191 protein-coding genes, 1 tRNA gene and 1 pseudogene (1 of these 193 cut by a window edge) are annotated in these 210,265 nt (G+C 72.2%); 87 read left to right on the top strand and 106 right to left on the bottom strand.

Features of this window, described 5'->3' with window-relative positions; genetic code table 11:
* The first annotated feature begins 353 nt into the window (after positions 1-353).
* The 11 genes from IEV65_RS11525 (at position 354) to IEV65_RS11475 (ending at position 12,703) form a co-directional block, all read left to right on the top strand.
* Entirely contained in the window at positions 354-1,820 is a 1,467-nt protein-coding gene (locus tag IEV65_RS11525) for a cytochrome ubiquinol oxidase subunit I (RefSeq protein WP_188430890.1), read from the top strand.
* 25 nt (positions 1,821-1,845) lie between these two features.
* On the top strand, positions 1,846-2,919 hold the full coding sequence (gene cydB / locus IEV65_RS11520) for a cytochrome d ubiquinol oxidase subunit II (RefSeq protein WP_188430888.1): 1,074 nt from the start codon (positions 1,846-1,848) through the stop codon (positions 2,917-2,919).
* A 28-nt stretch (positions 2,920-2,947) separates the two neighbouring features.
* On the top strand, positions 2,948-6,490 hold the full coding sequence (gene cydC / locus IEV65_RS11515) for a thiol reductant ABC exporter subunit CydC (protein WP_188430886.1): 3,543 nt from the start codon (positions 2,948-2,950) through the stop codon (positions 6,488-6,490).
* Positions 6,491-6,526: 36 nt separating this feature from the next.
* Positions 6,527-6,871 carry a hypothetical protein gene (locus IEV65_RS11510; RefSeq protein WP_188430884.1) on the top strand — a complete coding sequence of 115 codons (345 nt, stop codon included), beginning with the start codon at positions 6,527-6,529 and terminating at the stop codon, positions 6,869-6,871.
* A gap of 50 nt (positions 6,872-6,921) precedes the next feature.
* Positions 6,922-8,352: an adenylosuccinate lyase gene (gene purB, locus IEV65_RS11505; protein ID WP_188430882.1), complete on the top strand. Its 1,431-nt coding sequence runs from the start codon at positions 6,922-6,924 to the stop codon at positions 8,350-8,352.
* Complete coding sequence (locus tag IEV65_RS11500; protein WP_188430880.1) at positions 8,352-8,735, top strand: barstar family protein; 384 nt, start codon at positions 8,352-8,354, stop codon at positions 8,733-8,735. The genes purB and IEV65_RS11500 overlap by 1 nt, the downstream gene beginning before the upstream one ends.
* Positions 8,732-9,205, top strand: a complete 474-nt coding sequence (locus IEV65_RS11495; protein WP_188430878.1) for a guanyl-specific ribonuclease — start codon at positions 8,732-8,734, stop codon at positions 9,203-9,205. The genes IEV65_RS11500 and IEV65_RS11495 overlap by 4 nt, the downstream gene beginning before the upstream one ends.
* Before the next feature lie 161 nt (positions 9,206-9,366).
* Positions 9,367-9,648, top strand: a complete 282-nt coding sequence (locus tag IEV65_RS11490; RefSeq protein ID WP_188430876.1) for a PIN domain-containing protein — start codon at positions 9,367-9,369, stop codon at positions 9,646-9,648.
* A gap of 54 nt (positions 9,649-9,702) precedes the next feature.
* Positions 9,703-9,984: a metal-sensitive transcriptional regulator gene (locus tag IEV65_RS11485; RefSeq protein ID WP_308642576.1), complete on the top strand. Its 282-nt coding sequence runs from the start codon at positions 9,703-9,705 to the stop codon at positions 9,982-9,984.
* A 42-nt stretch (positions 9,985-10,026) separates the two neighbouring features.
* A complete protein-coding gene (locus IEV65_RS11480; RefSeq protein ID WP_188430872.1) occupies positions 10,027-10,245 on the top strand; it encodes a cation transporter in 219 nt (72 codons plus the stop codon).
* Positions 10,246-10,435: 190 nt separating this feature from the next.
* Complete coding sequence (locus IEV65_RS11475; RefSeq protein WP_188430870.1) at positions 10,436-12,703, top strand: heavy metal translocating P-type ATPase; 2,268 nt, start codon at positions 10,436-10,438, stop codon at positions 12,701-12,703.
* Positions 12,704-12,766: 63 nt separating this feature from the next.
* Here the strand turns inward: IEV65_RS11475 and IEV65_RS11470 are convergent, their stop codons facing one another.
* Together IEV65_RS11470 and IEV65_RS11465 are read right to left on the bottom strand one after the other, a co-directional pair.
* Positions 12,767-13,411 (bottom strand): VOC family protein, encoded by a 645-nt coding sequence (locus IEV65_RS11470; RefSeq protein ID WP_188430869.1) that lies wholly within the window; start codon positions 13,409-13,411, stop codon positions 12,767-12,769.
* 62 nt (positions 13,412-13,473) lie between these two features.
* Positions 13,474-14,292: a TrmH family RNA methyltransferase gene (locus IEV65_RS11465; protein WP_229735211.1), complete on the bottom strand. Its 819-nt coding sequence runs from the start codon at positions 14,290-14,292 to the stop codon at positions 13,474-13,476.
* 79 nt (positions 14,293-14,371) lie between these two features.
* On the opposite strand from IEV65_RS11465, the gene IEV65_RS11460 reads away from it, so the two are divergent.
* A complete protein-coding gene (locus tag IEV65_RS11460; protein WP_188430868.1) occupies positions 14,372-14,815 on the top strand; it encodes a hypothetical protein in 444 nt (147 codons plus the stop codon).
* Positions 14,816-14,831: 16 nt separating this feature from the next.
* Here IEV65_RS11460 and IEV65_RS11455 read toward each other — a convergent pair whose 3' ends face one another.
* From IEV65_RS11455 to IEV65_RS11425, 7 genes are all read right to left on the bottom strand, one after another.
* Complete coding sequence (locus IEV65_RS11455) at positions 14,832-15,692, bottom strand: HAD family hydrolase (RefSeq protein WP_229735210.1); 861 nt, start codon at positions 15,690-15,692, stop codon at positions 14,832-14,834.
* A gap of 75 nt (positions 15,693-15,767) precedes the next feature.
* Entirely contained in the window at positions 15,768-16,874 is a 1,107-nt protein-coding gene (locus IEV65_RS11450) for an ABC transporter ATP-binding protein (protein WP_188430867.1), read from the bottom strand.
* Positions 16,875-16,876: 2 nt separating this feature from the next.
* Complete coding sequence (locus IEV65_RS11445; protein WP_188430866.1) at positions 16,877-17,953, bottom strand: ABC transporter ATP-binding protein; 1,077 nt, start codon at positions 17,951-17,953, stop codon at positions 16,877-16,879.
* Positions 17,950-18,741 (bottom strand): carbohydrate ABC transporter permease, encoded by a 792-nt coding sequence (locus IEV65_RS11440; RefSeq protein WP_229735209.1) that lies wholly within the window; start codon positions 18,739-18,741, stop codon positions 17,950-17,952. The genes IEV65_RS11445 and IEV65_RS11440 overlap by 4 nt, the downstream gene beginning before the upstream one ends.
* A gap of 47 nt (positions 18,742-18,788) precedes the next feature.
* Complete coding sequence (locus tag IEV65_RS11435; protein WP_188430863.1) at positions 18,789-19,670, bottom strand: carbohydrate ABC transporter permease; 882 nt, start codon at positions 19,668-19,670, stop codon at positions 18,789-18,791.
* A gap of 78 nt (positions 19,671-19,748) precedes the next feature.
* Positions 19,749-21,338 (bottom strand): ABC transporter substrate-binding protein, encoded by a 1,590-nt coding sequence (locus tag IEV65_RS11430; RefSeq protein ID WP_188430862.1) that lies wholly within the window; start codon positions 21,336-21,338, stop codon positions 19,749-19,751.
* On the bottom strand, positions 21,338-22,381 hold the full coding sequence (locus IEV65_RS11425; protein ID WP_188430861.1) for an NAD(P)-dependent alcohol dehydrogenase: 1,044 nt from the start codon (positions 22,379-22,381) through the stop codon (positions 21,338-21,340). Before IEV65_RS11425 ends, IEV65_RS11430 begins: the two co-directional genes overlap by 1 nt.
* 212 nt (positions 22,382-22,593) lie before the next feature.
* Here IEV65_RS11425 and IEV65_RS11420 point away from each other — a divergent pair, with 212 nt between their 5' ends.
* On the top strand, positions 22,594-24,342 hold the full coding sequence (locus tag IEV65_RS11420) for a sigma-54-dependent Fis family transcriptional regulator (RefSeq protein WP_188430860.1): 1,749 nt from the start codon (positions 22,594-22,596) through the stop codon (positions 24,340-24,342).
* Positions 24,343-24,366: 24 nt separating this feature from the next.
* On the opposite strand, the gene IEV65_RS11415 is transcribed toward IEV65_RS11420, so the two are convergent.
* The 4 genes from IEV65_RS11415 to IEV65_RS11400 form a co-directional block, all read right to left on the bottom strand.
* On the bottom strand, positions 24,367-25,536 hold the full coding sequence (locus IEV65_RS11415; RefSeq protein ID WP_188430859.1) for an ABC transporter permease: 1,170 nt from the start codon (positions 25,534-25,536) through the stop codon (positions 24,367-24,369).
* A complete protein-coding gene (locus IEV65_RS11410; RefSeq protein ID WP_188430858.1) occupies positions 25,533-26,414 on the bottom strand; it encodes an ABC transporter ATP-binding protein in 882 nt (293 codons plus the stop codon). Before IEV65_RS11410 ends, IEV65_RS11415 begins: the two co-directional genes overlap by 4 nt.
* 88 nt (positions 26,415-26,502) lie before the next feature.
* Complete coding sequence (locus IEV65_RS11405) at positions 26,503-27,132, bottom strand: response regulator (protein WP_229735220.1); 630 nt, start codon at positions 27,130-27,132, stop codon at positions 26,503-26,505.
* Between the two features lie 62 nt (positions 27,133-27,194).
* Positions 27,195-28,583 carry a sensor histidine kinase gene (locus IEV65_RS11400; RefSeq protein WP_188430857.1) on the bottom strand — a complete coding sequence of 463 codons (1,389 nt, stop codon included), beginning with the start codon at positions 28,581-28,583 and terminating at the stop codon, positions 27,195-27,197.
* Positions 28,584-28,676: 93 nt separating this feature from the next.
* Between IEV65_RS11400 and serS the strand changes: the two genes are divergently transcribed.
* Both serS and IEV65_RS11390 read left to right on the top strand, forming a co-directional pair.
* On the top strand, positions 28,677-29,963 hold the full coding sequence (gene serS / locus IEV65_RS11395; RefSeq protein WP_188430856.1) for a serine--tRNA ligase: 1,287 nt from the start codon (positions 28,677-28,679) through the stop codon (positions 29,961-29,963).
* Positions 29,964-30,036: 73 nt separating this feature from the next.
* Positions 30,037-31,095, top strand: a complete 1,059-nt coding sequence (locus IEV65_RS11390; protein ID WP_188430854.1) for a diacylglycerol/lipid kinase family protein — start codon at positions 30,037-30,039, stop codon at positions 31,093-31,095.
* 344 nt (positions 31,096-31,439) lie between these two features.
* Here IEV65_RS11390 and IEV65_RS11385 read toward each other — a convergent pair whose 3' ends face one another.
* Positions 31,440-33,611 carry a hypothetical protein gene (locus IEV65_RS11385; protein WP_188430852.1) on the bottom strand — a complete coding sequence of 724 codons (2,172 nt, stop codon included), beginning with the start codon at positions 33,609-33,611 and terminating at the stop codon, positions 31,440-31,442.
* Between the two features lie 93 nt (positions 33,612-33,704).
* Between IEV65_RS11385 and IEV65_RS11380 the strand changes: the two genes are divergently transcribed.
* On the top strand, positions 33,705-34,154 hold the full coding sequence (locus tag IEV65_RS11380) for a DUF4446 family protein (RefSeq protein WP_229735208.1): 450 nt from the start codon (positions 33,705-33,707) through the stop codon (positions 34,152-34,154).
* Here IEV65_RS11380 and IEV65_RS11375 read toward each other — a convergent pair.
* Entirely contained in the window at positions 34,151-34,918 is a 768-nt protein-coding gene (locus IEV65_RS11375; protein ID WP_308642575.1) for a glycosyltransferase family 2 protein, read from the bottom strand. The genes IEV65_RS11380 and IEV65_RS11375 overlap by 4 nt on opposite strands.
* Before the next feature lie 48 nt (positions 34,919-34,966).
* A complete protein-coding gene (locus tag IEV65_RS11370; protein ID WP_188430848.1) occupies positions 34,967-35,866 on the bottom strand; it encodes a DUF5926 family protein in 900 nt (299 codons plus the stop codon).
* 37 nt (positions 35,867-35,903) lie between these two features.
* On the opposite strand from IEV65_RS11370, the gene IEV65_RS11365 reads away from it, so the two are divergent.
* Positions 35,904-36,992, top strand: coding sequence for a 3-hydroxyisobutyryl-CoA hydrolase (locus IEV65_RS11365; RefSeq protein WP_188430846.1), 1,089 nt, complete (start codon positions 35,904-35,906; stop codon positions 36,990-36,992).
* A 98-nt stretch (positions 36,993-37,090) separates the two neighbouring features.
* Here IEV65_RS11365 and IEV65_RS11360 read toward each other — a convergent pair whose 3' ends face one another.
* The gene (locus tag IEV65_RS11360) at positions 37,091-37,690 is read right to left on the bottom strand and encodes a dihydrofolate reductase family protein (protein WP_188430844.1); all 600 of its coding nucleotides are present in this window, start codon (positions 37,688-37,690) and stop codon (positions 37,091-37,093) included.
* 196 nt (positions 37,691-37,886) lie between these two features.
* Here IEV65_RS11360 and IEV65_RS11355 point away from each other — a divergent pair, with 196 nt between their 5' ends.
* Both IEV65_RS11355 and IEV65_RS11350 read left to right on the top strand, forming a co-directional pair.
* Entirely contained in the window at positions 37,887-38,855 is a 969-nt protein-coding gene (locus tag IEV65_RS11355) for an XRE family transcriptional regulator (protein WP_188430843.1), read from the top strand.
* 83 nt (positions 38,856-38,938) lie between these two features.
* On the top strand, positions 38,939-40,531 hold the full coding sequence (locus IEV65_RS11350; protein ID WP_188430842.1) for a S8 family peptidase: 1,593 nt from the start codon (positions 38,939-38,941) through the stop codon (positions 40,529-40,531).
* 76 nt (positions 40,532-40,607) lie between these two features.
* On the opposite strand, the gene IEV65_RS15930 is transcribed toward IEV65_RS11350, so the two are convergent.
* From IEV65_RS15930 to IEV65_RS11335, 3 genes are all read right to left on the bottom strand, one after another.
* Positions 40,608-43,673 (bottom strand): helix-turn-helix transcriptional regulator, encoded by a 3,066-nt coding sequence (locus IEV65_RS15930; protein ID WP_188430841.1) that lies wholly within the window; start codon positions 43,671-43,673, stop codon positions 40,608-40,610.
* 47 nt (positions 43,674-43,720) lie between these two features.
* Entirely contained in the window at positions 43,721-43,876 is a 156-nt protein-coding gene (locus IEV65_RS11340; protein WP_188430840.1) for a hypothetical protein, read from the bottom strand.
* Between the two features lie 138 nt (positions 43,877-44,014).
* Positions 44,015-45,523 carry a UDP-N-acetylmuramoyl-L-alanyl-D-glutamate--2,6-diaminopimelate ligase gene (locus IEV65_RS11335; RefSeq protein WP_188430839.1) on the bottom strand — a complete coding sequence of 503 codons (1,509 nt, stop codon included), beginning with the start codon at positions 45,521-45,523 and terminating at the stop codon, positions 44,015-44,017.
* A gap of 182 nt (positions 45,524-45,705) precedes the next feature.
* Between IEV65_RS11335 and IEV65_RS15735 the strand changes: the two genes are divergently transcribed.
* From IEV65_RS15735 to IEV65_RS15730, 3 genes are all read left to right on the top strand, one after another.
* On the top strand, positions 45,706-46,335 hold the full coding sequence (locus tag IEV65_RS15735) for a hypothetical protein (protein ID WP_229735207.1): 630 nt from the start codon (positions 45,706-45,708) through the stop codon (positions 46,333-46,335).
* 9 nt (positions 46,336-46,344) lie between these two features.
* Complete coding sequence (locus IEV65_RS11325; RefSeq protein WP_188430838.1) at positions 46,345-47,100, top strand: class F sortase; 756 nt, start codon at positions 46,345-46,347, stop codon at positions 47,098-47,100.
* Positions 47,101-47,202: 102 nt separating this feature from the next.
* Positions 47,203-47,883: a hypothetical protein gene (locus tag IEV65_RS15730; protein WP_229735205.1), complete on the top strand. Its 681-nt coding sequence runs from the start codon at positions 47,203-47,205 to the stop codon at positions 47,881-47,883.
* Positions 47,884-48,103: 220 nt separating this feature from the next.
* Here IEV65_RS15730 and IEV65_RS11315 read toward each other — a convergent pair whose 3' ends face one another.
* The 5 genes from IEV65_RS11315 to IEV65_RS11295 all read right to left on the bottom strand — a co-directional run bounded on the left by IEV65_RS11315 (position 48,104) and on the right by IEV65_RS11295 (position 54,286).
* Positions 48,104-50,119 carry an alpha-amylase family protein gene (locus IEV65_RS11315; protein WP_229735203.1) on the bottom strand — a complete coding sequence of 672 codons (2,016 nt, stop codon included), beginning with the start codon at positions 50,117-50,119 and terminating at the stop codon, positions 48,104-48,106.
* Between the two features lie 45 nt (positions 50,120-50,164).
* Positions 50,165-51,073: a carbohydrate ABC transporter permease gene (locus tag IEV65_RS11310; protein WP_188430836.1), complete on the bottom strand. Its 909-nt coding sequence runs from the start codon at positions 51,071-51,073 to the stop codon at positions 50,165-50,167.
* The gene (locus IEV65_RS11305; RefSeq protein WP_188430834.1) at positions 51,070-52,269 is read right to left on the bottom strand and encodes a carbohydrate ABC transporter permease; all 1,200 of its coding nucleotides are present in this window, start codon (positions 52,267-52,269) and stop codon (positions 51,070-51,072) included. Before IEV65_RS11305 ends, IEV65_RS11310 begins: the two co-directional genes overlap by 4 nt.
* Positions 52,266-53,642, bottom strand: coding sequence for an ABC transporter substrate-binding protein (locus IEV65_RS11300; protein ID WP_308642574.1), 1,377 nt, complete (start codon positions 53,640-53,642; stop codon positions 52,266-52,268). The genes IEV65_RS11305 and IEV65_RS11300 overlap by 4 nt, the downstream gene beginning before the upstream one ends.
* A 116-nt stretch (positions 53,643-53,758) precedes the next feature.
* A complete protein-coding gene (locus IEV65_RS11295; RefSeq protein WP_188430832.1) occupies positions 53,759-54,286 on the bottom strand; it encodes a SprT-like domain-containing protein in 528 nt (175 codons plus the stop codon).
* A 54-nt stretch (positions 54,287-54,340) separates the two neighbouring features.
* Between IEV65_RS11295 and IEV65_RS11290 the strand changes: the two genes are divergently transcribed.
* From IEV65_RS11290 to IEV65_RS11280, 3 genes are read left to right on the top strand one after another with little or no spacing between them, the layout of a single operon-like run.
* Positions 54,341-54,727: a DUF6394 family protein gene (locus tag IEV65_RS11290; RefSeq protein ID WP_188430830.1), complete on the top strand. Its 387-nt coding sequence runs from the start codon at positions 54,341-54,343 to the stop codon at positions 54,725-54,727.
* 37 nt (positions 54,728-54,764) lie between these two features.
* Positions 54,765-56,522, top strand: coding sequence for an NAD-binding protein (locus IEV65_RS11285; RefSeq protein ID WP_188430828.1), 1,758 nt, complete (start codon positions 54,765-54,767; stop codon positions 56,520-56,522).
* 38 nt (positions 56,523-56,560) lie between these two features.
* Positions 56,561-57,058 carry a hypothetical protein gene (locus IEV65_RS11280; protein WP_188430826.1) on the top strand — a complete coding sequence of 166 codons (498 nt, stop codon included), beginning with the start codon at positions 56,561-56,563 and terminating at the stop codon, positions 57,056-57,058.
* A gap of 386 nt (positions 57,059-57,444) precedes the next feature.
* Here the strand turns inward: IEV65_RS11280 and IEV65_RS11275 are convergent, their stop codons facing one another.
* From IEV65_RS11275 to IEV65_RS11265, 3 genes are read right to left on the bottom strand one after another with little or no spacing between them, the layout of a single operon-like run.
* Positions 57,445-59,001: an NCS2 family permease gene (locus IEV65_RS11275; protein ID WP_229735201.1), complete on the bottom strand. Its 1,557-nt coding sequence runs from the start codon at positions 58,999-59,001 to the stop codon at positions 57,445-57,447.
* Positions 59,002-59,043: 42 nt separating this feature from the next.
* A complete protein-coding gene (locus tag IEV65_RS11270) occupies positions 59,044-60,531 on the bottom strand; it encodes an esterase/lipase family protein (RefSeq protein WP_188430824.1) in 1,488 nt (495 codons plus the stop codon).
* A 33-nt stretch (positions 60,532-60,564) separates the two neighbouring features.
* The gene (locus IEV65_RS11265; RefSeq protein WP_188430822.1) at positions 60,565-62,970 is read right to left on the bottom strand and encodes a CHAT domain-containing protein; all 2,406 of its coding nucleotides are present in this window, start codon (positions 62,968-62,970) and stop codon (positions 60,565-60,567) included.
* Between the two features lie 176 nt (positions 62,971-63,146).
* On the opposite strand from IEV65_RS11265, the gene IEV65_RS11260 reads away from it, so the two are divergent.
* From IEV65_RS11260 to IEV65_RS11230, 7 genes are all read left to right on the top strand, one after another.
* Entirely contained in the window at positions 63,147-63,368 is a 222-nt protein-coding gene (locus IEV65_RS11260) for a hypothetical protein (RefSeq protein WP_188430820.1), read from the top strand.
* Positions 63,365-64,351, top strand: coding sequence for an SPFH domain-containing protein (locus tag IEV65_RS11255; protein ID WP_229735199.1), 987 nt, complete (start codon positions 63,365-63,367; stop codon positions 64,349-64,351). Before IEV65_RS11260 ends, IEV65_RS11255 begins: the two co-directional genes overlap by 4 nt.
* 151 nt (positions 64,352-64,502) lie before the next feature.
* Positions 64,503-65,378 (top strand): helix-turn-helix domain-containing protein, encoded by an 876-nt coding sequence (locus IEV65_RS11250; protein ID WP_188430818.1) that lies wholly within the window; start codon positions 64,503-64,505, stop codon positions 65,376-65,378.
* A gap of 190 nt (positions 65,379-65,568) precedes the next feature.
* The gene (locus IEV65_RS11245) at positions 65,569-67,839 is read left to right on the top strand and encodes a CHAT domain-containing protein (protein WP_188430817.1); all 2,271 of its coding nucleotides are present in this window, start codon (positions 65,569-65,571) and stop codon (positions 67,837-67,839) included.
* Positions 67,840-67,848: 9 nt separating this feature from the next.
* Complete coding sequence (locus IEV65_RS11240) at positions 67,849-68,526, top strand: DNA alkylation repair protein (RefSeq protein ID WP_229735197.1); 678 nt, start codon at positions 67,849-67,851, stop codon at positions 68,524-68,526.
* A 17-nt stretch (positions 68,527-68,543) separates the two neighbouring features.
* Entirely contained in the window at positions 68,544-69,491 is a 948-nt protein-coding gene (gene arr / locus IEV65_RS15925) for an NAD(+)--rifampin ADP-ribosyltransferase (RefSeq protein WP_188430815.1), read from the top strand.
* Positions 69,492-69,533: 42 nt separating this feature from the next.
* The gene (locus IEV65_RS11230) at positions 69,534-69,950 is read left to right on the top strand and encodes a YchJ family protein (RefSeq protein WP_188430813.1); all 417 of its coding nucleotides are present in this window, start codon (positions 69,534-69,536) and stop codon (positions 69,948-69,950) included.
* Between the two features lie 256 nt (positions 69,951-70,206).
* Here IEV65_RS11230 and IEV65_RS11225 read toward each other — a convergent pair whose 3' ends face one another.
* Complete coding sequence (locus IEV65_RS11225; protein WP_229735195.1) at positions 70,207-70,602, bottom strand: FBP domain-containing protein; 396 nt, start codon at positions 70,600-70,602, stop codon at positions 70,207-70,209.
* A gap of 50 nt (positions 70,603-70,652) precedes the next feature.
* Positions 70,653-71,567 carry a cysteine synthase CysM gene (gene cysM, locus IEV65_RS11220; protein WP_229735193.1) on the bottom strand — a complete coding sequence of 305 codons (915 nt, stop codon included), beginning with the start codon at positions 71,565-71,567 and terminating at the stop codon, positions 70,653-70,655.
* A gap of 69 nt (positions 71,568-71,636) precedes the next feature.
* Here cysM and IEV65_RS15920 point away from each other — a divergent pair, with 69 nt between their 5' ends.
* Positions 71,637-72,581: a cold-shock protein gene (locus IEV65_RS15920; RefSeq protein WP_188430812.1), complete on the top strand. Its 945-nt coding sequence runs from the start codon at positions 71,637-71,639 to the stop codon at positions 72,579-72,581.
* A 167-nt stretch (positions 72,582-72,748) separates the two neighbouring features.
* Here IEV65_RS15920 and IEV65_RS11210 read toward each other — a convergent pair whose 3' ends face one another.
* From IEV65_RS11210 to IEV65_RS11140, 15 genes are all read right to left on the bottom strand, one after another.
* Complete coding sequence (locus tag IEV65_RS11210; RefSeq protein ID WP_188430810.1) at positions 72,749-73,957, bottom strand: ATP-binding protein; 1,209 nt, start codon at positions 73,955-73,957, stop codon at positions 72,749-72,751.
* A gap of 219 nt (positions 73,958-74,176) precedes the next feature.
* Positions 74,177-74,452, bottom strand: coding sequence for a WXG100 family type VII secretion target (locus tag IEV65_RS11205; RefSeq protein WP_188430808.1), 276 nt, complete (start codon positions 74,450-74,452; stop codon positions 74,177-74,179).
* 268 nt (positions 74,453-74,720) lie between these two features.
* On the bottom strand, positions 74,721-79,361 hold the full coding sequence (locus IEV65_RS11200) for an FtsK/SpoIIIE domain-containing protein (protein WP_188430936.1): 4,641 nt from the start codon (positions 79,359-79,361) through the stop codon (positions 74,721-74,723).
* Positions 79,362-79,374: 13 nt separating this feature from the next.
* Positions 79,375-82,239 carry a hypothetical protein gene (locus IEV65_RS11195; RefSeq protein WP_188430806.1) on the bottom strand — a complete coding sequence of 955 codons (2,865 nt, stop codon included), beginning with the start codon at positions 82,237-82,239 and terminating at the stop codon, positions 79,375-79,377.
* Between the two features lie 34 nt (positions 82,240-82,273).
* On the bottom strand, positions 82,274-83,233 hold the full coding sequence (locus IEV65_RS11190; protein ID WP_188430804.1) for a hypothetical protein: 960 nt from the start codon (positions 83,231-83,233) through the stop codon (positions 82,274-82,276).
* A 38-nt stretch (positions 83,234-83,271) separates the two neighbouring features.
* Positions 83,272-83,970 (bottom strand): hypothetical protein, encoded by a 699-nt coding sequence (locus IEV65_RS11185; RefSeq protein ID WP_188430802.1) that lies wholly within the window; start codon positions 83,968-83,970, stop codon positions 83,272-83,274.
* Positions 83,942-84,439 (bottom strand): pilus assembly protein TadG-related protein, encoded by a 498-nt coding sequence (locus IEV65_RS11180; protein ID WP_188430800.1) that lies wholly within the window; start codon positions 84,437-84,439, stop codon positions 83,942-83,944. Before IEV65_RS11180 ends, IEV65_RS11185 begins: the two co-directional genes overlap by 29 nt.
* On the bottom strand, positions 84,436-84,888 hold the full coding sequence (locus IEV65_RS11175) for a TadE/TadG family type IV pilus assembly protein (protein ID WP_188430798.1): 453 nt from the start codon (positions 84,886-84,888) through the stop codon (positions 84,436-84,438). Before IEV65_RS11175 ends, IEV65_RS11180 begins: the two co-directional genes overlap by 4 nt.
* Positions 84,885-85,334 (bottom strand): TadE/TadG family type IV pilus assembly protein, encoded by a 450-nt coding sequence (locus tag IEV65_RS11170; RefSeq protein ID WP_188430796.1) that lies wholly within the window; start codon positions 85,332-85,334, stop codon positions 84,885-84,887. Before IEV65_RS11170 ends, IEV65_RS11175 begins: the two co-directional genes overlap by 4 nt.
* Positions 85,334-85,543: a hypothetical protein gene (locus tag IEV65_RS11165; RefSeq protein ID WP_188430794.1), complete on the bottom strand. Its 210-nt coding sequence runs from the start codon at positions 85,541-85,543 to the stop codon at positions 85,334-85,336. Before IEV65_RS11165 ends, IEV65_RS11170 begins: the two co-directional genes overlap by 1 nt.
* Before the next feature lie 107 nt (positions 85,544-85,650).
* Positions 85,651-86,607: a type II secretion system F family protein gene (locus IEV65_RS11160; protein WP_229735191.1), complete on the bottom strand. Its 957-nt coding sequence runs from the start codon at positions 86,605-86,607 to the stop codon at positions 85,651-85,653.
* On the bottom strand, positions 86,607-87,548 hold the full coding sequence (locus IEV65_RS11155) for a type II secretion system F family protein (RefSeq protein ID WP_188430792.1): 942 nt from the start codon (positions 87,546-87,548) through the stop codon (positions 86,607-86,609). Before IEV65_RS11155 ends, IEV65_RS11160 begins: the two co-directional genes overlap by 1 nt.
* Before the next feature lie 9 nt (positions 87,549-87,557).
* Entirely contained in the window at positions 87,558-88,916 is a 1,359-nt protein-coding gene (locus IEV65_RS11150; RefSeq protein WP_229735189.1) for a TadA family conjugal transfer-associated ATPase, read from the bottom strand.
* Entirely contained in the window at positions 88,913-89,809 is an 897-nt protein-coding gene (locus tag IEV65_RS11145) for a CpaE/TadZ family protein (RefSeq protein WP_188430790.1), read from the bottom strand. The genes IEV65_RS11150 and IEV65_RS11145 overlap by 4 nt, the downstream gene beginning before the upstream one ends.
* A 7-nt stretch (positions 89,810-89,816) precedes the next feature.
* Entirely contained in the window at positions 89,817-90,500 is a 684-nt protein-coding gene (locus IEV65_RS11140) for an SAF domain-containing protein (RefSeq protein WP_188430788.1), read from the bottom strand.
* 137 nt (positions 90,501-90,637) lie between these two features.
* Here IEV65_RS11140 and IEV65_RS11135 point away from each other — a divergent pair, with 137 nt between their 5' ends.
* Positions 90,638-90,967: a rhodanese-like domain-containing protein gene (locus tag IEV65_RS11135; RefSeq protein WP_188430786.1), complete on the top strand. Its 330-nt coding sequence runs from the start codon at positions 90,638-90,640 to the stop codon at positions 90,965-90,967.
* A gap of 79 nt (positions 90,968-91,046) precedes the next feature.
* The gene (locus IEV65_RS15700; RefSeq protein WP_229735188.1) at positions 91,047-91,628 is read left to right on the top strand and encodes a putative acetyltransferase; all 582 of its coding nucleotides are present in this window, start codon (positions 91,047-91,049) and stop codon (positions 91,626-91,628) included.
* 18 nt (positions 91,629-91,646) lie between these two features.
* Here IEV65_RS15700 and IEV65_RS11125 read toward each other — a convergent pair whose 3' ends face one another.
* The 8 genes from IEV65_RS11125 to IEV65_RS11090 form a co-directional block, all read right to left on the bottom strand.
* Positions 91,647-92,507, bottom strand: a complete 861-nt coding sequence (locus IEV65_RS11125; RefSeq protein WP_188430784.1) for an Fpg/Nei family DNA glycosylase — start codon at positions 92,505-92,507, stop codon at positions 91,647-91,649.
* Positions 92,500-93,552, bottom strand: coding sequence for an App1 family protein phosphatidate phosphatase (locus tag IEV65_RS11120; RefSeq protein ID WP_188430782.1), 1,053 nt, complete (start codon positions 93,550-93,552; stop codon positions 92,500-92,502). Before IEV65_RS11120 ends, IEV65_RS11125 begins: the two co-directional genes overlap by 8 nt.
* Before the next feature lie 75 nt (positions 93,553-93,627).
* Positions 93,628-95,433 carry a peptidoglycan-binding domain-containing protein gene (locus IEV65_RS11115; protein ID WP_188430779.1) on the bottom strand — a complete coding sequence of 602 codons (1,806 nt, stop codon included), beginning with the start codon at positions 95,431-95,433 and terminating at the stop codon, positions 93,628-93,630.
* 246 nt (positions 95,434-95,679) lie between these two features.
* Positions 95,680-97,422, bottom strand: coding sequence for a bifunctional metallophosphatase/5'-nucleotidase (locus IEV65_RS11110; RefSeq protein ID WP_188430777.1), 1,743 nt, complete (start codon positions 97,420-97,422; stop codon positions 95,680-95,682).
* Between the two features lie 175 nt (positions 97,423-97,597).
* Positions 97,598-98,512 (bottom strand): carbohydrate ABC transporter permease, encoded by a 915-nt coding sequence (locus IEV65_RS11105; RefSeq protein WP_188430776.1) that lies wholly within the window; start codon positions 98,510-98,512, stop codon positions 97,598-97,600.
* Positions 98,509-99,648, bottom strand: a complete 1,140-nt coding sequence (locus IEV65_RS11100; RefSeq protein ID WP_229735187.1) for a carbohydrate ABC transporter permease — start codon at positions 99,646-99,648, stop codon at positions 98,509-98,511. The genes IEV65_RS11105 and IEV65_RS11100 overlap by 4 nt, the downstream gene beginning before the upstream one ends.
* A complete protein-coding gene (locus tag IEV65_RS11095; RefSeq protein ID WP_188430774.1) occupies positions 99,645-100,901 on the bottom strand; it encodes an extracellular solute-binding protein in 1,257 nt (418 codons plus the stop codon). Before IEV65_RS11095 ends, IEV65_RS11100 begins: the two co-directional genes overlap by 4 nt.
* A 27-nt stretch (positions 100,902-100,928) precedes the next feature.
* The gene (locus IEV65_RS11090; RefSeq protein WP_188430772.1) at positions 100,929-101,999 is read right to left on the bottom strand and encodes a LacI family DNA-binding transcriptional regulator; all 1,071 of its coding nucleotides are present in this window, start codon (positions 101,997-101,999) and stop codon (positions 100,929-100,931) included.
* 142 nt (positions 102,000-102,141) lie between these two features.
* On the opposite strand from IEV65_RS11090, the gene IEV65_RS11085 reads away from it, so the two are divergent.
* Both IEV65_RS11085 and IEV65_RS11080 read left to right on the top strand, forming a co-directional pair.
* Positions 102,142-104,055, top strand: coding sequence for an amylo-alpha-1,6-glucosidase (locus tag IEV65_RS11085; RefSeq protein WP_188430770.1), 1,914 nt, complete (start codon positions 102,142-102,144; stop codon positions 104,053-104,055).
* A 10-nt stretch (positions 104,056-104,065) separates the two neighbouring features.
* Complete coding sequence (locus tag IEV65_RS11080; RefSeq protein ID WP_188430768.1) at positions 104,066-105,445, top strand: cryptochrome/photolyase family protein; 1,380 nt, start codon at positions 104,066-104,068, stop codon at positions 105,443-105,445.
* 2 nt (positions 105,446-105,447) lie between these two features.
* Here IEV65_RS11080 and IEV65_RS11075 read toward each other — a convergent pair whose 3' ends face one another.
* The 6 genes from IEV65_RS11075 to IEV65_RS11050 all read right to left on the bottom strand — a co-directional run bounded on the left by IEV65_RS11075 (position 105,448) and on the right by IEV65_RS11050 (position 110,330).
* Positions 105,448-106,395 (bottom strand): ABC transporter substrate-binding protein, encoded by a 948-nt coding sequence (locus tag IEV65_RS11075; RefSeq protein WP_188430766.1) that lies wholly within the window; start codon positions 106,393-106,395, stop codon positions 105,448-105,450.
* Between the two features lie 116 nt (positions 106,396-106,511).
* Positions 106,512-107,213, bottom strand: coding sequence for an ABC transporter permease (locus IEV65_RS11070; protein ID WP_188430764.1), 702 nt, complete (start codon positions 107,211-107,213; stop codon positions 106,512-106,514).
* Positions 107,210-107,851, bottom strand: a complete 642-nt coding sequence (locus IEV65_RS11065) for an ABC transporter permease (protein WP_188430762.1) — start codon at positions 107,849-107,851, stop codon at positions 107,210-107,212. The genes IEV65_RS11070 and IEV65_RS11065 overlap by 4 nt, the downstream gene beginning before the upstream one ends.
* A complete protein-coding gene (locus tag IEV65_RS11060; protein WP_371870167.1) occupies positions 107,848-108,639 on the bottom strand; it encodes an ABC transporter ATP-binding protein in 792 nt (263 codons plus the stop codon). The genes IEV65_RS11065 and IEV65_RS11060 overlap by 4 nt, the downstream gene beginning before the upstream one ends.
* A gap of 46 nt (positions 108,640-108,685) precedes the next feature.
* On the bottom strand, positions 108,686-109,702 hold the full coding sequence (locus IEV65_RS11055) for a TerC family protein (RefSeq protein WP_188430760.1): 1,017 nt from the start codon (positions 109,700-109,702) through the stop codon (positions 108,686-108,688).
* Positions 109,703-109,856: 154 nt separating this feature from the next.
* Entirely contained in the window at positions 109,857-110,330 is a 474-nt protein-coding gene (locus tag IEV65_RS11050; protein WP_188430758.1) for an SRPBCC family protein, read from the bottom strand.
* A 54-nt stretch (positions 110,331-110,384) separates the two neighbouring features.
* On the opposite strand from IEV65_RS11050, the gene IEV65_RS11045 reads away from it, so the two are divergent.
* Positions 110,385-111,761 carry an amidase gene (locus tag IEV65_RS11045; RefSeq protein ID WP_188430756.1) on the top strand — a complete coding sequence of 459 codons (1,377 nt, stop codon included), beginning with the start codon at positions 110,385-110,387 and terminating at the stop codon, positions 111,759-111,761.
* 6 nt (positions 111,762-111,767) lie between these two features.
* Here the strand turns inward: IEV65_RS11045 and IEV65_RS11040 are convergent, their stop codons facing one another.
* Both IEV65_RS11040 and IEV65_RS11035 read right to left on the bottom strand, forming a co-directional pair.
* Positions 111,768-112,769, bottom strand: a complete 1,002-nt coding sequence (locus IEV65_RS11040) for an NAD(P)H-binding protein (protein ID WP_188430755.1) — start codon at positions 112,767-112,769, stop codon at positions 111,768-111,770.
* Between the two features lie 3 nt (positions 112,770-112,772).
* A complete protein-coding gene (locus IEV65_RS11035) occupies positions 112,773-113,504 on the bottom strand; it encodes a CPBP family intramembrane glutamic endopeptidase (protein ID WP_188430753.1) in 732 nt (243 codons plus the stop codon).
* Between the two features lie 123 nt (positions 113,505-113,627).
* On the opposite strand from IEV65_RS11035, the gene IEV65_RS11030 reads away from it, so the two are divergent.
* A complete protein-coding gene (locus IEV65_RS11030; RefSeq protein WP_188430751.1) occupies positions 113,628-113,933 on the top strand; it encodes a hypothetical protein in 306 nt (101 codons plus the stop codon).
* A gap of 77 nt (positions 113,934-114,010) precedes the next feature.
* On the opposite strand, the gene IEV65_RS11025 is transcribed toward IEV65_RS11030, so the two are convergent.
* Positions 114,011-114,547, bottom strand: a complete 537-nt coding sequence (locus IEV65_RS11025; RefSeq protein ID WP_188430749.1) for a pyridoxamine 5'-phosphate oxidase family protein — start codon at positions 114,545-114,547, stop codon at positions 114,011-114,013.
* Positions 114,548-114,678: 131 nt separating this feature from the next.
* Between IEV65_RS11025 and IEV65_RS11020 the strand changes: the two genes are divergently transcribed.
* Positions 114,679-115,173 carry a DUF427 domain-containing protein gene (locus IEV65_RS11020; protein ID WP_188430747.1) on the top strand — a complete coding sequence of 165 codons (495 nt, stop codon included), beginning with the start codon at positions 114,679-114,681 and terminating at the stop codon, positions 115,171-115,173.
* Between the two features lie 27 nt (positions 115,174-115,200).
* Here the strand turns inward: IEV65_RS11020 and IEV65_RS11015 are convergent, their stop codons facing one another.
* From IEV65_RS11015 to IEV65_RS10995, 5 genes are read right to left on the bottom strand one after another with little or no spacing between them, the layout of a single operon-like run.
* Positions 115,201-116,028 carry a TspO/MBR family protein gene (locus IEV65_RS11015; protein ID WP_188430745.1) on the bottom strand — a complete coding sequence of 276 codons (828 nt, stop codon included), beginning with the start codon at positions 116,026-116,028 and terminating at the stop codon, positions 115,201-115,203.
* The gene (locus IEV65_RS11010; RefSeq protein ID WP_188430743.1) at positions 116,028-116,642 is read right to left on the bottom strand and encodes an anti-sigma factor; all 615 of its coding nucleotides are present in this window, start codon (positions 116,640-116,642) and stop codon (positions 116,028-116,030) included. Before IEV65_RS11010 ends, IEV65_RS11015 begins: the two co-directional genes overlap by 1 nt.
* Positions 116,639-117,181, bottom strand: coding sequence for an RNA polymerase sigma factor (locus tag IEV65_RS11005; protein ID WP_188430741.1), 543 nt, complete (start codon positions 117,179-117,181; stop codon positions 116,639-116,641). The genes IEV65_RS11010 and IEV65_RS11005 overlap by 4 nt, the downstream gene beginning before the upstream one ends.
* A gap of 26 nt (positions 117,182-117,207) precedes the next feature.
* Positions 117,208-117,918: a class F sortase gene (locus tag IEV65_RS11000; RefSeq protein WP_188430739.1), complete on the bottom strand. Its 711-nt coding sequence runs from the start codon at positions 117,916-117,918 to the stop codon at positions 117,208-117,210.
* A gap of 2 nt (positions 117,919-117,920) precedes the next feature.
* A complete protein-coding gene (locus IEV65_RS10995; protein ID WP_188430737.1) occupies positions 117,921-118,721 on the bottom strand; it encodes a DUF4397 domain-containing protein in 801 nt (266 codons plus the stop codon).
* Between the two features lie 351 nt (positions 118,722-119,072).
* On the opposite strand from IEV65_RS10995, the gene IEV65_RS10990 reads away from it, so the two are divergent.
* From IEV65_RS10990 to IEV65_RS10965, 6 genes are all read left to right on the top strand, one after another.
* Positions 119,073-120,053, top strand: coding sequence for a MerR family transcriptional regulator (locus IEV65_RS10990; protein WP_229735186.1), 981 nt, complete (start codon positions 119,073-119,075; stop codon positions 120,051-120,053).
* Positions 120,054-120,299: 246 nt separating this feature from the next.
* Positions 120,300-121,382, top strand: a complete 1,083-nt coding sequence (locus tag IEV65_RS10985) for a polyprenyl synthetase family protein (protein WP_188430733.1) — start codon at positions 120,300-120,302, stop codon at positions 121,380-121,382.
* Positions 121,382-122,248, top strand: a complete 867-nt coding sequence (locus IEV65_RS10980) for a phytoene/squalene synthase family protein (protein WP_229735185.1) — start codon at positions 121,382-121,384, stop codon at positions 122,246-122,248. Before IEV65_RS10985 ends, IEV65_RS10980 begins: the two co-directional genes overlap by 1 nt.
* Complete coding sequence (gene crtI / locus IEV65_RS10975; protein WP_188430731.1) at positions 122,245-123,897, top strand: phytoene desaturase family protein; 1,653 nt, start codon at positions 122,245-122,247, stop codon at positions 123,895-123,897. The genes IEV65_RS10980 and crtI overlap by 4 nt, the downstream gene beginning before the upstream one ends.
* Positions 123,894-124,493, top strand: a complete 600-nt coding sequence (gene idi / locus IEV65_RS10970; RefSeq protein WP_188430729.1) for an isopentenyl-diphosphate Delta-isomerase — start codon at positions 123,894-123,896, stop codon at positions 124,491-124,493. Before crtI ends, idi begins: the two co-directional genes overlap by 4 nt.
* Before the next feature lie 10 nt (positions 124,494-124,503).
* The gene (locus IEV65_RS10965; protein ID WP_188430727.1) at positions 124,504-125,475 is read left to right on the top strand and encodes an SDR family NAD(P)-dependent oxidoreductase; all 972 of its coding nucleotides are present in this window, start codon (positions 124,504-124,506) and stop codon (positions 125,473-125,475) included.
* Here the strand turns inward: IEV65_RS10965 and IEV65_RS10960 are convergent.
* Together IEV65_RS10960 and IEV65_RS10955 are read right to left on the bottom strand one after the other, a co-directional pair.
* Complete coding sequence (locus tag IEV65_RS10960) at positions 125,459-126,157, bottom strand: hypothetical protein (protein ID WP_188430725.1); 699 nt, start codon at positions 126,155-126,157, stop codon at positions 125,459-125,461. The genes IEV65_RS10965 and IEV65_RS10960 overlap by 17 nt on opposite strands.
* Positions 126,154-127,338 carry a zinc-dependent alcohol dehydrogenase gene (locus tag IEV65_RS10955; protein ID WP_188430723.1) on the bottom strand — a complete coding sequence of 395 codons (1,185 nt, stop codon included), beginning with the start codon at positions 127,336-127,338 and terminating at the stop codon, positions 126,154-126,156. Before IEV65_RS10955 ends, IEV65_RS10960 begins: the two co-directional genes overlap by 4 nt.
* Positions 127,339-127,543: 205 nt before the next feature.
* On the opposite strand from IEV65_RS10955, the gene IEV65_RS10950 reads away from it, so the two are divergent.
* Genes IEV65_RS10950 through IEV65_RS10940 form a run of 3 tightly spaced genes read left to right on the top strand, consistent with a single transcriptional unit; the run spans position 127,544 to position 129,611 of the window.
* Positions 127,544-128,134, top strand: coding sequence for a carboxymuconolactone decarboxylase family protein (locus tag IEV65_RS10950; RefSeq protein WP_188430721.1), 591 nt, complete (start codon positions 127,544-127,546; stop codon positions 128,132-128,134).
* Positions 128,135-128,138: 4 nt separating this feature from the next.
* The gene (locus IEV65_RS10945; protein ID WP_268235342.1) at positions 128,139-129,008 is read left to right on the top strand and encodes an RNA polymerase sigma-70 factor; all 870 of its coding nucleotides are present in this window, start codon (positions 128,139-128,141) and stop codon (positions 129,006-129,008) included.
* Positions 129,009-129,059: 51 nt separating this feature from the next.
* Entirely contained in the window at positions 129,060-129,611 is a 552-nt protein-coding gene (locus IEV65_RS10940; RefSeq protein ID WP_188430719.1) for a hypothetical protein, read from the top strand.
* On the opposite strand, the gene IEV65_RS10935 is transcribed toward IEV65_RS10940, so the two are convergent.
* Together IEV65_RS10935 and IEV65_RS10930 are read right to left on the bottom strand one after the other, a co-directional pair.
* Positions 129,583-130,191: a carboxymuconolactone decarboxylase family protein gene (locus tag IEV65_RS10935; RefSeq protein ID WP_188430717.1), complete on the bottom strand. Its 609-nt coding sequence runs from the start codon at positions 130,189-130,191 to the stop codon at positions 129,583-129,585. The genes IEV65_RS10940 and IEV65_RS10935 overlap by 29 nt on opposite strands.
* Before the next feature lie 167 nt (positions 130,192-130,358).
* Entirely contained in the window at positions 130,359-131,495 is a 1,137-nt protein-coding gene (locus IEV65_RS10930; RefSeq protein WP_188430715.1) for a glycosyltransferase, read from the bottom strand.
* 94 nt (positions 131,496-131,589) lie between these two features.
* Here IEV65_RS10930 and IEV65_RS10925 point away from each other — a divergent pair, with 94 nt between their 5' ends.
* On the top strand, positions 131,590-132,342 hold the full coding sequence (locus IEV65_RS10925; RefSeq protein WP_188430713.1) for a glycosyltransferase family 25 protein: 753 nt from the start codon (positions 131,590-131,592) through the stop codon (positions 132,340-132,342).
* 9 nt (positions 132,343-132,351) lie between these two features.
* Here the strand turns inward: IEV65_RS10925 and IEV65_RS10920 are convergent, their stop codons facing one another.
* A complete protein-coding gene (locus IEV65_RS10920) occupies positions 132,352-133,434 on the bottom strand; it encodes a glycosyltransferase family 4 protein (RefSeq protein WP_229735184.1) in 1,083 nt (360 codons plus the stop codon).
* Between the two features lie 54 nt (positions 133,435-133,488).
* Here IEV65_RS10920 and IEV65_RS10915 point away from each other — a divergent pair, with 54 nt between their 5' ends.
* Positions 133,489-134,637: a glycosyltransferase family 4 protein gene (locus tag IEV65_RS10915; protein ID WP_188430710.1), complete on the top strand. Its 1,149-nt coding sequence runs from the start codon at positions 133,489-133,491 to the stop codon at positions 134,635-134,637.
* Between the two features lie 33 nt (positions 134,638-134,670).
* On the opposite strand, the gene IEV65_RS10910 is transcribed toward IEV65_RS10915, so the two are convergent.
* From IEV65_RS10910 to IEV65_RS10860, 11 genes are all read right to left on the bottom strand, one after another.
* Complete coding sequence (locus tag IEV65_RS10910; protein ID WP_268235341.1) at positions 134,671-136,221, bottom strand: oligosaccharide flippase family protein; 1,551 nt, start codon at positions 136,219-136,221, stop codon at positions 134,671-134,673.
* Positions 136,218-137,315 (bottom strand): glycosyltransferase family 2 protein, encoded by a 1,098-nt coding sequence (locus tag IEV65_RS10905; protein WP_188430706.1) that lies wholly within the window; start codon positions 137,313-137,315, stop codon positions 136,218-136,220. The genes IEV65_RS10910 and IEV65_RS10905 overlap by 4 nt, the downstream gene beginning before the upstream one ends.
* A gap of 1 nt (position 137,316) precedes the next feature.
* Entirely contained in the window at positions 137,317-138,102 is a 786-nt protein-coding gene (locus IEV65_RS10900; protein ID WP_188430704.1) for a polysaccharide pyruvyl transferase family protein, read from the bottom strand.
* 119 nt (positions 138,103-138,221) lie between these two features.
* Positions 138,222-139,178 (bottom strand): hypothetical protein, encoded by a 957-nt coding sequence (locus IEV65_RS10895; RefSeq protein ID WP_188430702.1) that lies wholly within the window; start codon positions 139,176-139,178, stop codon positions 138,222-138,224.
* 4 nt (positions 139,179-139,182) lie between these two features.
* Entirely contained in the window at positions 139,183-140,148 is a 966-nt protein-coding gene (locus tag IEV65_RS10890) for a glycosyltransferase family 2 protein (RefSeq protein WP_188430700.1), read from the bottom strand.
* Between the two features lie 54 nt (positions 140,149-140,202).
* The gene (locus tag IEV65_RS10885) at positions 140,203-141,252 is read right to left on the bottom strand and encodes a glycosyltransferase (protein ID WP_188430698.1); all 1,050 of its coding nucleotides are present in this window, start codon (positions 141,250-141,252) and stop codon (positions 140,203-140,205) included.
* Positions 141,249-142,388, bottom strand: a complete 1,140-nt coding sequence (locus tag IEV65_RS10880) for a glycosyltransferase (protein ID WP_188430696.1) — start codon at positions 142,386-142,388, stop codon at positions 141,249-141,251. The genes IEV65_RS10885 and IEV65_RS10880 overlap by 4 nt, the downstream gene beginning before the upstream one ends.
* Entirely contained in the window at positions 142,385-143,344 is a 960-nt protein-coding gene (locus IEV65_RS10875) for a glycosyltransferase family 4 protein (RefSeq protein ID WP_188430694.1), read from the bottom strand. Before IEV65_RS10875 ends, IEV65_RS10880 begins: the two co-directional genes overlap by 4 nt.
* 38 nt (positions 143,345-143,382) lie before the next feature.
* On the bottom strand, positions 143,383-144,522 hold the full coding sequence (locus IEV65_RS10870) for a glycosyltransferase family 4 protein (protein WP_229735183.1): 1,140 nt from the start codon (positions 144,520-144,522) through the stop codon (positions 143,383-143,385).
* Positions 144,519-145,832 carry an O-antigen ligase family protein gene (locus IEV65_RS10865; RefSeq protein ID WP_188430690.1) on the bottom strand — a complete coding sequence of 438 codons (1,314 nt, stop codon included), beginning with the start codon at positions 145,830-145,832 and terminating at the stop codon, positions 144,519-144,521. Before IEV65_RS10865 ends, IEV65_RS10870 begins: the two co-directional genes overlap by 4 nt.
* Complete coding sequence (locus IEV65_RS10860; protein ID WP_229735182.1) at positions 145,829-147,838, bottom strand: glycosyltransferase; 2,010 nt, start codon at positions 147,836-147,838, stop codon at positions 145,829-145,831. The genes IEV65_RS10865 and IEV65_RS10860 overlap by 4 nt, the downstream gene beginning before the upstream one ends.
* A 51-nt stretch (positions 147,839-147,889) precedes the next feature.
* Between IEV65_RS10860 and IEV65_RS10855 the strand changes: the two genes are divergently transcribed.
* Positions 147,890-149,398 (top strand): tyrosine-protein kinase domain-containing protein, encoded by a 1,509-nt coding sequence (locus tag IEV65_RS10855; protein WP_188430689.1) that lies wholly within the window; start codon positions 147,890-147,892, stop codon positions 149,396-149,398.
* Positions 149,399-149,402: 4 nt separating this feature from the next.
* Here the strand turns inward: IEV65_RS10855 and IEV65_RS10850 are convergent, their stop codons facing one another.
* The 3 genes from IEV65_RS10850 to IEV65_RS10840 all read right to left on the bottom strand — a co-directional run bounded on the left by IEV65_RS10850 (position 149,403) and on the right by IEV65_RS10840 (position 151,896).
* Positions 149,403-149,714: a hypothetical protein gene (locus IEV65_RS10850; protein ID WP_188430687.1), complete on the bottom strand. Its 312-nt coding sequence runs from the start codon at positions 149,712-149,714 to the stop codon at positions 149,403-149,405.
* Complete coding sequence (locus tag IEV65_RS10845) at positions 149,711-150,580, bottom strand: nucleotidyltransferase family protein (protein ID WP_188430685.1); 870 nt, start codon at positions 150,578-150,580, stop codon at positions 149,711-149,713. The genes IEV65_RS10850 and IEV65_RS10845 overlap by 4 nt, the downstream gene beginning before the upstream one ends.
* A gap of 89 nt (positions 150,581-150,669) precedes the next feature.
* Positions 150,670-151,896 (bottom strand): dicarboxylate/amino acid:cation symporter, encoded by a 1,227-nt coding sequence (locus IEV65_RS10840; protein ID WP_188430683.1) that lies wholly within the window; start codon positions 151,894-151,896, stop codon positions 150,670-150,672.
* 193 nt (positions 151,897-152,089) lie between these two features.
* Here IEV65_RS10840 and IEV65_RS10835 point away from each other — a divergent pair, with 193 nt between their 5' ends.
* The 5 genes from IEV65_RS10835 to IEV65_RS10815 are packed head-to-tail and all read left to right on the top strand — an operon-like array spanning position 152,090 to position 156,607.
* Positions 152,090-153,331 carry an NAD(P)/FAD-dependent oxidoreductase gene (locus tag IEV65_RS10835; RefSeq protein ID WP_188430681.1) on the top strand — a complete coding sequence of 414 codons (1,242 nt, stop codon included), beginning with the start codon at positions 152,090-152,092 and terminating at the stop codon, positions 153,329-153,331.
* Between the two features lie 37 nt (positions 153,332-153,368).
* Positions 153,369-153,647: a hypothetical protein gene (locus IEV65_RS10830; RefSeq protein WP_188430679.1), complete on the top strand. Its 279-nt coding sequence runs from the start codon at positions 153,369-153,371 to the stop codon at positions 153,645-153,647.
* A gap of 32 nt (positions 153,648-153,679) precedes the next feature.
* The gene (locus IEV65_RS10825) at positions 153,680-154,996 is read left to right on the top strand and encodes a hypothetical protein (protein ID WP_188430677.1); all 1,317 of its coding nucleotides are present in this window, start codon (positions 153,680-153,682) and stop codon (positions 154,994-154,996) included.
* A complete protein-coding gene (locus IEV65_RS10820) occupies positions 154,986-155,813 on the top strand; it encodes a hypothetical protein (RefSeq protein ID WP_188430675.1) in 828 nt (275 codons plus the stop codon). The genes IEV65_RS10825 and IEV65_RS10820 overlap by 11 nt, the downstream gene beginning before the upstream one ends.
* Positions 155,810-156,607, top strand: coding sequence for a hypothetical protein (locus IEV65_RS10815; protein ID WP_188430673.1), 798 nt, complete (start codon positions 155,810-155,812; stop codon positions 156,605-156,607). Before IEV65_RS10820 ends, IEV65_RS10815 begins: the two co-directional genes overlap by 4 nt.
* A 102-nt stretch (positions 156,608-156,709) precedes the next feature.
* On the opposite strand, the gene IEV65_RS10810 is transcribed toward IEV65_RS10815, so the two are convergent.
* From IEV65_RS10810 to IEV65_RS10795, 4 genes are all read right to left on the bottom strand, one after another.
* Complete coding sequence (locus IEV65_RS10810; protein WP_188430672.1) at positions 156,710-158,212, bottom strand: long-chain-fatty-acid--CoA ligase; 1,503 nt, start codon at positions 158,210-158,212, stop codon at positions 156,710-156,712.
* Between the two features lie 124 nt (positions 158,213-158,336).
* Positions 158,337-159,866 carry an ATP-dependent DNA ligase gene (locus IEV65_RS10805; protein WP_188430670.1) on the bottom strand — a complete coding sequence of 510 codons (1,530 nt, stop codon included), beginning with the start codon at positions 159,864-159,866 and terminating at the stop codon, positions 158,337-158,339.
* 8 nt (positions 159,867-159,874) lie between these two features.
* Positions 159,875-161,617, bottom strand: a complete 1,743-nt coding sequence (locus tag IEV65_RS10800; protein ID WP_188430667.1) for a cell wall-binding repeat-containing protein — start codon at positions 161,615-161,617, stop codon at positions 159,875-159,877.
* A 56-nt stretch (positions 161,618-161,673) separates the two neighbouring features.
* Positions 161,674-162,462, bottom strand: coding sequence for an alpha/beta fold hydrolase (locus IEV65_RS10795; protein WP_188430665.1), 789 nt, complete (start codon positions 162,460-162,462; stop codon positions 161,674-161,676).
* A 105-nt stretch (positions 162,463-162,567) separates the two neighbouring features.
* Between IEV65_RS10795 and IEV65_RS10790 the strand changes: the two genes are divergently transcribed.
* Genes IEV65_RS10790 through IEV65_RS10780 form a run of 3 tightly spaced genes read left to right on the top strand, consistent with a single transcriptional unit; the run spans position 162,568 to position 165,397 of the window.
* Complete coding sequence (locus IEV65_RS10790; protein WP_188430663.1) at positions 162,568-163,944, top strand: sensor histidine kinase; 1,377 nt, start codon at positions 162,568-162,570, stop codon at positions 163,942-163,944.
* Positions 163,941-164,636, top strand: a complete 696-nt coding sequence (locus IEV65_RS10785) for a response regulator transcription factor (protein ID WP_188430661.1) — start codon at positions 163,941-163,943, stop codon at positions 164,634-164,636. Before IEV65_RS10790 ends, IEV65_RS10785 begins: the two co-directional genes overlap by 4 nt.
* Positions 164,633-165,397 (top strand): DUF4097 family beta strand repeat-containing protein, encoded by a 765-nt coding sequence (locus IEV65_RS10780; RefSeq protein ID WP_188430659.1) that lies wholly within the window; start codon positions 164,633-164,635, stop codon positions 165,395-165,397. Before IEV65_RS10785 ends, IEV65_RS10780 begins: the two co-directional genes overlap by 4 nt.
* Before the next feature lie 88 nt (positions 165,398-165,485).
* Here IEV65_RS10780 and IEV65_RS10775 read toward each other — a convergent pair whose 3' ends face one another.
* The gene (locus tag IEV65_RS10775; RefSeq protein ID WP_188430640.1) at positions 165,486-167,183 is read right to left on the bottom strand and encodes a cell wall-binding repeat-containing protein; all 1,698 of its coding nucleotides are present in this window, start codon (positions 167,181-167,183) and stop codon (positions 165,486-165,488) included.
* On the bottom strand, positions 167,180-169,105 hold the full coding sequence (locus IEV65_RS10770) for a S8 family serine peptidase (RefSeq protein ID WP_188430638.1): 1,926 nt from the start codon (positions 169,103-169,105) through the stop codon (positions 167,180-167,182). Before IEV65_RS10770 ends, IEV65_RS10775 begins: the two co-directional genes overlap by 4 nt.
* Positions 169,106-169,268: 163 nt before the next feature.
* On the opposite strand from IEV65_RS10770, the gene IEV65_RS10765 reads away from it, so the two are divergent.
* Positions 169,269-169,871, top strand: coding sequence for a hypothetical protein (locus IEV65_RS10765; protein ID WP_188430636.1), 603 nt, complete (start codon positions 169,269-169,271; stop codon positions 169,869-169,871).
* A 24-nt stretch (positions 169,872-169,895) separates the two neighbouring features.
* Here IEV65_RS10765 and IEV65_RS10760 read toward each other — a convergent pair whose 3' ends face one another.
* On the bottom strand, positions 169,896-171,338 hold the full coding sequence (locus IEV65_RS10760) for an LVIVD repeat-containing protein (protein WP_188430635.1): 1,443 nt from the start codon (positions 171,336-171,338) through the stop codon (positions 169,896-169,898).
* A gap of 165 nt (positions 171,339-171,503) precedes the next feature.
* On the opposite strand from IEV65_RS10760, the gene IEV65_RS10755 reads away from it, so the two are divergent.
* The 5 genes from IEV65_RS10755 (at position 171,504) to IEV65_RS10735 (ending at position 179,190) form a co-directional block, all read left to right on the top strand.
* Positions 171,504-172,220: a DUF305 domain-containing protein gene (locus tag IEV65_RS10755; protein ID WP_188430634.1), complete on the top strand. Its 717-nt coding sequence runs from the start codon at positions 171,504-171,506 to the stop codon at positions 172,218-172,220.
* 49 nt (positions 172,221-172,269) lie between these two features.
* Complete coding sequence (locus IEV65_RS10750) at positions 172,270-174,003, top strand: ABC transporter ATP-binding protein (RefSeq protein WP_188430633.1); 1,734 nt, start codon at positions 172,270-172,272, stop codon at positions 174,001-174,003.
* The gene (locus tag IEV65_RS10745; RefSeq protein WP_188430632.1) at positions 174,000-176,036 is read left to right on the top strand and encodes an ABC transporter ATP-binding protein; all 2,037 of its coding nucleotides are present in this window, start codon (positions 174,000-174,002) and stop codon (positions 176,034-176,036) included. Before IEV65_RS10750 ends, IEV65_RS10745 begins: the two co-directional genes overlap by 4 nt.
* 597 nt (positions 176,037-176,633) lie before the next feature.
* On the top strand, positions 176,634-178,898 hold the full coding sequence (locus IEV65_RS10740) for a carbon starvation CstA family protein (protein ID WP_188430631.1): 2,265 nt from the start codon (positions 176,634-176,636) through the stop codon (positions 178,896-178,898).
* Positions 178,899-178,956: 58 nt separating this feature from the next.
* Entirely contained in the window at positions 178,957-179,190 is a 234-nt protein-coding gene (locus tag IEV65_RS10735; RefSeq protein ID WP_188430630.1) for a YbdD/YjiX family protein, read from the top strand.
* A gap of 75 nt (positions 179,191-179,265) precedes the next feature.
* Here IEV65_RS10735 and IEV65_RS10730 read toward each other — a convergent pair whose 3' ends face one another.
* The 4 genes from IEV65_RS10730 to IEV65_RS10715 are packed head-to-tail and all read right to left on the bottom strand — an operon-like array spanning position 179,266 to position 182,066.
* Positions 179,266-179,826: a DUF488 domain-containing protein gene (locus IEV65_RS10730; protein WP_188430628.1), complete on the bottom strand. Its 561-nt coding sequence runs from the start codon at positions 179,824-179,826 to the stop codon at positions 179,266-179,268.
* A gap of 12 nt (positions 179,827-179,838) precedes the next feature.
* Positions 179,839-180,765: an exodeoxyribonuclease III gene (locus tag IEV65_RS10725; protein WP_188430626.1), complete on the bottom strand. Its 927-nt coding sequence runs from the start codon at positions 180,763-180,765 to the stop codon at positions 179,839-179,841.
* Between the two features lie 22 nt (positions 180,766-180,787).
* A complete protein-coding gene (locus IEV65_RS10720; RefSeq protein WP_188430624.1) occupies positions 180,788-181,783 on the bottom strand; it encodes a phosphotransferase enzyme family protein in 996 nt (331 codons plus the stop codon).
* Positions 181,773-182,066: a hypothetical protein gene (locus tag IEV65_RS10715; protein WP_188430623.1), complete on the bottom strand. Its 294-nt coding sequence runs from the start codon at positions 182,064-182,066 to the stop codon at positions 181,773-181,775. The genes IEV65_RS10720 and IEV65_RS10715 overlap by 11 nt, the downstream gene beginning before the upstream one ends.
* A 54-nt stretch (positions 182,067-182,120) precedes the next feature.
* On the opposite strand from IEV65_RS10715, the gene IEV65_RS10710 reads away from it, so the two are divergent.
* Positions 182,121-182,453: a GNAT family N-acetyltransferase gene (locus IEV65_RS10710; RefSeq protein WP_188430620.1), complete on the top strand. Its 333-nt coding sequence runs from the start codon at positions 182,121-182,123 to the stop codon at positions 182,451-182,453.
* 23 nt (positions 182,454-182,476) lie between these two features.
* Here the strand turns inward: IEV65_RS10710 and IEV65_RS15915 are convergent, their stop codons facing one another.
* The 5 genes and pseudogenes from IEV65_RS15915 to IEV65_RS10690 form a co-directional block, all read right to left on the bottom strand.
* Entirely contained in the window at positions 182,477-183,391 is a 915-nt protein-coding gene (locus IEV65_RS15915) for an MFS transporter (protein ID WP_308642573.1), read from the bottom strand.
* Between the two features lie 28 nt (positions 183,392-183,419).
* Positions 183,420-184,022, bottom strand: a pseudogene (locus IEV65_RS15910) (MFS transporter); the annotation flags it as partial.
* A gap of 72 nt (positions 184,023-184,094) precedes the next feature.
* Positions 184,095-184,664 carry a protein-L-isoaspartate O-methyltransferase family protein gene (locus IEV65_RS10700; RefSeq protein WP_188430618.1) on the bottom strand — a complete coding sequence of 190 codons (570 nt, stop codon included), beginning with the start codon at positions 184,662-184,664 and terminating at the stop codon, positions 184,095-184,097.
* Positions 184,665-184,674: 10 nt separating this feature from the next.
* Complete coding sequence (locus IEV65_RS10695) at positions 184,675-185,058, bottom strand: DUF2237 family protein (RefSeq protein ID WP_188430616.1); 384 nt, start codon at positions 185,056-185,058, stop codon at positions 184,675-184,677.
* 39 nt (positions 185,059-185,097) lie between these two features.
* The gene (locus IEV65_RS10690) at positions 185,098-187,209 is read right to left on the bottom strand and encodes a hypothetical protein (RefSeq protein ID WP_188430614.1); all 2,112 of its coding nucleotides are present in this window, start codon (positions 187,207-187,209) and stop codon (positions 185,098-185,100) included.
* Positions 187,210-187,369: 160 nt separating this feature from the next.
* Between IEV65_RS10690 and IEV65_RS10685 the strand changes: the two genes are divergently transcribed.
* From IEV65_RS10685 to IEV65_RS10670, 4 genes are all read left to right on the top strand, one after another.
* Complete coding sequence (locus tag IEV65_RS10685) at positions 187,370-188,134, top strand: DUF308 domain-containing protein (RefSeq protein WP_188430612.1); 765 nt, start codon at positions 187,370-187,372, stop codon at positions 188,132-188,134.
* 122 nt (positions 188,135-188,256) lie between these two features.
* The gene (locus IEV65_RS10680) at positions 188,257-188,619 is read left to right on the top strand and encodes a VOC family protein (protein WP_188430610.1); all 363 of its coding nucleotides are present in this window, start codon (positions 188,257-188,259) and stop codon (positions 188,617-188,619) included.
* A gap of 72 nt (positions 188,620-188,691) precedes the next feature.
* Positions 188,692-189,018: an ArsR/SmtB family transcription factor gene (locus IEV65_RS10675; protein WP_188430607.1), complete on the top strand. Its 327-nt coding sequence runs from the start codon at positions 188,692-188,694 to the stop codon at positions 189,016-189,018.
* Position 189,019: 1 nt separating this feature from the next.
* Positions 189,020-189,505 carry an SRPBCC family protein gene (locus IEV65_RS10670; RefSeq protein WP_188430605.1) on the top strand — a complete coding sequence of 162 codons (486 nt, stop codon included), beginning with the start codon at positions 189,020-189,022 and terminating at the stop codon, positions 189,503-189,505.
* Between the two features lie 105 nt (positions 189,506-189,610).
* On the opposite strand, the gene IEV65_RS10665 is transcribed toward IEV65_RS10670, so the two are convergent.
* Positions 189,611-189,694: transfer RNA gene (locus IEV65_RS10665), tRNA-Leu, on the bottom strand.
* Between the two features lie 142 nt (positions 189,695-189,836).
* On the opposite strand from IEV65_RS10665, the gene IEV65_RS10660 reads away from it, so the two are divergent.
* The 8 genes from IEV65_RS10660 (at position 189,837) to pknB (ending at position 199,414) form a co-directional block, all read left to right on the top strand.
* A complete protein-coding gene (locus tag IEV65_RS10660; RefSeq protein ID WP_188430604.1) occupies positions 189,837-190,784 on the top strand; it encodes a hypothetical protein in 948 nt (315 codons plus the stop codon).
* Between the two features lie 24 nt (positions 190,785-190,808).
* Entirely contained in the window at positions 190,809-191,714 is a 906-nt protein-coding gene (locus tag IEV65_RS10655) for a hypothetical protein (protein WP_188430601.1), read from the top strand.
* A gap of 135 nt (positions 191,715-191,849) precedes the next feature.
* Positions 191,850-192,683 carry an FHA domain-containing protein gene (locus IEV65_RS10650; RefSeq protein ID WP_188430600.1) on the top strand — a complete coding sequence of 278 codons (834 nt, stop codon included), beginning with the start codon at positions 191,850-191,852 and terminating at the stop codon, positions 192,681-192,683.
* A complete protein-coding gene (locus IEV65_RS10645) occupies positions 192,683-193,150 on the top strand; it encodes an FHA domain-containing protein FhaB/FipA (RefSeq protein ID WP_188430598.1) in 468 nt (155 codons plus the stop codon). Before IEV65_RS10650 ends, IEV65_RS10645 begins: the two co-directional genes overlap by 1 nt.
* 3 nt (positions 193,151-193,153) lie before the next feature.
* The gene (locus tag IEV65_RS10640) at positions 193,154-194,539 is read left to right on the top strand and encodes a PP2C family protein-serine/threonine phosphatase (protein ID WP_188430596.1); all 1,386 of its coding nucleotides are present in this window, start codon (positions 193,154-193,156) and stop codon (positions 194,537-194,539) included.
* Complete coding sequence (locus IEV65_RS10635) at positions 194,536-195,930, top strand: FtsW/RodA/SpoVE family cell cycle protein (RefSeq protein ID WP_188430594.1); 1,395 nt, start codon at positions 194,536-194,538, stop codon at positions 195,928-195,930. Before IEV65_RS10640 ends, IEV65_RS10635 begins: the two co-directional genes overlap by 4 nt.
* On the top strand, positions 195,927-197,384 hold the full coding sequence (locus tag IEV65_RS10630) for a peptidoglycan D,D-transpeptidase FtsI family protein (protein WP_188430592.1): 1,458 nt from the start codon (positions 195,927-195,929) through the stop codon (positions 197,382-197,384). Before IEV65_RS10635 ends, IEV65_RS10630 begins: the two co-directional genes overlap by 4 nt.
* On the top strand, positions 197,381-199,414 hold the full coding sequence (pknB, locus tag IEV65_RS10625; RefSeq protein WP_188430590.1) for a Stk1 family PASTA domain-containing Ser/Thr kinase: 2,034 nt from the start codon (positions 197,381-197,383) through the stop codon (positions 199,412-199,414). Before IEV65_RS10630 ends, pknB begins: the two co-directional genes overlap by 4 nt.
* 356 nt (positions 199,415-199,770) lie before the next feature.
* On the opposite strand, the gene IEV65_RS10620 is transcribed toward pknB, so the two are convergent.
* Positions 199,771-200,577, bottom strand: coding sequence for a DUF881 domain-containing protein (locus IEV65_RS10620; protein WP_188430588.1), 807 nt, complete (start codon positions 200,575-200,577; stop codon positions 199,771-199,773).
* A 58-nt stretch (positions 200,578-200,635) separates the two neighbouring features.
* Between IEV65_RS10620 and IEV65_RS10615 the strand changes: the two genes are divergently transcribed.
* Entirely contained in the window at positions 200,636-200,899 is a 264-nt protein-coding gene (locus tag IEV65_RS10615; RefSeq protein ID WP_188430586.1) for a cell division protein CrgA, read from the top strand.
* A 69-nt stretch (positions 200,900-200,968) separates the two neighbouring features.
* On the opposite strand, the gene IEV65_RS10610 is transcribed toward IEV65_RS10615, so the two are convergent.
* Together IEV65_RS10610 and IEV65_RS10605 are read right to left on the bottom strand one after the other, a co-directional pair.
* Complete coding sequence (locus IEV65_RS10610) at positions 200,969-201,886, bottom strand: rhomboid family intramembrane serine protease (RefSeq protein WP_188430584.1); 918 nt, start codon at positions 201,884-201,886, stop codon at positions 200,969-200,971.
* A gap of 17 nt (positions 201,887-201,903) precedes the next feature.
* On the bottom strand, positions 201,904-202,422 hold the full coding sequence (locus IEV65_RS10605; RefSeq protein ID WP_188430582.1) for a peptidylprolyl isomerase: 519 nt from the start codon (positions 202,420-202,422) through the stop codon (positions 201,904-201,906).
* Between the two features lie 98 nt (positions 202,423-202,520).
* On the opposite strand from IEV65_RS10605, the gene IEV65_RS10600 reads away from it, so the two are divergent.
* From IEV65_RS10600 to IEV65_RS10570, 7 genes are all read left to right on the top strand, one after another.
* Positions 202,521-203,741, top strand: a complete 1,221-nt coding sequence (locus IEV65_RS10600) for a hypothetical protein (protein WP_188430580.1) — start codon at positions 202,521-202,523, stop codon at positions 203,739-203,741.
* A gap of 140 nt (positions 203,742-203,881) precedes the next feature.
* Complete coding sequence (locus tag IEV65_RS10595; protein ID WP_188430578.1) at positions 203,882-206,041, top strand: acyltransferase family protein; 2,160 nt, start codon at positions 203,882-203,884, stop codon at positions 206,039-206,041.
* A gap of 20 nt (positions 206,042-206,061) precedes the next feature.
* On the top strand, positions 206,062-207,279 hold the full coding sequence (locus tag IEV65_RS10590) for an ATP-grasp domain-containing protein (protein ID WP_188430576.1): 1,218 nt from the start codon (positions 206,062-206,064) through the stop codon (positions 207,277-207,279).
* A complete protein-coding gene (locus tag IEV65_RS10585; RefSeq protein ID WP_188430575.1) occupies positions 207,269-208,288 on the top strand; it encodes a hypothetical protein in 1,020 nt (339 codons plus the stop codon). The genes IEV65_RS10590 and IEV65_RS10585 overlap by 11 nt, the downstream gene beginning before the upstream one ends.
* Positions 208,285-209,475 carry an alpha/beta hydrolase gene (locus IEV65_RS10580; protein ID WP_229735180.1) on the top strand — a complete coding sequence of 397 codons (1,191 nt, stop codon included), beginning with the start codon at positions 208,285-208,287 and terminating at the stop codon, positions 209,473-209,475. Before IEV65_RS10585 ends, IEV65_RS10580 begins: the two co-directional genes overlap by 4 nt.
* Before the next feature lie 35 nt (positions 209,476-209,510).
* Positions 209,511-210,062: an NYN domain-containing protein gene (locus tag IEV65_RS10575; protein ID WP_188430573.1), complete on the top strand. Its 552-nt coding sequence runs from the start codon at positions 209,511-209,513 to the stop codon at positions 210,060-210,062.
* A gap of 110 nt (positions 210,063-210,172) precedes the next feature.
* A protein-coding gene (locus IEV65_RS10570; protein ID WP_188430571.1) for a cell wall-binding repeat-containing protein crosses the window boundary here: on the top strand, positions 210,173-210,265 show its 5' portion. It continues 1,914 nt past the right edge of the window; only the first 93 of its 2,007 coding nucleotides appear in the window; it begins with the start codon at positions 210,173-210,175; its stop codon lies beyond the right edge, outside the window.

Here is a 210,265-nt window from a genome sequence, read left to right as displayed (position 1 = left end):
AAACACGCCGGAGACGACGACCTCAGCTACCGCGCTACACCACTATGCGGGACTCAACTCGGTAGCGCCCGTTCGGTTCGGCAGTAGCGCCCGTCCGGTTCGGCAGTAGCGCCTGTTCGGTTCGGCCGTAGCGCCTGTCCGGTCACGCCACTCCCGACCGGACAGGCGTTGTTGCCGCCCTCTGGCAGTAACGCCTGTCCGGTTCGGCAGTAACGCCTGTCCGGTGTGGCCGTAACGCCTGTCCGGTCGGGTGTGGGGTCGGTCACAGATGCGGTCTGGAGTAGGGATTTAGAGGAACGACCGGCTATCTTGACGACGTTACGTAGTACTAGGACACGTCGTTGGAGGGACCGTTGGACGCCGTCGACCTCGCCAGGTGGCAGTTCGGGATCACTACCGTCTACCACTACTTCTTCGTCCCGATCACGATCGGGCTCAGCCTGCTCGTCGCGATCATGCAGACCCGCTGGATGCAGACCCGCGACCCGCAGTGGCTCCGCCTGACCACGTTCTTCGGCAAGCTCTTCACCATCAACTTCGCGCTCGGCCTCGTCACCGGCATCGTGCAGGAGTTCCAGTTCGGGATGAACTGGTCGGACTACTCCCGCTTCGTCGGAGACATCTTCGGCGCCCCGCTGGCCATCGAGGCCCTTCTCGCCTTCTTCCTGGAGTCGACCTTCCTCGGCCTGTGGTTGTTCGGCTGGGGCCGGATCCCGGAGAAGCTGCACGCGGCCTGCATCTGGCTGGTGCACATCGGCACGGTGCTCTCCGCCTTCTTCATCCTGGCCGCCAACTCCTTCATGCAGAACCCGGTCGGCTACGCGATCAACCAGCAGACCGGCCGCGCCGAGCTCACCGACTTCGTCGCGGTGCTGACCAACCCGGTCCAGCTGGTCACCTTCCCGCACGTCGTCTCGGCGGCCTGGATGACCGGCGGCGCCTTCGTCCTGGCCTTCAGCCTGTGGCACCTGTGGCGCGACCGCACCCCCGCCGCCGACCGGCCGATGTACCGCAAGGGCGCCAAGCTCGGCGCCTGGGCCGTCATCGTCGCCGCCATCGTCGTCATGATCTCCGGCGACGTCCAGGGCAAGGTCATGACCGACGTCCAGCCGATGAAGATGGCCGCCGCCGAGGGTCTCTACGAGGACGTCCCCGAGGGCGTCGGCGCCCCCTTCTCGATCATCACCGTCGGCACCCTCGACGGCCGCGAGGAGATCTGGGCCGTCACCGTCCCCAAGCTGCTCTCCTACCTGGCCACCGGCTCGCTCGAGGGCGCGGTCGAGGGCATCGACCACATCCAGGAGCGCTACGAGCTCACCTACGCCGGCTCCGAGCTGACCGCCGCCGAGGACTACCGCCCGGTCATCCCGGTCACCTACTGGAGCTTCCGCCTCATGATGGGCCTCGGTTTTGCCGGTATGGCGATCGCGCTCGCCGTGCTCTGGGCCCTGCGGGGCCGGGGCGACGAGCACGACGAGACCCGGTTGGTCGGCGGGCGGCTGTGGGCGTGGGCCGGGGCACTCGTGCTCTTCATGCCGTTGCTGGCCAACAGCTTCGGCTGGATCTTCACCGAGATGGGCCGCCAGCCGTGGCTGGTCATGGGCCTGATGACGACGCAGACCGGCGTCTCCCCGGGGACCACCACCGCGGAGGTCCTGACCTCCCTGGTCGTCTTCACCCTGCTCTACGGCGCGCTCGCCGTGGTCGAGGTCGGCCTCACGCTGCGCTACGGCCGGGCGGGCGCCGAGCCGGTCGAGGCGGACGCGTCCTACGACCCCGCCCGCCGGACCGACGACGACGCCTTCGTCTTCACCTACTGAGCACACGGCATACAAGGAGATTGACATGGAACTGACCACGATCTGGTTCATCCTCATCGCCGTGCTCTGGATCGGCTACTTCGTGCTCGAGGGCTTCGACTACGGCGTCGGCGCGCTGCTGCCGGTCCTGGGCCGCGACGAGGCCGGCGGCGCCGTGACCGGGGAGACCCGGCGCCGGCAGATGCTCGGCGCGATCGGCCCGTTCTGGGACGGCAACGAGGTCTGGCTGCTCACCGCGGGCGGCGCGACCTTCGCGGCCTTCCCGCACTGGTACGCCACCCTGTTCTCCGGCTTCTACCTGCCCCTCCTGCTCATCCTCGTCGCGCTCATCGTGCGCGGCATCGGGCTGGAGTACCGCGGCAAGGTCGACTCGACCACCTGGCGGCAGCGGATGGACCTGATGATCGTCGCCGGCTCGGCGCTGCCCGCGCTGCTCTGGGGCGTGGCGTTCACCAACATCGTCCGCGGCGTGCCGATCGACGCCGAGATGGAGTACGTCGGCGGCTTCTGGAACCTCCTCAACCCGGTCGCGCTGCTCGGCGGGCTCGTCACGCTCACCCTCTTCCTGACCCACGGCGCCCTGTTCGTCGCGCTCAAGACCGACGGGCAGATCAGGCACGACGCCCGGGCGCTGGCGCTGCGCCTCGGGACGGTCGCGGCGGTGCTCGCGGTGGCCTGGTTGACGGTGATGCACCTGTCGACCGGGAACGCCGCGTCGTGGGTGCTGGCCGGTCTCGCGGCGGTGGCCCTCGTGGCGGGCCTGGCCGCGGCACGGGGCGGGCGCGAGGGCTGGGGATTCGCCGGCACGTTCGTGACGATCGCGCTGGCCACGGCCTCGCTCTTCGTCGCGCTCTTCCCGGACGTCATGCCCTCGACGCTGGACGCCGCGTGGTCGCTCACCGTCGAGAACGCCGCGTCCACGCAGAAGACCCTCGGCATCATGACGGTCGTGGCCGTGGTCTTCACCCCCGTCGTGCTGCTCTACCAGGCCTGGACCTACTGGACCTTCCGCCGTCGGATCTCCGGGCACCACATCCCGACCGAGGTGCACCACGCGGCGGTGACCGACGAGACCCCGCGACCGGTCTCGGCGAGCTGACCGCGCGACCCGGCGCACGGCATACCCGATGAAGCCCTTCGACCCCGCGCTCCTGCGCGCCCTGCCCGAGACGCGACGGCCCGTCGCCGTCCTGTCCGCCGTCGGCGTCGCCTCCGGCGTCGTCGCCATCGCCCAGGCGCTGGTCCTGGCGCTGGTGGTCGGGCAGGTGGTGGGCGGCGGGCGGCTCGGCCCGGTCCTCGCGGGCCTGGTCGGGCTGCTCGCCCTGCGGGGGGTGCTGGCCGCGCTGTCGGAGTATGCCGCGCGCCGCGCCGGTCTGCGGGTCGCGGCCGCCGTGCGGCTGGCCGTCCTGCGCCGTTGGCTCGGCCGACCCGTCGAGGAGCGGCCGGCCGACGAGGTCGCGGTGACGCGGGTCGGCGAGGGCATGACCGCGATCGAGCCCTACGTCGCGCGCTACCTCCCCGCGCTCGTCACCGCGGCCGTGGTGCCGGTCCTGGCGGTCGGCGCGCTGCTGGTCGTCGACCCGTGGAGCGCGCTGATCGTCGTGCTGACCCTGCCGCTGCTGCCGGTCTTCGCGGCGCTGATCGGCCAGCACACGGCTGCGCAGACGGAGCGGCGGTGGGGGGCGATGGCGCTGCTGTCGGGGCACTTCCTCGACGTCGTCCGCGGGCTGCCGACGCTGGTGGCCTACGGACGGGCCACGGCGCAGGTCGGGGTGGTGCGCGAGGTGGGCGAGCGGCACCGGCGGGCGACCGTGTCGACGCTGCGCACGGCCTTCCTGTCGACCGCGGCGCTGGAGCTGCTGGCCACGATCTCGGTGGCGATGGTGGCGGTGGCGGTGGGGCTGCGGCTGGCGTACGGAGCGATGGACCTCGTCGTGGGGCTGACGGCGATCCTGCTGGCGCCCGAGGCGTACTGGCCGGTCCGCCGCGTCGGCGCGGAGTTCCACAGCGCGGCCGACGGCGCAGCGGTGCTGGAGGAGCTGGTGGCCGACGGCACGCTGGCCCGCCCGGCGGCGTCACAGGCGGCCTCCGTGCCGACGACACGCCCGATACCGCCGGCGCAGGAGCGCACGTGCACGCCTGAGCCGGTCACCGTCGGCGCGTCGTCGGGACAGATCCTTGCCGCGCGCGCCGGAGCGCTCCGCCCAGGGGCCGTCGGCCTCGAGTCGGTCTCCTACGCCCATCGCGGCCGCGAGCGCACGGTCGCCGACGTGACCCTCCGCACCGACGCCGCCCCCGGCCTCACCGCGCTGACCGGGCCGTCGGGCGCGGGCAAGACGACCGTGCTCGAGCTGCTCGCAGGCCTGCGCACCCCGACGAGCGGCACCGTCTGCGCACCGGCCGCCCACCTCGCGTCCCAGCGGCCCGTCATCCTGCCCGGGACGGTGCGCGACAACCTGGCGCTCGTGGGTGGCGCGGCGGTCCGCCCCGACGGCAGCACCCACGGCAGCGCCCACGGCAGCACCGACGACGCCGCGATGATCCTGGCCCTGCAGCGCGTGGGCCTCTGGTCGGCGCTCGAGGACCGACAGGGCCTCGACACGGTGCTGGGCGACGACGGGTTCGGGCTGTCGGCCGGCCAACGAGCCCGCCTCGCGCTGGCCAGGGCGACCCTCACCGACGCACCGCTGGTGCTCCTCGACGAGCCGACCGCCAATGTCGCGGCCGCCTCGGTACCGCTCCTGCACGAGGTGATCCTGGAGCTCGCGACCCAGCGCCGGGTGATCGCGGTGACACACGACCCCGCCCTCAGCGCCCTCGCCGACGACCGGTGGCGCCTCGAACCGGCCGCGCTGACGGGCCACCTCTCGACCGGGCAGGCGCCTGCGGATGGATGTGCAGCGCTGGCGTGTCACATCGATCGTCCTGGCGACGAATGTGACACGACAGCCGTGCACATCGATGCGCGAGCGCAGCCCGTCACTCCGCAACCCCCTGCCACGATCACCACTTCCCCCCGCGCCCGCCTCGCTCTCGCCTGCCTGCTCGGCGGCACCTCCGTGGCGTGCGGCGTCGCGCTCACCGCCACCTCCGGCTGGCTCATCGTGCAGGCGTCCACGATGCCGGTGGTCCTCACGCTCATGGTCGCGATCGTCGGGGTGCGGGCCTTCGGGCTGTTCCGACCGGTGCTGCGCTACGCCGAGCGGGTGGCCTCCCACGACGTCGCCCTGGAGGAGCTCGCCGAGCGTCGCGCCGACGTCTTCGCCCGGCTGGTCCCGCTCACCCCCGCACGGCTCGGGCGGCACAGCCGCGGCGAGGTGCTCACGACCGTCGTCCGCGACCTCGACGACGTCGTCGACGAGCGGGTCCGCGTGACCGTTCCCGCGTGGTCGGCCCTCATCGCCTCCGTCGTGGGAGCCACCCTCGCCGCCTGGCACCTCCCGCTCGCCGGGGCCGCCGTGCTCGCCGGCGCCCTCGCCGTCGCGCTCCTCACCAGCCTCGGGTATGCCGCGGAGCTCACCTCCCAGCACGCCGCCGTCACCGCACGCGGCACCGTCCGCCGCGTCGCGACCGCCCTGGCCGGCCAGCTGCTGGCCGTCCAGTCGGTGACGGGACGGCGCGCCGCCGCGCGCATCCTCGCCGACGTGGACAACGCCGACCGTGCGCAGGCGCGCGCCGAGTCCCGCCTGATCACCGTCCGCGCGCTGGTCCTGGCGGGGCTCTGGCTCGTGGTCGCCGCCACCACTGCGGCCGTGGCGGTGACCGTCTGGCAGGCCCACGCGGCCGGCGCGCTGAGCGGCCCCTACGCCGCGCTCGTCGCCCTCGTCCCGATGGCCCTCGCGGACACGTGGGTAGGGCTGGCCGACGTCGCCGGCTCCCGGGCCCGCGCCCGCGCGGCCGCCGCCCGCCTGGAGGCGGTCCTCGACCAGACCCCCGCCGTCGCCGCCACCGGCAGCAGCCACCCGGAGCCCGGCACCCCGGCGCTCGACCTCGACGCGGTCTCGGCGACGTGGGAGCCGGGCAGCGCACGGCATACCCCGGCCCTGACGGGACTCGACCTGCACCTGCCGGCGGGCAGCCGCGTCGCCCTGACCGGGCCCAACGGGGTCGGCAAGTCGACCGCCCTCGCGGTGCTCGCGCGGCACCTCGACCCCCTCGCCGGCCGGTATGCCGTGTCCGGCACCGACGCGCGCGACCTCGATGTCGACGCGGTGCGCGCCGGGCTGGCGCTGGTGGACGACGAGCCCCACGCGTTCGCAGGGACCGTCCGCGCCAACCTCACGCTCGCCCGGCCGGACGCGAACGACGCGCAGATCGTCGCGGCGCTCAAGGCGGTCGACCTGGGCTGGTGGCTCCGCACGCTGCCGGACGGGCTGGACACGCGGCTGACCGGTCTGTCCGGGGGCGAACGCGCCCGCCTGTCGATGGCCCGGGCGCTCCTGTCCGGTCGACCGGTCCTGCTCCTCGACGAGCCGGCCGCGCACCTGGACGACGCCACCGCCGGACGGGCGCTGGGTGGGCTCCTCGCAGCCGACCCGGAGCGGCGACGGACCCACGTCATGGTCAGCCACCGCCCCGAGGACCTGGCCGGGTGGGACGAGGTCCCGGTGCGGCCGCGGGCGCTCAGCCGAGACGCTGTTCCGGTGGAGGTTGTCGGACCTCGGACCTAGGTTGAGGGCAGTACCGACCCGACCGAGGAGGTCACCATGGAAGACAACACCTGGATCTGGTGGGTCGTCGCGGCCCTCGTCCTGCTGGCCATCATCGCCGCGGTCGTCGCCGCCTCCCGCCGCCGGAAGGTCGACGCGGCCCGCGCGGAGGCCGGGCAGATCCGCGAGCGCGCCGCGGCCGGCGAGACCTACGTCTCCGGCGCGGAGGACCGCGCCCGCGAGCTGCAGGAGCGCGCGCGGGAGGCCGAGGCGCGCGCCGAGCAGCTCCGTCATCAGGCCGACGACGCCACCCAGCAGGCCCGCGACCACCGCGACCGCGTCACCGACGACTACCTGCGCGCCGACGAGGTGGACCCGGACGTCAAGGGCGACGGGCGCTAGCCGGCCCGGCGGCGCGCAGGGGGCCCGCTGAGCCTGAGAGAATGACGGCCATGCCGATGCCTGCCGCCCGCACGCCCCTGGCCGACCTCGACCCCGCGATCGCCCTCGGCGCGCTCGACGGTCGTTACCGAGGTGCCGTGGCACCCCTGGTCAACCACCTCTCCGAGGCCGCGCTCAACCGCGCCCGCCTGCACGTCGAGGTGGAGTGGCTGATCCACCTGACGACCCAGGGCGTGGTCCCGGGCGCCGACGAGCTCTCGACCGGCGAGCAGGACGCCCTGCGCGCGCTCGTCCTCGACTTCGACGCCGCGGCGATCGCCGAGCTCAGGGACATCGAGGCCGAGACCGTCCACGACGTCAAGGCCATCGAGTACTACCTGCGCCGCCGGCTCGTCGACATCGTCGGTGCCGACAGGGCCGTCTCCCTCGGCGAGCTCGTCCACTTCGCCTGCACCAGCGAGGACATCAACAACACCTCCTACGCGCTGATGGTGCAGGGTGCCGTGACCGAAGTCTGGCTGCCGAAGGCCCGGGCCCTCGTCGACCAGCTCTCCGGTATGGCGCGCGACCTCGCCGAGGTCCCGCTCCTGGCCCACACCCACGGCCAGCCGGCGACCCCGACCACCATGGGCAAGGAGCTCGCGGTGCTGGCGTGGCGGCTCACCCGCCAGCTCGACCGGGTGGCTGGCACGGCATACCTCGGCAAGCTCAACGGGGCCACCGGCACCTACGGCGCGCACGTCGAGGCGGTCCCCTCCGCCGACTGGCAGCAGGTCAGCCGCAGCTTCGTCGAGCACCTCGGCCTGACGTGGAACCCGCTCACCACCCAGATCGAGAGCCACGACTGGCAGGCCGAGCTCTACGCCGACCTGGCGCGCTTCAACCGGATCCTGCACAACCTCGCGACCGACATGTGGACCTACATCTCGATGGGCTACTTCGCCCAGGTCCGCGGCCAGGGCACCGTCGGCTCGTCCACGATGCCGCACAAGGTCAACCCGATCCGCTTCGAGAACGCCGAGGCCAACCTCGAGGTCTCCAACGCCCTCCTCGACGTGCTCGCCTCGACCCTGGTCACCAGCCGCCTGCAGCGCGACCTCACCGACTCCTCGATGCAGCGCAACATCGGCACCGCCTTCGGCCACAGCCTGCTGGCGCTCGACAACGTCTCCCGCGGGCTCGCCGGCCTCGACGCCGTGCCGGAGGCGATGGCCAAGGACCTCGACGCCAACTGGGAGGTGCTCGCCGAGCCGATCCAGTCGGTGATGCGGGCGCTCGCGGCGCGCGGGGTCGAGGGCATGACCAACCCCTATGAGCGGCTCAAGGAACTCACCCGCGGGCGCCGCATCGGGCAGGTCGAGCTCGTCGAGTTCGTCCGCGGGCTGGGCCTGCCCGCCGAGGAGGAGGAGCGTCTCGTCGCCCTCACCCCGGCCGGCTACACCGGCATCGCCGCCTCGCTGGTCGCGCACCTGGACCGCTGATGCACCTGCTCCCCGCGGACCGGCTCGAGTCCGTCCTGGGCCACCTCCAGACGTCCGGGTATGCCGTCGCGCGCGCGGTCACGCCCGCGCCGGCCGGTCTGCGGTCGGCCCAGGCGGAGATCGCCCGCGCGTTGCGACTGCCCGGCAACGCGGCGACCAACCTCGACGCGATGGCCGACGCGCTGCGTGACCTGCCGCAGATCTGGGGCAGCGAGAAGGTCGCGATGGTGTGGGAGGACGCCGGACGGCTCGCCGGCGAGGACGGTCGGGCCTGGTGGATCCTCGGCGAGATCCTCGACGACGCCGACGACCTGACCGTCGTCGCGCTCGGCGAGGCCAGCGTCGGTGCCGCGCCGGCGCCGGCCGAGGAGGAGCAGGCATGAGGCTCTCCCGCCCGGTGCAGCTGGGACTGCTGGTCCTGTGCGCGCTCGTGGTGCTGTGGCTGGTGCTGCAGACGGTCACCGCCGACGGCGAGACCTCGCCCGGGCCGAGCGGCACGGCATACCCGCAGGAGAGCGGCGCGGCAGGACCGACCGGCACGGACACCCGCGACTGGGACCAGATCGACGCGTGTGGGAGCGACGTGCTGCCGCCGGAGCTGGAGGACGTCGCGGACGACGTCGAGGCCGGGGGGCCGTTCGAGTACGCCGGCAAGGACGGGTCGACGTTCGGCAACCGCGAGGGGCTGCTGCCGGACGAGGCGCGCGGCTACTACCGGGAGTACACCGTCGAGACGCCGGGCTCCCCCGACCGCGGAGCCCGACGCATCGTCACCGGCGGTGGTGAGACCGATCCCGAGGTCTGGTACTACACCGACGACCACTACGAGAGCTTCTGCGAGTTCGCGCCCTGAGACCGCCTCTCGCGGCTTGGCATAGCCAGACTTAGCCAACCCACCTACGATCGTCGGGTGATCCAGGTCGGCGTCGACGGCTGGCGCGGGGAGCCCGTGGATCTCGCCCGACTGGACGAGCACGACCCCGCGATCGACGCCCTCTTCTACGGTGCGGACGCGTGAGCGGGCTCCTTCTCGACACCAACGCACTGCTCTGGCTCCTGGGCAAGTTCTCGCTGCCCGGCGACCCGCTCGCCGCGGCCGCCAGCGCAGGCCTGCACGAGCTCGCGTTCAGCGGAGCGCACGCTGCCGCGCTGGCGCACTTCCCGGAGCTGGCTCGCCACGACCCGTTCGACCGGATGCTGCTGGCGCAGGCGAGGTCCGAGGGCCGCCAGCTGCTCACCGCCGACGCGGTCCTCCTGGACGCGCAGCCGGCGCTGACCGTGGACGCGCGCGTCTGAGGACCCCCAGCCCCCGGAGGGAATACCCCTTGGGGGTATCGTGTTGACATGGCTGTGAACGGCTACACCGGCTCCAAGGACGCCTACCTCAAGCGGCTCAGCCGCATCGAGGGCCAGGTGCGCGGCATCGCGCGCATGGTCGAGGAGGACACCTACTGCATCGACGTGCTCACCCAGGTGAGCGCGGTCACCAAGGCGCTGCAGGCGGTCAGCCTCGGGCTGCTCGAGGACCACATCAGCCACTGCGTCGTCGAGGCGGCGGCCGAGTCGGAGGAGGCCAAGGACGCCAAGGTCCGCGAGGCCGCCGACGCGATCGCCCGGCTCGTGCGCAGCTGAACCGCCGGCAACGGCATACCCCCACCATCCCTGGAGGAAACCATGGAGACCACCACCCTCATCGTCAACGGCATGACCTGCGGTCACTGCGTCGCGTCCGTCACCGAGGAGCTCAAGGAGGTCGCCGGCGTCACCGACGTGCGCGTCCCCGAGCTCGTCAAGGGCGGCGACTCCGAGGTCCTCGTCGACTCCGAGGGCGCGCTCGACCTCGAGGCCGCCAAGGCCGCCGTCGCCGAGGCCGGCTACACCGCCCGCGTCTGACTGACACCCACCACCGACCGGACAGGCGTTCGTGTCAGTTGTCCACAGGCCGGCCGGCCATGAGCGGCAGGAACGCCTGTCCGGTCCGGCAGCAACGCCTGTCCGGTCCGGCAGGAACGCCTGTCCGGTCCGGCAGGAACGCCTGTCCGGTCCGGCAGGAACGCCTGTCCGGTTGAGAAGGAAGCCTGAGATGACCACCTCCACCCCGATCACGAGCACGACCGACACCGGCACCCGCACCGGCACCGGCACCGGCGCCGACACCAGCACGGGCACCGACCTGCAGCACGTCGACCTCGCCATCACCGGGATGACGTGCGCCTCCTGCTCGGCCAGGATCGAGCGCAAGCTCAACAAGATCGACGGGGTCGAGGCGAGCGTCAACCTCGCGACCGAGAAGGCCTCCGTCAGCTTCCCGTCCGCGCTCACCGTCGCCGACATCGTCGCGACCGTGGAGAAGACCGGGTATGGCGCCACGCCCCTTGAGCAGGACCGCGGCGGTCGCGCGCCCGTCATGACCCACGACGTCGTCGGCCAGCGCTCGCTGCGCCTGCGGATGATCGTGGCCAGCGTGCTCGGGGCGATCGTGGCCGTGCTCCACATGGTGCCGCCGGTCGAGGACGCCCTCGGCATGCGCGGCATGTGGCTGCAGTTCTTCCTCACGCTGCCCGTCTACCTCTGGGCCGCCTGGCCCTTCCACCGCGCCGCGGCCGTCAACGCCCGCCACGGCGCGTCGACGATGGACACCCTCGTCTCGCTCGGCACGACCGCGGCGATGGGCTGGTCGGTCGTCGCGCTCTTCACCGGCTTCTCCCACGACATGTACTTCGAGGTCGTCGCGGTCGTCACCGCCTTCCTCCTCATCGGCCGCTACATCGAGGCGCGCGCCAAGGCCCAGGGCCGCTCGGCGCTGCAGTCGCTCATGGAGATGGGCGCCAAGGACGTGGCCGTCCTGCGCCACGAGGCTGGCAGCGGTGCGTGGACGGAGGTCCGCGTCCCGATCGAGGAGCTCGAGGCGGGTATGCAGTTCGTCGTCCGCCCGGGCGAGAAGGTCGCCACCGACGGCCGCGTCCTGGACGGCGTGAGCACGATCGACGCCAGCATGGTCACCGGCGAGTCGATGCCGGTCGAGGTCTCCCCGGGTGACGACGTCACCGGCGCCACCGTCAACGGCCAGGGCCGCCTCGTGGTCGAGGCCACCCGGGTCGGCGCCGAGACGACCCTCGCCCGCATCACCCAGCTCGTCGAGCAGGCCCAGACGGGCAAGGCACCCGTCCAGCGGCTCGCCGACCGGATCTCGGCGGTCTTCGTGCCCGCCGTGCTGGTCATCGCCCTGCTGACCTTCGTCCTGTGGCTGGTCACCGGCCACTCGATGGCCGAGGCCCTGGCCCCCGCGGTCGCCGTGCTGATCATCGCCTGCCCCTGCGCCCTCGGCCTCGCCACGCCCACGGCGCTGCTGACCGGTACCGGCCGCGGCGCCGAGCTGGGCATCCTCATCAAGGGCCCGCAGATCCTCGAGTCCACCCGCAAGGTCGACACCGTCGTCCTGGACAAGACCGGCACGATCACCACCGGCGAGCCCGTCCTCACCGAGGTCGTCACCAGCACCGGCCTGGCCGACGAGGCCGCGCTCAAGGCGGCCGCCAGCGTGGAGGCCGGCAGCGAGCACCCCGTGGCCCGCGCGATCGTCGACGGCGCGCGCGAGCGCGGCATCGACGTCAGCCCGATCACCGGCTTCACCAACCTGCCCGGCCAGGGCGCCCGCGCCACCATCAAGGACGTCGAGGTCACGGTCGGCAAGGCGGACCTCTTCACCGAGGTCCCCGCCGAGCTGCGGGCCGAGCTGGACGCCGGCAAGGGCACGACGGTCCTCGTCGGCTGGGACGGCACGGCCCGCGCGGCGATCACGGTCGCCGACACCCCGCGCGCGTCCAGCCGGGCCGCGATCGCACGCCTGCGCGAGCTGGGGCTCACGCCATACCTCCTCACGGGCGACAACGAGCACACCGCGCGCCGCGTCGCCGAGGAGGTCGGCATCGACCCGGCCAACGTCGACGCGGGAGTCCTGCCGCAGGACAAGTTCGCGCACGTCAAGGCGCTGCAGGAGCAGGGCAAGGTCGTCGCGATGGTCGGCGACGGCGTCAACGACGCCGCGGCGCTGGCCCAGGCCGACCTCGGGATGGCGATGGGCACGGGCACCGACGTGGCCGCCGAGTCCGCCGACATCGTGCTCATGCGCCCCGACGTCGACACGGTGGCCGACTCCATCGGCCTGTCCCGCACGACCCTGCAGGTCATCAAGCAGAACCTCGTCTGGGCGTTCGGCTACAACACCCTGGCGATCCCGCTGGCAGCCTTCGGCATGCTGACGCCGATGATCGCCGGCGGCGCGATGGCCATGTCCAGCGTGCTCGTGGTGCTCAACAGCCTGCGGCTCAAGGGCTACGGGCGGCGCTGAGCCGAGCCCGTCCCCGGGACGCACGAAGGCCCCCGCCTCGGCGGGGGCCTTCGTCGTGCGCGGTCAGATGGTGACCGGGCCCTGCTGGGTCTCGAAGATCACCTCGTAGAGACGCTCGTCGTCCTCCTCGACGAAGCCGAACTCCACGCCCGGCTCGAACTCGCCCTCCGGCGCGTCGCTGATCCCCAGCCACTCACGCACGCCGGGCACGTCGCCGCCGAGGGTGAGACCGACCAGACGGGTGGCCGACTCCTCGAGGTGGGAGGGGTGCTGGGTCTCCGGGGAGTCCCAGCGGATGAAGAAGGGCAGGTTGCCGTGGTCGATGACGTCGCGGATGCCGATCTGGCGCCACTGCAGGTCGGTGCCCTCCGGCGTGACGCGGTGGCCGTCGACGGCCTGGCGGCCCAGACGCTCCTCGACCCGGGCGAGGTCACTGACGGCGACGACCCAGGCCATCCAGCCGCCACCGCGCTCGGACGCGGCCTTGACGGCCTGGCCGAACGGCGCCTTGTCCGAGGACGGGTGCTCGAGGCACTCCACGATCTCGACGTAGCGGCCCTCGGCGAGGGGAAGGATGATGTTGCGGGTGCCGAAGCGCGGGTGCACCCCGCCGTCACGGGGCGTGACGCCGAGCTGAGCCGCCAGCCGCTCGGCGGTCGCCAGCAGACCCTCGGGGCCGGCGGCGTAACTCACGTGGTCGATGCGCATACGGGCATCGTGGCACACGGGTCCCCCCGTCCTGAAACCGCCCCTGCCGCGCTGCTCGGCGGTCAGCGCGCCCCGCCCGAGCGCTGCCGCACCGCCTCGTAGACGATGATCGCGGCGGAGGTCGCGACGTTGAGCGAGTTGGCGCGCCCGACCATCGGGATCCGCACGCGGGCGTCGGCGGCGTCCAGGACCTCGTCGGTCAGCCCGGTCTTCTCCGTGCCGACCGCGATCGCGACCGGGCCGCGGTAGTCGATCTCGGTGTGCTCGGTCTCGGTGTCCGGCGTCGCCGCAATGAGGGGTATGCCGTGCGCGCGCAGCCAGTCCTGCGTGACCGCCGTGATGTCGCTGGCGACCGGCACCGAGAAGACCGTGCCCTTGGAGGCGCGCACCGTGTTGGGGTTGCCCCAGTCGGTCACCGGGTCGGCGGCGACGACGGCGTCCACCCCCGCCGCGTCGGCCGTGCGCAGCATGGCTCCCAGGTTGCCCGGCTTCTCCACGCCCTGGCAGACCAGAACGAGCGGGTCGACCGGCAGCTCGAGGTCGGCGCAGCGCCGGTCGACGGCGTCGACGACGGCGAGGAAGCCGTCGGGCCCCTCCCGGTAGGCCGCCTTCTCGAACGCCGCCCTCGAGACCTCGACCAGCTCGGAACCCAGCTGCCCGACCCGCACCACGAGGTCGTCGGCGAGCGCCGCCTCCCCCATGAGGTCGGGGCAGTAGAAGAGGGCGTGCGGGACCACGCCGGCGTCCAGGGCGAGCCCCAGCTCGTCATACCCCTCGATGAGGGTGCGCCCCTCCTGCTCGCGCGTGCGGCGCCGGCGCAGGCCGACGAGCGCCTTGAGGCGCGGGTTGGCCGGGGAGGTGATGAGCAGGGGGGTGTGCACCCGACAAGTGTGACCCACGCGCGGCCGGGAGATCGGTGCCCCGGCCCCGGCGCCGCGGTTCAGCGAGGTCACCGGTCGGGTGCTGTCCTCGGTCGAGGACGAGCGCGCGCTCGCGAGGCTGGAGCGGGCTCGCCTGCGGGCCACCCGCGCCCGGGCGCGCGCCGAGCATCTTCCGCCCTGGCTGCGCGACTGGGTCGCCGCGCCGGTGACCAGCGTGACCGAACGGTTCGCCAACCTCGGCCGAGGGCTGCTCACGCTGCTGCGCGCCGGTCTCGTACCGATGGTGACGCTGTGCCTGGTGCTCGTCCTGGCCCGCCACTCCGGCGTGGTCGTCGCCGAGCTGCTGCGGCTGGCCCTCGGGCCGATGGACCCGCTGTGGGCCCAGGTGGTCGCGCCCTACGTCGGCATGGTGCTGACCCTGTCGAGCACGCTGCTCATGGTCGTGCTGATCGCGGCGGCGGTCGACCGCTTCCTGGCGCGCCCTGCCGAGGAGCCGGAGCGAGTCGGGTCGACACGCCGCTGAGCGTCCCGGGAGGACCTCAGGCGAGCTCGGCGAGCACCTCGTCCAGCGCGTCGACGAGGCCGTCCTCCTCGACCGTGCCGGTCACCCGGTCCGCGGCGGCGATGACCTCGGCCGGGGCCTGGCCCATGGCGTAGCTGCGGGAGGCCCACTGCAGCATCTCGAGGTCGTTGCGCTGGTCGCCCGCAGCCACGGTGCGGTGCGGCTCGACGCACAGGCGGCGGCGCACCTGCTCCAGGGCGGACGCCTTGGACACGCCCTCGGGGGCCAGGTCGAGCCAGGCGCTGTAGCCGACGGCGTAGGTGACGCCGTGCAGACCGATCCGCTCGACCATCTCGCGGAACTCCTCCGACGTGGAGTGCGGGTCGCGGAAGGTGACGCGGGTGACCGGGTCGGCCACCAGCTCCTCGAAGGAGACCACGGCCTCCTCGCCCCACAGCTCACCGGGCGGGAAGGGCGTGCTCACCTTGAAGCCGACCCCGATCTCCTCCACCGCCACGAGCGCGTGCGGCAGCTCCTGGTGCACCACGGCGATCGCCGGGGCCGGGTCGAAGGTCACCACGTCGTCGAGCCGGAAGCCGCCGTCGGCGTCCGGGTCCACCGACACGGTCACGGCACCGTTGGAGCACACGGCCGGACGCCCGGGGGTCAGCAGGCCCAGCTGCTCCATCACGGGCAGGGTCGCGACCACCGACCGCCCGGTCGCGATGACGACCGACACGTGCGGCAGGGCGTCGAGCGCGCGGACCTTGTCCACGACCCGGGGCGAGAGATGCCCGTCGTGGTGCACCACGGTCCCGTCGACGTCGAGGGCCACGAGCAGCCCCGCGTCGCGGACCGGGTGCCGTTGGTCGGTGGTCGCCCGCTCGGTGGTCGTCACCCCCACGACAGTAGTCCGCCGGACCGACGGGTTCACCCCGGGGAAGGGGCTTGCGGTCCTCGCTGCATCGGACCGTCAGTCACCGCAGGTCGCCAGCCTTCCCTCGACATACGGGAGACACTTGGATCGAGGCAGCCCAAGGTCGACGAACGATCCGACCTTCGGCACGTGCACCTCACGCCTGACCTTGACCGCCACCTGCTGCTCCCGCACCTGGATCTCGCACACCCGAGACTCGCCATGGTCCTGGACGGCCACCAACCGCCCGTGAACAGAGGTCTCAGAAGCGTCTCCGGGATGGCTGCCGCCGTCGACGATGCGGATGTACTCGGGGCGGATCCCGACGGTGACCTCCGAGCCATGCGGCACCGGCGGCGACCACGCCAGATCGATGAGGTGCTCACCCACCCGGGCCGCCCCGCGCTCGAGGGTGCCGCGGAGGAAGTTCATCGAGGGTGATCCCACGAACCAGCCCACGAACGTCGAGCTGGGCGACTCGAAAAGCTGCTCGGGTGTCCCACGCTGGATCAGTCGTCCCTCGCTCATGACAAGGAGCTCCTGCGCGAAGGTCATCGCCTCGTACTGGTCGTGCGTCACATAGATCACCGTCGGGGCGAACTCGTCGCTGAGCTGGCGGATCTTGCGCCGCAGGGAGAGCTTGAGCTGAGGGTCGATGACGGTGAGGGGCTCGTCCATGAGGACGGCCGCGACATCGTCGCGCACGAGGCCACGGCCCAGGGAGATCAGCTGCTTCTCGTCGGCCGAGAGCCGCGACGCTGGGACGTCGAGGCCGTCTGCCAGGCCGAGCGCCTCGGCCACCGCACGCACCCGCTCCTCGATACGAGACCTCGGCCAGCCGCGGCACTCCAGCGGGAACGCCAGGTTGTCGCGGACGGTCATCGACCGGTAGATCACGGGGAACTGGAACACCTGGGCGATGTTGCGCAGACGGGTCGGGGTGCTGGTGACGTCGACGCCGTCGAAGGTGACCCGCCCGTGCGACGGGGTCACCAACCCGGAGAGGATGTTGAGCAACGTCGTCTTGCCGCAGCCCGACGGGCCGACGAGGGCGTAGGTCCGCCCCGACTCCAGGGTCAGCTCCAGAGGCTTGAGGGCCCAGCGGTCCGGGTCCTCTCCCGGGTTGTAGGTCTGCGCGACGTTCTCGAGGGTGAGCGTGGCCATGGTCAGCTCCTGCCGTGCGGCGGTGCGGCCGCCAGGGTGCCGTCCTCGGTGAAGAGGAAGAGACGGGAAGGGTCGACGGTCATCGAGACTCGGTCACCCGTGGAGACGTCGTGGATGCCCTCGGCCCGGACGACGAGCTCGGTGCCCTGGAGGTCGACATGGACGAAGGTCTCCGATCCCGAGATCTCGACGAAGGTGATGGTCGCCAGCACCCCGGGACCGGTACCGAAGGTCAGGCTCGGAGCGGGGATCCCCACGAGGTAGGGACCGTCGGCAAACCCGGCGAGGTGGCTCGCCCTGGGCAGGAGGTCGAGACCGCGGACGGCCACGTGCTCGCCCTGGAGCGTGCCCGGGATCACGTTCATCGGTGGGTCGTTGACCACGCGGGCCACCGCCGTGGTCGCGGGGGTCTCGAAGATCACCGCCGGTGAACCGACCTGAGCGACGCGCCCTTCGTGCATGACGATGACCTCGTCGCCCAGCATGAGCGCCTCGGCCGGCTCGGTGGTGGTGTAGACCACGACCGTCTCGCCGACCCCGGAGAACAGCCCGCGCAGCTCCTCACGAAGTTGTTCGCGCAGCTTGAAGTCGAGGTTCACGAGCGGCTCGTCCAGCAGGAGGATGCGGGCGCGTCGGGCGAGAGCACGGGCGATGGCGACCCGCTGCTGCTGGCCACCGGACAGCGCGCCGGGTCGCCGGTCGGACAGGTGGGTCAGGCCCACCTGCTCCAACGCTTCCTTGGCCCGTCGCTGCGCCTCGGCCGCCGGCACCTTGGCCCGCCTGAGGGGAAACATGACGTTCTCCAGCGCGGTCAGGTGGGGATAGTTGATGAACTGCTGGTAGACCATCGCCGTCTCCCGCCGCCACGGCGGGACCTCCCGCAGCGACCTTCCGTCGAGCAGGACGTCACCGGAGTCGACGTCGCTCAGGCCCGCGAGCACGCGCAACAACGAGGTCTTGCCCGCACCGGTGCGTCCCAGGACCGTGTGAATCCGGCCCGGCTCGAGCGTCAGGGTCACGTCGTCGAGGTGTGCCTCACCGTCGACCCAGCTCGTCAGCGACTGCGCGACCACGCTCATCGGACCGCACCTGCCAGGTTGCCCTTCGAGAGGTAGCGCTCGACGAGCACGGCAAGCACCAGCAGCGGGATGATCCCGAACAGCGCCGCGGCGGACAACGTCCACCAGGGTGGGATCGAGGAGTTGAGCGCGACCACGGCCTGCGGCAGCGTCTGCACCTGCGTGAACGTCAGCCGGAAGGCGAAGAAGAAGTCGTTCCAGCCGAACACCGCGCAGAACATCGCCGCCACGGTGAGGCCAGGTGCGCTGTTCGGGACGATGGCCCGCAGGAAGGCCTGCATCGGCGTGCAGCCCTCGAGCATCGCCATCTCGTCGATCTCACGGGGGATGTTGTCGAAGAAGTCGACCATCACCCAGACCGCGATGGGCAGCAGCAGGGCGACCGTGACGATGATCAGCCCGAGACGGGTGTCGAGCAGACCGGGCATCTGCAGCAGGAAGAAGAAGGGGATGACGAGCACCACCGGAGGCATGATGCGCTGGGAGACGAAGAAGAAGACGATGTCCTTGTTCTTCGCCGGGCCGATCCGATAACGGAACCGGGACAGTCCGTAGGCAGCGAGCGCGCCGAGGACGATGGCGATCGCCGACGCGCACACCGTGATGATGAGACTGTTGACGAAGGGGCCGACGAGATTCACGCCGCCGGCGCCGCCGAAGATCTGTCGCCAGGCCTCGAGCGTCGGCTCGAACTCCAGCCACGGCACGTAGGTCACATGACCCTGGACAGCGTTGACGTCCTTGAAGCTCGTGGTGATGGCCCAGAGGAAGGGCATGGCGGTGAACACCGCCCACACGATCAACAACAGATACTGGGCACGTCTGGGCCAACGGCTCATCGCAGTTCCTCCTGAGAACGGAATGCCCGCACGAGCAGCGCGGAGATGATCGTCAGCGCCACGATCATCAGGACGAGATAGGTCAGGGAGAGCGAGCCGGCATAGCCGGTCTGCTGCTCTTTCAGACCGCGGATGTAGAGGTAGTAACCGGGGGTCTCGGTGGCGGAGCCGGGCCCGCCAGAGGTGAGGACGTAGACGGTGTCGGACATCTTGGAGGCCTCGATGAGCCGGATGATGAGGGCCGTCACCGACACGGGGGCCAGGAGGGGGAAGGTCACTCGCCGGAAGGTGCGTAGCGGACCCGCGCCGTCGATGGCCGCGGCCATGAAGGGCTCCCGCGGCAGGCTGAGCAGCCCGGCGAGCATGAGGAGCATCATGAACGGCGTCCACTGCCAGATCTCCACCGTCATCAGCGCGACGTACGCGGGACCGGGCGAGGTCAGCCAGGGAACCGGCGCGATCCCGATCCTGCCGAGCAGGTCGTTCACCGGGCCGAGCGACTCGTGGAACATCATCTGCCAGACCGCCGCCATGACCACCGGGGTGGTCATCATCGGCACCAGGAAGAGGACGCGCAGCAGCCGACGTCCCCGCACCTCACGCCATACGGCCAGGGCAAGCGCGAAGCCGATCACGTACTCCACCAGCACCGTGCCTCCCGCGAGCACCACGAGGTGCAGCACCGAGGACCAGAAGCGCCCGTCGTGCACCATGCGCACGAAGTTGGCGCCTGCGTTCCAGTCCATCTGCGGGCTGGCGACGTTCCAGCTCGAGAACGCCACCCGGACCGTGAAGAGCAGGGGGAAGATGATGATGAGGAAGAGCGTGAGCAGACCAGGTGCGAGAAAGAGGACCTTGTAGCGCCGTAGTGCAGTCATTGAGCCACTCCGATCGTGAGGGGGACGGCCGCGGACGGGTACGGCGCCGACGGACCGCGGCGCCGTACCCGGAACCCGTCAGCCCTCGCCGTTCTCCAGCTTCACGACGTTGCGGTAGGCCGCCTGCACCTCGTCCTTGCCGACCTGCTCGGTGATGGCTTTCCACTCCTGGGCGACGCCGTCAAGCGCCTCCTGCGAGGACTTCTGGCCGGCCATGGCAGCCGCCACCCCGGTGGCGAGGGAGGACATGTACTGGTTCACGCCAGGGACCCGCAGGTCGAAGACCCGGTTGGGGTTCGTCTCCATGTCGGCCAGCGTCTCGACGTAGGACGTCGCGGCCTCCGCGCTCCAGCCCTGCTCCTCCCAGAAGGCGGCGTCGAAGTGGGCGTTGCGGTAGGGATTGATGCCGAAGCGTCCGATCTGCAGGTCCAGGGCGGTGTTGGCCTCGTTGCTGAAGAAGCAGAGGAAGTCGAAGGCTGCCTCGGTGTTCTTCGAGGACCCGGCGACAGCCGAGGTCCAGCCCCAGGTGAAGTAGGCGGCCTGGTTCGGCTGCTTGTCCCACTGACCGGTCTCGGGGTTCCACACCTCGTCTGTACCGGGAAGCTGCGCGGCCGCGACCTCGTTGCGGATCGGGCTGTCCGGCTGCTGCGCCTGGATGAACGCGTCGTCCCAGCTGTAGGACATGGCCGCCTGCCCGCCCCCGAAGGAGAGGATCTCGTCGCCCAGACCGAAGTTGGTCCCGCCCGGCGGCAGGCTGGGAGCGATGGCGACGAAGTCGTCGAGCGCCTTCACCCAGCCGGGCGTGTTGATGAGCGGTTCCATCGTCTCCGCGTCGAAGAAGAAGCCGCCCTTGGCATCCGGGTGCTTGGCGTAGGCCGCGGCACGGCTGATGAAGGCCGAGAACGTCAGGTCGTCGCGCTTGGTGACCTCGGCGGAGCCGAAGACGGCCTCGCCCTGCGCTCCCTTGCGGCCGGTGAGGAATTCGGCGACCTGCTGGTACTCGGACCAGGTCGTGGGGACGCGGAGGTCGTCCCCGGTCTCGGCCTTGTAGTCGGCCATGTTCTTCGGGTCGGTCAGCAGGTCCGTCCGCACCTTCAGGTAGTGACGGTCTCCGTCGACGGGGTACTGGACGACCTTGCCGTCCCAGGTCGCGACGTCCATGAAGGCCTTCGTGACGTCCTTCATACCCGCCGTGTCGAGGTACTGCTGCGGCACAGGCTCGAGGTACGGGGCCATGTCACCGATCCACAGCGAAGGGTAGAACATCACGTCGTAGGCCGGCTGTCCGGCCTGGAGCGGCGTGATCAGCTTCTGGTAGAGCTCGCCGAAGGGGACGTTGACGACGTCCACCTTGGCTCCGGTGAGCTCGGAGAACTGCTTCGCGTGCAGCACGGTGGGTTCGCCGAGGACGGGGACGGCGTGCGAGATGACCTTGAGCGTCACGCCGGAGTAGTCCTTGGCGCTCGTCGCATGCCAGCTGCAGGGTCCCTCGACGTCCTTGGTCGTGGTCTGCGGGTAGTCACCGTACTTCGAGTAGGAGACGTCGCCACCTGCTGGGAAGGTGGCTTCCTTCTCCTTGGCCGCGGACGACCCCCCGGTGCCGCTGCAGGCCGTCGTCAGCACCAGGCTGCCGACAAGCAGGACGGTTGCGGTCAGGTTGCGCTTCATCAGGACTCCTGGGACTGGGTAGGGATGAGGATCGCGCGGCCACGGACCAGTCCGTGGTCGAGGTCGTCCAGTGCGCGCGCGAAGTCGTCGAGCGCGTACCGCTGGGTATGGAGCGTGACCTTGCCCTCGGCGGCCAGGGTCATGAGCTCGACGAGGTCGTTGTAGGACCCGACGAGGTTGCCCACGAAGTTGATCTCGGTGGAGATGACGTCGATCGTCGGAACGTTGATGGCGCCGCCGTACCCGATGACGAAGTAGTTCCCCGCGCGACGGAGCATCGCCATACCGTCCTCGACGGCCCCGCCCTCGCCGACGAAGTCCAGGACCGCATGGGCTCCCTGACCGCCCGTGAGCTCGAGGAGCTGCTCGCGCTGGGTGCCGTCTGCGAGGAGGGTCTCGTCGGCGCCCATCCCCGCAGCCAGCGCCAGGGCCTCCGGTGAGCGATCCACGACGACGAGGCGTGCCGAGCTCAACGCCTTGAAGACCTGGATGCCGATGTGACCGAGTCCGCCAGCACCGATGGAGACCGCTGTGTCACCCGGCCGCAGCATGCGGGCCGCCTTCGCGACCGCGTGGTAAGCGGTCAGACCGGCGTCCGCCAGGGCCGCGACCGCGGCCGGCTCGAGGCCGTCGTCGAGACGCACGACAGATCTCGCGGACGTCCTGAGGTACTCGGCGTAACCGCCGTCGCTGTCGATCCCGGGAAATCTCGAGTTCTCGCAGTGCACGTCGTCGCCGAAGCGGCAGGCCCGGCAGAGCCCGCAGGTCACCAAGGGGTGGAGGATCACCGGGTCGCCGACACCGACGTGGGTGACCGAAGACCCGACGGCCTCCACCCATCCGGCGTTCTCGTGCCCGATCGTGTAGGGCAGCGCGACGCCCGACTTGGCCTGCCACTGGCCCTCGATGATGTGGAGGTCTGTCCGGCAGACACCGGCCCCTCCGATACGGACGATGACGTCGTGCGGGTCCTGGATGACCGGATCCGGCACCTCGGTCAGGCGTGGAGGCTGGTCGTACTCCACGAGCTGTACTGCCTTCATGGCGGTCCTTTCGGCGGCTGAAACCTGGGCCCGGAGTCGACGCTCCGGTCGGGGAGCACCAGCACACCGCGGGCAGTCGCAGGGCGGGTGTCCCATTGCGAGTCCCGGAGGTGTCTCAGAGTGAGACGGGTCCAGGCCCTTCCGTGGGCACCGGTGCGCCCGTACAGTTGCCGCCAACGTGGGCCGCGGTGGTGGCCCGAGGAGGTTCGCTCATGACCGACGCAACCCTGGAGCTGGCACGCGCCACCCTTCGCGACGTGCGGGGGTCCGCGGGCACGGTCAGACCCTTTGTCGTCGCCTCCTGGCAACGTTCGATGGAGCACCGCATCGACATGCAGCACCTGACCCCTCGGTACGTCGACGGGGCGGAGCTGGAGTCGCCCCTCATGTCGGCCGCCATGCCCATCATCGACGCCCTGCACGAGCAGCTCTCCAACGAACCGGTGGGGCTCATGCTGACCGATCACAACGGGGTGATCCTGACCCGTCGCCTCACCCATCCAGGCATGGCCACCCGCCTCAACCGCGTCAAGCTGGCTCCTGGCCACGTCTTCTCGGAGGCCTCGGTGGGGACCAACGGCATCGGCACCGCCCTGGCGAGCCAGCGCGCGGTGTGCATCGACGGCAGCGAGCACTTCGTCGAGGATCTGCGGCCGTTCCAGTGCGCAGCGGTCCCGGTGGTGCACCCGACTCGCCGCACCGTGCTGGGGACCTTCAACCTCACGACGCTGGCCAGCACCTCCGGCCCCATGGCCATGGCCCTGGCCAGCTCTGCCGCGCAGCAGATCCAGGCCGAGCTGGCACGCATCTCCTCCCACCGCGAGTTCCGCCTCTTCGGACGCTATCTCGAGGTATGCCGTCGGCTGCGGCACCTGCCGGTGCTCGCCTTCAACTCCGAGTGCCTGATGATGAACGACCGGCTCAGGGCCGTCCTGACCAGCGTCGACCAGGGAGCGCTGCTGGCCTTCGTGCGGGAGGGCGACCTGAGGTCCGGGGCAGCACGGAAGACGACCCTGCCGTCAGGTCAGCTCGTGGAGATCTCCATGGTCCAGGACGGTCAGAACGACTCGGGCCACGTCGTGGCGGTGCGGGTCGTCAGTGCCTCGCGCGGACGCACCTCACCCGTCCCGGCCACGGCCACCATCCCCGGCCTGGTTGGCGGCGACGCGGCGTGGTTGCGGGCGGTGGCGGAGGCGGAAGCGGCATACCTCCGGCGCGACCTCCTCGCCGTCCTCGGAGAACCTGGCACTGGCAAGAGCCACCTGCTGGCGGCTCTGCACCGTCGGCACGCCGGCATCAACCCCGTCGTCTTCTCACCACCGGAGCTCTCACGTGACGAGGACGCATGGCTCACCTCCTTCGACGGGGCGAGCTCCGACCCCCGCAACCTCGTCGTCATCCGGCGCTCGCACTGGCTGAGCCCCCGGCTGCGCACCGCGCTCGTCGACCGTCTCCTCGCCCCTCCGCCCGGAGACCGTTCGCGGGTGGCGATCACCGCCGACCCCGAGGCGGTGCCACCCGAGGACGAGCTGCTGGGCCTGTGCCGGACCAGATGCGAGCTGCCGCCTCTCCGCTACCGCCAGGGTGACCTGCTCGCGCTGGCCGGCCACCTCCTCAGGCAGCACCTCCCTCGTGGCGAGCACGTCCTGACGTCCTCTGCCCAGACCGCCCTGGCCCGGATGACGTGGCCGAAGAACGTCCGTCAGCTCGAGGAGACGATGCGGGCCACCGCACGTCGCGCGAGCAACCCCGACCGCATCGACGTGACCGACCTGCCTCCGGACTCGCTGGTCACCGGGCTCGTCCTCCGCCAGCTCGAGACGATCGAGCGCGATGCGATCCTGCGAGGGCTCCAGGACCGGAGCGGAAACGTGAGCCGCACCGCGCGCGATCTCGGGATCGCGCGCTCGACGCTGTACCGCAAGCTGCGGCGTTACGGCATCGACCCGTTGAGCCTGTGACGCCGGGGCGCCGCCACGCCCCCCTCAGTCGGTGAGCGTCATCGCCCGGCGCCAGGACAACGCCCCGGAGGTATGCAGCAGCGAGCGCTGGTAGAGGCGCGCCCCCAGGCGGACGGTGACGAGGGAGAACGCCAGGACCACCACGAGCGCGACCCACGGCTCCCACCAGGCTGCCTCGCCCTCGAGGACGCGCATCGGCATGAGGATGGTCGAGGTGATCGGGACGTAGGAGGCGACCACGCGCCATACCCCCTCGAGGTTGAGGCTCACCACGAAGACGACCACGAGCAGCATCGTCAGCGGCATCGTCGTGGACTGCAGGTCCTCGGTGCGGGAGGCGAGCGACCCCGCGGCGGCCCAGATGCAGGCGAGCGCGAGGAAGCCGACGACGAAGAACGGGACGTACCACGCGATGCCCCCGGCCAGGCCCGGCAGCGCCACGTCGTAGTCGGTGAACGCCAGCCCCACGAGCCCGACGGCGACGATGAGCACCAGCTGGCCCAGCGCCAGGACGGTGTTGCCCACGACCTTGCCGAGGAGCAGCGTCCGCACCGGGATCGCGGCGGCCAGGATCTCGACGAGCCGCGACTGCTTCTCCTCGACCACGCTGCTGGCGATCTGCATCCCGAACAGCAACGAGGACATGTAGAAGAGCATCGCGAAGACGAGGCCCAGGACGAAGGCGAGGAAGGTGCTGCCGCCGTCGCCCTCGGCGAGGTCACGCGCGGTGACGGCCGAGCCCGCCAGGAGCGACTCCAGGTCGGTGCCGGCGGCCTCGGCGTTGCGGCCGAGCGCGTCCTCCCGGACCACCTCGCCGACGAGCATCTGCAGGTCGCCGGCGGTGGGTCCCTCGTCGACGAGCTCCCACCCGTCGGCGGTCGCGAGCAGGCCGTAGTCGACGTCGTCGACCCGAGCCGCCTCCTCCACCGCCGCCGCGTCGCCCAGCTCGGTGCTGGTCAGCCGGACCTCCGGGTCCTCGGCGCGCGCGAGCTCCTGGGCCTGCGCGACGATCCGCGCGCCCTCGGGGCCCTCCACCCCGATGTCGTAGGACATCGCGCGGTTGCCGAAGAACTGCTGGGCGAGGATGGCGCCCAGCAGGAAGACCAGCGTGAAGCCGGTGGACATCAGGAAGTTGCGGTCCCGCAGACGGACCATGATCTCGCGGAGCGCGACGACGGACCAGGCGCGGTTCATGCCGCCACCTCCCGGTAGATCTCGGACAGGCTGGGACGGATCAGGCTGAACTCCCGGACCGGGCCGCGCGCCGCGGCGTCCGCGAGGAGCCGCTGGGCGGCGTCCTCGTCCGCGGGCTCGACCAGCACGCTCGGCCCGTCGAGGTCGACGACCGTGATGCCGGGGGCGCCGCGCACCCAGCCGGTGTCGCCGGTGGTGGTGAGCCGGTAGCGCAGCGGCGCGGTGGCGCGCAGCTGCTCGGAGCTGCCGCTGGCGACGACCCGCCCGTGGTGGAGCACGACGATCGAGTCGCACAGGCGGTCCACGAGCTCGAGCTGGTGGGAGCTGAAGAGCACGGGCACCCCGCGGGCCGTGTGCTCGCGGAGCAGCTCGCTCATCTGGTCGACCGCCGCCGGGTCGAGGCCGGAGAAGGGCTCGTCGAGGACGAGGGCGACTGGGTCGCCGAGCACGGAGGCGATGATCTGGGCGCGTTGCTGGTTGCCCAGCGACAGCGTCTCGACCTTGGCGTCCAGTCGGTCGCCCAGCCCGAAGCGCCCCAGCAGCTCCGTCGCGCGCTGCCGGGCGGCCGAGGCGGTCATGCCGTGCAGCTGGCCGAGGTAGACCAGCTGCCCGAGCACCGGCTGCTTGGGGTAGAGGCCGCGCTCCTCGGGCATGTAGCCGAACCGGGCGCGCACCTCGCGCGTGGTCGGCGCGCCGTCCCACAGCACCTCGCCGGACGTGGGCGCGAGCACGCCCATGATCATCCGCATCGTCGTGGTCTTGCCCGCGCCGTTGCCCCCGACGAAGCCGACCATCTGCCCCGCGGGCACCTCGAAGGAGACGTCGGCGGCGGCCACCACGTCGCCGAACCGGCGCGTGAGGTGAGAGATCTGCAACATGGGTCCCACGCTAGGCAGCGGGCTCGGGCCCGCGCATCGGGCCCGGGCGGGAGATCCGGCCTCCGTCCCTCGTCGGAGGCCGGAGACCTCAGGCGCGGTCCCTGCTCAGCGGGCGCGGGGAGACGAGGCCGGCCTCGTAGGCCGCGATGACCGCCTGCACCCGGTCGCGCACCCCGAGCTTGGCCAGCACGTTGGACACGTGCGTCTTCACCGTCGCCTCGGTCACGAAGAAGGCCCGGGCGATCTCGCCGTTGGACATGCCCCGCGCCACCTGCTCCAGCACCTCGCGCTCGCGCCCCGTCAGCATGGGCAGGGGTATGCCGCGCTCCTCCCCCTCTCCCTCGGACGGCCCGGCGCCGGTCATCCGGGTGATGACGCGCATCGTCACCTCGGGCGCCAGGAGCGCGTGCCCGTCGGCCGCGGCGCGCACGGCCTGGACGAGGTCGTCGGGGTCGGCGTTCTTGAGCAGGAAGCCGCTCGCCCCGGCCTCGAGCGCGTCGAAGAGGTAGTCGTCGCGGTCGAAGGTGGTCAGCACCACGACCCGGACGTCCGGGTGGTCGGCGATGATCCGGCGGGTCGCCTCCACGCCGTCGAGCACCGGCATCTGCACGTCCATCAGGACGACGTCGGGCCGCAGCCGCGCGACCGCCTCGACCGCCTGGGCCCCGTCCCCCACCTGGCCGACGACCTCGAGGTCGTCCTCGACCGAGAGGATCATCGCGAACCCCTGCAGCAGCAGCGGCTGGTCGTCGACCAGCAGCACCCTCACCCTCGCCCCGTTCACGCGCCCATCCTGCCTGCCGGCTCCGGGTCGCGCTGCACCGGTCCGTGGGTCGGGAACCACACCCTCACCCGCCAGCCCCGGGCGCCGACGCGCGGGCCGGCCTCGATCCCGCCACCGAGGTGCTGCGCGCGCTCACGCATGCCGCGCAGCCCCAGTCCCGTCCCGGACGTCCCCGTGCGTGGCGTGCCGTCGTCGACGACCTCCACCTCCAGCACCCCGGCGCCCTCGTCGACGCGCACGACCGCTGACGCGCTGCGCGCCGTCGAGTGCCGGTGCACGTTGGCCAGCGCCTCCTGGACCACCCGGTAGGCGGACAGCTGCACGGGCGGGGGCACCCGGCCGGCGGCACCGGCAGACGACTCGACCACGGTGACCGTCGCCGTGCAGGTCGGGGTGCTCGCCCGCTCCGCCAGCGCCGGGAGCTCGGCGAGCGTGGGCTGGGGGCTGCGGTCGCCGGGGACCGCCTCGGCGGGCGGGAGCGGCATACCGGGGTCGACGTCGTCGCTGCGCAGGGTGCCGAGCAGGTCGCGCATCTGGCCGACGGCATCGCGGGAGGAGCGCTCGACGGCGGACAGGGCCAGGGCCGCCGCTGCCGGGTCGCGGTCCATCACCCGCCGGGCCGCTGCCGCCTGCACGCCCATGACCGAGACGTGGTGCGCGACCACGTCGTGCAGCTCGCGGGCGATCCGCAGCCGCTCGGCCACGACCGCCTGGTCGCGCAGCCGCCCGGACTGCACCTCGATCGTCGCCGCCTGCGCCACGACCTGCGCGGTCCGGCGGGCACCGTTCCACGCCAGCTGGCCCAGCACGATCGCACCGCCGAAGAAGAGCACGTTGTTGAGGAGCATGAAGCCGACGACCGCCGTCGTGAGCGGGAACAGGCCCACCTGCTCGGGGAGGTCCTCGGCGAACATCCCCGCCAGCTGGCTCACCCCGCTGCCGATGGCGAAGGTCCATGCCATCCAGGCGGCCATGAGCACGAGCACCAGCGCGAGCGCGGCGGTCAGCAGCCGCCGGTCCCGCGCCCAGGCGACGCCGGAGAAGATGAGGAAGAAGTAGAGGGCCTGCATCGGCAGGGTGCTCATCGTCATCGGCAGCACCAGCCCCACGACCAGCATGTGGATCCCGGCGAGCGCGGTGACGAGAGCCGGGTGGGTCCGGCGGAACGGCACGAGGAGGGCCAGGCTGGTCATCGCGACGTACTGCCACGGCACGCCGTGCGGCTCCTCCTCGAAGCCACCCATGCTCCGCATCAGCTCCGCGCCCACGCTGACCGTGACGAGCGCGCCCACGGCGAGCCAGACGTCGCGCCGCCGCTGCGCGGGGCCCGGCGACGGACGCTCCCACCCCTCGTCGGCGCCGGTCCACCGGTCCATCACGCTCATCCCTCCAGCGTAGGCAGCCAGGGCCGGGGCAGGCCTCCCACCACGGGCGGAGGCCGCGACGGCATACCCTCCCCCGGAAGTAGGCTGACCCGCATGATCGACATCCGCGAGCTCCGCGCCGACCCCGACCGCGTCCGCACGAGCCAGCAGGCCCGGGGCGAGGACCCGGGCCTGGTCGACCAGGTGCTGTCCGCGGACGAGCGGCACCGCGCCGCGCTGGCCCAGTTCGAGACCTCCCGGGCCGAGCAGAAGGCCTTCGGCAAGACCGTCGCGCAGGCGCAGGGCGAGGAGAAGCAGGCGCTGCTCGCGCAGGTCAAGGACCTGGCCGCCCGGGTCAAGCAGCTCGAGGCCGAGGCCGGCGCCGCGGCCGAGGAGCGTGACGCCGCGATGCGCCGCATCGGCAACATCGTCGTCGAGGGTGTGCCGGTCGGGGGTGAGGACGACTACGTCGTGCTCGAGGAGGTCGGCGTCCCGCGCGACTTCGCGGCCGAGGGCTTCGAGCCCAAGGACCACCTCGAGCTCGGTGAGCTGCTGGGCGCGATCGACACCGTGCGCGGGGCCAAGGTCTCCGGCGCGCGCTTCTACTACCTGCTCGGCGTCGGCGCGCAGCTGGAGTTCGCCCTCATGGGCCTGGCGCAGGCGATCGCGCAGGACGAGGGGTTCGTGCCCGTCGTCGCCCCGACGCTGGTGCGTCCGGAGACGATGGCCGGCGCCGGCTTCCTCGACGCCCACGCGGACGAGGTCTACCGCCTCGAGGCCGACGACCTCTACCTCACCGGCACCTCCGAGGTGGCGCTCGCCGGGCTGCACGCCGACGAGATCGTCGACCTGTCCGCCGGTCCGCTCCGGTATGCCGCGACCTCCACCTGCTACCGCCGCGAGGCCGGGTCCTACGGCAAGGACACCCGCGGCATCTTCCGGGTCCACCAGTTCACCAAGACCGAGATGTTCGTCTACTGCCGCCCCGAGGACGCGCCGGAGGAGCACGAGAACCTGCTGCGCATCGAGCGGCGGGTGCTCGACGCCCTCGAGCTGCCCTACCGCGTGATCGACGTCGCCGCGGGCGATCTCGGCGGGCCGGCCGCGCGCAAGTTCGACTGCGAGGCGTGGATCCCCACGCAGGGGAAGTACCGCGAGCTGACGTCCACCTCCAACTGCACGACGTTCCAGGCGCGCCGGCTCAACACCCGTGAGCGCACGGAGTCCGGCACCCGGATCGTGGCCACGCTCAACGGCACCGCGCTGACCAGCACCCGGCCGATCATCGCCCTGCTGGAGAACCACCAGCAGCAGGACGGGTCGGTCTACGTGCCCGAGGCGCTGCGCCCCTTCCTCGGCGGCGTGGACGAGCTCCGACCGGTGGTGCCGCCGGGCGCCTGAGCCGGGGCTGACCCGCGGACCCGAGCGGCGACGCGTTGGGACCGACCCGGCCGCACGACATACGGTAGGAGGCATGTCGACCCATCCCACCGCCTCCGGCCCGCGCCGGGCGGCCGTGATCGTCAACCCCACGAAGTTCGACCGCGTGGACCGGGTCCACCACCTCGTCGCGGAGGCCTGCCGACGGCACGGGTGGGACGAGCCGCTCTGGCTCGAGACGACGCCCGAGGACACCGGCGAGGGGCAGACGCGCGAGGCCCTCGAGGCGGGCGTGGACCTCGTCTGCCCGCTGGGTGGCGACGGGACCGTGCGGACCGTCGGGTCCGTGCTGGCCGGCGGCGACGTGCCGATGGGGCTGCTCCCCGGCGGCACGGGCAACCTGCTCGCCCGCAACCTCGACCTGCCTGTCGACTCGCTCGAGCGCTGCCTCGACATCGCGCTGACCGGCGTGGACACGCGGATCGACACCTGCCGCCTGGACCTGGTCCGGCCGACGAGCGCCCAGCTCGCCGCGCGCCTGGCCGACGAGGAGGACCCCTCCGAGAACGTCGACCTGGACGACGCCGTCGACGACCGCTCAAGCTCGGAGGTGCGCGAGGAGCACACCTTCCTGGTCATGGCGGGGCTCGGCTTCGACGCGGAGGTCATGGCGGGGGCCCCCGAGGGGCTCAAGGCCCGCGTCGGCTGGCTGGCCTACCTGGTCGCCGGGCTGCGCCACCTCAAGGGGCCGCAGTTCACGGTGGCGGTCAAGGTCGACGGGGGCGCCCCGTTCCGGCGGCGCGTGCGCAGCGTCATGGTGGGCAACGTCGGCAAGCTGATGGGCGGGATGGACCTGCTGCCGGACGCGCTCGCCGACGACGGCAGCGTCGACGCCGTCCTGCTCTCGCCGGAGGGCGTCGTCGGGTGGGGGGCGACCTTCGCCCAGCTCGCGACCCGTCGGCGCATCGGGCACTCGCGGGTCGACCACCTCCAGGGCCAGGAGGTGCGGGTCGTCTCCGACAAGCCGGTCGAGCTGGAGGTCGACGGCGACACCCTCGGCACGGCGATCGCGATGCGCGTCGTCGTGCAGCCGGGCTCCCTGGTCGTCCGCGTCGCCGGCACCTCAGGGGACAGCATCGACGCGCTGTCCTGACAGGGCGGCTGGCGGTAGGGATCGCCGGCGATCCCCTCGCCGCTGCCGAGCAGGAGGACGGCCCCGAGCACAGCGCCCGGGCCATCCGTCCTGGCAGGAGGACGGCCCCGAGCACGGCGCCCGGGCCATCCGCCGAGCAGGAGGACGGCCCCGAGCACGGCGACCTGGCCATCCGTCCCGACGACATGCCCGACAAGGACCGACCAGAGCCTGCACGTGCACGCGCGGGCCGGAGCCAGCTGGGCGTGTCGCCGGGACAGATCACCCCACACCGACCCTCGGGACGGGGGCGCGCTACGTATCTGCGTCCTGTGGGGATGCAGATCCGTAGCGGCCGAGGACCGCTACCCCGCCGGCGGTCGGCTCTGAGACGGCCGGGGAGCGCCGGACCGGCCGCGGTCCTCAGGGGCCGCAGCAAGAACGAAGACACCGAGGCCGATGAGCATCGCCAGGGTCAGCGCGACGGCCGCGATCCCTGAGTCGTTGAGCACCCACGTCAACACCATCGCCACCAGACCTGCGAGGAGCGCGGGACGGACGCCGGCCTCACGCCACAGCGGCCCGGTCCAGCCGGGGCGTCGGGTGAGCACCACCGCCGCCATACCCACGAGCGCGAGCACCGCGAGCCACGACAGGGGGTAGGTCACCAGGATGCCCACGCCCTGGGACAGCTTGCGCACCACGATCCCGCCGGCTTCCCCGTCGAGGACGCTCTGCACGAAGTCTCCGAGGTGCGTCCGGCGAGGCCCCCGCGCCCAGTCGGCCACCATCACGGCGGCGGCCACGAGCCCGCCGACCCCGACCAGGAGCGCCACCGTCGACGGTCGCCAGCGGACCCGGAGCGCGGCCAGGGTGAGCAGCCCCACCGCCAGCACCGTGCCGGGGACGCCGCCGAAGTCGGCGCCCCACTGCGGGGCGGCGTCGAGCACCAAGGTCGCCACGCCGAGAACGAGCACCCCGGCCATGGCCTGGAGCCGCGGCAGACGCGAGAGCAGGACCGCGCACACGACCAGCAGCGCGCCGAGCACCAGCCCGAAGCCCACGTTGCCCTGCCCGAAGAACCGGCCGGCGGTCACCGGCTGCAGGCCGAGCACCGAGACCAGCCCGAGCCGCGCCGATCCGATCACGTCGGCCCCGACGACCGCCATCGTCACCGCCGCCACCGCGGCCGGCGGCCCCAGGGGGTCGCGCCGCCACGGGCCGAGCCCGGCGTAGGCAGCCACCACGAGGGCGGCCCCCAGCGTGGCCACCACGAGCGCCGGACCGGGCGAGGAGGAGCGCCACCAGGGCAGCAGGCCGGCCAGCCAGGTGGCCACCGGCACCGACATCGCGGTGAGCGCCACCGCCCGGACCAGACGGGGCCGCCGCAGCAGCACCGCCGCTCCCAGGAGCGGGAGCAGCAGCGCCGCGAGGGCGCCGAGCACCCAGGGCGCCAGCCGCTTGGCACCGGACACGGCCGCCGAGAGGTCGCGCGCACTCGTCACCACGTCGGTCGCGCCAGCGGTGGCTCCGGTGCCGCCTCCGTCCGCCACCTCCACCACCGGCCCCCCGGCCAGGGCGTCGTCGGGACTCGCGCCGGCCGCCTCGACCAGAGCAGTCGTCAGGTCGGTGAGCTGCACGAGCCCGACCTGCCGGGTCGAGGCAGACCCGAGGAGGCCGCCGCCCCCGTCGCGCACGGCCGCACCGTCCGCGCCGACGACCGCCTCGACGAGGACGGTGGTCTCCGCGCGACCCGCCGTGTGCCCCAGCCCGGCCACGACGAGGCGGCTGCCCGCAGGCAGTCCGAGCATGAGCCGGCCGAGCGCCGCGTCCGCGTCGGCCAGGTCCGACGACGCGTCGTCCTGCAGAGCCGGCCCGCTCACCAGGTGCACGTCGCAGGGGCCGTCCAGCGCCGCCAGACCCACGAGGCCGTCAGGCCGCGCTACGGAGGCTGCGCCGTCCGTGCCGGCCGCTCCCAGGACCGCACCCGGTCCGTAGGCCGCCACGCACCCGCCCGCGCCCTCCACCAGCCGCGCGAGCGAGCCCAGCTGCGGCCCGAGCGCCCGCCGGTCGGCAGCGGCGCGCCAACGGCCCCAGGCGTCCGGGGCGACCCGGCCGTCCACCACCACGTCGTCGAGCACCGGGCCCGTCCCCGCCGCAGCCCCCACACCCTCCGCACCCTCCGCACCCTCCGCGTCACCGCACCCTGACACGGCCGTCCCGGCCCGCTGTCCGGCACCGAGGGTCAGCCACGCGTCGGCCGGGCAGGTCACCTCGTGCGCGCCCCGCACCACGAGCGCGGCGACCGCGCCGTCCTCGGCCAACGCGCTCAGCGTCGGCGTCCGCTCCCCCACGAGGTCCCACGTCAGGCCTGGTATGCCGACGAGCACCACCGGCGCGTCCCCCACCGGGGCGAGCGCGGGCCTGTCGCCCTCCGGGGCGGGGACCCGGCCGCCGGGCGCGAGCAGCACGGCCGCGACCCACGCGGCCAGCACCATCACCACGAACGCCCACGCGCCCGGCTGGTGCCTCGGCATACCCGCTCCCGTCTGGTGTGTCACTGCGGTCCCCGGCATCGTGTCACGGCGGGGTGGGGGCGGGTGGGGGGCGGCACGGCATACCCTCGGGGGGTGGACCGACTCGACCCGACCCTGCTGGCGTGGGGAGCGGTGGGCCTGGCCCTGCTCGCGCTGGTCGTCGCGGCGGTCGCGGTGCGACGGCTGCGCGTCGTCGACCGGCAGCTGGCCCGGCTGGTGGACGCGGGAGTGCCCACGGAGCCGCCGCTCGACCGCATCGTGGAGCTCGAGGCAGGTCTGGAGCGGGTGCGCACGGACCTCACCCAGGCGCTGCGGCACGTGGCCGTCGTCCGGTATGACGCGTTCGGCGACATGGGTGGGCGGATGAGCTTCAGCGCGGCGGTGGTCGACGACGACGGCGACGGGCTCGTCATCAGCTCGATCCACGCGCGCGGGGAGAGCCGCACCTACGCCAAGGGCATCGTCGGCGGCGACTCCGAGGTGGTGCTGACGCCCGAGGAGCGGCAGGCGCTCGACTCGGCGCGGACGGGCTCGACGGACTAGTCGCCGAGCTGGTTCCACTCCCGGCCCAGGCTGCGCCGGACCCGACCTCGCGCCTGCAGGACACGGCCCCGCGTCTGCTGGAGGCGGTCACCGACCGGCGAGCGGTCGGCGAGCGCCCGCGTGACGTCGGCCAGCTGCCGCGCCCGGTGGAGCTGGGAGGCGAGGTCGCGGCCGGTCACCCGGTGCCGCAGCTCGCACGGCACCTCCTGGATGGTGCCGCCACGGCGCAGCACGTCGAGGGTCAGCCCCACCTCGACGCCCCAGCCGGGGGCGAGCGGGAGCGACCGGTCGAAGGCGGCCCGGCTCAGGCACCGCTGGCCCGAGAGCGGCTGCTGCGGTGCCCAGCCGGTCAGGCGCGCGATGCCCTCGCGGGCGGTCCGCACCACGATCCCGAAGCCGCCGCCGGGACGGTCCTGGGGCGGCAGGACCGCGATCGTCATGTCGGCCGCGCCGGCGAGCACCGGCGCGACCAGCGGCGCGAGGTTCTCCGCGGAGTCCTGCAGGTCGGCGTCGGCGAAGAGCAGGGCGGCGCCCGGCGCGAGCTCGGCCGCCCGGGCCGCGCCCGTCTCCATCGCGGCCGCCTTGCCCCGGTTGCGGGCGTGCCGGACGACGTCGACGCCGCCGGCCCACTCGGCCACCGCCGCCGTCTGGTCCGCCGATCCGTCGTCGACGACCACCACGTGCGTGACCGCCGGGATCCGCTGCAGCGCAGCGACTGTCCCGGCGATGCGCTCTTCCTCGTCCTTGGCGGGGACGATCGCCACGACCTCTTCGGACCGACCGACCGGCACGCTCACGGCATACCTCTCAGGTCAGCGCAGGGTGACCTGGCGGGAGACCAGACCGTCGCGGGCCCGCCGCTCGTCGGCGGTGAGCGGCTCGTCGCTGGTCAGCGCCTTCTCGTAGCGGGCCTGGAGCTCGGTCAGCGCGTCGGCGAAGCTGGCGGCCTCGGCCGCGGCGTCCACCTCGATGACCGGCACGAGCAGGCCGGCTGCGCGGAAGGCGCCGAGCAGCTCGGTGCCTTCGCCCAGCGTGTGCTCGCCGGCCGCCTGGAGGCGCGCCATCGCCCGGACCGCGGTGTCCTCGTCCTCGCCGAGGATCCAGCGGACGTAGGAGCGGCCGGTCATGTGCGTCCAGTAGGCGGACGGGGCGCCGTCGACCCGCTGCATCGGGACGGCGGTGTCGTTCATCTGCTCGAGCGCGGCGCGCTGCTCCTCGGTCGCGTCGTCGGAGAGCCAGAAGCCGAAGTCCTGGTGGACCTGGACGTCAAGCTCGGTGCCGTCCGCGAGCAGGTCCTGGAGGCGCGGGGTCGCGGCGGTCGCGGGGCGCACCGAGTTGACCGACGTGCCCGGCGCCGCGGCCAGCGCCGTGAGGACCGCCTGCGCGACGTCGCGGGAGGCGTCACCGCTGGAGGTGCGGGACTGGAGCGCGACGAGCACCTCACCGTTGTCGCGGTGCAGCGCGGGGATCGCGCCCGGCAGGATCGTCACGAGCGTGACGGCGTGCTCGCCGGCAGGCACCGCACGGCCGTCGACCTCGGTGCCCTCCGGCACGACGACGGTCACCGGCGCGGTCGCCGCGGGGAGGATCTCCCGCATCGCAACCCAGTCCGTCTCCTTCGCGAGGCCCTCGAACGGCCGCGCGACGTAGGGAGCGCGCTGCTCCTTGGCGGCGGCCTTGTCGGCGCCCTTCTTGCGTGAAGCCTTACCCATGCGGGGGAGTCTACGTGCGCCGTTAGAGTGCCGGAGCATGAGCGAGAGCGACGAGCAGCTGAGCTGGGCCCCGGCGCCGGGGCACGGCGACGAGGTCCTGTATGCCGTGGACGGTCCCCTCGGGCGGGTCCGGCTCCACCGGCCGCGGGCGATCAACGCGCTCGACCTCGCCGCCGTCGAGTCGCTGCGGGCCCAGCTGGCCGCGTGGGCCGACGACCCGGCGGTCGAGGCGGTCTTCCTCGACGGGGCCGGGGAGCGAGGGCTGTGCGCCGGTGGTGACGTGCGGGCGCTGCGCGACGCCGTGCAGGGCGGCGACCACGCCGCCGCGGAGCACTACTGGGAGGTGGAGTATGCCGTGGACCGGCAGGTCGTCGACTTCCCCAAGCCGTACGTCGCGTGGATGGACGGCATCGTGATGGGCGGCGGCGTCGGTGTGTCGGCGCACGGATCCGTGCGGCTGGTGACGGAGCGCACCCGGCTGGCCATGCCCGAGGTCATCATCGGGTTCTTCCCCGACGTGGGCGGGCTGTGGTTCCTGGCCCACGCACCGGGAGAGCTGGGGACGCACGTGGCGCTGACCGGCGCGCCGGTGGGCGCGGCCGACGCCGTGGTGCTCGGGATGGCCGACGTGGTGGTGCCCTCCTCGACCAAGGAGGTCGTGCTGGAGGCGCTGCGGGCGGACCCGCAGGCGGGTGCGACGGCGCTGGCCGAGCGCGCGGAGGAGGGACGCGACGGGGACGGCGACCTGCCCGTGGAGGGGTCGTGGCTCGAGGCCAACCGGAGCTGGATCGACGAGTGCTACGCGGGCGACGACGCCGAGGTCATCCTGGACCGGCTGCTGGGGCACGAGAGCCCGGAGGCGCGTGAGGCCGGCGCGCTCGTGGCGGCCCGGTCCCCGCACTCGGTGGCCGTCACGCTCGAGGCGGTCCGGCGGGCCGCCTCGATGGACGTGCACGAGGTGCTCGAGCAGGACACCCTGCTCGGGGCGGCTTTCGCCCGGCACCCCGACTTCGCCGAGGGTGTGCGGGCCCAGGTGGTCGACAAGGACCGAGAGCCCCGGTGGGCGGACGGGTCGGTCGCCGACGTCTCGCGCGACCAGGTGCTGGCGGCCTTCGGCGAGGCCTGACGTCAGCGGCGCCGTCAGTCCGCGACAGCCCTGACTCGCGACCCCTGACCCGTGGTCCCTACGGGTGAGCAACCACCTGGCGCGTCCGGTGGGGTGGGTCAGCCCGCGCTCGCTGAGCGGTGGACCGTGGGCCGGTAGACCGACTCCACCGTGCGGCCGTCGAGCACGTGGGAGTCCAGCAGCTCGAGGTCGAAGTCACCGATCCCCTCGAAGATCCGGCCGGTGCCGCTCCGCCCGGTCAGGACGGGAAAGGTGGTCACCTGCAACCGGTCCACGAGTCCGGCGTCGAGAAGGGCCCGGTTGAGCGAGAGGCTGCCGTGGGAGCGCAGCGGGACGTCGGACTCCTCCTTGAGCCGGCGCACGACCTCCACTCCGTCGCCGGTGGCCACGGTGGCGTCCGGCCAGTCGAGGGGCTCGACCAGGGTGGAGGAGACGACGGTGGCCGGCAGGTGGACCATCCGCGTCACCCAGGCGTCGCGCACCTCGGAGCCGTCGTCCGCCGAGCCCAGCATCTGGACGAACTCCCGGAAGGTCGTGGCGCCGAGGACCATGCGCTGCGGCTCGGCCAGCTGCCGCGCCCGGTGCTCGAGCAGCTCTGGTCCCTGCTTGCCCCAGTAGCCGCCCCAGTCCCCGCCGGGCCCGTAGGAGCCGAAGCCGTCGAGGCTGGAGAAGATGTCGATGGTGTAGGTCGTGGCCATGGTCGTCCTCCTCTGAGTCTGTCCTCAGGGCAGACCACGCTCCCTCTGCGGACTCATCGGAGCCCCTCGCGGCAGGGGGTGTCCTCTTCCCCTTGTGAGGCCGGCTACCCGCCGGTAGTCTCCCGGCCACATGTGCCGCGGCCGGCCCGGACTGAGGGACAGGTCGGGGAGCGCCGTCACTCGGGAGGACGTCAGCATGCCCGCACCACAGGCAGACCAGCCAGAGGATTCGCCCTTCGCCACCGCCCTGCGCACAGCCATCGAGCGGCGCGGGCTGGGGCTGGGCCGGATCGCCGCGCGCCTGGAGGAGGCCGGGACACCGGTCAGCACCGCCACGTTGAGCTACTGGCGGTCCGGACGCAGCCGCCCCGGCCGCCAGACGTCACTGACCTGCCTGGCGACGCTCGAGAAGGTGCTCCGCGTCGAGCCCGGATCGCTGGTGGGCCAGCTCGGACGCCCAGCGCCGCGGGGCCGCAACCAGGCCCCTCCGACGTGGGGCGCGCTGTGGAGCGAGGTCCCGCAGATCGCAGCGGCCTTCGACCTGGTCGACCAGAGCGACGACGACCACCTCACGCGCGTGAGCCACCACGACACCGTCCACGTCGGTCCCGACGGCACCGAGCGCGGCTGCCGGATCCAGCAGGTGATGCGCGCCGAGCGCGACGGCGTCGACCGGTTCGTCGTCATGCACGGCCTCGACGACCCGGCCTTCCCTCTGCCGGAGATCCGACCCGCCGTGCGGTGCACGGTCGGGCGCGTGGTCGCCAACCAGGAGACCGGCGTCATCACCGCGGAGATGCTGCTGCTGCGGCCGCTGCGCCGGGGGGAGCTGGTCGAGGTGGCCTACGACCTGTGCCCTCGCCCGCCCTACCCGCCGGCGGAGCGCTACGAGCGTCGACGGCGCTTCAACAACCGGCAGTACGTGCTCGAGGTCCGCTTCCACCCGGACGCTCTGCCGAGCCGCTGCGAGCGCTACGTCACGCCCGTGGACGGCTCGACGACCACTGAGGAGATCTCCCTCGACCCGGCCGACCACAGCTTTCTCGTCGTCGAGCTCGACGGTCGGCCAGGGGTCGTGGGAGCCCGCTGGGAGTGGCCGCAGAACGAGCCGGCGGACGTCGGGTCAAGCGCGAGCGACGGCATACCCCAGGCCGGCCCCGTCTAAAAGTTAAGCCTTGTGGACCTCGTGACCGGCTGGCCAGTGTGGTCGGCACCGCGTCACCGACGACGCGGGAAGAGAGGAGCACCATGTCCACTTCACGCATCAGACGCGCCTGCGCGTTCGGGGTCGGCGCGCTCGTCGCCGTCGCACCGCTGGGCGCCGCCGCGCAGGCCTCCCCCGACCGTCCGGTCGAGACCAGGGATGCCGCCGTCGCATCACGGGCCAGCGGCGAGATGGCCCCCCTCACGGTTCCCCAGGCGGGCCAGCCGATCAAGGACCGCTACATCGTGGTCTTCGACAAGGACACCTCCGCCCGGACCGTCACAGCGACAGCCCGGACTGCCGACCTGCAGGGCGGGGAGGTGCTGCACACCTTCCGCACCGCCCTGGACGGCTTCGCCGCGGAGCTGCCGGCCCAGGCGCTGGACGGCATCCGCCGCAACCCCGACGTCGCCTACGTCGAGCAGGACACGGTGATCTCGCTCACCGCTGCGGGCCAGCAGTCCCCCGCGACCTGGGGTCTGGACCGCATCGACCAGGCAGCCCTGCCGCTCAGCAACAGCTACTCCTACACCGCGAGCGGCGAGGGGGTCACGGCATACGTCATCGACACCGGGATCCTGACCACCCACCAGGAGTTCTCCGGCCGCGCCCGGCACGGCTACAGCGCGATCTCCGACGGTCGCGGCTCCACCGACTGCAACGGCCACGGCACTCACGTCGCCGGGAGCGTCGGCGGTGAGACGTATGGCGTCGCCCAGGACGTCTCGCTCGTCGCCGTGCGCGTCCTCGACTGCAACGGTTCGGGCTCCAACTCCGGCGTCATCGCCGGCGTCGACTGGGTCACGAACAACGCCGGAGGCCCGTCGGTGGCGAACATGAGCCTGGGCGGCAGCGACTCCACCGCTCTGGACACCGCGGTCCGCAACTCGATCGCCTCGGGCGTGACGTACGCGGTGGCCGCCGGCAACGACAACGCCAACGCCTGCAGCGGCTCGCCGAACCGCGTCGCCGAGGCGCTGACGGTCGGCTCCTCGACCCGGACCGACTCGCGCTCGTCGTTCTCCAACTACGGCAGCTGCGTGGACCTGTTCGCCCCCGGCTCGGACATCACCTCCGCCTGGTACACCGGCACCTCTGCGACCAACACGATCAGCGGCACCTCGATGGCCTCGCCGCACGTCGCCGGCGCCGTCGCGCTCTACCTCGAGGACAACCCCACCGCCTCGCCGGCCACGGTCAGCGCGGCGGTCCTCGGCCAGGCCACCACCGGCCGCCTCACCAGCATCGGGACCGGCTCGCCCAACCGGCTCCTGAACACCAACTTCGGGGGGTCGACCCCTGACCCGGACCCCGACCCGGCCCCCAGCTGCGCGCTGCCGGAGACCGAGACCCGCTCGTTGTCCTCCTCCGGTGACCTGGAGTACCACCCGGGCACGAGCGGCTACTACTACAGCGGCAGCGGCACCCACGTCGCCTGCCTCTCGGGTCCCTCCAACGCCGACTTCGACCTGAAGCTGGAGAAGTACGTCAACGGCAGGTGGACCACCGTCGCCTCGAGCCTGAGCTCCACCTCCGAGGAGAAGATCAGCTACACCGGCACCTCGGGCTACTACTCGTGGGTCGTGCAGTCCTACAGCGGCTCCGGCAGCTACACCTTCAGCCTGGACCGCCCGTGAGCGTGTGACGGAGCCGTCCGCCTGACGGACTCCGTGGCGTGCGGCCAGGGCCGGTGGCCCTGGCCGCACGTCGCTCTCACCCCAGCAGCCCGCGCTCGCGCGCCACGGCGGCCGCCTCGGTGCGGCTGGTCACGCCCAGCTTGCCCAGGATGTTGGAGACGTGGACGCTCACGGTCTTCGTGGCGATGAACAGCTGCCGGCCGATCTCGCCGTTGCTGCGTCCGGCGGCGACCAGCCGCAGCACCTCGGCCTCCCGACGCGTGAGCTGCGCGGGCGCCGGCCCGGTCGCGGCAGCCGACCGCACGGGTCCACCGTCGACCGCGGCCAGCTCGGACAGCAGAGGAAGCGCCCCGAGCCGCTCGGCGACGGCGCGGGCCTGGGCCACCAGCGCGGCCACCCTGGTCGCGTGCTCGGCGCCGGCGGCGGACAGCACGGCGGCCAGCCGGGCCCGGGACCGGGCCGTCTCGAAGGCATGGCCCAGCCGCTCGAACCGCTCGACCGCCTCCTCCCAGGCGGCCACCAGCTCCTCGAGCTCGGGCGCCTCCAGGCCGGCCCGCCAGCGCAGCCGCAGCTGCTCGGCCCGGTGCCGGGCCGACCACGCGAGCCCCTCAGGACCCAACGACCGTCCACGCGCGGCCGACGACCCCACGGTGCGCTCGACGTCCTCCGCCAGCCGCGCCGCGGTCCGGACCAGCTCCTCACGCTCGGGTCCGGCGGCCAGAGCTGCGCGCGTGGCGAGGTGACCGACGACGAGTGCGGCCAGGCGCACCTGCGCGGCGAACGACCGCACCCCCCACAGCAGCCGCACGGCCTCGCTCGCCCGGTCGTAGGTCTCGACCGCGCCCGCCAGGTCACCGACGTCGCCGAGCACGTCGACCGCTGCGACGGCGCGCAGGATGACGGCCCAGCCGTCCCGGTCGGTGGCCTCCGGCGAGGCGGCGAGCGCCGCAGGTGCGGCCGGGTCTCCCCGCCCGGCGAGGGTATGCAGCGCCAGCGCGCGCAGGAGCGCGCCGGGCACCGGCGGAGGGGCCTGCTGATCCACGTCGACGATCCGGTCCACCTCCTCCCAGTCCCCCAGGTGGTAGGAGACGAGGCCGGCGAGCACCCGGGCGTCGAACCCGTAGGGGCCCCACTGACGCCCGTGGCGCAGGGCCAGCTCGGCGGCCTCGCGGTAGCGCGGCCGCGCCTCCTCGTAGCGCCCCAGCTCGAAGAGGATGCCGCCCAGCTGGTGCAGGCCGCGGATCAGGCCGTCGATGTCGCCGGTCGCCCGCGACCGCTCGACGACCTCCTTGATCGCCCGCTGTGCCGCATCGGGGTCGCCGCTCGAGGTGAGCCGGCCCAGGGTCGTCGCGGCATCGGAGCGCAGCCGCTCCAGGCCGAGCTCGGAGGCCAGGTCGTAGGACGCCTGCGCCGCCCGCCGGGCGCCGTCGTCGTCACCGGACCCGTAGGCGACGAGCGCGCTCACCGCGAGGGCCCGCGCCCGGCGCGCCGAGCGCTCCTCGCCCAGCAGCGCGAGCGCCTCGTCGGTCGCGTCCCCGGCGCTGACCCGGGCGTCGTCCACCGCGCACACGGCATACCCCAGGGCGGTCAGCAGCTCCGCGCGCTCACCCTCCTCCGGCGTGGAGGCTGCGTCCCCGGCGCCCCCGTCCGCGCCGCGCACCTCGCCCACCTCACGGTGCAGCAGCGTGACGGCCTTCGAGCTGTGCCCGGAGGTGAGCAGCGCCTGCGCGGCGTCCAGCACAAGAGCACTGCGCCGCAGACCCGCCTCGGCCGCCACGCCCGGCAGGTCGAGCAGCTCGAGGGCGTTGAGGAAGTGCTGGGCGGCCTCGTCGGGCCCACCGACCGCCATCGCGTCCTGCCCGGCCTCCACTGAGGCGTGCACGGCCGTGACCGGGTCGTGACCGGCACGCGCGTGCCGGGCCAGCTCGGCCGCCGTCCCGCTGGCCCTCCCCTCCCGCAGCGCGAGGGCGCAGGCGGCGTGGATCCGGGCCCGCTCCCCCGGGAGGAGGTCGTCGTAGACCGCCTCCGCCAGCAGCGCGTGGCGGAAGGTGTAGCTCGCGTCTGACCCGGTCACCAGGACCTGCGCCTCGACGGCCGCCCGCAGCGCCTCGTCGAGCTCGGCGTCGGAGAGGTCCACCACGGCGGCCAGCAGGGCGTGCGAGGCCCGCCGCCCCACGCACGCGGCAGCGCGCACGACCACCCTCGTCGCCTCGGGCAGTCGGTCCAGGCGGACGAGGAGGACGTCGGCGAGGTTCCACGGCAGGGCCTCGCCGCCCGGACACTCGGTGTTGAGCAGCTCCTCGGCGAAGAAGGCGTTGCCCTCCGCGCGCCGGACGATGCCCTCCACCGCGCGCACGTCGGTCAGCTCGGGCCGCACCACGTGCACGAGCTCGCGCACGTCGGCGTCGGCCAGCCGGTCGAGGTGCAGGCGGGCGACCGCCGAGAGGCGTCCCCATTCGGCCAGGGTCGTCCGCAGCGGGTGCCGCCGGTGCAGGTCGTCGGCCCGGTAGGACACCACGACCGAGACGGGCGCGCGCAGCCCGCGCGCGAAGAGGAAGGAGAGCAGGTCGCGGGTGGACCGGTCGGCCCAGTGGACGTCCTCGACGACCAGGAGCACCGGGCCCTGCTCACCGAGGGTCTCCAGCGCGGCGTAGATCCCCTCGAAGAGCTCGCCCCGCCCGGCGACGTCGCCCGCGTCGCCGGCGCTGCCGAAGGGCGCGCCGCCGGGCACCCGCTGAGGTGCCGGCAGCGTCATACCCCCGTCCGTGCCGTCCTCGCCCTCGCCGGGGGCGGGCAGGTGCCGCGTCGGGGCCAGCCGCGCCAACGCCGGATGGCTCGCGACCACGGGCACCATCGCGCGGCGCGCATCCTCGTCGAGGCGCCCCAGCACCTCACGGAAGGGCATGAGCGGCACCGCGCTGTCGCCGAAGTCCAGGCAGTGGCCCGCCAGCATTCGCCAGCCGGCCTGCTCCGCCCGCGCCCCCAGCTCCCGCAGGAGGCGGGTCTTGCCCACCCCCGCGTCTCCCCCGAGCACGACCATGGTCGACCTCGGGTCGCTCCCGAGGCCGACCAGGTCGACCAGCTGCGCGAGCTCGTCGTCGCGCCCCAGCAGGGGCGTCGCGGCCCGCTCTTCCGGTGTCACGTCCCCCATCATGACCCCGAGGTCCGACGAAGGCACGCTCCCGCCGGTCATCGGATGGGGGCGATGACCTGGCGCGACTGTGCGCGGCGACGCGCGGTGGTGCTCCGGTGCTCGCGCGAGCCGTGCTGCCAGTCGCGGGTGAGCTGCTGGCGGCGGTAGTCGGTCTCGGCCCGGAGGAAGGTCGGCACGACGGTGATGTTCATGACTGTCCTCTCGACGTGGACCCGCGGATCGGGTCCGACCCTTCGAGAGTCGTCGTCTGAGGTGGGCGTCCACATCGGACGGGTGCCCTATCTCTGCGGTCACCCCTACCTCAGACCGGGGTATGCCGCCCTCCTCGCCTACCTCAGGACGCCGGCCCGCCGCAGCCGCAGCGCCTCGCGGGCCTCCTCGATCTCGTCCCACGGGACGAGCTCGCTGCCGCGCTCCATCGTCTCCTCCGGCCCCTTGCCGGCGAGCACCACGGTGTCGTCGGGGCCGGCCTCGCGCACGGCATACCGGATGGCCTCGGTGCGGTCGCCGATGGAGACGAAGTTGTCGCGGCCGGACTGCCGCGCGCCGCGCTCCATCTCGTCGAGGATGTCCTGGAGGGGCGTGGTGCGGTGGTCCTCCTCGGTGAAGACCGCGTGGTCAGCCAGCCTGGTCGCGACGTCACCCAGGGGTGCGCGCTTGGAGGGGTCACGGGGACCTCCGGCGGAGCCGATGACGACCCACAGCTGCCCCTCGGTGGTGACGCGGACGGTGGCGAGGGCCTTGTCGAGGCTCGGTGCGGTGTGCGCGAAGTCGACGATGACCCGGGGGTCGCCCGGCTCACGGTCGAGGATCTCCATCCGGCCGGCCACGCCCGGGAAGGTCGCCAGGGCGGTCACCAGCTCCTCCAGACCCACGCCCGTCGCCGCGACGCCCGCCATCGCCGCCAGCGCGTTGGCGACGTTGAACCGGCCCACCATCGGCAGGCGGACCTGCGCCCGGCCGAGCGGACTGTCCACGGTGAACCTCAGGCCCTCGGGCAGCTCCTCGACCTCGCTCGCGCGCCAGTCGGCCTCGCGCCCCTCCGCTGAGTATGACGTGAACGCGCGCCCTCCCTCGGTCGCCAGCGGGACCAGCTTCTCGAACCACGGCGCGTCGTCGGCGTTGAGGACGCTGTGCCCGGCGCGCTGGACCAGCTTGGCCTTGTCGGCGAAGTACTGCTCCATGGTGCCGTGGAAGTCGAGGTGCTCGCCGGTGAGGTTGGTCCAGATCCCGACGTCGTAGCTCACGCCGCGGACGCGGTCGAGCGCGAGGGCGTGGCTGGAGCTCTCGACGACCGCCGCCTCGGCACCGTGCGTGAGCATGTCGCGCAGGATCTGCTGCACCTGCGGCGCCTCAGGGGTGGTGAAGTGCGAGGGCGGCTGGCGCAGCTGGCCGTCGGGCAGCTGGTAGCCGATGGTGCTGAGCAGCCCGGTGCTCCTCCCCGCGCTGCGCAGCAGGTGCAGGGCCAGGCAGCTGGTCGTCGTCTTGCCGTCGGTGCCGGTGACGCCGAGCACGGTCATCCGGTCGCTGGGACGGCCCATGACCGCGGTCGCGGCGTCGGCCAGGGCGGCGCGGGCGCTGGGCACCTTGAGGTAGGGGACGTTGCACGTGGTGCGTCCCGGCAGGCCCTCGCCGACCACGGCCACGGCACCACGCTCGATCGCCTCGTCGATGAAACCGTGCCCGTCGAAGCGCGCCCCCCGGATCGCGACGAAGACGTCCCCCGGTCGGATCCAGGCCGCCTGGTGGCTCACCCCGGTGACCACCACACCGCTGGGGTGCTCCGCGGTGTCGACAAGCTCGGCGTCGAGGGCCTCGACGAGGTCAGCGAGGTTCATGACCGCAGCCTACCGAGGCGTACCCACCGAGTCGCCGGGCGCAGGGTGGTCCTTGTCCCCACCCGGCTCGCTCCCGCGCGCGGTCACGTGCGGCCGCTGATAGATTCGCCTGTGGCTCGCGAGAGTCGTGGGTCGGCGCCGACGAGGGGTCCGTCTGGCGAGTTGTCGAGAAGGGGAAACAGATGAAGAGGACGCTCAGCCGTGGCGCGGCCGCGCTGGCCGCCGGTGTCGTGGTGCTCGGGGGTGCCGGCAGCGCCAGCGCCAACCCGTCGGAGGCCAACCACCCGGAGTACTGGGAGGCCTACCTGGAGTCGCAGGGCTACACCGAGGTCGAGTGCAGCAAGGTCGCGGACGACTACGAGGACGCGACCTGGACCGCGGATGTCGACTACGACCTCGTCGTGCTCAAGGCCGGCTCCGACCAGGCCACCGAGACCTCCAACGACCTGCACTGGGACGTCGCCGCTGGCGACGTGCTCGAGCACGTGAGCGGCAAGGACATCTCCCACGTCATCGCGTGCAACGGCGAGGAGCCCACCACCCCGGAGGAGCCGGAGGAGCCGGAGGAGCCCGGCACTCCTGAGGAGCCCGAGGAGCCCGGCACCCCCGAGGAGCCCGAGGAGCCCGGCACCCCCGAGGAGCCCGGCACGCCCGGCGACGAGGACGACGACGCCGGGACCCCGATCGGGCCGATCGTGCAGACCGACGTCCCGGCCAAGGGCGTGAACCCCGCACTGCCGCTCGCCGCTCTGGCGGCCACCGGGTTGGCCGTCGCAGGTTACGGCCTGCGTCGTCGCGGCCAGGAGGGCTGAGCTCCAGGGATGACGCTGAACCGTCCCGAGGGGGACCGCGCCGGACGTGGCGCGGTCCCCCCGCTCGTCCTGATCATCGGCGGCCTGCTGGTGGCAGCCGTCGCCGTGCTGGCCCTGGTCCTCCAGTCCGGCGGCGGGTCCGACGACGACGCTGCGGCGTCGACCAGCCCCACCGTGGAGCTGAGTGTCGAGACGGCCGAGCCCACCCCGTCGGCGTCGGCGTCGCCATCGGCCACGACGGCCTCGCGCTCCGCCGAACCGTCACCGACGCCGACCGCGTCCCCGTCCCCGTCCCCGTCAGGCAACGCAGGCCAGGCGCAGGGCGCCCCAGCGTGGATCCGCATCACCGCGGGCGGGGTCGACGCGCCGCTGGTCCCTCAGGGCCTGGCTCCTGACGGGACCATCAACCCGGGCCGCAACGAGGTCATCTGGTTCACGGGCAGCAACCGGGTCTCTCCCGGCCAGGTCGGCACGGCAGTCATCGCCGCGCACGTGACCTGGGAAGGCCAGCCCGACGCCTTCGTCAACCTCACGGCCGTAGGCCCCGGGGACGTCGTCGAGGTGGGGTACGACGACGGGACGTCGAGGTCCTTCACCGTGACCCAGGCGGTCCCGGTCGACAAGGACCAGCTCGCCCGCTCGCTGACGGTCTGGGGAGACCACCCCGACCACCCGCGCCTGGCCATCATCACCTGCGACGACACCCAGGGTTTCCAGCCCGACGGCCACACCGCCGCGAACTACGTCGTCATCGCCGAGGGCTGATACGTTACGCGCGACTCCCGGCGACGGCGCCGGGAGATCTCACTGCCCCGCGCGGCCTCCAGGGGACTCCCGCGCGGCGCCAGCTCCTCGTGAAAGGGATTCATGACCACGTTCCGTCGTGGCGCCGCAGCGCTCGCTGCCGGCCTGATGATGCTCGCCGGCGCCGGCACCGCCGCCGCCCAGACCATCGCGTCCGACACCAACGACCCGCAGTTCTGGGCCGATCTGCTGATGGACCCGGAGGGCGACTTCGGCGAGCTCGGGCTGACCGAGGTCGAGTGCTTCAAGGTCGAGCCGGCCACCGCCTACACCGAGTTCGGTACGTACGAGAACGTGGACATGGACGGCGACGGCGTCCTGGAGTGGGTCTTCACCACCGACGACCCGTGGCTGGCCGTCGTGCTCAAGGCCGGCGCGGCCGCGTCGGTCGAGGAGGAGAACGCTCTCGCGCTGTTCGTGGAGCCGGGCGAGTCCCTGGCCCACGAGTCCGGCAAGGAGATCTCGCACCTTATCCTCTGCGACGGCCTCGTCCCTGACGACGCACCGGTCGACGAGGAGCCGGTCGACGAGGAGCCGGTCGACGAGGAGCCCGTCGACGAGGAGCCCACGACGCCGGGTGGCGAGGGCGACGACGCAGGCACCCCGATCGGCCCGGTCGTCCAGACCGACCGTCCGGTCCAGGGCCCGGACCCGTACGTCGTCACCGGCCTCGCGGCCATGGCCCTGGCCGGGGCCGCCGTGGTCGTGGCGGGCGCTCGTCGCCGCGCGGCCGCTCGCAGCTGAACCCAGGTTGACCGCCACGTCCGTGTGGACTTCTGGCCCCATGAGGGCCAGGAGTCCACACGGACGTTCGCGTCAAGGGGTGAGGGCGGGCACAACCCACTCACCTGAGTGGCACGCGCACGCCATACCCCCAGACGGCGGGCACAACCCACTCACCCGAGTGGCCCCGGCACGCCAGTGCGGCTGGCGAGGAGGGTGTCGTGAGTCCGCGTGATGAGCGTCAGGGACGGACGAGCCAGACCGGCTGGTAGGTCGAGAGGTAGACCGACCCGTCGTCGGTGAGGTTGGGCGGGTAGCCGTTGAGGGCGTCGACCGACTGCTCCGCAGGCAGCCCGAGCTCGCTCACCCACCACCCGGGGACCGTGCGCGGCTGCTCGGTGACGTTGTAGAGCTGGAGCATCGGGCCGACCGGGTGGCGGCGGACGACCGCGAAGACCCCGGGGTCCGGGCTGGCGACCGTCTCGGCGGCCGCGCTGGCGTGCAGGTGGGGCAGCTCGGCCCGCACGCGCGCCAGCTGGCGGAGACCGGCATACACGCGGCCCGTCGCGGAGGAGGGGTCCTCGCGCGCCTCGAGGACCGCGGCCCAGTCCAGGCGCGGCCGGTGGGCCCACCGGTTGTCGTCGGCGTGCTCGGGCACCTCGGCCCACCGCTCGTCGTTGAGGGCGGCGACCTCGTCGCCGGACCAGAGGACCGGGATGCCGCCCCAGCCGTAGATGACGGCGTAGCCCAGCAGCACCCGCGCCACCGCCTGGTCGACCGCCATGGCCGCCACCCGCCGCTGCTCCCGGTCGCCCGCCTGCTCGACCGCAGCCAGCTGGTGCAGCGCCGCACCGAGCCCGGCCAGGCTCGCCGCGCTCCCGGAGATCCGCGCGTCGCCGGTGGCCGGGTTGGCCTGGAAGACCAGCCCCTCGGCCGAGGAGCCGGCGAACTCGCCGGAGTAGTACTCGGAGAGGAACTGACGGTGCCGCCAGCCCTCGATCATCACCGCGCGCGCGTCGGCGTCGTCGATCGCCCAGCCGATGTCGTCGTGGCAGCGCAGGTAGGTGATCCAGGCGGTCGTCGACGGCACGGCCGGGAAGCGCCCGAGTGCGTGCGTGGCCAGGCGTGAGTCCCGGCTGGCGAGCATCGACCAGATCTGCACCATGAGGCTGTTGTGGTAGGCGAGGTCGGACACCTTGCCGTGGTGGCGCCCCTGGCCGAGGTAGTGCACCACCTCGTTCGGCCCGACGATCGCCTCGGCCTTGAAGATGAGCGCAGGCGCGACCATCCGGGCGGCGGCGCGCAGCGCCTGGGTGAGCTGGTGGACCTCCGGCTCGTTCTGGCACTGGGTGCCCATGCGCTTCCAGAGGAAGGCGATCGCGTCCAGCCGGAGCACCTCGACGCCGTGGTTGGCCAGGAAGAGGATGACGTCGACCATCTCGCAGAAGACGTCGGGGTTGTGCCACGCGAGGTCCCACTGATAGCTGTTGAAGGTCGTCCACACCCACCCGTCCAGCTCCTCGTCCCAGGTGAAGTTGCCGGGCGCGAAGTCGGGGAAGACCTCCAGGAGCGTGCGCTCGTAGCGGTCGGGCACGGTGCGGTCGGGATAGACGTGGAAGTAGCGGAGGTAGCGCTCGTCGCCGGCCCGCGCCGCAGCGGCCCAGGGGTGCTCCCGGGCGACGTGGTTGAGCACCAGGTCGAGGCACAGGCTGACCCCCTGCCCGCGCAGCGTCCGCGCCAGCTCGCGCAGCTCCTCCATCGTGCCGAGGTCCTCGCGGACCTGCCGGTAGTCGGCCACGGCGTAGCCGCCGTCGTTGGGAGCCGGGCGCGGCCGCAGGAGCGGCATGAGGTGCAGGTAGCGCACCCCCAGCTCGCGCAGGTGCTCGGCCCGTTGGGCGATGCCGGCCAGGCCGGTGCCGGGCGGGGCGAGCCGGTCGGCGTATGCGGCATACCCGACCATCTCGGGGCGCTGGAACCAGTCCGGCTCCAGCGAGCGGCGCTCGTCCAGCAGGTGCAGGTCCTCGTCGCGCGCGAGGTATGCCGCGGCCGCCAGCTCGACGACGCGCGCCCCCACCTCTGCGGGGTGCGGGTAGGGCGCCAGGCCCTCGAGCAGGTCGTCCCACCAGCGCGCCACCCGCAGGGCGAAGGTGGTCCGCCGGTGCTCGGGCAGCGGGTCGAGGGTGGCCTCGACCCGCTGCCGCGAGGACGCGGGCAGGGCGGCCGGCCAGGGAAGCGATCGCGAGGTCGGGATGCTCACGGAGTCATCCCACCACACCCGCTCAGGCCTGCCCGGACGCCGGTGTCAGCCCTTGACCGCACCCGACGTCATCCCGCGGACCAGGAAGTTCTGGAGCGCGAAGAAGACGATCATCGGGAGCACCATCGAGATGAACGCCCCGGCGGTCAGCAGCTCGGCGCCCTGACCCTGGGTGCCCAGCAGCTGCTGCAGCTTGACGATGACCGTGGTGTTGTCGTTGGACAGGAACAGCTTGGCGATGAGCAGGTCGTTCCAGACCCAGAGGAACTGCAGGGTCGCGAACGCCGCCATCGCCGGCATCGCCATGGGGGCGATGAGCTTCCAGAAGATCTGGAAGTTGGAGCACCCGTCGATGCGCGCCGACTCCACCACGCTGTAGGGCAGCGAGGCCATGTAGTTGCGCAGCGTGTAGATGCACAACGGCATACCGAACCCGGTGTGCAGCAGCCAGACCGCGAGGTACTGCCCGGAGATGCCCAGGCCGCGGGGACCGAGCAGGTCCAGGAGCGGCTGGAAGGCCACCTGGATCGGGATCACCATCACCGCGACGATGATGATGAACAGGAAGTCCTTGCCCTTGAAGTCCATGAACGTAAAGGCGTAGGCCGCGAACGCCGCGAACATGATGGGGATGACCGTCGCCGGCACGGCGACGAGGATCCCGTTGAGGAAGGCGTTGCCCAGGTCCGCCTGCTCGAAGACCCGGGAGTAGTTGGACAGGGTCCACCCGCCCTCCCAGGGAGCCGCCCACCAGCCGCTCGTCGCGGCCGCCTCGCGGGTGCGCAGGCTGGTGATGAGCAGCCCGAGGGTCGGCAGGCTCCACAGCACCGCCAGCAGGAGCATGACCACCATCGAGAAGGGGCTGCGCTGGCGACCGTCCTTGAGGCGGCCCGAGCCGCGCACCCGCTCGGCGGTGGGGGTGGTGGCGACGTCGTGGGTCGTCGTGGCGCTCATCGCATGGCCTCCTGCTCACGGAACTGCTTGATCTGGTAGACCAGGATCGGGATCACGGCGACGAGCAGGATCGTCACGATCGCGGTGGCCCGGCCGGCCTGGCCACGGGCGAACATCTCGTTGAAGAACTTGTTGGCGATGACGTCGGTGTTGTCGCGGCCGTTGGTCAGCACGTAGACGATGTCGAAGACCTTCATGACCAGGATCAGCACCGTGATGAAGACCGTGATGATCGTGCCCTTGATCTGCGGGATGACCACCTTCCAGAAGATCTGCAGCTCGGTCGCGCCGTCGATCCGCGCGGCCTCGATGGTGTCCTCCGGCACGCCCTTGATCGCCGAGCTCAGCAGCACCATCGCGAAGCCGGTCTGCAGCCAGACCAGGATGACCATCAGCAGGATGCTGTTGAGACGGGCCGTGTCGATCGCCAGCCAGTTCTGCGGGGTGCCCCCGAGCTGCTGGAGTATGGCGTTGAGCGCCCCGGTCTGGGGACGACCGGGCGCCTGGTAGGCGTAGACCGTCGTCAGCCAGATCGCGGACGCCGCCACGAAGCTGATCGCCATCGGCAGAAAGATGAAGCTCTTGGCCCACTTCTCGCTGCTGGCCGACAGCTTGTCGGCGAGCACGGCCACGACGACGCCGAGGGCGACGGTGATGGCCGGGACGATCGCGATCCACAGCACGTTGTTGATGACGGCGTCCCAGAAGGCGCGCTCGCCGAAGAGCTGGACGTAGTTGTCCAGGGCGATGTACTCGGTGCTGTCGGCGTTGGCGAAGGAGTAGTTGATGCTCTGGATCGTCGGGTAGAGCAGGGTCACCGCGATGAGGGTGAACCCGGGCAGCAGGAAGGCGTAGGGGATGAGCCCGTGCTCCAGCCGCCGGGGCAGGGCCTCGACCGCGACGTTGATGAACCAGAACAGGACGGCGGCACCGCCGACGCCCACCACGAGACCCAGGATCCCCATGAGGATCTTGGAGTTGAAGAACCACTCCGGGTAGTAGGCGAACGCGAGGAAGAGGTTGCCCATCGCCCAGATGGTCAGCGCCACGCCGAGGACACCGATGAGCAGCTTGACGGGCTGCAGGCCCTGGTCGTTGGGCACCGCCGCCGTGGGCGGGGCGTCGTCGGCCCGGGGATCGGCCTCGATGACGGTGGTGTCGTCGCTCAGCGGCGGTTGGGAGTGCGAGGACGTCATCGCCCTGAACCCGTCTCCGTCGCCGTGTCACCGTCCGTCTGCGGCCAGGACTTCTCGATGGCGTCGGCCGCCTCCTGGGCCGTCTGGTCACCGCTCTGGAAGGACACCATGCCCTTCCAGAAGGAGTCCGAGCCGACCTCCTTGGGCATGAGGTCGGAGGCGTCGAACCGGAAGACGTCGGCGGTCGTGGCCATCTCGGCGATCTGCCGCGTCGTCTCGTCGGGGTACTGGCTCGCGTCGAAGGTCTTGTGGGGGCTCAGCCAGCCGCCGGCCGCGGCCCACTCGCCGCCGAACTTGTCCGAGGTCAGGAACTTCATGAACTCGATCGTGTCGGTGTCGTAGCTGAACGCGGTCGCGAGGTCGCCACCACCGAGGATCGGCTGACCCTTGAAGCCGTCGGCCGCCGGCGGGAAGACGAACAGCCCGACCTCCTCGTCGAGGTTGCTCTGCACGTCCTCGGGGAAGAAGCCGGTGGCGAAGTTGCCCTGCCGCATGAGGTAGCAGTCGGGGTCCTCCTGGAAGGCGGGCGTCATGGCCTCGGCGAACGGGGTGGACAGGATGCCGGTCGCGCCGCCGAGGACGTTGCCCTCCTTGTTGGCCAGCTCGCCGTAGGCCTCGAAGGCCTGGACGACCCGCTCGTCGTTGAAGGGGATGCGGTGGGCCACCCAGTCGTCGTAGACGTCGGGCCCGTGGAGGCGGAGCATGTACTCCTCGATCCAGTCGGTGCCCACCCAGCCGGTGGCCTGGGCCGACTCCCAGCCGATGCACCACGGTGCCTTGCCCGTGTCGGCCTTGATCTGGTCGGCCAGCTCGCTCAGCTCGTCGAGGTTGGCCGGCTCCTTGTTCCAGCCGCCCTCCTCGTAGGCCGCCTTCGGGTACCAGACGATCGACTTGACGGCCATGCGCATGGGCGCGGCGTAGACCCGGCCCTCGTAGCGGGCGGCCTCGAGGAAGCCCGGGACGAGGGTCGAGTCGAGGGTCTCGTAGTCGAGGTACTGGTCGATCGGGACGACCTCGCCCGCCTCGGCCATCTGCAGCACGCCACCCGGTTGCGGGAAGAGGCCGATGTCCGGCGCGTCCCCGGAGTTGACCTTGATCAGGATGTTGGTCGTGAAGTCCTGGTCGGGGGTGTACTGCACGTCGATGCCCGACTCGTCCTCGAACGCCTTGATCGACTCGAGGAAGGCTGCCTCCTCCGCGCCACCGAAGGCTCCCATCACCGTCACGGCGCCGTCGCCCTCCTCGGGCTCGGCGTCGGAGGCGAAGCCTCCTCCACTACCCGAGTCGGGGTTCTGCAGGCATCCGGTCAGGGTGATCGCCGCCGCCACAGCCATCGTCGGCGCTCCGAGACGCCGCCACCGTGAGTTCGCCACCGCTGGCTCCTTCCTCGGCCGGCGCCACCGTCCTCGGGCGAGGAGGGGCGAGGGACCCGGCACACATCAGGACACGAACGTAATCCAGATCACATCGCCGCGCAGGTTTTTCTTCATCACGATTGCGTCTCGGTCCGGGCGCGCAGGTGCGCCATCAGGGTCCGGACCTTCGGTCCGAGCGCCCGCTCGGGCACCGGTATGCCGTCCAGGCGCCACTCGATCACGCGGTCCAGCGTCGCCACCCCGCGGCACCGGGTGCACAGCAGCACGGTGGTCGGGCGCCGGTGCCGCTGCACCTCGTGGCCGGCGGCGCACCGACCCTGCCACCGCCCAGGCACCGACGGCAGGTCCGCGGAGTAGCACCGGTCCCCGGTCGCGCCGATCGCGCGGGCACGGGCACGCCATACCTCGTCATGGCCGTGGCGCGGCCCGACGAGCGCGTGCGCGACCTCGTGCAGCACCGTCTCGCGCACCTGCTCGGGAGCGTGCGCGGCGGTGAGGTGGCGGCTCAGCGTGATCCGGCGCTCGCGGAAGTGGCACGCGCCCGCCCGCACCTTGGCCCGGTCCAGCGCCAGGTCCCAGCCGGACAGCCCGTGCTCGTCCATCAGATCCCGCGCCAGTCGCAGGGCCGCACCCAGGTCCACGACCACGATCCTAGAAGGGACCTCCGACACGTCCTCGGCGTTATGGTCGTGCGTGTGAACCTAGAGAAGGTCGTCTTCGGCTTCTTCGTCCTGCTGGCGGCGACGCTGAACTTCGGCTACGTCATCGGCGAGATCGACGACGTCCAGCTGCACAACGTCTACGAGCTCTACGCCGCCGTCGCCGTCAACATCATCGCGACGATCCTCAAGTTCGGGGACCGCACGCAGATCGGCGCCGTGCACCTGGCGACCAGCCTCGTGGCCAGCATCCAGCTCATCATCGCCGCGCTGGTCTGGATCTGGGCGTCGCACGTCGACCCGGCCGGCCTCACCCCGACGCACATGGCCAGCGTGGTCTCCATCGCCGCCGGCGCGCTGCTGGCCAACATCGTCTCGGTCATCCTGCTCGTCGTGGAGACCGTCTCCTACCGGCGCCGCTGACCGCGACCGCCTATCCGGCACGTCCACGGCATACCTCATGGTCAACCTCCTCCAGCTGCTGCAACGGGGACGACCCGCGCTGACCCGGCCCGACAGCCTGCGGCGCGTCCGGGTGGACGTCCCGGCGGAGCCGCCCACCACGGACGCGGTCTTCCTGGTGCTGCGCCGCATCCGCACGCCGCTGGTCGTCGTGGTGAGCGTCTTCGCGCTGATGACCTTCGGGCTCTCGCTCATGCCCGGCACCGAGGAGAACCCGGAGCCGCTCAGCGTCTTCGACAGCTTCTACGTCATCAGCTACACCGGCCTGACCATCGGCTACGGCGAGGTCCCGCACGCCTACTCCTACGCGCAGCGCCTCTGGGTGACGCTGACGATCTACGCCAGCGTGGTCGCGTGGAGCTACTCCCTCGCCGTGCTGCTCGCGATCGCGCAGGAGAAGACCTTCCGGGACGCCATCGCGCTGCAGCGGTTCAGCCGCCGGGTGCGCCACATCCAGGCGCCGTTCGTGCTGGTGGTCGGCTACGGCCAGGCGGGCGAGGCCGTCTGCCGTGCGCTGGAGGACCAGGGGCGCGAGTTCGTCGTGCTCGACAGCGACCCCTCCCGGATCGAGCAGCTGGCGCTGGACGGGTACACCAGCGACATCGCCGGCTTCGCCGCGAGCGGACGCGACCCGCGGATCCTCGGGATGGCCGGGCTCGGCCACGACTACTGCGAGGCGGTGCTCGCGCTCACCGACAGCGACGAGACCAACCTGTCGATCGTGATGAGCGTCAACCTGCTGCGGCCCGAGCTGATGGTCATCGCGCGCTCCAGCGACCGGGAGCACGCCCAGCAGATGCACGACTTCGCCGCGGACGTCATCATCAACCCCTTCGACCGGTATGGCGCGTACCTCGTCATGGCGCTGCGTCGCCCCGCCGGCTTCCGGCTGGCGTCGTGGCTGATGAGCCCTCGGGGGACCGAGCTGCCGCACCGGCTGGAGCACCTCGCCGAGGGCCACTGGGTGGTGTGCGCCGACGGCGACTTCGGTCTCGAGGTCACCCGTGACCTGGAGAGCGCCGGCCTGGACGTCGTGCTGGTCGACCCGCGCGACGGGCGGCCGGACGTCAGCGAGGCGGTCGGCTTCATCGCCGGCGCCGAGTCGGACATCACCAACATGGCCATGGCGGCCCACGCCCGCATCGAGAACGACCAGCTCTTCATCGCGGTCCGGCAGAACTCCGCCGTCAACGAGGCACCGCTGCGCGCCTTCGACGCCGACTCCGTCTTCGTGCCGACCGAGCTGCTCGCGCGCGAAGCGGTGGCGCGGATCACCTCGCCCAACTACTGGTCCTTCATCGACCACGTGCTGCACGAGGACGACGACTGGGACGAGCGGGTCATGCAGGAGATCGTGTCCGTGGTCGGCGACGAGACGCCCTCGAGCAGCCGGGTGGACCTCGAGTTCCACCAGGCCCCGGCGGCGGTCCGGTGGATGCGCTCGCAGGAGCTGACCGTGGGTGACATCCTGCGCGACCCGGACGACCGCGACACCCGGCTGGCGGCCTATGCCGCGGTGCTGGTCCGAGACGGTCGACGCATCTTCACTCCCGACCTCGACCTCCCGCTGCGCGAGGGCGACAGCCTGCTGCTCCTCGGTCGGGAGCAGGACCTCCTCGTCGTGCGCGCGACGCTCTTCCACGACTCCGCGGTGGAGTATGTCGCGACCGGTCGGGAGGTCGCGACCGCCTGGATCTTCCGCCAGGTGCAGCGGTGGCGGACGGCCGCTCGCCGGCGCCGACAGGGTAGGTCCTGAGGAGGCGAGCCGCGCCGACCCGGGGCTACCCTGGCCGGATGGGTCTGCTCGACCGTTTTCGCGACCGTGGTCACGCGGCGGACGAGCCGCGCGTCAGAACCCTGCCCAACCCCGGCGGGACCGCGGTGGGCGACCTGCCGCTCAAGCCGGAGGCACGCCGCCTCGGGCAGGAGGAGCGCGACCGGATCGCGGCCGGCCTCGCGGCCCTCGAGGCCGACGGGGTGGACGTCGACGACCTGGCGTCCATCAGCGCAGGCTTCGACCGGGCGCTGACCGGGTGGGTCAGCAGCGGCGGCACCGACCACGACGCGATCGTGGAGCGGTACTCCATCGGGATCGGCGAGCACCTCGCGCGCCGGACCGACCTGTCCTGGCAGGTGGTCACGGACGTCTTCGGCACCGACCTCGGTCTCGCGTCCGGTGACTTCGTCGTCGTCCCGGGCAACCTGGTCGCGGTCCGCTGGATGCGTCGCGAGACCGGCTGGATCCCACGCGTCGTCGGCCACCTCCTGAACCTCCGCGCCCGCCGCCCCTGACGACGCGCCACCGAACGCGCCATGTGGTTGGCCCTTGCCGTGCGACTGGGGCAATAAGGCTGGCGGCACTGACTACGGATGTGCCTCCTGTGGGGATGCAGATCCGTAGCGGGTGCGGGGCTCGGGTCACCGGGGCAGTCGCGGGTCACGGAGATTGCGCCGTGCCGTCTGCCGACGGCGTCCCCAAGACCCAGCGAGCGCGTCCAGTGGTCGCCTCCACCGCCAGACGCGTCAAGTGATCCGGCTCATCGTGGAGATGCGCCTGTGCGGCGTCCTGCCCAGACCGAACGCGAACGCCATACCCGAAGTCTCCCCGCCAACCACCTTGCGCGTTCGGTCGGGCCAGGAGCAACCACTCCACACGCCCGGTGGGAGGGGGTGGCTCTTTACTCGTCGAGGAAGACGTAGCGCGCGAGCAGGAGGGCGGCGACGATGTAGAGGGGCCAGCTGACGTCCTTCGCGCGGCCGGAGAGAAGCTTGATCGCGCAGTAGCCGATGATGCCCATCGAGACGCCGTTGGCGATCGAGAAGGTCAGCGGCATCGTGATGATGGTCAGGAACGCGGGCACGCCCTCGGAGGCCTGGTCCCAGTCGACGTGGCGGATGCCGTCCATCATGAGCGCCCCGATGAGGATGAGTGCCGGGGCGGTGGCCGCACCCGGCACGGCACCGGCGAGCGGCCAGATGAACAGCGACAGACCGAAGAACAGACCGACGACGGTGGCGGTGAGGCCGGTGCGGCCTCCCTCCTCGATGCCGGACGCGCTCTCGACGTAGGCCGTGGTGGTCGACGTGCCCATGAACGCACCGAACATCGCCGCCAGGCCGTCCATCGAGAAGACCGTCTTGGCGCGCGGCATGTCGCCCTTGTCGTCGAGGTAGCCGGCGCGCTGGGACAGGCCGGTCAGGGTGCCGGTCGCGTCGAAGAAGTCGACGAAGAAGAAGGTGAACACGACGCTGAGCAGCCCCAGCCCGAGCGCCCCCATGATGTCGAGCTGACCGACCAGGTCGCCGGGCCAGACCGGGGCACCGACGATGCCGTCCGTGAAGCCGGGGAAGGCCTGGAGCGCGCCGTCGGCACCACCGGCATACACCTCGGCGCGGGTGACGATGGCCAGCAGCGACGAGCCGAGGATGCCCCACAGGATGGCGCCCTTGACCTTGAGCTGGAGCAGCACGGCGGTGACGATGAGGCCGAAGACGGCGATCCAGGCGGTCGGTGCGGACAGGTCGCCCAGCCCGACCAGGGTCGCCTCGTTGGCGACCACGATGCCCGCGCTGCGCAGGCCGAGCAGGGCCAGGAAGCAGCCGATGCCGGCGGTGATCGCGAGCTTGAGGCTCATCGGGATGGCCTGGACGATCGCCTTCCGCGCACCCACGACGCTCAGCACGACGAAGAGCACGCCGGAGATGAAGACCGCGCCCAGCGCCGTCTGCCACTCCACGCCCATCCCCAGCACGACGGTGAACGCGAAGAAGGCGTTCAGGCCCATGCCGGGCGCCTGCGCGAACGGGTAGCGCGCGATGAGACCCATGAACAGCGAGCCCGCCATCGCCGCGATGCAGGTCACCGACAGCAGCTGGACGAAGGTGGTCGGGCCGACGTCGATCGCGGCGCCCAGCACGCTGGGGTTGACGAAGATGATGTAGCTCATCGTCAGGAAGGTGGTCAGCCCCGCCCGCAGCTCGATGGGCACGCTGGACCCCGAGGAGCTGATCCCGAAGAACCGGTCCATCGCGTTGCGCGGCTCGGTCGCCACTGCCGCGCCGCCGCCCGCCGGCCCCGGCTCGTGGATCATCCCGGCGCGGTGGTGGGCCTGCTGCGCGGCCAGCTCGGCCCGCGCGGTGTCGTGGGTCCCCGTGTCCAGCTGCTCGGGGGTGGCGGTGTGCGGGTCCGCGACGGAGCGGCCGTCGCCACCCTCGCTCGGGTCATGCGTGGACATGGTTCTCCTCGACGTCGTGTCTGGTCAGGGAGAACACTGGCACTAGCCGGGCAGCCAGTCCAGCAACCTCGCGGTGACGTCCTCGCGCCCGAAGAACGTCGAGTGGTCCACCCCGAGCGCCTTGTCCAGCACGAGGCGTTCCTCGACCGGGAACCCGGGTGTCTGCGGCAGGTCCCACGCTCCCCCGGTGGGCACCACGAGGTCGTTCGCGAGGGCGCCGAAGACCAGGTCCGTCCCGGCGTCGCGGGCGATCCGGCCGAGCGAGCTGCCGTGCGGCGGCTCATACTCCGCACTGATGACCCGGTATGCCGTGCCCGTCGCCTTTCCGGTGTTGAAGTCCGCGAGGTCGGTGCCGCCGGGGTCCATCGCCATGATGCCCTCGAGCCCGGAGAAGGCGCCGACCGCGACCTGCTTGACGACCTCCAGCACCGGCCCGAGGACGTCCCCGCCCGCGGCCGCGGGGATGAACTGCACCAGGTTGGTGACGCGGTCGAGCAGGTGCCGGACGTTCTTCACGTCGGCGAGCGCGGTGCCGGCGTTGGGCGGGGCGACCATGACGAGGGTCCGCACGCTCGCCCGGCCGTCGATCCCCAGCTCCTCGCCGCGCTCGGCGAGCGCCCGGCCAACGAGGCCCCCGCGTGAGTGGGTGACGACGTCCAGGGTGAGGTCGGGGGCCTCGACGCTGGTCAGCTGGCCGGCCAGCCACTCCACGTTGGCGCGGGGCGTGAGCGAGATCGACGGGTGCTCCCAGGCGACGACCCGCCCGCCGTAACGCTGGTGCAGCTCGCCGAGCACGGGCTCCGGCAGCGCCCCGAAGCCGCCCCGGGCCGTGGAGAAGGTCCCGTGCACGAGCATCAGCACCGGCCCCTGCCCCAGCCGGCCCCACTCCTCCCGCGTCAGCGGCGTCGCCTCGGAGGACGGGACGAGCCGCGTCTCGGGGGTGTACCACCGCACCAGCCCCGGCCGCCTCTTCGCCTCCCACCGGGCCGCGAAGTGGTTCGCCGCCTTCCCCAGCGCCGGCTCCACCAGCGGGAAGACCAGCACCTTGAGCAGCTTGGACCCCAGGGCGCCGAGCAGCCCGCGCGAGGTCCCCTCGGCGGACTCCGGCGCCACGACAGCCCGCGGGATGGAGTAGGTCCGGCGCTCCCCGCCCCGGGTGGCCACCTGCTCGGGCGCGACGGAGTCCGGGTAGTGCCACGTGAGGGAGCCGTCCTCCGCGGCATACAGGAGCACCTGGCCGTTGCCCTCGCCGGGCCCGGGCACCTCCACCGTGACCCGGTCGCCGTCGCCACCCGCGCGCGTGCCGCCCCGCCCGTCGAGCTCGCTCTGCTGGCTGATCTCGACGGTCAGCTGCTCGACGAGCCCGGCGTCGACCAGCGCCTCGGCGAGCACCGGCGTGGTGTCCTCGGCGGCGCGCATGCCCGGGCTGCCGGGCGGGTGCACCTCCACGGTGCCGGACAGTCCGGGCGTGGTGATCACGACGTCGCCGACGTGGACCTGGATCCCCTCGGGGCGGAGCTGCTCGGGCATGTCGACTCCTCGTCGCGTGGTGGGTATGGCGTGTCAGCCCGCCCTGCGCAGGCGCAGGCGGGGGTGGCCGAAGACCTGGAAGGCGACCAGCGTCGCGATGACGCCGGGGGTGCTCGAGCGGACGGCGTCCTCCTGGTAGCGGGCCCGCTGCGCCCGGACCGCCTCGGCGACCGTGACCAGGCTGTCCCCGTCACCGGCCGAGGGCGGGCCGAGCGCGGCGGCATACACGGCCCGGGCGACCTCGGAGGCGACGACGTCGTCGATGTTCCACAGCGGGGCGACCACACCGCTCGCCCCGATCCGCAGCAGCGTGGAGGCGAACCCGCCGTAGCCGCCGAGGACGCGTTCGTCGGCGCCGACCTGGCAGGCGTTGAGGAAGACGAACGGCCCGGACGCCAGGGTGCCGGTCTCCAGCTGCACGGGCGTGAGGAACTGCGCCCGGGCCACCCCGTCGACGCCCCGGTCGAGGAGCACGATGCCCTCCTGCTCCCCCTGGTTGTCGAACTGCCCGTGCAGGGCGACGTGGACGATGTCGGCCTGCGGCGTGCCCCGCATGAGGTCGATGACGGCGGTGAGCGCGGGCTCGACCCTGGTCGCCGGCGGGGCGAAGAGCTGCCCCACCTCGTCGGCCTCGGCGAGCGCGGCCTCCAGACGCCCCCACCCGGCGATCCCGCTGTAGTCGGCGGTGACCACGGCGGCCGACGTCACGTCCACGGTGGTGCGCGGGGACGGCCGCGGGACGCGGTCGGTCAGCGGCCAGCGGCTGATCGCGACGTGCGCGCCGAGGAACGGCGACGTCCCGCCCCACGGCGTCCGCGGCGGCGGGTCGAGGGCGGCCAGCTCCCAGGGGATCTGCAGCTCCTCGGTGAGGAGGAGCACGGTCGGTGCCGTGGCGGCCGGGTCCGCGGCCGACCGGGTCAGCAGGGCGGTGACGGCCTGATGGACGGCCGCCGGGACGGAGGCCCCGATGCGCTCGGCGCGGCCGGCGAGCGTGAGGAAGTCGGAGTAGGCGTTGGTCGAGAACTGCACGGCACGCCGCGTCGCCGTCGCGAACTCCGCCACCTCGCCGTCCAGCGTCGCCACGTCCGGCGCGTCGGTGACGGGCAGCGTCGGGTCCGCGGCATACGTCGACCAGACCCAGCGGTCCCCGGAGCCGGTGTCGGCACGGCATACCGCGAGGACGAGATCGGGCGCCTCCTCGGTGAGCACCGGGCCGAGGTCGAGCAGCTCGGCCTCGTCGGCCGGCGGCGCCGGTACGGCGGCCACGAGCGACGCCTCGTCGACCGCCACGAAGCGCCGCCACGCCACCGCGACCACCTGCGAGCCGCGCAGGTAGTGCACGCCGATCCGCCGGTGCGCTGGTGCGTCCTCGAGGTAGAGCGCGGTCACGGTCACGTCGACGGTCGGGTAGGGATCGTCGGCGGTGACGGTGAGCGTGTGCCGCTCCCCGCCCTCCAGGCGCAGCGAGCCGGGGTCGTAGGTCAGCACGATGTCGATCGGGTCCTCGCCGAGGTCGAACCGGCCGGTCGACACCAGCCCGGCGCTCTTGCGCGGAGCCAGCCCCACGGTGACGGTGAACGGGGTGTCGACGACGACCACGTCCGGCCGCGCCGTGCCGGTGGTCAGGTCCAGGCGGGGGTATGCGGTGCGCGTCGCCTCCGGCGTCGCTGCCGGCGCCTCGGGGCCGGCTGACCGGGGACCGCTGCGGTAGACCGGCTCGGACGGTGGGGCCGGGGCCGCGGCAGGAGGAGGCGGCGCCGGCGCCGCGGCAGGAGGAGGCTCCGCACCGGCCGTGGCGTAGGTCTCCCGCTGCTCGACCATCAGCTGCAGGAGCTCGGCGAGGATCGGGTCCGGGCGGTCGGCGAGCGCCCGCGCGAGGGCCGGGAGGTAGCGCTCCGGCGGCACGCGGCCCAGCAGGACCGCCAGCCCGAGGAGGTCCTCGCGGGGCATCGACGGTGCGGTCGCCAGGAGCTCGTCGACGCCGACCCGGCCGGTCGGGACTCGCTCCGCCACGCGGGTGGCCGCCACGAGCCCGTCGTGCCCGCCACGGGTCACGAGCCCCTCCAGGAGCTGGGCCGCGGTCGGCGCGGGCAACGCCTCGAGCCGGGACAGGTGCTCCCAGCCGTCGGGCGCCTCGAGCATCCCCGGGTCGTCGGCGAGCCGGGAGGCGGTGGCCATCGCCTCGTCCATCTCCGCGTCGGTGAAGGGCCGGGAGCGGTCCGGCCTCTCCGGGCGTGACGGCGCCGTGGCCAGGACGTGCCGGAGCCAGGCCCCGCCGGGGTCCTGCCGGCCCACCACGGCCAGCTCGAGGGCGGCCCGCTCCTCTCCCGTCAGACCCATCCCGGGGGCCACGGCGGCCACCCGGTCGGCGGTCGATCGGTCCGGCGAGGCGGCCACGGCGTCGGCCAGCGCCATCCATCCGTCGACTGCTGCACCCATGGCGACCCCTGCCTGGTGTCGGGACCTGCGTAAGCCCAGTTTTCCACCAGAAGCACAGCTTTGGGTAGACCGCCCCCGGCCTCCCGCTTTTTCCACGCACGGCGCACCCTCTAGACTGCGGCACACGTGGGGGTGCAGGGCAGCTGGGCCCTGGTCCGCAGGGGGAAGGTGAGTCGATGCTCCGGGTGGTCGTCCTGACCGTGGTCACGATGCTGATCGTGGCCGGTGTTCTGTGGCTGGTCTTCTCGGCCGGGCGGATGGCAGGCTCCCGCCACAGTCCCCCGGTCCGCCCCGCACCGCCGGACGACCTGCCCCGCATCGACACCCCGCAGCCGCCGCTCCCCCGTCCGCGCGACGACGAGGGCGAGCCACGCCATACCCGAGAGGACGAGGCATGATCCTCCGCCGAGACGCCGCCGCCGAGACCACCGCCTCCACCGAAGGCCGCACCGCCCCTCAGCGCCGTCGGCTGCGGTGGGGTCTGATCATCGCCGGGATGGTCGCCGGCCTCCTGGCCGTCGTCGGCCTGGGCTCCGCCGCCACCGCCTTCCAGTCGGCGCAGTCCGGCGAGGTCGGGGTGGTGCAGAACGGCTACATCCTCATCCCGACCGACCCCAACCTGATGGGGTGCATCGCGCCGGAGACGACGCAGAACCAGTTCACCAACGACGTCTTCTGGTACCCCGCCCGCCAGATCAGCTGGGACGCCACCGGCGGCGAGGGGGCCGAGCGCACGCCCTACGTCGTGGTGTCCAACGCCTCGGCCCCTGCGGAGCTGACGGTCCCCGTGGTGGTGACGATGGACCTCACCCAGGACTGCGACGCGCTCATGGACTTCCACCGCAACATGGGCACGAAGTACTCCGCGTGGATGGACAGCGAACGCCAGCCGTCCGACGGGTGGACCAGCCTGCTCAACTACGCCGTCGGCCAGCCCACCGAGGTGACGCTGGTCCGCCTGGCCCAGAAGTACCCCTGGCAGGAGATCTGGAACGACGAGACCATCCGCGCCGAGTTCGAGAAGACCCTGGCCGCCGAGCTGCCCAAGCGCATCCAGGACCGGACCGGTGGCGAGTACTTCACCAACATCCAGGTCACGGTCGGCAAGCCGGACCCGGTCAACGACGAGCTCAAGGCGGCCATCGCCCGGGAGCAGACCGCGGTCGCCGAGGCCAACGCCAAGCGCGAGGCCGCAGACGCCGACCTGGCGGTCGCGGAGTCCGAGACCAAGGTCGCCAAGCAGCGAGCGCTGCAGCAGCAGGCCGAGATCGAGGGCTACCCCTCGGTCGAGGACTACCTCCGCGCCCAGTTGATCGACCAGGGTGGCAACCCTTACCAGCCGACGGTGGTCTGGCCCGGCGCGCCCAGCTCCTCGCCGTAGGGCCGGGCAGCCGGCGGACGGCGCGCGCAGGCGGGCGACCGGTGACTCTGGGGCCGGGTTTCGCGCATGTGGCGTCAGCCACTCGAATGAGCCTCATGATGACTCGAGGTGACCAGGCGGGCATACGCCCAGACCCAGGTCGGACTCGCCCGTGAGCACGTCCTCCGCCGACCGCCGCGATGCGGCCGTCATCCGCGTGCGAGGGGGCGAGCCAGCCACCCGCGTGGCGGCCGACGTCGGCGTGCACCCGAGCACGGTGCGCCGTTGGGTCAAAGCAGCCACGGTCCCTCCGACCATGACGGCGGCCGAGCCGAAGGCGTCCGCACCGACCGACGCGGACGTCCAGCCGGTGGTCGTCGAGGAGACCGAGCATCCGCCCGACGCCGAGCCAGAGCCCGACCCAGAGCCAGAGCCAGAGCCAGAGCCGAGCGACGAGCAGGCGGCCGCGCTCCAACGGCTGCACGTCCTGGCATCCGCGCCGCGGGACGCCATCAGCCGTTGGGGCGAGAGCCTGTCGATGACCCGACGCTACGCCCTCGTCGTCGCGGGCTGGCTGCTGTGCCTCCTCCTCGCCTGGGTCGCGCCGGACCCCGAGCCGCTCCGCCCCGTCCTCGTGACGCTGCACCTGCTCGCCATGACGGTCTCCTTCGGCTCTGTCATGGCGCTCGACTGGCACGGGCTGCTGTGGGAGCGGCGCCAGCGCCAGATCGAGGAGTCGATCCGGCTCAGCCACGCGCTCTCCCCGCTCATCTGGGCCGGGCTCACCGTCCTCTTCGTCACCGGCGGCCTCCTCGCGCCAGACCTTGGCCGCCCGCTGCCCTGGCTCAAGCTGGTCTGCGTCCTCGTCCTGGCGCTCAACGGCGTGGCGACGGCGCAACTGCGTCACCACCTCGCGGGCACCACGTCCGACGGGCTGCGCAGCCTGGCCCCCGGCGCGCGCCGCAAGGTCGTCCTGTCCAGCCTCCTGTCTCAGGCATGCTGGCTCACGGCCGTCGTCGTCGGTATGGCGACGACGCTGGGCCGCTGACCGACTCGGCCCACCGACGGGAAAGGCGAGCGCCTGCTCGTCCACCGGCGCTCCCCGGCCGCGGGCCCCGGACCTGCGTGCGGCCATTTTCCACCAGAAGCACGGCTTTGGGTAGACCATGTATCAGGTGTTCTGCCACGTCCTCTGATCCGGTGTCAGGACGGCAGCAGCCGGGCGGAAGGAGCACGAGATGACCGCGCGGACGTACGACAACTTCGACCTCCTCATCGAGGCGGTCCCCGGGCGGCCCTACCGCGCCCGGGTGGTCGCCTCCCCCGCCGGGGCCTCGGCCGAGCAGCGGTTCACCCTGCCGTTCGGTGACACGCAGCTGGAGAACCTCCTGCTCAAGCTCGACCCCGGCCGCGCGACCGTGCGTCGTGGCCCGGGCGACGCTCGGGTCACGGCCGGCCGAGAGCTCGGCACCGCCCTCTTCGACGCGATCTTCACCGGGGAGGTCGCGCAGGCCTGGTCCCGGAGCCGGGACGTCGTCGGTGCGCAGGGCAAGGGGCTGCGGCTGCGGCTCGCCCTCGCCGGTGCCCCGCAGATCGCGGGACTGCCGTGGGAGCTCCTGTTCAACAAGGAGAACAACACCTACCTGGCCCAGTCCGAGCGCACGCCGGTCGTGCGCTACCTCGACGTGCCGCAGACCCTGCGTCCCCTCGCGGTCGGCGGGGCGCTCCACGTGCTCGTGATCATCTCCGCCCCCACCGACCTGCAGGAGCTGGACGTCGAGGCGGAGTGGGCCCGGGCCCAGGCGGCGCTGAAGGAGAGGGTCGAGGCGGGCACCGTCGTGCTCCACCGGCTCGGCGAGCCGACCCTGGCCTCGCTCGGCACCTGGCTGCGCACGCACACTGCGCACGTCCTCCACTTCATCGGGCACGGGGACTTCGACGAGGCGCGGGAGGACGGCGTCCTCTACTTCTGCGACAGGTACGGCCGCAGCGTGCCGGTCACCGCAGCGGTCCTGGGGCCGTACGTCAACGATCACGACCCACTGCGGCTCATCGTCCTCAACGCGTGCCGGACCGCCTCGGGCGACGCGCAGGACCCGTTCGCCGGGATGGCGCAGGGCCTGATCCAGCGCAGCGCGGGTGCCGTCGTGGCGATGCAGTTCCCCATCACGGACAAGGCGGCGATGACCTTCACCGAGGAGTTCTACGGGGCCATCGCGGACGAGTACCCCGTGGACCAGGCGGTGACCTATGCCCGCAAGGCCCTGTTCGCGACGTACGGATCGGAGTGGGCCACCCCGACCGTCTTCATGGAGTCGCCTGACGGGCTCGTCTTCCAGAACATCGAGGTGGAGACGCCGGCGGAGCCCGTGCCTGCCGTGGCCGTGCCCGAAGAGGTCGTGCCCGAGCCCGAGCCGGCAGAGCACAAGGAGTCCGTGCCTGCAGAGGCCGCGCCCGAGCCCGAGCCCGAGCCCCAGCCCCAGCCCCAGCCTGACGCTCCGCCCCGCCTTCTGGACACGCGCGCGCTGGAGCTCCACCACGAGGAGCCGCCGCCGCGCCGGCGCGGGGCTCTGCTCACCATCGGCGGACTCGCCGCCGCAGGGGTCGTCGGGGCCGTGTCCTGGGCCCTGCTCAGCGGAGAGGACGACGGGACGCGGACGACCCCGCCCGGCGCCGGCCCGACCTCCAGCGGCGGCGAGGCGTCCTCCGAGCCCACCCCCTCGCCCACCGACGAGGGCACCACGCCTCAGACGTCGGAGGACACGTCCCAGCCGCCCGTCACCGAGCCGACCGCCTCGGGCCCCACGCGACAGCCTGCGGTCATGATTCCCGCCCAGCCCGCGGTCTGGATGGACGCCTACCGCGTCGAGGGCGTCGTCCTGGACGGTGACGCCGGCGAGTGGCCCGTCGGAAGCATCTACGACACAGCCACCCTCGTCGCCCCCGAAGGGGGACCGGTGGAGGCACGGGACCTGCAGACGTCCTGGCGACTGGGCTGGGACGACGACAACCTCTACCTGTGGGCCCACGTCTACGACCCGGTCCCGTCACAGGCTGCCTCGGGCACCGGGGCGTGGCGGGGCGACAGCGTGCACTTCGAGTTCGGGCCCGCGCGCGACGAGGTCAGCACCGAGACGCTGGACCCGGCGGACGTGCACGTCATCATCGGGTGGACGGCGGACGGGAGCCAGCTGACCGCCATCAACCCTGCGGTGGCCGGCGGCATCGGGACGGGATCGGCCGGCCTGGGGGGCGGCACGGCCGTCGTGGTCACCGACTTCGCCGGCAAGACCTACACCGTCGAGGCCTCGGTGCCGTGGAGCGCGCTTCACGTCGATGCGGCACCCGCCGCTGGCGCGACCTTCGCGATGAACCTCAACGTGAGCGACGCGCAGGCCTTCACCACCGAACCCGGCGCGCTCAACGGGATGTGGTCGAACAACCCGGCGAGGGCGCTCAACGACGTGAAGTATCGCCACCTGTGGGGGCGGCTCACCCTCCAGCCCTAGATTGGGACGGTGACCACCCCGACCCCTCCGTCGACGCTGCTCGACCTGCTCGCCGAGCTGGCAGCCCTCGAGGACCCGAGGGTCCGCGCCGTCAACGAGCGGCACGGCGACGACCACGGGGTCAACCTCGGGGCTCTGCGGGCGGTGGCCAAGCGGCTCGGGACGCAGCCGGACCTGGCGCGCGACCTCTGGGCGACCGGCAACACCGCGGCCCGCCTGCTGGCGATCCTGGTGAGCCGGCCCTCGGCATACTCGCAGGACGACCTCGACACGATGCTCCGTGACGCGCGCACGCCGAAGGTGCACGACTGGCTGGTCGGCTACGTCGTGAAGAAGAGCCGGCACGCGGAGGCGCTGCGGACCGCCTGGATCGACGACCCGGACCCCGTGGTCGCGAGCGCCGGCTGGGCCCTGACGAGCGACCGCGTCGTCCGGAAGCCGGACGGGCTGGACCTGCCGGACCTGCTGGACACGATCGAGGGCCAGATGCGCACCGCCCCCGACCGGCTGCAGTGGGCGATGAACACCTGCCTCGCCCAGATCGGCATCGAGCACCCGCAGCACCGGGAGCGTGCGGTCGCGATCGGCGAACGGCTCGGCGTGCTCAAGGACTACCCGACGCCGCCGGGGTGCACGTCCCCCTACGCGCCGACGTGGATCGCGGAGATGGTGCGCCGCAAGGCGTGAGGCGCCAGACTCCTGAGATGGACGCCGCCCCCGAGGTCCCGCTCACCACCGAGGAGCTGCGCGCGGTGGCGCGGTATGCCGTCGCCTGCGCCGAGCCGGTCCAGGGCATCTTCCGTCGGGCCTGCCCCGACGACGACCGGCCCGCGGCTGCCCTCGCGGCGGCGCGGACCTTCGCCGACGGGGCGTCCCGGTCCCGGCTGCAGCGCGAGGCAGCCACCGAGGCGCACCGCGCAGCGGCCGAGGCCCCGACCGAGGCGGCCCGGTATGCCGCGAGCGCCGCCGCGCACGCCAGCGCCTCGGCATACCTCCATCCCCTGGCCAGGCCGACCCAGGTGGGCCACATCCTCGGTGCCGGTGCTCACGCGGCGCGCGCGGCCGAGCTGGCGACGGGTGGTGACGCGGTCGTCGCCGACTACATGGTCGACGGCGCGGCGAGGCGGATGCCGCCGGAGGTGCTGGACGTGCTGAGCCGCTACCCCCGCCCACCGCGGGGCACGGACCGCGTCGCGGTGCTCATGGCCCGGCTCGACAGCCTGCTGCGCGACCCCCCGCCGGTGCCGAGGGTGGTGGACGACCCGGGACCGTTCTTCCACGGCACGCGGGCGGACGTCCGGCCCGGCGACCTGCTGACGCCCGGCTTCAGCTCCAACTACGGCTCGCGCCGCAGGGCCAACCACATCTACCTGACCGCGTCGGAGAACGGCGCGCCGCTGGCCGCGGAGCTCGCGCGCGGCGACGGGCCGCCGCGCGTCTACCGTGTGGAGCCGCTGGGCCGGATCGAGGACGACCCCAACGTCACGGACAAGCGCTTCCCCGGCAACCCGACCCGCTCCTACCGCACGACCGAGCCGCTGCGCGTCGTCGAGGAGGTCGTCGGCTTCGCGCCGGCGCCCGCCGAGGTGGTGCGGCACCTCCGCGAGCGCTCCGCCGAGCTGGCCGAGCTCGGGATCGAGGCCATGGACTGACCGCGGGCGGGGCGGGCGCGCGTCTCGTGGTGTGATCGGTGCATGGTCGGAGCCCTGGGACAGGTCGTCGATGCACCGTGCCCGTGCGGCAGCGGGCACGGGTATGCCGTGTGCTGCGGGCCGCTGCTCCGTCAGGAGAGGGCCGCCGAGACCGCGGAGGAGCTGATGCGCTCGCGGTACACGGCCTACGTGCTCCGTGACGATGACCACCTGGTGCGCACCTGGCACCCTCGCACCCGTCCCGCAGACGTCAGCACGGACGAAGGACTCGCCTGGGACGGGCTTGAGGTGCTGGACAGGCGCGCCGGCGGACCGGGCGACCAGGAGGGCGAGGTCGTGTTCCGTGCCCGCTACCACGTCGGCCGCAGGCACGGCGTCCTGCACGAGCGCAGCCGGTTCGCTCGCCGCGCCGGCCGCTGGGTCTACGTGGACGGCACGGAGGAGACCGGGGCCAGCTGACGCCCGGCCGCCTCGGCGTCCGCACCGGGACGCTCTGCACCGATCTCCACACGACGCAGATCCGTAGCGCGCGTGTCAGTCACCGGGCAGTGGGTGGGGTGCGCCCCAGCTCGTCCGTGCCCGACTGCGTCCCGCGGCCTACTCCTCAGCTCCCCGCATGACCCGGTAGACGAACCGTGCGATCCGCTCTCGCAACCCCTCGACACGCAGGGCGGTCCAGAACTCTCTCCTCGGACGTCGCCTGGTGCCCGATCTCCTACCTCGTGGGTGCGCGTCGGGCGTTGGCCGAGCAGGCGAAGTCGGCGCAGGCGAGAGTGCCGATGGTGCCCCCTCGCCGGCCGGCCTGACCTGCCAACGGCGCGATGACCATGCGCACGTTGTCGGTGGCCTTGATGTCCTCGCACCAGACACAGATCGCCTGACGGCTCATCTGACCACCGCTGCCGGCGGCTCGCAGGAAGATGCCGCGAACGGCATCGTCCAGGTGCAGGACGACATGCGACAGTCCGGGACGCTTGGCGTCGGTCCAGCCCAGGTAGTCCAGTGCATCCCAGTCGATCGTGTCGAGATCGGGTATGGACGCACGCGTGGCCTCGCCCTTGGAGGCGTTGACGAAGGACCTGCGGATCTGCTGCTCGGTGAGGGGCTGCACCTTTGACTCAACTCATCGGGAAGGGGGGCGGCTGGCTTGCCGGACGGGCTTCAGGCGGGGAACACGCCACTGGAGAGGTAGCGGTCGCCGCGGTCGCAGACCACGAAGACGATCGTCGCACCCTCGACCTCCTCGGCCACCCGCAGAGCGGTCCAGCACGCGCCGCCCGAGGAGATCCCGCCGAAGATGCCTTCCTCGCGGGCCAGCCGGCGGGCCGTCTCCTCGGCGTCGGCCTGGGTGACCTCCACCGTGCGGTCAACGGCGGAGGGCTCGAAGATCGTCGGCACGTACTCCGGTGGCCAGGCGCGGATCCCGGGGATCCTCGCACCCTCCGCAGGCTGCGCACCGACGATCTGGACACCAGGGCTGCGTGACTTCAGGAACCGCGATACCCCGGTGATCGTGCCCGTCGTGCCCATCGCGGACACGAAGTGCGTGATCCGGCCGTCCGTCTGGCGCCACAGCTCCGGGCCCGTGCCGTGCTCATGGGCACGGGGGTTGTCCGGGTTGCCGAACTGGTCCAGGACCCGGCCCCTGCCCTCCTGCTCCATCCGCGTCACGACGTCGCGGGCCTCCTCCATGCCGCCAGCCGCAGGGGTGAGGACCACGTCGGCGCCATACGCCTTCATGGTCCGGATCCGCTCGACCGAGGCGTCCTCGGGCATCACGATGACCAGGGGATAGCCGCTGATCGCCGCCGCCATGGCCAGGCCGATCCCGGTGTTGCCGGACGTGGCCTCCAGCAGGGTGTCGCCGGGGGAGATCTCCCCGCGCGCCTCGGCTCCGCGGATCATGCTGATCGCCGGGCGGTCCTTCACCGAGCCGGCCGGGTTGTTCCCCTCGAGCTTGGCGAGCAGGACGTTGCCGCGGCGTGCGTTCTCCGGACCCGGAAGGCGCTGCAGGCGCACCAGCGGGGTGTCGCCGATGACGTCCTCCATCGTGAGGTACCGACCAGAGCTGCTCACCCGCGGGAGTCTACGGCGGCGGTCGGGCACACTGGGAGGATCTGACCGTCCCTCGACAAGGAGTATGCCGTGGCTCAGGGCACCGTCCGCTGGTTCGACGCCGACCGGGGTTACGGCTTCATCGCCGTCGGGGAGGAGGCGGAGGACCTCTACGTCCACGCGTCCGAGATCGTCAGCGGCGACGCCATGAAGTCGCTCCGTGAGGGCCAGGTCGTCGAGTTCGAGATCGGCGAGGGAGACCGCGGCCCGCAGGCACGCCGCGTCCGAGTCACCGGCGACCGCGCCGCCGACGCACCGCTGGGCATGCTCGGCACCGTCTCCTGGTACGAGCCCGCCAAGGGCTACGGGTTCATCACGCCCGACGACGGTGAGGCCGAGATCTTCGTGCACAGCTCGGCCATCGTGGGGGGCGGCGTGGTCGCGGAGGGGCAGCGGGTGGCCTTCCTCGTCGTCCCCGGGGAGAAGGGCCCGCAGGCCGACCACCTCCTGCCCCTGGCGACGACCGCCGGTCAGCAGGGCGCCCCGGCCGACGGGGCGGACGGCACGGTGTCCTGGTATGACGTGGAGAAGGGCTTCGGTTTCATCACCCCCGACTCGGGCGGCGCCGACCTCTTCGTCCACGCCCGCTCGCTCCCCGAGGGCCTCCTCGAGCTGGAGGAGGGCGACCGGGTCACGTACGACGTGGTCGAGAGCGAGAGGGGTCCTCAGGCTCGCGACGTCCGCCTCGCCCGCAGCACCAAGCCGCGGAGGGCGCCCGCAGCGGCTCCGACCCGCGCTCGGCCGAGGCACCAGGACCGACGCGACGCGCCGGCGCGAGGTGGCGAGGGCGTCGTCGTGCGCTACGACGAGGAGCGCGGGTTCGGCTTCATCTCCCCTGACTCCGGCGGCGCGGACCTGTTCGTGCACGCCTCGGCCCTCGCCAACGTCGAGGACCTGCGCCAGGGCGACCGGGTGCGCTTCCAGGTGCGGCAGAGCGACCGAGGGCCGCAGGCCGACCGCGTGGAACTCCTCTGACGCTCTCGGACACGCTGACGGTGCGCGCCAGCGGCACAGTACTTCGAGAGGGAAGCGGCTCTGGGAGACGGTTGTGACCCGCGCGAGGAACCACTTCCCTCATGAGGTTGTCGGTCGTGGTCGGCTTGCGTCGCTTCACCCACGATGTGCTGCCATCGCCCCCCCTGTCAGGCCTGCCCCAGCAGGTACCTCCCGAAGTGGGGCACCGTGAAGGCGATCCGGCCGCGCTCGCCGGAGTAGATGAGCCCCTTCTTCAGGAGTGCGTCACGCGCCGGTGACAGCGACTGGGGCTTGCGGCCCAGGTGCGTGGCCAGGTCCGCCGTGGCGACCGAGCCGACCTCGTCGACCTCGCCACCACCGGCCACCTGGGCGGCGGCGACCTCGGCCATGGCGCGCAGGTACTCCCGCTCCCCGGGTGTCGCGCGCTCGTAGCGCGAGCCGAAGAAGCCGACGGCCAGTTCCTCCTCCGCCTCCGGCGAGGCCACCCTGACGTCCTCCGCCGTGATGGGTGAGGCGGGCGCCAGGTCCCAGACCTCCTTGCCGTAGGCCTGGATGAAGTAGGGGTAGCCGCCGGTCGCGGCATACATGGCCTCCAGGGCGTCCGGCGCCCACTCGGCGTCCTCGTCCTCGGCGGGCGACTGCAGCGCGCGGGCGGCCTCCTCGCGGGACAGCCGGTCGATCCGGTTGTAGCGGAACAGCCGCTCCGAGTAGGACTTGCTCGCCGAGAGCACGGCCGGCAGGTGCGGCAGCCCCGCGCCGACGACGATGACCGGCAGCGCGGACTGGCTCAGCTCGTGGCAGGCCGCGCAGATCGCCGACACGTCCTCGGCCTGGAGGTCCTGCATCTCGTCGATGAAGATCGCCACGCCCTTGCCGACGTCCGCGGCGAGCCCGCCCACGTCGGTGAAGAGCTCCACCAGGTCGATCTCGATGTCGCCGGAGTCGGCGCGTCCGGTGATGGCGGGCGCGTCGATGCCGGGGTTCCAGCGGTCCCGCAGCTTGGCACCCGGCTGGTCCTTCTGCGCGAACGCCTTGATCACGCCCAGGACGTGGTCCACCTCGCCGCCCTGCGGGTGACCGAGCTCGCGCACGGCGACGTGCAGAGCGGCCGCCATCGGTCGGCGCATGCCCTGCTCGGGGCGCGCCTCGTACTTCCCGGTCCCCCACCGCGCACGCACCGCGGTCGAGCGCAGCGCGTTGAGCAGGACGGTCTTGCCGACCCCCCGCAGGCCGGTCAGGATCATCGAGCGCTCGGGGCGCCCGCGCTGGATGCGCTCGAGCACCACCTGGAAGCGGTCGAGCTGCTCGTCGCGGCCGGCGAGCTCGGGCGGGCGCTGCCCGGCGCCGGGGGCGTAGGGATTACGGATCGGGTCCACGCTCGGACAGTATGCCGATCTCTAGTCATTCTCCGAGAGACACGCAGAGGGGCCGAGCATGTCTGTCGCGCGCCGGCCCGGGTCGACCGCTCAAGCCGCCCATGATCGACTTGTCTCCGACCATCTCGGAAACGAGCAAGATTCCCTGATAAGCGACGATCGCCGTGGACGACGAAGGCGGGGTCGGGACAGCTGTCCCGGCCCCGCCTCGCACGCAGGTCAGATGCGGTCGGACTCGCCGGTCGCAGCAGCCAGGTTGTTGTGCTGGGTCTTGATGTCTTCCTTGGCCTCGTTCAGCGCGTCGACCAGCTTCGGGGTCAGGGTCGGCTTGAACGTGCCCCAGGCGTCCCGGAACTTCTCCGAGTTGGAGCCGGTCCACACCGTGCCACCGAGGGACCGGTCGATGTCGCCGGCGATCCGCTGGATGTCCTGGGCGGAGTTGTCGAGGGTCTTGTGCAGGTCGCGAAGGGTCGCGAGTTCACCACCAACAGCCATGATGAGTGTCCTTTCCGAGGGTTTGTCGTTGTCGTGACCGCACCCCCCACAAACACCCTCGGCGGTGCGATCGAGACCCACCCTAGGCAGCCGCCGGCGACCCTGTCCACCCAGACCCCGTCCACTCCGGGCCAGATCGCGACATTGGCACGATCCTGCCACCACTCGTTCCGGGTATGCCGAGCCACCGCATCTCAGGTGCGGTGTCGCTTCAGGCCAGGCGCCTTCTCCCGCAACGAAAGTGGACCCACGACGGGCGGCGTCGACGTCAGTCCGGCCAGATCACCTGCACCCGCGTCGCCTGGCCGGAGTGCACGAGGTAGCCGCCGCCCGGCGGCATGGAGAGCCCGAAGGCGGACCGGTTGAGCCTGGCCCCGAAGAGGTCGGCGTCGGCGCTCGACTGCGGGGCCAGCATCAGGCCGCTGCCCGCCTTCTTCAGCAGTGACGCGGGGCCGCGGTAGTGCGACTGCAGGTCAGCCCCGTTGCCCGCGCCCACGAGCAGGTTGTCGGTGTCGCGCATCGACTCCAGGGTGCGCACGAGCGCGTCGGCCAGCCAGCCGTCGCTGCCCACCAGCTCGAGGTCGTCGACGACGACCAGCAGCGGCACGGGGTCCGCGACGAGGCTTGTGAGCTCGGCCGGCACCGCGGACTGGTCGCTGGACAGGTCCCACGGCCCGAACACCCCGTCGCGGCCCTCCAGCTCGCGCAGCGGGCTCGTGCGCGGTGTCACCACCGCCACGTTCCACCGCCGCTCCAGCGCCTGCGCGGCCAGCTGCCGCAGGGCCGTCGACCGACCCGTGCGCCGGGCGCCCGTGACCAGCAGCCCCGGCCCGTGGTCGACGGCGTCGAGGTGGCGCACCCCCAGCGTGTCGCCCCCGACCGCGATCGCCAGCGAGGTCGACGGCACCACCACGCCGTCCGCGGCGTCCTGCGCCGCCAGGCGGGCGGCCTCCTGAGCGTCGACGCGGACCGGCAGAAGGTCCACGTGGAACGGCCGGAGCGGACGGGGCAGGGCGGCATACCTCTCCGCGCTCGCGCGGGCGAGTGCCTGCAGCGCCCGCACCTGCGCGGTGCCGGCGGGGTCCTCGTCGAGCAGCGCGACCTGGGTCTCGCGCAGCCCCTCGGCCCGGAAGCCCCGACCGTCGGGCATCGAGGCGGGGACCTTCTTGACGGGCATCCCGATCGTGGTGAAGTCGCCGGGGTCGGTCGTGCGGAGCATCAGGGTGTCGTCGAGCAGGGTCGACATCCGGCCCATCGTCAGTGACCGGTCGCCCGTCATCACGACCCGCACCCCGGCGGCCGCGCCCTCCTGCAGGACCTGCTGGACGGCGGTGACCAGCCGCCCGCCGTCGAGTCCGTCGTAGGCCTGGAAGAAGCCCTCCCACCGGTCGAGCAGCACGAGGAGATAGGGCAGCCGGTCCTCCGGGGCGGCGGCCGCCCGCTGCTCGGTCACGTCGGCGTAGCCGTCCTCGGCGAGCCGCTGCTGCCGGTCGCTGATGAGGCCGCGCAGCCGCGCGACGAGCCGGTCCATCCGGTCGGTCTGGTCGCGTGTGACCACCGCCCCGACGTGCGGCATCGCCTGCAGGGGCAGGAGCGCGTTGTTGCCGCAGTCGATGCCGTAGACGTGCACGTCCGCGGGCGAGACGTCGCGCGCGATCGCGCCCGCGAGCGCCCGCAGCACCGTCGAGCGCCCCGACCGCGAGGCCCCGACCACGGCGAGGTGGCCGCCGCGCTCGAGGTCGTAGGTCGCGACGTCCCGACGTTGCTCCGCGGGCAGGTCGACCACACCGATCGGCAGGACCAGCCGGTCCGGGGCGGGTATGGCGTGCGGGCTGGCCTCGAGCACCTGCTCCAGGGTCACCACCTCCTCCAGCGCGGGCAGCCACGGGCTGGGGGGCGCGACCACGCCGGTGCGCTCGCTCGCCTCGCGGCAGGCTGCGACCAGCTCGGCCAGGTCCGTGGGCACGCTGGCGTCCTCCTCCGCGACCGCTGCCCGGGCGGGCGCGACGCCGAGCTCGTGGAACGGCATACCGCGAAGACGGACCTGGGCGGCGCGGCCGGCGCCACGGCGCCGGCCGCCCACGCGGGAGGACTGGAACGGGATGAGGCTGGAGTGGCCGAGCCGGGCGTAGGCGCGGCCGGGGGTGGACTTGGCGATCTCGGCGGCGTCGCGCGCCTCGATGACGTCCTGGGAGTCGCCGGCGTCGGTGACGCGCAGGGCGATGCGCAGGTTGGTGTTGGACTTGATCTCGGCGCTCACGACGCCGGCGGGGCGCTGCGTGGCGAGGATGAGGTGCACGCCGAGCGAGCGGCCGCGGCGGGCGATGTCGACCAGACCGGTGACGAAGTCGGGCAGCTCGGCGACGAGCGCGGCGAACTCGTCGATGACGATGAGCAGCCGCGGCATCGGCTCGTCGTCCGGACCCTTGGTGGCGAGGTAGTCCTCGATGTCCTTGGCGTCGGCCGCGGCGAGCTGGTGCTCGCGGCGGCGCAGCTCGGCCCCGAGCGACTCCAGCGCCCGGCCGGTGAGGTGCCCGTCGAGGTCGGTGACCATGCCGACCGTGTGCGGCAGCCGGTTGCAGTCCTTGAAGGCCGCCCCGCCCTTGTAGTCGACGAGCACGAAGGTCATCTCGTCGGGCCGGTTGCGCACCGCGAGCGAGGCGATGAGGGTCTGCAGGAACTCCGACTTGCCGGAGCCCGTCGTGCCGGCGACCAGCCCGTGCGGGCCGTCCCTGACCATGTCGACCGCGAACGGGCCCTCGGCCCCCTCGCCGACGACGGCCGTGGTCGTCCGCCCGACCGTCGACCACAGCTCCTCCACCTTCTCGGCGGTCGGCGGGTCGAGACGGATGACCTCGAGCAGCCGGCTCGAGGTCGGGATCGAGGCCGCCGCGTCCTCGGCGGAGACGTCGCGGACCGGCGCGAGGGCGCGGGCGACGCGCTCGGCCCAGGCCGTGCTCACCAGGTCGGGGCGGATGCCCTCGGTGACCCAGCGCTCGGTGATGCGCACCGTCATGTGCGGCTCGTCTGCCTGGACCACCGCCGAGCACTCCTCCGGCAGCAGCCGCTCGTCCTCGTCGAGGCAGAGGAAGACCATCTGCACCGACGGCCCCTGCTGCAGGAGCGGGATCATCCCCGGGAGCAGGCGGAGCCGGCGGGAGCCGTCGAGGACGACCAGCATCGGCGGGAAGGTCTGGGCCGTCGTCGAGAAGCCCGAGGAGCCGCGCTGCGCGAGGCGACGCTCGAGCTCGGCGACCAGCTCGGCGATCCGCCTGGCCGTCGTCTCGTCGTCGACGCCGACCTGCGCGAGCTCGGGGTCACCCTCGTCGGAGCGCAGGTGCGGCAGCCAGCGCGCCCAGTGCCAGTCGCCCTCGCCCTCGCGGGTGGTGAGCAGCGTGACGTCGAGGTCGACCGGCGAGTGCAGGACCGCGAGCTGGGCGAGGACCCACCGGGCCACCGCCCGCCGCTGCGGTCCCGCGACGCCGGTGACGCCGGCCTCGGCCAGGCCCACGGTCACCGGCACGTCGGGCGCGGTCCAGACGATGTCGCCCTCGTGCTCCTCGCGGTCGCGGGCCTTGACGGTGACCCGCGAGACCTGGTCGGCCGTGCCGAAGCGGGCCAACAGCCAGTCGGGGTCGGTGCGGCGCCGCTCCCAGAGGCGGGCGCGCGGCCCGATCGCGGTCATCAGCACCGCGCCCGGGTCCGGCAGGTCACGGCGTCGGGAGGCGCGCTCCTCGGTCAACGCCTCCAGCGCGCTCTGCTGCACCTTGCGCATGCGGGTGGTGTACTCGGCGAAGTCGACCCGGTAGCGCTTGCGCTCCTGCGACCGCCCCGAGAGCCAGTTGGCCAGCGCCATCAACGGCGTGAGCGCGATGAAGATCAGCGTGTAGGCGCGCTGCGTGAGCAGGAACATCGCGATGCCGGCGACGGCCGGCAGCAGGATGAACGCCCACGGCAGCTGCTGCCCCAGCGGGCGGCGCGGCTCGTTCGGCAGCGTGAAGTCGGTCTGACGGACAGCCGGGAGCAGGCGCGGCGGCCGGTTGTAGTCGAGCGTGGCGCCCTGCGGGCTCGGCGACAGCGAGGCGTCCGGCGCGCTGGGACGGGCCAGCTCCAGCAGGCACGGCCCGACGGCCAGCGTCTGCCCGACGAGCCACTCCTGCCCGGGCGCGACCTCCTCGCGCTCGACGTGCACGAGCGGCACCGGGTCCTCGGGGCTGATGACGCGCGTGCCCGGCGGCAGCTCGGTGTAGGTGCTCTCCCCCTCGCGCCGCTCGCGGATCTCCGCGTCGGCGTCGAGCACGATCGGCCCGGGGAGGGGACGGGCTCGCCATACCGGCTGCTGGAGTATGCCGAGCACGTCCGGCTCGGGCGTGACCTCGACACCGCCGTCGGGGCGGACGCGCAGGGTGAGGCAGTGCTCGGGCAGCCCGATGGCGGGCAGCCGGACCGAGCCGTGCGGGGAGGAGCCGACGATGTGGTCGCCGGTGGCGAGGCGGGTGACCAGCCCCGCGCCGGGCCCGGAGGCGAGCCGGACCTCGACGGTGCCGGTGGGCTCGGCGAGCAGCTCGGGGACCGGCTCGCCCAGGCCGACGAGGCTGCCGTGCCGGACCGTGCTGGCGGCCAGGGGCAGGGAGGGGTCGAGCGGCGCGCTGCCGTGGAAGAGGAGCGGGACGGGCAGCTCGCGGTCGACCGGGACGGGCGGGTTCTGCTCCTCGCCCCGGACGACGCGCAGGTGCGGCACGCCCGGGCCGGCGCCGCGCGCGGCTGCGCCGTCGCGGTGCGGTCCAGGAAGGTGCCGGGCGAGCGCCCGGGCGAGGTCGCCGACGGTGGAGTCGTCCTCGGTGTCGACGACCAGGTCGTGGGTGTGGTCGGCTGCCGCGGGGCCGTGGGGGACGACCACCGTGATCATCAGCCGCACCCGATCACCCCAGCTCCCGGCCGCCGGGCACGAGGTGCTGCACGAGGGCGCTGGTCTCGGGCTCGAGCGCGTCGGCCCCCAGGGCCTGGCGCATCTCGGTCACGAGCGCTCCTGCGGCGCCGGGGTCGGCGCCGCCATGCAGCCGGACGAGGTCGCGCCACAGGGCCTGGGACCGCGGCACCAGCGCGAGCGCGTCGCGCAGCGTGCGGGAGGCCAGGTCGGCGTCGCCGGCGCTGGCGTGCGCGGCCGCGGCGCGGCGCGCCAGGGCCGTGACCAGGACGCGGGCGTCGCGAGCGGCCTGGTGGAAGGCCAGCCAGGTGTAGCGGCCGGCCGGGGTGGCCGAGAAGACCTCGCCGCGCTGGCGGGCCAGCATCGCGCTGACCCGGTGCCGGTCGTCGGCGTGGGCGCGGGCGACCGCGGCGAGCTCGTGCCAGTCGACGTGCACCTCCGGCGCCAGGCGCCAGCGGCCGTCGCGGTTGTCCAGCAGGGGGGCGCCGTGCGCGTCGGTCCCGAGCCAGGACACCGCTGCCGCCAGGGTGGCCGCGACGACGTCGTCCTCCACGCCGCGCGGCCACAGGGACACGCGCAGCACGGAGTCGTGGACGCCCTCGGGGTGCAGAGCGACGAGGGTGACGAGCTCGGTCAGCAGCTCCTCGCGGGCCGGGTTGAGCGGGCCGCGCGCGGTGACCAGCACCGGTCCGAGCAGGCCGACGTGCGCCAGGGCGGTGGCCTGCTCGTGCATCGGGGCGGCTGCGGCGACGAGGTCGGCCCCCTCGGCCGGCAGGCTGCGCAGGGCCGACGCCGGGTCGAGGGCGCTGGCGGTGCTCGTCGTGCGGGCCGCCTCCTCACCGGCGTCGCGGACCCAGCCCGCGACCCGGGCCACGTCCTGGTGACGCAGCCGTCGCGCGGTGCCGCTCAGGCCCAGCACGCCGAGGTCGATCGCGCCGGCCTGGTCCACGCCGAAGCGCCAGCGGGCCGCCAGCGACTGGCCCACGCAGACGGCGGCGAGGCCGGTCCTGGGGCTGGACATCATCAGCTCGGTGAGCTCGTGGGCCTGCTCCGGGGTGGGGCTGCCGGACAGGACCATCACGTGCGGACGCAGGTCGGGGCCGGAGCCCGCCAGCCGACCGGCGACGACGCCGTCGACACCGAGGCTGCGCACCAGGGCCGCGTGCTGCTCGACCTCGCGACGCGCCCCCGCGAGGGCGTCCTCGATCGAGACCACGGTGCGGACCCGCCCGGTGGCGAGCTCGGCCAGGCTCTCGTCGCCCGCGAAGCCGACGAGGCTGACGTCGACGGAGTCGGACCACGGGTGGGTCAGCAGGTCGACGACGAGCGATAGCGCCACCTCACGCGCGACGTCGCCCGCACCACCGAGGCTGATCAGCCCGGGCGCGTGCTCGAGGTCGACGAGCAGGTCGTAGCCGTGCGACAGCGCGATCGCCACCAGCCCCGGCCAGGGCGCCGAGCCCTCGGGCTGCAGGCCGGCCAGGTCCGAGGCGGACACCGACCAGGCGCGGTCGCCGTCGGTCGCCCTCCAGGGGGCCGGCGGCTCGCCGTGCCCGGAGGCAGCGTCCTCCGGGGCGTCCAGGTGGACGATGACCTGCTCGTCGCTGACGTAGACCGCCACCGCCGACGGCATCGGCCGGCCCTGCTGACGCCGGCCCTGCGCCAGCAGGCGCAGCGAGCGGTCGAGCAGGTCCGCGCGCGAGGGGTTGCCGGCCAGCCGCAGCGCCTCGTCCTCCTCACCGGGTGTGCCGTACGGGCCGCGGCGCTCGGTCAGCGCCAGCGCCAGACCGGCCAGGACGAGACCGCCACCGAGAGCGAGGTCGCCCAGGTCGACGGACGAGGAAGGCGTGGAGGCGGGCGCGGTGGAGGACACCGAAGCTGGCGTGGCTGCGGGCTCAGCGTCGGCCGCCGAGCCGGCCGTGGTGGCGCCCGTGTCCGACGAGGAGGCGACGCCGAGGTCGGCCCCGCCGCCGAGGGCGGACGAGGCGACGGCCTCCGCGGTCTGGCCACCCGGGGCCACGTGCGCCCGCACGGTCGCGATGGCCGGTCCGGTGGCGTCCGCCGGCATCACCAGCTGCCAGCCGGGCTGGATCAGGTCCGCGTCGACGAGGCGTCGGCCGTCCGGCTGCACCCGGTCCTTGTTGAGCTCGAAGATCTCCTTGTAGCGGAAGGGGTCGCCCAGTGTGCGGTCCGCGATGTCCCAGAGCGTGTCGTGGTGGCGGCCCGACGGCGGCTGCACCTCGTAGAACTTGGTCACCGACGCCTGCTGCCCCGCGCTGGCCGCGGGCCCGTCCGTCGCGGAGTCCTGCACCCCGTCGGCCAACGCGCCGGCGCGCTCCGTGCCGAGCGCGGCGGAGGTGGCCGCCGCCGCCGCCCCGGCGTCCGTGCTCACGACCGCCGTCACCGGCGCGACCGCCTGCCCCGGGGCGTGGCCGGTCATCGTCGCCGACCCCGCCAGCAGCAGCACCCCGGCCACGAGCCGGCGGGCGAGCAGCTGCGAGCCCCCGCCCCCGGGCACGAGCGACGGCATACGCCCTGCGCGCGCGGCGCGGAGCTCGGCGATGACGCAGACGACGAAGTGCGCCCAGACGAGCCAGACGAGGACGGCGACGATCGCGATGAGCGCCTCCGCCGTCACCGGGGCGGTGAGCCAGCTGACGTCGGGCCGCGACGTCGGCAGCGGGTTGCCGACGAAGTAGACGAGGGCGGCCGGCACGCCCACGACGACCACCAGGAGCCCGAGGAGCGAGAGCAACCCCTTGCCGACCGACCGGCCGGAGCCCTCAGGTCGCGGCAGGTGGTCGGCGGCGGTGCGCGGCCGGTAGCCGCTGGACGGTCGGTGCGGTGCGGTGGTGCTCATCGTCTTCCTCTTCCCCCGAATGCTCGGACGTGCGTCAGGGCTGGACCAGGGCCTGGACCTCGTTGACCGGGATCATGGCCGGGGCGCCCTTGGTGAAGCTGTGGAACGGCTGCCAGCGGCCGTCGAGGAGGACGTCGACCTGCCACTTCACGTGGATCTCGGCGTCGTAGTAGTCGCCGTCGCGGCCGAGGCTGGACTCCTTGTAGGCGTACCAGCACGCCTCGCGCAGCGACCGGGGCGTGTCGCCCTCCTGCGCCTGGACGCCGGCGCCCGGGCAGGTGACCGCCGGCCCCGGGCGACCCTGGGGGTAGACGATCATCTGGGTGATCTTGCCCCGCATCGCCACCCCGGGGACGCTCATGTCGACCTGGATCTGGTCGTCGCCGTAGTTGTAGAACGCGACGTCCTGGTTGACCAGCGGCACCGGGTTCGGGGAGGCGAGCAGCACCGGCTCGGGCACGTTGCCGCGAGAGACGAAGCGGTCGACGAAGGCCTGCTGGTTGGGCGTCAGGAAGACGAGGTCCGGGTCGTCGTCGGCGAAGGGCCAGATGCCGATGCCGAAGTTGATGCCGCCCGGCTCGATCTCCAGGGTCTCGGGGTCGATCCCGCGCAGGCAGCGGTGCCAGTACCAGCTGGTGCCGTCGCCGTGCTGGAGGTTGGTGTCCTCCAGCTCCTGGTCGGTGAGCTTCTCGTCCCAGCAGCTGGGCAGCGGGTCGCCGGCCAGCACCTCGGTGATCGAGGGACCGTCGACGCCGTTGGCGGTGACGCAGATGCCGCCGAGGGAGTTCGGTGAGGCGATGAAGGAGCACGTGCCGTTGCCGGTGTGCATGCTCTTGATCTTCACCTGGCCCCCGTCGCCCCAGGTGATGCCCTCGCCGGGGCGCGACGGCGGGTCGCCCAGGCCGGCGCTGGCCGGTGCGGCCAGCGCGACGGTGAGGCCGAGGGCAGCGGCGATGCCGCCCAGGCGTCGCGCACGGCGGGTGCTGACGGTCATGGTTGTTCCCCTCCCAAGGGCAGTGATCCTCGCCAAGGTCACCATGCAGTGGCCTCCACGTCAACACTGGAGCAGTCGTAGGCGCCGGCCCAGATCTTCTGCACGAGCCAGGAACCCTCCTCGGAGGGGTCCGGGACGAGAGCGTACTCGACCGACGTGATCGTGCTCCCGGTGTAACCCTCGCCACCGGTGGCGAAACCCTCGGAGATGATGCACCCCTGGACCGACCCGGTGCCGTCCTCGAGCTCGGCGACGTCCACCACCGTCATCGGCAGGGGGCCGGGGTACTGCTTGCCGAACTCCTCGCTCAGCATCGCCATCAGGTCCTCGTAGCCCGCCGGGTCGAGCGTGGCCAGCCACGCGGCCCGCTGCGGGTCGTTCTCGCTCGCGGCCCGCGCGAACTCCGCGTTGAACTCGCGCACGGCGAGCACCCGGGGGTCGTCGGCGAAGGCCGTGGCACCGTCGGCGGGCGGCAGCTGCCCGGGCTCCTCGGTGAAGGTGGCCCAGGTGTCGGGCTCCCCGGCCGGTCCGGTGGTCGCGGCAGCGTCGTCCGCCGTCGTCTCGGCCTCGTCCTCGTCGTCGGTGTCCGACGGGGCGGCCGGGGCCGAGGTGGACAGCTGGACGGGCACCGCGGCCGCCGGGTCGGCGCCGGCCTCGTCGCCGCCGCAGGCGGACAGGGCGAGGGCCAGGGCCGGCAGCAGCGCGGCGTCAGGGCGTGGTCGGCGTGACTGGTGCAACGAGATCTCCTTCGACGGGCTCGGCCCGGCCCTCGCCGGCGGCCGTGAGCATGCGGACCCCGACCATCCCGAGCAGGGTGGCGGGGATGCGGGTCTGGACGCGGACGACGACGACCAGCGGGCGGGCCGGCCCCTCGGCGGCGGGCTCGATCGCGGTCACCCCGCACTGCGTGACGTAACCGCGCGCCAGCACGCCCGCGCAGTAGTCGCCGACGTTGGCGCGCGCCTCGGCGGGGTCCAGTTGCAGCGGCTGCTCGTTGCGGACCGCCTGAGCCCCCGCCCGGGCCGCCTCCTCGGCGAAGGCGACCGCCTGGCCGCGGGCGTTGAGCTGGCGGGAGGCGTCGATGACCAGCCCGGCGATCATCAGCAGGGCCAGGGCCATCACCGGGATGATCGGCAGGATCGAGCCGCGCTCGCCCGCACCGCCGAGCCGGCGCACCGAGGCGCGCAGGGCGCGCAGCGTCCTCACGGCGTCCCGCCGATGCCGCGGTGCAGGTCGATGACGCTGGAGAAGCTCGAGGTCGGGGACACGGCTCCGGGCGCCCCGGGCAGGCCGATGTCGGAGATCCGGTAGGTGCAGGTGGCGGTCACCGTGATCGTCTCGCCCGGCTCGAACCGGCCGTCGATGCGCAGCGCGGAGGAGCCGGCACACCCGGGGACGGGCGCGGTGTTCTCCCGCAGGACCGCGACCGCGTCCTGCCGCGCCTCGTCGAGGGAGCGGGCCTGGGTCGCCACCCGGGCGGCGTCGCGGGCGCCGGCCTCGAGGTGGCCGTTGGCCCACGCCACCCGGCCGTAGGTCCACGCCAGGGCGAGCAGCAGGAAGACGATGGGGGCGGCGAACGCGAACTCGAGCGCGACGCTGCCGCGCTCCGCGCGGGAGGGGGCTGAGGTATGCCGTGCGACGGCTGCTGCGGTCACGGCACCGCCGGTGGCTCGAGGAAGCGCTCGACCGTGCCGGAGGCGTCGGCCGAGGCGCGCAGGTGGAGGCCCGGCACCAGCGTGATGACGCGGCCGGTGACCGTCACGCTGACGCGGGCGCTGCCGTCGCCCTGCTCGACGTAGCTGCTCGTCGCGGTGGGCGCGACGAGGCCCGCGCCGCCGACGTTGGCGGCGAAGCGCTCGGTGCGCGCGTGGGCGTCGGCGCGCATCGCGGCATACTCCCCGGCGTCCTCGGCCACGCGCAGCAACGAGACCCCCTCGCGTGCGGCGTGCGTCGCGGCGGCCCGGCCGTAGAAGAAGAAGCCCGCCTGCAGGCTGAAGAAGATCAGCGCGAGCAGGGACGGAGCGACGATCGCCAGCTCCAGCGCGGCGGTGCCACGCTCGGAGTCACGGCGCAGGGCCCGCCGGAGGCGGGCGGGCGACATCAGCAGGTGCCGCCAGCCGCGACCCCGCCGCACTTGGTGACCTGGGCCGCACGGGTCGAGATGACGTTGTAGACCGCCGCGCCGATGAGCGCAGCCGCGACCACGACGACCGCCGCGATCAGGGCCCACTCGAGCGCGGAGGCGCCCCGGTCCTTCTTGGCGAGCAGCTCGCCCTGGACGCGGCGCACGTAGTTCTTGACCGGCTTCATCAGGTACTTCCCCTCGTGGTTGTCCGACGTCCCGCGATCAGGACGCCCCTCAAACTTCCGCGTCGATGGTGCCACACCTCGGCCCGGATCGGCTAACCGGCGGCGGCTCAGCTGCCCGGTCCCATCGCCTGCTCGCCCATCAGCGCCATCAGCGCCGGATAGGCCAGGTAGACCAGGAAGGCCACGACCAGCAGCATCTGGGCGACGAGCATCGACTGCGAGCGCTCCCCCTCGTCACCCTCGGCCTCGGACAGCTGCTTGCGGCGCATCGTGGTGGCGCGAGACGAGAGCGACTGGCGGATCTTGGCCCCGTCGTCGGCCGCGAGGATCAGGGTCCCGGCCAGGCTCTCGAGCTCCTCGAGGCCGATCTCCTTGCCCAGGCGGCCCAGCGCCTCCCACGGGGTGGTGCCGAAGAGCCGGGCGTTGGCCAAGGTCTGACGGATCCGCACCACGGACCAGTGGTCGCTCACCGAGGAGGCGGCCAGCAGGGCCTCCGGCAGGCCGCGGCCGCCGGCGAGGTTCATCGAGACGAGGTCGAGGAAGATGCCGACGGTGCGCCGGAACTCGCGCCGGCGCACCTCGGCCTCGGAGCGCAGCGACAGGTCAGGCAGGAAGAAGCCGAGCAGGCCGAGCAGGAGCGCGACGGCCAGAGGGACCGTGGGATCGATGTCCAGCCCGCCGATCCGCAGCGCGCCCCAGACGAGCGGGGCGGTGAGCATCAGGATCAGCCCACCCACGATCTTGGTCGCCAGCATCGCCCCGACGCTGCGGTTGAGGATCGCCAGGTCCGCGCGCTGACGGTGCAGCTCCCACCCGCGCTGGGCCGCCATCACCTCCATCCGGTCGGCCAGGGCGACCATCAGACCGCGGCCGCGCTCGCTCATGTCGGAGAACGAGCTGTCGTAGTCGGAGACCGTGCGGGTCTGCATGGAGCGGGACCCGGCGTCGATCCGCGCGACGAGCGAGGCCACACCGGGGCGCGGGCGCATCAGCACCCGCACGAAGAGGTAGAGGCCCAGCCCGGCGACCGCGCCGCTGAGCATCGGCCACAGCATGGCGCTCATCACGCACCCCCCGACCGGGCCGCCGCGCGGCCCTCGACCTCGCGACGGGTCTCCTCGAGCGCCTCGTCGAGGTCACGCTCCCGGGAGCGGCGGTCGACGACGAGGAAGCGGCTGAGCTTCTGCGGCTCGGCCAGCCGGCGCATCCACAGCAGACCACCGGCGAAGAGCAGGGCGACGACGATGAGCACCAGCTGCCCCGTCCAGGAGGTGTAGGGCTCGACGTAGACGTCGTTGAAGATCGCCAGGCCGCCCATGACGGCCAGCACGATGATGACGATGATCTTCACCGAGCGCCGGATCGAGCGGCGGCTCGCCGAGATCCGGCGCCGCATGTCCAGCTCGTCGCGCGTGGACTGGGCCAGCGCGCCCAGCACGTCGCGCAGGCCCGGCCCGCGCAGCCGGGCGTTGAGCACGAGCGCGGCGCAGATGACGTCGGCCGACGGGTCGTCGAGGTCCTCGGCGAAGTGGATGAGCGCCTCCGGCAGGGGCTCCCGGATGCGCAGCCGGTCGACCAGCAGGTTGAGCGAGGACCGGATCGCCGGGTTGGCGTTGACGGCGGTGGCCGGGATGGCCTGCTCGAGACCCACAGCACCGGCGATCGTGTCGCGCAGCGACTCCGTCCAGGTCGCGAGGCCGTCCAGCTTGGCGATGCCCTGGGTCTCCCCGCGGGCGTCGCCGGTGAGCTGGTCCCACAGGGCCGCGAGCAGACCGATGCCGACCGCGGCGACCACCCAGCGGGTGAGCAGCAGCGTGAGCAGGCCGGCCACGACGCCCACGACCACACGCGTGCTGACGCCGCGCAGCGTGAGGTTGCGGAAGCGGCTCGGCGTGGCGAGGTCGCGCTCGGGCAGACCGACGACGGCGAGGACCGCGACATACAGACCCAGACCGACGAGCGCGCCGGTGAGCATCGGGAGCAGGAGCGAGGTGAGCTGCGCCATACCTGCCCCTCAGTCCCAGCGGGAGAGCGCCGAGGGGGTGTAGCCGTGCGGCACCAGGTCCTCGATGCACTCGATCGGGGCCTTGGCGCGGGCGAAGCCGTCCGGCCCCGCCGCGAAGATCTCCGAGGAGAGGACCCTGCCGTCGATGCCGGTGACCTCGCGGATCGACTGCACGCCACGGGCCAGACCGCCCCCGGTGGCGTGGTCGTTCTTCTTGCGCATGAAGACGACGAAGTTGATCGCGCCGGCGATGAGCATGTGGGTCGCCTCGACCGGGAGGTTCTCCTCCGCCTGCAGCGCGTAGGTCGCGATGCGGTTGAAGACCTCCATCGAGGAGTTGGCGTGGATCGTCGACAGCGAGCCGTCGTTGCCCTGGCTCATCGCGTTGAGCATGGTGACGATCTCGTCGCCGAGCACCTCGCCGACGATGACGCGCGAGGGGTTCATGCGCAGGCTGCGGCGGACCAGCTCGGCCATCGTCACCTGGCCGACGCCCTCGGAGTTGGGCAGGCGCTCCTCGAAGGCCACGACGTTGGGGTGCTGGTCCTCGAACTTGTCCAGCCCCAGCTCCAGGGCACGCTCGACGGTGATGAGCCGCTCGTGCGGCGGGATCTCGGCCGCCATCGCGCGCAGCATCGTGGTCTTGCCGGAGTTGGTGGCCCCGGCGATCATGATGTTCTTGCGCGCCGCGACCGCCGCCCGGAGGAAGCGCATGACGTCCTCGGTGAAGGTGTTGGTCGCGAGCAGGTCCTCGAGGCTGACCTGGCCCAGGCGCGCGCGACGGATCGACAGGCTCGGTCGCTGGCACACGCCCATCACCGCCGAGAGACGCGAACCGTCGGGCAGGCGCAGGTCCAGCTGCGGGTTGGCCGAGTCGAACGGGCGCGAGGTCAGACCGACGTTGGCGGCGAGGATCTGGATGAGCTCGATGAGCTCCTCGTCGCTGTCCGCGACCGGCGGGGCCAGCTCCTCACGGCCGTCGGCGTAGCCGACGAACACGCGGTCGCAGCCGTTGATGTCGATGTTCTCGACGTCGCGGTCCTCCAGGAGCGGCTGGAGGCGGCCGACACCGAAGAGCGCGGCGTGGATGGCCGAGGCCACCCGCTCCTCCTCCTCGGCGGTCGGCGGCACGAGGCCCTCGCTGATCTGCAGGGTCGCGTGGTCCTCGAGCACCTGGACGATGAGCGAGCGGGCGAAGTGCCGCTCGTCCTCGCTGGTCATCGGCGTGCGGCCGGCGACCTCGTCGCGACGGCGCTGCTGGTTGAGGCGGTCGGCGACCTGCGCGCGCAGGGTGCGGACGAGGTTGTTGGTGGCGGCCAGCTCGGCGGGGGTGCCGGCGGGCAGGACGCTGGGCGCGGGCAGGCTCACCGGCGCCACCTCCTCTTCTTCGGCGCGTCGGGGATCGGCGGGCGGGCCGCGCGCCGGGACGGCGGCACGGTCTCGAGGTCCGACGCGGGCTCGGGCAGGTCGCTCACCGGCGCTCCGGCGGGCGGGGAGAGGTCGGGCCCGACCGCCGCGAGCAGCCGCTCCACGAGGGTGCGGCCGGAGCGGACGAGCATGGTGCGCTCCGGGCGGGACACCGGGTCGCCGTGGAACATCCGCTCGGACCGGGCGTCGAGGGCCACCTGACCCAGGTCGAGCACGTCCGGCACCTCCGCCCGGATCGTGGCGACGGCCGAGCTGGCCTCGCCCTGGCGCTGGACGTCCTCGACGCACACCACGCCCAGTCGCGGGGCGTCGGCCCCGAGAGCGCGGAAGGTGTCGTGCAGCGAGGCGATGCGCTGGCGCATGTGCATCACGCTCGCGGGGTTGGCCCGCACCACACCGACCGCGAGGTCGCCGCGCTGCACCAGGCCCAGCTGGCCGGAGCGGAGCGAGAGCGCGCCCGCGTCCACGATCACGTCATACCCGGGCAGCTCGCGGAAGGCACGCGCGAGGGTCGGCCACAGGGCCCCCGCGGCGTCGGACTGCTCGGGGGTCTCCAGGCCGACGAGCAGGCGCTGTCCGCCGTGGAGGACCTGGCTGTGGTCGAGGACCACGCCCGGGGCGAGCCCGTGGCGGGCCAGCGGCAGCAGGGTGAGCAGCCCGGGGTGCTGGGTCAGGGCGGTGCCGACCTCGTTGGGCAGCCGCATCTGGAGGTCGCCGCCGGTGCCGTCGGCGTCGACGAGGAGCGTCTGGCGCGGCCAGAGGGCGGCGGTCAGCATCGCGGTGCTCGTGACCCCCGGCGCGCCCTTGGCGCTGAAGAAGCTGATCAGAGCCACGACGACCTCACTGGGTGCGCCAGTCGACCACCGGCGCGGTGTCGGCCGGCAGGACCGAGAGCGCGGCGGTGCCGGTCGAGCTCGCGGCGATCACCGCGGCCGCGTCGGCGTCGGGCACGAGCAGGGTCACGTGGACCATGTCGGTGGTGGTGCTGGCCTCTCCGACGTGGACGACCTTGGCCGCCTCGACCAGCTCCTCGGTCGCGCCCCCGCCGCCGATCGCGGCCTGGTCGGGCACCTGGAAGACCCGCACGATGTCGTTGACCCTGAAGCCCTCGGAGGGTCGGCCGGCCGACGGCACGACGACACCGACCTGGGTGGCGCCCTCCGGTGCCATCGCGCTCGCCGTGAACATCTGCGGCGCCAGGACGGTGTTGGCGGGGATGTGCGTCAGCGCCGACGCGCCCACGAAGTTGTCGAGGGCGGTGGCGCCGATGAGCTGGGTGTCGGCGTCGTCCCAGGCCATCTCCACGACCCGGAAGTCCTCGGCGGTCAGGACCTGGCCCTGCTCCAGCGGCCGGGCCGCCATGAGGACCTCGGTCCGCTCGCTGGAGCGGAAGACGATCAGCGCGCTGCCCAGGGCGCCCAGCAGGACGAGCAGGAGCGCGAGGACCGCCAGCGCTGGCCGCTTGTCGCGGGCGCGGGACGGCAGGCGGGTGGGCGCGGCGGAGCGCGTGGCTGATGAGCTCATCGTGGCGTGTGTCTCCCCCTCCGGGACAGCCCGGAGTCACCGATCAAAGATTCAGGGCGGACCTCACAGTACCCGCTGACCCGGTGGACGCCGAAACAGCACAGGCGTCGCCCGGGTTCGGCTGGCAGGATGACGGCATGAACCAGATCCCCAGCATCGCCGTGACCGACCTGCCCGATGACGCGCTGGTCGTCGACTGCCGTGAGCCCGACGAGTGGGCCGCGGGGCACGCCGAGGGCGCGCTGCACCTTCCCCTGGGGGACATCCCGGCGCGCGTGGACGAGCTGCCGAGCACCGACCGGTCGCTCCCGATCATCTGCCGCAGCGGCGGCCGCTCCGGGCGGGCCGTGCAGTGGCTGGTGCAGCAGGGCTTCGACGTCGTGAACGTCGAGGGCGGCATGAAGGCGTGGGAGGCCGCCGGCAAGCCGATGACGAGCGAGGACGGCCAGGCACCGCGCGTCCTCTGATCGTTGCATCAGGTGGCGATCACGATGTCTCGCGCTTTCTAGGGATAACGGAAGAATGACGGATAGAGGTGCATCGCGGTTGATCGGGGTCCCCCTCGGGACCCGGGTCGTGCTGCGTCATCTGCTCCCGGGCGGCGAGCAGGCCACCGACTCCCTCGGGGAGCTCGCCGCGACGGACTCCACCTCGGTCACCGTCCGCACCCGTCGCGGGCCGGTCACCGTCGACCTCGCGGACGTGCTGCTGGCCAAGGTGGTCCCGCCGACCCCGCCCCGGGCCTGGCGGGTCGCGGCCTTCCTGCGTCGCGCCCACGTGGCCGTCCTGAGTCTCGACTGCGCGCTGACCGAGCCCTCCGTGCGGCTCGTCGGCGAGCTGATCGGCGAGGGCCTGGCCGTCGTCCTCCTCGACGACTCCGACCGGGCGTCCGAGCTGCTGCGCGACCACGGCCTCGAGCGCTGGGCGCCGCTCGTCCTCGCGGCCCCCGCGCTCGGCGCCCTGACGCCGAGCCCGGAGGGGTATGCCGCCGCGCACCAGGAGATCGAACGTCGCCTCGGGCGCCGGGTCGGCACCGCCGAGGTGCACCTGACGGACGCCCGGCTCGAGATCGTCGACGCGGCCCGGGTCTTCGGGTGGCAGGCCAGGGTCTTCACTCCCCCGTCCTGAGCCGGGGGGGGTCGGTCCCTACCTGAGCAGGCGGCTCATCCGGCGGTCGGCCAGCAGCTTGCCGCCGGTCTGGCAGGTCGGGCAGTACTGCAGCGAGGAGTCGGCGAAGGAGACCTCACGCACCGTGTCGCCGCAGACGGGGCAGGCCTCGCCGGTGCGGCCGTGGACGTTCATGCCGGCCCGCTTGGCGTCCTTGAGCTCGGCGGCCGGCTTGCCCTCGGCGGCCAGGACGGCCGCGGTCAGCGTCGTCCGCAGGGCCTCGTAGAGCCGCTGCACCTCCTCCTCCGACAGCGACCCCGCCAGCGCGAACGGCGACAGCCGGGCCGCGTGCAGCACCTCGTCGGAGTAGGCGTTGCCCACCCCGGCGAGGACCGACTGGTCGCGCAGCAGGCCCTTGACCTGGGTGCGCCGCCCCTCGAGGATCGCGGCCAGATCCGCGAGCGCGAAGTCCTCGGCCATCGGGTCCGGCCCCAGGGTGGCGATGCCCTTGACGTCCGCGGGGTCGCGCACGACATACGCCGCGAGCCCCTTCTTGGTGCCCGCCTCGGTCAGGTCGAAGCCCGAGCCGTCGTCGAGCCGCACCCGCAGGGCGATCGGCGACTTGCCGGGACGGACGCGCGTGCCCGGCACCTCGTCATACCAGCGCAGCCAGCCCGCCCGGGCGAGGTGGAAGACCAGGTGCGTGCCGTCGACGTCGACGTCCACGAACTTGCCGTGCCGGCGCACCCCGTCGACCGGGCCGCCCACGAGCGCGTCCGGCGGCGGGTCGAAGGTCTTCAGCACCGCGATGGAGCCGAGCTCGACGTCGGTGACGACGCGGCCGAGCATCCGGTCGGCCAGGAAGTCGACGAGCGCCTGGACCTCGGGCAGCTCAGGCATGGTCCTCACCCCGGGAGCCGACGAGGAGCTGGTGCAGCCCGAAACCGTTCGGCGCCTTGAGCATCGGCACGGGCACCCGCTTGCCCAGCAGCTCGTCGGTGGCGAGCGGCAGACCGCTGGAGAGGACCTGCTCGGCCGGCGTCAGCTCGCGGATGCAGATCGCCTCGACCGACTCGGGGTGCTCCTCGGCGAACTCGCCGTAGATCACCGGGTCGTGCTGGCCGTCGTCGCCGACCAGGACCCAGCGCACCTTCGGGAACATGTCCACGAGGCGGCGCAGCTCGCGCTCCTTGTGCTCCTGGCCCGAGCGGAACCACCCGGTGTTGGTCGGCCCCCAGTCGGTGAGCAGCATCGGGCCGAGAGGGTACTCGTGCCTGCGCAGGAAGCGGGTGAGCGAGGGCGCGACGTTCCAGGCGCCCGTGGAGAGGTAGAACACCGGCATGCGCGGCTCGGCGGCGAGCAGCGAGCGGTACATCGCCGCCATGCCGGGCACCTCCTCGCGCACGACCTCGGAGCGCAGGAAGGTGTTCCAGCCGGCGATGAGGATGCGGGGCAGGTGGGTGACCATGACCGTGTCGTCGATGTCGCTGACCAGCCCGACCTGCACGTCCGGGTCGACGATGAGCACCGACTCGGTGAGCGAGTCGCCGTTGGGCAGCTCCAGCGTCGCCTCGCCCCAGCCGGGGGTCAGCCCGTGACCGTGCAGCTCCACGTCGAGGTAGCCGCCGCGGTCGGTGGTCGTCTCGGCGACCGCGTGCCCGACCCGCACCTGCACCTGCACGCCGACGGCCGGGGCGGTGAGGAAGACCTGGAAGCCGCGCTGGGCGATGTCGAGCAGGGAGTCGTGCGCGTGCGTCAGGGCGGTGCGCCGCTCCTCGGGCTCCACCCGCGAGAGCGTGACCCGGCCGAAGACGCGGGCGCGCTCCGTCGTGCCGTAGCCGGTGTAGCCGTGGAGGCGCTCGTGCCAGCCCCGTCGCCGCAGCCGCGCGCCGACCCGGCGGCGCACGGTGTCCTCGAGCTGCGCCGCGATGTGGGGACGAGCCATGGGGGTCACCCTAGCGAGAGCTGCGGACAAGGGCAGGGTATGGCGTGCGTCGCTCGGTGGTCGGTCGGCCGGGGGTCAGCCCGCTGCCGCCGCCAGGTCACGCGCCCGGACGGCCGCGCGCTCGGCACGCTCCTGGGCCTCACGCTGCCGCTTCGCCTTCTCCTTCGCCTCGCGCTCGGCCTTCTTCTCCGCGGCCTCCTGCTTCGCCTTCTTCTCGGCGGCGGCCTTGGCCACGGCGCCGGGGGAACCGTCCAGGCGCCCGGCCTTGAGGGCGGCCTGCTCCACGGCGACCCAGGTCGGACCGTCGACGGTGCCGGTCGGCTCCAGCTCGGCCGCCTCCTGGACCGCTTTGACGGCCTTCTCGGTCCGCGGGCCGAAGCTGCCGTCGGCGTCGACGCCCAGCAGACGCTGGAGCAGCGTGACGGCGCCGCCGGCGTAGGGGCTGTCGGCCCGACCCTCGGTGATCGCCCGCTGCTGCAGGACGCCGGCCTCGTCGGCGACCTGGTCGAGGCTGCCGATGGAGAGCTCGACGTCGCGCACGGCGATCGTCGGGTAGACCGACCGCTCGAGGAACACCCAGGTCAGCGGCGTGACGACGGCCGGGCCGTCGCCGCGGCGCACGGCCTGCACCTGCAGCTCGGGGATCGTCTTCTCCCACGCGCGCAGCGCCTTGGCCGTCTTGGGGCCAAAGGAGCCGTCCGGCTCGGCGCCGAGCGCGACCTGCATGAGCTCCACGGCCTCGCCGGTGTCACCCTGGGTCAGCGTGGTGCGGCGCAGGGCGGTGAACTCCGTGGTCTGCCACGGCTCGGGGAAGACCGCGAGCGCGCTGGGGGGCAGCTCGCCCACCTCCCAGCCCTCGGCGGCGGCATACGTCAACGCGTCGGCGACCCCGGTCTCGGGGATCTTGTGCTCCTCCTGCCAGGCCATCAGGGCCCGACGGGTGGCGTCGTCGAGCACGCCGGTCGGCTCCAGGCCGAGCATCGTCTGCAGCATCCCGACGCCGCCCCCGGACTCACCCGGCCGGACCCGGCTGAGACCGGTGTCGGGGCTGGCGACGAGGACGCTGGCGTCGCAGGCGGTCAGGCGCGGGAACTGGTGGATCGCGGCATACGCGAAGGGGGTGACGTCGCACGGGCCGAGGTCGGGCTCGGTCACGGCGACCCCGGTCCACCACGAGGTGCGCATGAGCGCGCCGTCCCAGCTGAACGAGAAGTGGATGTGGTCGGTGTGCGGATTGCCGGTGTAGAACTGCCAGCCGCGCCCGTCGACGTAGTAGATGAGGCCGTTCCAGATGACGTACTCGAGACCGAACCGCTTGGCCATCTCACCGTCGTCGGCGGTGAGCCAGGCCAGCACCGAGTCGGCGATCATCCGGTCCTCGGTGTCCCACGCCGCGAGCGGCCAGTCGAGGGCGCGCCCGTCGTGGTGGAAGGAGGCGTAGTCGATGCAGGGGCGGGCGCCGAACCAGGTCGGGCGGTCGTAGTGGTCGGAGATCAGCAGGGCGAACGCCGTGACGCCGGGGCGGTCCACGGGGTCGCAGGAGATCTGCTGCGCGAAGGGCGCCTTCTCGTCCACCTCGAGCGGGAGCTGGTCGTTGACGGGCGGGTCGGGGACGACCGCGGGGTCGGCGGGGACGGGGAGGAAGGCGGCCGTGCCGGTGCCGGCCCCGTTGGAGGCGATGCCCGTGAGCGGGACCGTGGAGGCCGGTGGGGCGACCTGGGTCGACCGCTGCCCCTGGCCCTCGTCGGTCGTGCCGGGCTCGTCCGCCTGCGCGGCGCCCCCGCTGAGCACGACCGCGCCGCTGACCACCACGGTCATCGCGAGCGGTGTCGTGACGACGCGGTGCGCCCCGCGGGTGCGGCGGTGCCTTCCCCTCTGCATGCTTCCCTCATCCGTCCTGCCGGCCCAACGTCACGCGGCCCGCGCTGAGCGAGCCGCTCGTCAACCGTATGCCGTGGAGCACCCCCCTGACCAGACCTCGCGAGGACAAATCTGCAACGCGAGGTGAACGATCGGCGACGCGAGGTCACACTTGTCACACCGGTCCCTCAGGCATCGTCCGGACCGGCACGCGGACGGGCCGCCTCCCCGTGGGGGAGACGGCCCGTCGTGCGTGCAGCGGGTCGGTCAGAGACCGGTCACGCGGTCCGCGGGGGGCGAGACCGGGGAGTGGGCGCGCAGGTAGTTGACCAGGTTCGCGAGGTCCTCGGGACCGCCGACCACCGCGGTGGCGTTGGTGAACGCGGTGAACGCGTCACCGCCCTCGGCCAGGAAGCTCAGCGTCGACACCTTGTAGGTCGCGGCCGGGTCGATCGCCACGCCGTTGAGCATCATCGAGCCGGGGACGACCGAGTTGGTCGTCGCGTCCCAGCTGTAGGTGAAGCCCTCGGAGACACCCAGCGCCAGCATCTTGCGCGAGCGGGTCTCGTTGTACTGCTGGTTGAGGATCGCCTCGATGTCGGCGCCGGTCAGGTCCAGCGTGACGAGGAGGTTGCCGAAGGGGGCCACGGCATACGCCTCGGAGTAGGTGATCTCACCGGGCTGCTCGCCCGCGGTGATCTCGTCGTAGTAGAACGAGTCGCGGACGCCGCCGACGTTCATGAACGAGATCTGCGCGCCGGCATCCTGCGTGCCCCACAGGATGGAGTCCGCAACCAGGTCGGCCATCGGGGTCTCGATCCCGCGGTTGCCGGAGGAGTCTCCGGTGATGTCCGCGGTGACCGAGCCGACCACCTGCCCAGCGACGATGTCGGCCTGCGCCACCCAGTAGTCGACGATGCCGGCGACCTCGGCGTTCACGGCCGCCGTCGCGTCCGCCATGACGACGTGGTTGGTCGCGCTCGAGGCATCGCGCACCACGTCGCCCGTGCGCCGGTCGATCGTGAGGTTGAGCTCGGTGAGGACGCGGCCCCAGTCGCCGGCCGAGGTCACCAGACGGTTGACGCCGTCGGGGTCGGGCAGCTGGCACACGTAGGCGTTGTGCGTGTGGCCGGTCATCAGGACGTCGACCTCGGCGCTGACGCCAGCGTTGATGTCCAGGATCGGGCCGCTGAGGGTGTCGCAGCCGACGTTGACGTCAGTCGGGTCGATCGGATTGGGGTAGAGACCCTCGTCGTAGCCGCCCTCGTGCATGGCGACGGTGATGACCTCGACGCCCTGGCCGACCAGCTCCTCGGCGTAGCGGTTGATCGTCTCGGCCTCGTCGAGGAACTGGAGGTCGGCGATGCCGCTCGGCGAGACGAGGATCGGGGTGTCGCTGGTGACGATGCCGATGACGCCGACCTTGACGCCGCGGACGTTGTGCACCTCGTAGGGCGGCAGCGCGGCCTCACCGGAGTCCTTGTAGACCACGTTGGCGCCGAGGTAGGAGAAGTCGGTCCCGGCGTAGGGCTGGTCGCCGAACTGGCCGAGCTCGGGGTGGTTGCCGCCCTCGATGATGCGTTGCAGCTCGGCGAAGCCCTCGTCGAACTCGTGGTTGCCCACCGAGGAGCTGTCCAGGCCGAGGGCGTTCATGACCTCGATCGTGGGCTCGTCCTGGAAGAGGCCGGACTCGAAGGTGGACCCGCCGATGATGTCGCCCGAGGCGAGCGTCACGGAGTTGGCCGTGCGCAGCTGGTCCACGAGACCGGCCAGGTAGGCGGCGCCGCCGAAGCCGTTGGACGGCTCGAGGTGACCGTGGAAGTCGCTGGTGTGCAGGATCTGCAGGTCCAGGGTCGGGCCCTGGGCCTTGCCCTTGCCCTTGGCGAGCCCCTGCCCCTGCGCAGTGGTGCCGTCGTGGGTCGTGAGGGTCTTCGGCGCGGCGACGGCTGCCGTTGCGACCAGCGAGGTCGCGGTGGCGGCCACGAGCGCGAGACCGAGGGTGCGCTTCATGGGTGACTACTCCTTCGTAACTGCCGGCTCGTCACTGCCAGAGCAGCGAGATCACGGGGGACAGATCGCACGCTACCGCGAAGTACGCACGCGCGGGGCCCGGGACGGCGTCCGCACACCGGAGGTTCACCGACAGTTCGCCTGGCCGGCGTGCGGACGGCCCGATCCGGTCCGGTCAGCCCTTCTCGGCTCCGACGTTCGCGCCCTGGGTGAAGTAGCGCTGGAAGATGATGAACACCAGTGCGGTGGGGATGGTCATCAGCAGGCCGGCCATCATCGTGATCGGGAACTGCCGCCCCGCACCCAGGCCGCCGCTCGTCAGCCCGGCCACGCCGCGGGTCAGGGTGTAGAGGTCCTGGTCGTTGGTGGCGATGATGAAATGGCCGAGCTCGTTCCACGACCCCTGGAAGGACAGGATCGTGATGGTGATCAGCGCCGGCCTGGCCATCGGCAGCACGACCGACCAGAACGTCCGGAACGGACCGGCCCCGTCGATGCGCGCGGCCTCCTCGATTGAGGGCGGGATCTGCTCGAAGAACTGCTTCATGATGAAGACGCCGGCGGCGTCGACCATGAGCGGCACGAAGAGCGCCGGGTAGGAGTTGTAGATGCCCAGGTAGTTGATCACCAGGAACTTGGGGATCAGCAGGACGATCGCCGGCACCGACATGACGGCCAGCAGCGCGGTGAACACGGCGTCGCGGCCGAAGAACTTCAGGCGAGCCAGGGCATACCCCGCCATCGAGCAGAACAGCACGCGGGAGACGGTGACGATCAGCGTCACCACCACCGAGTTGAGGAACCAGCGCGGGAACTGGGTCTCGCGCAGCCTCTCCCAGGCCGCCGTGCTGAACGGGTCGGGGACGAGCGAGAGCGGGTTGCCGACCGCGTCCCCGTCGGTCTTGAAGGCCGTGACCAGCTGGATGATGAAGGGGTAGATGTAGATGATCGCGAAGATGATCAACGCCCCGTAGATGAGGATCTTCTTCACCGGGGTGTCGCGTTCGCCCACGGCCTTCGCAGAGGCTTCGGTATGCCGCGCCTGCGCCGGCGGGCGGGTGGTGGCCGTGACCGGCGTCGTGTCGCTCATGACTGGGCCTCCTCGACCGTGGTGCGGGCGATCGCGGCCTCGCCGGCGGTGGTGGTGGTGCGGCCCTGCCGACGTTGCCGTCGTTGTTGCCGCTCGGCCCGGCGCCTCGCGACCTCGTCCTTGTCGCGGAGCAGCCAGCGCTGCAGCTGGGTGAGGGCGAAGATGAGCAGGAACAGCAGGAAGGCCATCGCGGCGCCCCGCGGGAAGTTGAGCTGGTTGAAGGCCGTGGAGTAGCTCAGGTAGGCGGGCGTGAGCGTGGTCTTCGCCGGCGCGCCGGAGGTCATGACGTAGACCTGGTCGAAGACCTGCCAGGTGCCGATGATGCCCAGCGTGATCACGAGCAGGATCGTCGGCCGCAGGTGCGGGATCGTCACGTTCATGAACCGCTGCCACTTGTTGGCGCCGTCCACCATGGCCGCCTCGTCGACCTCGGCCGGCAGGTCCTGGAGCGCCGCGAGGAACATCAGCATGAAGGTCCCGGCCGTCGTCCAGACGACCTGAAGCATGATGGCGCTCATCGCCACCGACGGCCCGGAGAACCACTCCCAGAGCGAGAGGTTCATCACCCGGGTGTCGGTCAGGAAGGCGGGCGGGGACCCCATGTTCCACAGGCCGATCCCGTCGCCGATCAGGTGCAGCACCCCGCGCGCGTCGGCGAACCAGTTCGGGCCGCTGATGCCGAGGAGACCCAGGAACCGGTTGACCGCACCGGTGCCGGTGAACAGGAAGAGGAACACCAGGGAGATCGCGACCGAGCTCACCACGGACGGGAAGTAGAAGGCGGTGCGGAAGAAGGTCCGGCCCTTGAGGAACTTCTGGTTGACGATGACGGCGAGCAGCAGGGCGAGCACGGTCTGCACCGGGACGACGCCGAGCACGTAGTAGAAGGTGTTTCGCAGCGAGATCATGAAGTCCTGCCGCGCCAGGCCCTCCGTCGCCAGCATGTCCCGGTAGTGCTTGAGGCCAACGAAGTCGACGTTGCCGCTGAACGGGCTGCCGCGCCCGGTCCAGTCGGAGACGGAGACCCACAGCGCCATCACGATGGGACCGACCAGGAACAGCCCCAGGATGACGATCATCGGGGCGATGAACAGCCAGCCCGCAGCCGGCTGGCGCTGTGGGTCTCCGGATCTCACTGGCCCAGCACCGACATCGCGTTGGTGTCGAAGGACTCGAGCGCCGCCTTGAGGTCGGCCTCGGCGAAGTTCTCCAGCTTGGAGTTGAGGTCGTCGACGACCGGCTTGATCGCCGGTGCGTTGACCGGTCCGTGCCCGTACTCACCGCCGGCGATGAAGGCCGCGTCCTCGGGGAAGGCGTTCTTGTAGTCCTCCGCGGCGGACTGGCGGGACGGCATGACACCGAAGGCCTCGGCGAAGGCCATCTGCTGCTCGGGGGTCGTGAGGTGGTTGACCAGCTCGACCGCCTGTGCCTGGTTCGGCGAGTCGGCGGCGATGCCCCAGCACACGGTGAACAGCAGCGTGCCCGGACCGGCCGGGCCTTCCGGCATCTCGACGGCCTTGTACTCCAGGTCCGGGTAGTCGTTGGCGACCGCACCCTTGATCCAGTTGCCCTCGACGGTCATCGCGCCCTTCTCGGTGCCGAACGCCTCGCCGCCCCAGCCGGTGTCCACCTGGCTGGAGAGCTTGGCCGAGCCCTCCTTCATGAGGTCCTGGACGTACTGCAGCCCGGCCAGCACCTCCGGGGTGTCGGCGGTCGGCTCGGTGCCGTCCTCGTTGAGCCACCAGCCGCCGTTGCCGACGACGAAGGCGCCGGCGCGGTCGATGCCCGGACCGAGCACCAGGCCGGGGCGGTCGCCGTCGGTGAGGGTGGCCGCGACCTCGGCCAGCTCGTCGTAGGTCGTGGGCACGTCGTCGTCGGTGAGGCCGGCCTCCTCCCACATCGCCGTGTTGATGATGAGCGCCAGGGTGGAGAAGTCCTTCGGCGCGCACCACTGCTTGCCGTCGTAGGTGAAGGAGTTGCGGAGGGACTCGTAGAAGTCGTCGTTGTTCTCGGCCTCGTAGGCGTAGAGGTTGCCCGCCTTGGCGTTGTCCGCGAGCGACTGCGCGTCGAGGTAGAAGATGTCGGCGGGGCTGCCGCCTGCGAAGCCCTGGGCGAGCTCCTGGTTGAGGTCGGAGGCCACGGTCACCTCGACGGTGTTGCCCGTCTCGTCCGCCCACGCCTGGGCAGCCTCCTTCACCGCGTTGGTCTCGGCGTCACCCGAGGAGCCGATGAGCATCCGCAGGGCTGCGGGGCCCTCGGCGGAGGCGGGCGGCTGGCTCGCGCCGCCACCGTCGCCGCCGGTCTCCTCCTCGAAGCCGCTGCCGCCGCACGCCGTGAGGGCGAGCGTTCCGGCTGCGGCGATCGCGAGCATCCTCGTGCTGTTCTTCATGGTGTGCCTTTCTTTGGGCGTCGGCGGTCACCGACGGGTGAGCGAGGGGATCTGGGGGTATGCCGTGCTGGTGCCGGTCCGGTCCGTGGTCGCGGAGGCGGCGAGAGCGGGGCGCAGAAGATGCCCGGCCTGGGGCGACGGGCGTCCGGCCAGCTGGTCGCGGACGATGCCGAGCAGGCTGTCCGCGATGTCCCGAAAGGGCTGCACCACCGTCGTGAGCCCGTGCCGACGGGCCAGGAGCGACCCGTCGAAACCGACCACCCCCAGGTCGGTGCCGACGACCAGACCACGGTGCGCGGCGGCATACAGGACCCCGAGCGCGAGCAGGTCCGAGGCGCAGGCCACGGCGTCCCCCGGACCCAACTCGTCCAGGAGCGCGTCCGCGGCGCGGACCGCGGCGCCCAGCTCCTGGTCGGACGTGCCGCTCGGGCCGCCGACCCCCAGGCTCGCCGTGGCGTCCACCCACCCCGCATGCCGGTCCTCGGCCACCGCGGGGTCCTCCAGGTGCAGCGGCCAGCCGAGGTAGGCCACGGTCTCGAAGCCGCGCTCCACGAGGTGTTCCACGGCGAGGGTCAGGCCCGCGTGGCCGTCGACGTCGGCCCAGCAGGTGAGCTCCGGATGGCTGTAGGGGCGGCCGAAGCTCGCGAACGGGATCTCGTGCTCCAGCAGCCAGCCCGGCCGGGGGTCACCGCTGTGGGTGTCGGCGAAGACGAAGGCGTCCACCAGGTGGCGACGCACCATGTCGCGGTAGGCCTCGACCATGGGGAAGACCTCGTCGTCGGCGAAGGGCACGAGGTGGACGCCGTAGGAGGGCGCCCGCACGGTCAGCTGGCCGACGAGCAGCGCCCCGACGTCCCCGCCCCCGGAGGACACGTTGAGCTCGATCCCGACGGCACCGGCCCGCTGGTGCCGCAGCCCACGGGCCGCCGTGCTGGGTCGGTAGCCCACCCGCTCGATCTCGGCCAGCACGCGCGTCCGGGTGTCGGGACGGACCCGGTCAGGGGCGTTGATGACGTTGGAGACGGTCTGCGGCGAGACTCGGGCAGCCTGGGCGACGTCGCGGATCGTCGCCCTGGGTCGTGCGCTCGTGCTTCGCATTCCTCGTCTCCGTTGACCAGAACCGGCAGGTGGTGTTCGCTTGGCCCATGGGCCGAAATTGGAACGTTCAAATCGCCTACGACTCGTAGATTGGCCCCACCCTCCGACCTTGTCAAGACCAGTCGACGACAGGAGCACGCTGATGGACCTGCAACCGTGGCTCCACGAGCTCGAGATCGCGGTGGACGGACCCTCGACCGCGTTGAGCAGCCACGACGGCTCGATGGGCGCGCCGGGCACCGGCTGGTTCGTCGACGACCGGCGGGTGCTCTCCCTGCTCGAGGTGCGGCTCGACGACATCCCGGCCGTGGCCGTGGCCAGCGCCACGAGCGGCCCCCGGTCCCTGTTCTGGGGGTCGGCCCGGCACCTCGGTGACCCCACGCCCGACCCCACGGTCGAGGTCCACCGGGAGCGGGTGCTCGTGGGGCACCGCCTGACCGAGACCCTCACGATCCGCTCCCGGGCCGCGCGGGCGCTGACCACGACGCTCACGGTGCGGCTCGGCGGCGACGGAGCCGACCTGTCCACCGTCAAGGTCGGGCGCGATGACGGCGGCGCCGCCCTGCTGGACCCGGACCCGGGGGCGCTGAGCTGGGCGGACGCCCGGCACCGCACGACGGTGCGGTGCGACCCCGCCCCGGACCTCGAGGGGCGCGACAGAGCTGGCGCGGGGCCGGGGCTGGTGCTCTCGTGGCCGTTGACGGTCGAGCCCGGCGCGAGCGCCACCGTCACTCTCGCCCTCACCGCTGAGCGAACGAGCGTGAGCGCGTTCGACGCCGACGCGGGCTCCTCGCTGCTCGACCTGGAGCAGTTCGCGACCGGCGGTGACGACACCTGGCGTCGGATGCTGCGCAGCAACCTCGTGGACCTGCAGCACCTTCTGCTCCGCGACCCCGAGGCGCCGGACGACCTCTTCGCGGCGGCCGGCTCGCCGTGGTACCTGACCCTGTTCGGTCGCGACTCGATCTGGGCGGCCCGGTTCCTGCTGCCCTACACCACCCGCCTGGCCCAGGGGACGCTGCGCGCGCTCGCCCGGCGCCAGGCCTCGGAGGACGACCCCGCCCTAGCGGCCGAGCGCGGCAAGATCCTGCACGAGGTGCGCCGCACGGCCTACGCCGGCGGGACGCTGGATCTCCCGCCGCTCTACTACGGGACGGTGGACGCCACGCCGCTGTGGGTCGTCCTGCTGCACGACAGCTGGAGGTGGGGGCTCCCGGAGGCCGAGGTCCGCGAGCTGCTCCCGGCGATGCACGCGGCGCTGGGCTGGATGGAGCGGATGTGCGGGCAGGCCGATGACGGCTTCCTGCGCTACGTCGACATGACGGGCACCGGGCTGTCCAACCAGGGCTGGAAGGACTCGGGCGACTCCATGCGACGGGCCGACGGCTCGATCGCCCCCGCACCGATCGCGCTGCTGGAGGCGCAGGCGTATGCCGTCGAGGCCGCGTCCGGCGCGGCCGACCTGCTCGACGCCCTGGGCGAGAGCGGTGGCGAGCACTGGCGCACGTGGGCCGACGCGCTCCGCACGCGGGTCCGCGCCCGGTTCTGGGTGGGCGAGGGCCCGGACGCCTACCTGGCGATGGCGCTGGACGCGGACGGGCACCCCGTGGACGGCGTGGGCTCCAACATGGGCCACGCGCTGGGGAGCGGGCTCCTCTCGGAGGAGGAGACCGGCCGCGTCGTGGAGCGGCTGATGCGTCCTGACATGCTGCGCGAGTTCGGCATCGCCACGCTCTCCGCGAACAACCCGGCCTACAACCCGGCCGGCTACCACACCGGCTCGGTCTGGGTCCACGACACCGCCATCATCGTCCACGGGCTCGCGCGCACCGCCCACCGCGAGGAGGCGCTGACGGTGGGCGCGGCTCTCGTGCGCCTCTCGGCCACGGTCGGCCACCGGTTCCCCGAGCTCATCGCGGGGGACGCCATCGGCTCAAGGCCTGTGCCCTACCCGGCGTCGTGCCGGCCGCAGGCGTGGTCGGCGGCGTCCGCGGCCGTGCTCACGGCCGTGCGGGACGAGCTCGCGCCACCTGCGCAGGAGGGCTCTCACGCCTAGCGTGGGCACCATGTCCGCCCCTGCCCCCTCGGTGCTCTGGCTGCGTCGCGACCTCCGGGTGGGCGACCACCCCGCCCTGCTCGCGGCCCAGGAGGCCGCCGGGGCGACCGGCACGGTCGCGCTCTTCGTGCTCGACCCTGCGCTCTGGGCCGGGGCCGGACCGGTCCGGAGGGCCTGGCTCTCAGCGAGCCTGCGCGCGCTCGACGGGGACCTCGACGGGCGCCTCGTCCTGCGCCTCGGCGACCCTGCGGAGGTCGTCCCCGCCGTGCTCGCGGAGGTGGGCGGCAGCTCCGTGCACGTCAGCCGTGAGACCACCGGGTATGGCGCGCGCCGGGACGGGCGCGTGCGTGCGGCGCTGCCGGACGGCGGGGCGGGGTGGGTGGAGACCGGCACGCCCTACGCCGTCGGTCCGGGACGGGTGCGCAACGGGTCGGGCGACCCCTACAAGGTGTTCACGCCCTTCTCCCGGGCCTGGCGAGAGCACGGCTGGCCCGCGCCGGCGCCGCGCCCCTCCCACCTCGACCTTCTGGAGCTGCGCTCCGACCCCGAGGCGGAGCGTCTCCTGGACGAGGCGTCGGGCGCCGACGACCTGCCCGAGCTGCCCGAGCCGGGCGAGACGGCGGCCCTGCGCCGCTGGCAGAGCTTCCTCGAGGAGGACCTGCCGACCTACCACCTCGACCGGGACCGACCGGCGCTCGAGGGGACCAGCCGGCTCTCGGCATACCTCAAGATCGGGGCGCTGCACCCGCGCACCCTGCTCGCGGACCTCACCGGGGAGACCGGGGAGGGCGCGGAGCGCTACGTCACCGAGCTGGCGTGGCGCGAGTTCTACGCCGACGTGCTGCACCACCGTCCCGACAGCGCGTGGCGAGACCTGCGGACCGAGCTCGCGGCGTTGCGCTACGAGGAGCCCGAGGACGCGGTCGAGGCCTGGCGGCAGGGGCGCACCGGCTACCCGATGGTCGACGCCGGCATGCGGCAGCTGCTCGCCACGGGCTGGATGCACAACCGGGTGCGGATGGTGACCGCGAGCTTCCTCACCAAGGACCTGCACGTCTGGTGGCCGGTGGGCGCCCGGTGGTTCCTCGAGCGGCTCGTGGACGGCGACGTCGCCTCGAACAACCACGGTTGGCAGTGGGTCGCCGGCACCGGCACCGACGCGGCGCCTTACTTCCGGGTGCTCAACCCGGTCTCCCAGGGCGAGCGGTTCGACCCCGACGGCGACTACGTGCGGTGGTGGGTGCCGGAGCTGCGGCACCTCGCCGGGTCAGCGGCGCACCGACCGTGGGACCACCCGGACGGCTACGCGCACGGCTACCCACGGCGTCTCGTCGACCACGCCGAGGAGCGGCGTGAGGCCCTGGCCCGGCACGCCGCCGCCCGGCGCTGAGATCAGATCCCGTCGACGAACGCCCGCGCCACCTGCGCCGGGTCCTGGCCCTCGCTGACGACCTCGACCATCATCGCGGTGAGGTTCTCCGTCGTCAGCGCGGCCGAGACGGCGTTGAGCGCCTCCTCGACGGCGGGGTTGACCACGTCGCTGCTGATGAGCGGCACGACGTTCTGGGCTGCGAAGAGGGACTCGGGGTCCTCCAGGACCACGAAGCCGTTCTCCTGGATCGCCGGGTCGGTGGTGAAGATGTTGGCGGCGTCCACCTGGCCGTTCTTCAGGGCTTGCACCGTGAGGTTGGAGCCGGCCGCCAGCGAGCGGAACTCGCCGAACTCCAGGCCGTAGACCTCCTTCAGCCCGTCGACACCGTTGGGCCGGGTCTCGAACTCGGGGGGACCGCCGAGCACCAGGTCGCCCTCCTTGCCCTTCAGGTCGGCGATCGAGGTCAGGCCGAGCTCGTCGGCGGTCTCACCGGTCACGACGAGGCTGTCCTTGTCCTCGGCCGCGCTGATGTCGAGCAGCTGCAGCCCCTCGGGCAGGTTGGCCTGGGCGTCGGCGAGGACCTCCTCGGAGGAGGTCACGTCGATCTCGGGGTTGAGGAAGGTGGCCAGCCCGCCGGTGTACTCCGGGATGAGGTTGATCGAGCCGTCCTCCAGGCCGGCCATGTAGGCCTCCCGGCTGCCGATGTTGAGGCGCTTGGTGACCTCGACCCCCGCGTCGTCCAGGGCGGCCGCATAGATCTCGGCGAGCAGGACGTTCTCCGGGAAGTTGGCCGACCCGACGATCACCTCACCGTCTCCGGTGCCGGCTGCCGCCTCGGAGGAGGTGCCTGCATCCTGGGACCCGGAGCGGCTGCCGGCGTCCAACGGGTCGCCGCCTCCTCCGCAGGCGCTCAGGGTCAGGGCGGCGCCCAGGGCGAGACTCAGGACGGGGACGGACGTGCGACGCATGCTGTTCCTCCGGTTGGTCGACTCTGGTGTCCAACGGTGCCACGCGCCACCGACAGTCGCGAGCGCTGGCACGAAGGGACAACACCCCGCCCGCTCCAGGTATGCCGCGTGCCCGGTCATTGGGCCCGCGCAGCGAGGCGCAGCCCGGGCGAGACCGCCAACCGGCCGACGAGCGCCAGGAGCTGGTCGACCGCCAGCGCCAGCACGGCCACGACCAGCGCGCCGCCGGCCATCTGCGCGTAGTCCCGGCTCGCCTGGCCGTCGATGAGGAAGCGGCCCAGCCCGCCGAGGCCGACGATGGCCGCGATCGTGGCCGTGCCGATGATCTGCAGCATCGCCGCGCGCAGACCCGACAGGATCAGCGGCAGCGCTCCCGGGATCTCCACCTGACGCAGCACCTGCGCGCCCGTCATCCCCATGCCGCGCGCGGCGTCGCGGGCCGCGGCGTCGGTGGCCTCGACCCCGGCGTAGGTGCCGGAGAGGATCGGCGGGATCGCCAGGACGACCAGCACGATGAGCGCCGGCAGCTCGAAGGCGAGGTCGCCCCGCAGTCGGGGCAGGAGGAGGAGCACCGCGACGAAGAGCACGCCCAGGCTCGGTATGGCGCGCACGCCCCCCGCGAGGTTGACCGCCAGCCAGCGCAGCCGGCCGGTGTGCCCGACCCACAGCCCCACGGGGACCGCGACGAGCGCCGCGACGAGCAGGGACACGAAGGACAGCCGCAGGTGCTCGAGGCTGCGGACGAGGATGCCCCCGGGGCCGGTCCAGCTGGCGGGGTCGGCGAGCCACTCGAGGGTCAGGCGGACGGTCTCGTTCATGCCGGGACCCTCCGGTGCAGCCAGGGCGTCAGCAGATGCGCGACGACGGCGATCGCCGCGTCGAGCAGCACCGCGAGCACCACGCACGCCCCGATGCCGACGAGGATCGGGCCCATGTCGTTGCGGTTGAAGCCGTCGGTGAACAGCTGGCCGAGCTGGCTCACCCCGATGAGCGCGGCGATCGAGACGATCGAGACGTTGCTCACCGCGGCCACCCGCAGACCCGCCGCGATGACCGGCACCGCCAGCGGCAGGTCGACCGCGCCCACCCGACGGAGCTCGCCATACCCCATGGCGGTGGCGGCCTGGCGGACCGGACCGGGGACCGAGCCGAGGCCGTCCGCGACGCTGCGGGTCAGGAGCGCGACCGTGTAGAGGGTCATGGCCACGAGCACGTTGACGTCCGAGAGCACCTTGGTGCCCAGGACGAGGGGCAGCAGGATGAAGAGGGCGAGGGACGGGATCGTGTAGAGCAGCCCGGTGCCGGCCACGAGGGGCGGACCGAGCCAGCGCACGCGGGTGGCGAGCCAGCCGAGCGGCAGGCTGACGACCAGACCGATGAGCAGCGGCACTCCGGCGAGGTAGAGGTGGCGCAGGGTGAGGTCGATGACCGTCGACCAGGGGACGCCGCCGATCACCCGCCCCGCACCTCTCGGGCGTGCTGCTCGGCCGCCTGGCTCAGGTCGCGGTAGCGCTCGTAGCGGGCGACGACGCTGCCGACGAAGCGCTCGACGAAGTCGTCGGCCGGGGCGGCCAGCAGCTCGGTGGGGGTGCCGAGCTGGGCGATGCCGCCGTCCCGCATGACCGCGACGGTGTCGCCGAGGGTGAGCGCCTCGTCGATGTCGTGGGTGACGAGGACGACGGTGATGCCGAGGTCGCGCTGGAGACGGCGCACCTCCTCCTGCAGGTCCGCGCGGACCAGCGGGTCGACCGCGCTGAACGGCTCGTCCATGAGGACCAGCTCCGGGCCGCTCGCCAGAGCGCGGGCCACCCCCACGCGCTGCTGCTGGCCGCCGGAGAGCTGGCTCGGGTAGCGCCGCGCCTGCTCCTGCGTGAGGCCGACGCGCTCGACGGCCTCGAGCGCAGCCGTCCGGGCGCGCGCGGTGTCCCAGCCGAGGAGGCGGGGCACGGTCATCACGTTGGCAAGCACGGTGCGGTGGGGGAAGAGGCCCGCGTGCTGGATGACGTAGCCGATCGAGCGGCGCAGCTCGGCCGCCGGGCGGGCCGCGATGTCCTGGCCGTCGATGGTGATCGTGCCGGAGGTGGGCTCGACCATCCGGTTGACCATGCGGAGCGTCGTCGTCTTGCCGCAGCCGGAGGGGCCGACGAGCACCGTGATGCCGCCGCGCGGGACCTCGAAGGTCAGGTCGCGGACGGCGTCGGTCCCGTCGGGGTAGCGCTTGGTCACGCTGTCGAAGCGGATCACCGTCGCAACCCTAGTGGCGGCACAGGGCCGGCGCGCGGCGTGCGGCTCAGGCGGACGGCGTCCCGACGAGCTCCCGCTCCCTGCGGTTGGCCCGCAGGCTGGTGGCGGTGGTCACGGCGAGCGCCCCCACGATGACGACCAGCGAGGCCACCGTCGGGACCGTCGGGACGCCCTCCCAGACGCCGTGCGCCCAGTGCAGGGTCAGCTTGACGCCGATGAAGGCCAGGATCACGGCGAGGCCGTAGCCGAGGTGGCGCAGCCTGCCGAGCATCCCCTCGAGGACGAAATAGAGCGCGCGCAGGCCGAGCAGGGCGAAGGCGTTGGTCACGAACACCAGGTAGGGGTCGCCGGTGATCCCGTAGACCGCGGGCACGGAGTCGATCGCGAACACCAGGTCCGTGCCCAGGATCGCCAGGACGACCAGCGCCAGCGGCGTCAGCGCCCGCCGTCCAGCCTGCGGCACCGACAGCCGGGTGCCGTGGTAGGTCTCGGTCACGGGGTAGAGGCGCCGCACCACCCGGACGATGCGCAGCTGCTCGACGTCGACCTGGTGGCCGCCGTGCCTGGCATCGCGCAGCACGCCCCACGCCGTGACGAGCAGGATGGCGCCGAACACCAGGAAGGTCCAGGAGAACTGCGCGATGAGGGCGGCGCCGAGCGCGATGAAGATGCCGCGCATCACCAGAGCGCCCGCGATGCCGATGAGCAGCACCCGCTGCTGGAGGACCCGGGGCACGGCGAAGGCGGACAGGATCAGGATGAAGATGAACAGGTTGTCGACCGACAACGACTTCTCGACCAGGTAGCCCGTGTAGTACTCCAGCCCGATGGTGCGGCCGTGCTCGGCCCACACCCAGACGCCGAAGGCGAGCGGGAGCGCGACGTAGAAGACCGACCACCCGACCGCCTCGCGCATCGACACCTCGTGCGGCCGGCGGGTGATGAGGAAGTCCAGGAGGAGCAGGGCCAAGACGGCGCCGATGCTGATCCCCCACAGGGACAGGTCGGCGATGGTGCTGGTGGTGGCGGAGGATGAGGCTGCGGTGGCAGCGGACAGGGACATCAGGACCTCGTGACTGACGGTGCGAGGTCTCCTTCACCCTGGCGGGCGAGCTGCCGGGCGGGGCACGAACCCCGCGCAATGACCGACAGCTACTTGGGAAGTACTCCCCTCGTGACTGCAGAAAAATAGCACACGCCCGATCGGCGACGCCAGCCTAGAAGCCCAGGTCCTCGTCCTCGAAGGACCGTCGCAGCGCGTCGACCGTCGTGGAGCGTTCGCGAACGGCGAGCCGGCGCAGGACCGGGGTCATGAGGCGGTAGGGCCCGTGCGTCTCGAGCCTCGAGTCGTGCCGCACCCGGGTGGTGCGCTCGTCGACGGCCTCGAGGGTGTAGCCCGGCCAGCCCTCGGCCAGCAGCTTCCCGGAACGTCCGCGTATCCACCAGTGGTAGACGATCCGGCGCGGGGGGTCCAGCTCCAGGACCTCGCCCGGCGTCGGCCCCATCACGGTGCGGTCGACGTAGGTGGTCCCGACGACCACGTCCCCCGGCGAGGTCTGCTCGGTGCGCCGCCGGATGCTGCCCTTGCGTGGCATCCACCGGTTGTGCCCCTCGATGTCCGCCAGCCGCCCGAACACCTCGTCGACCGGCGCCCGCACCACCCGCTCGAGCTCGAAGTCCACCACGCCCATGCCCCATCGTGGCGCACCCCGACCGGGCCCACAAGGGTTCGCTAGCCTCCGAGGATGAACCTGGCCGACCTCACCGCGACCCAGCTGTCCGCCGGCTACGGCGCGGGGACCTTCTCGGCCGTCGACGTGGCCGAGGCCGTGGCCCAGCGCATCGACGCGCTCGAGCCCGAGCTCAATGCCCTGTGGCACCGCGACGACCCGGCCGACCTGCACCGCGCGGCCCACGCGTCGGCCGAGCGCTGGGCCGAGGGCCGCCCGCTCTCGCCGCTCGACGGCGTGCCGGTGACCCTGAAGGAGAACATCGCCCGCGCCGGCGTCCCGATGCCGTCGGGCAACGCCGGCGTGACCCCCGTCGTGCCCACGGAGGATGCGCCGATCGCCCGCCGGGTCACGCAGGCCGGGATGCTGGTCGTCGGCTCCACGACCATGCCGGACTGGGGCATGCTCTCCTCCGGCCACTCCAGCCTCCATGGCCTCACCCGCTCACCGCTCGACCCCTCGTGGTCGACCGGCGGCTCCAGCTCGGGCGCCGGCGCGGCGGCCGCGGCGGGCTACGGCCCGCTCCACGTGGGCACCGACATCGGCGGATCGATCCGGCTGCCGGGCACCTGGCTCGGGCTCGCCACGCTCAAGCCGAGCGCCGGGCGCATCCCCCTGCACGCGCCATACCTGGGGCGGGCCGCAGGCCCTCTGGCGCGCTCGGTCGAGGACTGCGCGCTCCTCATGAGGGTGCTCTCCGGCCCCGACCCGGTCGACTGGACGAGCCTGCCCGCGCAGGACCTGGACTGGAGCCTCTCCCCGCGCGACGTGCGAGGCCTTCGCGTCGGCGTCTGGACGGACCCGGGCTACGGCGTCGCGCCGGAGCGCGAGGTGGTTGCCGCCACCCGCCGCGTCGCGGACGCGCTCGCCGACGCCGGCGCGGACGTCGTGGAGGTGGGGCCGTGGCTCGGGCAGGAGCACCTCGACGGGGTCGACCGCTTCTGGCGTGCCCGCTCGCTCGCCGACTTCCGGCGTCTCACCACCGAGGCGCAGGCGCGCGTGTTGCCCTACATCGCCGACTGGGTGCGCGGGGCGGAGGGGCTGAGCGGCCTGGAGGTCATGGACGCGTATGCCGCGTTCGGGCAGGTGCAGGCCCTCACCGTGCGGGCGTGGGCCGGGGCCGGCGACCCCGATCTCCTGCTCTCGCCCGTCGCCCCGGTCGCCGCGCCGCCGGCAGAGCTCCCCATGCCCTACCCGGACGGGGGTCGCGGGCTGTGGCACATCAACTTCACGATGCCCTGGAACATGACCGGCCAGCCCGCAGGGACGGTGCCCACCGCAGCGATGCCCGACGGGCGGCCGATCGGCGTGCAGGTGGTGGGCCGGCCCTTCGACGACGCGGGCGTGCTGCGCGCGATGACCTGGTGGCAGGAGCCTGCTGCCGGGTCCTGACGGCTGTCAGCGCCGGCGCCGCGCGAGCAGCCAGCCGCCGGCCGCCACCGCTCCCGCGGCCAGCCCGGTGCCGGCCACCGCGAGGGCGTGGTGCGGGTCCGGCTCCAGCCCCTCCATCGCGCGTCGGACCGCCTGCCGGTAGGGCGTGACCCCGCCCTGGGGCGCGCCGACCAGCTGCTCGAGATCGCGCTCGCGGCAGACCACCTCGTGGACGAGCGAGCCGACGAGGGGCTTCGCCACGCCGGAGGAGACCGGGGTGACCAGCCCGACCCAGTGGCTGGCCAGCCACGGGGTCAGCACCGGCACGGTGACGATGAGGCGGCGCCGCTGCCCGGTCTCCTCGGCGAAGGCCTGGAGCATCTCGCGGTAGGTCAGCACGTCGGGGCCGCCGATGTCGAAGGTGCGGTTGACGTCCGGCGGCAGCCGGGCCGCCGCCACCAGCCAGTGCAGCACGTCGTCGACGCCGATGGGCTGGATCCGGTTGTCCAGCCACCGCGGGGCGATCATCGCGGGCAGCCGGGTGGCGAGGTAGCGCAGCATCTCGAAGCTCGCCGACCCCTCACCGATCACGGTCGCCGCCTGGAGCACCGCGGTCGGGACGCCGGAGCCGAGCAGGATCTGGCCCACCTCCACCCGCGAGGCCAGGTGCGTCGAGAGCGGCCCGTCCGGGTGCAGACCGGACAGGTAGACGATCCGCGAGACACCCTCCTCCCGGGCGGCCCGCGCGAAGCCCTGCGCCAGCTCCCGGTCCCGCCGCGCGAAGTCGCCCTTGCCGTCCATCGAGTGGATCAGGTAGTAGGCCACGTCCACGTCCCGCAGGGCGCGCCGCAGGTCATCGTCGACCGTCGCGTCGCCGCGTCGCACCTCGACGCGGTCGGCCCACGCGGCGTCGGGCGGGCCGGAGCGGGTGAGGACGCGCACGGCATACCCCTCCTCGAGCAGGCGCGGGACGAGGAGGCCGCCGACATAGCCGGAGGCGCCGGTGACGAGTGCGGTGGAAGGTTTCATGGGTCACCTCAGGAGGGTCAGGAGGGGCGGGAGGATGAGCAGCATGCCGGTGGACCACGTCACGTGCGTGACGACCGGTCCGAGCACGCCACCGGTGACGCGGCGCTGGAGGCCGCAGACGAGACCGAGGCAGGCGGCCGCGAGGACGAGCAGCGGCACGCCGGTGACGACGGTGGTGAGCGCGTAGAGGACGGTGGTCGCGGCCACCGTCCAGCGCTCCGGGATCGCGGCGTAGAGGGCGCCGCGGAAGAAGACCTCCTCGGCGACCCCGTTGACCATGGTGAGGAGGAGGACGAGCACGAGCGAGCCGTACCGCGCGTGGTCGAGCAGGTCGTCGACCGGGCCGCGCAGGACCCTCACCTGTGCCACGACGAGCGCACCCGCGCAGAAGATCGCAAGCAGCAGCGCACCGAGGGCGAGCGACTGGACGACCGGTCGGGCGTCGGCCGTGCCGGCGCGGGTGTGCGCCCGCCCGAGGTAGAGCGGGCCGGAGAGGAACGCCCCCACGAGCCAGGTCAGCGCGAGGGTCGTGGTCCCGAGGTAGAAGAGCGGGTCGCCGGGCCGCAGGCTCAGCGACCACCAGAGCAGGGACGCGCCGACGAGGAGGGTGAGCGTCGACACCATGCGGCGTCGGCGCAGCACGGCGGGTAGGTCCCGCCGGTGCCGCGGCACCTTGGTCACGAGCGCCGCGGTGAGGAAGGCCCGCAGCTCGGTCACCGGGTTCACGCGTCCCATCCTGGGCCCTCCCTCTCACCTCGCGCAGGTCGAGTCTATGACAAACCTTTGACAAACCTTATGCATAGGGTGGACACTGGTCACCTGCCGGACCGTCCGGCCCCTGAGTCGAGGAGGACTCCCATGAAGAAGATCGCTGTCGCCCTGGCCGCTGTTGCTCTCACCGCCACCGCTGCCGCCCCCGCGAGCGCCGCCTCGCACCCGGACACGGACTGCATGCGCGCCGGCATGTCCGTGCTCAAGGAGGCCGGGCTGTTCCCGACCGTCGCCGCGGGCGGCCTGCCCATCGAGACCGCGGTGGCCGTCGGCGTCACCGTCCGTCCGGGCGCCGACATCTCCGGCGTGCCGAACCCGATCCCGCTGAGCGTCGTGCTCGCCGACCACCGCGCCGGCGACCACAGCCTCTTCGTCTACCCGTGGTGCGGCTGAGCACCGCAGGCCGGGTCCCTGACGAGCACCGGGCCGCCAGAGATGTCCCTGGCGGCCCGGTGCGTCGCGTCTGCGGGTCAGGGCAGCTCGACGACGGTCGAGCTGGGCTCGCTGTCGTCCCTGCGGCCGGTGAGCGCCCTGACCGTGCTCACGGCGGTGCCGACCAGCGAGTCGCCGCCCCAGTAGTGCGCGGTGTCGCCGGACACGCGCAGGACGACGTTGTCCGGGTTGTCCGGACCGCCCTCCATGAACATGTCCGCGCCCTTGGACCACAGCTGCTTCACGAGCGCGCGGTCCTCGACGATCGTCGCGGTGCCCGCCAGCGACACCCAGGCCTTCATCGACGAGTAGGCGACGTTGACCCGCGGGTCCGCCCGCACGTCGGCGGCGACCGGGCTGCTCGAGCGCACCAGGAAGAGCACGTCACCGTCCTCCTCGGCCAGCTGCGTCGACAGCGGTCGGCTGGTGAGGCGATCCTCGGGGGAGCTGGAGTCCACGGTCGTGACCATCGCGATGTCCATGCCGGAGATCAGCTCGTGGACCTTCTGCACGTCCGCCGGGTCGTCGCTCACGCGCACCGGGTCGGCGGGGCTCGTGTCGTGGTGCTCGGTCATCGCATCTCCTTCGTCCGGGTATGCCGACGCGCCCGTCCGGGCGCGTCCGTCCCGTTCACGCTAGCGCCGGTCCCGCCATCCGGCAGGTCGTGGCACCACCCCCGCAGGACCCTTCACCGAGGAGGACGACCATGAGCGAGTCGGTCTGGGACTACCCGCGTCCACCGGCGGTGGACGCCACCGGCGGCGAGGAGGTGCGGGTCGTCCTCGGCGGGACCGAGGTGGCCCGCACGACCCGGGCGCTGCGCGTGCTCGAGACGTCGCACCCGCCGACCTACTACCTGCCGCAGGCGGCGTTCGTCCTAGGCGTCCTGCGGGCGGCCCGCGACGGGCACCCCACCGTCTGCGAGTTCAAGGGCACCGCGACCTACTGGGACCTGGTGGTCCCCGGCGTCCGCCTGCCCCGGGCCAGCTGGAGCTACGCCTCGCCGCGCCCCGGCTTCGAGCTGCTCCGGGGTCACGTCGCCCTCATGCCCGGCGCCGTGGACGGTGCCACCGGCGTGGCCGACGGCTGCTTCGTCGACGACGAGCGGGTGCGCGCCCAGGAGGGCGGCTTCTACGGGGGCTGGATCACCTCGCGCGTGACTGGACCGTTCAAGGGAGCGCCGGGCACCCGGGGCTGGTGACCTTCAGGCGCGAGCGCCGCTGCGGCCTCAGGCGCGGCGGACGACCGCGGTATGCCGCGGGCGCGCCAATGCCCGCCCCCCGAACGCAGCGACCAGGACCACGGCGAGAGCAGCGGCATACCCGACAGCGTCGTTGCGCAGGTCGCCGACGAACCGGCCGACCGAGACCCACGCCAGCCCCCAGACCACCGCGGCGACGAGAGCGGCCTGGAACGTCCGGTGCGGGGTCCGGGCGAGGAGCACGGCGACCAGCGCCACGACGACCGCCAGGACGACCAGCGTGACCACCGTGGGGCCGAGCCCGTCCTCCGGCACGCCCAGCCCGACCAGCCACAGCGCGACGTTGGCGCACGTCGCCACGCAGATCCAGCCGAGGTAGAGGCCGTAGGTCACCCCCACGAGCAACCCCGACTCCCAGCCCTCGTCGGGCAGCTGCGCCGTCCGCGCCAGCACCAGTCCGAGCGACACCGCGATGCCCGCGATGACGAGCACCGAGACCGTCACCCAGCCGGCCCGGACGACGAGCAGCCAGATCCCGTTGAGCGCGAGCGAGGCCGCGGCGGGCAGCCGGCTGCGTGCCGCCCAGCGCGAGCCCTCGGCCCGCGGCAGCCACTGCCACAGGACGTAGGCCGCGAGGAAGAGGTAGATGACGGACCAGATCGCGAACGCCGGGCCGTGCGGCGCGATGAGCGTCGTGCTGTCGGTGAACAGGCCCTCGCCCTGCTCCTCGACCCCTCCGGCGTCGCCGACGAGCCCGGTGCCGACGAGGGTGCCGAGCACCCACACGACCGCCGAGACCGTGACGATCACCTGGTCGCGGCGCAGGGAGGACGGGCGCCGAACGTCGGAAGACATCAGCCGACCTCCCCTCGCACGAGGCTGTCGCCGCCGTGGCCGGGGTCGCCGTCGACGCGCTCGACGGAGATGTCCACGAGCGGGTACTCCCCGAGGTCGAGACCCGGCGGCAGCAGGAAGTCCCCGGAGGTGCCCTCGAGCACCCCGAGGGTGACGAGCCCGGAGACGTCCGGGCGCAGCAGCCAGACCTCGAGGTAGCCCTCGCCCGGCTCCGGAGCCTCGTCCAGGGTCACCCGCAACCGCTGCTGACCGTCGACCTCGACGACCTCGGCCGACCCAGCCGGGGCGGAGGGCACCAGCGGCGCGAGGGACCCGCTGGCGAGGACCAGCCCGGAGTCAGGCCGGTCGGCCAGCTCGACCCCGGCCCAGGTCACGAGCGCGCCGACGGCTGCCGCTGCGAGCAGAAGGGGCCAGCGGGACGGGCGGGCGGCGGAGGGCGGGGCCGACGTCTGCGAGCGCGGCCGCAGCCGGGTCACCTCGCTCTCGGCGCGCACCCCCTCGACCACGGCCTCCCAGACGTGCGGGGGTGGTGGCTGCTCCACCACGCCGGCGCGACGCAGCAGCACACCCACGCGGTCCTCGCGCAGGCGGGCCTCCTCGAGCTCGTCGTTCATCGGGCACCTCCCATGCGGGTGCGGAGCCGGGCCAGGGTCCGGGTGGTCTGGGTCTTGACGGTGCCGAGCGGCAGGTCGAGCAGCTCGGCGATCTCCTTCTGCGTCCGGTCGTGGACGTAGGCCAGGAGCAGGATCTGCCGGGGCGGGTCGCCGATCCGCTCGAGCTCCTCGTAGAGCGCGAGCAGGTCGTCCCGGTCGGCGTCGTGCAGGACCCCCTCGGGGGCGGTCCCGTCGTGCAGGGTGCTGGGCACCTCGGCCGTGCGGTGCCGCTGCCGGAGCAGGTCGGCGACCGCCCGGCGGGTGATACCCACGAGCCACGCGCCGAGCGGTCCCTGCGCCGGGTCGTAGGTCTCGCGGCGCCGCCACGCCGACAGGAACACCTGCTGGGTGACGTCCTCCGCCTCCGTCGGTCCCACCGCGCGGGCCGCCAGCCCGTGCACCAGGGGGCTCCAGCGCCGGTAGGCCCGCTCCAGCGCGTCCTCGGCGCCGGCGTCCCACGCCTGCGCGATGGCCGCGTCGGCCGCGGTGCCGTCCGTCATGGGCACCACTGTAGAAGGAGCGAGCGTCATCCGAGCGGCACCGCGGTCACCACGAGGTTGTCGGTGTAGTGGCCGGTGCGCGGCGACCAGTCCCCGGCGCAGGTCACCAGGCGCAGCACCGGGTCGCCGTCGCGCCGAAAGATCTCGTCGACGGCGAGGTCGGTCTTGGCGACGCTCTCGCCTCCCACGATCCGGTATGCCGTGCTCGTCCCGTCGTCGAGCTCGACCACGACCTCGGCGCCCGCCTCCACCCGGCCCAGCGCCAGGAAGGCGCCCGGGCCTGTCGTGGTGTCGACGTGCCCTGCCACCACGACGGATCCAGAGGTGCTGCCGGGGGCGGGGCCGTACCGGTACCACCCTGCGCGGTCGGGCCGCTCAGGGATCTCCATCTGCCCGTCCTCGGTGATCGCGACCGGGTCGATCGCGACCTCCAGGCCCACCGAGGGGACGGTGAGCCGGACCGGGACGGCCCGCTCCTGCGCCGGCTGGAGGGCGGCGGAGGAGCGGCCGGGCCGGGGAAGGGCGGCCGCGGAGGTGGTGGTCGGCCCGTCCTCGGCCGTGGCGCCGTCGCGGTCGTCCACGGTCGCGGAGGTCCCGAAGTCCACGGACCCGGGGACCCGCTCGTGCAGGAGCCCGCGCACCGCCCAGCCGGCGACCACCAGGCAGGCGAGCGTCACCGCGAGCGCGACGACGTTCACCCGGCTCGGCCGGCGGGCGGTGCCGCGGGTGCTGCCCACGGTCAGACGCGCTCGGCGCGGGCGACGTAGCGACCGGCGACGACGGCGCCGGCCACCCCGGCGAGAGCCAGCACCAGCAGGGCGCCCGGAGCGGCGAGCCCGCCCTGGCCGGACGGGACGCCCTCGGGGGCGCTGTGCAGGCCGTCGATGGTCTGGACGGCAAGGTCGAGCGTGCCGTCCTCGGCGGAGCCCCACGCATAGACGATCGTGTTGACACCCTCACCGAGGTCCAGGTCGGCCGGGCCGAGGACCACGTCCTCCGTGCCGGCCAGCACGACGTCGGCGGAGACGGTGCCGGCCGGGAGGTCGAGGACCTCCTCGTCCGGGTTCGTCAGCCCCTCGATCACCGGGCTGCCGCCGGCACGGACGTCCACGGCGGGTGCCGCCGCGGCGTGCCGGACGGTGAGGCGCGCCTCGCCCGCGGCCGTCGCCGAGACGTCGTTGACGAAGGCGGACAGCATCGGGGCGCCACCCTCGTCGAGGTGCGCGGCGAGGGTGAGGTTGGCACCGCCGGGCACCTCGAGGCCCTCGGCGGACAGGGCCGGCTCGGCCGAGTCGGGGGTGTCGCCGTCGGCGTAGATCGCGATGTCGTAGCTGCCCGCGGGAAGCATCATCGGGTCGGTCAGCGTTCCGGGCGCGAAGTCCGGGATCGTCTCCTCGCCGTTGACGTAGACGTCGACGGTCAGGCCGGGGACGCCGTGCAGGACGGAGACGGTCGCCTCGTGCTCGTCGGCCGCGGCAGGAGCGGCGAAGGCCGCCGCGGTGGCGCCGGCCAGGAGGACTGCGGTGGTGGTCTTGCGCATGGTGGCTCTCCTCGGTTCCGGGGCGGACCGTTCCGCCCTCACCCCTCACTACGGCGCTGACCCCTCGATTGGATTCAACCTTTGTCAAAAGTTTGTCACACGATCGTCCCACCCCACCGAACGCGCCGTGTGGTGACTCCCGGCCCCACCGAACGCGCCGTTTCAAAGCACACACTTCCGGCAAGGATTCGTTGGACGTGACCAACGAATCCTTGCCGGAAGTGTGCGTCACGAGACCGGTCGCTCTGCGGGGCTGGCGAGCGCGCGGTGTGGTGACATCCCACACCAACCTTTGACCCGACTGGCGTCCAGGGTTTGTCCAAAGTGCAGTAGGCTACCTCTCCGAAGGAGGTGAGCGCCGTGCCCTACACCGTCAAGCAGGTCAGCTCGCTGACCGGGATCGCGGCTGACACTCTGCGCGCGTGGGAGCGCCGCTACGGTGTGGTGAGCCCGAAGCGCACCGAGTCGCGCTACCGGCTCTACGACGACGCGGACCTGGAGCGCCTGCGCAGCATGGCCCGCCTTGTCGCGTCCGGCAGCCCGGCCTCGCTCGCCGCCCAGCAGGTCCTCGCGGAGCTGCCGGAGACGCGGGTGGCCGAGACGCAGGCGGCCGAGCGCCTTCCCGCCGCACCCTCGGTCCCTGCGGATCCCTCCCTCATGAACTCCTCCGCCACGGGGCCTAGGCCCGTTCCAGACGCTGCACCGAGCGCCTCCGTCCCCGCAGCCGATACTCTCGTCGGCCCGGCCCAGAACCTGGACCGGGCAGAGGTCGACCGCATCCTGGATCAGGCCTTCGCATCGGGCTCCTTCGAGTCCGTCGTTGAGCACTGGCTGCTTCCGGCCCTCCAGGGTCTTGGTGACGCGTGGGTCGACGGACGGGTGGACGTCGCCGGTGAGCACCTCGTCAGCGCTGCCGTCCGCGACCGGCTGGGCCGCGCGTTTGACGCCGCAGGCATCGCCCTCGGCGGACCGGTCGTCCTGGCCGGGCTGCCGCCGGGCTCGCTCCACGAGCTGGCCTCGCTGGCGTTCGCGACCTGCCTGCGCCGATTGGGGGCTGACGTGCGCTGGCTGGGCAGTGACGTCCCGGAGGACAGCTGGGTCCACGCCGCAGACCGCCTGGCGCCGGCGGCCGTCGTCCTCTCGGTGCCGATGATCACCGACACAGAGGCCGCGGCCAACGTCGTGCGGCGGCTGAAGGCGTCCCACCCCGACCTGCCGATCTACGTGGGCGGACGGGGGGCTGCGTCCCAGACGGTGAGCGGCGCGACGAGGCTGCCGCCGTCCGTCGCCGGTGGCGCTCGCGAGGTCGCCACCCGGCTCCTCGGCGCCTGACGGTGACACCTCGATGAGTGGCTCGTGCACGCCATCCGTGTGATCGCGTGCACAGGTCACCCGGTGAGTGGCTCGTGCACGCCATACCGCTTGGTCGCGCGCTCAGGTCACTCCGGTGAGTGACTTACGCTTGCGAAACTGCTCGCGTCTATCGTTTGTCAAATGTTTGTCCAATGGTGCATGCTGGTGCCACGCGACAGGTCCGGACCTTGCAGAAGGTCCTCGACGCACAGAGACGAGCCCGCCATGACCACCATCGCTGCACCTCCCGCCCCGGCGGTCCTCCCACCGGCCCACGAGCGGTTCTTCGCCGCAGGTCACGACCAGGTCGTCGACGAGCACGATGCGGTGCTCTGGGACGTGCTCCGCGGCCTGACCCAGGGCGGCAAGCGCTTCCGCCCCGCCCTGCTGGTGCACCTGCACGCCGCCCTCGGCGGCCAAGACGCCCACGTGGCAGCCGCGGTGGCCGACGCCGTCGAGCTGCTCCACACCGCCTTCGTCATCCACGACGACGTCATCGACGGCGACGAGGTGCGCCGCGGGCGGCCCAACGTCGGCGGGACCTTCGCGGCCCGCGGGCTGGCCGACGGAGCCACCCCGGAGCGGGCCCGCCGCTACGGCGAGGCGGCCGGCATCCTGGCCGGCGACCTCGCCCTGGCCGGCGCCGTGCGCGAGATCGCGTTGTGCGGCGCCCGGCCCGACGTCACCGTCCGGCTGCTCGACCTGCTCGAGGAGGTCCTCCACCGCAGCGCCGCCGGGGAACTCGCGGACGTGCGGGTCAGCCTCGGCGGCCGGGTCACGCTCGCCGACGCCCTCGACGTGGCCGAGTGGAAGACGGCGGCCTACTCCTTCGAGCTGCCGCTCCAGGCCGCGGCGATCCTGGCCGACGCCCCGGAGGACGTGGTGGCCGCGCTGGGCGCGGTCGGCCGCTGCCTCGGCGTGGCCTTCCAGCTGCAGGATGACCTCGACGGCGTGTTCGGCACCGCCGAGCAGACCGGCAAGGACCCGCTCTGCGACCTCCGCGAGGGCAAGTCCACGGCGCTGATCACGATCGCGCGGTCGAGCTCGCGGTGGGCACAGCTGGCCCCGTTCGTCGGCGACCCCGACCTCACCGAGGACGGCGCCCGTCGCGCGCGTGAGCTGCTCGTCGCCTGCGGCGCCCGGCGCGCGGTCGAGGCGCTGGTCCACGACCTGCGCGGCGCCGCCGTGGCCGGGGTCGACCGGCTCCCGGAGCCGGCCCGCCGGACGCTGCTGGACATGATCACGGTCCTGCTCGGTGCCCCCGTCCCCGCACCGCAGGCCGCGACCCCGGAGAGGGGGGCCGCCTGATGATGCTCCTGCGCGGGCGCGGCGGCGCCGCCACGACCTCCTACGACGACGCCGCCCGCGCGAGCGCCGCGTGCGTCATCGGCCACTACTCCACCTCCTTCGGCTGGGCGACGCGCCTGCTGCAGGAGCCGGTGCGGACCCACGTCCGCTGCATCTACGCGCTCGTCCGGGTCGCGGACGAGCTCGTGGACGACGAGAGCCAGCCCTGGGACCGTGACCAGCGCGCGCGGATGCTGGACGGGCTCCACCAGGAGACGCTGGCCGCGATCGAGACCCGCGGCAGCGCCAACCTGGTCGTGCACGCCTTCGCGCTGACCGCAGCCGAGCACGGCATCGGCGCCGACCTCGTCGACCCCTTCTTCGCGTCCATGCGCGCCGACCTCACGGTGAGCACCCACGACCAGGAGAGCCTCGAGGGCTACGTCTACGGCTCCGCGGAGGTCGTCGGCCTGATGTGCCTGCGCGTCTTCGTCGGTGGGGACGAGCAGCGCTACGCCGCCCTGGCACCCGGGGCACGCCGGCTCGGGGCCGCCTTCCAGAAGGTCAACTTCCTGCGGGACCTGCACGCCGACCAGAGCGAGCTGGGCCGCGTCTACTTCCCGGGCGTCGACCTCGCGACCTTCAGCGACCGCGAGCGCGACCAGCTGCTCGACGAGATCGACGAGGACCTCGCGGTCGCCGCGCAGGCCATCGCCCAGCTGCCCCCCAGCAGCCTACCGGCCGTGCACGCTGCGCACGGGCTCTTCTGCGCGCTCTCCGAGCGTCTCCGCGCCACGCCCGCCCAGCAGATCGCCCGCGAGCGCGTCCGGGTCCCCGACCACGTCAAGGCCCAGATCCTGGCGCGCAGCGCCGTGGTGGCCCGATGAGGCGCGTCGCCGTGATCGGCGGCGGGATCGCCGGCCTGGCGACCGCCGCGCTGCTAGCCCAGGACGGGTATGACGTGGAGCTGTTCGAGCAGCGCCCCACCGTGGGCGGGCGCGCGGGTTCGCACGAGGTGGGCGGGTTCCGCTTCGACACCGGCCCCTCGTGGTACCTCATGCCCGAGGTCTTCGACCACTTCTTCCGGCTGCTCGGCACCTCGGCCGAGGAGCAGCTGGACCTGCGGGTCCTCGACCCCGCCTACCGCGTGTTCTCCGAGGGAGCACCCGGCCAGGTGCGACCGGGGCCGCTGGACATCACCGCGGACACCGCGACCAACGTCGCGACGTTCGAGGCGGTCGAGGCGGGCGCGGGGCGCCGGCTCACGGCATACCTCACGTCGGCCTCGGAGGCGTATGACGTCGCCGTCCGCCACTTCCTCTACACGAGCTTCACCTCCCCGCTCGCCCTGGCGTCGCCGGACGTGCTGCGGCGCCTGCCCCGGCTGCTGCCGCTGCTGACCCGCTCGCTCGAGGACTTCGTCGCGGCCCGCTTCACCGACCGACGGCTCCAGCAGGTGCTCGGCTACCCCGCGGTCTTCCTCGGCTCCTCGCCGGACCGCGCCCCGAGCCTCTACCACCTGATGAGCGCGATGGACCTCACCGGCGGGGTGCTCTACCCGCAGGGCGGCTTCACCCGGCTCATCGAGGCGGTCGCCGACCTGGCACGCGAGCAGGGCGTCCGCATCCGCACCGGCGCCACGGTCACCGAGGTGACCACCGCCTCGGTGGCACCGAGGACCATCGGCGGAGGCCGGCGCCCCTCCCGCCTGCGCCGCGGGCCCCGCGCCCGCGTCACCGGGCTGCGCTGGCGCGACGCCGACGGCCTGGAGCACGTCCACGCGGCCGACCTCGTCGTCGGGGCCGGCGACCTGCACCACCTGGAGACCCGGCTGCTGCCCACGCACCTGCGCACCTACCCGCAGTCCTACTGGGACCGGCGCACCTCCGGCCCCGGGGCCGTGCTCGTGCTGCTCGGCGTGCGCGGCGAGCTCCCGCAGCTGCCCCACCACTCCCTCTTCTTCACCCACGACTGGCGGGCCAACTTCGACGCCATCTTCGCCGGTCGCGTGCCCGCGCCGGCGTCGGCCTACGTCTGCAAGCCGTCAGCCACCGACCCCTCGGTCGCGCCCGACGGACACGAGAACCTCTTCGTCCTCGTCCCCGTGCCCGCCGACCCCGAGCTCGGGCGAGGCGGCGCGGACGGCCGCGGCGACGCGCAGATCGAGGCCGTCACCGACGCGGCCGTGGCGCAGGTCGCCGAGTGGGCGGGGGTGCCGGACCTGGCCGACCGCGTGGTCGTCCGCCACACCATCGGCCCCGGCGACTTCGCCGCCGACCTCTCCGCGTGGCGCGGCGGGATGCTCGGCCCGGGTCACACGCTGAGGCAGAGCGCGATGTTCCGCTCCCGCAACGCCTCCCGGCACGTCGACGGTCTGCTCTACGCCGGCTCCAGCACGATCCCCGGGATCGGCCTGCCGATGTGCCTGATCAGCGCCGAGCTGGTGCTCAAGCGCCTGCGCGGCGACACCTCCACCGGCCCCTCACCGGAGCCCGCCCCCGGAGCCCGCCCCGTCACCAGAGAGGTCCATGTATGACGCCGCCCGGCACCCCGCCCGGCACGCCTGCCGCCGACACGACGCCCGACGAGGTCGTCCTCCTCGACGAGCACGGCACCCCCACCGGCACCGCACCGCGCGCCAGCGTGCACGGGACCGACACGCCCCTGCACCTGGCCTTCTCCTGCCACCTCTACGACCGGGACGGCCGCGTGCTGCTCACCCGCCGCGCCCTCGGCAAGCGCACCTGGCCCGGTGTCTGGACCAACGCCTTCTGCGGCCACCCCCGCCCGGGCGAGGACCTCGTGGACGCGCTGCGCCGGCACGCCCGGCACGAGCTCGGCCTCGAGGTGACCGACGTCGAGCCGCTCCTGCCCGACTTCCGCTACCGCGCCGTGGACGCCTCCGGGACGGTCGAGAACGAGGTCTGCCCCGTCTTCACCGCCCGCACCACCGGGACCCCGCGCCCGCACCCGGACGAGGTCATGGAGCTGCGCTGGCTCAGCCCTCAGGAGGTGACCGACGCCGCGACGGCGGCGCCGTGGGCGTTGAGCCCGTGGCTCGTGGAGCAGCTGGCCGAGGTCCGGGCCGCGGATGCGCTGGCTCGGGTCGCGCCCGCCCCGGCAGGCTCCTAGCGTGCAGAGCATGAACCAGACCCCGACCCAGCCCGTCGCCCTCGTCGTGGGAGGTTCCCGCGGCCTGGGCCTGATCATCGTGAAGGACCTGGTCTCCCGGGGCTACCGGGTGGCGCTCTGCGGGCGCGACCTGGCCACCGCGGAGGAGGCGGCCCGGGAGGCGGGCGCCACGGCATACCGCTGCGACGTCCGGGAGCGCGAGCAGGTCTTCGACCTCGTCCGCGACGTGGAGCGGGACCTGGGTGCGGTCGATGTGCTCATCCACGTCGCCGGCATCATCCAGGTGGGCCCGGCGGAGACGATGACGCTGGAGCACTTCGACGCCGCCGTCGGCACCATGCTCATGGGCGCGGTCAACGCGGCCTGGGCGGTGCTGCCGGGGATGCGGGAGCGGGGGCACGGTCGCATCGGCGTGGTGACCTCGATCGGCGGCAAGGTCAGCCCGCCGCACCTGCTGCCCTACGCGACGGCGAAGTTCGGTGCCGTCGGCTTCACCGAGGGGCTGGCGGCCGAGCTCGCCGGCACGGGCGTCACCGCCACGACCCTGGTGCCGGGCCTGATGCGCACCGGCTCGCACGAGGGCGCGACGTTCACCGGCGACCACGCGGCGGAGTTCGCGTGGTTCGGGCCGGCGGCGTCGCTGCCGCTGCTGTCGATGGATGCCGAGCGCGCGGCACGCCGGATGGTCGACGGCGTCCTCGACGGCAAGCCGGTCGTGCAGCTCTCGGCGATGACCCACCTGGCGACGCGCTTCCACGGCCTCTCCCCGACCCTCACCGTGCACCTGATGAGCGTGATGAACCGCCTCCTTCCCTCCTCCCCCTCCGGTATGCCGTTCGCCGGCACCCCCGACTCGCCCGCCTCGGTCGCGGTGCCGGGCCGGGAGGCCAAGCGGGCGCTGTCGACGGGCGCGGCGGCCACCGTGCGGACGCTCACCACCCTGGGGCGCCGCGCGGCAGACAGGTTCAACCAGCGGGGGTGACCGGGTCGGCGGCGACCTGCTCGGACGCCGCGTAGGACGGATCGCGCAGCGCGGCCCACAGCGGGGCCACCCAGGTGCCCGCCGGCGGACGGCCGACCGGGTCGTGCCGGCGCGTGCAGTCGCCCTCGGTCCAGGTCAGCTCGAGCGTGCCGCGCTCGTGCCACGGGCGGCCGGGCGCCGACACGAGGAGCCGGTATGACGTGGGCGGGTGAGCCCCGGCCGCCCACCCCCGCGGGTCGGCCTCGACCGGGTCCGCCTCGACCGGGTCCAGCCGGAGCAGCAGCCGACCCCGGCGGGTGCTCAGCGGCAGGAGCGTGGTGAGCGGCCCGTGGGTGTCCCGCCTGCGCAGCACGAGGACATGCCGACCGACGACGCCCGTCCCGGTCGAGGCGAGCAGCACGTCACCACCGGTCGGGCCGTCGATCCGCAGCGCCAGACCCTCGATGTCCAGGCCGTCGCCGCGCCTTCCCGTGGCCCGTGACCAGCGAGCCACGCCGCGGTGCGGCCCGGGGCCGTCAAGCACGGGCACACCGCTCGGCGGACCCGTCCGGACGTCGAGGCGAGCGGCGCCGCATACCCCCACGGGGTGCAGCGCGCGCGTGCCGCGCAGCCGGGCGATGAGCCCGAAGACCGCGGCGAGCACCGCGCCGCCGGCGTGCCCGACCACGTCGGCCAGGCTCACGGCGTGAGCACGACCTTGAGGCAGCCGTCGGCCTTGTCGTTGAAGGTGCGGTAGAGCTCGGGGGCAGCCTCCAGCGGGGCGCGGTGGGTGGCCAGGCCCTCGAGGTCGAGCACGTCGTCGGCCGCGCTGACGATCTCGAGGAGCTCGTCGGTCCAGCGGCGCACGTGGCACTGGCCCATCCGCAGCTGGACGCCCTTGTCGAAGAGGTCCATCATCGGCATCGGGTCCGCCATGCCGCCGTAGACGCCGCTGATCGACACCGTCCCGCCGCGGCGCACCGCGTCGATGGCCAGCCGCAGGGCCGCGAGCCGGTCGACGCCGGCCGTCTCGATCGCCTTCTGCGCCACCGGCTTGGGCAGCCGCTTGGCGGCCGCGACCGCCGCGCCGAGGACAGGGCTGCCGTGCGCCTCCATGCCGACGGCGTCGAGCACGCTGTCGGGGCCGCGGCCGTCGGTCATGTCGCGCAGCACCTGCGCGGGGTCGTCCACCTCGTCGAGGTTGACCACCTGGGCACCGTGCAGCTGGGCCGTCGCCAGGCGCTCGGGCACGAGGTCGACCCCGATGACCTGCTCGATGCCGCGGTGCCGGGCGGCGCGGACGGCCAGCTGGCCCACCGGGCCCAGCCCGAGCACGGCGAGGGTCCCGCCCGGGGGCACGTCGGCATACTCGATCCCCTGCCACGCCGTGGGGAGGATGTCGGAGAGGTAGAGCACCCGCTCGTCGGACAGGCCGGGGTCGACCTTGACCGGGCCGAAGTCCGCGTGCGGCACCCGCACGAGCTCGGCCTGGCCGCCGGGGACCGCGCCGTAGAGGCTGGTGTAGCCGAACAGGCTCGCGCCCTTGCCCTGGTCGCGGTTCTGAGTGGTCTCGCACTGGGCGAAGAGGCCGCGGCTGCACATCCAGCACGACCCGCAGCTGATGTTGAAGGGGACGACGACGCGGTCGCCGACCTGCAGGTGCTCGACCGCGCTGCCGACCTCCTCGACGACGCCCATGAACTCGTGGCCGAGGATGTCGCCCGGCGTGAGGTAGGCCGCCAGGACGTTGTAGAGGTGGAGGTCGGAGCCGCAGATCGCGGTGGACGTCACGCGGATGATCGCGTCGGTCGGGTCCTGGATGACGGGGTCCGGGACCTCCTTGACCTCGACCTGCTGCAGGCCTTGCCAGGTGAGTGCTCGCATGTCTCGACCGTAGGGAGGGCGCGCGGGTGGTGCAGCCTGAAGTGGCTCCAGGACGGGAGCGCAGCACGACGGTCATGCACGCCCAGCGCTGTCACATCTCGCCGCCGGGCTGGCTCTCCCACCCGCACCCGGTCTCGCGGCCCCTGTCACATCTCGCCGCCGGCCGGTGTCCCATGGTCATCACCCCCACACAGGAGGCTCACCGATGACCAGCACGCTCAGGATCCCCGCCGCCGAGCTCACCGGCCCGACCGGCGCCCTGCTCAGGACGATGGCGCAGCGGATGTTCGGCCGCATCCCGGACAACCTCTCCGTCCTCTTCCACCACCGCCCCGTCCTCTGGGCGATCTTCGGCTACGAGCTCAAGGTCGCGCGGTGGAAGGAGCTCGACCCGCACCTGAAGAAGTACGCCGAGATGGCCGCCGCCGGCGCGATCGGCTGCTCGTGGTGCCTCGACTACGGCTACTACGTCGCCCACACCGACGGGCTGGACCTGGCCAAGGTCAGGGAGGTCCCGCGCTGGCGGGAGTCGTCGGTGTTCACGCCGCTCGAGCGCGACGTCATGGAGTATGCCGAGGCCGTCACCGCGACCCCGCCGACCGTCACCGACGAGATGGTCACCCGGCTGGACGAGGCGCTCGGTCACGCCGCGCTCGTCGAGCTGACGGCGATGATCGCCGTCGAGAACCACCGCTCCAGGCTTAACGCCGCGATGGGCCTGACCAGCCAGGGCTTCAGCGCCGTGTGCGAGCTGCCGCTCGCGCAGGCCTCGTCGAACGCCCCTGCGCGAGACTGAGGTCGTGTCGCACACGCAGGAGTTCGTCACCCACCGCAGCCTGCTCTTCACCGTCGCCTACGAGATGCTCGGCTCGGCCGCCGACGCCGAGGACGTGGTGCAGGAGGTGTGGCTGCGGTGGGCCGCGGTGGACCTGGACGAGGTGCGCGAGCCACGGGCCTACCTGGTCCGGATCACCACCCGGCTCGCGCTCAACCGGCTGCGGACCCTGGCGCGCCGTCGGGAGGACTACGTCGGGCCGTGGCTGCCCGAGCCGCTGCTCACCTCGCCCGACGTGGCCGAGGACGTCGCGCTGGCCGACAGCGTCTCGACCGCGATGCTGCTCGTCCTGGAGACGCTGGGCGAGACCGAACGGGCGGTCTTCGTGCTGCGGGAGGTGTTCGACCTGCCCTACGCCGAGATCGCCGAGGCGGTCGGCAGGACGCCGGAGGCCGTGCGCCAGGTCGCGAGCCGGGCGCGCGCCCACGTCGACGAGCGCAGGCCGAGGTCTAGCGTGACCCGGGCCCAGCAGCAGGCGGTGGTCGAGCGGTTCCGCACCGCGACGGCCAGCGGCGACCTCCAGCAGCTCATGGACGTGCTCGCCCCCGACGTCGTCCTGCTCACCGACGGCGGTGGCAAGGTGCAGGCGGCGCTCAAGCCGATCCTGGGGCGCGACAAGGTGCTGCGCTTCCTCTCGGCCCGCGCGGGCGCGCTCTCGGTCGAGCTGCTGCCGGTCTGGCTCAACGGCCAGCCCGCGATGCAGTTCGTCATCGACGGCGAGCGCGACGGCGTCGGGACCGCGCTCATCGAGGACGGTCTGGTCACCGCGCTCTACCTCGTCCGCAACCCCGACAAGCTGGCCCGCCTCGGCGAGGAGGTCGCGCTGGCGCGCTGACCCCGCCGCGGCCGGGGCCGCTACCCTCGGGACGGAGAGGGGGTGGGTGCCGTGCGTGGTCCGTGGCCGAGCCTGCTGGCGGGTATGGCGCTTGCCGCCCTGGTCGGGTGGGTGTCGGTCTGCGTCGATGTGGTCGCGCACCCGGAGCTCGACGAGACCGAGGTGGTGGACGCGGCATACCTCATCGGTCCGGCGGAGACGCGCATCGAGGAGACGCTCGCCCTGGTGGACACGGGTGTCGCGCCGCTGCTGATGGCGACGACGTCGGTCAACGCGGAGACCGATGAGAGCTACGCGACCGGGCACTGCGGGCTGCAGGCTGGGGGCTACCGCGTCGAGTGCGTGGTGCCCGAGCCCTACTCCACCCGTGGCGAGGCGCGGCTGCTCGGGCGCGAGGCGGAGGAGCAGCAGTGGGAGCGGGTGGCCGTCGTGACGAGCAGGCCGCACGCCGCGCGCACCCGGCTGCTGATGGAGCGCTGCGCGGACGCCGAGGTGCTGGTGTGGGCCGTCGGTCGCGAGCCCGGGTCGTGGCGGGGCTGGGCGCTGTCGTCGGTCTACGAGTCGGCGGCGTGGGTCAAGACCCAGGTGGTGAGGGACTGCTGAGCGGCGCCCGCCCGACGACCATCCCCGCCAGCATGGCCGGGTCGAACCTGGCCGCTGTCGCCGCGTCGGCCTGCGCGCCGAGGGCGTCGAGCACGGCGGTGAAGAAGAGGCGGGCGGAGGCGGCATACGCCACGTCGGCGATGTCGCCGTCGCTCAGCCCCTGCGCGCGCAGCTCCTCGACATCCTCCTCAGTGACCGCGGACGGGTCGACCGCGATCTTCGTGGCGTAGCGGAAGATCGCGGCGTCCCGTGGCGCCAGCGAGTGCCCGGTGGGGTTGGCGTGGATCAGCCGCAGGCTCTCCTCGTCGCCGCACACGTCCCGCAGGAAGGACGAGTGCGCGACCGTGCAGTAGGTGGACCGGCGGGCCCGCGCCACCGCGATCGACGCGAGCTCGTAGTCGCGGCGGTCCATGCCCTCGCGGATCGTCAGGTTGAGACGGCGCCAGGCACGGGCCACCTCAGGGCGGGCGGTGAAGCACCCCGCGTAGTCGGGCACGAACCCCCAGGCGCCCTCCTCCTCCTCGAGGTAGGCCGCGACGTCACCCTCGGCCGTGGACTTCCGGGCGTGCTCGATGAACATGCCACCGAGTTTCCTCCTAGGCGCGGCCGCTGACCAGCACGCGATGATGGGCTGGCCGAGTGCTCGCAGCGGGTCGCGGCCCTTCAGGCGGGTATGCCGTCCGTCAAGCGGGTGCCGCTGACCAGGGCCGCAGTTCGCAGGTCAGCGGGCGGCGGTGGAGGAGGTCATCAGGGGCCGGGAGCGGCTGGACCGTCGAGAAGGCGCTCGACCTCCTGCCGGATCCGTGCCGCGAAACGACCCTCCCCGAACTCCTGGGCGTGAGCCTTGAGGACCTCCTGGTGCCACGCATGTGCCGAGGCCGCATCGAGCGCACGGGAGACCGCTGCCGGCTGCACCTCCTCGAAGAAGAGGCCGCTGCGGCCCTCCACGACCGTGTCGAGGTAGCCGCCCGCCCGGAGGGCCACGACGGGGAGTCCCCAAGAGTTGGCCTCGAGCGGGGTGAGGCCGAAGTCCTCGTGACTCGGCGCGATCAGACCGGCCGCGTGGGCGTAGATCCACCGCAGCTCGGCGTCGCTCACTCCCGAGACGATCCGAGCGTTCGGCGGCAGCATCTGCACCAACCGCTCCCGCTCGGGGCCCGCGCCGACGATGACGAGCCGGTCGTCCGGCCGGTCACGGAAGGCGTCCAGGACGACATCCACGTTCTTGTACGGCATGAGTCGCGAGACCACGAGCCAGAACCTTCGGTCCTGCCAGTCCGTCAGCTCTCGGTGAGCCGACTGCTCGCCGCCGGTCCCGAGCCCGGGCGGCGGCGGGACCACGTCTGCCTCGATTCCGTATGCCGCGGCGATCCGCTCGCGCACCACGTTGGAGTTGGCCAGGTACCGGTCAGCACGGTGGGCGGCCCTGCGGTCCCAGCGACGCAGCGCGGGCCCGAGCGCCGTGACCGCGAACCGCTTGGGCGACAGACGGCCGGCGTCGCCGAGGTACTGGTCGGTCTGGTAGAGCCAGCGCGCCGGGTTGTGGCAGTAGACGAGTGTGCGCCCGGTGCTGCGAAAGCCGTGCGCCCATCCGCTGCTCGAGGCGATGACGACGTCGGCGTCGATCCTCACGGCGTTCGATGCGGGAGCCAGCAGTGGGAGCGCCGCTCGGTGGTCGCGCCGCAGAAAGGCGAGGCGGTTGAGCGGGCTCGTGACGACCTGCCGGTCACCGAACTCCGGGAACGTCGTCGCCGGGTCGTACAGCGTCGTGTAGATCGGCGCCTCCGGGAAGGCGCGGCTGAGCGCCAGCACGACCCGCTCCGCGCCGCCCTGCTGCGTGAGGTAGTCGTGCGCGATCGCGATCGTTGATGCTGCCCCTGCCATGGCCTGCCTTCTGCGTCGTCCGCCCGAACGACAACCTATCGCAGGCGTGGTCGGGTGTAGGGCGGCTCCGTGTGACGCCACTAATGTGGAGCTCATGCGCTCCCTCGTCATCAATCTTTCGGGTGCTACGGAAAGGTTGGCCGCCTTCCGCGCTCGCGAGGCGACGACTGGTCTGCACTCGAGCGTCTTCCCTGCCGTCGACGGTCGCAGAATCGATCAGGTGCCGCCCGAGGCCAGAGGCCTCACGAAGGGCGAGGTTGGATGCTTCCTGTCGCACCGTGCAGTCATGCGCGAGGCCGCCGAGGTCGGCACGGACTGGGTCGTCATCCTCGAGGATGACGTTCTGTTCTGGGACGGCTTCGCAGGCGCCCTGACTCGAGCCATGACGGACGCCGACCAGCGGGGCATGCGACTCGTCCAGCTTGGCTGGGTGCCGCTGACCGCTAGGCCCCATCGCGCGAAACTGGCGCTCGAGCGGACGGTGGCGTCCCACTTGGTGCGCCGAGCGGCCAGGTCCGTTCGACCACGGCTGCAGGTCCCGGCACCACAGGTGGTAGACGCGGCTTGGGGCTGGGGCGCCCACTGTCTGATGGTGCGTGGCGACTTCGCCGGCCAGGTGTCGACATTCTTGGAAGGGTCGATGCTTCAGCCGCTGGATCACTACATGCGTCTCCTGCGCACCCTCTTCCCTGGCGAGGTCGGTCGCTCCCGCTTCTCCTTGGCAGGTCAAGTGCCGTCCTCGGAGTCGTCCGTAGACCCCGGCCGTCGCGGAATGCGCCCCTTTCAGACGGATTCGCGCGGCCGGATTGTCTGGGCCGAGAGAGCCCCCCGCCAGACGAAGATCTAGCCACGATTCTCACATCAGCGACGTCCAGACCTCTGCGTGACGACGCGCGCTTCTGTCCCAGGTGAATTCCGCCGCGCGTCGCCTGCCTCTTTGGGCAGCCGCAGCAACGTCTCCACCTCCCGCCACGACATGCTCCAAGCCTTCAGCGAGCCCCGAACCCGTCGGCTCGACAAGAGTGCCCCCGTCACCGACGACTTCGGGAAGGGAGCTCCGGTTGCTGGACAGCAGCGGGACGCCGGCCGCCATGGCCTCCAGTGCTGGTAACCCGAACCCCTCATATAGAGAGGGCACCACGACGGTTGAGGCTGACGCGACGAGCCCGGGCATCAGACGGTCCGGGAGGCGACCAAGGTGGATCACCCGTGGCACTGTCGCGAAGATCCGGTCACGCTCAGGGCTCCGGGGGCCCGCCAGGGCAAGGTCATGGGTGGGGATCCGGTCCAGGACGAGCCGCCACGCCTCTGCCAGGGCCGGCAGGTTCTTACGCGCCGCTGATCCGCCGGCGTAGAGGACGAATGGTCGCTGCAACCCGAGATGGGAGAGCGTCGCCGCGTCTAATGGCGCTGCTGCGAAGTACTCATCGCCTACGCCGTTGGGAATCACTATCGGGGCACGCAGACCGAGAAGTCGCTCGGCCTCATCAGCGGTGAACCGTGAGACACAGATGACCGCGTCCGCGCTCCGCAGTTCAGCCGAGGCTGCGGCTACCGGGGCAGACTCGTCGTCGAACTTCCACGAGACCACGTCGTGGAGCGTCACGACGTCGGGACCAGACGGCGGCGGGAGAACGAGGTCCATGCGGTGAACAACAGCTTGGCGGGGCCAGAGGAGCCTCCCAAGGAGGCGTCGCTCACGGGGTGAGCCGGATGTAAGCCGACCCATAGGCAGCCTTCGGTCGCCGGCCAGCTGCGACCGCAGGGATCTCGAGACGACCGAGCGGACGTGCCAGTCCTCGAAGCCGAGCTCCCTCAGCGCCTGCTCCGCGCGACTCGTGATCGCCCCTGCGTAGGCCTGGGCACCCATCGGTGTCGTCGTGGCCGTCGTCCCTATGGCCAGCTCAGGCACGTCAATCCTCCAGGGGGGGGCGATCATCGGTCGATGAGGCTAGCCTAGGTAGTCGTGACGGGTGGAGTGGAAGCTGGGTCCATGGCCGCGCCCTCTCGGATCGCCCTGATCTCCAGCTCGTACTACCCACACTTTGGCGGCGTCGAGGAGCACGTACGTCACGTGGCGCGAGGGTTGCTCGAGAGGGGGCACCCGGTGGAGGTGTGGACCGTCGACCGCGGCGATGGACTCACGGACGAACTCATCGAGGGGTGTCGTGTCAGATACCTGCCCACCCCGTTGCCCGCCCGTTCAGCACGGTCCCTCGGCCGCTACCTATTAGCCAGCCCACAGGCCATTTTGGCATGGCTGCGGGCATACCGGCAGTTTCGTCCCGATCTGCTGCATGTCCAGTGCTTCGGTCCCAATGGGGTGTACGGCCAAGCCCTAGGCCTCGTGATGCGGACCCCCATGATCGTCACCAGTCACGGAGAAACGTTCGCGGATGAGCACGGCGTATTCGACCGCTCTCAGTTGCTGCGTGCTGCACTGCGAAGCGCGGCGAGAAGGGCGACGCTGACCGCTTGTTCGAGCATCGTCGCCAAGGATCTTCAAACGCGCTTTGGCGCAAAGATTGTTCACATCATCCCCAACGGGGTGGATCCGCACGGGGAAGACGACGGGAAGGCGGTGACTCCCGTGCGGACGGGAGGCACGCACGTCATCATGGGCGCAGGCCGTCTCGTACACCAGAAGGGATTCGATCTACTCCTCAAAGCCGCCGCCCAAGCTCACCACACTCCAGAAATTTGGCTTGTTGGGGATGGAGCAGAGCGGGAAAAGCTCGAAACCCTCGCTCGTGACCTTGGTGTCGATCATCAGGTCCGCTTCATGGGGCGACGTACGGCGGCTGAGGTACAGACCCTCATGGCTGGGGCCGACGCGGTGGTGGTGCCCAGCCGTGAGGAAGCATTCGGGATCGTGGTCCTGGAGGCGTGGGCAAACGGCACGCCGGTCCTCGCCACACATCGCGGCGGTCCAGGCGATCTCATCACCCATGGAGTTGACGGGATCCTCGTCGATCCACACGACACGGTCCCTTTCGCTGACGCGATTGATCAGCTGCTCGATGCTCCAGAGAAGGCTCAGCAACTGTCGGACGCGGGACGCGAAACAGTCAAGTCCTATACGTGGTCGCGAGTCACGAATGACTACTCTCAACTCTACGCAAGGCTGCGCCGGAAGGGCTGAGGGCGCAGCATCTCCGCGCCCTGCACCCGTGATCTAGGCGCCCCTACCCCGGAGCAGCCCCAGGACCATCCCTCCGGTCTTCATGAGCGGTGACGGGAGTGCCGAGCTGATGGCCCGAACGTCGGCGGATGTCAAACCCGTCCCGGTGACCCTCGTAGCTCCCACGAAGAGCAGGAATCCCACGGCCGCGGTCAGTACCGCGACAGGCACCGGGGACAAGTCGACGTTCCTGCTGGCGAGCCACAGCAAGAACGTGATCAGGGAAGCGGACCCGATCGGAGCCGCGCTGCGTCCCAGCTCGGAAAGCCGCACCCCCCAGGCCGCAGCCTCACCCAGCGAAATCTGCACGGCCCTGACCAACATTCCCAAGACACACGCAACCACCGCTCCCCATGCACCGAAGAGGGGAATAAGGGCAAAAGCCGCCACCAGGTTGCACGCGAGGCTGATGACGTTGACCATCAAGATCCTGCGGCCACCGAGGCGCGCCATCAAGAAGGCCATGTGCGGGGACCCGACAAGAAGCACCGCGCTGCCGACACCCATCACGATCAGCATGTCAGACGCGCCCGCAAAGCCCTCGCCGTAGATCACCGGCACCAGCGCCGCCAGAGCCGGCAGCGCCGAGGCGAGGAGCAGCCCAGCCAGAACACAGCCGGCCCGCGTCGTCCTCAGAAAGGCACGCCCTACTGATGCTGGGTCCACCTCCGACAACCCTGAGATCGCTGGGACAAGGGGGCCGATGAAGGCTTGGGCAGGTGCGTAGACGTGTGCGGCCAGACCAAACGCCAGGCCAAAGAGACCCATCGCCCGCTCGTCACTGAACCAATCGAGAATCACGACCTCAGTGCGGTTGGTCACCAAGGCTCCCAGAACTGCCGCGGCTCCCGTCGGCACAGCGAACTTCCAGAATGCGCGAGGAAGCCTCCACGGAGGCGCGGGCGTCAGGACAGCTGACCGGTACTCCCTCGCGATGCTCAGCAGTGGGAGCGCCAGGGTCAGCCCCCCTGCGACGACACGGGCGCTCCACACCGAATCGGCGGTCCCGAGAGTCAGCACGGCAAGGACGATGGCCCCTTGCACCAGGATGTTTCCGATCATGGTGATCTGCGCAGACCGGTCCGTGCGGTTCTCGATCGTCAGCGCCGGTGCGGCACCACCAAGCAGCGCTGGGGCGCCCACGCCGAAGAAGAGAGCGAGGACCAACAGCCACCAGTCCACGTGCACGACCGCCAGGACAACCAACGCGGTCACAGGACCAGAAACGCCGATTCGGAAGCCTTGCGACGCAGACAGCAGGCGACGAACTTCCTGTGTTCGGCCCGCCGCATGCGCCTTGGCACCGAACTGGATTAAGGCAGTGGTCACGCCCATTCCAGCGACCACCCCCACGATCCCGATGACGGTGGTCAAGAACGTCAGGCGCCCATAACCCTCGACGTCGAGCACACGTGCGACGACGATGTTGACCGCGAAGGCCAGCGGTAGCGAGACGAGAGTGTGAACCACGGTCCAGAGTGCCCCTCGCACTGCACGCCTTTGCAGATCTCCTCGACCCAGGGGCACGGGGTCCACTCCGCTCATTGACGACGCCACCAGTCACCATTGCGTGCAGCGTCATTCGCCCCCGCGTCGCCCCGACCGAGCGGTGACTTCGCCACGAGCCATGCCAACGGTCGCCGGACTCGCCACCTCAGCGCCGGCGGCAGCCACACAGACCACCGAATCGGCCACGACACCATGAATGATGAGCCTGCTGCGTAGATGCGCCTCGCCTGATCGCGGTCTCCCCGACGCAGCGCCGCCCACACCCATTGGTGAAGCTCCGACGCATACTCGGCCTCATAGTCGCGTAAGTGGAAGCCCATCGGCCTGCCGACGTTCCTCCAAGCCTCGCCCCAGGCCAGCACGCGGCTCTCCCACTTGGGGATGGTGACGTCGCTGGTGATCTGTTCGCCATGCACGCGATAGAAAAACCATCGCCCCGGGACCAGATGCCACTCGACGATGCTCGCTATGTAGACGAACAGTAGCCAGTCCTGGGCACTGCGCAACGCATCGGGGACATCCGGGACCTGATCCAGAACGTCCCGGCGAACCATGGTCGAAGAGGTCACGCCCGAGTTACGCTTCAACATCTCCTGGAGACTACGCCCCTGAATATCCAGGTACCCGAAGTCGTTCAGCGGGGTCGAGGTCGCGGCGAGCCTTTCCAGATTGCGCCTGTCTCCTGCCTCGAAGAGTTCCGTCCGGAAGCCGTTCAGTTGAATCGCATCTTGATTCGGGGAAAACTGCCAGTAGGCGGACCGCACCGCGCCACACTCTGGATTTTTCTCGATGTATGATGCGAACTGACGTTGCTTGTCGTGGTGCCATATGTCGTCGTCATCCAGCAGGCACACCCACGTGGATGTAGCCGCGCGAAGGCCGGTTGAACGTGCGCGTGCCGGCCCCAGTGAACGATCGTGTGCGATGATCAACGTGCCCGGATATGAAGCCCGCACCGCTTCTCCTGAACCGTCCACATCTCCATCGAGCACGACAATGACTTCCCGTGCTGGAAGGGTCTGTGCGTACACGCTTTCGAGCGCTGCGAGCAGGAGACTCCTTCGCCCGCGACTAGGGACAACGACCGAGTAGTCGAGATGACCTCCGATGGGTCCTTCTGGGTCCGTCACGCTAGTAGCTCCTCACCGGCGACATGGATCTGAAGTCAGTCAGCGCCGAAACGGCCTTGAGCAGCCCAGACTGCAGGCTCGACACCACTTCGGCCGCAGGCGAGGAGGCGCCAGCACGCACTTGTCCCAGCACATCCTCAGCCGCGCCGGCCTTGGCTCTGCGCACAGTCCTCAAGTTGAGGGAACTTTCGTAGTCATCAAACTTGAAGCTGCCGCCGCGGAGGGGGATCTCGTCCACGGTCAGCCACATGGCTGGAATTCCGTACGAGTCAGCGGTGATCAGGCCGTGAAGGGAGGTTGTCAGGACCGTGGAGCATGCGGAAATCTGGCGGAAGACTCGTGAGGGACGTTGCGCCGGGTCAATGACGACACTGCCGGGCACGCGGCGCTGAATCTCTCCCCATATTGGGAGCGAACGATGAGCGTGGTGCGGAACGATGCCCAGCGACCTTGACGGACGACCTGCAACGACGACGGTTGACGCTAGAAGTCCCGGGTCGCCCAGAGCCGTGACGGAGGGCGCCCCAACAAGATCGCGTGTCAGGGCACCGCGGACGGCGAGCCACGTCGCATGCGGTAGTGCTATTGCCTCACCATAGAGCAGCCCAGAACCCCAGACGGACCCAGAATATCCTGTCGGCGCCATCTCAAGAATGCTCCCCACGCCCAAAAATTGGGCGTCTTTGAGCGGCGCCAGGCGTGGAACGTACCCTGCACGCGCGAGCAGCATCGGCGTCAGAGCATCACCGAAGTTGAGGAACTGATCAAACCAATAGGCATTGACCACGCGCGCGCGGGGATAGTTCGCAGGCGTAAGAACCGCGCTAGAGTACCGGTGAAAACGCCGAGCCAGTCTGCGAGGACGGTTCCCGTAGTAGAGCGCGTGCCGCACCCGCCTCTGCAGAGTCATGACGCCGCGCCGTACAGGGCGTCAAGGGCATCGCACAGGTCCCCTCCCGTACGACTGCAGACCTTCCTGCACAACACCGCGTCGCTCGACAACAGGTCGGGCAGGTCGGCGATGTCGAGGTAGCGAGCCCCGTCGCTTGTCGTGTCCCAGCCGATGTAGGTCAGGGACAGGTCCTCTCGCGGTGCCTGCTCCCACGACAGAACGGTCTGGATGAGAGATTCATCTGGAATCACGGTGTGTCGGTAGTGTCTCACCAACGGTGAGTTCTGGGCGCAGGTCGCAAGGAGATGGTCCAGCATTCGGGCGTCCATAGCCAACATCTGTTGCCCCTTGTACACAGGCCGACCCCCGGCCGTCGGGACCTGAGTACGGATCCCAACGACCCGCCTGTCTGCGCGCCGCATCACTCGGTAGCCCATCATGGGCTCCATCCGAAGCATGACTGCGTCCCTCAGCCTGGCCTCGAACTTCTTTCCTCGCCCTCCCGCTAGGTTCGGCACAAAGCGAGGAATATCGAACCATCGAAAGTGATACCGGTTCCAGTTGTCATCTCCCTGCCCACGCCGCTTTCCCCATCGAGGTTCATAGTGCAGCGGATACGCGGAGCCCACCCAACCTCCGCCTCCAGCGATGAAACTGCTTTCCCAGGCCGAGAGATCGCCGCAGATGTAGTCCTGGCCGGAGGCGAGTGCCACCATCGACGGGTGCGCCCAGTCGCGAAGTCGACGCAGACCGTCGAGCGTGACCTGCACCAGTTCCCAGGATCCCCAGTCGGTCTTGAGTCCATGTCGCCACACCTGCACCCGCGGATGGCGGATGTCCGGGGCTGGGTACCGCCTGTCGTCGTGAGCCACGCACACGTGGGCCTGGGCACTGCGGCTAACGAGCGCGTGCACGAGGCGTTCGACCTGGGGAAGATCGTGGTGGCTCATGACGAGGTAGGCAGTCGACATGGCGTCAGTGCACCGGATCCTGCAACGAAGCTCGAATGCTCGACGCGTCGACGCCGCTGCGCTCGGGGGCTAGGGGCCTAAGTCCCGCCTGCCGAAATGCTGCGGCCACGCCCCATACCAGGCCCAGGGTAGTAACGCCGAACCGCTCGATCTTGCGTCGCACACCCGGGACCCTCATCACGTCCGCCAGCTGCCCCTGCATCCAACGACGCAGCTGCGCAGAGGCCAGCCCCCCATGTCGTGCCAGAAGAACGATGTGGTTGCGTCGTCCGTAGAGCTTGTACCTGGTGTCGAAGCGTCTGCCGCGGACGTGTGGGGCCGGCAGGTGATCCACGACAGCAGCGGGATCGAACATGGCGACCCCCCCGAGCCGCTGAATACGCAGAAAGATGTCGGTGTCCTCTCGGAGCGCGGTCCCTGGATAGTCGTCGCGAAATCCTCCCAGGCGTCGCAGGGCCTCACGGGTGAACGACATGTTGGCGCCGATCCCATGTGCCACCGTCAGCCTCCCGGGAGCAGCGGCCGCGAAACCCGCCGTCAGTCGGCCGTCACGTTCCAGCGTGCCGATCGGCTGCGTGGGATCCTCCTCCCCCGTCTGACCGTTCAGCGTTCGGCCGACCAGGGCATCGATTGCCTCTTCGTGGAAACCAAGGCGGACGGCACGCGCCCACCCGGGGTGCACCACGACATCGTCGTCCAGGTACGCGATCACGTCTCCTTCCACGTGGAGCAGGGCACGGTTTCGAGCGCGTGTCATGTGACCGGCTAGTTCCGGCGCGTGCAGGTACAGAAGACCGGTATAGGCGTTCTCGGCGAGCTCCTGGCTCGGTTCGGGGGAGGCGTCGACGACCACCAACTGGCTGATGTCCGCGCCTTCGCCGTGGAGACTCCGCAGGCAACGCTCCAGGAACGTCGCGCGGCCGTACGTCACGATAACCACCGAGAGGGTCGGAAGGTCTGCTTGCCCCATGCGTGCAGGGTACGCGAGCTGGTCTGCGCACCGGAATCTGCGACGCTGCGGGGGTCAGCCCCGTGGCCTGAGCGCTGCGACTATCTCGTCGACGTCTCGCACGGAGGTGGTATCGAGGTAGCTAGCCGCTCTCTGCAAGACGAAGGCACTTGTCCGCGAGAAGCGTCCAGAAACGTCCTGGATGACCGAGGCCAGCCCGTCGGGGTCGCCCGGCGGGTAGAGCAGGGGCACCGGTGCGCCGTCTAGGATCTCTTGGGGCCCACCGGCATCCGTCGCTACCACGGGCTTCCCGGTCGCCAGTCCCTGCACGATCACCTGCCCGAACGGCTCCGGCACGGTCGAGCAGTGCACCAGGATGTCGTGCTCCTCGAGGAGGGCCTGCACGTCGTCCACGTGGCCCACCAGTCTCGCTGACGGCTCACCGTCCACCAGATCCCGCAGCTCGGCGGCGTAGTCGTCCTCCCCGAAATGCACCCCGCCCGCGATCGTCAGGGTCGCCTCGACCCCCATGTCGCGCAGCAGCGGGAGCGCCCGCACGGCCACGTCCGGAGCCTTCCACCGCGAGATCCGCCCCAGGAAGAGCAGCCTGAGCGGGTCATGGGGAGCTGTCCGCGGGGGGCGCTGCAGCATCTCCTCGGTGACGCCGCACATGCTGTGGACCACGTCGACGCGCTCCGCGGCGACGCACAGCGCCTCCCGGACCGTCCCGGCGGTCCACGCGGAGTTCGCGATGTAGTGGCTGGTCCGGCGCGCCGTGACCTGTCTCGTCAGGGCCAGGGCGAGCGGCGACATGGCACTGTCGGTGAGCCCGTCGCGCACCCAGTAGACGAGCCTCGCCCGGCGCGGCAGCACGAGGGCGGTGAGGAACGCGGCGCGCATCGAGTTGGCGACGACCAGACCGCCGCCCCCCAGCGACGCTCGCAGCCCGGGCAGACCCCGGGCCTGGACGACCTCAGCAGCCATGCCCTCCCACACACCCCCGGCCTCCAGCGTCACCAGCCGCACCGGCAGGGAAGTCGCCTCGAGATAGCGCCGCAGCGCCAGCTCGCCACCGCCCGGTTTGTTGGTGTGGGAGACGAAGGTGATGACCTCCGGAGTGCTCATCGGAGACCCCCCGCCACCCGAGCCACGACCTGGGCCATCTCGTCGACCCGCTGCTTCCAGGACGGTATGTCGTCCGGCAGGTCTCCAGACCACGGCGCCACCTCGCCCATCGCCTCCGCGACCATCGTCGGGAAGTCCTCCGCGTTGACAGCACGCACCAGGGGGTCCACCGAATCGCCGAAGCCGGGCACCGGCGTCGAGACGACGGGGCGCCGCGCCGCGCGGTACTCGTACGCCTTGATCGGGTCGAGGGACGCCGTGAAGTCGGTGAGGACGTGCGGGACGAGCAGCACGTCCGCGTGCTGGAGGTATGCCGGGACCGCCCCGCTCGGGCGCGGGCCGAGGAGGACGACACCGGCCTCCTCGAGGGCCTCGATGTCGTTCCGAGGCAGGGGTGCCGGTCCGACGAGAACGACCTTCCCACCGTCGCGCTCCGCGAGCGCGCGGGAAGTGCGCACCACGAGATCCACGTCGACCCGGTCGCGGTGCGCGGTCCCCAGATAGAGAGCGACCGGGGAGTCCGGGAGGTCGAGAGGCCGGGGCTGGAGCGACCGGTAGGGCTCGAGATCGACGGCGTTGGGGATGAGCACGACGTCGCGCTGCTCGGACTTCGTCCGCTGCAGGGCCGGTGAACACACGACCACCTCGCCGCACCGCGCGAACAGCTCGGCCTCCTGCCTTCGCAGGCGGTCCAGCTCTGTCTGGGGGCGGTCTGCCAGGAGCCAGTCGTCCGTGATGTCGTACAGCGCCGGCCAGCCGGTGACGTCGAGGACGGCCGCGCCCCCAGGGTCGTTCACCCACAGGACCGGTTCCGACATGCCGAGCCGACCGGCGACGGCCGCCACGTGCTGCGCGCGCCGGTGGTCGCCGCGGGGGTCGAGCCTCCGGGGCAGCAGCTTGTGGGGGCGCAGAGCCCAGAGCTGCCCGGATGATCCCTCGAGATGCACCTGCCGCAGCCCCGATCGCCCCAGCTGGGGTCGGCGGCCGCTGCGCAGCTCATGAAGGGTGTCCACAGGTGGCTCCACGAACAGCACCCTGCTCACCGCGCCGGTCCGCAGGAGACCGGCGACCAGGTGCTGGTTACGACGCCATACCTCGTCCCACGCCTCGAGTGAGATCACCACGAGATCGGTCATGCCAGCACCTGTTGGTAGACGGCCTCGGTCGCTTCCGCTTGGGCCTGCGGGGTGAAGTTGGTGCGCTGCACCTGGGCGAGCTGCGCGCCATACCTCGCCCGAAGGGTGGCGTCGGCGCACATGCGCGCCAGCATCGAGGCCGCGTCCTGCGCGTCGCCCGGCTCGAAGAGCTGGGCGTCGGCTGCCAGCCCGACCGTCTCCGGGTGGGCCCCTGCGCGGCTGGCGATGACTGGCAGGCCGTGCGACATGGCCTCGAGGACACTGAGCCCCAGGCCTTCGACCTCGCACGGTGCGAGGAGGACGGACGCGGACCGCATCAGGTCGGGCACGTCGTCCCGGAAGCCGAGGAAGGTCGTCCGATCGGCGATGCCGAGGTCTCGAACCAGGTCCTGCAGCATGTTCAGCTCGGGACCCCGTCCCACGATCTCGAGCGTCCACTCTGCGGGTGCGCCTGCCGCGAAGCCGCGGACAGCCACATCGGTGTTCTTCTCCGGCTGCAGTCGCTGGACGACGAGCGCGGTTGGTCGTGTGTGTGTTGAGGCGTCGTTATCGGTACCCACCCCGGGGTAGACGACTGTTGATGAGCCGTCGATGGCACTGGCCACAAAGCGGCTGATGGCGATCTGGCGCCGTAGCCTCCGTCGGATCACCATGGCCGAGGCACGCCCGATCGTCGTGGCGCCGCGCCGACGCGCAAAATGACGGGTGGCGACGAGGGGTGCCCTGCTGGCGAGGGAGGCTGTCAGCTCGCCAGCCGTCATGTGGGCATGGACCACGTCGGGGTGGCCAGCCCGAGAGACGCTCTCCGCTGCCTGACGGAGCGTGTCGCCCGACAGCGTGCGCACACCGGTGGCCGCCATGGCCACCCGCATCCGAGCCTGGCTGCCACCGACGACGGTAACGTCGTGACCAGCCTCGGCCTGCGCACGCGCAAGGGTGGCGATGTGCCGCTCCACCCCAGAGAATCCGTCGGATCGCACCACATGCAAGATCCTCATACTGTCGGCGTCCGTCGAGGGCGCAGGTTCTCGAAGAGGTCAAGGTAGGACTGGGCCACCCGGTCCCAGCTCGTGGGAGCGGCGCGGTCCCGAGCCCTGGCCTGCAATTCGATCCTCGGCGTGACGCGCCTGCTGGCGGCGAGCGCGCGCAAGCCATTCCGCACCCCGTCCACACTGAGGTCCACGACCCGAGCCACGTCGTCGTTCACCAGAGTGTCGGGCACCGAGCCCACGGGTGTCGCGACGACCTGCAGGCCGGACGCAAGAGCTTCGAGGACGACCAGGGGGTTGGCCTCGTAGGCGCTGGGCAGCACGAGCACGTCCGATGCAGCCAAGGCTCGTCTCGGGTCGGGGATCCGTCCGGTCCAGTGCACGCGTGCAGCGACCTCCGCCGAAAGGTCGGCTCGTGCCGAGTCGATCTGCTGCGGTGTGCCGCCCACGACCACGACGTGGTGGTCGGGGAGGTCAGAAGCGGCAGCGAGGAGAAGAGGCAGACCTTTCCGTTCGAACTCGTGCCCGACGAAGACCGCGACGGCGACGTCGCGCGGTATGCCGAGCGCCTGCCGAGCGCTGTCGCGCTCCGAGGGGGAGGCGGGAACGAACCTCGCGAGGTGCACCCCATTCGGGATGACGACCGCCCGTTCACGAGGCAGCCCGTAGGAGCCGACGAGGGTGCGGCAGTCAGAGTCGCTGAGGTTGACGACAACTTGATGGACACCTGCGCGATAACGGTAGAGGTCCCGGACGGTGGTGATCAGGTGCAGCGGGTTCCGCATCATGCGCCACGCGAAGTGCCCGCGTGCCTTCATCGCGGACGTCAGCACCCCATGGTTCACGTAGACGTCACCAGCGAGAGCGTCGTTGTGGCAGATCGACACCGCGCCTTCGGGAAGTGCGCGGACCGCCCGACGTGCGCGGATCGTTCCGACCGTGGAGAACCAGATCACCCGCGCGGCGTGCCGTGCCCGGCCGCGGACTCCGGGAGCCGGCGCTGCGAGGAAGGCGCAGCCGGCCTCGTGCGGTCCGAACCTGCGCACGTCGTGACCGAGGTCCAGCCATCGAGCCTCCAGAGCCGCAGCCACACCACCGACCCCCGTCCCAGGCTCGAACTCGGGAGAGATCTGAAGGATGATCACGCGACAGTCACCAGGCGTCCGCCCTCGCTCTTCTCCGGTGCTGAGTGCCGGGCCCTGCTGACGCCGATGCAGGTGCCGATCAGCAGGAACGGCACGGAGACCGAGATGCTGACCCAGAACAGGTCGAACTGGCTCACGGTGATGCGGGACACGGCGAGCGCCAGGGCAAGAGTCCCAAACGCGGGGTCCATCCTGAAGAGCACGACGATCGCCCCCACCCAGAGCACGACGAATCCGAGCACCCCGACCACGCCGGTCGAGGCGGCCACCTCGAGGAACGCGTTCGGCGGCTGGAACTGCGCCACTGCACCTTCCTGGGTCCAGAACCGCAGTCCATGCCCGAACCAGGGCGACTGGAGCCAGATGCGGTACGACTCGATATACCACTCGAGTCGCTGGAACCAGGAGTTGTGCTCGTTGCCCGAGGCGATCTGGTCGCGCACCATGGTGAGAACGATGTAGCCGATCGGCAAGAGGGCAGCGAGCGCGATCGTCGCGCGACGCCGCTCGTCATGGCGACGTAGTGAGATGACGAGCAGACCGACCGCGAGCCCGACGAGCGCCTGCCTGGACTGCGAGACGGCGATGGCGACCACGAGGACGAGCAGACCCGGCACCGCCCAGCGTTTCGTCCATCCCAACCAGGACGGCCGGGCATACAGGACGAGCGCGGCGGACACCAGGAGCGTCCCGATGAAGTTCTTGTGCATCGGCCACGGCCACCGGGGATAAACCGCCCCGAAGTTGCCGCCGGCGTACTGCAGCGCGGCCTGGGCGATGGTCGGCAGGGCGAGGAGCAGGCAGGCGATGAGAAACATCGTGATCCCCAGCCGCGCGTGGCCGCTCGCCCCGACCGCCCACCCGACGATCAGCGCGCCCGACACCAGCAGCCACGCGTGGAACCACTCGACCGTGTTAGCCAGGAACGGGTTGGCGATCAGGGTGAAGATCGTCAAGGCCTGGTAGACCACGTTGAGCCACAGCAGCGCGCGCAGCTCCTTGCTGAACGGCCTCGGTGACATCAGCACCGCCGGCCAGAAGGCGAGCGCCAGGACCGCGTCGGAGAGCGTCAGGTCGGTCCCTCCGGCCGAGACCCGCAGGACCACCACGCTCAGCGGCATCGCCAGGACCGGCAGCGTCGCCGGCTCCACGAGCGCGGCGATCCCGACCAGCACCACCACCGCGACCCCGAGCGCCAGCATCGGCTGGTTCGGCACGAGCCAGGCCACGCCGAGCGCCAGGACGACGGCAGCCGCGACCAGCACACCGATCCCGGCGCGCTGGACCACGTCACGCCACGTGAGCGTCATGGCCCCACCTTCTCGCGCACGACCCGCTCCGGTCGAGGGAAGCGCTCCCGCTCGACCGCCCACGGGCCCTGGCGCAGCAGCGCGGCCCGCCGCCGCGCCGCGGCGCCGCGCTCGCCGGGCAGCACCACCGACCGCACCGTCGCCCCGGCCCACTGACCGGCCCGCGCCACCTGCCACCCGGCCGCGCCGAAGTGCTTGCGCAGGTAGCGCTCCTGCCCTGCGTGGAAGTGCGTCTCCCGCCGCGCCGGGTCGCTCGACGTCGCCGCCCCGACGTGCACCGCGGTGACCTCCGGCACCAGCCGGTGCCGCCACCCCATCAGCGCCGCGCGCCGGGCCCAGTCGGTCTCCTCGGCATACAGGAAGAAGTCCTCGTCGAGCCCGCCGACCTGCTCCAGCGCCTCCGCGCGCAGCAGCAGCACCGACCCGATCACGTAGTCCTGGCGCCGGTCGTTCAGACGCCCCAGCCCGACCGCCTCCAGCCACGACCCCCAAGGCGAGGGGAACGGCCAGGCCACCCGCGCCCGTCCACCGTCCCCGTCCACCTGCGCGGGCGCCACGCTCGCCAGGTCGGGCTCGGCCCGGAGGGCCCGGTGCAGGGCGCGTATGCCGTCCACGTCCACCACGGCGTCCGGGTTGAGCAGCAGCACGTCGGTGCCCGGCGTCGCCCGCTGCGCCAGCCCGTGGTTCACGCCAGCGGCAAAGCCGCCGTTCCACCCCGGGTCGAGGTAGCGGACCCCCAGCTCCGCGCACAGCTCACGGATCTCCGGCAGCGAGGAGTTGTCGACCACGGTCACCGCCAGGTCGCGCACGGGCGCGAGCGCCGAGCGCAGCAGCTCCGGCGCGCCGTAGGCGACCACGACCACCTCGGGGTCGCTGCGGTCCGCCACCTCGCTGCGTGCCGTCCTCGTCATCCGCCGGTATGCCGCGTCGTAGCGGGCGGCGACGCTGGGCCAGGAGCACTCCTGGGCGCGCTCGAGCCCCGCCTCACGCAGACGCGCCCACAGACCCGGCTCACGGCATACCCGGAGGAGGGCGGCACCGAGAGCGACGGCGTCACCCTCGGGCACGAGCACGCCCGCGCCGCCGACGACGTCGGGGAGCGCGCCGGAGTCGCTCGCCACCACGGGGACACCGGCCGCCATCGCCTCGACGACGACACGGCCGAACTGCTCCACCCACCCCGGCGTCGTCAGGGACGGGACCGCGAGCACGTCCAGCCCGCCGAGCAGCGCAGGCAGCTGCTCCTGCGTCGCCGACCCCGCGAAGCTCACCCGCTCGCCCAGCCCGGAGGCCTTCGTGCGCAGCTCCGCCTCCTGCGGCCCGGCACCCACGATGGTCAGGACCAGGTCCGGGTATGCCGCGACCGCCTCGAGCAGGACCGTCACCCCCTTGTGGGGGGCGAGCCGGCCGACGTAGCCGACGCGCACGGGTGCCCCGGGGGCGGGCGGCTCGCGGTCGACCGGGGCGAAGCGCTGGACGTCGACACCGAGCGGGACGACGTCGGGGACCCCGGGAAAGCCCTTGCGGACGCAGATCTCGCCGGCCTCGCGGTTGCAGACGATCAGCGCACGCGCGTGCCGGAGCGCCCACCGCTCCATCCAGCGGAAGGGCACCGGGTAGCGCTTGTCGATGTTCTGCGCGGAGTAGAGGGCGTAGGGCGCCGGGTTGCGCCGCAGTGCCCGGATCAGCAGGGCCTGCAGGGTGCTCACGGCGAACGGCTCCTCGTGCAGGTCGAGCACGTCCCACCGCTGCCCGAGCGCGCGCCACAGCGGGCGCGGGTCGTAGGCGAAGAGAGCCGGGTGACGACCGAGCGTGCGGACCGGCCGGACCGAGCCCGGCGGCTCCTGGGCGTCCGAGGGGTCGACGGAGAGGGTGACGTCCGCACCCCCCTCGTTCCACCGGGCGGCGGAGAGCAGCGTCACGTCGTGGCCGAGCCCCCTCAGCCCACGCTCGCGCGCCCTCCATGCGGTCATCACCCCGCTGTGGAACAGCCGGAGGACGCGCATGCGCATAGACTATGGCGCAACCGTCTTGTTTCTTCACGGGAGGAGGGCCCCGTGACAGTCCGCGACCTGCTGAGCTCACTCATGCAGCGTTGGCGCATCGTCGTCGCCACGATGCTCGTCGTCATCGCCGCGACCGCCTGGCTCACCCTGCAGATCAGACCGGTCTACCAGTCCCACTCGCAGGTCTACCTCCTGGCCAACAACCAGTCCGAGTCGGCCAACGTCTACAACATGCCGGCCGCCGAGCTGGAGACGATCATCAGGGTCGTGACCTCCCCGATCGTCCTCGATCCGGTGCGGGAGGAGCTCGGCCTCGAGCCGGGCACGATGCTCGACGTCTCCGCCACGCGCTTCGGCGACACCCCGCTGCTGGACGTCACCGTCCGGGCGCACGACGCCCAGGTCGCCGCGCAGGCCGCCACGGCGGTGCCTCAGCAGCTCGCCGCGGTGGCCCGCGACTTCTCCCCGATGCTGCAGCTGAGCGGCACCGCCGTCTCGGCCCAGGTCGTCGAGCCGGCCGCCGTGCCGTCCGCGCCCGTCGAGCCGGACGTCACCCGCAACCTCGCCCTCGCCGCGCTGGCCGGCCTCATGCTGGGCATCGGCTTCGCGCTCGCCCGCCAGGCGCTGGACCAGCGGGTCCGCGAGACCCGCGACCTGGAGGCCCTGAGCGACCGGCCGGTGCTGGCCAGCATCCCGGTCCGCCGCAACGACGACGCGCACGCGATCTACCTCGAGCTGGACCCCTTCGGCCCGCAGGCCGAGGCGGTCCGCCAGCTGCGCACCAACATGATGTTCGTCGACGTCACGACCGGCAAGCACTCCTTCGTCATCAGCTCCACGCTGCCCGGCGAGGGCAAGACCACGACCGCGATCAACCTGGCCCTGGCCATGTCGGACGCCGGCACCAAGGTGCTGCTCATCGATGCCGACCTGCGTCACCCCTCGATCGCGACCAACCTCGGGCTCGAGGGCGCGGTCGGTCTCACCACCGTGCTGCTCGGCGACGCCGACGTCGAGGACGTCACCCAGCGGTGGGGAGGGACCAACCTGCACGTGCTCACCGCCGGCGAGGTGCCGCCCAACCCGAGCGAGCTGCTGGGGTCGACGAAGATGCATGCCCTCTTCGAGGAGCTGACGGAGAAATACGACTTCATCCTCGTCGACGCCCCGCCCGTGCTGCCCGTCACCGACGCGATGGTCATCGAGAAGCTGACGGGCGGGCTCCTCATGGTGGTGGCGAGCGGCGAGACCCGCAAGCGCCACGTCCAGGAGGCCCTGCGGGTGCTCAGCACGACGGAGTCGCACGTGGCGGGCTTCGTGCTCACCAAGGCGCCGGCCAAGCCGGCGGCCTACTACTCCTACTACTCCGGGGAGCACGCCTCCACCAAGCCCGACGGCCCGCGCTCCAAGTCCCGCAGGCCGGGCGCGCGCGACCGCCGGATGGCCAAGGCACAGCCCCACGCGTCCGCGGCCGCGAAGGCCAGGGCTCAGCGCACCAGCGACAGCGGCGAGGTCGACCTGCGCAGCCGGCTCAACGTCGGCCGTCACGAGGCTCCCTGACCGCTCAGGAACGGTCGCGGACCGTGAGTGCCCCCAGCTCCACCAGCTCCTGGAGGAGCTCGCCCACCACCTCGGTCTCCACGTCCGGCACCTCCACCCCCAGCTCGGCAGCCACCGCGGCGGGGATCTGAGCGAGCCCGTGCCCGGCGAGCGCCGCCCGCGCGACGCTGGCGGCGGCGCCCTCCAGGACGGTGATCTCTCCGCTGAGCAGCGGGGCGACGTAGAGGCGGCCCCCGTGGTCACCGTCGCCAGGACGGTCCACCGCACCCCACCCCGGAGCCAGCTCCCAGCCGGGGTGCGCCGACGGACCCGTCACCGGCCTGCTCCTGGGCGACGGGAGCGCCATACCTCCAGGGCCGCGCGACGGACGCGGTCCGCGAACTCGACGCCGACCTCCACGGGCGAGGGCCGGTGACCGCGGGTGTTGGCGAGGTGCTCGGTGTTGACGAGCGGCGCGCGCAGCACGGTGAGGGCCTTGCCGGTGAGCGTGCGCTCGGCCTTGACCCGGGCCACCCACTCCTCGACGCGGCCGCCGTCCTGCGTGACGGCGCGCCACAGGTCGTGCTCGCGATGGTCGCGGACGGCGTCGAGCCGGCCGTGGGCCGCGGCCCAGGCCACCTCGGCGTGGACGCGCGGAACGAGGTCGAGCACGCCGGTCTCCACGTCGGCCTCGGTCCCGCCGAGCGCCGCCGCGCGAGGAGGTCGACCGTTGCGGGCCTCGTTGACCGCGAAGACCAGCGCCTGGCCGGCCTCGTCGGGCACCGGGCAGGGCACGCCTCCGAGGAGCCGGACGTCTCGGGCTGACCAGAGGACGTCGAACGTCCCCTCGTCCCGACCCAGGCCGGGGAAGAAGCGGTGCACGTCGGCATACCCGAGGTGGTCGTGCCAGTAGGTCTGCGCGTGTCCGAAGGGGGAGCCGGTGTGGAAGCGGGAGCGTCGCTGCCAGCCGCGCTCCTCGAGCGCCCGGACGAGACGGCGCACCTGAGACGGACGGACGAGCACGTCGGCGTCGCTGCCGCCGGTCGTGCTCGACCGCCAGCGTGGCTCGAAGGCGACTCCCTTGACGTGGAGGAGGTCGACCCCGTGCAGGTCGGCCAGGTGCTGCAGAGCGGCGTGGCACAGCTCGACGCGCACGGCGAGGTCGACGTCGCGGACCCCTGCTGTCCCGCCCTCGCTGGTCATGGGCTCATCGTGCCACCCGCCCTGCGGAAACGGCGGACCGCCGGTCACCCGTGGGTGACCGGCGGTCCGGGACCGGAGCAGCTGACGGATCAGGCCGGCTCGGGCACGTCGACGAGCTCCCCGGAGGGGGTCTCCTCGAAGTGGTGGTCCTGGATCTGGTCGCCGGCGAGCTTGTCGACGACCATCGCGATGGCGGCGTCACCGGTGACGTTGGTGGCGGTGCCGAAGGAGTCGATCGCGATGTAGGTGGCGATCATCAGACCGACCTGCGGCTCGGTGAAGCCGAGCATCGAGGTCAGCAGGCCGGCGGCCGTCATGATCGCGCCGCCGGGGACACCGGGGGCGGCGACCATCGTGATGCCGAGCATGAAGATGAAGCCGATGAACACCGGGACGTTGATGTCCTGGCCGGAGAGGAACATCACCGCGAGGGAGAACGCGGTGATCTTGGTCGTGGAGCCCGCGAGGTGGATGGTCGCGCACAGCGGGATGACGAACGACGCGACCGGACGCCGCACGCCGACCTCGATCGCCTGGCGCAGGGTGACCGGGATCGTCGCGGCGGAGGAGGAGGTGCCGAGCGCGGTGGCGTAGGCCGGCAGCATCGTGATCAGCGCCTTGATGGGGTTCTTCCGCGCGACGGCACCGGCGACGAAGTACTGGATGAGCAGCAGCACGACGGTGAGCGCGAAGACCAGGACGATGACGCCGATGAAGGTCGTGACGACCTCCCAGACCTGCCCGGCGGCGGTCATGTTCATGAAGATGCCGAGGATGTAGAGCGGCAGCAGCGGGATGATGATGACCGCGATGACCTTCTCGATGATCGAGCGCAGCTCGACGAAGCCGCGGTGCATCGTGTCGGTCGGCAGCACCGTGAGGCCGATGCCGATGACGAACGAGAGGACCAGGGCGGTCATGACGCCGAAGACCGGCGGCATGTCCACCGTGAAGTACGCGCCCAGCAGCGCGTCCTCGGGGTTGCCGACCTCGCTGAACGAGCCGGGCTCGAGCATCCGCGGGAAGAGCAGCATCGAGACGCCGAAGGCCATCAAGCCCGCGAAGATCGTCGATCCGTAGGCGATCGCGGCCGTGATGCCCAGCCACTTGCCGGCGCCCTTGCCCAGCTCGGAGATGGCCGGCGTGATGAGCCCGACGATGATGAGCGGGATGATGAACGACAGGAAGTTGCCGAACAGACCGTTGAAGGTCACGAAGACGCGGACAACCCAGTCGGGCACGAAGAGGCCGAGCAGGATGCCGAGGACGATGGCGATGCCGATCTGCGGCAGCAGACCGACCTTGCGCAGGGACATGCAGGGGGCTCCTCAGGGATGGAGAGTGCGGAAGTCGGCAACATCGCCGGCACTGCAAGGCTAGGGCCCGTCCGGAGGCTCCCTTTACCACATGGGGGTGACTTCGGGCACATCTGCGGGTGAAAGTCGACGCGCACCCGGATGACTCCTAAGTAACGAGCGGTCCGGAGGGGCTCGTCATACCGTAGGGGCCATGGCGAACTCCCGTGAAGTGATCGTCGTCGGTGCCGGCATCGCCGGCCTGACCTGTGCCGTGACCCTGCAGGAGGCCGGTGTGCCGGTCCGCGTCCTGGAGGCCTCCGACGCCGTGGGCGGGCGCGTGCGCACCGACCGCGTCGACGGCTTCCTGCTCGACCGCGGCTTCCAGGTGCTCCAGACCGCCTACCCGATGGTCAAGGATCTCGTAGACGTGGACGCCCTCGACCTGCAGCCCTTCACGCTCGGCCTGGCGCTGCGCAGCGACCGCGGCCCGGACCACTTCGTCGTCGCCGACCCGCGCCGCGAGCCCCAGCTCATCCCCCAGACCCTGCGCTCGGGCAAGCTGCACCCCGCCAGCGTCGCCTCGCTCACGCGCTGGCTCGCGCCCGCGCTGCGGGAGGAGTGGGTGCTCAACAGCGGCGAGGACGTGACGCGCGGCGAGGCGATGGACGCCGCCAGCTTCGTCGGACCGCTCCGGCACCTCCTGGACACCTTCCTCGCCGGGGTCCTCCTCGAGGACGACCTGTCGACCTCCAACGCGTTCACCCTCCTGCTCATGCGCTCCTTCGCCACCGGCCGGATCGGCCTTCCTGCCGGGGGTATGCAGCAGCTCCCCGCCCAGCTGGCCGCTCGGCTCTCGCAGCCGGTCGAGCTGGGCACCGAGGTCGTCGAGGTCGGTCCTGGCCGGGTGCGCACCGCCGGTGGGGAGAACATCGACGCAGGTCTGGTCGTCGTCTCGACCGACCCGGAGACCGCGGAGCGTCTCACCGGCCGGCCGTCGGTGCCGGGCAAGGGCGTCACCACGCACTGGTTCGCCACGGACGAGGCGCCCGCCGACCACCGCATGCTGGTCGTCGACCAGCGCCACGAGCACGGCCCGGTCATCAACACCTGCGTGGTGAGCAACGCCGCCCCCGGCTACGCGCCGGAGGGTCGCCACCTCGTGCAGGCGAGCAGCCTGCTCCGCCCCGGTCAGCCGCCGGTGGAGGACGAGGCGGTGCGCGCCCACGTGGGGCAGCTGTGGAACGTCGACGCCTCGGGCTGGCAGCTCCTGCGCCGCGACGACATCCCCTACGCGCTGCCGGTCCAGCCGGCCCCGCTGGTGGACCGGGAGGACCTCGTCGTCGACGAGGGGCTCATCGTCGCCGGCGACCACACCGACACCGGCTCCATCCAGGGCGCGATGGTCAGCGGCCGCCGCGCGGCCGAGGGGTGGATCGCCCGCACCACCCCCTAGGATGGCGGGCGTCTGATCTGGGAGGGACGGAGAAGAGATGACGTACTCGGGAGGGAACCCGACAGTTCTGTCGACGCAGGCGCGGCTGCTGACCGCGCTCGGCGCCGACATCCGCACGGACGCACTGCGCGTCGTGGGGCTGGGCAAGGACGCGGGCGGGTTTGCCGGCGACGGCGAGGTCGCCGAGGCGATGAGCCGCGCGGCCTCGGCGATCGGCGGGGTGCTCAACGGCACCGCAGCACTGGTCGACGGTCTCTCCGGCGGAGCCAGCACCGCGGCGGAGCAGCTGCGCGCAGCGACGGGCACCGGACGGTGAGTCTCACCGTCCCGGCTGGCAGTCCGGCCTCGTTGACCGCGCGTGCCGACACGCTCTCGCGGGTCGCCGACAACGTCGTCACCCGCAGGGACACCCTGACCACGCGCCGCGACGCCGCGCTGGCCGCACTGCCCACGCGACGCGTCGGCGACTTCCGGGCCGCGTCCCGCGACGCCGGCACCGCCCTCGAGGGCGGCGCGCTCGGCGCGACCGCGATCGCCCGTCACATGCGCACCTACGCCGACTCTCTTGACGGGGCCCAGGCCGTGGTCCGCGACGTCAACCGCAGGTTGGGCTCGATCCAGCGTCAGATCTCCACCGCCCGCGCGGAGGAGGACTGGACCGAGGTCGACCGTCTCCAGGGCGAGCTGCGCCGGGAGCGGGGCGTGGGCGAGGACGCTCTCGAGGAGTTCCGCCGCTCGCGCCGCGCCGCCGTCCGCGACCTCAACAGCGAGGCGGAGCTGTGGGTCCCCGGGTCCTCCTCGCTCGCCCCCGTCGAGGCATGGGTGGCCGCGAGCGCCGCCATCGTCCCGACGTCGATCGGTGTCGACGCGACCGTCCTCCGCCAGGTCTGGCGCGGCGTCAACGCCGACGACGCCCAGCAGATCGCCACCCAGGCCAACAAGGTCAAGGCCGCCGGCACCCGGGGCTGGCAGCTCTACCAGCTGGGCAGCTACGCCACCGTGGCCCGCCTCAACCGCAACGTCGAGGCGCAGTACCAGGCGGCGCGGGCGGCATACCAGCTCGCCCAGAGCACCCCGGGCGACCTGCGCGGGATGGTGCGGGCCGAGCAGAACCTCATCACCGCGCTGCAGCGGCTCGTCGCCCAGCCGGCCACCCAGACCTCGCAGGCCCAGCGCCTCTACGGGCTCTACGAGAGCCTGGTCGGCAAGGACAAGGCCTGGGACCTCGTCCACCAGCGCTTCCCGAACGTGCCGGGCGACTCGATCCGCCCGCTCCGCGGACCGCTCATGACGAGGATCAACCGGATCTCCCGCGCCGTGGGGCCGGTCGCCTCCAAGATCATGGGGCCGGTGTCGGTGCTGCTCGGCGGCTACGACATCTACACCGGCCTGGCCGACGACACCCTGCCGACGGACGTGCGCGCCTCCCGGATCATCGGGGGCGTGGGCTCGGTCGCGGCCGGTGCGGCGACGACCGCCATCGCCTTCGGGCTCATCGCGGCCACCCCGGTCGGGGTCGCGGTGATCGCCGTCGGCAGCGTGGTCGCGCTGGGCGCGTGGGCCTACGAGAACCGCGAGGCCATCGCCGAGACCGCCCGGGACGTCGGCGGGGCCGTCGTCGACGGCGCCAAGAAGGTGTGGGGGTGGCTCTCGGGTGGGGACTGAGCATCTGCTCGAGGCCTCGCGCGGCCTCACGACGGCCGGCGTGCGCGTGGAGCTCTACGACGCGGTCGAGACGGCCGGCGAGCCGTGGGAGTTCGGCAGCTTCACCGACGAGGAGCTGCACGGGCTGGACGATCCCACGGCGACGCGCCCTGCCTATCCCGCACCGTGGCTGTCGGGGCTCACGGACGAGGAGCGGGAGGCCGCCACCAGCGCGGGGCTGCGCTCGCTGAAGGCGCGTCAGCTCTTCGACGCCGAGCTCGTCGACGACGCCTACGAGACCTGGGTGGAGCCGCACGTCGCGGCCCTCCTGACCATGCGCCGTGGTGCCGACGCGGTGCTCGTCGCCGAGCGGACCGTCTCCGGCGGCACCGACTGGGTGGTCCTGCACGCCCAGCCCCGGGGGCTCTGGCTCGAGGAGGTCATCGACCCCTCAGGCTTCCACCACTTCGCGCTCGTGCCGCTGCACCAGGCGCTCACCGACCTGGCGGTGCGGCTGCGGGCGGGGCTCGAGCCGGCCGTGGGCGAGGTCGCCCTCACCCTGGCCCGCCAGGACCTGGTCGAGCGCTCCGAGACGGCGCTGGCGCCGCTCGCCGACGCCAGGGCCGTGACCCAGCTGACCCGCATCGAGGTCGGGGGCGACGGCACGACCACCGGTGCCGGGGTCCTCGTGGCGCCCGGCTTCACGGTGGTCGCCGAGGAGTCGGAGGGAGGGGCGACGATCTCCTACCGCAGCGTCGACGAGGACGCGCTGCGCACGGTGCTCGAGGATCTGCTGCGGCCAGCCGGCGGCCGGGAGACCGGCGGGCGGGACGGATGAGCCGCTTCGACGAGTTCAGCGTGGTCGACGAGATCACCCTGAACCAGGTCCGGCAACGCCTCCAGCTGAGCGCCGCCGACCTCGGTCCCGAGATCGTCTCCTTCCGCGCCGTCCCAGGCGCGAAGGGCACGGCGTTCGTCGTGCTCACGCCGCTGCTGGCGTTCGCCCTCCTCCTGCTGCCCGGCGTCACCGTCGGCACGTTCGAGGTGACGATGGCGGTCGTCGTGTGGCTCCTGGCGCAGCTCGCTCTGGGCGCTTTCTGGATCCGGGGCTGGCTAGAGCGGCACCGGGTGTGCCGCCACGGTCTGGTCCTGGGTCGTCGCGGCGAGTATGCCGTGCCCTGGTCGACCATCGACCCCGGACGGGTCCGGTTGCTGCGCCGGGCCAACCTGCTGACCCGGCACGGCATCGCCGCCGGACGCCTGCTGCGGCCTGGCGAGACGCTGGGTCACGCGCTGCTGGTCAACGGCCTCGACGACACACCGGCGGGGCACGAGCGGCTGGCGGTCAACGAGCAGCTGCTCCGCGAGGGGCGCGGGGCCGACGAGCACCTCACCTGCTTCGACCGCTGGGTCCTCGCCGGTCGTCACGCCCCGGACCTGGTCCGCGCGATGGAGGAGGCGATGGTCGCCGACGGCTACCCGGCGCAGGGGATGGCCGCCGAGGTGGTCGCCCACCCGCTCGTGCTGGCCTGGACCCCGCAGCCGGACGCGAGCGGCATACCAGGAGAGCACCTGAGCCCGCTGCGTCGCACGACGGACCCTGTCATCGGGACCCGTGCGGCCCGCGCCTGAGCATCGTGCGCCGGTGAGTGCCGCACGAGGGCGGCCCGGCTGGAGCGTCTCGCGGACGAGCAGGAGGCCGAGCTCCTCGAGCGCGAGGCTGGCTGAGCGCCGTCAGCTGCCGCGCAGCTCGCGCTTGAGGATCTTGCCGGTCGCGCCCTTGGGCAGCTCGTCGATGAAGGTGACGGTGCGCGGGTACTTGTAGGGCGCCACGAGGCCGCGCACGTGCTCGACGAGGTCCGCCTCGGTGACGGCGGTGCCGGGCCGCCGCACGACATACGCCGCGACCTCCTCGCCGAGCTCCGGGTGCGGCACGCCGATAACGGCGGCCTCGGCGACGGCGGGGTGCTCGTAGAGCACCTCCTCGATCTCGCGCGGGTAGATGTTGAGCCCACCGCGGATGATCATGTCCTTGGTCCGGTCGACGATGAAGTAGAAGCCGTCCGCGTCGCGCCGCGCCAGGTCGCCGGAGTGGAACCAGCCGTCCCCGTCGATGACCTCGGCCGTGGCCTCCGGCTTGTTCCAGTAGCCCTTCATGATGTTCTCGCCGCGGATGCAGATCTCGCCGACGGTCTCCCCGTCGGCCGGGTCGACGTCGCTCCCGTCGGGGGCGGTGAGCTTCATCTCCACGCCCCGGACCGGTATGCCGATCGAGCCCGCCTTGCGCTCCCGGTCGGGGTGGTTGAAGGAGGCGACGGGGGAGGTCTCGGACAGGCCGTAGCCCTCGAGGATGGTGGCGCCGAAGGTCTCCTCGAAGCGGCGCATCACCTCCAGCGGGAGGCTCGCGCCGCCCGACACCGCCAGGCGCAGGCTGGACAGGTCGGGCGTCTGCTCCGCCTGCGCGGCCGCGGCGAGGAGCGCGTTGTACATCGTCGGGACGCCCTCGAAGACCGTGACCTGGTCGCGCTGGATGACCTCCAGCGCCTTGGCCGGGTCGAAACGCGGGATGAGGGTCAGCGCGGCCCCGGTGGTGAAGGCGGTGTTCATGCCGCACGTCATCCCGAAGACGTGGAAGAGCGGGAGGCAGCCCATGACGACGTCGGTCTCGTCGAGGTGCAGGAGCGTCTCGGTGGTGGTGACCAGGTTGCTGCGCAGGTTGTCGTGGGACAGCTCGGCGCCCTTGGGCTGGCCGGTGGTGCCCGAGGTGTAGAGGATGACGGCGGTGTCGTCGCCCGCCCGCTGAGCGATCTCCTCGACCGGCTCGGACCCCTGCAGGTAGGCCACCAGACCCTCGGGTCCCACGGTCATGAGCTGGGTGCCGGTGCTTTCGGCGGCCGCCTCGGCCTCCTCGCCCGGCATCGCGGCGAGCACCTTCGCGCCGGAGTCCTGGAGGTAGTAGGAGATCTCGCGCCGCCTGAACAGCGGGTTCATCGGGACGACGACGGCGCCGAGACGCAGCGCGGCGAAGTAGAGCACCGGGAAGGCGGGCAGGTTCGGGAGCATGATGGCCACCCGGTCGCCGGGGCCGACGCCCTGGTCGCGCAGCCAGCCGGCGAGCTGGCGCACCGAGGCGACGAGGTCCCCGTAGGTCACGACGAGGTCGTCCAGGATGATCGCGGGCCGGTCGGGGTGCGTGGTGGCCGTGGCGTCGACGTTGACGGCGAGGTTGGCGTTCATGGGCACATCCTGCCCGGAACGCCTGTCCGGTGTCCGGCTTCGCCGGCGGATCGCGGCCGCTACATCTGTCTCGGTGTGTCTACCTCACGCGCTAGAGCGGCGGATATCCCGCTCGACGCGACGATCACCCGCGGAGGTCGTCGAGGGTGTCCGCCTCGTCCGGACCCTTGTCGTCGCGGTAGCGCAGCACCCGGGCGAAACGCAGGGCGATCCCGCCGGGGTAGCGCCGCGAGGTCTGCACGCCGTCGTAGGCGATCTCGACCACCTGCTCGGGCCGCACGTGGACCACGTGGCCGTCCCGCCCCGTCTCCAGCTCGAGGAAGCGCTCGGTCTGCCAGGCCAGCAGCGCGTCGGTCATCCCCTTGAACGTCTTGCCCACCATCGCCAGCTCGCCGGTCGCGGGGTCCCGCGCGGCGAGGTGGATGTTGGAGAGCCAGCCCTCCCGCCGCCCGCTGCCCCACTCGACGCCGGTGACGACCAGGTCGGCCGTGCGCCGGGGCTTGACCTTGACCCAGCCCGCGCCACGTCGGCCGGCCGCGTAGGGCGCCTGCGGGTCCTTGACGACGACGCCCTCGTGCCCGCGCCGCAGCGCGTCCTGCGAGAAGTCCTCCGCCGCGCCCGGGTCGGCCGTCAGGAGCCGGTCCACGGTGAGCCCGGGGGCGAGGCGGGCCAGCTCGTCCCAGCGGCGGGCGGCCGGCTCGTCGACGAGGTCGGTCCCGTCCAGGTGGAGCAGGTCGAAGAGGTATGTCGTCACCGGCGTCGTGCGCGCCAGCGCCGCCGGGTCCGCGCTCGAGGCGGTCCGGGCGCCGGTGACCTGAAAGGGGTGCGGCCGACCGTCGGGCCGCAGAGCGATGACCTCGCCGTCGAGGACGGCCGTGTCGGCCGGGAGGGCGAGCAGCGCGGCGACGACCTCGGGCAGCCGGTCGGTGATCTCGTCGAGGCTCCGGGTGAACAGCCGCACCGGCGGCGTGGCGGCGCGGTCGAGATGGGCCTGCAGGCGGATGCCGTCCAGCTTGGTGTCGACCGCCAGCTCCCGGGTGCCGTTCACGGCCGCGGCCACGTCAGGCGCGGAGCCCGCCAGCATCGGGCGCAGCGGACGGCCGACCTCCAGGCGCACCTCCTCCAGCGCACCGGGTCCCTCCAGCAGGGCGGCGACGGCCACCGGCCCCGGGAAGCCGGCCAGCATCACCGCCCGCCGCACGAGGGTCTCGGGGACGTCGGCGGCCGCCGCGATCGCCGGCAGCAGCACGCCGTCCGAGGCGCCCTGCCGCAGCTCCCCGGTGATCAGCCCCACCAGCCAGCGCTGCTCCTCGGCCGTGGCCAGGGCGAAGAGCCCGTCGACGACCGCGCGCCGGGCCGCCACCGAGCCAGGACCGGACAGGCCGCGCAGCGCGGTCAGCGCGTCGTCGACCTCCAGGACCCCCAGCGAGGGCTCGGCCGACGCCTCCGGCAGGTCCCGCAGCCCCCGCCAGCTCACCCCGACGGTGCGCTGGGGGAGGGTGCCCGCGAGGTAGTCGGCGACGACCTCGACGAGGCGCGGATCGGCATACCCGGCGGCAGTGCGCAGCGCCTGCGCGAGCAGCTCCACCTTGCGGGTGCGCGCACGGGTCGCGGCGACGGCCGCGGACGTCCGGATGACGTCGACGAGCTGCACGGCGCGGCCTACTCGTCGTCGAGCTGGTCGGTGCTCAGGTCGGGGGCCAGGCCGGGCACCCCGGACCCGTCGAGGACCGTCGGGACCTCGGAGGTGCCGAACGGGCGGACGTCGTCACGGCGGAGGACGATGTCGCCGTCCTGCATGTCCGGGACGAGCTCGCGCACGGTGACGAAGGTGTAGCCCATCGCGGTGAGGTCGGCGATGATCCCCGGGACGGCGTTGACGGAGTTGATGTGCACGTCGTGCTGCAGCACGATCGAGCCGTCACGCACGTTGTTGACCACGCGCGCACGGACCGTCGCCGTGCTGGGCGGGCCGTCCCAGTCCCGGGGGTCGACGTCCCAGATGATGAGCGGGAAGCCGAGCCGGCGGGTGTCCGTGTCGTAGAGACCGTAGGGCGGGCGCAGCAGCCTCGTGTCGGGTATGCCGTGCTGGTTGAGCTCGTTGTCGGTCATCGTCACCTGCTGGAGCTGCTGGGCGTAGGTCAGCGTCGGCAGCTGCGGATGGTCCCAGGTGTGGTTGGCGACGTCGTGCCCCTCGACCCAGGCCCGGCGGGAGTGCTGGGCGTAGGCGTCGACCTGCGCGCCGACCTGGAAGAAGGTCGCCGGGACGCGGTGGCTCGCGAGCGTGTCGAGCAGCGTCGGGGTGGGCCAGGAGGGCCCGTCGTCGAAGGTCAGGGCCACGCACCTGGTCACCGCGCAGTCGATGGCCGGCCGGGCGGCGATGGAGGCGCCGGACAGGGTCGAGCCGCACAGGGCCGCCGCCCCGCCGAGGGCCACCACCCGGTCGGGGTGCCGCCGCTCCAGGAACCGGTCGGTCGCCCCGACCACCCGGTCGCACGGCCCGCTGGTCAGCAGCACCGGGCCGTCGACGAGCATCCCCGAGGCGAGCGCGTCGACGAAGTTCGACCCGTCGCCGCGCGCGAGATAGACCCGGCTGGTGCGGTCGGGGTAGGCGTGCGCGGCGATCGCGACCGCGGTCTCCCAGCGGTTGGCTCCCGCCAGCCGGGTCGTCGTCCGACCGTCGGCGGCCTCGGCCAGCACCGCGTCGGGGACGGCGACCGACCCGCCGAGCGCGGTCACGGTGGTCGCACCGAGCTCGGCGACCGCCGTCCTCGTGACCTCGGGCAGGGTCAGCCCGTCGCTCGACGTGAGCAGGATCGGGCCGTCGCGAAGCATGCCGCCGACCACGGCGTCCGGACCGACCGCGCCCGTCGTCAGGTATGCCGTGCCCGCGCCCTCGGGGAAGGCGCGGGCGGCGATGAGCGCGGCCGTCTCCTGCCGGGTGGCGCCACCGATGCGCTCGGTGGGCCGACCGTTCGCGGCGTCGGCGAGCACCTCGTCGCAGACGGCCGCCGGGCCGCCGAGCGCGACGACCGCGTCGGGGTCGATGCGCTCGATCTCGGCCCGGACCACGCTGGGCAGCGCGCCGCAGGCGGGCTTGGTGAGCAGCACCGGGCCGTCGCTGAGCGTTCCGGCCGCGAGTGCGTCGGCGAAGGTGTCACCCCGGGTGAGGTAGACGACGTCCGCCGCCGAGGGGTAGCGGTAGCGCCACTGCGAGATCTCCACCGCCGATGCGTAGCGGTCGGGCCCCGCCAGCCGGGAGGTCGGCGGCCCGACGACCGTGCTCGCCGTGCTCGTGTCCGTGGCCGGGACCTGACCCTGGGCGGGCAGCGCGGACGCACCACCTCCCGCCGCCAGCAGCGCGGCGAGCGCGACGACCACGGACCAGCCCCGACGAAACCCCATACCCCGAACCTACGCCTCCGGCGCGAGGTTGTCAGCGCTGCGCCCGTCGCCGACCCTCAGCGGGGCACCGACGCGAGGAACTCCTCGATCCGGGTGGCCAGGCGCACGGGCGTCTCGAACATCGGGTAGTGCCCCGCGTTGGCCAGGATCTCGTACTCGCTCTCGGGGAAGAGCGCGCCCCAGGTCCCGCGCACGACCTCGTCCGTGATGGCCGCGTCATGCTCGCCCACGACCGCGAGCGCGGGCACCTTCCCGACCGGCACCTCGGCCGCGTGGTCGGTGTCCGCCCAGGCGCCGAAGTAGGCCCCGAACGCCTCCTGGTCGCTGTGCGAGCGGCTGTGGGCGACGACCTGGTCGATCCAGTACGCCGACAGCCGCTTGCCGGTCGTGATGTCGATGATGGCCTCGCGCGCCATGTCGTCGGCCGCGGCCGACTCGAACAGCTGGCGCCCGTCGTCGTCGAAGGGGGAGCCGGAGGCCGGCACCGGGTTGATCCCGACGACCGCCTCGACGCGCTCCGGCGCCAGCGCCAGCACGCGGAGCACGGCCGAGGCCCCCATCGAGTGGCCGACCAGGCTGAAGCGCTCGACGCCGAGGTCGTCCGCCAGCTCCAGCACGTCGGCGGCGATCTGGTCGATCGTGTACGGACCACCCGACCCGCGGCGGTCGCCATACCCGCGGTAGTCCACGAACTCGTAGCGGAACTGCTCCGGATCGAGCGCGCCCACGAACCCGTCACCCCAGCCGGAGGAGGAACCGAACCAGCCGTGCAGGCAGATGACGGTCCGGCCTCCGTGGCCGAGCTCGTGGGCGTTGTCTACCGAGGTGTCATCGTTGACGATCATGGCGTCCACGCTATGCCTTCCGGCGGACCCGCGGGGGGTTATCCCCACCACACTCGGGGAGACCGCACCCTTCGTGGCCGGACCCCCGATCACTACCGTGGAGGTATGACGATCCTCGCCGCGCTCGTGGACGGACCGAGCGACCTCGGGCCCCGCCAGGCACCCCCGCTGCCGGGCGCGACGACGACCCCGCGCCGCTCCCGCCGGCCCCTCTGCCGGCGGACCCTGAGCTCGTGGCTGACGAGCTGGTGGGCGGTCGCGCTGCGTGGCCTCGACCTCCTCACCTCGGTGGCGGGACTGGTCCTCGTCGCGCTGGCGGTGGCGGGCTTCTTCTCGCTGACCGCCGCCGGCACCGGGATCATGCTGCTGACCCCGGCACTGTGGGGCGCCTGGGCGCTGGGCCAGGCGGAGCGGCACGTGCTCGCCGCCTTCACCGGCACGGACATCGGGCCGTCGCCGGTCAGTCCCGCCCCGACCTGGCGCCGCGCGCTCGGCCTGGACATGGTGCGGCTGCGAGCGCTCGGCTGGGCGGCCCTGCACTGGGTCTGGGCCCTCGTGGCCAGCGCGGTCGTCCTGGCCCTGCTGACCACCTCGCTGACCCTCCTCGCCACGCCGCTGCTGCGGCCGTTCGCCGGGAGCGAGACGGTCGAGGTCCTCTGGTTCGCCAGCGTGAGCAGCCCCGTGGAGTATGCCGTCACCTGGCTGGTCGGGCTCGTCACTTTCCTGGTCCTCCCGTGGCTGGCGCGCGGCACGGCCAACGTCGACATCGCGCTGGCCCGCTGGCTCGTCGGCGCCGACCCGCAGTCCGAGCTGCGCGCCATGCGCGGCCGGGTGCAGACGCTGACCACGACGCGGGAGGAGGCGGTGGACTCGGTCGAGGCCGAGCGTCGGCGCATCGAGCGGGACCTGCACGACGGCCCGCAGCAGCGGCTCGTCTCCATCGCGATGAACCTCGGCCTGGCCCGGACGCTGCTCGACAGCGACGCTGACAGCGCGCGGGCGCTGCTCGACGAGGCGCACGCCTCGAGCAAGGAGGCGATCGTCGAGATGCGCCAGGTGGCGCGCGGGATCGTGCCGCCGATCCTGGCCGACCGCGGGCTCGACGCCGCGGTGTCCGCGCTCGCGGTGCGCAGCCCGGTGCCGGTCGAGGTCACCAGCCGGCTCCGGGAGCGGCTCGACCCGACCGTGGAGGCGATCGCCTACTTCTGCATCTCCGAGGCGCTGACCAACGTCGCCAAGCACGCCGGCGCGTCCACCGCACGGGTCGACCTGGGCCTCTCGCCGACCCTGGAGGGGGAGCGTCTGGCCATCACGGTGAGCGACGACGGCCGCGGCGGCGCGGTCGTCGGCGGCGGCAGCGGCCTCACCGGCCTGCGCCAGCGGATCGCCGCGGTCGACGGCGAGCTCCACGTCCACTCACCCCGCGGCGGCGGGACCACCGTCGCCATCGCGTTGCCGCTGCGCGGCAGGAGGACAGCATGACCGGCACCACCACCAGCACGCCCACGACCCCGCTGCGGGTCATCCTGGCCGAGGACTCCGTCCTGCTCCGCGACGGGCTGGTGCGGCTGCTCCAGGCCGCGGGCTTCGAGGTCGTCGACGCCTGCCCGGACGCCGCGACCTTCCTGGCCAGCGTGCGCCGGCACGTGCCGGACCTCGTCGTCGTCGACGTCCGGATGCCCCCGACCTTCACCTCCGAGGGCATCGAGGCGGCGCTCGTCGTGCGCTCCGAGCTGCCGGACGTCGCCGTCCTCGTCCTGAGCCAGTACGTCGAGGAGCGCTACGCCACCGAGCTGCTCGCCGGCCGTGCCCGGGGCGTCGGCTACCTGCTCAAGGACCGGGTCGCCGACACCGGCGACTTCATCGACGCCCTGCGCACGGTCGCCGCCGGGGGCACGGCGCTGGACCCCGAGGTGGTCTCCCAGCTGATGTCCCGCGCCCGCAACGCCGACCCGCTCGAGCGGCTCACCCCGCGCGAGCACGACGTGCTGCGGCTCATGGCCCAGGGTCGCTCCAACAGCGCGATCAGCCGAGAGCTGTTCATCGGCGAGGGGGCGGTGGAGAAGAACGTCTCCTCGATCTTCCTCAAGCTCGACCTGCCACCCACGGGTGACGACCACCGACGGGTGCTGGCCGTCCTGCAGTGGCTCGAGCACGGCGGGGCCGAGCGATGACCGTGCCGCAGGACACCGTCCCCCGGGCCCCGAGCAGCCCAGCGCCCCCACCCCGACGAGCCGGCTACGGCGCGCTGCGCTCGGTCGGTCTGGGCGTCACCGCCCTCGTTGTCGGCGCCGGCGTCCTCAGCAGCGTCCCGGAGATGGTGCAGCGCACGGCCGAGCAGGAGCTGGCCTTTCCGGCCGGCACCACCCGGCTCGAGGTCGTGGCCCCGGTCGGCCAGGTCGTCGTCCGCGAGGGTGAGGGCCTCGACCCGGTGATCTCGGTGGAGAAGACGTGGTCCTTCGACGAGCCTCGGGTGGAGATGACCGCGGTGGACGGCGTGGCCAGGGTGTCGCTGGACTGCAGCAGCGGGATCCTCGCCACCCGGTGCTCGGGCGAGTGGGACGTCGTGGTGCCGCGTGGCCTCGCCGTCTCGGTGACCTCGTCCGCGGGCGAGGTCGAGCTGGAGGGGGTGACCGGGGACGTCACCGTCCGCAACTCGGTCGGGGACACCCGCGTGTCCGGAGCCCCGCGCACGCTCGACCTCACCTCCAACGTCGGGTCGATCACCGCCCGCCTCTCGGCCCCGGCCGACCGCGTCGTCGTGCGCAACAACGTGGGCGAGGTCGACCTCACCCTGCCGCCCGGCCACACCTGGGACGTGACGACCAGCTCGGACGTCGACGAGGCGGTCACCCGGGTCCCCGTCTCCAGCGCCTCGCCCTACCGGGTGGACGTGCGCACGGACGTGGGCTCGATCCGGATCGACGACGAGTAGCGACGAGCAGCGACGGCGAGCACGGGGAAGCCCCCGCACCGGCTGACCGGTGCGGGGGCTTCCCGCTGTCCTGGTGGCTCTCACCCGGTCACGGGTAGACGAGCGCCTCCAGGGTCTCCTGGACCTCCATCGCGACGGCGCCGAGGCCGCCGGCGATGGTGATCTCCTGCACCCGCAGCTCGGTGATCGCCCCGAGGATCGCGCTGGGCACGACGTCGGTCTTGGTCAGGAGCACGGGGCTGTTATAGCCCGCCGCGACGGGACCGGCCGCCAGGGCGTCCGCGAAGTTCAGCCCGGTCGCCACGATGGCGTGGTCGGCCGGCGTCGGGAAGAACTCCGTGGCGATGGCCGCCGAGGTCTCGTAGCGGTTGGCACCAGCGATCCGGACGACGTCGTCGGTGTAGGTCTCGACGGCGTCCTTGACGGCCTCGCTCACCGCCGCCTTGCCACCGACCACGACGACGACCGCCGGGTCGAGCCGGTCCAGCTCGGCCCGGACCGCGCCGGGCAGGCTGTCGGGCTTGGTCAGCAGGACGGGGGCGCCCTCCATGCCGGCCGCCGCGGAGGCGGACAGCGCGTCGGGGAAGTCCACGCCGCTGGCCAGGAAGACCAGGTCGACGCCTGCGGCATACCCGCTGGAGAGCGCGACGGAGGTCTCGTAGCGGTTGGCGCCCGCGATGCGGGTCACCGGGGCGTAGGCCGCGAGCCGGTCGAGAACCGCCTCGCTGACCGCCTGCTCGCCGCCGAGGACGACGATCTGCTGCGGCTGCAGGATGCCCAGCGCCGTGCGGGTCGGCGCCGGGACGGCACCGCTGCGGACGAGCAGGACCGGGGCACCCTCGGCACCCGCCACCGCACCGCCCGCCAGGGCGTCCGGGAACATCTCGCCGGAGGCGACGAACACGGTCTCCACGCCCGTGTCGAAGTTCTCCACCGCGAGCTCGGCCGCCGTGGAGTAGCGGTCGATGCCCTGGGCGCGGGACACCGTGGGGGCGTCGACGAGGCCGGTGCCGGACCAGGCGATGCCGAAGGCCTGGCTGGTCCAGGTCTCGGTCGCCGGGGCGGTGTCGTCGTTCCAGGCGCTGGCCTTGGTCAGGACGACCTCGAGGATGTAGTCGCCGTCGGCGACCCGCTCGCGGGCCCCGGACTCGTTGACGACCATGCCGTCCCAGCTGTAGGCCTCGATGCCGTTGATGCCGGCGTGGCGGGCCAGGTAGTCGATCTCGCGGACGAGGCCGAGGGAGTCACCCTTGGTGCCGTCCTCGTTGGCCGCGAAGACCTCCATGTCCAGCGCGCGAGCCTGGTGCTCGAGGTGGATGAGCACGAGGGGCACGTCGCCCTGGTCCATGGTGTAGACGTGGTCCGCACCGGCGAGGTCGAAGGTCCCGTCGGGGTCGACGCAGTCGACGCCGAGGAAGCGAGCGCACGACTCGAGGACGCCGAGAGCGGGAAGCTCCACGGCGGTGGTCCCGTCGCCGTTCACGAGGTCGGTGAGCACCTCGACGTCCTGCAGGTCGAACGACGCGCCACCGTAGGGCAGCGTGTAGCTGCTGCCGTCGGTGCCCGTGGCGGTGACGAAGCCTCCGAAGAGGTAGCCCTCCTCGGGCGAGGTGACCGTGACGTCGACGGTGGCGCTGCCGCCGGCCGGGACCGTGACGTGCTCGGCCGAGAAGGTCACCTCGGCCGGGCTGAGGTAGTAGCCCCAGTCGTTGCCGGTGCCCGCCGTGGCGACGGCGGCCTGGTGGCCCAGCGTGTAGACCTCCGCGACGTCGGTGGTGTTGCTCACGTGCTGGAGCCGGCGACCTGCTGGCCCAGCTGGAGGAACGAGGGCTCGATGACCACGTCGGCGAGGATGCTCTTGTCGACCTTGATCATGCCGGCGCCCTGGCGGTGGACGACCTCCAGGCCGGCGGCCGGGGCGAGGTTCAGCGGGAGCTGCTCGGCGGAGTTCTGCAGCCGCACCTTGACGTCGTGCACGGACAGGCCCGGGTCGGCCTGCAGCATCAGCGCGGCCGCACCCGCGACGTGCGGGGAGGCCATCGAGGTGCCGGACAGGGTGGCGTGCGCCTGGATCTCGAGCGGGTAGGTCGAGTAGATCTGCCCGCCGGGTGCCGAGACGTCCGGCTTGTACTGCAGGTCGGCGGTGGTGCCGAAGGAGCTGAACGAGCTGATCAGACCGCCGGTGGGGCTGGGGATCGAGGTCTCCTCGGCGGACCAAGTGATGGTCGTGCTGCCGTCGGCGAGCGCGTCGGTGACGAGGCGCTGACCGTCGGCGGCGGAGACCGCCACGAGCGGGATGGTGATCTCGGGGGTGCCGGAGAGGCTGGGGTTCACCATGCCCGCGACGTTGTTGTAGAGCACGACGCCGATGGCGCCGGCGGCCTGCGCGTTGACGGCCTTCTGGTGGAAGGTGCAGTCGCCACGCTGCACCAGGACCCACTGGCCGGCGATCGTGGCGGCGTCCGCCTCGCTGTAGGGCGCGCAGCCCTTGGACAGCTCGTCGGTGGGCGGCGCGACGGCGACGAGCTCGGCCGTGCCCTCGGTGGGGGGCTCGGGCGCGGGGGTGCCGATGGTGTAGGGCACCGTGGCGCCGGTCTCGTCGGTGAAGAAGTTGGCCATGAACTCGATGTTGTCGACCGAGCCGACACCGATCGTGTCGCCACCGACACCGGGTGCGCCGGCCGAGTAGAGGCCGTCGGCGCCGCTGTTGCCGATCGAGGCGACCACGACGACGCCCTCGCGGGCGAGTGCGTCGGAGGCCTGCGCGGTGGGGTACTCCTCCCAGGCGGAGAAGGCCGACCCGATGGACATGTTCACGACGTCCATGCGGTCGTGCAGCGAGCGCTCCATGGCCCGCAGCATGACGTCGGCGTCGGTCGAGCCCTCGCAGCCGAAGACGCGGTAGGCGCCGAAGGTGACGCCGGGCGCCACGCCCGTGACCACGCCGTCGGCGCCGACGATCCCGGCCACGTGCGTGCCGTGGCCCTGGCAGTCGTCGGGGTTCGCGTCCGGGACCGGGGTCGGGGAGTAGGCGTCGGTCGAGGGGTTGGCGTTGTAGTCGTCGCCGACGAAGTCGTAACCCTTGGTGACGCGCGCGGAGGGGAACGCGGTCGTGCCGGGCGTGCCGGAGCCGCCGAGGTCCGGGTGGTCGATGTCGATGCCGGTGTCGATGACGCCGACGCGGATGCCGGTGCCGTCGAAGCCGAGCTCGCTCTGGACCACGTCGGAGCCGGTCATCGTGATGGCCGTGAACAGCTCGGGGTCGATGGTCTGCGCCTCGGGCTCCTCCGGGGCGTCGATCACGCCGATCGGGAAGACGGCCTCGACGACCTCCGAGCCGGCCACCTTGAGGAGCTGGCTCTCCGAGACGTTGACGGCGACGCCGTTCCACAGCGCGCCGAACTCGTGGCGGACCTCGACGTCCACCCCGGCGTCCTGCAGGTCGTTCTGGAACTGCGCGCGCTCGGCCTTGATCGCGGTGAGCGACCCGCCACGGCTGGTGGGCTCGCCGGCGAACTGCACGAAGTAGGCGCCGGGCGCCATCGTGACGTCGGTCAGCAGGTTGCCCTGGATCTTGCTCTCGGGCGCGGGTGAGCCCGGAGCGATCTGCTCCCCACCCGCAGCGCTGGCGCCGACGGGGGACAGCAGCGCCCCCGTCATCGTCAGCGCGGCGACGCCCGCGAGGGCTCGCCTTGATCTGTTCCCCATCAACGGTCTCACCAGCACGTCTCCCTTGATCGTCGCGAACACTGCCCGCGCGGCCCGCAGGCACTTTTGACCCTAGAGGCGTCCAGCGGATTCCCAGATGACGATTTGATAACGATCTGCAACCAGCCTGTTCACCACCGCCGAGAGGCGGTGGCATGGCCCTATGGACACACGGGGAGTGCTGGAGGTGCTGGAGCAGGAGATGGCGTTCGTGGCGGGGCGCCGCCCCGATCCCGGGGTGGAGGACCTGGTCCGCAGCCGGGCCCGTGAGGTGCTGCACGGGCTCTGGGAGACGGGCGAGCTGCAGGGCGCCACCCCGCAGGAGGCGTATGCCGTGCGCTGCGACGGGCGCACCGGCACCGACGAGGACCGTCGGGCCGGGCGCGTGGTCCTCCGGGTGGCGCTGTCGCCGGAGCATCCTGGTCAGCTGGAGGAGCACACCCTGGTGCTGGAGACGAGCACCACGCCGGACGTGCCCGTGCTGGACCGACCGGCCGCCGTCGCCGAGGCGGCCCGGCTGGCCCGGGAGCGGCTCACGGTCGTGCGCCGGGTGGACCTGGCCACCGTGCTGGCGCAGGACCTGGCGGCGGCGGAGGAGCAGCTGGCGCAGCTCTTCGAGGAGGCCGCCGCCTCCCGCAGCGTGCTGCTGCTGCGGGAGGCGGACGTGCTGCTCACCGGGCCGTCCCAGCGCCGCCTCCGGCTGACGCGGGCGCTGGAGCGGCTCTCGCGGGGCACCGGGGTGCCCTACGTGCTCGGGTCGCGCTAGGCCGTCCTCCTCATTGCCGTCCTCCTAGTTGCCGTTGCCCTGGTAGAGCGGCTGGGTCTGGACGTTGAGCGTGCCCATGCGGACCGACGCGGCCGCGTCCGTGCGCGGGTCGTCGAGACGGAGCACGTCCAGACCCCGGGTGATGTCGGAGGAGTAGATGTGGCCGTTGTAGTAGTACGACGACCAGGACCCGCCGAGGACGAGGCGCTCCTCGCTGATCGGGCCGCGCTCGAAGTAGCCGATCTCCTGCGGGTACGTCGAGTCGGTGAAGTCCCAGACCGACACGCCGCCCTGGTACCACGCCTGGACCATGATGTCCGAGCCCATGACCGGGACGAGCGAGCCGTTGTGGGCCACGCAGTTCTCGGTGGTCGACTGGGTGCGCGGGATCTTGAAGTACGACCGGTGGGTGAGCGCACCGCGCCGGCTGAGGTCGTAGATCGCGTTGGCGCCCTTCGTGGCCGGCAGCGACTCGAGGCAGGTCGCGCCGACGCCGCCGCCGAGCTCGTCGGTGAAGACGACCTTGTCGGCCAGCTGGCTGAAGGTGGCCGAGTGCCAGAAGGCGAAGTTGTCCGTGTCACGGACCCGCTCGATCACCCGTGGCTTCAGCGGGTCCAGGATGTCCAGGACGATGCCGTCGCCCATGCAGGCCCCCGCGGCGATGTTGAGCGCCGGGTAGGCCGTGATGTCGTGACAGCCGGCCGTGGTCGCCGACCCGTTGCCGCCGGGGTTGCCACCGGCGTCGTCGGCGAAGAGGTCGGGCGTGGCGACGACCGCGGCAGCGGCCGGGTCGGCCACCGGGACCTCGATGATCGAGATCGAGTCGTGCGGCGGCTGGCAGTTCGGGAGGGTCGCGCGTGGGCCGTAGCTGCTGACGTAGAGGTAGACGCTCTTCTTGTTCTTCGCCGGCACCAGGGTGTGCGTGTGCGAGCCGCAGTCGGTGCGGACCGCGGCGACGTACTGCGGGTCGCTCACGTCGCTGATGTCGAAGACGCGCATGCCCTCCCAGGCGGTCGCCTCCGCCGCGGTGCTGGGCGAGCTCTGGCAGGTGTCGTCGGTGCGGGCCGCGTCCACCGAGAGGAAGAGCAGGTCGCCCGAGACCGTGATGTCCCCCTGGCCGCCGGGGCAGAGCACCTCGGCGACGACGGAGGGGTTGGCCGGGTCGGAGATGTCGGCGACCCAGAAGCCGGCGTAGCTGCCGACGAAGGCGTAGTCGCCCTGGAAGGCCAGGTCCGACCCGATCGCGTTGTTGAACGCGGCCGGGATGGGCAGGTTGGCCAGGTGGGTGATGTTCTCGCTCATGCTCGTCTCGCCCGTGGCGAGCTGCGCCGCGGCGGCGTCGGCCGCCGACAGGTCCTGCGTGTCGGGCGTCGCGAGGACGCCGGTGGCAGTGCTCACGGTCAGCGCGGCGGCGCCGAGCAGCGCGAGCGCCGCACGGCGACCGCGTCGTTGCGGGTGCAGTGTCATGCCGGACCTTCCTGTCGGGCCCGCGAGGGCCTGGGTGGTGAGCCAGACAGTAGGGGCGCGGGGGTACCCGCAGGGGAGACTTTGCCAACTCCATACCGAACCCTGACCAGTCCTTGACCCGTCACCTCTGTCGCGGGGCCGGGTCCGCGTGATGAGGTATGCCGTATGCCCTCACCCCCCGCCTCGGCGTCGCTGGTCTCCCTCGTGCTCGGCGCCGCCCTGCTGGCCGGCTGCTCCGCGTCGCAGACCCCGACGGCGGTGACGGTCACCCCGGACCGGCCCGTCATCCAGCCCGGCGGGCCGGGGGAGGCGAACGCCACGCTGACGGGACCGATCGCCATACCGGTGGAGGAGCCGAACGAGGCGGACGTGCGGTTCGCGCAGGCGATGATCATCCACCACGCCCAGGCGCTGGAGATGGTCGAGATCGCCCGCGACGGGCTCGAGGACCAGGCGGTGCGCGGCCTGGCGGAGCGGATCGCCGCGGCGCAGGGACCGGAGGTGGGGGCACTTGTCGGGTGGCTGGTGCGGCACGACGAGCCGGTGCCGCAGGAGGCGGTGGAAGCCGGCGTGGACGTGAAGGGCCTGGGTGGCCGGGTGGGTGCGCGGTCGCGCGGGCATGCCGGTCACGACGCCGAGGAGATGGCCGGCATGGCCACCGCGGATCAGCTCGAGGCGCTGGGGACGGCCAGCGGCCGCGCGGCTGACGTGCTCTTCCTGGAGCTCATGACCGCGCACCACGAGGGCGCGCTGGTGATGACCACCGAGCACGGGACGCAGGGCATCGACGCGCAGGCGCGCGAGATGTCGGACGAGATGCACGTCGAGCAGACCGCCGAGATCGACCGGATGGCCGAGCTGCTCGCGACGCTGCGGGGCTGAGCCGGCAAACGGGGTGCCGTTGTCAGCCCTCGGTGGCACGATGCAGCACGTGCTCCTCCGAATCCTGCGCAGCCGGCTGCGGCCCTACGCCGGGCTGGTCATCACGGTGCTCGTGCTCCAGCTCGTCGCTGCGGTCGCGAGCCTGTGGCTGCCCCGGCTCAACGCCGACATCATCGACCACGGCATCGCCCGGGGCGACACGGCATACATCTGGCGGGTCGGCGCCATCATGCTGGCCGTCAGCGCCGTGCAGGTGGTGGCGCAGGTCGCCGCGGTCCGGGCGGCGGCCCGCGTGGCGATGGGGCTCGGCCGGGACCTGCGGGCGGCGGTGTTCGACCGCGTGCTCGGCTTCTCTGCGCAGGAGCTGGGGCACTTCGGCGCGCCGACGCTCATCACGCGCAGCACCAACGACGTGCAGCAGGTGCAGACCCTGACCTTCATGGGGATGGTGATGCTCGTGGCGGCGCCGATCACCGGGTTCGGGGGCGTCTACATGGCGGTCCGCCAGGACGTCGGGCTGTCCTGGCTCATCGCGGTCGCCGTCGCGGTCCTGCTCACCGGGATGGGTCTGGTGATCCGCCGGATGGTGCCGTTGTTCCGGGCGCAGCAGACCCGCATCGACGCCGTCAACCGGGTCATGCGCGAGCAGATCAGCGGCATCCGCGTGGTGCGGGCCTTCACGCGCGAGCCGGAGGAGACCGAGCGGTTCCGGCGCACCAACACCGAGCTGACCGACGTGGGCCTGCGGGTCGGCGACCTCATGGCGATCATGTTCCCGTTCGTGATGCTGGTGATGAACCTCTCCACCGTCGGCGTCATCTGGTTCGGCGCCCAGCGGGTGGACTCCGGCGCGATGCAGGTCGGGGCGCTCACGGCCTACATCAGTTACCTGATGCAGATCCTCATGTCGATCATGATGGCCACGATGGTGGCGACGATGATCCCGCGGGCGAGCGTCTCGGCCGAGCGGATCGGCGAGGTGCTCGTGACCAGCTCCAGTGTCGTCGCGCCGACCGACCCGGTGCGCCCCGCCGAGCACCGCGGCCTCGTGGAGCTGCGCGACGTCGGCTACACCTACCCCGGGGCGGAGAGCCCGGTGCTGCACGACGTGTCGCTGGTCGCCCGCCCTGGGACCACGACCGCGATCATCGGCGGCACCGGTGCGGGCAAGACCACGCTGCTGCGGCTGGTCCCGCGCCTCGCCGACGCCACGGCCGGCCAGGTGCTCGTCGACGGGGTGGACGTGCGCGACCTCGCGCCGCCGGAGCTGTGGTCCAGGGTCGGGCTCGTGCCGCAGCGCCCCTACCTCTTCTCCGGGACGGTGGCCACCAACCTGCGCCTGGGCAAGCCGGACGCCAACGACGAGGAGCTCTGGGAGGCTCTCCGGGTGGCCCAGGCCGACGACTTCGTGGGGGACTTCGCCGAGGGGCTGGACCACCCCGTGGCGCAGGGCGGCACCAACGTCTCCGGCGGGCAGCGCCAGCGGCTGTGCATCGCCCGCGCGCTGGTGGCCCGACCGCAGATCTACCTCTTCGACGACAGCTTCTCCGCGCTCGACCTGGCCACCGACGCCCGGCTGCGCGCCGCGCTACGGCCGTTGACCAGGGAGGCCACCGTGATCGTCGTCGCCCAGCGGGTGTCCACGATCATCGACGCCGACCAGATCGTGGTGATCGACGAGGGCCGGGTCGTGGGGTCCGGCACGCATGACGAGCTGCTCGAGCACTGCCCGACCTACGCGGAGATCGTCCGGTCGCAGGAGCACGTGGAGGCCGTGGCATGAGCGAGCCGACCACCACCAGCGACGAGGCCACCGCGGCCGCCAGCCGTCGTCCTCCGCAGCCACCGCGCGGCCCCCGGCCGGGCGGTCACTCCTTCGGCCAGCCGGTCGAGAAGGCCGGCAACTTCGGCGTCTCGGCGCGACGCCTTCTCGGGCGGCTGGCTCCCTACCGCGCGCGGGTCGTGCTCGCGGTGCTCCTCAGCATCGCCGGGGTCGTCCTGGGCACCCTCGGTCCGCGCGTGCTGGGTCGGGCCACCGACTACGTCTTCGCCGGGTTCATCGGGCGCAGGCTCCCGGCCGGCGTGCCGCTGGACGAGGTGGTCGCCGACCTGCGCGCGCAGGGCCAGGACACCTACGCCGACCTCGTGGAGGGCACGCCGCACGTCGTGCCCGGCCAGGGCGTGGACGTCGAGGCGCTCGGCGGCGTCATCCTCCAGGTGGTCGCGCTGTATGCCGTGGCCGCCCTCCTGACCTGGGTCTCGGTGCGCGTCGTCAACCGGATCTCGATGTGGACGGTGCGTGACCTGCGCGCCGACGCCGAGGAGCAGCTGCACCAGCTGCCGCTGTCGTTCTTCGACAAGCAGCCCCGCGGCGAGGTGCTCTCGCGCGTCACCAACGACCTCGACAACGTCCAGCAGTCGCTACAGCAGACCTTCGGGCAGCTGCTGGGCTCCCTGGTCACGGTGGTCGCGATCCTCGCGATGATGCTGTGGATCTCCCCGGTGCTCACCGTCATCGCGCTGCTGACCATCCCGGTCTCGGTGGTCATCACCGCGCTCATCGCCAAGCGCTCGCAGAAGCTCTTCACCGCGCAGTGGGCGCACACCGGGACGCTCAACGGCCAGGTCGAGGAGGCCTTCACCGGGCACGAGCTGGTGACCGTCTTCGGCCGGCGCGAGGAGATCTCCGCGGCGATGCGTCGGACCAACGACCAGCTCTTCGACGTGACCTGGAGGGCCCAGTTCATCAGCGGCATCATCATGCCGGCGATGTTCTTCGTCGGGAACCTCGGCTACGTCCTCGTGGCCGTCGTCGGCGGTCTGCGCGTGGCCAACGGCACCCTGTCCCTCGGCGACGTGCAGGCCTTCATCCAGTACTCCCGCCAGTTCACCCAGCCGGTGACCCAGGTGGCCTCGATGGCCAACCTCCTGCAGTCGGGCGTCGCCTCGGCCGAGCGGGTCTTCGAGCTGCTCGACGAGCCGCGTCAGGTGCCCGACCCGAGCGGCGACGCACCGGTGGAGGCCCCGCGCGGGCGGATCGAGTTCGAGGACGTCTCCTTCTCCTACGGCGCCGAGCCGCTCATCGAGGACCTGTCGCTGGTCGCGGAGCCGGGGCAGACCGTCGCGATCGTCGGGCCGACAGGCGCGGGGAAGACCACGCTGGTCAACCTGATCATGCGCTTCTACGAGCTCGACGGCGGGCGCATCACCCTCGACGGCCGTGACATCACGACGATGACGCGGCGCCAGCTGCGCGCCCACATCGGGATGGTGCTCCAGGACGCGTGGGTCTTCGAGGGCTCGATCCGCGACAACATCGCCTACGGGAGGCCCGGCGCGACGGACGCGGAGGTCCGCGCCGCGGCCGAGGCCGCCTACGTGGACCGCTTCGTCCAGCACCTGCCCGACGGCTACGACACCGTGCTCGACGACGAGGGCTCCACGGTGTCGGTCGGCGAGAAGCAGCTGATCACGATCGCCCGTGCCTTCGTCGCCCAGCCCTCCCTGCTCATCCTCGACGAGGCGACCTCCTCGGTCGACACCCGCACCGAGCTGCTCGTCCAGGAGGCGATGGCGCGGCTGCGGGCCGACCGCACATCCTTCGTCATCGCGCACCGGCTCTCCACGATCCGCGACGCTGACGTGATCCTCGTGATGGAGCACGGCCGGATCGTCCAGCAGGGTCGCAGCGGCGCCGGCCGCTCGGCGCACGAGGTCCTCCTCGCGAGCGACGGCGCCTACCGCCGCCTCCACGACGCCCAGTTCCGCGGCGCCGCGGTGGAGGTCGACGAACAGGGCGCCCCCACCCCCGCCTGAGCCGTCCCCCACCGCCCCCAACCGGACCGGACAGGCGTTCCTGCCAGACCGGACAGGCGTTCCTGCCAGACCGGACAGGCGTTCCTGCTGCACCGGACAGGCCGTCGTGCCGGACCGGACACCCGTTCCTGCCGGACCGGACAGGCCGTAGTGCCGGACCGGACACGCGTTCCTGCCGGGACCGAGCCGGTTGACGTCAACGTCAGCGGGAACTCGCTGTCGGACTATCAACTTCTCTCTGACGTGCACGTCAAGACGTCGGTCGCCAACCAATCTCCCGTGGCCAGTGCACGGTGTTGCGGCCATCTGGCAGGAACGCCTGTCCGGTTGGGCACTACGGCCTGTCCGGTCTGGCAGGAACGCCTGTCCGGTCTGACACGGCGGCCTGTCCGGTCTGACACGGCGGCCTGTCCGGTCGGGCAGGAACGCCTGTCCGGTCCGGCAGGAACGCCTGTCCGGTGGGGGGATGACCGCCTGGCGCACGGACCGGACCGCTCGGCGCACGGCATACCCCGCCTCTTGCCCTGGGGAGAGGCCGCTCCTAGAGTCCGCGACGGACTCACCTGTCCCCTCTTCATCGCCTGTCACAGGAGCGACATGTCGACAACTCCCTCCCGAACCGAGGTCACCGACCTCCCACCGGTGTCGGTCGACCGCAGCAGCGGCCCCGACCCCATGAGCCCCACGGCTCGCATCGTGTACGCGATCATCGCGGCGCTCGGCGCCGTCGGCTGGGCGATGATCGCCTTCGTCCGGGGCGAGGAGGTGAACGCGGTCTGGTTCGTCTTCGCCGCGGTCTGCACCTACCTCATCGCCTTCCGCTTCTACGCCCGCTTCATCGAGTGGAAGGTTCTCAAGCCGCGCGACACGCGGATGACGCCGGCCGAGGAGTTCGAGAACGGCCGTGACTTCATGCCGACGGACCGGCGGGTGCTCTTCGGGCACCACTTCGCCGCGATCGCCGGCGCCGGCCCGCTCGTCGGTCCGGTCCTGGCCGCCCAGATGGGCTACCTGCCGGGCACGATCTGGATCATCGTGGGTGTCGTCCTCGCGGGGGCGGTCCAGGACTACATGGTCCTGCACATGTCGATCCGCCGCCGTGGCCGCTCGCTCGGCCAGATGGCGCGCGACGAGCTCGGGCGCGTGGGTGGCATCGCCGCCATCGTCGGCGTGCTCGCGATCATGCTCATCCTGATCGCCGTCCTGTGCATCGTCGTCATCAACGCGATGGCGGAGTCGCCCTGGGCGGTCTTCTCCATCGCGATGACCATCCCGATCGCCATCTTCATGGGCGTCTACCTGCGCTACCTGCGCCCCGGCGCCGTCACCGAGGTCTCGGTCATCGGCGTCGTCCTGCTGCTCCTCGCCATCATCTCCGGCGGCTGGGTCGCCAACTCCTCGTGGGCCGAGTTCTTCACCCTCTCCCCGCTGGCCCTGGCCTGGTGGATCATCGCCTACGGCTTCGCCGCCGCGGTCCTGCCCGTGTGGCTGCTCCTCGCCCCGCGCGACTACCTGTCGACCTTCATGAAGATCGGCACGATCGTCCTGCTCGCCGTCGGCATCCTCGTCGCGATGCCGGTCGTGCAGATGCCGGCCGTGACCCGCTTCGCCAGCGACGGCGCAGGCCCCGCGTTCGCCGGGTCGCTGTTCCCGTTCCTGTTCATCACCATCGCCTGCGGCGCCCTGTCCGGCTTCCACGCGCTGATCTCCTCGGGCACCACGCCGAAGCTCATCGAGAAGGAGTCGCAGGCGCGCCTCATCGGCTACGGCTCGATGCTCATCGAGAGCTTCGTGGCGATCATGGCCATGGTGGCCGCGATCACCATCGACCAGGGCACCTACTTCTCGATGAACGCCGCCAAGGCGCTCACCCAGGGCACCCCCGAGGGTGCCGCCGAGTTCGTCAACGGCCTGGGCCTGACCACGCCCGGCGGGGCCCCGCTGCCCCCGATCGACGCCGCGACCCTGGTCGCCGAGGCACAGGCGGTGGGCGAGGAGTCGATCGTGTCCCGCACCGGTGGCGCTCCCACGCTCGCCTTCGGTATGGCGGAGGTCATGTCGGGCGCGCTCGGCGGCGCCGGGCTCAAGGCGTTCTGGTACCACTTCGCGGTCATGTTCGAGGCGCTGTTCATCCTCACCACCGTCGACGCCGGCACCCGCGTGGCGCGCTTCATGTTCTCCGACGCACTGGGCAACATCCCGGGCCTGAGCCGGTTCAAGGACCCGTCCTGGACGGTCGGCGCCTGGATCGCCACGATTATCGTCGTCGCCGGCTGGGGCTCGATCCTGGTCATGGGCGTCACGGACCCGCTGGGCGGCATCTACACGCTGTTCCCGCTGTTCGGCATCGCCAACCAGCTGCTGGCCGCCATCGCGCTGACGGTCGTCACGACGATCCTCATCAAGCAGGGGCTGCTGAAGTACGCCTGGATCCCGGGCGTGCCGCTCGCCTGGGACCTCATCGTCACCCTGTCGGCGTCGTGGCAGAAGATCTTCAGCGGCGACCCGAAGATCGGCTACTTCGCCCAGCACACCCGCTTCAAGGAGGCGGCCGCTGCGGGTGAGGTGCTCGGCCCGGCCAAGGACGCCGGCGACATGCAGCAGGTCATCGCCAACACGATGATCCAGGGCATCATGTCGATCGTCTTCGCCGGTCTGGTGGTCATCGTGGTGGCCGCGGCGATCGCCGTCTGGGTCAAGGCCATCAAGGCCGGCAGCCTGCCCACGAGCGAGGCCGAGGACGTCCCGTCCCGGATCTTCGCACCCTCCGGTTTCATCCCCTCCGAGCGCGAGAAGGCTGTCCTGCAGCAGTGGGAGGAGGCCGGGCTCGACCCGAGTCCCGCTGCCGCGCGGCACCGCTGAGCGCCGAGCGGGCACGGCATATCTCGTCCCGGACCAGATGATCCGGCACACTGGAGGTATGACGACCCGCACCACGCCGACGCCACCCACCTCCTCCGAGGAGGTCGGGTGGCGTCGTCGTCTGCGGGAGGCGCGCAGCATGTTCCGGGGCGTGGTGGGTGCGGACGCCTACGAGGTGTATGTCGAGCACCAGCAGCGGGTGCACCCTGGCCAGCCGGTGCAGTGCAAGAAGGACTTCTGGCGCGACAAGACGGACCGCCAGGACACGAACCCCACCGCCCGCTGCTGCTGAGCCTCGGGCCTCGTCCGGCGCTCTCGTCCGGCGCTCTCGACCGGCGCGATCGTCCCGCGCTCTCGTCCGAGGACCTCAGGTCAGGCTCGTCGCGCCGTCCGGCGGATAGGTCACGATCCCGTCCTCGTCCACGGACGGGACGGCCCCCCAGCGACCGAGCTCGTGCCGACGCGGCGCGGCGCCCGTCATGAGGTGCCACACCGTCCAGCCCCGGGCGGTCAGCGTGTTGGCGACCAGGAGGCGGTGGCAACGCCACGGCATGGGCTCCCCGCACATGACGGTCGTGCGCCGCTCCTCGGCCATCGCGGTCAGCCGGGCCAGCCCCTGCTCGAAGGCGGGCGTCAGGGTGTAGTCGGCGTAGTTCTTGAAGCTCTGGTTGGCCCAGGCGGCGTTGACGTCAGGGTCGACGTCGTGCTGCCTGGGTCGACGACCGCCGAGCTCGGGCAGGTGCAGATAGTCGATCCCCGCCTCGTGCAGCCAGCCCGGCATGGCGTCGATGCTGAACTGCGGGCTGCGGCGCGACCCTGGCTGCGCCCGGACGTCGACGAGCAGCTCGATGTCGGGGACCGCGAGGGTCTCCAGCACCACCTCCGGCGGGCAGGTCCAGTGCCCCAGGGTCCAGATCTCGGGGGTCATGACCAGCTCGGCTCAGACAGCGGGCCAGTGGTAGTCCACGACGACGGGGGCATGGTCGGAGAGGCGGACCCCGCGGTGGTCGCGGTCGACGACCACCGCGGTCGCCGTGCGCGCCAGGCGCGGCGTGGCCAGGTGATAGTCGATGCGCCACCCCGCGTCCTTGGCGTAGGCCTCGCCCAGCCAGCTCCACCACGTGTAGGGGCCCTCGGTGTCCGGGTGCAGCCGGCGGACCACGTCCACGAGCGTGCGTGGTGAGAGCTGTGCCTCGATCCACGCCCGCTCCTCGGGCAGGAAGCCCTCGGACGTCTGGCTGCGGCGCCAGCTGGCGACGTCGAGCTTGGTGTGCGCGACGTTGAGGTCGCCCATGAGCAGGAACTCGCGACCCCGGGCCCGGGCGGCGCGGCGGGTGCGGGCCAGCTGACGGGCGAAGGCGTCCATGAAGCGCATCTTGCGCTCGTAGCGCGCGCCGCCGTCGGGCTTCTCACGCATCCGGCTCGGGACCTGCAGCCGGGCGGGCAGTCCGCCCTTGGGCAGGTAGAGGCTGGCGACGGTGATCGGCGCCTCGGCCAGGTCGACCTCGACGTAGCGGCCCTCGTGCGCGTGCCGTCCGAGGCCGCGGGCGAGCGGGACGTCGTCGGGGGCCGGCTCGGTGTGAAGGTGGTCCTCGTCCGGCCCGCGAAGGAGAACCTCGGCGTCCCAGGTGCGGACGGCCACCGGCCGCTCGCGGGTGAGGACGGCGACGCCGTTGCGCCCCGGGATCTGGCCGGGCTCGTAGACCACGTGGTAATCGCCGAACGCCCCGGGCGGCAGGGCCGCGACCGGCGCGCGGACCTCCTGCAGCGCGACCACGTCGCAGCCGCGGGTGGCCAGCCAGTCGTCCAGCCCACGCCGGTGGGCGGCCCTGATCCCATTGACGTTGACGGTGGCGACTCTGAGCACCGGTGCAGGGTACCCATGCCCCTCACCTGCTCCCGACCGTGACCGCCGCCTCCACGATCTCGTCGACCACCGCTCGGGTCAGCGGGTCGTCGACGCCCTCGGCCACCCACGCGGCGTGCGAGGCACGGGCTCGCACGTCCGTCTCGTTGAGCCAGCGGAGCACCCCGAGCTCGACGATGTGCCCGATCGTGGCGATGAGCATGGAGCAGTCGCCGGGCCCCGTGAGCCGCTCGGTCCCGCCCGCGGTGAGATACGCGGCATACAGCGCGCTCATCCGCGCCGGGTCGCCCGCGCCGAACTCGAACATCACCATGGGGAGCTCCCCGACGGGGTCCGCAGGACCGGAGTTCTCCCAGTCCAGGACGACGAGGCCACCCTCGTCGTGCGCGGGCGCGCGCACGTTGTCGGCCCAGAGGTCGCAGTGGCACCGCCGCGTGGGCCCCGGGGGACTGATCAGCTCCTCGAGCGCCACGAACTCGGGGACGAGCGCGGCGAGCTGGGCACCGAAGGGGGCACCGGCGGCCAGCGACCGGTCGGCGAGCGCGCGCCACTGGTCGGCGCCCACGGGGCTGGTGTGCCAGGGGTGCTGCGGCCCCTCGGTCGGCACCTCGACGGCGTGCACGGCCGCGACGGTCCGGCCGACCGCGCCCGGGTCGAGCCCACGATCGGGCGGGCAGACGTCCGCCCATCCGTAGACCCGCACCACCCCCCAGCCCTCGATCTCCTGCAGCACCTCCCCGTCCGGGGTCCGGACGACCGGTGGCAGCCGGACGCCGCGGGTGAGCAGGCTGTCCTGGTATGTCGCGTCCGCCGCCACGGAGCGCGGGTCGGGGGCGGCATACGGGAGCTTGATCGCGAAGCGGCCGGCGGTGGTGGTCAGCCGCCAGACGCGGCCCTGTCGACCGTGCTCGGGCTGGTCGGCGAGGCTGGGGTGCCGTCCCAGGCCGAAGGCAGCCGCCACCTGCCGGGCGAGGCGTGCTCGATCCGCCCGGCCGTGGGGATCGGCGTCAGTCGTCACCCCGCCCGGCTCGCTCGTCGGCGCCCGTCTCGGGGGCCCCGTAGGCGGTGCCCTGCTCCGGCTCCTCCTGCAGGATGCGCTGCTCGATCGTCTCGCCACCCGTCGCGTCGCCCGCATCGGCCAGCTCGGCCCCCATGGGCCGCTGCTCCGGCGGGCTCCACGGCACGTCGTCGACGGAGTCGGGCATGTCGAGGTCGACCTCGGCGCGCTCGGCCTGGTCAGGATCCAGGTCGAGGTCGGCGATGTCTTCGCTGTAGGTCTCTGGCTCGTGTCCGGTGCTCATGGACCCACGGTGCCCCGGGTGCGGGCGGTCGGCAACCGGTGGCACGCTGGAGTCATGGAGACGACCGTGAGGAAGCACACGGGCCCGGAGGGCGAGCGGTTCGAGATCGTGGCCGACGGTGAGGTCGCCGGTTTCGCGATGTTCGTCGACGTGGAGGGCCGACGGGTCTTCTTCCACACCGAGATCGGGCCGGAGTTCGGGGGCAAGGGTCTGGCCACGGTGCTCGTGCGGCACGCGCTGGAGAAGACCTCCCAGGAGGGGCTGCGGATCGTCGCGGTGTGCCCGTTCGTGAAGAAGTACGTCAACACGCACACGGAGGAGTGGGCCTCACACGTCGACGCGGCGACACCGCCCCTGCTCGCTGCGATCCCGCGCAGCCACGGCTGAGGGCCGCACGGCCAGGCCGAGGATCACCCGCCTCGGGTCGGGGTGCCGGTGAGCTCCGGCCCGTCGTCAAGGCTGTCATCGAGGCTGTCGTCGAGGCTGTCGTCGAGGCTGTCGTCGAGGAAGCCCAGGGCCGCCGTCGCCGCCGCGCCCGAGGCCGTGGTCACGATCTCGCCCGGGCTGGAGCCGTCAGCCTCCTCCGCGGCGGCGTCGGGGGCGGGAGCGGACACGGCATACGTGCGGGAGAGGGCGCGGTAGGGCGGCGACAGCATCGCCACGACCGCCGCGAGCACCATGACGATCCCGGCGACGACGAAGACCAGGGCGATGCCACGGGACTCCGGGGTGCCCACGCCGAGCAGCGGCTCCAGGACGCGGCGGCCCTCCGCCGAGCCGGCGTAGGGGATGATCCAGCGGTCGGCCAGCGGCGCGATGAGGAAGGCCGTGAGCGGCGCGGCCGCGGTCTCGACCGCCATCGCGAAGCCGAACACGCGGCCCTGACGCTCCAGCGGAACGACCCGCTGCAGGATCGTCTGCTCGGCGGCCTCGGCCACGGGGATCAGGCACATGTAGAGGAAGATGCCCAGGGCATACACCCACCACCACTCGCGGATGGTGAACAGCGATCCGAGCACGCCCATGGCGATCGCGCAGAGGAGCAGGGTGCGGAGGGGCTGGCTGCCGAGACCGACCTTGGCCACGACCGCGCCACCGACGATGAAGCCGATCGAGGTCACCCCGAGGACCGCGCCCCACGCCTCGACCGGGAACATCTCCAGGCCGTAGGGGTCCATCAGCGCCATGTAGACACCGCCGATGAGGTTGTTGAAGGTTGCGAAGAGGATGAGCGCCAGCAGTCCGGCCTGAGCCAGGATGACCTTGAGCGTGCCGCGCCAGGTCCACGCGGCCCCGACCTTCGTCCTGGCTGGCGGCCGGCTCACGCTCCTCCGGCATCCGCACCACGGAGAGGTGAGCCAGGCCCAGGGCGACCGCGACGACCGCCAGCGCCAGCGTCCAGCCCATCCCGAGCAGGCCAACCGCGAGACCGGACAGGAAGCTCGTCGCCATGAAGCTGATGCCCTGGGCGGTGCCCACGAGACCGTTGGCCCGGGCCCGCTGGTCGTCGGGGATCAGGATGGTCACGCACGTCGACAGCGCGATGTTGCGCATGTGCTCCACCACCGACCCCACGAGGATGAGGACCGCGAGCAGCCAGAACCACGGGCGCGACAGGTCGGTCATCGCCTCTGAGGGGACGCTGAGGTAGAAGAGGCCGGCGACGGCGAAGAGGGTGAGCGTGACCACGCTCGAGAAGCGCATCACCATGATCTTGCGGTGATGGTCCACCACGGAGCCGAACATGATGCTGCTCAGCGAGACGAAGAGCATGTAGGCGCCGCCGATGATGCCGGTCGCCAGCACCGACCGCGTCTCGAGGTAGGCCCAGAAGGTGAGGGCGAACCACAGGAAGCTGGTCGTCAGCCCCGCCACCGCCGTGTTGACGAGCAGGTGCAGGAAGGTGCTGCCCAGACCTGGCGGGCTCGACGTGGTCGTCGTGGGTGAGGAGCTCATACCTGACTGTGACACCGAGCACCGACAGAAGTCATCGGCATTGTCGGTCATCGGCCTATGTCGGTCCCCGGGTCAGCGCAGCGGGACGAAGCGGTAGTAGCCCGGGGCCGTCGTCGTGGTGACGTGCTGACCGCTGCGGTCCACGACCAGCATGCGCCCCTGGACAGGGACGACCAGGCGGCCACCGTCGGCGAGCTGGTCGACGAGCTCGTCGGGAACGGCGCGCGCCATGGCCGAGACCAGGATCCGGTCGAACGGCCCGCGACCGGGCGCTCCGAGCACGTCGACCCGGGCGGTCTCCACGGTCGCCGTCCCGACGCCTCGGCGGGCCAGCAGGTCGGCGGCAGCGGTGGCCAGCTCCGGCACCAGCTCGACGCCGAGCACCTGGCCGCCGGCCCCGACCAGGTGGGCGAGGAGGGCGGTCGTCCAGCCCGAGCCCGCGCCCACGTCGAGCACGCGGTCTCCTGGTCGGGGGTCGAGCAGCTCGAGCATCGCTGCCACCGTGCTGGGCTGGGAGTTGGTGGCACCGTGGCCGATCCGCAGCGGCACGTCCTCGGCGGCGTGCTCCCGCAGGTCGGCCGGGAGAAAGTCTGCCCGGGTCACGGAGGTCATGGCCTCGGCGACCCTGCCCCGGACACTCATGAGCTCGACCTCAGGCGAGCCCCGACAGATCGTCGGGGACGTCGACGGCATACGCCTGCAGCAGCTCGAGCGGGGCCACCTGGAGGACGGACTCGTGCGTGCTGGCCAGCACGACCGGAGCGGCACGGCCGGCGCTCGCGGACTGCACCCAGCGCAGGGCCACGACGCACCAACGGTCGCCCGGGCGCAGTCCTGGGAAGCTCCACTCGGGTCGAGGCGTGACCAGGTCGTTGCCCAGCTCGCTCTGATGCTCAAGGAAGTCAGCCGTCACGACGACGCAGATGCCGTGGATGCCGACGTCCTCGACCGTGACCTCGCAGCGGCCGGTCCGGGTGAAGCCGGTCACCGGGTCGGTGCCGCACTCCTCGAGCTCTCCGCCGAGCACGTTGCGCATGGAGCGATCGTGCCACCTGTGGGTGCCGGGCGCAGCACGTCAGGACGCCCCTGCCTGCCCCTGGCCGCTCTCCCGGGTTCGCTCGTCTGGTCGGCCTCGCCTCGGCCCGGCGCCCGGGTGTCGTTCACCGTCCTCGCCGGTGTGGGTCAGGGTGATGAAGGTGCTGCGGGTGCGCGGGGTCGCGTGCCGAAGATGCGGGTCACGCGCCAGGAGATCGCGCACGCGCGCGTTCGCCACGTCGCGCTGCTCCTCGGTCCCCTCCGCCTCGCGGATGCGGCGCACGGCGTCCTCGAGGTCGTCGCCGTCCCGCACGTGGGTGTACTGGCGGTAGTCGTGCACCCGCCCAGTCACCACCTGGCCCAGCACCGTGCGGACGGTCAGGTCGCGACGCGCATCCAGGCCGAGGTGCCAGTAGCCGGCAGTCTTGAACTGGTGCGGACGCCGCGCGAGAAGCGCGAGGTTGATCTCGCTGGTCTGTCCGCCGGCCCAGCCGTACGGCACGACGTGGTCGAGCTCCCCAGCATGCGGCCCAGTGCGGGGACCGGGCGCCCGGCTGTAGACGTCGGCGGCCACGACCTGCCGACGCATGTCGGCGTCCGGGCGGTAAGCCCCGATGGACCGCTCCACCAGTCGCCCGTCCGGCCGGTCGGTCAGCAGTCGGAACAGGGTGGTGCCCGGACGAAGGACCAGTTCCCGGGCATGCCCGGGCGTGAGGAAGAACGGGTGCGGACCGAGGACCTCAGCCACCCGCCCTCGGCCGGGCGCATCGTCTCGACCCGGCGGCCAGGACGGCGGCGTGGGCGGTGGTGGCGGCGACGATGGTGGCGGTGGTGGCGGCGACGATGGTGGTGGTGGTGGCGGCGGCGACGATGGTGGTGGTGGTGACGGTCGTGGTGGTGACGATGACGGTGGTGACGGGGCCGGTGGTGGGGGGTGCGGCGGTGACTCTGAGTCAGGCACCAGCTGGCTGGCGCACCCGGGACAGTAGGCCTGGCCCCGCCTCAGGTCGTCGACCGGGACGACGACCTGGGCGTGCACCGTGGGTTGGCCGTTGAGGATCGTGGCCAGTCGCTCGAGGTCGTCGGGGGCGAGGGCGTCGTCGACCAGCGCGTCCACCTCGGCCGTGCCGTCGCAGGGCTCAGTCGAGGGACGGAACGGGATGGTGCCATAGAGCAGCAGCGCGATGGTCAGGTCGCAGCGCAGCTGGTCGAGCGTCCTGGCGTCCCCGGCCTTCCGCAGCACCCGCGCCGCCCTCTCGATGCGCTGGCCCAGGGCGACGACGCTGATGGCCGGGCCGTTCACCCCAAGGGTCGCCGTGCCGTCATCGTGCACGCGGACCCAGGCGCGACGGCGGGCGTACGCCCGGCGTCGCCGTTCACGCTCGCCCGCCACGTCGGCGCCCTCGCACGCGGTCGCCTCCCGAGCCAGCGCCGCGTCGAAGTCCGACCGCGCCCAGGGACCTGCCCTGAGCTCACCGTCCGGGTCGAGGCGCTCCTGCGCAGCCAGGGCCCGGTCCGTGCCGAAGAGGGCGAGCGCCACCAGCATCCGCTGGTCGGTCGTGAGCGCCGCGCACCGCCTCCAGAACGCTCTCACCATGGCCCACGACGTCTCGCCCCTGCGCAGCGCACCCAGGACGAGGACGAGAAGGTCCGGGTCATCGGTCGCGACGCCGACCGCCTGCTGCGCCTCCGTGACCGTGAAGCCCAGGGCCACCTCGACCTCCGCCACCGCGAGCCTGCGGACCTCCGCCGCCACCGCGCGTTCCTGGGTGCGGGTGAGAGTGACCCCGTAGAGATCCTTGTGCTCCAGCACCCGCAGCCGGACAGCGGCATGCACCTCCCGCACAGCCTCGAGCAGCCGCGCGTCCTCGCACGCCCTCGCCGCTCCCACGGCACGCAGTCGAGTCACCGACGGATCCGTCGCGGTCCGCCCGTCCGCCGCAGCCTTGTCGAGAGGAGGGCTCTCGTGCTCGCCCTGTCCTTGCATCGCGCGGCGCACCGCCTCGCGCATCCGCTGCGCGGCCATCTCCGCGGCGAGCTGGTCGTCGAAGGCCTGCTCCAGAGCTCCACCGACCGAGGCGCGCCGGCCGATCGCCACGCCATACCCAGGGTGACGACCGCTGCATACCCGCTCACTGCCCAGCCACGCCATGGCGACCTCCCTCCCCTCGGCCCGGACGTCCCACCACACATCTGAATCGAACTGTTGTTCGACGCTAACACGCTAAGACCGAACCCTGCCACCGACACGCTCAGGCTGTGGACAACCCGCCCTGCCCCGGCCACCCGGAGTCGCACGGCAGGATGGGGGCATGAGCTACGACCTCCTGCTGCACCCACGCACGCCCGACCAGCCGTGGGACGACGTCCTCGCCGCCGCCGAGGAGGAGGTCGACGACGCCACGCTCACGGACGGCGCTGCGCTCGAGGAGGGCGTGGCAACCTTCCGCCGGATCGAGGCACGGCTGCGCGAGCTGCTGCCGGGCGACCTCGAGACCTGGGAGGCCGAGGAGACAGGCGGCGACGTCTACGGCGAGCTGAACGACCCGGCGACGGGCCTCCAGGTCGAGCTCTTCGCCGACTCGGCCTCGGTCAGCTATCCCTACCGGGAGCACGCGGACCTCGAGTCCTTCCACGAGCAGGTCCGCCAGGCCGTGCGCGTGGTCGCCGAGGAGACGGGGTATGACGTGTACGACCCCCAGACGGGGGCCGACTTCGACGGCACCTTCGCCGACGAGGCGGGCCGGGAGGCGACGAGGCAGCTCCGGAGCGCGGGGGCGGCCACCGAGGGGGGCCACACCGTGGCGCCGGGAGAGGCCGCCGAGGCCGACCCGGCCACCACGCGGCCGGCCGACCCGCGGCAGGACCCGGCGTTCCTGCGGCGCCGCGGCACGCTCTACCTGATCCTCGGCGCGCTCCTCGCGGGCGTCGGCTTCTGGCGTCTCTCGGGCGGCTCCACCGGCTGGCTGACCTGGCTCGTGATCGTCATCGGCGTCTTCGACCTGCTGGGCGGGCTGTTCATGCTCTCCATCTCCCGGCGCATCCAGGCCGCGGAGGAGCCTCGGCAGAACCCGTGACCACGCGAGAGGCTGCTGACCTGGGCAGACTCGCTTCCGGTCACCCTTGTCGGCGCTGGGTGCCATGCTGACGACGTCGGCACGGACGGGCCGGCGCACACCACCGAGGGCAGGAGAGCGACATGGCGCACGGCGACATCACCCATATCGACATCCCGGTGAGCGACCTGAAGGCGGGAGCGGAGTTCTACAGCGGCCTCTTCGGCTGGCAGATCGCCGAGGTGCCGGGCTACGAGGGCTACCCCATGTGGCAGGCCCCCAACAAGATCAGCGGCGGCGGACTGTCCCCGCGTTCGGACGACTTCTCACAACCGCGCTCCTACGTCGAGGTCGACTCGATCGACGAGACGCTGGCCACGGTGACGCAGCTCGGCGGCGAGGTGGTCAGGGGCAAGGAGCCGATCAGCGAGACGAGCTGGTGGGCCGTCTTCCGCGACCCCGACGGCAACACGGTCGGTCTCTACGAGGGCACCACCGAGGCCTGATCCCAAGGCCACCCAAAGCTCGCGGCAGGAGGCCCTTGACGACATACAACCGATTGGTTGTATATTGATCCCGTGGACGAGACGAGCGAGGACCGGGCTGACGCCATGTTCCACGCCCTGTCGGACCGCACCCGGCGCGACATCCTGCGCCGCGTGCTGGCCGGCGAGCACTCCGTCTCGGCCCTGGCAGGGAACTACGACATGAGCTTCGCCGCCGTGCAGAAGCATGTCGCGGTCCTGGAGCGCGCGGGTCTGATCACGAAGCGTCGCCACGGCCGGCAGCAGCTGGCCAGTGGCGATGTCGAGGCAGTGCGCTCCGTCACCTCGATGCTCGCCGAGCTCGAGCACATCTGGCGCGGTCGCATCGACCGCATCGACGCACTCCTGGAGGAGACCTGACATGCCCGTCACCGACATCACCAAGGACCTCGACAACCGCATGCTCACCATCACCGCCGACTTCGCCGCCCCGGTGGATCGGGTCTGGGAGCTGTATGCCGACCCGCGCCAGCTGGAGAAGGTGTGGGGCCCGCCCAGCCACCCTGCGACCTTCGACGCGCACGAGCTGACCGTCGGCAGCACCACGAAGTACTACATGACCGGCCCCGAGGGGGAGAAGTACTACGGCACCTGGCAGCTCACCGACGTCGACGCGCCGAGGAGCTTCGCCTTCGAGGACCGCTTCGCCGACGCGGACTACGCCCCCGCTGAGGGGATGCCGGTGTCCTACAACACCTACGCCTTCGAGCCGACCGAGTCTGGGACACGCGCGGTGTTCACGACCACGTACGACACCGCCGAGGCACTGCAGCAGGTGCTCGACATGGGCGTCGAGGAGGGCGCCACCTCCGCGATCAACCAGATCGACGACTTCCTCGCCGCCTGAGCAAGGGCCACGGCGGCGGACAGACCCTGCAGAGGGCGGAGAGGCACCGACTCAGCACACAAAGAAGCCCCGGCCAGATCTCTCTGGCCGGGGCTTCCTGCTGTGTGCGCGAGGGGGGAGTTGAACCCCCACGCCCTTTCGGGCACACGGACCTGAACCGTGCGCGTCTGCCTATTCCGCCACTCGCGCGAGTGCCGAGCAAGATTAGCACGCGCCCGGGGTCACCCCGAAATCTGCCGATCCGGAGCCGTGACCGGATCGTGACCAACCAGGTCGGACGGAGCGGCGTCGTGCACAGTGACAACCCAGCAACGCGGGAGGAGGGACCACGATGCGCGGCACAACCGCCACCGTCATCACAGGTATGACGTTCGCGCTCACCGTGACCGGGTGCGGCAGCGTGACATCCGAGGGGAGCACCACCGACGTCGCTGCCCTGACCACCGCGGCCCCTGCGCCGGCGGACCAGGAGGCGACGACGACGGAGGCTCCCAGCGTCAGCTCCAGCAGCACGCCGACCGACGAGCCCACCGATCCGGCGACCGCCGCCCCCGAGCCGACGCAGCCGCCCGAGCCGGCGCAGCCGGCATACCCCGACAACGCCGCTGACTATGTCGACGTCTTCTTCCACGCCGTGTCCACCGGTAGCTTCGCCACGATCGACGCGATGGCTGGCCGGGAGTCCGCGGCGGTCGCCCGCTGCCTCGCCGGAAACGACGGCTGGATCCGATGGCACGTGCTCATGGGCGAGGACGAGACGTTCGGTTCCCTGGAGCCGATCGGCTATCCCGATCTGATGATCACCCATGTCACGAGTGACCACGTGACGAGGCCGGACTACACGGAGGCTTACATCGTTCTCGACCGGTCGGCCCTCGGGGGTCCGGACGCGGTCGTCAACCTCGACGTGTCCTGGTCGCTGGGGAGCGTCACGCTGAGCGACGACTGCTTCGCCAGCCCCGTCGCGGAGGCACTCGACCTCATGGTCGAGGGTGACGCGAGTGCTCTCGACGCCATGCTCAGCGACGACGGCGACTGGTCCCTGCTCGACCGCGAGTGGATGACGGTCGCCGACAACGAGGTGCGGGGCTTCGGGTCGATGGCTGCCTACCAGAACATTCCAGCCGACCTCTTCATCACCTTCGACTCCACGCTGCGGCGAGAGGCTGGTGACATGGAGCCTCGCCCGGTGATCTTCGTCGACCCGGCTGTCCTCGAGCGCACCACACAGGGCTCGATCAAGAGCATCGGCCGGCCCATCATCGAACGCTGGGCATGACCATCACCCCAAAGGGAGGCACCCATGCACCGCACGCACCTGACATTCGTCGTTGGTATGACGCTCGCCCTCGCCCTGACCGGGTGCGACGAGTCGACCCTCGACGCGGGATCCACAGCATCCGACCCGGCCGCGGTGACCACCGAGGCACCTGCGGCCGCCACCGACGAGGCGACGTCGACCACCACGCCCGAGGCCACCGAGGAGGAGACAGCCGCCACCGAGGAGACGTCGGACAGCGGCACCAGCGGCACGGATGACGTCGTGTCATACCCCTCGGAGGTGGTCGCCTACGCCGACGCCTTCGTCGCGGCCTGGCACGCCAAGGACACCGGCCGTGTGGCGGACCTCGCCGTGCCGGAGGTCGAGGCGGCGACCGGCACGTGGTCCACCGACGACGGGTGGAACTACGACGACGACAGCTCCGTGGCGTGGGTGGGCGAGGCCGGAGAGGGCCTGCACGTCGTCCGCTACGGCCACCCGGTCGGCGCCCGCCTCGAGGTCACCGTCGAGGTCGACGCGCTCGGCAGCACCGACGGTGTCGTGGGTGCGGACTTCACAACAGGGCCCACGCCGGGCGACAGCCTCACCAGGGTGGAGGACAACCTGTACAACCAGTACGCCGACGCGTTCTACCAGGCACTGGTCGACGAGGACCAGGCGACGCTGGAGCGCTACGGCAGCGAGCACGCGGTGCGGTTGGCGGGTGAGTACACGCCGGAGACCCACGGCCGCGTCATCGAGGACCACGGCTTCTGGTCCTTCCGCGACCAGCCGCTCGGGCTCCTCTTCTCCTACCCGGACAACACCGGTGAGGACATCGTGAGCCGGTACACCCAGATCCTGGATCTCGACACCGCCCTGGTCGACGGCGGTCAGGACCACGGGGTGATCAGCGTCAACTTCGTGATCGACGCCCGCTGGACCTGATTCCCCGGCTCCACGGCGAGCCACTCCCACGACCGGTTCCTCCAGGGACCTCGCAGGCCCGGCAAGTACGATCGAACGGACCGTCCCTGCCGCTGTGCCGGCGAGGACCTGCAGAGAACCCCGAGAGGAGTGGCCGTGGGAGTGTTCGACAAGCTCGAGCGAGGGCTTGAGCGGGCCGTCAAGCAGCCCTTCGCCCGCGTCTTCAAGGCCGAGGTCCAGCCCGTCGAGATCGCCTCGGCGATGCGCAAGTCGATGGACGACCGGGCCGCCGTGCTCGGGCCCGGCCGCACGATGGTCCCCAACGTCTTCACGATCGAGCTGGCCGAGACCGACTACGAGCGCCTCGACTCCTACTCCCACGCGCTCACCGACGAGCTCATCGCGGCGGCGGAGGACCACGCCGACGCCCAGCGGTATGTCGCTCCCGGCCCCTTCGAGGTGCGCCTCGTCTCCGGCGACGACCTCGAGACCGGGATCTTCCGGGTCCGGCCGGCAGCCAAGGACGGGCGGTCCGGCCGGGGTGAGGCCCAGGAGTACGCCCAGGCCACCCCCCGCAACGAGCGCCTCGAGGGACGGGCCCCGGCAGTGCCCGGCCCCCCGGCGCCGGCGCCGCAGGAGCGTCGCCCCGTGACCCGGGAGTTCAGCCCGGACCCGGTCCGCCCGGCACGCAGCCGCTCCGCACGACCAGCGCTCGAGGTCGACGGCCGGCTCGTCCCGCTCGCGGCTGCCGTCACCGTCATCGGTCGCGACGCCTCCGCCGACCTGCCGGTGGACGACCCGGGCGTCTCGCGCCGCCACGCCGAGATCCGCATCAGCCACGACGGACCGCACCTGCAGGTCGTGCTGCGCGACCTCGGGTCGACCAACGGCACCTACCTCAACGGCGAGCAGGTCGGCAGCGAGGAGCTGCGCTCCGGCGACCGCATCACCCTGGGACGGACCCACCTGACCTTCCGCATGGAGGGTTGATGGGTGAGCTGACCCTCAACCTCGTGCGTCTCGGGGTCATCGTCCTGCTCTGGGCCTTCGTCTTCTCCGTGGTGGGCGTCCTGCGCGGCGACCTCTACGGCACCCGCGTGAGCCACAACGCCGGACCGGCCCGCGCCACCCGGGAGACCCGCTCCGAGCGCCGCCAGCGCAAGAACTCCCCGACCCACCTGGTCGTCACCGAGGGCCGGCTGCGCGGCACCTCCGTCCCGCTGCACGACGCCGGGCTGCTGGTGGGCCGCAATCCCGAGTGCTCCTTGGTGCTGACCGACGACTACGCCTCCGGCCGGCACCTGCGCATCTACCCCGGCGTCGACGCCTGGTATGCCGACGACCTCGGCTCGACCAACGGCACCGAGGTCAACGGTCGGCGGATCGGCACCGGCGTCCGGCTCGACCCGGGCGCCCAGATCCGCATCGGACAGACCGTCCTCGAGCTGCGCCGCTGACCGATGTCGATCGCGTTCCGCTACGCCGCCCGCTCCAACCAGGGTCTGGGCAGCAAGTCCCGCAACGAGGACTCCGCCTACGCGGGGCCGGAGCTCCTCGTGCTCTGCGACGGGATGGGCGGGCACGCCGCGGGAGACGTCGCCAGCTCCCTCGTCGTGGGCGAGCTGGTCCACCTCGACGGCGAGTCGCACGGCGCCGACGACGCCCTCGACATCCTCGAGCAGGCGGTCGAGGAGGCCAACGACCGGCTCGCCGACGTCATGGAGGCCTATCCGGACTCCAGCGGCATGGGGACCACCTGCATCGCCATGCTGCGCACCGCCAGCAAGCTCGCGGTCGCCAACATCGGTGACTCCCGCGCCTACCTGCTCCGCGCCGGGCGGCTCACCCAGATCACCAAGGACCACTCCTTCGTCCAGAAGCTGCTCGACGAGGGCCGCATCGGGCCGGAGGAGGCCCTGCACCACCCGCAGCGCTCGCTGGTCACCCGCGTCCTGACAGGCCGCCCGGAGGATCGTCCGGACCTGTCCATGCGGGAGCTGCGCCTCGGCGACCGGCTCCTGCTGTGCAGCGACGGCCTCACCGACTATGCCGCGGAGGAGACGGTCAGCGAGATCCTGGCCGAGAGCGACCGCACCCCCGGCCAGGTGGCGGACGAGCTGATCCAGCTCGCCCTGCGCGCCTCCACCCGGGACAACGTGACGGTCATCGTCGCCGACGTCGTCCACGCCGGCGCCGGCACCCTCAAGCCGCAGGTCGTGGGCGCGGCCAGCGTCCGGCGCAGCGCCCCCACGTCCCGCACCCTCACCCCCGCCGAGAAGGCCGCCGAGCTCAGCCGGGCCGCCGCCGGAGCGTCCGCGGCGAGCGACGGGCCGGTGCTGGCCGAGGAGGCCACGAGCGCCCACCCGCTGGTCCGCTGGCTGCGGCGCACGGTCGTCGCGGCCGCCGTCCTCGCGGTCGTGGTCGCCGCCGGCTGGCTGGGCTGGCGATGGAGCCAGGACCAGTATTTCGTGGGCGAGCAGGACGGCCAGGTGGCGATCTATCGTGGCCTGGCCCAGGACCTCGGCCCCATCGAGCTCAGCTCGGTCGAGGAGCAGACCGACCTGGCGGTGGACGACCTGCCCGACTACTACCAGGGCCGGGTCCGCGCCACCCTGGCCGCCGACGACCGCGAGGGGGCAGAGACCATCGTCGCCGAGCTGCGCGACCTGGCCGCCCGCCGGGCCGAGGCAGACGCACCGCGCGCCCCTCGTCCGGCCGACGACGCGACGAGCACCACCGACGCCCCGAGCGCCTCCGACGATCCCGTGACCGCCACCCTCCCGCCCGGCCACCCGATGGCCGGTCCGCTGGAGCTGGCCGTGACCCTGGGGGAGGAGCGCCCATGACCCTGGCACCCACCGCCAGACCCTCGACGGTGACCAGCCTGAAGGTCCGCAGCGGCCGGCTCGTCGAGCTGGTGCTGGTGGTCTTCGCCGTCGCGATCGTGGCGCTGGCCTACGTCAACGTGAGCATCGCCACCGAGGACCGCCTGCCCACCGACGTGTGGTGGCACGTCGGCCTCTTCGGGGTCCTGCCGCTCGCCCTGCACGTCGTGCTCCGCTGGCGGGCCCGGTATGCCGACCCGCTCCTGCTCCCCATCGCCACCCTCCTCAACGGGCTGGGGCTGGTGATGATCCACCGGATCGACGTCAGCCAGGGGCTCGGCCCCACCGACGGGGTGGCCGCGCGCCAGCTGCTGTGGACCGGGCTTGCGGTGGCCATGGCGGCGGTCGCCCTCGTCGTGGTCCGCGACCACCGGGTGCTGCGCCGCTACACCTACACGGCCATGGCCATCGGTTTCGTGCTGCTCCTGCTGCCGATGCTCCCCGTCGTCGGCCAGGAGATCAACGGCTCGCGCCTGTGGATCCGGATCGGCCCGTTCAGCCTGCAGCCGGGCGAGCTGGCCAAGATCGCGCTGACGGTCTTCTTCGCCGGCTACCTCGTCACCACCCGTGACGCCCTCTCGCTCGTGGGCAGGCGGTTCCTGGGCCTGCAGCTGCCGAGGGCCCGCGACCTCGGCCCGATCCTCGTGGCCTGGGGCCTGTCGGTCCTGATCCTCGTCTCCCAGCGCGACCTCGGCTCCTCGCTGCTGTTCTTCGGCCTCTTCGTCGCCGTCCTCTACGTCGCGACCGAGCGCACCAGCTGGATCGTCATCGGCCTCAGCCTGTTCGTCGCCGGCGCGGTGCTCGCGTGGCAGCTCTTCAGCCACGTCCAGCAGCGCGTGACCCTGTGGCTCGACCCGTTCGCCCCCGGCCAGTCCGACCAGGTGGCCAAGGGCCTGATGGGCCTGGGCCACGGCGGCATCTTCGGCACCGGTCTGGGCGAGGGCTACCCCTACATCACCTACTTCCCGGCCAGCGACTACGTCATCGCCAGCTTCGGCGAGGAGCTGGGGATGATCGGCCTGTTCGCCATGCTGCTGCTCTACGCCCTGCTCGTCGAGCGGGGCCTGCGCACCGCGATCGGCGCCCGCGAGGGTTTCGGCAAGCTCCTTGCCGCGGGTATGGCGTTCACCGTCGCCCTGCAGGTCTTCGTCATCGTCGGCGGGATCACCCGCGTCATCCCGCTCACCGGCCTGACCACCCCGTTCCTCTCCGCGGGCGGCTCCTCGCTGCTGGCCAACTGGGTCATCGTCGCGCTGCTGCTGCGGATCAGCGACCACGCCCGCCGACCCGTCTCCGAGCGCCGCCTGGACCCGACCACGGACCGGGCGCACCCCACGGAGGTCACGCCGTGAACACCCCCATCCGCCGCCTCGCCGTCGTCGTCATGCTGATGTTCACGGCCCTTCTGCTCTCCACCACGTGGATCCAGTTCGTCCAGGCCGAGGACCTGCGTGACCTCCCCGGCAACCGACGCACGCTCATCGAGACCTACAGCCGCGACCGCGGCGCTATCCTCGTCGACGGCACCGCCGTCGCGCGCTCGGAGCGCACCGACGACGAGCTGGGCTGGATCCGCCGCTACGACCAGGCGAGCCGTTATGCCCACCTCACCGGCTACTTCTCCTTCACCTACGGGGCCGGCCCGGGCCTGGAGCGGGCCGCGAACGCCGTGCTCGCGGGGACGGACGACAGCCTCTTCTACCAGCGGGTGAGCGACCTGTTCACCGGCACGCCGCCCAGCGGCGCCAGCCTGGAGCTGACGATCGACCCGGCCGTGCAGGCCGCGGCCCAGGAGGCCCTGGGCGGCCGGCGCGGCGCCGCCGTCGCCCTGGACCCCCGCACGGGCGCGATCCTGGCCATGGTCAGCAGCCCCTCCTACGACCCCAACGGCCTCAGCAGCCACCAGCTCGCCGCCGTCGACAGGACGTTCGCGGAGCTCGACGAGGACCCTGACCGACCGCTCGTCAACCGTGCCATCGGCGGCGACCTCTACCCTCCCGGCTCCACCTACAAGCTCGTCGTCGCGGCCGCCGCCCTGGAGAGCGGCGACTACGACCCGGACTCCGAGCTCGAGGGTGGCCGCACCTACACCCTCCCCGGCTCGAGCACGTCGCTGCCCAACTTCGGCGGCGCGGCGTGCGACCCGGAGGACCGCCCGACGCTGGCGGAGTCGGTGCGGATCTCCTGCAACACCTCCTTCGCCTGGCTCGCCGGCGAGCTCGGGGCCGACGCCCTGCGGGAGCAGTCGGAGGAGTTCGGCTTCGGCCAGGAGCTGGCCGTCCCGATGCCGGTGACGCCCTCGTCATACCCGGAGAGCCCCGACCCCGCCCAGGTGGCGCTGACGGGCATCGGGCAGCACGAGGTCCGGGTCACCCCGCTGCAGGTGGCGATGATCTCCGCCGCGATCGCCAACGGGGGTTCGGTGATGACGCCCTACGTCGTCCAGACCGTGCGGGACAGCGACCTGGAGGTCATCGACGAGACGGATCCGCGCGAGCTGTCGCGCGCGGTCTCGCCCGCGACCGCCGAGGCCCTGCGCGACATGATGGTCAGCGTGGTGGAGAGCGGGTCCGGCACCGCAGCCGCCCTCCCGGGGATGAGCGTCGCGGGCAAGACAGGCACCGCCGAGTACGGCACCCAGGGGGCGGCCCACGGGTGGTTCACCGGGTTCGCGCCGGCGGACGACCCCCGCATCGCCGTCGCGGTGGTGGTCGAGTCGGCCACCGACGACTGGTCGGGCGAGACCGGCGGGGTGGTCGCGGCCCCCATCGCCCGCGCGATGTTCGAGGCAGGAGCCCAGCGATGACGGACGACCCCACCCGCGCGACCCCGGCCCCCGCCGCCGCCGAGGAGCCGCGTGTCCTGGGCGGCCGTTACGAGGTCGGCGAGCTCATCGGGCGCGGCGGCATGGCCGACGTCCACCTCGGTCACGACCTGCGCCTGGGCCGCAACGTCGCGATCAAGATCCTGCGGACCGACCTCGCGCGCGACTCCTCGTTCCTGGCCAGGTTCCGCCGGGAGGCCCAGGCCGCGGCCGGGCTCAGCCATCCCTCGATCGTCGGAGTCTTCGACTCCGGCGAGGAGAGCGTCCCCCAGGCTGGGCTCGCCCCGCTGCACGTGCCCTACATCGTCATGGAGTATGTCGACGGCCGCACCCTGCGCGAGGCGCTCAACGACAGCCCCGGCGGCGTGCTCGCCCCGGACGAGGCGGCTCGCATCACCGTCGCCGTGCTTCAGGCCATGGAGTATGCCCACGAGCGCGGTCTCGTGCACCGCGACATCAAGCCGGCCAACGTCATGGTCACCCCCTCCGGCGGCGTCAAGGTCATGGACTTCGGCATCGCCCGTGCGCTGGCGGACACCGCCGCGACGATGACCCAGACCTCGGCGGTCATGGGCACCGCCCGCTACCTCTCGCCGGAGCAGGCGCAGGGGCTGGACGTCGACGGACGCTCCGACCTCTACTCCGTCGGCTGCCTGCTCTACGAGCTGCTGACCGGCCGCACGCCCTTCCAGGGCGACCCTGTCTCCCTGGTCTACCAGCACCTGGGCGAGACGCCCCGACCGCCGTCCGCCTTTGTCCACCACCTCTCCGAGGCCTACGACGCGGTCACGCTGCACGCGCTGGAGAAGAAGCCCGAGGCGCGCTACCAGAGCGCCGAGGCCTTCCGCGCGGACCTCAACGCCGTCCGCGCCGACGAGCCGGTGTCCGCGGCCGCGCGGGCCAGCTACGCGGCGGTGATGGGTGCTGGCGCCGCGGCGGCCGCGCGCGCGGCCCGTGCGTCCGAGGACACCGCCGCCGTCCCGAGGGTGGCGTATGCCGCGGGCCCGCCCGCGGACGAGGGCACCGACCCCTTCCTGCCGGGCGAGCAACGCGCACCGCGCACGGCATACGAGGACGACCGCTGGGAGCGCACCGACGAGATGCCGGTCCGCGAACGGCGCCACCGCGGCGCGGCTCTGCTGCTCGGGGTGCTCGCCCTGCTGGCCACTGCCGGCGTGGCCTGGGTGCTCTGGCAGGTCATGGGGCCCGGAGGGGCGCCGGAGACACCGCAGGTGGCCGTCACGTCCACCGTCGGGATGACCGAGGAGCAGGCCCGGCAGGTGCTCACGGACGACGGCTTCGTCGTGCCCGAGGCCACCGAGCGCTCCAGCGAGAAGGAGGCGGGCACCGTCATCGAGCAGGACCCGCCCGGTGGCACGGCCCCCCAGGGGTCACAGGTGCGCCTGGTCGTCTCGGCCGGCCCCGAGGCGCTCACGGTCCCCCGGCTGGCCGGGATGGACGAGGACGCCGCCCGGGCCGAGCTCGCGAGGCTGGGCTTCACCAACGTGCGGGCCGAGGCCGAGGAGGTCGACGACCCCGACGTGGAGAAGGGCCTGGTCATCGGCACGGATCCCGAGGAGGGGCAGGAGGTCGCGCCGGACCGGGAGATCGTCCTGCGGGTCTCGAGCGGCGACGTCAAGGTGCCGACCCTCGTCGGTGAGTCGCGCGACGAGGCCGTCCGGCTGCTCAGCGAGGCCAGCCTCGGCTTCAGGGTGGAGGTGCTGCAGACCTGGGAGACCGAGCCCGGGACCGTCCTCGAGCAGTCGGTCGAGCCGGGAGAGGTGGTCCGGCAGGGGACCGAGGTCACGATCGTCGTGGCCGAGCAGCCGCCGTCCACGGTCACCCTCGAGCCGGCACCTCCGCCCACCACGACTCCGCCCACCACGACTCCGCCCCCCACGAGCGACGATCCGACCACGGAGCCCACGGACGAGCCGACCACGGAGCCGACGGACCCGCCGACGACCGACCCGCCCTCGACGACGCCGACGGATCCGCCGGAGCAACCCTGACGTTCCGCGGAAGGGGTCCATGCCCTGGTCGTACGGGACGAACGGGCTGTCCCAGGTGCCGGTGACGTTCTTGGCCACCCCCGCGTCCGGCATCGAGAGCCGGCTGACCCCGAGCAGGGCCCTCGGCGTGAGCCAGGAGATCGGCCGGTCCCCGGGAGAGCGCCGAGAAGGGCGAGGGCTGCGGCATACAGCAAGATCTTGTGACGCCCGATGGGCAGAACTATCGGTGTGCAGTTCTGTCGTGACACATTCATCGTCCTGACGATGCTTGTGACACCACAGAACTGCACACGCATGGTGAAGTCGCCCGAGAGGGAGGTGCGGGACGGCAGGGAGCGGCTCAGGGGGCAGGCTGTCTAGCCCTGGTCGGTGCCTGGCGTCGGGTCCTCGGACGGCGGTGTGGTCTCGGCCACCGTGGCGTAGCGAGGGCGTACCCCGCCGGCGAAGCCGGGCATCTCGACCTGGCCGAGGTCGCGCTCCTCGTAGCCCAGGCCGATGGCGTCGGCCCACTGGCGGTAGGTGACCAGCACCGGGTCGGCCGTGAGCGCGGCGTGCAGCCGGTCCGGGTCACCGATGGCGGTGACGGTGAACGGCGGGGAGTAGACCCGCCCCTGGAGGTAGAGGGTGTTGCCGACGCACTGGACGGCGCTGGTGGAGACGATGCGCTGGTCCATGACCATGACGGCCTCGGCGCCGCCGGCCCACATGGCGTTGACCACGGCCTGCACGTCCTGCTGGTGGACGACGACGTCGTCGACGGAGTAGCCCTCCGGGAGGGTGTCCAGGCTGTAGCCCGCGTCGTCGAGGGTCACCTGGACCCCCGTCCCGCTGACCGGGGCCAGCCCGACCATCGGCGCCATGCTGTCGGCCTTGCCGCCGATCGCCTCCGCACGGCCGCTGCCCCCTTGCGCCTGCAGCTGCTCCACCTCGGCGCGCAGCTCGTCGGCGGTGACGCTGAGCTGGCGCACCTGGTCGCCGCGCGCGGTGATGAGGCTGGGCAGGTCGCTCGCCCCGCTGGACTGGGAGGCCGTGCGGGCGAGCGCGGCGCTGGTCCCGAAGAGCAGGCCGGCCGTCAGGCAGACGACCGTCACCCCCGCGGTCCCCGCCCAGGGTCGGCGACGCCCGGTGGGCGTCGAGGGGCCGGGGCTGGGTGCGGTGCTCATCGGGACCAGCGTATCCGCGTATCCTGACCGCACCGATCCGTCACCGAAGGAGGCCGTCGTGCCCGAGTCCCGCGGCCGAGAGGGCGCCAGGCAGCGCGCCCGTCGCACCAGCGAGCTGTCCCAGCCGACCCAGAAGATCCAGTCCAACCCCGGCTGGTTCGTGCCCGTGATGTGCGCGCTGATGGTGGTGGGGGTGCTGTGGGTGGCGACCTTCTACATCACCGGCGGCGAGTGGCCGATCGCCTCGATCCGCTACTGGAACCTCGGCATCGGGATGGGGCTCATCATGGCCGGCTTCGGCATGGCCACCCAGTGGCGGTAGTTGTCCAAAGGTTGTCCCCACACTGGGGATAATCACACCCGTGTAACTCGGGTCTGTGGATAACTCGGCTCAGGCGAACGCCGCCGGCCCCATGACCTGGACCAGCCGCAGCACCGAGAGCCCGACGAGCACGAGGGCGACCAGACCCAGCGCCGGCCAGATCAGCCGGCGTCGACGCGCAGCCTCTGCCGTGCGCCCTGGTGAGCTGGCCAGCCAGAGCAGCCCTCCGACGACCGCCCCAGTGACCGCGCCGCCGACGTGCGCCTGCCAGGCGATACCGCCGACGAAGAAGGGCAGCGCGAGGTTGATGCCGATCATCACGAGCAGGCTGGTCGGGACGTGCCCGCGCCGCAGGAGCAGCACGACATACAGCAGCAGGAGCCCGAAGATCGCGCCCGAGGCGCCCACCACGTGGGTGAACCAGCCGGGGCGCGGGGCGGCCAGCAGCAGGACGCCCAGCGAGCCACCGATCGCGCACAGCAGATAGGTCACGAGGAACTTCGCCGCTCCCAGCGTGCGCTCGAGGACGGGTCCGAACGACCACAGGATGTACATGTTGAACAGGATGTGCAGCAGGCTGCTCGGGGAGTGGACGAAGGCGGTGGTGACGAACCGCCACGGCTCGCTGCCGGCGAGGACGCCGACGAAGGAGAGTCGCTCCGTCAGCCCGGGCACCGTCCACTGGCCCAGGTAGACCGCGACGCAGAGGCCGACCAGGGTGTAGGTGACGTACGGGGTGCCCGTCGTCGCCGGGGCGCCGAAACGGGTGCGCGGGGTGGGGGCGTTCCTGGCCCCCTCGCGGACGCAGTCGACGCACTGGACACCGACGGCTGCGGGACGCTGGCAGTCAGGACACACCGGTCGGTCGCAGCGCTGGCAACGGATGTAGGAGACGCGGTCCGGGTGCCGGGGGCAGGTCGGCTGCCCGGCCCCCTCCCCGCCGCCGACCGGGGCCGGGGGCGGGGACGAGGGAGGTGTGGTGCTCACGCGGTGGGTCGGGTGCGTCAGCGCTCGACGGAGACGCGCTCGATGACGACCGGCTCGACCGGCTTGTCGTTGCGGCCGGTCTTGACAGCGGCGATCGCGTCGACGACGTCCCGCGACGCCTGGTCGGCGACCTCGCCGAAGATCGTGTGCTTGCCCTGCAGCCAGGTGGTCGCGTCGACGGTGATGAAGAACTGCGAGCCGTTGGTGCCCCTGCCCATGCGCTTGCCGGCGTTGGCCATCGCGAGCATGTAGGGCTGGGTGAAGTTCTTGTCGGGGCTGATCTCGTCGTCGAACATGTAGCCCGGGCCGCCGATGCCCTCGCCCAGGGGGCAGCCGCCCTGGATCATGAAGCCGGGGATGACCCGGTGGAAGGTGAGGCCGTCGTAGAAGGGCTCGGGGTTGGTGCGCCCCGCGTCGTCCTTGTAGTCCTTCTCCCCGGTCGCGAGGCCCACGAAGTTGGCCACGGTCTTGGGGGCGGCGTGCTCGAACAGCACGAGGTTGATGTCGCCGTGGTTGGTGTGCAGCGTGACGTTCATGGGGGCAAGTCTCGCACGCGGCACCGTCGGGCCCGCTGGCCTAACCCGCACGGGCAGGGCAGGATGGAGCCAGACCCCAACGAGAAGGAGGGACGTCAGTGTCCTGGTTCTTCAAGACCGATGCCGAGCGCGCCAGCGCCCAGGTTGGGAAGGCCCGCGGTGACGCAGCGGAGGCCGGCTCCAACGCCGCCAGCGGTGCCCGGCACCTCGGCGCCGCCGTGGTGGCCACGCTCGCCGAGGCCACCGCCCCGGCGGACGACACCAGCGCTCGCAAGCAGGCGCGCAAGACCCGCGCCAAGGCCCTCAAGGCTGCCGCTCACGACCGCGCCGCCGCAGGCAAGGCGGCCGCGAAGGCCACCGAGCACGGCCGCGCCGCCGCGCAGCACGGGCGCAAGGCCCTCGACGCCCGCTCCGCCGAGGCCGGCGGGGCCGTGGCCGCCCTCGCGGGCACCGCCGGGGCCGCGGCGAGCGTCGGCGCGCACCGGGCGGCCGAGGCCGCCCGTGAGCAGGGCGCACACGCGGCCGAGGTGCTGCGCGAGCGCTCCGCCCAGGCGGCCAGGACCGTCAAGGAGCGGTCCGGCCCGATGGGCGAGGTGGCGGCCGAGAAGGCGGGTGTCGGCGCAGCCGTGCTGGCCGCCCTCGCCGCCGCAGCCCGTGAGAAGGCGGCCGAGACCCGCAACCGCGCCGTCTCCGGCGTAGACCACGGGATCGACGCCGCCGTGCCGCGCGCCCAGGAGGGTGTCGCCGCAATGGCGCCGAAGGTCGACCACCTGCGTGACCTCATCAACGACGAGCTGCTGCCCAAGCTGCAGACGATGATCGGCGACGTCCAGACCGGCAAGGACCGCGTGCTGGCCAAGGACGAGGGCGCCATCGCAGCGCTCACCGGAGCCCCCAAGGCCGGTCGCCGTCGCAAGGGTGGCGCGCTCATCACCCTCGGCCTCCTCGCGGCCGCGGGCGCCGGTGTCGCCTGGTATCTCGGGCAGCAGCAGCGCCAGCAGGCCGCCGACCCCTGGGCCAGCACGAACGACCGCGACCCGTGGGCGAGCCACGGCCCGGTGGGCAGCGACGAGGCGACGGAGGCGACCGTGCCGACCGAGACCCCCGTGGCGACCGAGCCCCCCGTGGCGACCGAGTCCCCCGTGGCGGCCGTGGACACCGCGCCTGAGCCCGTAGCCGACACCGAGAGCACGGCCACCGGGCCGGTCCGGATGCTCGAGCCGGAGGAGATCGACGAGCTGGGGTCGGAGACCCCCCTCCCGGCCGAGGAGCAGCTGCCCGCGGACGAGGGCGAGCTGCGGCCCGACGACAAGGCGTGATCCCGCACGAGGCGCCCCGACCCACCCGGTCGGGGCGCCTCGCGCGTCCCACCCGTTTCGGCGACACACCGACGCGACGCGGCGTTCCTGCACGTCAGCGCCCCTAGGCTGGCCGACGAGCAAGCCTGAGGAGGTGCGTCGTGTCGGTTCCCGCACGGGCCTTCCGCGACCCTGCCCCCGACGAGCGGGACCTCGACGCGCCCAGCCTGCCGACGGCATACCGGCAGGACCTGCTCGAGGAGAAGGCCCCGACACCCGCACCGCCACCACGCACGGGCGGTCGGCGCGGCGGTCGCGGACCCACCGGCGTCGACCCCCGACCGGGGGCCATCCCTGGTCTGGACGGGCTGCGCGCCATCGCGGTCGCCGCGGTCCTCGTGTTCCACCTGGTCCCGCCCGCGCTGCCGGGCGGCTTCCTCGGCGTCGACGTCTTCTTCGTCGTCAGCGGTTTCCTCATCACCACCCTGCTCCTGCGCGAGCTCGCCCAGCGCGGCCGGATCGACCTGCCGTCGTTCTGGCGGCGCAGGGCGCGGCGGCTGCTGCCGCCGCTGCTCCTCGTCGTGGTCGTCAGCGTCTCGGCCGCGCGGATCGTCGGCGGCGACCTGCTCGTCGGCATCGGACGGCAGGTGCTGGGGGCACTCACCTTCAGCACCAACTGGCTCGAGCTCGCGGCCGACCAGAGTTACTTCCGCTCCACCTCACCGATCCTCTTCGTCAACTTCTGGTCGCTGGCGGTGGAGGAGCAGTTCTACCTGCTCTGGCCACTCACCCTGGTGATCGTGCTCGCGCTGACCCGCACCACCCGGCAGCGCGTGATCGGCGTCGCGGGGGTGGGCGTCGCGAGCGCCGTGGCGATGGCGGTCCTGGCGGACCCCTCGGGCGACTCCACCCGTGCCTACTACGGCACCGACACGCACCTCATGGGCCTGATGGCCGGCGCCGCCCTGGCCCTGGCCTGGGCCGACCCGCGGCACCGGGCGGGGCTGCGCTCCCGGGCCTGGCGGCGCTGGAGGGGGTATGCCGTGCTCGGCGCCCTCGCGGTCCTCGTGGGGCTCATGCGCTGGATGGGCGAGACGAGCCCGCTGACCTTCCGCGGGGGGATCCTGCTCGCCTCCCTGGCGACCGTCGTACTGGTCGCGGGGCTGCTCGAGGCCGACGGACCGTGGCGGCGGCTGATGCAGCTGCGGCCGTTGCGGTGGCTCGGCGAGCGGTCCTACGCCATCTACCTGTGGCACTGGCCGGCCATCGTCATCCTGGCCGACGTGTTCCCCTCCGCCCCCGGCACGGTCCGCTCGGCCGTCGTCCTCGGGGCGGCCCTGACGACCAGTCTCGTCCTCGCGGAGCTGTCGTTCTGGCTGGTCGAGCGTCCCGTGCGTCGCCACGGCGTCCGCCGCTCGCTGGGGGCGCTGGTGCGGTGGCTGGCCACCCCGTGGTCGGTCCGGCGCGGGCCCCGCATCGTCGGCGCCACCCTGGCGCTGATGCTCCTCGCGACGGTGGTCGCGGTCGCCACCGCCCCCGAGAAGTCCGCGACGCAGCAGGCCATCGAGGCCAGCGAGGCACGGCTCGGCGCCGACGCCTCCGACGCCACTGAGTCCACGCCCCCGACCGGCGCGGACGCTGCCGTCACGGCCAGCGCGCTGGGCGGGACGCTCGGGACCGCGGAGGAGGGGGCGCCGACGGCGGAGCAGAAGGGCTCGTCGGAGAAGAAGGGCTCGTCGGAAAAGGGCTCGGAGAAGAAGAGCGCGAAGACGCCGACCGACGGCGCGAGCGCCCCCTCGGCGTGGGCATCCGACAGCCAGGGCCTGCTCGTGCCCGACGGCGACACGATCACGGCCATCGGCGACTCTCTGGTGGTCACCAGCGCCGACGGGCTGGCCTACCGCTTCCCGGGCATCACCTTCCTCGCGCGGTCCAACCGCCAGTGGCCCGACGCGGGGCCGGTGATCGAGGCCGGGCTCGCCGACGGGTCGATCCGCGACAACGTGGTCCTGCACTTCGGCACCAACGCCGGCGTGGACGGCAAGGCCCTGCGCGCCGCCCTCACCGCGCTCGGCCCCGACCGGCACGTCGTCGTCATGAACATCTACGTCCGCGCCACCTTCACCGAGTCCTCCAACGCCACCATCGAGAAGGTGGTCGCCGACTTCCCAAACGCGGTCGTCGGCGACTGGAACGCCACCATCGGCCGGCAGCCGGAGGCGCTCCAGACCGACCAGGTGCACCCGGACCTGGACGGCATGCACGTGTATGCCGACGTGGTGGCCCGCGCGTTCGACTCGTTGGCCCGACGCGACGGCTGATCTGTGGCAGGCTCAGACCCGTGAACATCGTCTTCGTCGAGCCCCACTTCCCGCGGAACCAGCGCGAGTTCCCCAGGGCCCTCGCCTCGGTCGGAGCCAATGTCATCGGCATCGGCGAGACCCCCTGGGAGTACCTGGACGACCAGCTCAAGAGCTGGATGGTCCACTACGAGCAGGTCGGCTCGGTCACCGACCGGCACCAGATGACCGAGGCGGTGCGTCGCGTCCAGCGCATGGTCTGGGTCGACCGCCTCGAGTCCACCATCGAGGCCCACCAGATGGTGGCGGCGCAGGTCCGGGAGGAGCTCGGCATACCGGGCACCTCCGTGCGGACCACCTGGCTGTGCCGCGACAAGCCCTCGATGAAGGAGGCGCTGCGCGCGGCCGGCGTGCCCACGGCCGCCTCCACCGGCGCCGACACGGCCGAGAAGGTGTGGGAGTTCGCCCGGCAGGTCGGCTACCCGCTCATCCTCAAGCCGCGCGACGCCGCGGGCGCCGCCGGCACCCAGCGCGTGGACGACGACACCCAGCTCAAGGCGGCGCTGGACGGCATGGGTGACTACCGGTCGATCGCCGTAGAGGAGTTCATCGAGGGGCACGAGGGCTTCTACGACACGATCTCGATCGACGGACACATCGCGGTCGACTTCGCCTCCCACTACTTCCCCGGCGTCCTGGAGGCGATGCGCACCCGCTGGATCTCGCCGCAGTTCATCGCCACCAACCGCATCGACGGCGGTGGCCTCTACGACGAGATCCGCGAGATGGGCGAGCGCGTCAACCGCGCCCTGGGCATCGAGACCTCCGCCACGCACATGGAGTGGTTCTTCGGACCCAAGGGCCTGAAGTTCAGCGAGATCGGCTGCCGACCCCCGGGCGTGGGGTGCTGGGACCTCTACTGCGCCGCCAACGACATGGACGTGTATGCCGCGTGGGCCGAGGCCATCGTGCACGGCCGGGTGAGCCAGCGCCCCTCGCGCAGCCACTCCGCCGGCATCATCGCGCTGCGCCCGGACCGGGACGGCCAGATCACCGGCTACACCGGGCTGGAGGACGTCGAGAACCGTTACGGCCGCTGGATCATCGACGCGCACATCCCCGCCCAGGGGACGCCCACCCAGCCGGTCGAGGCCGGCTTCATGGCCAACGCCTGGGTCCGGATGAAGCACCCGGACTACGACCAGCTGCACGCGATGCTCGACGAAGTCGGACGGACCGTCCAGGTCCATGCCGGCTGAGCCGTCCACCGATCCCGGGGCCGGCCACCGCATCACCCTCCTCGGGCCGCAGCGCAAGCCCCGGCTGCGCAGCGTCGTCCGCGGGCTCGGGCTCACGGGCGGCCACTTCGCCACGATCACGGCGGGGTGGCGCGACCGCGAGGCCGAGGACGAGATCCTCGTGGCCGAGCTCGGGGGACGCACGACCAACCTTGGCCTGTGGAGCCTGATGCAGCAGGTGTGGGAGATCGACCCCGAGCTCGAGGCGGCCGACCGTGAGCGCCGCGCGGTGCTCGGGGAGATGCAGGAGCTCTACCTCATCGGTCTGGAGCAGGCCGCCGACGGCCTGCGCCGGCTCGTCGCCCAGCCGGCCCGGCACCCCGAGGTGCAGGAACTCGCGATCCGTGACGCCGTGGAGATCATGCGGCGGATGGACGCCCGGCACCTGTCCCGGGTCGACGACGTGCACCGGGAGTTCTACGCCACCTACCGCCCGCAGGACCGCGACCACATCGTCAACGCCCGTTTCGCCGTGGGCCGTGCCCTCGCCGGCACCGATGCCGTGGTCATGCCCGGTGGGCACGTGGGCGTGCTGCTCGGGGCCCTCCACCTCTTCAACCTCGCTCCTGCCCTGGCCAGCCCGGTGCTCTCGGAGGACGGCGAGACGCTGCTGCGCGCCGAGCTGCACCGGCCGATCATCGCCTGGGGCGCGGGCGCGATGGCGCTGACCGAGCGCGTGCTGCTCTTCTTCGACGACTCCGCGCTGCGCGCCGGTGTCTCCGAGATGCTCATGAAGGGCCTGGGCCTGACCCGCGACGTCGTCGCGCTCCCCTCGCCGCGGGCGCGCCTGGACCTCAAGGACACGGTCCGGATGGGTCGGCTCGCCGCCCGGGTGGCCCCGGCCCAGCCGCTGCTCCTCGACGAGCGCGCCGAGGTGACGCTCGACGCCGACGGCCGCCTGCCCGCCGGGGCCCCGGTGGTCGGACCGGACGGGACCCCGACCATCCACCGACGGGAGGTGGGGGAGTGAGCCTGCCCACGCCATACCCCATGCCTCCCCGGCACAAGGGCAAGCTGGCGATCAACGTCCTCCGCGGCCGCACCCCGCTGGACGACGCCACCGTCCGCACCTTCCTCGCCGGGCGCGCGGTCCCGATCGTCGAGGGTCCCCGGTGCACCTTCCTCTACCGGGGAGACGTGGACGCCGTGGCGATCCGCCACCGCATCGTCAACCAGCCACAGCACGTGCCGCTCAAGCGGCTGGAGGTCGTCGACGGGCCGCCGCTGTGGTACGTCACGATCGAGCTGCCCGCCCACTCGCGGGTGGAGTACCAGGTCGAGGTCCGCGTCGGCGCCGCCGTCGAGACCTTCAACGACCCCCTCAACACCCACGTCGCGCACTCCCCGGTCGGCTCCTCCAGCGTGCTGCAGGCCGCGGGCTACGAGACGCCGCCGTGGGTGCTGCCACAGGAGGACACCCGGCCCGGCGACCTGATGCCGCTGCGGCTGCAGTCCAAGGCGCTGCGGCGGATGACGCACAGCCAGGTCTACCTGCCCGCGCGCTTCCGGCGGAGCAGCCACTACCCGCTGCTCATCGTGCACGACGGCAACGACTACATCACCTACGCGGCGATGAAGACGGTCCTGGACAACCTCATCCACTCCATCGACATGGCCGAGACCATCGTCGTCTTCTCCAACCCCGGCGACCGGCTGCGGGAGTACCCCAACCACGCGCCGCACGCCCGGCACATCGCGCACGAGCTGGTCCCCGCGATCGAGGAGCAGCTGCCGGTGATCCGACGGGCGGACGCGCGCTGCCTCATGGGCGCCAGCTTCGGGGCGGTCGCCTCGCTGTCGACGGCCTTCCGCAACCCCGAGATGTTCGGCAACCTCTTCCTGCAGTCGGGCTCGTTCGTCTTCACCGACATCGGCTCCGACCACGGCGGCGGGCCGGCGTTCGACCCGGTCGTGACGTTCATGAACGCCTACCGCGCCCGGCCGCGGAAGGTCGCGGACCGGATGTTCATCACCTGCGGGGTCTACGAGCCGCTCATCGTGCCCAACCGGTCGATGGTGCCGGTCTTCGAGTCGACCGGCGCCACCGTGCGCTATGTCGAGTCCCGCGACGGGCACTCGTGGGAGAACTGGCGCGACCGGCTGCGCGACGGGCTGTCCTGGGTGTTCCCGGGGCCGCAGAAGTTTGTCTACGAGTAATCCGATAATCCTATAGATCTACCGAGGAGCACGCCATGACCGTCACCTACCTGCTCGTCGACGGCGAGAACATCGACGCGACGCTCGGCACCTCCATCCTCGGGCGACGCCCCACGCCGGAGGAGCGCCCGCGGTGGGACCGGCTGCTCAGCTTCGCTCGCGACACCTGGGGCCAGCCGGCCAACGGCCTGTTCTTCCTCAACGCCTCCAACGGGCTGCCGATGACCTTCGTCCAGGCCCTCCGGGCGCTGGGCTACACGCCGGTGCCGCTGTCGGGCACCGAGGACCAGAAGGTCGTCGACATCGCGATCCAGCGCACCCTGGACGCGATCGCGGACCGCGACGACGACGTCATGCTGGTCAGCCACGACGGCGACTTCCTCGAGTCGGTCGAGGGGCTGCTCGACGGCGAGCGCCGGGTCGGGCTGATCGCGTTCGACGAGTTCCGCAACACCGGCTTCACCCCGCTGAAGCACCGGGGCCTGCAGTTCTTCGACCTCGAGCACGACACGCACGCCTTCAACAGCACGCTGCCGCGCCTGCGGATCATCCCGATCGAGGACTTCGACCCGGCGCAGTTCCTCTGACCGACCGCCACTCGCGTGACGGATGTGACTGTTGTGGCTAGAGTGTTCGGGTCCGTCGTCCCCCACCGGTCCTTCGGTATGCCGTCCCGGACCGGGTCTCGGAGCGCAGCATGCCCCACCCAGCCCTCGGCCTCCCCCTGGTCGCCGCCGTCGTCGCCGCGCTCGTGTCGACACCCGTTGCCACGGCGTCGTCGACGGACGCG

The sequence above is a fragment of the Ornithinimicrobium tianjinense genome, from assembly GCF_014636495.1.
Classification (GTDB): domain Bacteria; phylum Actinomycetota; class Actinomycetes; order Actinomycetales; family Dermatophilaceae; genus Ornithinicoccus; species Ornithinicoccus tianjinensis.
The sequence above is the reverse complement of the archived record's forward strand: the minus strand, read 5'-3'. Positions and strand labels throughout refer to the sequence as shown.

Coding starts and splice junctions, on each gene's coding strand:
- IEV65_RS10785 (WP_188430661.1), top strand. CDS start 163,941: ATGACCGGCACCACCACCAGCACGCCCACGACCCCGCTGCGGGTCATC.
- IEV65_RS10685 (WP_188430612.1), top strand. CDS start 187,370: ATGAGCTACGACCTCCTGCTGCACCCACGCACGCCCGACCAGCCGTGG.
- IEV65_RS11030 (WP_188430751.1), top strand. CDS start 113,628: ATGAAGAAGATCGCTGTCGCCCTGGCCGCTGTTGCTCTCACCGCCACC.
- IEV65_RS10840 (WP_188430683.1), bottom strand. CDS start 151,896: ATGTCCCTGCGCAAGGTCGGTCTGCTGCCGCAGATCGGCATCGCCATC.
- IEV65_RS11135 (WP_188430786.1), top strand. CDS start 90,638: ATGAACCAGATCCCCAGCATCGCCGTGACCGACCTGCCCGATGACGCG.
- IEV65_RS10765 (WP_188430636.1), top strand. CDS start 169,269: ATGGACACACGGGGAGTGCTGGAGGTGCTGGAGCAGGAGATGGCGTTC.
- IEV65_RS11025 (WP_188430749.1), bottom strand. CDS start 114,547: ATGACCGAGCACCACGACACGAGCCCCGCCGACCCGGTGCGCGTGAGC.
- IEV65_RS10695 (WP_188430616.1), bottom strand. CDS start 185,058: ATGCGCAACGTGCTCGGCGGAGAGCTCGAGGAGTGCGGCACCGACCCG.
- IEV65_RS10575 (WP_188430573.1), top strand. CDS start 209,511: ATGACCGTCACCTACCTGCTCGTCGACGGCGAGAACATCGACGCGACG.
- IEV65_RS11480 (WP_188430872.1), top strand. CDS start 10,027: ATGGAGACCACCACCCTCATCGTCAACGGCATGACCTGCGGTCACTGC.
- IEV65_RS11430 (WP_188430862.1), bottom strand. CDS start 21,338: ATGAAGCGCAACCTGACCGCAACCGTCCTGCTTGTCGGCAGCCTGGTG.
- IEV65_RS11275 (WP_229735201.1), bottom strand. CDS start 59,001: ATGTCCACGCATGACCCGAGCGAGGGTGGCGACGGCCGCTCCGTCGCG.
- IEV65_RS11470 (WP_188430869.1), bottom strand. CDS start 13,411: ATGCGCATCGACCACGTGAGTTACGCCGCCGGCCCCGAGGGTCTGCTG.
- IEV65_RS10670 (WP_188430605.1), top strand. CDS start 189,020: ATGCCCGTCACCGACATCACCAAGGACCTCGACAACCGCATGCTCACC.
- IEV65_RS10585 (WP_188430575.1), top strand. CDS start 207,269: ATGCCGGCTGAGCCGTCCACCGATCCCGGGGCCGGCCACCGCATCACC.
- pknB (WP_188430590.1), top strand. CDS start 197,381: ATGACGGACGACCCCACCCGCGCGACCCCGGCCCCCGCCGCCGCCGAG.
- IEV65_RS11325 (WP_188430838.1), top strand. CDS start 46,345: ATGACGCTGAACCGTCCCGAGGGGGACCGCGCCGGACGTGGCGCGGTC.
- IEV65_RS11310 (WP_188430836.1), bottom strand. CDS start 51,073: ATGAGCGCCACGACGACCCACGACGTCGCCACCACCCCCACCGCCGAG.
- IEV65_RS11280 (WP_188430826.1), top strand. CDS start 56,561: ATGGGTCTGCTCGACCGTTTTCGCGACCGTGGTCACGCGGCGGACGAG.
- IEV65_RS10830 (WP_188430679.1), top strand. CDS start 153,369: ATGACGTACTCGGGAGGGAACCCGACAGTTCTGTCGACGCAGGCGCGG.
- IEV65_RS10760 (WP_188430635.1), bottom strand. CDS start 171,338: ATGACACTGCACCCGCAACGACGCGGTCGCCGTGCGGCGCTCGCGCTG.
- IEV65_RS11285 (WP_188430828.1), top strand. CDS start 54,765: ATGGTCAACCTCCTCCAGCTGCTGCAACGGGGACGACCCGCGCTGACC.
- IEV65_RS11085 (WP_188430770.1), top strand. CDS start 102,142: ATGGACCTGCAACCGTGGCTCCACGAGCTCGAGATCGCGGTGGACGGA.
- IEV65_RS10930 (WP_188430715.1), bottom strand. CDS start 131,495: ATGGCAGGGGCAGCATCAACGATCGCGATCGCGCACGACTACCTCACG.
- IEV65_RS11015 (WP_188430745.1), bottom strand. CDS start 116,028: ATGTCTTCCGACGTTCGGCGCCCGTCCTCCCTGCGCCGCGACCAGGTG.
- IEV65_RS11120 (WP_188430782.1), bottom strand. CDS start 93,552: ATGGCTCGTCCCCACATCGCGGCGCAGCTCGAGGACACCGTGCGCCGC.
- IEV65_RS11155 (WP_188430792.1), bottom strand. CDS start 87,548: ATGGCGCAGCTCACCTCGCTCCTGCTCCCGATGCTCACCGGCGCGCTC.
- IEV65_RS10795 (WP_188430665.1), bottom strand. CDS start 162,462: ATGATCGTCAACGATGACACCTCGGTAGACAACGCCCACGAGCTCGGC.
- IEV65_RS10800 (WP_188430667.1), bottom strand. CDS start 161,617: ATGGGGTTTCGTCGGGGCTGGTCCGTGGTCGTCGCGCTCGCCGCGCTG.
- IEV65_RS10890 (WP_188430700.1), bottom strand. CDS start 140,148: ATGGGGCAAGCAGACCTTCCGACCCTCTCGGTGGTTATCGTGACGTAC.
- IEV65_RS11255 (WP_229735199.1), top strand. CDS start 63,365: ATGATCCTCCGCCGAGACGCCGCCGCCGAGACCACCGCCTCCACCGAA.
- IEV65_RS10680 (WP_188430610.1), top strand. CDS start 188,257: ATGGCGCACGGCGACATCACCCATATCGACATCCCGGTGAGCGACCTG.
- IEV65_RS11090 (WP_188430772.1), bottom strand. CDS start 101,999: ATGCGAAGCACGAGCGCACGACCCAGGGCGACGATCCGCGACGTCGCC.
- IEV65_RS11335 (WP_188430839.1), bottom strand. CDS start 45,523: ATGAACCTCGCTGACCTCGTCGAGGCCCTCGACGCCGAGCTTGTCGAC.
- IEV65_RS11230 (WP_188430813.1), top strand. CDS start 69,534: ATGGTCGGAGCCCTGGGACAGGTCGTCGATGCACCGTGCCCGTGCGGC.
- IEV65_RS11435 (WP_188430863.1), bottom strand. CDS start 19,670: ATGACTGCACTACGGCGCTACAAGGTCCTCTTTCTCGCACCTGGTCTG.
- IEV65_RS11140 (WP_188430788.1), bottom strand. CDS start 90,500: ATGAGCTCATCAGCCACGCGCTCCGCCGCGCCCACCCGCCTGCCGTCC.
- IEV65_RS11415 (WP_188430859.1), bottom strand. CDS start 25,536: ATGAACCGCGCCTGGTCCGTCGTCGCGCTCCGCGAGATCATGGTCCGT.
- IEV65_RS10700 (WP_188430618.1), bottom strand. CDS start 184,664: ATGAGTGTCCGGGGCAGGGTCGCCGAGGCCATGACCTCCGTGACCCGG.
- IEV65_RS11010 (WP_188430743.1), bottom strand. CDS start 116,642: ATGAACGACGAGCTCGAGGAGGCCCGCCTGCGCGAGGACCGCGTGGGT.
- IEV65_RS10935 (WP_188430717.1), bottom strand. CDS start 130,191: ATGTTCATCGAGCACGCCCGGAAGTCCACGGCCGAGGGTGACGTCGCG.
- IEV65_RS10655 (WP_188430601.1), top strand. CDS start 190,809: ATGCACCGCACGCACCTGACATTCGTCGTTGGTATGACGCTCGCCCTC.
- IEV65_RS11360 (WP_188430844.1), bottom strand. CDS start 37,690: ATGGCCACGACCTACACCATCGACATCTTCTCCAGCCTCGACGGCTTC.
- IEV65_RS10845 (WP_188430685.1), bottom strand. CDS start 150,580: ATGACCAGCGAGGGCGGGACAGCAGGGGTCCGCGACGTCGACCTCGCC.
- IEV65_RS11020 (WP_188430747.1), top strand. CDS start 114,679: ATGAGCGAGTCGGTCTGGGACTACCCGCGTCCACCGGCGGTGGACGCC.
- IEV65_RS11170 (WP_188430796.1), bottom strand. CDS start 85,334: ATGTCGCCCGCCCGCCTCCGGCGGGCCCTGCGCCGTGACTCCGAGCGT.
- cydB (WP_188430888.1), top strand. CDS start 1,846: ATGGAACTGACCACGATCTGGTTCATCCTCATCGCCGTGCTCTGGATC.
- IEV65_RS10620 (WP_188430588.1), bottom strand. CDS start 200,577: ATGAGCACCGCACCCAGCCCCGGCCCCTCGACGCCCACCGGGCGTCGC.
- IEV65_RS11125 (WP_188430784.1), bottom strand. CDS start 92,507: ATGCCTGAGCTGCCCGAGGTCCAGGCGCTCGTCGACTTCCTGGCCGAC.
- IEV65_RS11075 (WP_188430766.1), bottom strand. CDS start 106,395: ATGCGTCGCACGTCCGTCCCCGTCCTGAGTCTCGCCCTGGGCGCCGCC.
- purB (WP_188430882.1), top strand. CDS start 6,922: ATGCCGATGCCTGCCGCCCGCACGCCCCTGGCCGACCTCGACCCCGCG.
- IEV65_RS11305 (WP_188430834.1), bottom strand. CDS start 52,269: ATGACGTCCTCGCACTCCCAACCGCCGCTGAGCGACGACACCACCGTC.
- IEV65_RS10640 (WP_188430596.1), top strand. CDS start 193,154: ATGTCGATCGCGTTCCGCTACGCCGCCCGCTCCAACCAGGGTCTGGGC.
- IEV65_RS10995 (WP_188430737.1), bottom strand. CDS start 118,721: ATGCGCAAGACCACCACCGCAGTCCTCCTGGCCGGCGCCACCGCGGCG.
- IEV65_RS11095 (WP_188430774.1), bottom strand. CDS start 100,901: ATGAAGAACAGCACGAGGATGCTCGCGATCGCCGCAGCCGGAACGCTC.
- IEV65_RS11340 (WP_188430840.1), bottom strand. CDS start 43,876: ATGAACATCACCGTCGTGCCGACCTTCCTCCGGGCCGAGACCGACTAC.
- IEV65_RS11510 (WP_188430884.1), top strand. CDS start 6,527: ATGGAAGACAACACCTGGATCTGGTGGGTCGTCGCGGCCCTCGTCCTG.
- IEV65_RS10860 (WP_229735182.1), bottom strand. CDS start 147,838: ATGCGCGTCCTCCGGCTGTTCCACAGCGGGGTGATGACCGCATGGAGG.
- IEV65_RS11195 (WP_188430806.1), bottom strand. CDS start 82,239: ATGAGCACCACCGCACCGCACCGACCGTCCAGCGGCTACCGGCCGCGC.
- IEV65_RS11390 (WP_188430854.1), top strand. CDS start 30,037: ATGTCGACCCATCCCACCGCCTCCGGCCCGCGCCGGGCGGCCGTGATC.
- IEV65_RS10730 (WP_188430628.1), bottom strand. CDS start 179,826: ATGACCCCCGAGATCTGGACCCTGGGGCACTGGACCTGCCCGCCGGAG.
- IEV65_RS10690 (WP_188430614.1), bottom strand. CDS start 187,209: ATGGCGTGGCTGGGCAGTGAGCGGGTATGCAGCGGTCGTCACCCTGGG.
- IEV65_RS10740 (WP_188430631.1), top strand. CDS start 176,634: ATGTCGACAACTCCCTCCCGAACCGAGGTCACCGACCTCCCACCGGTG.
- IEV65_RS11265 (WP_188430822.1), bottom strand. CDS start 62,970: ATGGGTGCAGCAGTCGACGGATGGATGGCGCTGGCCGACGCCGTGGCC.
- IEV65_RS10635 (WP_188430594.1), top strand. CDS start 194,536: ATGACCCTGGCACCCACCGCCAGACCCTCGACGGTGACCAGCCTGAAG.
- IEV65_RS11355 (WP_188430843.1), top strand. CDS start 37,887: ATGCCCGCACCACAGGCAGACCAGCCAGAGGATTCGCCCTTCGCCACC.
- IEV65_RS11450 (WP_188430867.1), bottom strand. CDS start 16,874: ATGGCCACGCTCACCCTCGAGAACGTCGCGCAGACCTACAACCCGGGA.
- idi (WP_188430729.1), top strand. CDS start 123,894: ATGACGCCGCCCGGCACCCCGCCCGGCACGCCTGCCGCCGACACGACG.
- IEV65_RS11400 (WP_188430857.1), bottom strand. CDS start 28,583: ATGAGCGTGATGGACCGGTGGACCGGCGCCGACGAGGGGTGGGAGCGT.
- IEV65_RS10950 (WP_188430721.1), top strand. CDS start 127,544: ATGACCAGCACGCTCAGGATCCCCGCCGCCGAGCTCACCGGCCCGACC.
- IEV65_RS10815 (WP_188430673.1), top strand. CDS start 155,810: ATGAGCCGCTTCGACGAGTTCAGCGTGGTCGACGAGATCACCCTGAAC.
- IEV65_RS10605 (WP_188430582.1), bottom strand. CDS start 202,422: ATGAACGTCACGCTGCACACCAACCACGGCGACATCAACCTCGTGCTG.
- IEV65_RS11190 (WP_188430804.1), bottom strand. CDS start 83,233: ATGACCGTCAGCACCCGCCGTGCGCGACGCCTGGGCGGCATCGCCGCT.
- IEV65_RS11350 (WP_188430842.1), top strand. CDS start 38,939: ATGTCCACTTCACGCATCAGACGCGCCTGCGCGTTCGGGGTCGGCGCG.
- IEV65_RS11055 (WP_188430760.1), bottom strand. CDS start 109,702: ATGTCCCTGTCCGCTGCCACCGCAGCCTCATCCTCCGCCACCACCAGC.
- IEV65_RS11500 (WP_188430880.1), top strand. CDS start 8,352: ATGCACCTGCTCCCCGCGGACCGGCTCGAGTCCGTCCTGGGCCACCTC.
- IEV65_RS11200 (WP_188430936.1), bottom strand. CDS start 79,361: ATGATCACGGTGGTCGTCCCCCACGGCCCCGCGGCAGCCGACCACACC.
- IEV65_RS11445 (WP_188430866.1), bottom strand. CDS start 17,953: ATGAGCGTGGTCGCGCAGTCGCTGACGAGCTGGGTCGACGGTGAGGCA.
- IEV65_RS11045 (WP_188430756.1), top strand. CDS start 110,385: ATGAACCTGGCCGACCTCACCGCGACCCAGCTGTCCGCCGGCTACGGC.
- IEV65_RS11270 (WP_188430824.1), bottom strand. CDS start 60,531: ATGCCCGAGCAGCTCCGCCCCGAGGGGATCCAGGTCCACGTCGGCGAC.
- arr (WP_188430815.1), top strand. CDS start 68,544: ATGGACGCCGCCCCCGAGGTCCCGCTCACCACCGAGGAGCTGCGCGCG.
- IEV65_RS11205 (WP_188430808.1), bottom strand. CDS start 74,452: ATGGCTGTTGGTGGTGAACTCGCGACCCTTCGCGACCTGCACAAGACC.
- IEV65_RS11165 (WP_188430794.1), bottom strand. CDS start 85,543: ATGAAGCCGGTCAAGAACTACGTGCGCCGCGTCCAGGGCGAGCTGCTC.
- IEV65_RS11070 (WP_188430764.1), bottom strand. CDS start 107,213: ATGAACGAGACCGTCCGCCTGACCCTCGAGTGGCTCGCCGACCCCGCC.
- IEV65_RS10745 (WP_188430632.1), top strand. CDS start 174,000: ATGAGCGAGCCGACCACCACCAGCGACGAGGCCACCGCGGCCGCCAGC.
- IEV65_RS10985 (WP_188430733.1), top strand. CDS start 120,300: ATGACCACCATCGCTGCACCTCCCGCCCCGGCGGTCCTCCCACCGGCC.
- IEV65_RS10915 (WP_188430710.1), top strand. CDS start 133,489: ATGGCCGCGCCCTCTCGGATCGCCCTGATCTCCAGCTCGTACTACCCA.
- IEV65_RS11370 (WP_188430848.1), bottom strand. CDS start 35,866: ATGGGTAAGGCTTCACGCAAGAAGGGCGCCGACAAGGCCGCCGCCAAG.
- serS (WP_188430856.1), top strand. CDS start 28,677: ATGATCGACATCCGCGAGCTCCGCGCCGACCCCGACCGCGTCCGCACG.
- IEV65_RS11105 (WP_188430776.1), bottom strand. CDS start 98,512: ATGAGCGACACGACGCCGGTCACGGCCACCACCCGCCCGCCGGCGCAG.
- IEV65_RS11050 (WP_188430758.1), bottom strand. CDS start 110,330: ATGGGCGTGGTGGACTTCGAGCTCGAGCGGGTGGTGCGGGCGCCGGTC.
- IEV65_RS11365 (WP_188430846.1), top strand. CDS start 35,904: ATGAGCGAGAGCGACGAGCAGCTGAGCTGGGCCCCGGCGCCGGGGCAC.
- IEV65_RS10790 (WP_188430663.1), top strand. CDS start 162,568: ATGACGATCCTCGCCGCGCTCGTGGACGGACCGAGCGACCTCGGGCCC.
- IEV65_RS10715 (WP_188430623.1), bottom strand. CDS start 182,066: ATGAGCACCGGACACGAGCCAGAGACCTACAGCGAAGACATCGCCGAC.
- IEV65_RS10755 (WP_188430634.1), top strand. CDS start 171,504: ATGCCCTCACCCCCCGCCTCGGCGTCGCTGGTCTCCCTCGTGCTCGGC.
- IEV65_RS11425 (WP_188430861.1), bottom strand. CDS start 22,381: ATGAAGGCAGTACAGCTCGTGGAGTACGACCAGCCTCCACGCCTGACC.
- IEV65_RS10710 (WP_188430620.1), top strand. CDS start 182,121: ATGGAGACGACCGTGAGGAAGCACACGGGCCCGGAGGGCGAGCGGTTC.
- IEV65_RS11405 (WP_229735220.1), bottom strand. CDS start 27,132: ATGATCCTCTCGGTCGAGGACGACCTCGAGGTCGTCGGCCAGGTGGGG.
- IEV65_RS10660 (WP_188430604.1), top strand. CDS start 189,837: ATGCGCGGCACAACCGCCACCGTCATCACAGGTATGACGTTCGCGCTC.
- IEV65_RS15735 (WP_229735207.1), top strand. CDS start 45,706: ATGAAGAGGACGCTCAGCCGTGGCGCGGCCGCGCTGGCCGCCGGTGTC.
- IEV65_RS11410 (WP_188430858.1), bottom strand. CDS start 26,414: ATGTTGCAGATCTCTCACCTCACGCGCCGGTTCGGCGACGTGGTGGCC.
- IEV65_RS11475 (WP_188430870.1), top strand. CDS start 10,436: ATGACCACCTCCACCCCGATCACGAGCACGACCGACACCGGCACCCGC.
- IEV65_RS11110 (WP_188430777.1), bottom strand. CDS start 97,422: ATGAAGCGCACCCTCGGTCTCGCGCTCGTGGCCGCCACCGCGACCTCG.
- IEV65_RS10885 (WP_188430698.1), bottom strand. CDS start 141,252: ATGAGCACTCCGGAGGTCATCACCTTCGTCTCCCACACCAACAAACCG.
- IEV65_RS10645 (WP_188430598.1), top strand. CDS start 192,683: ATGGGTGAGCTGACCCTCAACCTCGTGCGTCTCGGGGTCATCGTCCTG.
- IEV65_RS10910 (WP_268235341.1), bottom strand. CDS start 136,221: ATGAGCGGAGTGGACCCCGTGCCCCTGGGTCGAGGAGATCTGCAAAGG.
- IEV65_RS11385 (WP_188430852.1), bottom strand. CDS start 33,611: ATGCCGAGGCACCAGCCGGGCGCGTGGGCGTTCGTGGTGATGGTGCTG.
- IEV65_RS11115 (WP_188430779.1), bottom strand. CDS start 95,433: ATGCAGAGGGGAAGGCACCGCCGCACCCGCGGGGCGCACCGCGTCGTC.
- IEV65_RS10810 (WP_188430672.1), bottom strand. CDS start 158,212: ATGAACGCCAACCTCGCCGTCAACGTCGACGCCACGGCCACCACGCAC.
- IEV65_RS10880 (WP_188430696.1), bottom strand. CDS start 142,388: ATGACCGATCTCGTGGTGATCTCACTCGAGGCGTGGGACGAGGTATGG.
- IEV65_RS11495 (WP_188430878.1), top strand. CDS start 8,732: ATGAGGCTCTCCCGCCCGGTGCAGCTGGGACTGCTGGTCCTGTGCGCG.
- IEV65_RS11005 (WP_188430741.1), bottom strand. CDS start 117,181: ATGACGGACGGCACCGCGGCCGACGCGGCCATCGCGCAGGCGTGGGAC.
- IEV65_RS11245 (WP_188430817.1), top strand. CDS start 65,569: ATGACCGCGCGGACGTACGACAACTTCGACCTCCTCATCGAGGCGGTC.
- IEV65_RS11080 (WP_188430768.1), top strand. CDS start 104,066: ATGTCCGCCCCTGCCCCCTCGGTGCTCTGGCTGCGTCGCGACCTCCGG.
- IEV65_RS10770 (WP_188430638.1), bottom strand. CDS start 169,105: ATGGGGAACAGATCAAGGCGAGCCCTCGCGGGCGTCGCCGCGCTGACG.
- IEV65_RS11040 (WP_188430755.1), bottom strand. CDS start 112,769: ATGAAACCTTCCACCGCACTCGTCACCGGCGCCTCCGGCTATGTCGGC.
- IEV65_RS11035 (WP_188430753.1), bottom strand. CDS start 113,504: ATGGGACGCGTGAACCCGGTGACCGAGCTGCGGGCCTTCCTCACCGCG.
- IEV65_RS10780 (WP_188430659.1), top strand. CDS start 164,633: ATGACCGTGCCGCAGGACACCGTCCCCCGGGCCCCGAGCAGCCCAGCG.
- IEV65_RS10735 (WP_188430630.1), top strand. CDS start 178,957: ATGACGACCCGCACCACGCCGACGCCACCCACCTCCTCCGAGGAGGTC.
- IEV65_RS10835 (WP_188430681.1), top strand. CDS start 152,090: ATGGCGAACTCCCGTGAAGTGATCGTCGTCGGTGCCGGCATCGCCGGC.
- IEV65_RS10980 (WP_229735185.1), top strand. CDS start 121,382: ATGATGCTCCTGCGCGGGCGCGGCGGCGCCGCCACGACCTCCTACGAC.
- IEV65_RS15730 (WP_229735205.1), top strand. CDS start 47,203: ATGACCACGTTCCGTCGTGGCGCCGCAGCGCTCGCTGCCGGCCTGATG.
- IEV65_RS10965 (WP_188430727.1), top strand. CDS start 124,504: ATGAACCAGACCCCGACCCAGCCCGTCGCCCTCGTCGTGGGAGGTTCC.
- cydC (WP_188430886.1), top strand. CDS start 2,948: ATGAAGCCCTTCGACCCCGCGCTCCTGCGCGCCCTGCCCGAGACGCGA.
- IEV65_RS11160 (WP_229735191.1), bottom strand. CDS start 86,607: ATGAGCGCCATGCTGTGGCCGATGCTCAGCGGCGCGGTCGCCGGGCTG.
- IEV65_RS10895 (WP_188430702.1), bottom strand. CDS start 139,178: ATGTCGACTGCCTACCTCGTCATGAGCCACCACGATCTTCCCCAGGTC.
- IEV65_RS10865 (WP_188430690.1), bottom strand. CDS start 145,832: ATGACGCTCACGTGGCGTGACGTGGTCCAGCGCGCCGGGATCGGTGTG.
- IEV65_RS11260 (WP_188430820.1), top strand. CDS start 63,147: ATGCTCCGGGTGGTCGTCCTGACCGTGGTCACGATGCTGATCGTGGCC.
- IEV65_RS10955 (WP_188430723.1), bottom strand. CDS start 127,338: ATGCGAGCACTCACCTGGCAAGGCCTGCAGCAGGTCGAGGTCAAGGAG.
- IEV65_RS10925 (WP_188430713.1), top strand. CDS start 131,590: ATGCGCTCCCTCGTCATCAATCTTTCGGGTGCTACGGAAAGGTTGGCC.
- crtI (WP_188430731.1), top strand. CDS start 122,245: ATGAGGCGCGTCGCCGTGATCGGCGGCGGGATCGCCGGCCTGGCGACC.
- IEV65_RS11420 (WP_188430860.1), top strand. CDS start 22,594: ATGACCGACGCAACCCTGGAGCTGGCACGCGCCACCCTTCGCGACGTG.
- IEV65_RS10920 (WP_229735184.1), bottom strand. CDS start 133,434: ATGATCGCCCCCCCCTGGAGGATTGACGTGCCTGAGCTGGCCATAGGG.